This window comes from Aeromonas molluscorum, assembly GCF_051376105.1.
GTDB lineage: Bacteria > Pseudomonadota > Gammaproteobacteria > Enterobacterales > Aeromonadaceae > Aeromonas > Aeromonas molluscorum.
In genome coordinates this window covers 229,638-455,071 of the sequence record NZ_JBPQCY010000001.1, presented here as the reverse complement: position 1 = coordinate 455,071, position 225,434 = coordinate 229,638, and the positions used below count along the sequence as shown (strand labels likewise).

General features: G+C 58.8%; 214 protein-coding genes, 14 tRNA genes and 8 pseudogenes (2 of these 236 cut by a window edge). 103 read left to right on the top strand and 133 right to left on the bottom strand.

Annotated features, from left to right (window positions below):
* Nucleotides 1–1,217, top strand: the 3' portion of a protein-coding gene (locus ACSMDR_RS02185; RefSeq protein ID WP_436466868.1) for an ABC transporter transmembrane domain-containing protein. The gene continues 535 nt to the left of window position 1, outside the view; only the last 1,217 of its 1,752 coding nucleotides appear in the window; its start codon lies beyond the left edge, outside the window; the stop codon is at nucleotides 1,215–1,217.
* 77 nt (nucleotides 1,218–1,294) lie between these two features.
* Here the strand turns inward: ACSMDR_RS02185 and ACSMDR_RS02180 are convergent, their stop codons facing one another.
* Nucleotides 1,295–2,470 carry an Evf family palmitoylated virulence factor gene (locus tag ACSMDR_RS02180; protein WP_436466867.1) on the bottom strand — a complete coding sequence of 392 codons (1,176 nt, stop codon included), beginning with the start codon at nucleotides 2,468–2,470 and terminating at the stop codon, nucleotides 1,295–1,297.
* A gap of 312 nt (nucleotides 2,471–2,782) precedes the next feature.
* Here ACSMDR_RS02180 and ACSMDR_RS02175 point away from each other — a divergent pair, with 312 nt between their 5' ends.
* Nucleotides 2,783–3,256, top strand: a complete 474-nt coding sequence (locus ACSMDR_RS02175) for a PaaI family thioesterase (protein WP_005895929.1) — start codon at nucleotides 2,783–2,785, stop codon at nucleotides 3,254–3,256.
* Nucleotides 3,257–3,357: 101 nt separating this feature from the next.
* Here ACSMDR_RS02175 and ybcJ read toward each other — a convergent pair whose 3' ends face one another.
* On the bottom strand, nucleotides 3,358–3,591 hold the full coding sequence (ybcJ, locus tag ACSMDR_RS02170; RefSeq protein ID WP_436466866.1) for a ribosome-associated protein YbcJ: 234 nt from the start codon (nucleotides 3,589–3,591) through the stop codon (nucleotides 3,358–3,360).
* A gap of 255 nt (nucleotides 3,592–3,846) precedes the next feature.
* On the opposite strand from ybcJ, the gene ACSMDR_RS02165 reads away from it, so the two are divergent.
* Nucleotides 3,847–4,410, top strand: coding sequence for a VC2662 family protein (locus tag ACSMDR_RS02165; RefSeq protein WP_436466865.1), 564 nt, complete (start codon nucleotides 3,847–3,849; stop codon nucleotides 4,408–4,410).
* A 77-nt stretch (nucleotides 4,411–4,487) separates the two neighbouring features.
* Entirely contained in the window at nucleotides 4,488–5,240 is a 753-nt protein-coding gene (locus ACSMDR_RS02160) for a DUF429 domain-containing protein (protein ID WP_436466864.1), read from the top strand.
* A gap of 4 nt (nucleotides 5,241–5,244) precedes the next feature.
* Here ACSMDR_RS02160 and ACSMDR_RS02155 read toward each other — a convergent pair whose 3' ends face one another.
* From ACSMDR_RS02155 to ACSMDR_RS02140, 4 genes are all read right to left on the bottom strand, one after another.
* Nucleotides 5,245–6,069, bottom strand: a complete 825-nt coding sequence (locus tag ACSMDR_RS02155) for a hypothetical protein (RefSeq protein ID WP_436466863.1) — start codon at nucleotides 6,067–6,069, stop codon at nucleotides 5,245–5,247.
* 65 nt (nucleotides 6,070–6,134) lie between these two features.
* Nucleotides 6,135–7,823 (bottom strand): putative 2-aminoethylphosphonate ABC transporter permease subunit, encoded by a 1,689-nt coding sequence (locus ACSMDR_RS02150; protein WP_436468176.1) that lies wholly within the window; start codon nucleotides 7,821–7,823, stop codon nucleotides 6,135–6,137.
* Between the two features lie 47 nt (nucleotides 7,824–7,870).
* Entirely contained in the window at nucleotides 7,871–8,890 is a 1,020-nt protein-coding gene (locus ACSMDR_RS02145; protein WP_436466862.1) for an ABC transporter ATP-binding protein, read from the bottom strand.
* Nucleotides 8,891–9,059: 169 nt separating this feature from the next.
* On the bottom strand, nucleotides 9,060–10,064 hold the full coding sequence (locus ACSMDR_RS02140; RefSeq protein ID WP_436466861.1) for a putative 2-aminoethylphosphonate ABC transporter substrate-binding protein: 1,005 nt from the start codon (nucleotides 10,062–10,064) through the stop codon (nucleotides 9,060–9,062).
* A gap of 302 nt (nucleotides 10,065–10,366) precedes the next feature.
* On the opposite strand from ACSMDR_RS02140, the gene phnW reads away from it, so the two are divergent.
* Both phnW and phnX read left to right on the top strand, forming a co-directional pair.
* A complete protein-coding gene (phnW, locus tag ACSMDR_RS02135; RefSeq protein ID WP_392442723.1) occupies nucleotides 10,367–11,473 on the top strand; it encodes a 2-aminoethylphosphonate--pyruvate transaminase in 1,107 nt (368 codons plus the stop codon).
* Nucleotides 11,474–11,562: 89 nt separating this feature from the next.
* A complete protein-coding gene (phnX, locus tag ACSMDR_RS02130; protein ID WP_436466860.1) occupies nucleotides 11,563–12,390 on the top strand; it encodes a phosphonoacetaldehyde hydrolase in 828 nt (275 codons plus the stop codon).
* Between the two features lie 702 nt (nucleotides 12,391–13,092).
* On the opposite strand, the gene ACSMDR_RS02125 is transcribed toward phnX, so the two are convergent.
* The 9 genes from ACSMDR_RS02125 to ACSMDR_RS02085 form a co-directional block, all read right to left on the bottom strand.
* The gene (locus ACSMDR_RS02125; RefSeq protein WP_436466859.1) at nucleotides 13,093–14,496 is read right to left on the bottom strand and encodes an FAD-dependent oxidoreductase; all 1,404 of its coding nucleotides are present in this window, start codon (nucleotides 14,494–14,496) and stop codon (nucleotides 13,093–13,095) included.
* A gap of 127 nt (nucleotides 14,497–14,623) precedes the next feature.
* Nucleotides 14,624–15,358 carry a UTRA domain-containing protein gene (locus tag ACSMDR_RS02120; RefSeq protein ID WP_436466858.1) on the bottom strand — a complete coding sequence of 245 codons (735 nt, stop codon included), beginning with the start codon at nucleotides 15,356–15,358 and terminating at the stop codon, nucleotides 14,624–14,626.
* Nucleotides 15,359–15,573: 215 nt separating this feature from the next.
* A tRNA-Val gene (locus tag ACSMDR_RS02115) sits at nucleotides 15,574–15,650 on the bottom strand.
* A gap of 15 nt (nucleotides 15,651–15,665) precedes the next feature.
* Nucleotides 15,666–15,742, bottom strand: a tRNA-Val gene (locus ACSMDR_RS02110).
* Between the two features lie 21 nt (nucleotides 15,743–15,763).
* Nucleotides 15,764–15,840 (bottom strand) — tRNA-Val (locus ACSMDR_RS02105).
* A 17-nt stretch (nucleotides 15,841–15,857) separates the two neighbouring features.
* Nucleotides 15,858–15,934 (bottom strand) — tRNA-Val (locus ACSMDR_RS02100).
* A gap of 16 nt (nucleotides 15,935–15,950) precedes the next feature.
* Nucleotides 15,951–16,027 (bottom strand) — tRNA-Val (locus ACSMDR_RS02095).
* A gap of 184 nt (nucleotides 16,028–16,211) precedes the next feature.
* Nucleotides 16,212–17,579, bottom strand: a complete 1,368-nt coding sequence (locus ACSMDR_RS02090; RefSeq protein ID WP_436466857.1) for an MATE family efflux transporter — start codon at nucleotides 17,577–17,579, stop codon at nucleotides 16,212–16,214.
* 251 nt (nucleotides 17,580–17,830) lie between these two features.
* On the bottom strand, nucleotides 17,831–18,037 hold the full coding sequence (locus ACSMDR_RS02085) for a YaeP family protein (RefSeq protein ID WP_436466855.1): 207 nt from the start codon (nucleotides 18,035–18,037) through the stop codon (nucleotides 17,831–17,833).
* 132 nt (nucleotides 18,038–18,169) lie between these two features.
* Here ACSMDR_RS02085 and ACSMDR_RS02080 point away from each other — a divergent pair, with 132 nt between their 5' ends.
* Nucleotides 18,170–18,784 carry a riboflavin synthase subunit alpha gene (locus ACSMDR_RS02080; protein ID WP_436466854.1) on the top strand — a complete coding sequence of 205 codons (615 nt, stop codon included), beginning with the start codon at nucleotides 18,170–18,172 and terminating at the stop codon, nucleotides 18,782–18,784.
* A 142-nt stretch (nucleotides 18,785–18,926) separates the two neighbouring features.
* On the opposite strand, the gene ACSMDR_RS02075 is transcribed toward ACSMDR_RS02080, so the two are convergent.
* The 4 genes from ACSMDR_RS02075 to ACSMDR_RS02060 all read right to left on the bottom strand — a co-directional run bounded on the left by ACSMDR_RS02075 (nucleotide 18,927) and on the right by ACSMDR_RS02060 (nucleotide 22,231).
* Nucleotides 18,927–19,130, bottom strand: a complete 204-nt coding sequence (locus tag ACSMDR_RS02075; RefSeq protein ID WP_436466853.1) for a CPXCG motif-containing cysteine-rich protein — start codon at nucleotides 19,128–19,130, stop codon at nucleotides 18,927–18,929.
* 198 nt (nucleotides 19,131–19,328) lie between these two features.
* A complete protein-coding gene (gene hxpB / locus ACSMDR_RS02070; RefSeq protein ID WP_436466852.1) occupies nucleotides 19,329–19,994 on the bottom strand; it encodes a hexitol phosphatase HxpB in 666 nt (221 codons plus the stop codon).
* 107 nt (nucleotides 19,995–20,101) lie between these two features.
* Nucleotides 20,102–21,280, bottom strand: a complete 1,179-nt coding sequence (purT, locus tag ACSMDR_RS02065) for a formate-dependent phosphoribosylglycinamide formyltransferase (RefSeq protein ID WP_436466851.1) — start codon at nucleotides 21,278–21,280, stop codon at nucleotides 20,102–20,104.
* Between the two features lie 60 nt (nucleotides 21,281–21,340).
* Nucleotides 21,341–22,231, bottom strand: coding sequence for a DMT family transporter (locus ACSMDR_RS02060; RefSeq protein WP_436468175.1), 891 nt, complete (start codon nucleotides 22,229–22,231; stop codon nucleotides 21,341–21,343).
* Between the two features lie 226 nt (nucleotides 22,232–22,457).
* Between ACSMDR_RS02060 and ACSMDR_RS02055 the strand changes: the two genes are divergently transcribed.
* Nucleotides 22,458–23,045: an FMN-dependent NADH-azoreductase gene (locus ACSMDR_RS02055; protein ID WP_005913727.1), complete on the top strand. Its 588-nt coding sequence runs from the start codon at nucleotides 22,458–22,460 to the stop codon at nucleotides 23,043–23,045.
* Between the two features lie 88 nt (nucleotides 23,046–23,133).
* Here the strand turns inward: ACSMDR_RS02055 and ACSMDR_RS02050 are convergent, their stop codons facing one another.
* From ACSMDR_RS02050 to ACSMDR_RS02035, 4 genes are all read right to left on the bottom strand, one after another.
* Nucleotides 23,134–23,310, bottom strand: coding sequence for a hypothetical protein (locus tag ACSMDR_RS02050; protein WP_005913724.1), 177 nt, complete (start codon nucleotides 23,308–23,310; stop codon nucleotides 23,134–23,136).
* A gap of 295 nt (nucleotides 23,311–23,605) precedes the next feature.
* A complete protein-coding gene (locus ACSMDR_RS02045) occupies nucleotides 23,606–23,794 on the bottom strand; it encodes a DUF4250 domain-containing protein (RefSeq protein ID WP_436466850.1) in 189 nt (62 codons plus the stop codon).
* On the bottom strand, nucleotides 23,791–24,261 hold the full coding sequence (locus ACSMDR_RS02040; protein ID WP_436466849.1) for a MarR family winged helix-turn-helix transcriptional regulator: 471 nt from the start codon (nucleotides 24,259–24,261) through the stop codon (nucleotides 23,791–23,793). Before ACSMDR_RS02040 ends, ACSMDR_RS02045 begins: the two co-directional genes overlap by 4 nt.
* 201 nt (nucleotides 24,262–24,462) lie before the next feature.
* Nucleotides 24,463–25,689, bottom strand: a complete 1,227-nt coding sequence (locus ACSMDR_RS02035) for a UPF0149 family protein (RefSeq protein ID WP_436466848.1) — start codon at nucleotides 25,687–25,689, stop codon at nucleotides 24,463–24,465.
* Nucleotides 25,690–25,941: 252 nt separating this feature from the next.
* On the opposite strand from ACSMDR_RS02035, the gene ACSMDR_RS02030 reads away from it, so the two are divergent.
* Together ACSMDR_RS02030 and ACSMDR_RS02025 are read left to right on the top strand one after the other, a co-directional pair.
* The gene (locus tag ACSMDR_RS02030) at nucleotides 25,942–26,886 is read left to right on the top strand and encodes a CvfB family protein (RefSeq protein ID WP_436466847.1); all 945 of its coding nucleotides are present in this window, start codon (nucleotides 25,942–25,944) and stop codon (nucleotides 26,884–26,886) included.
* A gap of 1 nt (nucleotide 26,887) precedes the next feature.
* The gene (locus ACSMDR_RS02025) at nucleotides 26,888–27,262 is read left to right on the top strand and encodes a DUF1289 domain-containing protein (RefSeq protein ID WP_436466846.1); all 375 of its coding nucleotides are present in this window, start codon (nucleotides 26,888–26,890) and stop codon (nucleotides 27,260–27,262) included.
* Between the two features lie 129 nt (nucleotides 27,263–27,391).
* Here the strand turns inward: ACSMDR_RS02025 and ACSMDR_RS02020 are convergent, their stop codons facing one another.
* From ACSMDR_RS02020 to ACSMDR_RS02010, 3 genes are all read right to left on the bottom strand, one after another.
* The gene (locus ACSMDR_RS02020; RefSeq protein WP_005906118.1) at nucleotides 27,392–27,715 is read right to left on the bottom strand and encodes an HI1450 family dsDNA-mimic protein; all 324 of its coding nucleotides are present in this window, start codon (nucleotides 27,713–27,715) and stop codon (nucleotides 27,392–27,394) included.
* Nucleotides 27,716–28,053: 338 nt separating this feature from the next.
* Nucleotides 28,054–28,737 (bottom strand): monofunctional biosynthetic peptidoglycan transglycosylase, encoded by a 684-nt coding sequence (gene mtgA / locus ACSMDR_RS02015; protein ID WP_436466845.1) that lies wholly within the window; start codon nucleotides 28,735–28,737, stop codon nucleotides 28,054–28,056.
* A 52-nt stretch (nucleotides 28,738–28,789) separates the two neighbouring features.
* Entirely contained in the window at nucleotides 28,790–29,113 is a 324-nt protein-coding gene (locus ACSMDR_RS02010) for an HI1450 family dsDNA-mimic protein (protein ID WP_005906113.1), read from the bottom strand.
* 244 nt (nucleotides 29,114–29,357) lie between these two features.
* Between ACSMDR_RS02010 and pdxY the strand changes: the two genes are divergently transcribed.
* Nucleotides 29,358–30,221, top strand: coding sequence for a pyridoxal kinase PdxY (pdxY, locus tag ACSMDR_RS02005; RefSeq protein ID WP_005906111.1), 864 nt, complete (start codon nucleotides 29,358–29,360; stop codon nucleotides 30,219–30,221).
* A 72-nt stretch (nucleotides 30,222–30,293) separates the two neighbouring features.
* On the opposite strand, the gene ACSMDR_RS02000 is transcribed toward pdxY, so the two are convergent.
* The 3 genes from ACSMDR_RS02000 to ACSMDR_RS01990 form a co-directional block, all read right to left on the bottom strand.
* Complete coding sequence (locus tag ACSMDR_RS02000; RefSeq protein ID WP_436466844.1) at nucleotides 30,294–30,674, bottom strand: antibiotic biosynthesis monooxygenase family protein; 381 nt, start codon at nucleotides 30,672–30,674, stop codon at nucleotides 30,294–30,296.
* Between the two features lie 128 nt (nucleotides 30,675–30,802).
* Nucleotides 30,803–31,327: a GNAT family N-acetyltransferase gene (locus ACSMDR_RS01995; protein ID WP_436468174.1), complete on the bottom strand. Its 525-nt coding sequence runs from the start codon at nucleotides 31,325–31,327 to the stop codon at nucleotides 30,803–30,805.
* A 258-nt stretch (nucleotides 31,328–31,585) separates the two neighbouring features.
* Nucleotides 31,586–31,984: an NUDIX hydrolase gene (locus ACSMDR_RS01990; protein ID WP_436466843.1), complete on the bottom strand. Its 399-nt coding sequence runs from the start codon at nucleotides 31,982–31,984 to the stop codon at nucleotides 31,586–31,588.
* Nucleotides 31,985–32,450: 466 nt separating this feature from the next.
* Between ACSMDR_RS01990 and ACSMDR_RS01985 the strand changes: the two genes are divergently transcribed.
* The 4 genes from ACSMDR_RS01985 (at nucleotide 32,451) to ACSMDR_RS01970 (ending at nucleotide 34,961) form a co-directional block, all read left to right on the top strand.
* Nucleotides 32,451–33,296: a DUF5718 family protein gene (locus tag ACSMDR_RS01985; protein ID WP_436466842.1), complete on the top strand. Its 846-nt coding sequence runs from the start codon at nucleotides 32,451–32,453 to the stop codon at nucleotides 33,294–33,296.
* A gap of 357 nt (nucleotides 33,297–33,653) precedes the next feature.
* Complete coding sequence (locus ACSMDR_RS01980) at nucleotides 33,654–33,986, top strand: YnfA family protein (RefSeq protein WP_005906103.1); 333 nt, start codon at nucleotides 33,654–33,656, stop codon at nucleotides 33,984–33,986.
* Between the two features lie 28 nt (nucleotides 33,987–34,014).
* Entirely contained in the window at nucleotides 34,015–34,485 is a 471-nt protein-coding gene (locus tag ACSMDR_RS01975; protein WP_436466841.1) for a GNAT family N-acetyltransferase, read from the top strand.
* 32 nt (nucleotides 34,486–34,517) lie between these two features.
* A complete protein-coding gene (locus ACSMDR_RS01970) occupies nucleotides 34,518–34,961 on the top strand; it encodes an acetyltransferase (protein ID WP_005906101.1) in 444 nt (147 codons plus the stop codon).
* Nucleotides 34,962–35,192: 231 nt separating this feature from the next.
* Here ACSMDR_RS01970 and ACSMDR_RS01965 read toward each other — a convergent pair whose 3' ends face one another.
* A complete protein-coding gene (locus tag ACSMDR_RS01965) occupies nucleotides 35,193–36,617 on the bottom strand; it encodes a DEAD/DEAH box helicase (RefSeq protein ID WP_436466840.1) in 1,425 nt (474 codons plus the stop codon).
* A 354-nt stretch (nucleotides 36,618–36,971) separates the two neighbouring features.
* The gene (locus ACSMDR_RS01960; RefSeq protein WP_005906098.1) at nucleotides 36,972–37,448 is read right to left on the bottom strand and encodes a glutathione peroxidase; all 477 of its coding nucleotides are present in this window, start codon (nucleotides 37,446–37,448) and stop codon (nucleotides 36,972–36,974) included.
* A gap of 194 nt (nucleotides 37,449–37,642) precedes the next feature.
* Here ACSMDR_RS01960 and ACSMDR_RS01955 point away from each other — a divergent pair, with 194 nt between their 5' ends.
* Together ACSMDR_RS01955 and ACSMDR_RS01950 are read left to right on the top strand one after the other, a co-directional pair.
* Nucleotides 37,643–38,251, top strand: a complete 609-nt coding sequence (locus ACSMDR_RS01955) for a 2OG-Fe(II) oxygenase (RefSeq protein WP_005906097.1) — start codon at nucleotides 37,643–37,645, stop codon at nucleotides 38,249–38,251.
* Nucleotides 38,252–38,478: 227 nt separating this feature from the next.
* Nucleotides 38,479–39,468, top strand: a complete 990-nt coding sequence (locus ACSMDR_RS01950; protein ID WP_040319366.1) for a D-alanine--D-alanine ligase — start codon at nucleotides 38,479–38,481, stop codon at nucleotides 39,466–39,468.
* Nucleotides 39,469–39,531: 63 nt separating this feature from the next.
* Here ACSMDR_RS01950 and ACSMDR_RS01945 read toward each other — a convergent pair whose 3' ends face one another.
* Nucleotides 39,532–39,966 carry a VOC family protein gene (locus ACSMDR_RS01945; RefSeq protein ID WP_436466839.1) on the bottom strand — a complete coding sequence of 145 codons (435 nt, stop codon included), beginning with the start codon at nucleotides 39,964–39,966 and terminating at the stop codon, nucleotides 39,532–39,534.
* Nucleotides 39,967–40,121: 155 nt separating this feature from the next.
* On the opposite strand from ACSMDR_RS01945, the gene ACSMDR_RS01940 reads away from it, so the two are divergent.
* Together ACSMDR_RS01940 and ACSMDR_RS01935 are read left to right on the top strand one after the other, a co-directional pair.
* Entirely contained in the window at nucleotides 40,122–40,895 is a 774-nt protein-coding gene (locus tag ACSMDR_RS01940) for a tRNA-uridine aminocarboxypropyltransferase (RefSeq protein ID WP_040319367.1), read from the top strand.
* Nucleotides 40,896–41,093: 198 nt separating this feature from the next.
* Entirely contained in the window at nucleotides 41,094–41,873 is a 780-nt protein-coding gene (locus ACSMDR_RS01935; protein ID WP_040319365.1) for a TSUP family transporter, read from the top strand.
* 48 nt (nucleotides 41,874–41,921) lie between these two features.
* On the opposite strand, the gene ACSMDR_RS01930 is transcribed toward ACSMDR_RS01935, so the two are convergent.
* On the bottom strand, nucleotides 41,922–42,770 hold the full coding sequence (locus ACSMDR_RS01930; RefSeq protein ID WP_005908150.1) for a LysR family transcriptional regulator: 849 nt from the start codon (nucleotides 42,768–42,770) through the stop codon (nucleotides 41,922–41,924).
* A gap of 65 nt (nucleotides 42,771–42,835) precedes the next feature.
* Nucleotides 42,836–43,726, bottom strand: coding sequence for a DMT family transporter (locus ACSMDR_RS01925; protein ID WP_436468173.1), 891 nt, complete (start codon nucleotides 43,724–43,726; stop codon nucleotides 42,836–42,838).
* Between the two features lie 265 nt (nucleotides 43,727–43,991).
* On the opposite strand from ACSMDR_RS01925, the gene ACSMDR_RS01920 reads away from it, so the two are divergent.
* The 14 genes from ACSMDR_RS01920 to yjjG all read left to right on the top strand — a co-directional run bounded on the left by ACSMDR_RS01920 (nucleotide 43,992) and on the right by yjjG (nucleotide 51,789).
* A complete protein-coding gene (locus ACSMDR_RS01920; RefSeq protein WP_436466838.1) occupies nucleotides 43,992–44,873 on the top strand; it encodes a helix-turn-helix domain-containing protein in 882 nt (293 codons plus the stop codon).
* A gap of 269 nt (nucleotides 44,874–45,142) precedes the next feature.
* On the top strand, nucleotides 45,143–46,780 hold the full coding sequence (locus ACSMDR_RS01915; RefSeq protein WP_436466837.1) for an ATP-dependent endonuclease: 1,638 nt from the start codon (nucleotides 45,143–45,145) through the stop codon (nucleotides 46,778–46,780).
* 58 nt (nucleotides 46,781–46,838) lie between these two features.
* Nucleotides 46,839–47,561 (top strand): HI_1241 family integral membrane domain, encoded by a 723-nt coding sequence (locus ACSMDR_RS01910; protein WP_436466836.1) that lies wholly within the window; start codon nucleotides 46,839–46,841, stop codon nucleotides 47,559–47,561.
* A gap of 356 nt (nucleotides 47,562–47,917) precedes the next feature.
* A tRNA-Met gene (locus tag ACSMDR_RS01905) sits at nucleotides 47,918–47,994 on the top strand.
* Nucleotides 47,995–48,087: 93 nt separating this feature from the next.
* Nucleotides 48,088–48,164 (top strand) — tRNA-Met (locus ACSMDR_RS01900).
* 80 nt (nucleotides 48,165–48,244) lie between these two features.
* A tRNA-Met gene (locus ACSMDR_RS01895) sits at nucleotides 48,245–48,321 on the top strand.
* Between the two features lie 80 nt (nucleotides 48,322–48,401).
* Nucleotides 48,402–48,478: transfer RNA gene (locus ACSMDR_RS01890), tRNA-Met, on the top strand.
* A gap of 80 nt (nucleotides 48,479–48,558) precedes the next feature.
* Nucleotides 48,559–48,635: transfer RNA gene (locus ACSMDR_RS01885), tRNA-Met, on the top strand.
* Nucleotides 48,636–48,715: 80 nt separating this feature from the next.
* Nucleotides 48,716–48,792 (top strand) — tRNA-Met (locus ACSMDR_RS01880).
* Between the two features lie 80 nt (nucleotides 48,793–48,872).
* Nucleotides 48,873–48,949, top strand: a tRNA-Met gene (locus ACSMDR_RS01875).
* A gap of 80 nt (nucleotides 48,950–49,029) precedes the next feature.
* Nucleotides 49,030–49,106: transfer RNA gene (locus ACSMDR_RS01870), tRNA-Met, on the top strand.
* 80 nt (nucleotides 49,107–49,186) lie between these two features.
* Nucleotides 49,187–49,263 (top strand) — tRNA-Met (locus ACSMDR_RS01865).
* A gap of 188 nt (nucleotides 49,264–49,451) precedes the next feature.
* Nucleotides 49,452–50,942 carry a M17 family metallopeptidase gene (locus ACSMDR_RS01860; RefSeq protein WP_436466835.1) on the top strand — a complete coding sequence of 497 codons (1,491 nt, stop codon included), beginning with the start codon at nucleotides 49,452–49,454 and terminating at the stop codon, nucleotides 50,940–50,942.
* Between the two features lie 172 nt (nucleotides 50,943–51,114).
* Nucleotides 51,115–51,789: a pyrimidine 5'-nucleotidase gene (gene yjjG / locus ACSMDR_RS01855; protein ID WP_005909490.1), complete on the top strand. Its 675-nt coding sequence runs from the start codon at nucleotides 51,115–51,117 to the stop codon at nucleotides 51,787–51,789.
* Between the two features lie 298 nt (nucleotides 51,790–52,087).
* On the opposite strand, the gene ACSMDR_RS01850 is transcribed toward yjjG, so the two are convergent.
* Nucleotides 52,088–53,347, bottom strand: a complete 1,260-nt coding sequence (locus ACSMDR_RS01850; protein ID WP_005909493.1) for an amidohydrolase — start codon at nucleotides 53,345–53,347, stop codon at nucleotides 52,088–52,090.
* Nucleotides 53,348–54,387: 1,040 nt separating this feature from the next.
* Between ACSMDR_RS01850 and ACSMDR_RS01845 the strand changes: the two genes are divergently transcribed.
* The 5 genes from ACSMDR_RS01845 (at nucleotide 54,388) to rplY (ending at nucleotide 61,238) form a co-directional block, all read left to right on the top strand.
* Nucleotides 54,388–55,458, top strand: coding sequence for a helix-turn-helix transcriptional regulator (locus ACSMDR_RS01845; protein ID WP_436466834.1), 1,071 nt, complete (start codon nucleotides 54,388–54,390; stop codon nucleotides 55,456–55,458).
* 72 nt (nucleotides 55,459–55,530) lie between these two features.
* On the top strand, nucleotides 55,531–55,953 hold the full coding sequence (locus ACSMDR_RS01840; protein WP_436466833.1) for a CBS domain-containing protein: 423 nt from the start codon (nucleotides 55,531–55,533) through the stop codon (nucleotides 55,951–55,953).
* Nucleotides 55,954–56,104: 151 nt separating this feature from the next.
* Nucleotides 56,105–59,992, top strand: a complete 3,888-nt coding sequence (hrpA, locus tag ACSMDR_RS01835; protein ID WP_436466832.1) for an ATP-dependent RNA helicase HrpA — start codon at nucleotides 56,105–56,107, stop codon at nucleotides 59,990–59,992.
* A 76-nt stretch (nucleotides 59,993–60,068) separates the two neighbouring features.
* Nucleotides 60,069–60,842 (top strand): type IV pilus assembly protein FimV, encoded by a 774-nt coding sequence (locus ACSMDR_RS01830; RefSeq protein ID WP_436466831.1) that lies wholly within the window; start codon nucleotides 60,069–60,071, stop codon nucleotides 60,840–60,842.
* 108 nt (nucleotides 60,843–60,950) lie between these two features.
* On the top strand, nucleotides 60,951–61,238 hold the full coding sequence (gene rplY / locus ACSMDR_RS01825; protein WP_005908201.1) for a 50S ribosomal protein L25: 288 nt from the start codon (nucleotides 60,951–60,953) through the stop codon (nucleotides 61,236–61,238).
* A 55-nt stretch (nucleotides 61,239–61,293) separates the two neighbouring features.
* Here the strand turns inward: rplY and ACSMDR_RS01820 are convergent.
* Nucleotides 61,294–62,243: pseudogene (locus ACSMDR_RS01820) on the bottom strand (IS1595 family transposase).
* On the opposite strand from ACSMDR_RS01820, the gene ACSMDR_RS01815 reads away from it, so the two are divergent.
* Nucleotides 62,242–62,415 (top strand): hypothetical protein, encoded by a 174-nt coding sequence (locus ACSMDR_RS01815; protein ID WP_436466830.1) that lies wholly within the window; start codon nucleotides 62,242–62,244, stop codon nucleotides 62,413–62,415. The pseudogene ACSMDR_RS01820 and the gene ACSMDR_RS01815 sit on opposite strands and share 2 nt — an antisense overlap.
* A 16-nt stretch (nucleotides 62,416–62,431) precedes the next feature.
* Here ACSMDR_RS01815 and ACSMDR_RS01810 read toward each other — a convergent pair whose 3' ends face one another.
* The 3 genes from ACSMDR_RS01810 to selD form a co-directional block, all read right to left on the bottom strand.
* Nucleotides 62,432–63,076 carry an MBL fold metallo-hydrolase gene (locus tag ACSMDR_RS01810; protein WP_436466829.1) on the bottom strand — a complete coding sequence of 215 codons (645 nt, stop codon included), beginning with the start codon at nucleotides 63,074–63,076 and terminating at the stop codon, nucleotides 62,432–62,434.
* Between the two features lie 107 nt (nucleotides 63,077–63,183).
* On the bottom strand, nucleotides 63,184–64,287 hold the full coding sequence (gene mnmH / locus ACSMDR_RS01805) for a tRNA 2-selenouridine(34) synthase MnmH (RefSeq protein WP_436466828.1): 1,104 nt from the start codon (nucleotides 64,285–64,287) through the stop codon (nucleotides 63,184–63,186).
* Nucleotides 64,284–65,321, bottom strand: a complete 1,038-nt coding sequence (selD, locus tag ACSMDR_RS01800) for a selenide, water dikinase SelD (RefSeq protein ID WP_436466827.1) — start codon at nucleotides 65,319–65,321, stop codon at nucleotides 64,284–64,286. The genes mnmH and selD overlap by 4 nt, the downstream gene beginning before the upstream one ends.
* Nucleotides 65,322–65,839: 518 nt before the next feature.
* On the opposite strand from selD, the gene ACSMDR_RS01795 reads away from it, so the two are divergent.
* The gene (locus ACSMDR_RS01795; protein WP_436466826.1) at nucleotides 65,840–66,484 is read left to right on the top strand and encodes a glutathione S-transferase family protein; all 645 of its coding nucleotides are present in this window, start codon (nucleotides 65,840–65,842) and stop codon (nucleotides 66,482–66,484) included.
* A 403-nt stretch (nucleotides 66,485–66,887) separates the two neighbouring features.
* Here the strand turns inward: ACSMDR_RS01795 and ACSMDR_RS01790 are convergent, their stop codons facing one another.
* Entirely contained in the window at nucleotides 66,888–68,081 is a 1,194-nt protein-coding gene (locus ACSMDR_RS01790) for a class I SAM-dependent methyltransferase (RefSeq protein ID WP_436466825.1), read from the bottom strand.
* Between the two features lie 92 nt (nucleotides 68,082–68,173).
* Nucleotides 68,174–69,604, bottom strand: coding sequence for a methyl-accepting chemotaxis protein (locus ACSMDR_RS01785; RefSeq protein WP_436466824.1), 1,431 nt, complete (start codon nucleotides 69,602–69,604; stop codon nucleotides 68,174–68,176).
* An 84-nt stretch (nucleotides 69,605–69,688) separates the two neighbouring features.
* On the opposite strand from ACSMDR_RS01785, the gene yccX reads away from it, so the two are divergent.
* Nucleotides 69,689–69,961, top strand: coding sequence for an acylphosphatase (gene yccX / locus ACSMDR_RS01780; RefSeq protein WP_005908517.1), 273 nt, complete (start codon nucleotides 69,689–69,691; stop codon nucleotides 69,959–69,961).
* Between the two features lie 159 nt (nucleotides 69,962–70,120).
* Nucleotides 70,121–70,939 (top strand): CHAD domain-containing protein, encoded by an 819-nt coding sequence (locus tag ACSMDR_RS01775; protein WP_436466823.1) that lies wholly within the window; start codon nucleotides 70,121–70,123, stop codon nucleotides 70,937–70,939.
* Between the two features lie 117 nt (nucleotides 70,940–71,056).
* On the opposite strand, the gene metG is transcribed toward ACSMDR_RS01775, so the two are convergent.
* Nucleotides 71,057–73,090 (bottom strand): methionine--tRNA ligase, encoded by a 2,034-nt coding sequence (metG, locus tag ACSMDR_RS01770; protein ID WP_436466822.1) that lies wholly within the window; start codon nucleotides 73,088–73,090, stop codon nucleotides 71,057–71,059.
* A 163-nt stretch (nucleotides 73,091–73,253) separates the two neighbouring features.
* Here metG and apbC point away from each other — a divergent pair, with 163 nt between their 5' ends.
* From apbC to ACSMDR_RS01750, 4 genes are all read left to right on the top strand, one after another.
* Entirely contained in the window at nucleotides 73,254–74,336 is a 1,083-nt protein-coding gene (gene apbC / locus ACSMDR_RS01765; RefSeq protein WP_436466821.1) for an iron-sulfur cluster carrier protein ApbC, read from the top strand.
* A 109-nt stretch (nucleotides 74,337–74,445) separates the two neighbouring features.
* A complete protein-coding gene (udk, locus tag ACSMDR_RS01760; protein WP_005902590.1) occupies nucleotides 74,446–75,090 on the top strand; it encodes a uridine kinase in 645 nt (214 codons plus the stop codon).
* Nucleotides 75,091–75,156: 66 nt separating this feature from the next.
* Nucleotides 75,157–75,738 (top strand): dCTP deaminase, encoded by a 582-nt coding sequence (dcd, locus tag ACSMDR_RS01755; protein WP_005902592.1) that lies wholly within the window; start codon nucleotides 75,157–75,159, stop codon nucleotides 75,736–75,738.
* A 599-nt stretch (nucleotides 75,739–76,337) separates the two neighbouring features.
* The gene (locus ACSMDR_RS01750; protein ID WP_436466820.1) at nucleotides 76,338–77,807 is read left to right on the top strand and encodes an inorganic phosphate transporter; all 1,470 of its coding nucleotides are present in this window, start codon (nucleotides 76,338–76,340) and stop codon (nucleotides 77,805–77,807) included.
* A gap of 179 nt (nucleotides 77,808–77,986) precedes the next feature.
* Here ACSMDR_RS01750 and dsbB read toward each other — a convergent pair whose 3' ends face one another.
* Nucleotides 77,987–78,508, bottom strand: coding sequence for a disulfide bond formation protein DsbB (gene dsbB, locus ACSMDR_RS01745; RefSeq protein ID WP_436466819.1), 522 nt, complete (start codon nucleotides 78,506–78,508; stop codon nucleotides 77,987–77,989).
* Nucleotides 78,509–78,590: 82 nt separating this feature from the next.
* Entirely contained in the window at nucleotides 78,591–80,174 is a 1,584-nt protein-coding gene (nhaB, locus tag ACSMDR_RS01740; RefSeq protein WP_436466818.1) for a Na(+)/H(+) antiporter NhaB, read from the bottom strand.
* 331 nt (nucleotides 80,175–80,505) lie between these two features.
* On the opposite strand from nhaB, the gene fadR reads away from it, so the two are divergent.
* Nucleotides 80,506–81,219: a fatty acid metabolism transcriptional regulator FadR gene (gene fadR / locus ACSMDR_RS01735; protein WP_436466817.1), complete on the top strand. Its 714-nt coding sequence runs from the start codon at nucleotides 80,506–80,508 to the stop codon at nucleotides 81,217–81,219.
* Between the two features lie 97 nt (nucleotides 81,220–81,316).
* Here fadR and ACSMDR_RS01730 read toward each other — a convergent pair whose 3' ends face one another.
* The 4 genes from ACSMDR_RS01730 to ACSMDR_RS01715 form a co-directional block, all read right to left on the bottom strand.
* Nucleotides 81,317–82,837, bottom strand: a complete 1,521-nt coding sequence (locus ACSMDR_RS01730) for a SpoVR family protein (protein WP_436466816.1) — start codon at nucleotides 82,835–82,837, stop codon at nucleotides 81,317–81,319.
* Between the two features lie 8 nt (nucleotides 82,838–82,845).
* On the bottom strand, nucleotides 82,846–84,117 hold the full coding sequence (locus ACSMDR_RS01725) for a YeaH/YhbH family protein (RefSeq protein WP_042042402.1): 1,272 nt from the start codon (nucleotides 84,115–84,117) through the stop codon (nucleotides 82,846–82,848).
* A 27-nt stretch (nucleotides 84,118–84,144) separates the two neighbouring features.
* Nucleotides 84,145–86,067 carry a PrkA family serine protein kinase gene (locus ACSMDR_RS01720; RefSeq protein WP_042042404.1) on the bottom strand — a complete coding sequence of 641 codons (1,923 nt, stop codon included), beginning with the start codon at nucleotides 86,065–86,067 and terminating at the stop codon, nucleotides 84,145–84,147.
* Nucleotides 86,068–86,707: 640 nt separating this feature from the next.
* Nucleotides 86,708–88,636, bottom strand: coding sequence for a RecQ family ATP-dependent DNA helicase (locus ACSMDR_RS01715; RefSeq protein WP_436466815.1), 1,929 nt, complete (start codon nucleotides 88,634–88,636; stop codon nucleotides 86,708–86,710).
* 343 nt (nucleotides 88,637–88,979) lie between these two features.
* Between ACSMDR_RS01715 and sstT the strand changes: the two genes are divergently transcribed.
* Complete coding sequence (gene sstT, locus ACSMDR_RS01710; protein WP_042042406.1) at nucleotides 88,980–90,227, top strand: serine/threonine transporter SstT; 1,248 nt, start codon at nucleotides 88,980–88,982, stop codon at nucleotides 90,225–90,227.
* A 321-nt stretch (nucleotides 90,228–90,548) separates the two neighbouring features.
* Here sstT and yfaE read toward each other — a convergent pair whose 3' ends face one another.
* The 5 genes from yfaE to ubiG form a co-directional block, all read right to left on the bottom strand.
* A complete protein-coding gene (gene yfaE, locus ACSMDR_RS01705) occupies nucleotides 90,549–90,872 on the bottom strand; it encodes a class I ribonucleotide reductase maintenance protein YfaE (protein WP_310504053.1) in 324 nt (107 codons plus the stop codon).
* Complete coding sequence (gene nrdB / locus ACSMDR_RS01700) at nucleotides 90,869–92,002, bottom strand: class Ia ribonucleoside-diphosphate reductase subunit beta (protein ID WP_042042407.1); 1,134 nt, start codon at nucleotides 92,000–92,002, stop codon at nucleotides 90,869–90,871. The genes yfaE and nrdB overlap by 4 nt, the downstream gene beginning before the upstream one ends.
* Nucleotides 92,003–92,067: 65 nt before the next feature.
* Nucleotides 92,068–94,335: a class 1a ribonucleoside-diphosphate reductase subunit alpha gene (gene nrdA, locus ACSMDR_RS01695; RefSeq protein ID WP_259269721.1), complete on the bottom strand. Its 2,268-nt coding sequence runs from the start codon at nucleotides 94,333–94,335 to the stop codon at nucleotides 92,068–92,070.
* Between the two features lie 615 nt (nucleotides 94,336–94,950).
* The gene (locus tag ACSMDR_RS01690) at nucleotides 94,951–95,634 is read right to left on the bottom strand and encodes an HAD family hydrolase (RefSeq protein ID WP_224432851.1); all 684 of its coding nucleotides are present in this window, start codon (nucleotides 95,632–95,634) and stop codon (nucleotides 94,951–94,953) included.
* Nucleotides 95,634–96,350: a bifunctional 2-polyprenyl-6-hydroxyphenol methylase/3-demethylubiquinol 3-O-methyltransferase UbiG gene (gene ubiG, locus ACSMDR_RS01685; protein WP_005907197.1), complete on the bottom strand. Its 717-nt coding sequence runs from the start codon at nucleotides 96,348–96,350 to the stop codon at nucleotides 95,634–95,636. Before ubiG ends, ACSMDR_RS01690 begins: the two co-directional genes overlap by 1 nt.
* Before the next feature lie 184 nt (nucleotides 96,351–96,534).
* On the opposite strand from ubiG, the gene gyrA reads away from it, so the two are divergent.
* Nucleotides 96,535–99,312: a DNA topoisomerase (ATP-hydrolyzing) subunit A gene (gene gyrA, locus ACSMDR_RS01680; RefSeq protein ID WP_042042411.1), complete on the top strand. Its 2,778-nt coding sequence runs from the start codon at nucleotides 96,535–96,537 to the stop codon at nucleotides 99,310–99,312.
* A 672-nt stretch (nucleotides 99,313–99,984) separates the two neighbouring features.
* Here gyrA and ACSMDR_RS01675 read toward each other — a convergent pair.
* Complete coding sequence (locus ACSMDR_RS01675; RefSeq protein ID WP_436466814.1) at nucleotides 99,985–101,043, bottom strand: PA0069 family radical SAM protein; 1,059 nt, start codon at nucleotides 101,041–101,043, stop codon at nucleotides 99,985–99,987.
* A gap of 212 nt (nucleotides 101,044–101,255) precedes the next feature.
* On the opposite strand from ACSMDR_RS01675, the gene ACSMDR_RS01670 reads away from it, so the two are divergent.
* Complete coding sequence (locus ACSMDR_RS01670) at nucleotides 101,256–101,846, top strand: tetratricopeptide repeat protein (protein ID WP_436466813.1); 591 nt, start codon at nucleotides 101,256–101,258, stop codon at nucleotides 101,844–101,846.
* Between the two features lie 168 nt (nucleotides 101,847–102,014).
* Here the strand turns inward: ACSMDR_RS01670 and ACSMDR_RS01665 are convergent, their stop codons facing one another.
* Entirely contained in the window at nucleotides 102,015–103,562 is a 1,548-nt protein-coding gene (locus ACSMDR_RS01665) for an MFS transporter (RefSeq protein WP_436466812.1), read from the bottom strand.
* 170 nt (nucleotides 103,563–103,732) lie between these two features.
* On the opposite strand from ACSMDR_RS01665, the gene ACSMDR_RS01660 reads away from it, so the two are divergent.
* From ACSMDR_RS01660 to nadS, 7 genes are all read left to right on the top strand, one after another.
* On the top strand, nucleotides 103,733–104,611 hold the full coding sequence (locus ACSMDR_RS01660; protein WP_436466811.1) for a LysR substrate-binding domain-containing protein: 879 nt from the start codon (nucleotides 103,733–103,735) through the stop codon (nucleotides 104,609–104,611).
* A gap of 399 nt (nucleotides 104,612–105,010) precedes the next feature.
* Entirely contained in the window at nucleotides 105,011–106,939 is a 1,929-nt protein-coding gene (thrS, locus tag ACSMDR_RS01655) for a threonine--tRNA ligase (RefSeq protein WP_436466810.1), read from the top strand.
* Between the two features lie 3 nt (nucleotides 106,940–106,942).
* Nucleotides 106,943–107,491, top strand: coding sequence for a translation initiation factor IF-3 (gene infC / locus ACSMDR_RS01650; RefSeq protein WP_040319409.1), 549 nt, complete (start codon nucleotides 106,943–106,945; stop codon nucleotides 107,489–107,491).
* An 85-nt stretch (nucleotides 107,492–107,576) separates the two neighbouring features.
* Complete coding sequence (rpmI, locus tag ACSMDR_RS01645) at nucleotides 107,577–107,774, top strand: 50S ribosomal protein L35 (RefSeq protein ID WP_005315535.1); 198 nt, start codon at nucleotides 107,577–107,579, stop codon at nucleotides 107,772–107,774.
* 14 nt (nucleotides 107,775–107,788) lie between these two features.
* The gene (gene rplT, locus ACSMDR_RS01640; RefSeq protein ID WP_005300683.1) at nucleotides 107,789–108,145 is read left to right on the top strand and encodes a 50S ribosomal protein L20; all 357 of its coding nucleotides are present in this window, start codon (nucleotides 107,789–107,791) and stop codon (nucleotides 108,143–108,145) included.
* A 252-nt stretch (nucleotides 108,146–108,397) separates the two neighbouring features.
* Nucleotides 108,398–108,730, top strand: coding sequence for a type II toxin-antitoxin system RelE/ParE family toxin (locus ACSMDR_RS01635; RefSeq protein ID WP_408798868.1), 333 nt, complete (start codon nucleotides 108,398–108,400; stop codon nucleotides 108,728–108,730).
* A gap of 1 nt (nucleotide 108,731) precedes the next feature.
* Nucleotides 108,732–109,016 (top strand): NadS family protein, encoded by a 285-nt coding sequence (gene nadS, locus ACSMDR_RS01630; protein WP_436466808.1) that lies wholly within the window; start codon nucleotides 108,732–108,734, stop codon nucleotides 109,014–109,016.
* A 100-nt stretch (nucleotides 109,017–109,116) separates the two neighbouring features.
* Here the strand turns inward: nadS and ACSMDR_RS01625 are convergent, their stop codons facing one another.
* The 9 genes from ACSMDR_RS01625 to ACSMDR_RS01585 all read right to left on the bottom strand — a co-directional run bounded on the left by ACSMDR_RS01625 (nucleotide 109,117) and on the right by ACSMDR_RS01585 (nucleotide 116,369).
* Entirely contained in the window at nucleotides 109,117–109,953 is an 837-nt protein-coding gene (locus tag ACSMDR_RS01625) for an ABC transporter permease (protein WP_436466807.1), read from the bottom strand.
* A 628-nt stretch (nucleotides 109,954–110,581) separates the two neighbouring features.
* Complete coding sequence (locus tag ACSMDR_RS01620) at nucleotides 110,582–112,195, bottom strand: hypothetical protein (RefSeq protein WP_436466806.1); 1,614 nt, start codon at nucleotides 112,193–112,195, stop codon at nucleotides 110,582–110,584.
* On the bottom strand, nucleotides 112,192–112,746 hold the full coding sequence (locus ACSMDR_RS01615) for a baseplate complex protein (protein ID WP_436466805.1): 555 nt from the start codon (nucleotides 112,744–112,746) through the stop codon (nucleotides 112,192–112,194). The genes ACSMDR_RS01620 and ACSMDR_RS01615 overlap by 4 nt, the downstream gene beginning before the upstream one ends.
* Nucleotides 112,743–113,624 carry a hypothetical protein gene (locus tag ACSMDR_RS01610; protein ID WP_436466804.1) on the bottom strand — a complete coding sequence of 294 codons (882 nt, stop codon included), beginning with the start codon at nucleotides 113,622–113,624 and terminating at the stop codon, nucleotides 112,743–112,745. The genes ACSMDR_RS01615 and ACSMDR_RS01610 overlap by 4 nt, the downstream gene beginning before the upstream one ends.
* Nucleotides 113,621–114,052, bottom strand: coding sequence for a tail fiber assembly protein (locus ACSMDR_RS01605; protein ID WP_436466803.1), 432 nt, complete (start codon nucleotides 114,050–114,052; stop codon nucleotides 113,621–113,623). The genes ACSMDR_RS01610 and ACSMDR_RS01605 overlap by 4 nt, the downstream gene beginning before the upstream one ends.
* On the bottom strand, nucleotides 114,049–115,764 hold the full coding sequence (locus tag ACSMDR_RS01600; RefSeq protein ID WP_436466802.1) for a phage tail-collar fiber domain-containing protein: 1,716 nt from the start codon (nucleotides 115,762–115,764) through the stop codon (nucleotides 114,049–114,051). Before ACSMDR_RS01600 ends, ACSMDR_RS01605 begins: the two co-directional genes overlap by 4 nt.
* Nucleotides 115,761–116,009, bottom strand: a complete 249-nt coding sequence (locus ACSMDR_RS01595; RefSeq protein ID WP_436466801.1) for a hypothetical protein — start codon at nucleotides 116,007–116,009, stop codon at nucleotides 115,761–115,763. The genes ACSMDR_RS01600 and ACSMDR_RS01595 overlap by 4 nt, the downstream gene beginning before the upstream one ends.
* Nucleotides 115,990–116,223 carry a phage tail protein gene (locus tag ACSMDR_RS01590; protein WP_436466800.1) on the bottom strand — a complete coding sequence of 78 codons (234 nt, stop codon included), beginning with the start codon at nucleotides 116,221–116,223 and terminating at the stop codon, nucleotides 115,990–115,992. Before ACSMDR_RS01590 ends, ACSMDR_RS01595 begins: the two co-directional genes overlap by 20 nt.
* A complete protein-coding gene (locus tag ACSMDR_RS01585) occupies nucleotides 116,169–116,369 on the bottom strand; it encodes a hypothetical protein (RefSeq protein ID WP_436466799.1) in 201 nt (66 codons plus the stop codon). The genes ACSMDR_RS01590 and ACSMDR_RS01585 overlap by 55 nt, the downstream gene beginning before the upstream one ends.
* Here ACSMDR_RS01585 and ACSMDR_RS01580 point away from each other — a divergent pair.
* Nucleotides 116,368–116,493: a hypothetical protein gene (locus ACSMDR_RS01580; RefSeq protein WP_436466798.1), complete on the top strand. Its 126-nt coding sequence runs from the start codon at nucleotides 116,368–116,370 to the stop codon at nucleotides 116,491–116,493. The two genes, ACSMDR_RS01585 and ACSMDR_RS01580, sit on opposite strands and share 2 nt — an antisense overlap.
* 178 nt (nucleotides 116,494–116,671) lie before the next feature.
* Here ACSMDR_RS01580 and ACSMDR_RS01575 read toward each other — a convergent pair whose 3' ends face one another.
* From ACSMDR_RS01575 to ACSMDR_RS01465, 23 genes and pseudogenes are all read right to left on the bottom strand, one after another.
* Nucleotides 116,672–117,274 carry a baseplate J/gp47 family protein gene (locus ACSMDR_RS01575; protein ID WP_436466797.1) on the bottom strand — a complete coding sequence of 201 codons (603 nt, stop codon included), beginning with the start codon at nucleotides 117,272–117,274 and terminating at the stop codon, nucleotides 116,672–116,674.
* Between the two features lie 276 nt (nucleotides 117,275–117,550).
* A pseudogene (locus ACSMDR_RS01570) lies at nucleotides 117,551–117,857 on the bottom strand (DUF2590 family protein).
* Between the two features lie 161 nt (nucleotides 117,858–118,018).
* Complete coding sequence (locus ACSMDR_RS01565) at nucleotides 118,019–118,180, bottom strand: hypothetical protein (protein WP_436468248.1); 162 nt, start codon at nucleotides 118,178–118,180, stop codon at nucleotides 118,019–118,021.
* Nucleotides 118,171–118,341 carry a hypothetical protein gene (locus ACSMDR_RS01560; RefSeq protein ID WP_436466796.1) on the bottom strand — a complete coding sequence of 57 codons (171 nt, stop codon included), beginning with the start codon at nucleotides 118,339–118,341 and terminating at the stop codon, nucleotides 118,171–118,173. The genes ACSMDR_RS01565 and ACSMDR_RS01560 overlap by 10 nt, the downstream gene beginning before the upstream one ends.
* Nucleotides 118,342–118,781: 440 nt before the next feature.
* Nucleotides 118,782–119,547 (bottom strand): annotated as a pseudogene (locus tag ACSMDR_RS01555) (phage tail tape measure protein).
* 376 nt (nucleotides 119,548–119,923) lie between these two features.
* The gene (locus ACSMDR_RS01550; protein ID WP_436468172.1) at nucleotides 119,924–120,058 is read right to left on the bottom strand and encodes a DUF6890 family protein; all 135 of its coding nucleotides are present in this window, start codon (nucleotides 120,056–120,058) and stop codon (nucleotides 119,924–119,926) included.
* Between the two features lie 61 nt (nucleotides 120,059–120,119).
* Nucleotides 120,120–120,367, bottom strand: a pseudogene (locus ACSMDR_RS01545) (putative phage tail assembly chaperone); the annotation flags it as partial.
* Nucleotides 120,364–120,555: an Rz1-like lysis system protein LysC gene (gene lysC / locus ACSMDR_RS01540; protein ID WP_436466795.1), complete on the bottom strand. Its 192-nt coding sequence runs from the start codon at nucleotides 120,553–120,555 to the stop codon at nucleotides 120,364–120,366. The gene lysC and the pseudogene ACSMDR_RS01545, both read right to left, overlap by 4 nt.
* Nucleotides 120,491–120,924: pseudogene (locus tag ACSMDR_RS01535) on the bottom strand (hypothetical protein). Before ACSMDR_RS01535 ends, lysC begins: the two are co-directional and overlap by 65 nt.
* Nucleotides 120,921–121,382, bottom strand: a complete 462-nt coding sequence (locus ACSMDR_RS01530) for a glycoside hydrolase family 24 protein (RefSeq protein ID WP_436466794.1) — start codon at nucleotides 121,380–121,382, stop codon at nucleotides 120,921–120,923. The pseudogene ACSMDR_RS01535 and the gene ACSMDR_RS01530 overlap by 4 nt, the downstream one beginning before the upstream one ends.
* A complete protein-coding gene (locus ACSMDR_RS01525; RefSeq protein ID WP_436468171.1) occupies nucleotides 121,369–122,457 on the bottom strand; it encodes a DNA-methyltransferase in 1,089 nt (362 codons plus the stop codon). The genes ACSMDR_RS01530 and ACSMDR_RS01525 overlap by 14 nt, the downstream gene beginning before the upstream one ends.
* 9 nt (nucleotides 122,458–122,466) lie before the next feature.
* Nucleotides 122,467–122,658 (bottom strand): phage holin family protein, encoded by a 192-nt coding sequence (locus tag ACSMDR_RS01520; protein ID WP_436466793.1) that lies wholly within the window; start codon nucleotides 122,656–122,658, stop codon nucleotides 122,467–122,469.
* Between the two features lie 138 nt (nucleotides 122,659–122,796).
* Nucleotides 122,797–123,006: a TraR/DksA family transcriptional regulator gene (locus ACSMDR_RS01515; protein WP_098983607.1), complete on the bottom strand. Its 210-nt coding sequence runs from the start codon at nucleotides 123,004–123,006 to the stop codon at nucleotides 122,797–122,799.
* A 9-nt stretch (nucleotides 123,007–123,015) separates the two neighbouring features.
* Nucleotides 123,016–123,475, bottom strand: a pseudogene (locus ACSMDR_RS01510) (phage protein).
* Nucleotides 123,476–123,478: 3 nt separating this feature from the next.
* A pseudogene (locus ACSMDR_RS01505) lies at nucleotides 123,479–124,608 on the bottom strand (DUF2586 domain-containing protein).
* 4 nt (nucleotides 124,609–124,612) lie between these two features.
* Complete coding sequence (locus ACSMDR_RS01500) at nucleotides 124,613–125,026, bottom strand: hypothetical protein (protein WP_436466792.1); 414 nt, start codon at nucleotides 125,024–125,026, stop codon at nucleotides 124,613–124,615.
* Complete coding sequence (locus ACSMDR_RS01495) at nucleotides 124,932–125,303, bottom strand: phage virion morphogenesis protein (RefSeq protein WP_436466791.1); 372 nt, start codon at nucleotides 125,301–125,303, stop codon at nucleotides 124,932–124,934. The genes ACSMDR_RS01500 and ACSMDR_RS01495 overlap by 95 nt, the downstream gene beginning before the upstream one ends.
* Nucleotides 125,304–125,305: 2 nt before the next feature.
* A complete protein-coding gene (locus tag ACSMDR_RS01490) occupies nucleotides 125,306–125,818 on the bottom strand; it encodes a phage tail protein (RefSeq protein ID WP_436466790.1) in 513 nt (170 codons plus the stop codon).
* On the bottom strand, nucleotides 125,815–126,204 hold the full coding sequence (locus ACSMDR_RS01485; protein ID WP_436466789.1) for a head completion/stabilization protein: 390 nt from the start codon (nucleotides 126,202–126,204) through the stop codon (nucleotides 125,815–125,817). The genes ACSMDR_RS01490 and ACSMDR_RS01485 overlap by 4 nt, the downstream gene beginning before the upstream one ends.
* Nucleotides 126,205–126,417: 213 nt before the next feature.
* Nucleotides 126,418–126,963: a phage terminase small subunit gene (gene gpM / locus ACSMDR_RS01480; RefSeq protein WP_436468170.1), complete on the bottom strand. Its 546-nt coding sequence runs from the start codon at nucleotides 126,961–126,963 to the stop codon at nucleotides 126,418–126,420.
* Nucleotides 126,964–126,973: 10 nt separating this feature from the next.
* Nucleotides 126,974–127,144 carry a hypothetical protein gene (locus ACSMDR_RS01475; RefSeq protein WP_436466788.1) on the bottom strand — a complete coding sequence of 57 codons (171 nt, stop codon included), beginning with the start codon at nucleotides 127,142–127,144 and terminating at the stop codon, nucleotides 126,974–126,976.
* A gap of 3 nt (nucleotides 127,145–127,147) precedes the next feature.
* Nucleotides 127,148–128,210 (bottom strand): annotated as a pseudogene (locus ACSMDR_RS01470) (phage major capsid protein, P2 family).
* A 312-nt stretch (nucleotides 128,211–128,522) separates the two neighbouring features.
* Nucleotides 128,523–129,092: a GPO family capsid scaffolding protein gene (locus ACSMDR_RS01465; RefSeq protein ID WP_436466787.1), complete on the bottom strand. Its 570-nt coding sequence runs from the start codon at nucleotides 129,090–129,092 to the stop codon at nucleotides 128,523–128,525.
* A 176-nt stretch (nucleotides 129,093–129,268) separates the two neighbouring features.
* Between ACSMDR_RS01465 and ACSMDR_RS01460 the strand changes: the two genes are divergently transcribed.
* Genes ACSMDR_RS01460 through ACSMDR_RS01450 form a run of 3 tightly spaced genes read left to right on the top strand, consistent with a single transcriptional unit; the run spans nucleotide 129,269 to nucleotide 132,406 of the window.
* Complete coding sequence (locus ACSMDR_RS01460) at nucleotides 129,269–131,089, top strand: terminase large subunit domain-containing protein (protein WP_436466786.1); 1,821 nt, start codon at nucleotides 129,269–129,271, stop codon at nucleotides 131,087–131,089.
* A complete protein-coding gene (locus ACSMDR_RS01455; protein ID WP_436466785.1) occupies nucleotides 131,086–132,096 on the top strand; it encodes a phage portal protein in 1,011 nt (336 codons plus the stop codon). The genes ACSMDR_RS01460 and ACSMDR_RS01455 overlap by 4 nt, the downstream gene beginning before the upstream one ends.
* Nucleotides 132,097–132,154: 58 nt before the next feature.
* A complete protein-coding gene (locus ACSMDR_RS01450) occupies nucleotides 132,155–132,406 on the top strand; it encodes an Ogr/Delta-like zinc finger protein (RefSeq protein WP_436466784.1) in 252 nt (83 codons plus the stop codon).
* A 116-nt stretch (nucleotides 132,407–132,522) separates the two neighbouring features.
* Here ACSMDR_RS01450 and ACSMDR_RS01445 read toward each other — a convergent pair whose 3' ends face one another.
* The 17 genes from ACSMDR_RS01445 to ACSMDR_RS01365 form a co-directional block, all read right to left on the bottom strand.
* Nucleotides 132,523–132,990 carry a hypothetical protein gene (locus ACSMDR_RS01445; protein WP_436466783.1) on the bottom strand — a complete coding sequence of 156 codons (468 nt, stop codon included), beginning with the start codon at nucleotides 132,988–132,990 and terminating at the stop codon, nucleotides 132,523–132,525.
* Between the two features lie 64 nt (nucleotides 132,991–133,054).
* A complete protein-coding gene (locus ACSMDR_RS01440) occupies nucleotides 133,055–133,606 on the bottom strand; it encodes a hypothetical protein (protein WP_436466782.1) in 552 nt (183 codons plus the stop codon).
* A gap of 262 nt (nucleotides 133,607–133,868) precedes the next feature.
* Nucleotides 133,869–134,114 carry a DUF7415 domain-containing protein gene (locus ACSMDR_RS01435; RefSeq protein WP_436466781.1) on the bottom strand — a complete coding sequence of 82 codons (246 nt, stop codon included), beginning with the start codon at nucleotides 134,112–134,114 and terminating at the stop codon, nucleotides 133,869–133,871.
* A gap of 2 nt (nucleotides 134,115–134,116) precedes the next feature.
* The gene (locus ACSMDR_RS01430; protein ID WP_436466780.1) at nucleotides 134,117–134,602 is read right to left on the bottom strand and encodes a hypothetical protein; all 486 of its coding nucleotides are present in this window, start codon (nucleotides 134,600–134,602) and stop codon (nucleotides 134,117–134,119) included.
* Nucleotides 134,599–134,730 (bottom strand): hypothetical protein, encoded by a 132-nt coding sequence (locus ACSMDR_RS01425; protein ID WP_436466779.1) that lies wholly within the window; start codon nucleotides 134,728–134,730, stop codon nucleotides 134,599–134,601. Before ACSMDR_RS01425 ends, ACSMDR_RS01430 begins: the two co-directional genes overlap by 4 nt.
* 508 nt (nucleotides 134,731–135,238) lie before the next feature.
* Complete coding sequence (locus ACSMDR_RS01420; protein WP_436468169.1) at nucleotides 135,239–136,102, bottom strand: replication endonuclease; 864 nt, start codon at nucleotides 136,100–136,102, stop codon at nucleotides 135,239–135,241.
* A 120-nt stretch (nucleotides 136,103–136,222) separates the two neighbouring features.
* Complete coding sequence (locus ACSMDR_RS01415) at nucleotides 136,223–136,405, bottom strand: hypothetical protein (RefSeq protein WP_436466778.1); 183 nt, start codon at nucleotides 136,403–136,405, stop codon at nucleotides 136,223–136,225.
* A 37-nt stretch (nucleotides 136,406–136,442) separates the two neighbouring features.
* Nucleotides 136,443–136,910, bottom strand: a complete 468-nt coding sequence (locus tag ACSMDR_RS01410; protein WP_436466776.1) for a hypothetical protein — start codon at nucleotides 136,908–136,910, stop codon at nucleotides 136,443–136,445.
* Between the two features lie 250 nt (nucleotides 136,911–137,160).
* On the bottom strand, nucleotides 137,161–137,616 hold the full coding sequence (locus ACSMDR_RS01405) for a hypothetical protein (RefSeq protein ID WP_436466775.1): 456 nt from the start codon (nucleotides 137,614–137,616) through the stop codon (nucleotides 137,161–137,163).
* A complete protein-coding gene (locus ACSMDR_RS01400) occupies nucleotides 137,613–137,810 on the bottom strand; it encodes a hypothetical protein (protein WP_259269683.1) in 198 nt (65 codons plus the stop codon). Before ACSMDR_RS01400 ends, ACSMDR_RS01405 begins: the two co-directional genes overlap by 4 nt.
* Nucleotides 137,807–137,980 carry a hypothetical protein gene (locus ACSMDR_RS01395; RefSeq protein WP_436466774.1) on the bottom strand — a complete coding sequence of 58 codons (174 nt, stop codon included), beginning with the start codon at nucleotides 137,978–137,980 and terminating at the stop codon, nucleotides 137,807–137,809. The genes ACSMDR_RS01400 and ACSMDR_RS01395 overlap by 4 nt, the downstream gene beginning before the upstream one ends.
* Before the next feature lie 2 nt (nucleotides 137,981–137,982).
* Entirely contained in the window at nucleotides 137,983–138,252 is a 270-nt protein-coding gene (locus tag ACSMDR_RS01390; RefSeq protein ID WP_436466773.1) for a helix-turn-helix domain-containing protein, read from the bottom strand.
* Nucleotides 138,253–138,254: 2 nt separating this feature from the next.
* A complete protein-coding gene (locus tag ACSMDR_RS01385) occupies nucleotides 138,255–138,443 on the bottom strand; it encodes a hypothetical protein (protein WP_436466772.1) in 189 nt (62 codons plus the stop codon).
* 65 nt (nucleotides 138,444–138,508) lie between these two features.
* Nucleotides 138,509–138,961, bottom strand: coding sequence for a hypothetical protein (locus ACSMDR_RS01380; protein ID WP_436466771.1), 453 nt, complete (start codon nucleotides 138,959–138,961; stop codon nucleotides 138,509–138,511).
* Nucleotides 138,962–138,973: 12 nt separating this feature from the next.
* On the bottom strand, nucleotides 138,974–139,483 hold the full coding sequence (locus ACSMDR_RS01375; RefSeq protein WP_436466770.1) for a phage regulatory CII family protein: 510 nt from the start codon (nucleotides 139,481–139,483) through the stop codon (nucleotides 138,974–138,976).
* 37 nt (nucleotides 139,484–139,520) lie between these two features.
* On the bottom strand, nucleotides 139,521–139,790 hold the full coding sequence (locus ACSMDR_RS01370; RefSeq protein WP_259269677.1) for a DNA-binding protein: 270 nt from the start codon (nucleotides 139,788–139,790) through the stop codon (nucleotides 139,521–139,523).
* 20 nt (nucleotides 139,791–139,810) lie between these two features.
* Nucleotides 139,811–140,008: a Cro/CI family transcriptional regulator gene (locus tag ACSMDR_RS01365; protein ID WP_259269676.1), complete on the bottom strand. Its 198-nt coding sequence runs from the start codon at nucleotides 140,006–140,008 to the stop codon at nucleotides 139,811–139,813.
* 103 nt (nucleotides 140,009–140,111) lie between these two features.
* Between ACSMDR_RS01365 and ACSMDR_RS01360 the strand changes: the two genes are divergently transcribed.
* The 3 genes from ACSMDR_RS01360 to ACSMDR_RS01350 all read left to right on the top strand — a co-directional run bounded on the left by ACSMDR_RS01360 (nucleotide 140,112) and on the right by ACSMDR_RS01350 (nucleotide 142,656).
* Nucleotides 140,112–140,807 (top strand): LexA family protein, encoded by a 696-nt coding sequence (locus ACSMDR_RS01360; protein ID WP_259269675.1) that lies wholly within the window; start codon nucleotides 140,112–140,114, stop codon nucleotides 140,805–140,807.
* A 65-nt stretch (nucleotides 140,808–140,872) separates the two neighbouring features.
* On the top strand, nucleotides 140,873–142,003 hold the full coding sequence (locus ACSMDR_RS01355; RefSeq protein ID WP_436466769.1) for a GmrSD restriction endonuclease domain-containing protein: 1,131 nt from the start codon (nucleotides 140,873–140,875) through the stop codon (nucleotides 142,001–142,003).
* Nucleotides 142,000–142,656 carry an MAE_28990/MAE_18760 family HEPN-like nuclease gene (locus ACSMDR_RS01350; RefSeq protein WP_436466768.1) on the top strand — a complete coding sequence of 219 codons (657 nt, stop codon included), beginning with the start codon at nucleotides 142,000–142,002 and terminating at the stop codon, nucleotides 142,654–142,656. The genes ACSMDR_RS01355 and ACSMDR_RS01350 overlap by 4 nt, the downstream gene beginning before the upstream one ends.
* Nucleotides 142,657–142,665: 9 nt before the next feature.
* Here the strand turns inward: ACSMDR_RS01350 and ACSMDR_RS01345 are convergent, their stop codons facing one another.
* Nucleotides 142,666–143,790: an N-6 DNA methylase gene (locus ACSMDR_RS01345; RefSeq protein ID WP_436466767.1), complete on the bottom strand. Its 1,125-nt coding sequence runs from the start codon at nucleotides 143,788–143,790 to the stop codon at nucleotides 142,666–142,668.
* A 554-nt stretch (nucleotides 143,791–144,344) separates the two neighbouring features.
* On the opposite strand from ACSMDR_RS01345, the gene ACSMDR_RS01340 reads away from it, so the two are divergent.
* The 10 genes from ACSMDR_RS01340 to ACSMDR_RS01295 all read left to right on the top strand — a co-directional run bounded on the left by ACSMDR_RS01340 (nucleotide 144,345) and on the right by ACSMDR_RS01295 (nucleotide 158,766).
* Nucleotides 144,345–145,331 carry a phage integrase gene (locus ACSMDR_RS01340; protein ID WP_436466766.1) on the top strand — a complete coding sequence of 329 codons (987 nt, stop codon included), beginning with the start codon at nucleotides 144,345–144,347 and terminating at the stop codon, nucleotides 145,329–145,331.
* Nucleotides 145,332–145,962: 631 nt separating this feature from the next.
* Nucleotides 145,963–146,946 (top strand): phenylalanine--tRNA ligase subunit alpha, encoded by a 984-nt coding sequence (pheS, locus tag ACSMDR_RS01335; protein WP_436466764.1) that lies wholly within the window; start codon nucleotides 145,963–145,965, stop codon nucleotides 146,944–146,946.
* A 12-nt stretch (nucleotides 146,947–146,958) separates the two neighbouring features.
* Nucleotides 146,959–149,358: a phenylalanine--tRNA ligase subunit beta gene (pheT, locus tag ACSMDR_RS01330; RefSeq protein ID WP_436466763.1), complete on the top strand. Its 2,400-nt coding sequence runs from the start codon at nucleotides 146,959–146,961 to the stop codon at nucleotides 149,356–149,358.
* A 3-nt stretch (nucleotides 149,359–149,361) separates the two neighbouring features.
* Complete coding sequence (ihfA, locus tag ACSMDR_RS01325; protein WP_005908994.1) at nucleotides 149,362–149,661, top strand: integration host factor subunit alpha; 300 nt, start codon at nucleotides 149,362–149,364, stop codon at nucleotides 149,659–149,661.
* A 45-nt stretch (nucleotides 149,662–149,706) separates the two neighbouring features.
* Nucleotides 149,707–153,732, top strand: coding sequence for an ATP-binding protein (locus ACSMDR_RS01320; RefSeq protein WP_436466761.1), 4,026 nt, complete (start codon nucleotides 149,707–149,709; stop codon nucleotides 153,730–153,732).
* Nucleotides 153,716–154,957: a response regulator gene (locus ACSMDR_RS01315; RefSeq protein ID WP_005910733.1), complete on the top strand. Its 1,242-nt coding sequence runs from the start codon at nucleotides 153,716–153,718 to the stop codon at nucleotides 154,955–154,957. The genes ACSMDR_RS01320 and ACSMDR_RS01315 overlap by 17 nt, the downstream gene beginning before the upstream one ends.
* The gene (locus tag ACSMDR_RS01310) at nucleotides 154,958–155,626 is read left to right on the top strand and encodes a GNAT family N-acetyltransferase (RefSeq protein WP_436466760.1); all 669 of its coding nucleotides are present in this window, start codon (nucleotides 154,958–154,960) and stop codon (nucleotides 155,624–155,626) included. It abuts the gene before it with no gap.
* Between the two features lie 57 nt (nucleotides 155,627–155,683).
* On the top strand, nucleotides 155,684–156,457 hold the full coding sequence (cobB, locus tag ACSMDR_RS01305) for a Sir2 family NAD+-dependent deacetylase (RefSeq protein WP_005910729.1): 774 nt from the start codon (nucleotides 155,684–155,686) through the stop codon (nucleotides 156,455–156,457).
* Nucleotides 156,458–156,595: 138 nt separating this feature from the next.
* A complete protein-coding gene (locus ACSMDR_RS01300; protein ID WP_436466759.1) occupies nucleotides 156,596–157,087 on the top strand; it encodes a putative pterin-binding protein in 492 nt (163 codons plus the stop codon).
* Nucleotides 157,084–158,766 (top strand): diguanylate cyclase domain-containing protein, encoded by a 1,683-nt coding sequence (locus ACSMDR_RS01295; RefSeq protein ID WP_436466758.1) that lies wholly within the window; start codon nucleotides 157,084–157,086, stop codon nucleotides 158,764–158,766. The genes ACSMDR_RS01300 and ACSMDR_RS01295 overlap by 4 nt, the downstream gene beginning before the upstream one ends.
* A 95-nt stretch (nucleotides 158,767–158,861) precedes the next feature.
* On the opposite strand, the gene ACSMDR_RS01290 is transcribed toward ACSMDR_RS01295, so the two are convergent.
* The 7 genes from ACSMDR_RS01290 to ACSMDR_RS01260 form a co-directional block, all read right to left on the bottom strand.
* On the bottom strand, nucleotides 158,862–159,863 hold the full coding sequence (locus ACSMDR_RS01290; RefSeq protein ID WP_436466757.1) for a substrate-binding domain-containing protein: 1,002 nt from the start codon (nucleotides 159,861–159,863) through the stop codon (nucleotides 158,862–158,864).
* Nucleotides 159,863–160,786 (bottom strand): ribokinase, encoded by a 924-nt coding sequence (rbsK, locus tag ACSMDR_RS01285; RefSeq protein ID WP_005911014.1) that lies wholly within the window; start codon nucleotides 160,784–160,786, stop codon nucleotides 159,863–159,865. Before rbsK ends, ACSMDR_RS01290 begins: the two co-directional genes overlap by 1 nt.
* A 97-nt stretch (nucleotides 160,787–160,883) precedes the next feature.
* On the bottom strand, nucleotides 160,884–161,759 hold the full coding sequence (gene rbsB, locus ACSMDR_RS01280; RefSeq protein ID WP_436466756.1) for a ribose ABC transporter substrate-binding protein RbsB: 876 nt from the start codon (nucleotides 161,757–161,759) through the stop codon (nucleotides 160,884–160,886).
* 45 nt (nucleotides 161,760–161,804) lie between these two features.
* Nucleotides 161,805–162,770, bottom strand: coding sequence for a ribose ABC transporter permease (rbsC, locus tag ACSMDR_RS01275; RefSeq protein WP_436466755.1), 966 nt, complete (start codon nucleotides 162,768–162,770; stop codon nucleotides 161,805–161,807).
* On the bottom strand, nucleotides 162,767–164,290 hold the full coding sequence (gene rbsA, locus ACSMDR_RS01270) for a ribose ABC transporter ATP-binding protein RbsA (RefSeq protein WP_436466754.1): 1,524 nt from the start codon (nucleotides 164,288–164,290) through the stop codon (nucleotides 162,767–162,769). The genes rbsC and rbsA overlap by 4 nt, the downstream gene beginning before the upstream one ends.
* Before the next feature lie 17 nt (nucleotides 164,291–164,307).
* The gene (gene rbsD / locus ACSMDR_RS01265; protein ID WP_436466753.1) at nucleotides 164,308–164,727 is read right to left on the bottom strand and encodes a D-ribose pyranase; all 420 of its coding nucleotides are present in this window, start codon (nucleotides 164,725–164,727) and stop codon (nucleotides 164,308–164,310) included.
* A 201-nt stretch (nucleotides 164,728–164,928) separates the two neighbouring features.
* Nucleotides 164,929–165,546: a glutathione S-transferase family protein gene (locus tag ACSMDR_RS01260; protein ID WP_436466752.1), complete on the bottom strand. Its 618-nt coding sequence runs from the start codon at nucleotides 165,544–165,546 to the stop codon at nucleotides 164,929–164,931.
* A gap of 302 nt (nucleotides 165,547–165,848) precedes the next feature.
* On the opposite strand from ACSMDR_RS01260, the gene ACSMDR_RS01255 reads away from it, so the two are divergent.
* On the top strand, nucleotides 165,849–166,586 hold the full coding sequence (locus ACSMDR_RS01255; protein ID WP_436468168.1) for a DUF2189 domain-containing protein: 738 nt from the start codon (nucleotides 165,849–165,851) through the stop codon (nucleotides 166,584–166,586).
* A gap of 9 nt (nucleotides 166,587–166,595) precedes the next feature.
* A complete protein-coding gene (locus ACSMDR_RS01250; RefSeq protein ID WP_436466751.1) occupies nucleotides 166,596–167,267 on the top strand; it encodes a DUF2987 domain-containing protein in 672 nt (223 codons plus the stop codon).
* A gap of 104 nt (nucleotides 167,268–167,371) precedes the next feature.
* Here the strand turns inward: ACSMDR_RS01250 and ttcA are convergent, their stop codons facing one another.
* The 11 genes from ttcA to ccoN all read right to left on the bottom strand — a co-directional run bounded on the left by ttcA (nucleotide 167,372) and on the right by ccoN (nucleotide 177,453).
* Entirely contained in the window at nucleotides 167,372–168,280 is a 909-nt protein-coding gene (gene ttcA, locus ACSMDR_RS01245) for a tRNA 2-thiocytidine(32) synthetase TtcA (protein WP_005907294.1), read from the bottom strand.
* A gap of 67 nt (nucleotides 168,281–168,347) precedes the next feature.
* Nucleotides 168,348–169,295 (bottom strand): universal stress protein UspE, encoded by a 948-nt coding sequence (uspE, locus tag ACSMDR_RS01240; RefSeq protein WP_436466750.1) that lies wholly within the window; start codon nucleotides 169,293–169,295, stop codon nucleotides 168,348–168,350.
* Between the two features lie 137 nt (nucleotides 169,296–169,432).
* Complete coding sequence (fnr, locus tag ACSMDR_RS01235; protein ID WP_436466749.1) at nucleotides 169,433–170,188, bottom strand: fumarate/nitrate reduction transcriptional regulator Fnr; 756 nt, start codon at nucleotides 170,186–170,188, stop codon at nucleotides 169,433–169,435.
* 68 nt (nucleotides 170,189–170,256) lie between these two features.
* Nucleotides 170,257–170,943, bottom strand: coding sequence for a sulfite exporter TauE/SafE family protein (locus ACSMDR_RS01230; protein ID WP_436466748.1), 687 nt, complete (start codon nucleotides 170,941–170,943; stop codon nucleotides 170,257–170,259).
* Complete coding sequence (gene ccoS / locus ACSMDR_RS01225) at nucleotides 170,927–171,118, bottom strand: cbb3-type cytochrome oxidase assembly protein CcoS (RefSeq protein ID WP_436466747.1); 192 nt, start codon at nucleotides 171,116–171,118, stop codon at nucleotides 170,927–170,929. The genes ACSMDR_RS01230 and ccoS overlap by 17 nt, the downstream gene beginning before the upstream one ends.
* Nucleotides 171,119–171,233: 115 nt before the next feature.
* The gene (locus tag ACSMDR_RS01220; protein WP_436466746.1) at nucleotides 171,234–173,606 is read right to left on the bottom strand and encodes a heavy metal translocating P-type ATPase; all 2,373 of its coding nucleotides are present in this window, start codon (nucleotides 173,604–173,606) and stop codon (nucleotides 171,234–171,236) included.
* A gap of 2 nt (nucleotides 173,607–173,608) precedes the next feature.
* Entirely contained in the window at nucleotides 173,609–174,097 is a 489-nt protein-coding gene (locus ACSMDR_RS01215; protein WP_005912341.1) for a FixH family protein, read from the bottom strand.
* 122 nt (nucleotides 174,098–174,219) lie between these two features.
* Entirely contained in the window at nucleotides 174,220–175,206 is a 987-nt protein-coding gene (gene ccoP, locus ACSMDR_RS01210) for a cytochrome-c oxidase, cbb3-type subunit III (RefSeq protein WP_436466745.1), read from the bottom strand.
* Nucleotides 175,206–175,385 carry a cbb3-type cytochrome oxidase subunit 3 gene (locus ACSMDR_RS01205; RefSeq protein WP_005907941.1) on the bottom strand — a complete coding sequence of 60 codons (180 nt, stop codon included), beginning with the start codon at nucleotides 175,383–175,385 and terminating at the stop codon, nucleotides 175,206–175,208. The genes ccoP and ACSMDR_RS01205 overlap by 1 nt, the downstream gene beginning before the upstream one ends.
* Nucleotides 175,386–175,396: 11 nt before the next feature.
* Nucleotides 175,397–176,011 carry a cytochrome-c oxidase, cbb3-type subunit II gene (ccoO, locus tag ACSMDR_RS01200; RefSeq protein ID WP_005907940.1) on the bottom strand — a complete coding sequence of 205 codons (615 nt, stop codon included), beginning with the start codon at nucleotides 176,009–176,011 and terminating at the stop codon, nucleotides 175,397–175,399.
* 17 nt (nucleotides 176,012–176,028) lie between these two features.
* Nucleotides 176,029–177,453, bottom strand: a complete 1,425-nt coding sequence (gene ccoN / locus ACSMDR_RS01195) for a cytochrome-c oxidase, cbb3-type subunit I (RefSeq protein WP_005907939.1) — start codon at nucleotides 177,451–177,453, stop codon at nucleotides 176,029–176,031.
* A 289-nt stretch (nucleotides 177,454–177,742) separates the two neighbouring features.
* Between ccoN and ACSMDR_RS01190 the strand changes: the two genes are divergently transcribed.
* From ACSMDR_RS01190 to rmf, 14 genes are all read left to right on the top strand, one after another.
* Nucleotides 177,743–178,204, top strand: a complete 462-nt coding sequence (locus tag ACSMDR_RS01190) for a hypothetical protein (RefSeq protein ID WP_436466744.1) — start codon at nucleotides 177,743–177,745, stop codon at nucleotides 178,202–178,204.
* A gap of 86 nt (nucleotides 178,205–178,290) precedes the next feature.
* On the top strand, nucleotides 178,291–178,749 hold the full coding sequence (locus tag ACSMDR_RS01185) for a GAF domain-containing protein (protein ID WP_005907936.1): 459 nt from the start codon (nucleotides 178,291–178,293) through the stop codon (nucleotides 178,747–178,749).
* Between the two features lie 102 nt (nucleotides 178,750–178,851).
* Entirely contained in the window at nucleotides 178,852–179,493 is a 642-nt protein-coding gene (gene proQ / locus ACSMDR_RS01180) for an RNA chaperone ProQ (RefSeq protein WP_005907935.1), read from the top strand.
* An 8-nt stretch (nucleotides 179,494–179,501) separates the two neighbouring features.
* Nucleotides 179,502–181,520: a carboxy terminal-processing peptidase gene (prc, locus tag ACSMDR_RS01175; protein ID WP_436466743.1), complete on the top strand. Its 2,019-nt coding sequence runs from the start codon at nucleotides 179,502–179,504 to the stop codon at nucleotides 181,518–181,520.
* Between the two features lie 131 nt (nucleotides 181,521–181,651).
* The gene (gene pepN, locus ACSMDR_RS01170; RefSeq protein WP_436466742.1) at nucleotides 181,652–184,276 is read left to right on the top strand and encodes an aminopeptidase N; all 2,625 of its coding nucleotides are present in this window, start codon (nucleotides 181,652–181,654) and stop codon (nucleotides 184,274–184,276) included.
* 111 nt (nucleotides 184,277–184,387) lie between these two features.
* A complete protein-coding gene (locus ACSMDR_RS01165) occupies nucleotides 184,388–184,609 on the top strand; it encodes a DUF2835 family protein (RefSeq protein WP_436466741.1) in 222 nt (73 codons plus the stop codon).
* Between the two features lie 272 nt (nucleotides 184,610–184,881).
* On the top strand, nucleotides 184,882–189,723 hold the full coding sequence (locus tag ACSMDR_RS01160; protein ID WP_436466740.1) for an NAD-glutamate dehydrogenase: 4,842 nt from the start codon (nucleotides 184,882–184,884) through the stop codon (nucleotides 189,721–189,723).
* 47 nt (nucleotides 189,724–189,770) lie between these two features.
* Nucleotides 189,771–190,781 carry a quinone-dependent dihydroorotate dehydrogenase gene (pyrD, locus tag ACSMDR_RS01155; protein WP_436466739.1) on the top strand — a complete coding sequence of 337 codons (1,011 nt, stop codon included), beginning with the start codon at nucleotides 189,771–189,773 and terminating at the stop codon, nucleotides 190,779–190,781.
* 99 nt (nucleotides 190,782–190,880) lie between these two features.
* A complete protein-coding gene (locus ACSMDR_RS01150; protein WP_005912580.1) occupies nucleotides 190,881–191,417 on the top strand; it encodes a cell division protein ZapC in 537 nt (178 codons plus the stop codon).
* A 276-nt stretch (nucleotides 191,418–191,693) separates the two neighbouring features.
* On the top strand, nucleotides 191,694–193,838 hold the full coding sequence (gene rlmKL / locus ACSMDR_RS01145; protein ID WP_436466738.1) for a bifunctional 23S rRNA (guanine(2069)-N(7))-methyltransferase RlmK/23S rRNA (guanine(2445)-N(2))-methyltransferase RlmL: 2,145 nt from the start codon (nucleotides 191,694–191,696) through the stop codon (nucleotides 193,836–193,838).
* Complete coding sequence (locus tag ACSMDR_RS01140; protein WP_436466737.1) at nucleotides 193,838–194,062, top strand: glutaredoxin family protein; 225 nt, start codon at nucleotides 193,838–193,840, stop codon at nucleotides 194,060–194,062. The genes rlmKL and ACSMDR_RS01140 overlap by 1 nt, the downstream gene beginning before the upstream one ends.
* Before the next feature lie 85 nt (nucleotides 194,063–194,147).
* A complete protein-coding gene (gene uup, locus ACSMDR_RS01135; protein ID WP_436466736.1) occupies nucleotides 194,148–196,061 on the top strand; it encodes an ATP-binding cassette ATPase Uup in 1,914 nt (637 codons plus the stop codon).
* Between the two features lie 8 nt (nucleotides 196,062–196,069).
* Nucleotides 196,070–197,719, top strand: a complete 1,650-nt coding sequence (locus ACSMDR_RS01130; RefSeq protein ID WP_436466735.1) for a DUF3466 family protein — start codon at nucleotides 196,070–196,072, stop codon at nucleotides 197,717–197,719.
* Nucleotides 197,720–197,881: 162 nt separating this feature from the next.
* The gene (gene rmf, locus ACSMDR_RS01125) at nucleotides 197,882–198,058 is read left to right on the top strand and encodes a ribosome modulation factor (RefSeq protein ID WP_005905568.1); all 177 of its coding nucleotides are present in this window, start codon (nucleotides 197,882–197,884) and stop codon (nucleotides 198,056–198,058) included.
* Nucleotides 198,059–198,139: 81 nt separating this feature from the next.
* Here rmf and fabA read toward each other — a convergent pair whose 3' ends face one another.
* The 3 genes from fabA to ACSMDR_RS01110 all read right to left on the bottom strand — a co-directional run bounded on the left by fabA (nucleotide 198,140) and on the right by ACSMDR_RS01110 (nucleotide 201,737).
* The gene (gene fabA / locus ACSMDR_RS01120; RefSeq protein WP_005905570.1) at nucleotides 198,140–198,700 is read right to left on the bottom strand and encodes a 3-hydroxyacyl-[acyl-carrier-protein] dehydratase FabA; all 561 of its coding nucleotides are present in this window, start codon (nucleotides 198,698–198,700) and stop codon (nucleotides 198,140–198,142) included.
* 76 nt (nucleotides 198,701–198,776) lie between these two features.
* On the bottom strand, nucleotides 198,777–200,753 hold the full coding sequence (locus ACSMDR_RS01115) for a Lon protease family protein (RefSeq protein ID WP_436466734.1): 1,977 nt from the start codon (nucleotides 200,751–200,753) through the stop codon (nucleotides 198,777–198,779).
* A 750-nt stretch (nucleotides 200,754–201,503) separates the two neighbouring features.
* Nucleotides 201,504–201,737 (bottom strand): hypothetical protein, encoded by a 234-nt coding sequence (locus ACSMDR_RS01110; RefSeq protein ID WP_436466733.1) that lies wholly within the window; start codon nucleotides 201,735–201,737, stop codon nucleotides 201,504–201,506.
* A 609-nt stretch (nucleotides 201,738–202,346) separates the two neighbouring features.
* Between ACSMDR_RS01110 and ACSMDR_RS01105 the strand changes: the two genes are divergently transcribed.
* Nucleotides 202,347–202,949, top strand: a complete 603-nt coding sequence (locus ACSMDR_RS01105) for a Crp/Fnr family transcriptional regulator (protein WP_436466732.1) — start codon at nucleotides 202,347–202,349, stop codon at nucleotides 202,947–202,949.
* A 99-nt stretch (nucleotides 202,950–203,048) separates the two neighbouring features.
* On the opposite strand, the gene ACSMDR_RS01100 is transcribed toward ACSMDR_RS01105, so the two are convergent.
* Nucleotides 203,049–211,589, bottom strand: coding sequence for a GH36-type glycosyl hydrolase domain-containing protein (locus ACSMDR_RS01100; protein ID WP_436466731.1), 8,541 nt, complete (start codon nucleotides 211,587–211,589; stop codon nucleotides 203,049–203,051).
* 501 nt (nucleotides 211,590–212,090) lie between these two features.
* Entirely contained in the window at nucleotides 212,091–212,462 is a 372-nt protein-coding gene (locus ACSMDR_RS01095; RefSeq protein ID WP_436466730.1) for a helix-turn-helix domain-containing protein, read from the bottom strand.
* Between the two features lie 124 nt (nucleotides 212,463–212,586).
* On the opposite strand from ACSMDR_RS01095, the gene ACSMDR_RS01090 reads away from it, so the two are divergent.
* The 11 genes from ACSMDR_RS01090 to ACSMDR_RS01040 all read left to right on the top strand — a co-directional run bounded on the left by ACSMDR_RS01090 (nucleotide 212,587) and on the right by ACSMDR_RS01040 (nucleotide 219,593).
* Entirely contained in the window at nucleotides 212,587–212,838 is a 252-nt protein-coding gene (locus ACSMDR_RS01090) for a hypothetical protein (RefSeq protein ID WP_436466729.1), read from the top strand.
* Nucleotides 212,825–214,294, top strand: coding sequence for a replication initiation factor domain-containing protein (locus ACSMDR_RS01085; protein ID WP_436466728.1), 1,470 nt, complete (start codon nucleotides 212,825–212,827; stop codon nucleotides 214,292–214,294). Before ACSMDR_RS01090 ends, ACSMDR_RS01085 begins: the two co-directional genes overlap by 14 nt.
* A gap of 26 nt (nucleotides 214,295–214,320) precedes the next feature.
* A complete protein-coding gene (locus tag ACSMDR_RS01080) occupies nucleotides 214,321–214,641 on the top strand; it encodes a CTX-RstB family phage integration protein (protein ID WP_259236152.1) in 321 nt (106 codons plus the stop codon).
* A 63-nt stretch (nucleotides 214,642–214,704) separates the two neighbouring features.
* Nucleotides 214,705–214,938: a hypothetical protein gene (locus tag ACSMDR_RS01075; RefSeq protein WP_259236151.1), complete on the top strand. Its 234-nt coding sequence runs from the start codon at nucleotides 214,705–214,707 to the stop codon at nucleotides 214,936–214,938.
* Between the two features lie 4 nt (nucleotides 214,939–214,942).
* Nucleotides 214,943–215,158 carry a major coat protein gene (locus tag ACSMDR_RS01070; RefSeq protein ID WP_310504052.1) on the top strand — a complete coding sequence of 72 codons (216 nt, stop codon included), beginning with the start codon at nucleotides 214,943–214,945 and terminating at the stop codon, nucleotides 215,156–215,158.
* A 115-nt stretch (nucleotides 215,159–215,273) separates the two neighbouring features.
* On the top strand, nucleotides 215,274–216,647 hold the full coding sequence (locus ACSMDR_RS01065) for a hypothetical protein (RefSeq protein WP_436466727.1): 1,374 nt from the start codon (nucleotides 215,274–215,276) through the stop codon (nucleotides 216,645–216,647).
* A 1-nt stretch (nucleotide 216,648) separates the two neighbouring features.
* Complete coding sequence (locus ACSMDR_RS01060) at nucleotides 216,649–216,963, top strand: DUF2523 family protein (RefSeq protein ID WP_436466726.1); 315 nt, start codon at nucleotides 216,649–216,651, stop codon at nucleotides 216,961–216,963.
* 3 nt (nucleotides 216,964–216,966) lie between these two features.
* Nucleotides 216,967–218,169, top strand: coding sequence for a zonular occludens toxin family protein (locus tag ACSMDR_RS01055; RefSeq protein WP_259236148.1), 1,203 nt, complete (start codon nucleotides 216,967–216,969; stop codon nucleotides 218,167–218,169).
* A 119-nt stretch (nucleotides 218,170–218,288) separates the two neighbouring features.
* On the top strand, nucleotides 218,289–218,528 hold the full coding sequence (locus tag ACSMDR_RS01050) for a hypothetical protein (RefSeq protein ID WP_436466725.1): 240 nt from the start codon (nucleotides 218,289–218,291) through the stop codon (nucleotides 218,526–218,528).
* Nucleotides 218,529–218,595: 67 nt separating this feature from the next.
* Complete coding sequence (locus ACSMDR_RS01045) at nucleotides 218,596–218,922, top strand: hypothetical protein (RefSeq protein ID WP_436466724.1); 327 nt, start codon at nucleotides 218,596–218,598, stop codon at nucleotides 218,920–218,922.
* 338 nt (nucleotides 218,923–219,260) lie between these two features.
* The gene (locus ACSMDR_RS01040; RefSeq protein ID WP_436466723.1) at nucleotides 219,261–219,593 is read left to right on the top strand and encodes a hypothetical protein; all 333 of its coding nucleotides are present in this window, start codon (nucleotides 219,261–219,263) and stop codon (nucleotides 219,591–219,593) included.
* Nucleotides 219,594–219,625: 32 nt separating this feature from the next.
* Here the strand turns inward: ACSMDR_RS01040 and ACSMDR_RS01035 are convergent, their stop codons facing one another.
* Nucleotides 219,626–219,820: a DUF3653 domain-containing protein gene (locus tag ACSMDR_RS01035; protein WP_436468167.1), complete on the bottom strand. Its 195-nt coding sequence runs from the start codon at nucleotides 219,818–219,820 to the stop codon at nucleotides 219,626–219,628.
* A 321-nt stretch (nucleotides 219,821–220,141) separates the two neighbouring features.
* Here ACSMDR_RS01035 and ACSMDR_RS01030 point away from each other — a divergent pair, with 321 nt between their 5' ends.
* Nucleotides 220,142–220,495 carry a hypothetical protein gene (locus ACSMDR_RS01030; protein WP_436466722.1) on the top strand — a complete coding sequence of 118 codons (354 nt, stop codon included), beginning with the start codon at nucleotides 220,142–220,144 and terminating at the stop codon, nucleotides 220,493–220,495.
* A gap of 721 nt (nucleotides 220,496–221,216) precedes the next feature.
* Here the strand turns inward: ACSMDR_RS01030 and ACSMDR_RS01025 are convergent.
* From ACSMDR_RS01025 to prpC, 4 genes are all read right to left on the bottom strand, one after another.
* A complete protein-coding gene (locus tag ACSMDR_RS01025; protein ID WP_436468166.1) occupies nucleotides 221,217–222,473 on the bottom strand; it encodes a tyrosine-type recombinase/integrase in 1,257 nt (418 codons plus the stop codon).
* A gap of 475 nt (nucleotides 222,474–222,948) precedes the next feature.
* Nucleotides 222,949–223,239, bottom strand: a complete 291-nt coding sequence (locus ACSMDR_RS01020) for a YebG family protein (protein WP_005905088.1) — start codon at nucleotides 223,237–223,239, stop codon at nucleotides 222,949–222,951.
* Between the two features lie 242 nt (nucleotides 223,240–223,481).
* On the bottom strand, nucleotides 223,482–224,927 hold the full coding sequence (locus ACSMDR_RS01015) for a bifunctional 2-methylcitrate dehydratase/aconitate hydratase (RefSeq protein ID WP_436466721.1): 1,446 nt from the start codon (nucleotides 224,925–224,927) through the stop codon (nucleotides 223,482–223,484).
* Between the two features lie 105 nt (nucleotides 224,928–225,032).
* Nucleotides 225,033–225,434, bottom strand: the end of a protein-coding gene (gene prpC, locus ACSMDR_RS01010) for a bifunctional 2-methylcitrate synthase/citrate synthase (RefSeq protein ID WP_436466720.1). It continues 747 nt past the right edge of the window; only the last 402 of its 1,149 coding nucleotides appear in the window; its start codon lies off the right edge, out of view; the stop codon is at nucleotides 225,033–225,035.

Below are 225,434 nucleotides of genomic sequence, written 5' to 3'. Positions count from 1 at the left end.
ACCAGAAGTTGAGTGTGCCCGTGGTACGCGAAACTCGCAGCCTGCTGTCGGACATCAACAGTCGGCTCAATGAATCCTTGCAGGGGATGCCTGTTATCCAGGCCATGGTGCAGGAGGTGCGCTTTGCCAACGCCTTTTCCGAGCTGAATCAGCACCACTGGGCCGCGCGGCTCAAGAGCCTCAAGATCAACGGCATACTGCTGCGACCGCTCATCGACCTCTTCTACATGATGGTGCTCATCGGCCTGCTGGCACTCTTTGCCCATGAAGGTGTGGGCGTGGGGGGGGCCATTCAGGTGGGGGTACTCTATGCCTTCATCAGTTATCTGGGCCGCATGATAGAACCGCTCATCGAGATGACCAACCAGCTTAACCAGTTGCAGCAAGCCATGGTCGCGGGGGAGCGGGTATTCGCCCTGCTCGATGAGGGGCGCGAGAGTACCGATGGCCGGAGTGCTCCCCTGGCGGGCCGGGTGAGTTTCCATGAGGTGGATTTCTCCTACGATGGCGAGCAGCCCGTGTTGCAGGGCGTGAGCTTCAGCGTCTCTCCCGGCCAGATGCTGGCGCTGGTGGGCCACACCGGCAGCGGCAAGTCCACCATCATCAGCCTGCTGATGGGCTTTTACCCCATAGACAGCGGCGAGATCCGCTTCGATGACACGCCTTTGGCCACTCTGTCGCTGGCGGCAGTACGGCGCAGCATAGGTCTAGTGCAGCAAGATCCCTTTATCTTCGTCGGAACCCTGGCCGAGAACCTGCGTTTGGGGCGTGAAGGCATCGATGAGACGAGGCTGTGGCAGGCGCTCGATGAGGTGCAACTGGCCGAGTTTGTGGCCCAGTTGCCGGATGGAATCGCGACCCAACTGGAGGAGGGGGGCAAGAACCTTTCCGCCGGCCAGCGTCAGTTGCTCTCCTTTGCCCGGGCCCTGGTGGGCGATCCGCGCATTCTCATTTTGGATGAGGCGACCGCGAGTGTGGACTCCCAGACCGAGTTGGCGCTCTCCAAGGCGCTGGCGGCGGCGCGCCGGGGGCGCACCACCATCGCCATTGCCCACCGACTCTCCACCATAGTCGATGCAGACGAGATCCTGCTGCTGACCCGTGGTCAGGTGAGCGAGCGCGGCAGCCACCAGGGGCTGATGGCCCAGCAAGGCCACTATGCCCAGCTGTTCGAGATGCAGAGCCAGGGAGCCTGGCTCGAAGAGAAGCGGGCTTAGAGGCAGGGTAATACGCAATCAAAAAAACAGTCGGCCTGGGCCGACTGTTTTTTTATTAGGTGTGCTGATGGCGAAAATTACACTTTTGCCTTGCTGCGCTGCTCCAGCTTGGGTTGCTGGGGCGGGAAGTCGTCGTTGAAGAAGGTGTCGGCCTCTTCAATCTGTGCCTTGCGCTGTTTTTGAATGAAGGCGTCGAAATCCTTTTTGATCTCGGGATCCTTGAGCGCCTCATAGTCAAACACGTTGGCGGCGTAGAGATAGTTGAAGTAGATATCGACGAATTCGGCGCTGGCGCAGGCCGAGGTGAACTTGCTGTTCTGCCTGTCGAAGTTGATGCGGTACTGCTTGATCTTCGGAACATAGACCAGCTCGGTGCCTACCTTGAAGACTTCCACCGTGATCCCGACTGTGATGGTCTTGTAGAAGTCCTTGTTGTTCTCCACCCCGAAGCGGATGGCATCCCCCTGTTTTTCCAGGAACTTGTTGAAGCTGGACAGCGCCGTGGTGCCCTGGCTCACCACCACATCCATGATGAAGTTGATGAAATCGGTGGCGATGCTGAGCCCCTTGATGTGGCGGCTGTAGCTCTGCTGATCGATCTTGCTCGGCCCCATCAAGGGTATCTTGGAGAGCGCCCTGGCCCAGAGATCGGCATCCGTCTTGTACTGATCGCCATAGGCCTCGGCGTAACGGTTGATGTAGGAGGTGACCACCGAGGTGACGGCGATGAGATAGGCCTTCTGCTCGGCCAGCTTGGCCATGACGGCGGGATCGTCCAGCAGCTCGTTGGCCACGATGAACTCGACCAGACCATCCTTGTCGGCATAGGGATCGTCGCCGATCGACTTGCTTTGAGGCAGGCGGGCATCGTTGAAGAAGGCATGGGCTTCGGCGAACTGATCGCGAGGGTTGAGGCGGTTGGGGCTCGCCTCAGACAGGAGGTGGCAGAGCACTATTTCGGCGCTGTAGTCCGACTCGCGCAGGGTGAATTGGATCTGGTTGCCAAAGGTCTTTCGATAGGCATGGTTGAAGTCGATCAAGACGGAGCTGCAACCGCAATCCATGGCGAAATCCACCGAGTAGCTCAAGGGACCGGAGGGGAGTGGCTTGCTCATTCGTCCCTGGACTGACAGGTTTGCATAGCACTTGAGGTACTCCTTGCCAAAGAGCTCGTAGGCACGGTTGTTATTGAAACTCAAAGAGAAAGTACCTGCGCTTTCACCGCCATTGAACAACTGTTTATCGTTACTCATCTCAATATCCTTTTAAAGAGAATGACTCTGTGACAGGCCCTGGCTGGCTACCCAGAACAAGGCCTGAAGAGCCTAGTGACGCACGGGGGAAAACGTTACTGTTATATATGTCAGTTGTGGTCAGGCTGGGCTGAGCTAGTCGGGCAGAAGGAGACGAAAAAGGGCCGATTTCAGGCAGTTAGCAACCAGGTTTTGAACGACATAAAGTTGGCTTGGGGGAAAATCATCTGAATGAGGGAGATATAAGCCCTTGAATCTAAATTGTCATACAGGCAACATCTCTTTTACACCAACTCATCGGATCAGTTAGCAATGGACCTGCAACGCCTCAAAGCCAACCTCGGCCTGCGCCTCTTCGCCTGGCGCTATATCCCTCTCATCGGCTTTTGTGGCCCGGTTATCGAACGGATGGATGAACGCGCCCTGCGCATTCGGATGCCACTTGGCTGGCGCACTCGCAATCACCTGGGCAGCATGTATTTTGGCGCCTTGGCAACCGGTGCCGATCTGGTGGGCGGGCTGCTGGTGATGGAGAAGGGGCGGGCAAGGGGCAAGAAGGTGCATTTTGCCTTCAAGGATGTACAAGGAGACTTTCTCAAGCGCCCAGAGGGGGATGTTCAGTTTGATTGTGCAGCCGGGGCGGCGATAGATGCCATGATAGATGACTCCCTGGCGAGCGGGCAGCGCATCAACCGGCCAATCGAGGTGGTGGCCACCTGTCCTTCACTCAGTGGAGATGAACCGGTGGCGCGCTTCACACTGACCCTGTCAATCAAGGCCAGCTAGCCGGCAGGATCTGCCGGTGTCCAAGCAAAGATCGTTTTTCGCACCCAGGGGATAACGCGTGCTCAAACAGATGCCGCCAGCAGGCGCTGGCGACAGGGGGATCAGGCTATCTCCGGGCTCAGGCCGGCTTTGACCACCACCTTGCTGCCATTGAAGTTCACGACTTGTTCGGCCACTATCTTGCAGCGCTTGCGAGTCTCGATCTGGCCATCTACCTCGACCAAGCCTTCGGCGATCAGTGCCTTGGCGGCACCGCCGCAATCGGCCCACCCCTGGTGTTTGAGCAGATCGCACAGGGCAACGAAGGGGTGACCTTCCAGCAGAAACGTCTCCATGGGAACTTCCTCTTTTTATGATGCATAAGCGCAGGGCGGCTATTTTAGGCAGTTACCCCGGACATGGAAAGGGTTAGCCGTATCTATCCATGATTGGGAGGAGAGGAATTGAGGGCGTCGGTTCACCGCAGCCGCGAGCCACAGGCTGGTGGTGCGGGGTTCGACCAGACTGGTCGCAGCACCGCCGGGCAGGGCTAGTGCACCGGATGTCAGCTTGCTACGCTATCAACCCAGATCCCGTGCCAAGGAGTGCCCATGAACAAGCTGACCACATTGATTGCCTGCTCCACCCTGACCCTCGCCGGCATCGCCCATGCCAGCACCCCGATCCAGCTCTCCCTGCCCGGGGTCAATCTGCCCTCGTCCAATCAGGTGGAAGGGGCACGGGCCTCCTTCCTCTATGGCCGCACCGGCCAGGTCAAGGGCATCGATCTGCCGGTGTTCGCCCTCTCGGACGTCAACAGTTTCACCGGCCTGCAGCTGGGGATCTTCTTTGGCGCGGGCCGGGTGCGTGATCAGTTCCAGGGGGTTGCCATCAATGCCGTCAACTGGCACGACGGCCAGGACAGAGGGGTGAACCTGGGCTTCGTCAACCTGACCAACAATGTGCAGGGGCTCAACTGGGGGGCGGTCAACATCGCCCGGGGCAATGCCCTGGCCAACGTCGGCTTCGTGAACTATGCCGAGCGCACCAGCTTCCAGATTGGTTTCGTCAATGCCACCAAGCACCTGGATGGCCTGCAGATAGGTCTGGCCAACTACGCCGAGAACGGCATCTTCCCCATACTGCCCCTCATCAACTTCAAGAAATCCTTCTAGGGGTCACCTTGCCCTTGCTTTAGGAGGGGTAGTCAGTACCCTGTGCTCCATCAAGGCTGCACAGAGGTAACAGGGGCATGACAGGGGAACACATGGACGCCATCGGCATCGGCTGGGACGTGAGGGGTTGGCAGGGCAATGCCCAGGCGGTGGCCGTGGTGGGCTGGCAGGCCAGCACGCAGCAGTTGCACTGGCTCGGGGTCTCCCCCCTGTTTCGGCTGAGCTCCCGGGTGGCGCCGGATCTGGATGCCCTGCTGCGCCCGGCCCTGCAAGACGAAGTGGCGCTGATGCAGGTGCTGGCCTGCCCGCGACTGGCGCTCGGCATCGATGCGCCGCTGGCCTTTCCCCGCGCCCTCGCCGAGTTGCTGGCGGGGCGGGGGATCGACTTTCCCGTGCCCCAGCGGGAGATAGACAACCCTTATGCCTACCGGGATTGCGAGCGCTGGCTCCATGAGCGTTATGGCAAGAAGCCGCTCTCGGCCACTTTCGACAGGCTCGGCAACAACGCCACCCTGGCCCTCTCCATGCTGCCGCGCCTCGGGGATCTGCAACTGGTGCCAAGGCAGGTGAGGGAGGCCAAACGCGCGGTGCTGGAGGTCTATCCCGCCCTCGCCAAGGTGGGGGGCAAGGCTTCTGCGGTGCGGCCCGCACTGCAGCCCCATCTGCCGGCGTCCCTCATCCCGGGAACGGATCCCTATGATGCCGCTCTGTGCGCCCTGATGGCGCTGCAATATGCGGCGGACGGGGCGGTGGGCGCGCTGCCGCCCCTGCTGGCCCCTCCGGCCGATTTTCCCCTGGACGAGGGCTGGATTTACCACTTCGTGCCTTGACAGGCTAGCCCAGCCGCAGCAGCAAGACGCCGCCAAGCAGGGCGAGGGCAGCCAGCCATTTGCCGCGGCCGAGGCGCTCCTGAAAGCAGACCGCGCCTATCAGGAAAGAGATGAGTATGCCGCTCTCGCGCAGGGCGCTGACCTGGGCCAGGGGCGCCTGGGTCATGGCCCACACCACGATGGCGTAAGCCAGGGTCGAGCAGGCGCCCCCCAGCAGGGCGAGGCGCCTGCCCCGCCTCAGTACCGGCCAGATCGCCACCCCGAGGGCGCGGCGCGCCAGCGCCAGCATCAGGCCTCCCTCCAGCACCACCAACCAGAGCACATAGGCCACCGGCTGATCGCCGCTGGCCCGTGCCCCCATGCCATCGACCAGGGTGTAGCAGGCGATGAGGCAGGCGCACTGCCAGATGCTGGGATCCCGCTTTCCTACCCCCTTGAGTCCAAGCAGGATCAGTGCGGCGGCGATGAGGGCGATGCCCGCCAGTGCAGGTCCCCCTGGCATACCTTCGAGCAGCAGCGAGGGGATGAACAGCAGCAGGATGGCGCCGCCGCGCATCAGGGTATAGCTCTGGGCCAGGGAGCCAGCCCCATAGGCGCGGGCCAGCAGCTGGTAATAGCCGACGTGGAGCAGGGCCGAGACCAGCAGAAAAGGCCAGGCCGCCGGGGCGGGCAGGGGCAGCCAGGGCAGCAGGGGCAGGGCGATGAGGGCGCAACCCTGGCTGACCAGCAGCGTCATGGCGCCCTTGTCGCGGGCGCCCTTGATCAGGGCATTCCAGCTCACATGCAGCAGGGCTGAGCCGAGTACCAGGCTAAAGACGAGGGGGGACATAGGACTCCAATGTACTCAGTGATACGGACAGGACCAACTGGCCCTGTCTCTTGCTTGCCCTTGATTCAGCGCTGACGCCAGCGCTGGGTACGCAGCCCAAGGCAGTGTGACAGCAGGAAATAGACTCCCTTGGCCGCCATGGCGGTGAACAGCAGGAGCACGGCCATGGCGGCGGCGCTGCCGGTCTGGCCCGCATCGTCCAGGTTGAGGATGGCGATGGCGGCGGGCAGGGTATCGGGGGAGTAGAGGAAGACCAGGGCCGAGGTGGTGGTCAGGGCATTGACGAACAGATAGATGGCGACATCGAGCAGGGCCGGACTGCACACCGGCAGTGTGATGCGCCAGAAGGTGAGGTAGCGAGGCAGCTTGAGGGAGCTGGCCACCGTCTCTATCTCGCTCGGCATCTGCTTGAGGGCGGCCTGCATCGTCATCTGGCCGACCGTGTAGTAGTGACACAGGGAGTTGATGACCAGCAGGGTCATGGTGCCGTAGAGCAGAGCGAGGGGGTTGCCTGGCTGGTTGAAGAAGAAGATGTAACCCAGCCCCAGCACCATGCCGGGTACCGCCATGGGCAGCAGCCCCAGCAGACTGATGAGGCGGCGCAGCCAGCCAAAGCCATCCCCCTTCTCCACCAGATAGCTGCCCAGCATCACCAGGGCACTGCCAAACAGGGCGACCCCGGCCGCCAGGGTGAGGGAGTTGAACCAGGGCTGCCAGCCATAGGGGGTGGTGCTGGCAAAGTCATAATGACGCAGGCTGAGGGTCAGATCCCAGGGCCAGAAGCTGATCAGGGAGCCATAGATGGCGACCCCTATCAGAGTGACGATGAAGAGGGCGATGAGAGAGCAGAAGATCAGGCAGCAGCCGTCACGCAGCTTGTGGGGGGCGGGGCGGTAAATGACGGCGTTGCTGGCAAGCTGCCCCCGCTGGCGACGGGCGAGCCAGCGATCCAGGCCGAAGGCGAGCAGGGCGGGCAGCAGCAGGAAGACGCTGGTGACCGCGCCCATGGTGAAGTTCTGCTGGCCTACCACCTGCTTGAAGATATCGGTGGCGAGCAGGGAATATTGACCCCCGATCACCTTGGCAACGGCAAAGTCGCACACCGCCAGGGTGAACACCAGCACCAGGGCGCTGAGGATGCCATAGCGGGCATTGGCCAGGGTGATGAGCACGAAACGGCGCCAGCTCGGCAGCTTGAGCACCCGGGCGGCCTCGTAGAGGCGCGCATCCGCTGTGCCCAGGGTGGTGCAGAGCAGCATCAGAGCATGGGGAAAACACCAGAAACCCAGGCCGAGCAGTATGCCGATGGGTCCATAGATGGACTCCCCCATCAGCCAGGATTTAAGCATGCCCTGGTTGCCGAACAGATAGATGAGGCTGATGGCGGGCAGCAGGGAGGGGGCGAGGATCGGCAGGTTGGCCAAGAGGCGAAACCATCGCCGTCCCGGCATGCAGCTGCGGGTTAGGGCAAAGGCGTAGCCGAAGGCGAGCAACACCACCCCGGCGCTCACCGCGAGCCCGATCAAGAGGGTGTGACCGGCGGAGGCGCGCAGCTGAGGAGAGGCGAGATAGTGCTGAAAGTTGGCCAGGCCGACGAACTGGCCGTTGCCGTCCTGCACGCTCTTTTGCAGCATGGCCAGCAGGGGGGCGGCCAGCCCCAGCAGCAGGAAGAGGCTGACGGCGAGCAGCAGGGCCAGAGTCAGCAGGCGATCCGCACGCCACTGGGACCGGGCAAGCAGGGAGAGGGTCGGCATGGGGACTCCGAACAGGCACAGAGGCTCAGACTGGGGGTGGGGGGAATTCAGGCGTGGCATGTGGACTCCGGGCGGAAGTGATGCAGTTGATCCCGGGGGATCTCCAGGTGCAGGCGGCGGCCAGGGGCGAGATCCAGCGCCGCGAGCTCCCGCAATGGCACATTGACCTGCAGCGGTTCGGTCAGGGCGGGGTGATGGCAGGCGACCCGCATGTGGTTACCCTGGAAGGCGCAGTCCGAAATCTCGACCGGCAGTTGTCCCCCCAAAGATGAGAGGCGCAGCGCCTCGGGACGAATGCCGAGCTCGCCGCCTATCCCTTCCCCCGGGCAGGCGAGCAGGCCTGGCAGGAAGTTCATCTGGCCGACGAAGTTGGCGACGAAGCGGCTGGCCGGGGCTCGGTAGATCTCCTCCGGGGTGCCGAACTGTTCGATGCGCCCGGCGTTCATCACCAGGATGCGATCGGCCATGGTCAGTGCTTCCTCCTGATCATGGGTCACCATGATGGTGGTGATGCCAAGGCGCCGTTGCAGGCGCTTGATCTCGTCGCGCAGATGCACGCGCACCTTGGCATCCAGGGCCGAGAGGGGTTCGTCGAGCAGCAAGAGGCCGGGGGAGAGGATCAGTGCCCGGGCCAGGGCGACTCGCTGCTGCTGGCCGCCGGAGAGCTGGGCCGGGTACTTCGCCTTGGCTGCCTCCAGATGGACCAGGGCCAGCCACTCGTCGACCCGGGCGGCGATGGTCTGGCTCGGCAGCTTCTGCTGGCGCAGGCCGATGGCGATGTTCTCGGCCACCGTCAGGTTGGGGAACAGGGCATAGGACTGGAAGACGATGCCAAAGTCGCGGGCCTCTGGGGGGAGCAGGGTGACATCCTGGCCTCCCTGGCGGATGCTGCCGCTGCTCGGGGTCTCCAGCCCGGCGATCATCCGCAGCATGGTGGTCTTGCCGCAGCCGGAGGGGCCGAGGAAACAGACGAACTCCCCCGCCTCGATGGCCAGGGAGAGGGGGTTGACGGCGGTGAAGCCATCGAAGTGTTTGGAGATATGTTCGAGTTGCAGATAGGCGCTCATCAGAGGACTCCTTCTTGGTGTAGACCAGATTGTCCCGTCGCCAGGTTGCAGCTTGATGACAATGAGGTGGCGGGGCGAAAAAGAGCCCGCCGAAATAAAGAGAGCGGCGCCCCTGGGCGCCGCTCTTGCTGTGTCCTGGCTGCGGGCGTTGTGCCGCCCGCAGTCCGGATCACTGGGCCTCGGACTTGCCGTCGAAGCGGCTGCTCCAGTCGGCGAGGTTCTGACCGCGCTCCCTGGCCATCTTGGCGAAATCGAGGGGGATCATCGCCTGCTTCACGTCCGGGTAGTTGGGCACAGGTTTGCTCAGGGCAGCGATGCCCACCACGGGGTAGTTCTGGCTGTAGAGGCGGTTGGCGCTCTCGCCGATGGACCAGTCAACCAGCGCCTTGGCGGCGGCGGATTGATCATTGACCAGCGCCACGGATTCGGTATCCCAGCCGATGCCGCCCTTGGGCAGGATCACGCTGATGGGGGCCCCCTGGGTCTTGAGTTTGGCGCCCCGCAAGCTCATGGAGATGCCCGCCAGCACCTCGCCCTGGGCCGCCTGCACGCAGGGCTTGGAGCCAGAGTGGGTGTACTGGGCTATGTTGCCGTGCAGTTTTTCCATGTAGGCCCAGCCCTTGTCATCCCCCAGGCTCTGCAACCAGGCCGCGACCATCATGAAGCCGGTGCCGGAAGAGGCGGGGTTGGGCATGGCGATCTTCCCCTTGAACTCGGGCTTGAGCAGATCCTCCCAGCTGGTAGGGGCCGGGATGCCGAGGGATTTGCCCATGGCCTCGTTGAAGCAGACGGCGTTGAAGAAGGCGTCGTTGCCATACCAGGCCGGGTTCGCCTGCGGGTCGCGCAGACCCGGATCCAGGGCCTCGGCACCGGCGGGCAGGTAGGGCTTGATCACCCCTTCCTGCTTGAGCAGGGCGAGGGAGGATCCCGCCAGTCCCCATACCACATCGGCCTGGGGCCTTGCCTTCTCGGCCAGCAGCTTGGCGGTGATCACCCCGGTGGAGTCGCGCACCCACTTGATCTCGATGTCGGGGTGGGCCTGTTCGAAGGCCTGCTGATAGGGCCCCATGATGTCGGTCTCAAACGCCGTGTAGACGGTCAACACCTCCTTGGCGTGGGCGGTCGTGGCGAGGGTCATCATGCCCAGCAGGGCGGCGAGCTTGGTCATCTTCATCGAACTTTCCCTATTGCGGTGGAGTGGGGAGACAGGAGCGGGAGACCCGATCCGCCAATCTGGTTCATACCAGATGGTTGGATTGGCATGCTAGGAAGGGAAAATGACGGTTGGATGACGGCATCATGGCAATCCTGTGACCCTTGTCCGTCGCCGAAAAAGGATGGTGTGCGGGCTATATGAAGCTTTGATGAAGATTGGCGGCGGGTGCTTTACCCCCGCAGATGGGCCCCATACCATGGCGCTAAATGGTATAGACCAGTGTCAATGACCACTCCCCTAGCTGCCGACGATGAGGCCATATGAACAAGGACAACCCCTATCTGCTGCTGACCCCGGGTCCGCTCTCTACCTCCCGCACCGTGCGTGAAGCCATGCTCAAGGATTGGTGTACCTGGGATGACGACTACAACCTGGGGGTGGTGCAGGCCATCCGTGCCCGGCTGGAGGCGCTGACCGGCTACCCGGATCTCTACAGCAGCGTCTTGATGCAGGGATCGGGCACCGCCAGCGTCGAGGCGTGCCTGGGCAGCGTGATCGGCCAGAACCACAAGCTGCTGATCGTCGACAACGGCGCCTATGGTGCCCGCATGGTCGAGATAGCCCGCAGGCTAAACATACTCCATCGGGTCTACCAGCTGGACGAGTGCCAGCCGGCCGATCCCGAGGAGCTGGCCCGCCTGCTGGCCGAGGATGACACCATCAGCCATGTGGCCATGGTGCACTGCGAGACCACCACAGGCCTGCTCAACCCCCTGGAGGCCGTTGGCCGGGTGGTGCAGCAGGCGGGGCGCTGCTTCATCGTCGATGCCATGTCGAGCTTTGGCGGCATCCCCATCGATTTTCAGCGCGCCGGCATCGACTTTCTGATCAGCTCGGCCAACAAGTGCATCCAGGGCGTGCCCGGTTTTGGACTGGTGCTGGCCAGGCGCAGCCGCCTGCTGGCCTGCGAGGGGCAGGCCCGCTCCCTCTCCCTGGATCTGTTCGATCAATGGCGGGTGATGGAGCAGGGGGGCGGCAAGTGGCGCTTCACCAGCCCGACCCATGTGGTGCGCGCCTTCCATCAGGCGCTGCTGGAGCTGGAGCAGGAGGGGGGCGTCGCCGCCCGTCATGCCCGCTATTGCGAGAACCAGCGCCGCCTGGTGGCAGGCATGGTGGCCCTGGGCTTTGAGCCCCTGCTCGATGAGGCGCTGATGTCCCCCATCATCACCTCCTTCCTGGCACCGACGGCGCCGGGTTACGACTTCAAGGGCTTCTACGAGCGGCTCAAGGGGGCTGGGTTTGTCATCTATCCGGGCAAGGTCTCCCGGGCCGACTGTTTTCGCATCGGCAACATAGGGGAGGTCTATCCCGCTGACATGGACCGCCTGCTGACTGCCGTGGCCGCCCACAGCGACTGGCAAGCCTGAGCGGGTCGGCAGTTGCCATCCCTCGCGTGCCCGCAGCCCGGGCCATCCATCCATGACGACGGCAAGGTCGCCCTTGCCAGGAGAGCACAATGAACAAGCAGTCAGTGAACAAGCAAGTGGAAGCCGTGATCCTCGACTGGGCCGGTACCGTGGTCGATTTCGGCTCCTTCGCCCCCACCAGCATCTTCGTCGAGGCGTTCGCCCGCGCCTATGAATTCGAGGTGACCCTGGCCGAGGCCAGGGTGCCCATGGGCCTTGGCAAGTGGGACCATATCCAGGCCCTGGGTCGCCTGCCCGAGGTGGATGCGCGCTGGCGCGCCCGCTTCGGCCATTCTATGAGCGAGGCCGAGGTCGATACCCTCTATCACACCTTCATGCCGTTGCAGCGGGACAAGGTGGCCGAGTTCGCCGAGCCCATCCCGGGAGCCCTGGCCACCATCGCCTGGCTGAGGGGGCGGGGCATCAAGATAGGCTCCTGCTCCGGCTACCCAAGAACCGTGATGGAGGCCCTGCTGCCCGCCGCCAGGGACGCGGGTTATCGCCCGGACCATGTGGTGGCCACCGACGATCTGCCCGCCGGGGGCAGGCCCGGCCCCTGGATGGCGCTGGCCAACGTCAATGCCCTTGGGGTGGGCTCGGTGCAGGCCTGTATCAAGGTGGACGATGCGGCCCCCGGCATAGAGGAGGGGATCAACGCCGGCATGTGGACGGTCGGCCTGACTCTTTCCGGCAACGAGGCGGGCCTCACCCTGGCCGAGTATCAGGCCGCCAGCCCGGCGACCCTGGCGGCTTGCCGCGCCAAGGCGGCTCCCAGGTTGCAACAGGCGGGGGCCCACTATCTGATCGACACCCTGGCCGATCTGCCCGCCGTGGTGGCCGAGATCAATCGCCGCCTGGAGGCGGGGGAGAAACCCTGAGTCACAGCTCCGTCAGCACGTCACATACGACAAGAGGCCCGCGCTGCGGGCCTCACCGTCTGAGGGACAAACTGGCGGTCTGCGGATGCCGGGCATGCAAGCAGGCCGCTGCGTCCCGTGACTTGGTCCTGTGGGCGCCCCGGCTGCGACTCACACTCCCTCATGGGCTTGATACTCTGTATCCGCTCTATCCGATGTCAGGCGTCTTGCCGGGCTTCTCTTCCCTCATTCATTCTCTCTTCGCACGCACCATGGGCCTTGGGCGCAGTGCCCTGGTCCCCTATCAGGGGCATCAGCGCCGGGATACGCGGTTGCTGGAGTGAAAAACCATCAGATATGCCATCAAACCAGGGTCGTCAGTCAAGGATCCACACCCTGCTACCTCGCAGCAGCAGGCCGTCGACAGGGCGGGGCCAGGGCGGAAGGGTCGCCGCGTTTATGGCAGGTCAAGAGAGGCGCGAGTGGCGCAGAGCCAGAAGCGGCAGCCGCAGTGCTGGGTTGCAGGGGGAGACAAGCAGGTGAGCTGGCGGCAGGCGAGCCGATATGAAAGGGCAACCACTAATCCTGGCTGATGAAAACAAGCAATCCATGAAAGCGTGAGAGCCGTTTCTCGACCTCATCGTGCTGTTGCCTGCATCCGACATGGGCCCAGGCGCCACCCCGGCAAAGCGGGGTGGCGCCAAGGGGGGGAGTGACGCGAACTCAACCCTTGTCCGCCTTGCCGGCGGCATCGGCGAGGCGAGCAAGGTGGCGAGCCCAGGAGGGCACGGGGCGCCCCTCGTCCTCGGCCTGCTCCTTGCGAAGGATGGCGCGGCGCACCAGGTTGGCGCCGAGCCAGCGTATTGGCTCCGGTGGGAACTGGCCCCGGGGGCCCCTTGCCAGGGGGCAGTGGCGCCACTCGTTGTCGAGATCCAGCGCCAGGGCGGCGAGGATCTCCCCGCCCATCCAGCTTTGCACCACGCCGTTGCCCGAATACCCGGCGCCATAGAGGACATTGGGGTGATCCTCGAGATGGCCGAAGAAGGGCAGACCGGTGGCGCTGCGATCAGAAGGGCCGGTCCAGCTGGCGGCGATGGGCAGATCCGCGAGGGAGGGAAAGAAGCCGTCGAGGCGGCGGCGCAGATCGGTGGCGAAGGCGCTGGGGCGATCGAACCAGGGGTGGAGGCGGTTGGCAAACGCAAAGCGGTTGCCCCCCTTGCCCAGCATCAGGCGACCGGCCGGGGTACGGCGGTAATAGTGCACGAAGGTGCGGCCATCCACCACGCTGATCCCGTCCGTCAGTCCCAGTGCGTCCAGGCGCTCGGGGGCGGGATCCGTGATCACCATGTCGGAGGAGACCAGGATCAGGTTGCGGGAGAACTGGCGAAACTGGCCCGGCAACCAGGCGTTGATGGCGAGGATAACCTTGTCGGCCCTGACGCTGCCCAAGGGCGTTTCGAGCAGAGGTCTGGCGCCGTGCACCAGCCGGGTCATGGGGGTCTGCTCATGGATGACAATGCCGAGGGCCAGGGCGACCCGGCGCAATCCGCGCACCAGCAGGGCGGGTTGCACGCTGCCCGCCGCCGGGCTGAAGTGGCCCGCCAGGTGAGCCTTGGAGCCGGCGCGGGCCTGCACTGACTCCCGGGACCAGGGCTGCCAGCGGCTGATCCCCGCCTGCTCGAGGGCGGCGAGGGAGGGGGTCATGCCCCCTTGCTGGGCCGGGCTGGTGGCGGTGTAGAGGGTGCCATCAAGGCGCAACTGCGCCTCGATGCCGTGATGCTGGCAAAAATCGCGGATGGCAAAGACCGCCTGCTCGGACGCCTGCACCAGGCGCGTCGCCTCCTGCTCGCCAAACAGGCGGCGCAGGGAGGGGTACTTGGTGGACCAGGTGAGCAGGCAGCCGCCATTGCGCCCGGAGGCGCCACTGCCGCACAGGGCCTGCTCCAGGATCACCACCCGCAGCGCAGGATCCTGCTGCTTCAACTTGATGGCGCTCCACAGGCCTGTGTAGCCGCCACCGACGATGGCGATGTCGGCCTCGATGTGTTGCCCGAGGGGGATGGGGTCGGCCGGTTGTTCCCGGGCCAGGGCCTCGGCCAGCCAGAAGGGAAGTGTTTTTTGGGTCATGGGTCGCCTGTTGGTCTATACCAAAAAGCGCCAGTATGGGGGCCGCCGATGACGTTGTCATGACGGCACAGTGACAGCCTGATGGCAGAGGGGTAGAAGACAGAGCAGGATAAGGCGACTGTTGCGCTCAGGCGTTTTGGACGAGGGGCGAGTTGATTCGTTCCAGCTCGATGGCCAGGGCGTCATGGCGCCAGTATTCGTGATCGAGTTCATAAAGACGGCCAGCCTCATCGAAGTTGAGACGGCGGATGAAGAGGGCGGAGGAGCCAGGGGTGAGGCCGAGCAAGCTGGCGCGCTCCCCCTCCAGGATAATGGGGTAGAACTGGATCTGGGTACGCGCCAGGTAGAGCTGGTAGTGCTCCTCGAACAAGCGGGTCAGGGATTGGCTCAGATCGTGGCGGGCAAGATCCGGGCAGCAGCTGACGCAGACATGGTTCTCCTCGAGCAGCACGATGCGTCCATCCAGGCTGCGCAGCCGTTGCAGGTTCCAACTCTTGGTAAAGGCGGGCAACCCCATGGTCTGGGCCGCCTCGGGGGCCGGGTAGGCGAGCTGGCAGCTGAGTAGCTTGGTATGACCCAGGCGCCCCTGGGCCGTCACCAGCTCGTTGAAGCTGGCCCGCTCGGTCGGGTTGTAGCGCAACCTGGGGGGGGATACATACCAGCCGCGGCGATTCTCCCGATAGATGAGCCCCTTGCCCTCGAGCAGTGCCAGCGCCTCGCGCAGGGTGACCCGGGTGGTGGCGAAGGTCTGTGCCAGCTGCCGCTCTGCGGGCAGCTTGCCCTGGGCCTGGATGCGACCGGCCAGGATCTCTTGCTCGATGGATTGACTGATGATCTGATAATGAAGAGCCGGGCTTTGCATGGCTGATCCTGTGATTGAGGCAAGGAAGACAAAGGCGCAAGAGCCGAAGGGGTAGTGTCCCCCTGGCGGCCTCATTGGATGACATTCAGATGTCAGCCTGATGACAAGGGACAATAAGGTGCGCTCCCCGGGGCGTCAAGGGCGCTGCTGTGATGACGAAGGAGGGGAGCAGATAGCAAAAATCCCGCACGAGGCGGGATATTTGCGATAAATCATGGTGCGTCCTAGTGGATTCGAACCACCGACCCCCACCATGTCAAGGTGGTGCTCTAACCAGCTGAGCTAAGGACGCATCTTCATCAAAATGTGGTGGGTTTAATTGGATTCGAACCAACGACCCCTACCATGTCAAGGTAGTGCTCTAACCAACTGAGCTATAAACCCACGGCTGCTATCGCAGTAATATGGTGCGTCCTAGTGGATTCGAACCACCGACCCCCACCATGTCAAGGTGGTGCTCTAACCAGCTGAGCTAAGGACGCGAAAACTGTCTGCTGAATGGTGCGTCCTAGTGGATTCGAACCACCGACCCCCACCATGTCAAGGTGGTGCTCTAACCAGCTGAGCTAAGGACGCATCGCATATCAGAAAGTGGTGGGTTTAATTGGATTCGAACCAACGACCCCTACCATGTCAAGGTAGTGCTCTAACCAACTGAGCTATAAACCCACTTCACCACGCCAGCTGTGCTGACGTGGACGGCATACTACCCATGGCCCCCAAGGCTGTCAACAGCCTCTATGCACAAAGGAGACTGTTTGCCCAGTTCTTGTGCAGCCTGTTGATTTTGCAGGCGAGCCGTCCAAAAAACCTGTCTCACCAAGCTGGCGAGAAGTGGCATGCCATCCGCTTCTCAACCCGCTTGCGAGGACGGGGGAGTGGCGAAGCGGCCATAGATGACCTTGAGCCTGGCCCCCAGCATCAGTGCCGCGCCGGTCAGACCTATGATAAAGCCGACCCAGAAGCCCTGCGGCCCCATGCGCGGCACCACCCAGTCGGTGAGCCCCAGTATCATGCCGCTTGGCAGCCCTAGGCCCCAATAGGCCACTATGGTGATGTAGAAGATGGCCTGGGTGTCCTTGTAACCGCGCAAGGCGGCCGCGGCAATCACCTGCACCGAGTCCGAGATCTGGTAGATGGCGGCGAAGAACAGCAGCAGGGCAGCCAAGGTGATGACATTCATGTCCTCGGTATAGATAGCGGCAATCTGTTCGCGCAGCAGCACCGTCAGGGCGGCAGTGCCGGCGGCGACTGCGATGCCGAGCATCAGGCCGGTACGGGCCGCGACCCGGGCGTGATCCGGCAGGCCTTCTCCTATGCTGTGGCCGACCCGGATGGTGACCCCTACCCCAATGGAGAGCGGCAGCATGAATACCAGGCTGGAGAAGTTGAGCGCAATCTGGTGGCTGGCCACTATTTCCGCGCCAAAGGGCGCTAGCATCAGGGCCACGACGGTAAACAGGGTCACCTCGCAGAAGATGGCCATGGCGATGGGGAAACCCAAGCGGAACAGACGCCAGATCCGGCTGCCGTTGGGGCGACACAGGCTGGCAAACAGCGCAATTTTGCGAAAGTGGCTGGAGAACTTCACATAGAGGATCATGGCCAGCAACATGGCCCAGAGCACGATGGCAGTCGCCACCCCGCAGCCGACCCCGCCGAGCGCGGGCATGCCGAAGTGACCATGAATGAAGATGTAGTTGGCCGGGATGTTGACCGCCAGCCCCACGAAGCCTATCACCATGGTCGGCACCGTATGGGAGAGCCCTTCACTGAAGTTGCGCAGCACCTGGAACATGGCAAAGGCAGGCAGCCCCCAGAGAATGGCATGCAGATACCCGGCAGTCTTGTCCGCCATGACGGGATCGACGTTCATGTATTGCAGCGCCAGCGGGCTGACATAAAGTGCCAGCATCGCGATCGGGGTCACTATGAGGGCAAGCCAGAACGCCTGGTGGACGGCCGGGCGTACCTCATTGCGCTTACGGGCGCCATTGAGTTGGGAGACGATGGGGGTGAGCGCCATGATGATGCCCTGTACCAGCAGGATCACCGGCAGCCAGAAGCTGGAGGCGACAGATACCGCGGCGAGATCGACGGCACTGACCTGCCCTGCCATCACTGTATCGACGAAGTTCATCGCAATCTGCGCAACTTGCGCCACCAGAATAGGGCTGGCAAGACGAATGAGTTGCCTCGCCTCGGACCAATAACGTTGCACTGACACCTCCGGTGGGGGCCGCTTGGGCATGACATGATGGAACAAAAGAGAAGAACGGTGCACCAGAACGGGGCACCGAGGGAGTCATTCTAGCCGTAACTGACGGTCAAGCGAAACGATTGAGTGGACTCAACCCCCAATGGGGTAGTTTACGAGGCAGCACGCCAAGGATCACCGAAAGCAATGGTCCGGGCTGTACCCTGTTGACGAGCGCGGCCCCGGGTCATCAAAGGGGGGCAGCGCAGGCTCGATCAGGCGTCTTCGTGATCGCTGATCAACAGGTTGGCGGCGGCGTAGGCGGCTTGCTGACGCAATTCGGATGGCACGCGTTCATCCCGGGCGACCGCATCCAGAGCACGGATGCTGGCGGCAATGGCTTGGGGGACATAGCCCTGATCCCCGGATCCAATCTGGTTATAGGCGATGCGGATCGCTTCACAACATTGATATACCTGCATTATTTATTCCTTAATAACCTGAATGCGAACGTCGCCACTATAGCGATCAGGGGCTGGCTTGTCAGCTCGCGCCCTTGTTTGCAGCGCACACCGAGGTTAACCTGCCTCCTTTGTCGTAGCAGGAGACGAGACATGTTCACCGGCATAGTGCAGGGGACCGCCGAATTGGTGGCCATCGAAGAGCTACCCAACTTTCGCACCCACGTGATCCGCATGCCGAGCCTGGCATGGGGGGAGGGTTTGGCACTGGGGGCCTCGGTGGCCCACAACGGCTGCTGTCTGACGGTGACCCGTATCGAGGGTGACAGGGTCAGTTTCGATCTGATGCAGGAGACCCTGCGTCTGACCAACCTTGGCCAGTTGCAGCTGGGAGAGAAGGTCAACGTGGAGCGGGCCGCCCGCTTTGGTGACGAGATTGGCGGTCATGCCATGTCTGGTCATATCATGGGCACGGCGGAAGTGATCTCGGTCATAGACACCCCCAACAATCGTCAGGTCTGGTATCGCCTTGCCCCCACGCTCATGAAGTATGTGTTGACCAAGGGCTATATCGGCATCGATGGCATCAGCCTGACTGTTGGCGAGGTGCGCGGCACTGAGTTTTGCGTCAACCTCATCCCGGAGACCCTGACCCGCACCAATCTGGGCTGGGTTCAGGTGGGCTGGCGAACCAACATCGAGATCGATCCCCAGACTCAGGCCATCGTCGACACCGTCGAACGTGTGCTGGCTCAGCGTCCTTCCTGATCTTGCAGCAGTGATTGCCCGGTGGCCACCATGGCCAGATCGCCGAGGCCAGATAAAACAACGCCCGCATCACGCGGGCGCTGTTTTACCTGGCGTCTATATCAGGGCGCTCGCCGCGGCTTGCAGGACGAGTGGTCAAGATTCAGAACAGCTGTTCGTCATCCGCATCGACCATGAGTTGCAATCGATCCCGCACCTCGTCTTTGTGCAGCCGCAGGTGTATGGGGTTGCAGCAGGCCATGCAGTCTTCATAGAACTCTTGATCTCCCTGGCTGGCATCCAGTGCCACTTGGGTGTGGTGGCCGCAATGGGGGCAGACTATTCGTTTGTTGATGTAGTCGAGCATGGTGATCTCCCTAAGGCCAAGGGTGAATGGCCAATGCATTCAGTCTAGTCAGTGCCTCGCCTGCTGACTGGGAGCCCGCGCATAAAGAGAGGGATTGGTGGGCGGTGTTGACTGGTGCATCAGGGATGAAGGGAGGCGGATTGAGGTGAGAGTGAAATGAACAGCGCCGTGCAGCCTGGGTCGCACGGCGTGGATACCTTACTTGCCCGCCACCCAGCTGGCCAGTTGCTCTGCATCGAGTTCGCTCAGGCAATCGAGCCTGTGATCGGCGATGGCGAGACGAGGATCATTGAGCAGCGCAGGATCGGGCACAATCAGCGCCCGCATCGAGGCCGCCTTGGCCGCCAGCAGCCCGGTAAAGCTATCTTCGATGGCGAGGCAGTGCATTGGCAGGACCCCGAGCTTCTCGGCGGCATGGATATAGACGTCCGGATGGGGTTTGCCGAAACGTTCCACCTCGGCAGAATGCACCGCCAGGAAACGATCGCGAATGCCGAGCTTGCCGAGCACGGCCTCCACCATGGCAAAGGGGGAGGAGGTCGCCAGGCCCACTTTAAGACCCTGTGCTTCAATCAGCGCCAGCGCCTCCAGTACCCCCGCCTTGGGCTGACCCTCGCTCAAGATCAGGGCATTTACCCTGTCCAGAATGCGTTGCACTACCTCTTCCTGGCTGGGACCCACCCAGGGGCGAAGCCGATACCAGTGTGCCACCAGCTGATCGATACGTATCCCTATGGTCGAGTCGCAGTCGGCTTCACTGTGGGGGTGACCCAGTTCGGAGAACACCGCCATCTGGGCCCGTTGCCAAAAGGGTTCAGAGTCGATCAGAACACCATCCATATCGAAGATAACGGCAGCTAACATCTTGTACTCCTGACAAATTTGAATGAGGAATTATAAACCGGACGAGAAAATGCAAAAGGGGCATCCTCATGCCCCTTGCGCCTGATCATCTTAACGGCTATTTCCTGTTAAAAAATCACCTCGACCCGGGCAGCGACCGCCTTGGCTTTTTCCACCGCCTCTTCACACTGCTGCCCACGGGCCAGGGCGACCCCGAGTCGGCGGCGACCGGCGATCTCGGGCTTGCCAAACAACCGCAGCTGGGCGCCCGACACCAATGCCAGCGCCTCGCCAATGCCCTGATAGCGGATGTCCTGACTGTGACCATCGCGCAGCACCACGGCCGAGGCACTCGGCCCGTACTGGGTGATGGTACCGATGGGCAGCCCCAGGATGGCGCGCACATGGAGGGCAAATTCGGAGAGATCCTGGGAGATCAGGGTCACCATGCCGGTATCATGGGGACGAGGGGAGACTTCGCTGAACCACACCTCGTCGCCCCTGATGAACAGTTCGACCCCGAACAGGCCATAGCCGCCCAGTGCCTCGACCACCCTGGCCGCCACCTCCTTGGCGCGGGCCAGCGCCAGCTCGCTCATCGCCTGTGGCTGCCAGGATTCGCGGTAGTCGCCATCTTCCTGGCGGTGGCCTATGGGGTCGCAAAAATGAATGCCATCGACGGCCCGCACCGTGAGCAGGGTGATCTCGTACTCGAAGGGGACGAATCCTTCCACAATCACCTTGCCACGACCGGCGCGGCCACCCTCCTGGGCGTAGGTCCAGCTCTCGTCCAGCTTGACCAGATCCCGTAGCAGGCTCTGGCCCTTGCCGGATGAGCTCATTACCGGTTTGACCACGCAGGGCAGGCCGATGGCCTCGACTGCGGCGTCAAACTCTACCTTGTTCTGGGCGAAGCGGTAGGAGGAGGTGGGCAGGCCCAGCTCCTCTGCGGCGAGGCGGCGGATCCCTTCCCGGTTCATGGTGAGCTGGGTGGCGCGGGCGTTTGGTACTACCTTGACCCCTTCCTGCTCAAGCTGCGCCAGGGTATCTGTGGCGATGGCCTCTATTTCGGGAATGATGAGGTCGGGTTTGACCTCTGCCACTAGGGCACGCAGAGCATTGCCATCGAGCATGTCCAGCACCCGGGCTTGGTGGGCCACCTGCATGGCGGGGGCATCGGGATAACGATCGGCGGCGATCACCTCGATCCCGAACCGTTGCAGCTCGATGGCCACCTCCTTGCCAAGTTCACCAGATCCAAGCAGCAGGGCGCGGGTGGCGCCGGGGCGGGTAGCGGTTCCAAACATATGATATCTCCCGATGTCGATGGTCATTAGAGGATAAAAAAGAGGCACGCATGGCGTACCTCAGGAAACGGACTTGTGGGCACGCTGCTCCAGATGCGTGAGCAGGGTGATGGCGCCAATGATGATGGCGGCTCCCAGCCACAATCGGCCGGGCGGTGCCCAGCCAAATACCAGCCAGCCGGCCAGCACGTTCATGGGCAGCTTGGCAAAGTCGAACGGCTGTACAAAGGATGCCTCTGCCACGCTGTAGGCGCGGGCGATGGACATCTGGGCCAAGGCAGACAAGACACCAGAAGCGGCAACCAACAGCCACTGGGTTTCAGTCGGCCATTGCCACTCCGGCAACGCCAGCATGGCGTTGAAGGGGGTGCTGAAGATGAGCAGGTAGACCACGATAGTGTGGGACGATTCGCTCGCCGCCTGGTAGCGCACCAGCAGGGAGTAACCGGCCCAGAACAGGGCTGCCGCCACCGGCAGCAGGGAAGCCCAGCTAAACTCATCCGTCCAGGGTGCCAGGATCAGCATGGCGCCGACAAAACCGGCCAGGGTCGCCAGAATACGGGCTCTGCTTACTTGTTCCTTGAGCAGCAAGGCCGAGCCTAGGGTGGCGAACAACGGCGAGGTCATCAGCAGTGCTATGCCTTGCCAGATGGGGATGGGCACCGCCAGCGCCCATAGCCAGAACTGGATGCCGATCACCGCCAGCAGCACCCGTAGCAGGTGCAGACGCAGTTGGCGGGTCTGTAAGGATTGGCGCAGGCCGTGACGCACCAGCCAGGGCAGCAGACAGACCAGGGCGATCAGATATTGATGGAAGGCTACTTGGGTCGAAGGGAGGCCGAGCTTGAAGCTGACATATTGGCTGAGGCTGTTGACGGCGGCGAAGCAAAGGCCGGCCACCATCATCCAGATTGCGCCAGCAAAGGGGGAGTGGCTGCGGGAGGGTTCCATAGGATCCGGGTCGCTGAAAAAAGTGCGGCGGATCATAACGGCAATCGTTTGTCCTGCCAAGGGGCGCAGCCCTGGCCGCGATCCTTGTCAGAGTTAAAGCGAATTACAATCAAATTTTTTGAATGAATTGAGCATCTATTTTCGCTATCAGCCTGGAAACGCTGTGTTTATAGTAGCCTCCATCGACAGTCCTGCTGTCCAACTGACAACCAAATGGAGCGTTACCATGGCTAATATCCTCGTACTCAAATCCAGCATCCTGGGCCAATACTCACAATCCAATGCCCTTATCGATGGCTATCTGGCCGAACGTCAGGGAGACAGCGTCACCGTGCGTGATCTGGCGACCCTGGATCTGCCGGTATTGGATGGTGAGCTGGCCATGGGTCTGCGCGGCGGCGAAAACCTCAATGAGCGTCAGCTGGCTGTGCTGGCGCAGTCCGATGAGCTGATCGCCGAACTCAAAGCGAGCGACCTGGTGATCATCGCGGCGCCCATGTACAACTTCAACATCCCGACCCAGCTTAAAAACTGGATTGACTTGATTGCCCGTGCCGGCGTCACCTTCCGCTACACCGAAACCGGCCCGGTCGGTCTGGTCGACAGCACCCGCGCCCTGGTGGTGAGCCCCCGTGGCGGTTTGCACTTGGGTAACCCCACCGATCTGGTCACCCCCTACATGAAGACGGTCCTGGGTTTCATCGGGATCAAAGATGTCGATTTCATCTACGCCGAAGGCATGGGCATGGGCCCGGAAGCGCAGGCCAAGGGCATTGAAACGGCCAAGACCCAGTTTGAGGCGTTGGCCTACTGAGTTCTCGAAGACGCTCTGTGCTTACCAACAAAAAACGCAGCCCTTGGCTGCGTTTTTTTATGTCGCTTATTGAAGCGTCAGGCGCGAGCTAGTCCAGCATAAAGCGGCGACAGCCGCCCAGGACCAGCAGCAGTACGACAACCAGCAAGCCAATGAGCACCAGGCTTAACCACTGTTCGGCATTGCCGGGCAGGGTCGGGGTAAACAGGCTGATCATCAGCAGGGCGCAGAGGGTGATCAAGCTGGTCTGTCGGGTTGGGATCATGGGGTACCTCCTTGTTGGTTGTGCGAGAGATTAATCGCCGCAGATGACAGTTTGATGCATCCGTGCACCAGGCTGTGTGGCGCCCCTCTACCATATCAAGGTGCTAACAGGCACCCCTGAACAGGGAGAAGAGTCTTATCCTAGCAGTTTTTTCGGCTCGGGATCGACGGGGGCGCCGAGCTGTGATCCCGATCTCGATCGCCGGGGGGAGGATCTGGCGACGATGAGGTCTTTTTCTGCCAAGGCATCTAACTTGATCGCATGCCCTCTTCAACCACAAGCCACTCAGTCTCCCCTAGCGAAACTGCTTTTGCTGGGCTTGATAGTGAAAATCACCGCTGGCCAGCCGAGCCTCTAGGGCTGCTCTGTCCAACTCCTGTGCGTTGCACAGATCATCAAGATCGGCATAGTGATCACGCAGCTGCATATTGACCAGACTCAGCAGCATGTTGACGTCCATGGTATCGAAGTGCTGCAGGTTCATGGTTGCTGCTCCTCGTCCAGCTTGTGTAACTGCTCCATGGCTTCGCTCACGCTCTGCAGGTGTTGCCGTATGCTTTGGCGCGCTTCGCTCGGTAGATAGTCAGTCAGGGTATGCTGCCAGCTGCCAGCCTCGCTTTTGAGCTGCAGGAACAGGGCTTCCCCCTGTTCGGTGAGGGAGACCAGGCTGACCCGCTTGTCCTGCTCGCTGCTCTGGGCATGCAATATGCCTTTTTCGCCAAGACGATGGATCTCCCGGGAGATGCGTACCTTGTCCATGCCGCTAGCCTCCACCAACTCTTTCTGGCTGATGGGGTAGTTGGGTCCAAGCACCATCATCAGCCGCCATTGGGGCACAGTGAGCTGATAGCGGGCCTGATAGAACTGCTCGAAGGTCTCCCTTACCATTTCGGCGGCGTGCACCAGTTGGTACGGGGGATAGTGTGCAAGCAGACCGATGAGTTTTTGCATGTGAACTCCTGCTGTTATCTTGGATGCAGTTTCTCTTGATACTTTGATGATACGTAACTCAGGAGCCTTTGTCTGAAAAAGGGCCCGAGAATTGTGCACTGGCGCACGGCGGAGCGGGCTAAAGGCGAAAATATGTGCTCCAAATGGCCACCATCCCTCTATCAGATTAGTGCTATTTCCCAGCTTCGCCTGGCGCTGCTCTTATTTTGAGTGCGTCCTGAGCCAGAGCAGGGCGCCTTCTGCCAACCAGGCGGTGCGCCCTTGCAAGGCATAGCTGGCCGCTTCGTCCCGGCTGCCGCTCTGCCAGTAGTGGGGGGGCTGCTTGGGCAGTTTGCGTTGGCCGAGTAGATAGGCTGGTACATGGGCATTGCTGGCCAGCGCCTTCACCAGGCAGGTTTTTGCATGTGCTGGCGCCTTGCGAGCAAACCACATCAACGCCTGACTGTAGAGCAGGGCGCAGGAGGCTTCATCGAAGCGGGCCAGTAACGCCTCAAGGGCGCGCCAGTCTGCCGTCATGGCATAGAGGCTGGCCAGGGGATAGCGGCAACCGGGTTCATCCAGACGACAGAGCGTCAGCAGGGCTTCATACTCGCGGCGCGCCTGGGGCAGCAAGCCAAGCTCGAACAGACAATCGGCTCGCCCCGCCCAGGCTGCGAGCAGAGGGCGCGCCTCGCTGGCGCTCCAGCCGTGACCATCCAGTGCTTGCCAGAATGCGTCCTCAAACAGTGGCTCGGCACCCTGGATGATGCGCTCGAACCAGACCAGACGGGCCTGAGGCGTGCGACAGCCGTTGGCTTGCTCGAACCAGGCCTGCCACTGCTTGCTCTGTTCGCTGGCCGGGGCACTCGGCGCTGCCGAAGGCAGACTCCACTCGTGAACCCCGAGCAAGCCATTGAGCGCCCCTTTCATCTGCTGGCGCTGGCGTTTGCAAAAATCGAGGAAGGGCAGCTCGCTCGCCGCCGCTTGGTGCAACATGCGCGCCAGGGTGAGATCGCGAAACAGACTCAGTTCGGCGGCCAGGCGCAAGCGGCGCTGGGTGACGGGATCATTGAGATTGGCGGGGGCGGGCCAGCAGGCCAGTCCCTGGCTGAAGCCGTAGCTCCATTGACCCAAGGGGTGGCTGGCTTCGAAAACTTGCTCTGGCCGCTCGTTTGGCAGGCGGCACTGGCTGGGCAAGGAGATCTCTCCCGCCTCGGCCTGGGCCTCGAGCTCTTGGATGAGATGGTGGAGGGCAAGCTCGCTCTTGTCATCGAGCGCGACGGATTTTCCCTGAGCCAGCAACCCCTCCAGCGGCATCTGCCAGTCTGGCTGCTCCGGGCCTGCGAGGCGAGCACACAGAAAACCGTGCAGCGCGGGATAACTCATGTCGTCACCACTTTGCTGCTGCAACCAGATATTGAGCTGGCGGGTTCGATTGGCGGGGTTCATCACGGCTCCTCTCTCTCGATGGGTGAGATCTGTGCCAGGCCCTGGGGCCCGGCATAAATGGCGGCGTAGTCTACCCAAAAATGGAGATGAATGCAGTCAAATGGCGGCGAACTGCTGCTATTATCAGCAATCTGGCAAGGGGGCCCGGGAAAATATCCGGATCTGTCTTGACGCAAAATTGTCCTTGAGAGTGGCAAATATCGCCCCATATCTCTGCAAGAGACTAGGCCGTGACCGGCCCTTTGCGGTAATATGCGCGCCCATCCGGACGCGGTCCGGGGACAGACTGTCCGTGAACTAAAAAGACAAGAGAGCACCATGATACAGATTGGCAAGATGAACAACCTCACAGTGATCGAACTCGAAGACAGGGGCGCCTGGCTTGCCGCCGGTGAAGAGTACGGTGAGCTGCTGCTGCCCAAGCGTCAATTGCCTGACGGGGTTGCCGAGGGTGATGAGGTTGCCGTCTTCCTCTATCTGGATGCCGACTGCGAGCCGGTGATCACCACCGACAAGCCGTTTGCCATGGTGGGTCAGCTGGCCGGTCTCAAGGTGGTCAATGCCAACAAGATTGGTGCCTTCCTCGATTGGGGCATGAAGAAAGACTTGTTCGTGCCGACCCGGGAGCAGAACAAGCCGATGCAGGTAGGCCACGTCTATCTGGTCTATCTGATGCTCGACAACGAGGGACGCATGGTGGGCACCAGTCGCATCGAACGTTTCCTCTCCCAGGAGCTGCCGCCCTTCAAGGTGGGAGATCAGGTGACGGCCCTGCCGGGTGAGCATACGCCCTTGGGTATCAAGGTGGTGGTCAACGATCGCTACGCCGGTATGCTGTTCAAGAACGAGGTGTTTGGCCGAGTGATGACGGGACGTCCACAGACTGCGTGGGTCAAGCAGGTACGTGCCGATGGCAAGCTGGACCTGACCCTGCAAAAGCCGGACATTGGCGAGCGCATGGATGATGCGGGCAGCATCATCATGGCGCGGTTGCGCAAGCAGGGCGGCGAGTTGGCGCTGGGTGACAAGAGCGAGCCAGAACTCATCTCCAAGCTGCTGGCCATGAGCAAGGGCACCTTCAAAAAAGCGATCGGCGGCCTCTACAAGCAGGGGCTGATCGTGATAGAGCCAAACTGCATTCGGCTGGTTGCCGCACCATCGGCGCAGGATGAGACTGCGCAGGGCGAGCAGGACTGAGATGGCGAGTCCCTGTGTCCAGCGCTGTGAGGCCAAGGGCGACCTCTGTCTGGGGTGTGGCCGCACCTTGAGCGAGATCGGGCGCTGGTCCACCATGACGGAGGCCGAGCAGCTAGCCATCATGGCGACCCTGACGACCAGAGGGCTTGCCTCGCCCAGCCCTGTGGTGGCCGTGATGCCGGCGCCGGATGATCAGCCTCAGAGTACCCATGTCTGCCCTGGCTGTGGCGAACCGGCTTACTGCGCCGTCTCGGCGGGCAAGGGGATCAGTGAGTGCTGGTGCAGCCAGTTGCCGGCCCTGCCCATGAGCGATGCGCCTGCCTGCTGGTGCGAGGCTTGCCTGAGCAAGGCAATCCTTGCCGAGACTCCTGTCTGAGCCACCCCTGGTGAGTGGGGCAGATTGCCAACATAAAAAGGGCGCCACAAGGCGCCCTTTTTCGATCGTCATCTTTGCAGATCCGCCCGGCGGTTTGAGGCTATGCCGGTGAATCGCCAAGAGCAGGCGTCAGGCTTGCTCGTGGCGGAACCAGCGAACATGGACCTCGTCATCACCTTGCTGGCGGGGCAGCAGATAACTGGCGTAGATCACCTCGAACTCATCTTGATGATCGAGCAGGCCTATCCATACCTCGGCCCAGCGCTCCAGATCCACGGGCACCCCAAGCTCGCGAGACCAGTCGGCATTGGGCAGGGTTGCCTCCACGGCGCCGCGCTGTTCGAACTCCAGGGTAATGTCGACGATCTGTTCGGGCGCCAGCATGTCGGCGGCCTGTTCGAGAAACTGATCATAGGCCCATTCGACCAGCTGATCCGGGGTACGTTGTTCCATGAAATCACTCCAGATGCTTGAGACGCGTTACTGTAACAAGGATTGGCGTCGTCAGCCAGCGAGCCCTATGCTGGTTCACCCCTGTATAGGGCACTATGCTGATGACCGGGAAAGAGTGGGTCGGGCGTTCAGATCTTCAGGAGAGTCATGATGAAGCGACGAGGGCAGCGGTTGCAAATTCGGCGCAGGCGGGAGACCTGGTGGTGGCACTATCTGCCTCTGCATCGGGAGACGGTGGGTGGCCATCTGGGCCCCCCGGCCTTGGCGATCCCTACGAAAGCAAAAGAAGATAAGGCGTAATGCCGCCCGGCACCAGGACGGGCAACTCACGACTCTATTTATTTCACCCTGTGTATGCGATTGAGTGTCACTTGGCCAAGTTGGCTCATTTGGCGACGGATCCAGGCCGCGCGCTGCGCCACATAAGGGGAGGGAGGGGAGACCCGATAGCGCCAGGGATTGGGCAGGGCGGCCGCCAGCAGTGACGCTTCGTAGCGAGTCAGTCTTGCCGCAGGTTTGTGGAAGTAGTGACGGGCTGCCGCTTCGGCGCCATAGATGCCGGGACCGAACTCGACGATGTTGAGATACACCTCGAGGATCCGGGACTTGTTCCAGCCCAGCTCCATCAAGAGGGTGAACCAGGCTTCGATCCCCTTGCGCACAAAACTGCGATCACTCCACATGAAGAGGTTTTTGGCGGTTTGCTGGCTGAGGGTGCTGGCACCGCGCACCCGACCTCCTTGCTCGTTGTGTTGCCAGGCCGAGCTGATGGCCGCCATGTCAAAACCATTGTGATCCGGGAAGTGCTGATCCTCGGCGGCCACCACCGCCAGTTGCAACTGGGGAGAGATGGCATCGAGCGCAACCCAGTCATGTTCCACCTGTTTGATGGGGGCCGGGGGCGAGATGGCGCGTTCGATGCGCCAGCTCCAGATGGGAGGATCGATGAAGCGCAGCAGCGCGACCATCACCACCGACAGCAGCAGAGCGCCGACCAGAATGCGCCACAGCCAGCTCAGCATGGAACCATGTCGTTGCGGTGTATTGGGCAAAGGAGAGGGGCGGCCCGCATGATTAGTCGGGCAACCATTCGATGTGGCAGAACTTCTCGTCCACGGCACGGGCAATCAGCATGCGGGCGAACAGGTGTTCGACCTCTTGCTCGCTATTCTCCAGGCCTATCCAGATCTCGGCATAATCGGCGTCCGTCACCTCGAAGCCCACATCCGCATCCCAGTCATCACCCGGTTCGGCTTCAGCCAGCAGGCCGCGATCGTTGTAGGCCTGGTTGAACAGGGCTATCTCGTGTTCGGGCAGGTTGTCGGAGGCGAGCTCCATAAAGAGTTCGAGGGCGGTATTGAGCAGGGTGTCGACGCTGTGCTGCAAGGGTATGGACATAAGAGTTCCGGTTGATGGCGAATGGGGAGCGGCCTAGCCGCGCGCGACATTAAACCACAGAGTCGACCCCTCATAAATAGTCTGGCCGCGATATGCCTTGCCTGTCCCATGCTGCGCCTGGTTTCTCTCTGCCTTGCTACCCGAGAGGCTCCCGAAGGGGGGACGCGGGTCGGGGACTGGCCGTCACCGGCCTTCATCCGTTATATTGCGCGCTCTTCTTTTTTTTCTGCCTTCGAGCCTTGCCATGAAACGAATTCTCTCCATCCAGTCCCATGTGGTGTTTGGTTGCGCCGGTAACAGCGCTGCCGTCTTCCCGATGCGCCGTCTCGGCATGGAAGTGTGGCCGGTCAATACGGTGCAATTTTCAAATCATACCCAGTATCAGGCGGGTTGGCAGGGCATGGCGATGCCTGCGGGCCATATCCGCGCCTTGGGGGAGGGGCTGGCCAATATCGAGGTCCTGGGTCAGTGTGATGCCGTGCTGAGCGGCTATCTTGGCTCAAGCGAGCAAGGCGATGAGATCCTCGCCGTGGTGGCGGCGGTCAAGGGAGCCAACCCGCAAGCGATCTATTTTTGCGATCCCGTGATGGGTCATCCCGAGAAGGGGTGCATCGTCGCCCCCGGCGTCACCGATTTTCTGACGCACAAGGCATTGGCGGTGGCGGACATGTTGGCGCCCAACTTGCTGGAGCTCGAGACATTGTGCGAGTCGCACATCGACTCCCTGGCGCAGGCGCGGGCCGCGGCTCATCGCCTGCTGGCCAAAGGGGTCCGCCTGGTACTGGTCAAGCATCTGGGCCGGGCGGCCAGCCAGCCGGGCCGCTTCGAGATGCTACTCTGCACCCCGGACGGGGACCATCTTATCCATCGTCCCCTCTATGATTTTCCCCGCCAGCCCGTTGGCGTCGGCGATCTGATCAGTGCCCTGATGCTGGCCAATTTGCTGGCAGGTCATGAGGCCGTCAGCGCCTTCGAGCGCACCAATGCCGCCGTCGATGCCGTTTTGTTGCACAGCTGGCAAGCCGATGCCTATGAACTACAGCTCATTGCGGTGCAGGCGGCCTTCGCCGATCCCGAGATAAGGGTGCGGGCCGAATCGCTGGGATGAGTCGGGTGTCCGCACCCTGGCACCAGGTAACTGGCACCAAGCAACAAGAGGGCTCCCCACGGGAGCCCTCTCTCATCTGGCACTGTGCTCAGACACATCCCGGTTCAGGCGGGTTGCTCGCGCCCCGGATAGAGGAGGGGCTGGCCCGGGGCCCGGGGCCTGGGCCATGACGCCCTGGTAGTGCCGTACGGTCGGGAAGGGGTCATAGAAGTGATGCAGCAGGGCCTTCCACTGCTGGTATTGGGGCGAGCCGCGAAATCCCTCGGTGTGATCTTCAAGTCTCTGCCATTGCACCAGCAGCAGGTACTGGTTGCTTTGCTCCATGCAGACTTGCAACTGGTGACCAAGGTAGCCCGGCATGGTGCCGATGAGGGCGCAAGCCTTAGCGAAGGCCTGCTCAAAGGCGGCTTCCTGACTCGGGATCACAGTGAGCGGGGCGACTTCCAGTATCATATCGACTCCTTATTCCCGGGCCCGGTGACCCGGGCTGCCATCAAGGGTGGCGGGATGAGCGTCTGCCCTTGGCAAGACGCTGCTGAGGGTGGCCCAGTCATTGGTGGCCGGGCACTTGTCTGCCGGTATCAGCAGGCCGGCACCGTCTGTTTGTAGAAAAACTGGGTGGCCGCCAGGCTGCCATCGCCATTGATGGCAAATGCGGGGATCTGGCCTGCGCCTTGATAGCCGAGCCCTAGATAGAGCAGGGAGGCGACATCGCCGACCCGAGTATCGAGCACCAACAGGCTGCGTCCCGCCTGGCTTGCCGCCTGCTCCAGGGCTGTCATCAGGGCGCGCCCTATGCCCAGTCCCCGGGCGTTGGGGGCCACCATCAGTTTTTCCACCTCGGCCCTGTGACGGCCATTGGCCTTGTTGCACAGGGCCAGTTGCACTGTGCCAAGCAGACTGACGCCCTGCTCGGTGTGAGCCAGTGCCAGCCATAGCAGACGTTCTCCCCTTTGCAGGCTCAGTGCTACGCCGCGCCAGTATGCCAGGGCATCGGCCAGGGTGAGCGGCGGCAGGAAACCGATGGAGGCGCCATTTTGCACCACCTCTTGCAAGAGTCTGGCGAGGGCGGTTTCATGGCCTGCCAGTGTGGTCGTGGCCAGCAATTGCCACTGTGTTGCCGACCCATCGAGGGGGGGCGTGGCGATCGATGAAGTGGCGTGGGGCATAAGGGGGGAAGGCATCCGTGCAATCCTCGCTATCTGGTTATAAGGGAAGCGTTGCGTAGCCTGCTTCGCAGGCAAAGCCGCAGGGTTCTCTTATAACAAGACGACAGCGGCGCTGTCGAGGGCGGCCCTGAGGGGATGGGCTCTTGAGCCAGGGCATGGCCCCATCCGCGCTCATCTTGGTCGCGGCCCCGGGCATCAGTCGATCAGGTTCTGCTCGCGCAACCACATCACGACCAGCAAGGCGGGCGCCGAGAGGCGATCCTCGTCCGCACTGCCTAGCCAGGCCAGCTCGGCTATTTCGGCTGCCGGTGTGGGCGAGCCCTGCCCATCGGCAAAGAAGCAGCGCAGTCGCACCATGACGCCGTCAGCCTTGCCGTCGGCCTGGGCCCGGAAGTCGCCAGCCAGGCGCAGGCTGGCCGGGCTGAGCTGCACTGTCAGCTCTTCGGTGATTTCGCGCAGCAGCGCCGCCTCATCGCTCTCGCCGGGGTCACGCTTGCCCCCCGGGATATAGAAACGTTGCTTGCCGTGAGATCGCACGCACAGCAAACGGCGATCTTGAATCGTTAACCAGGCCAGCTTGTCTATCTGTGTCATCAGCTTCTTTCCTGTGGTGATCTTGGGTTGGATGGCGCTCATTCAGTGGGTATGGCCAAGAAGCCCAGAGGCCGCGACAGGCGCGCATTTCCTGCCAGGCGGCGGGTCTGCGTCCGAAGCGCGCCGCATCGCCTCTTGTTTCGTCGCGACCTTTCTCGGCAAGGGCTCCCCGATGCAGGGTCAGCCTAACAAAATTGCCGCCTTGTCCCAAGGATGCAGGGCTGCCGGGCTGGAAACTCACTGTTTCCAATCCGGCCGCCCTGTCCAGGCTTGCCTCATGGTCGCGCGATCACTCCATCAGGGGAGAGAGCCCGGCGGCCTTCAAAAGTTCGGGTTGGCGCACAGGATGGCGTGTCCGGACTGGGCGAGCGTGGCGCCCTGTGCTCTAATTTCTGCCACTTTAGCGGTAGTTGGCCGGGGCCGTTTCCATGGTTTCCCCGGGTTCGACAAAAGAGGGTGTGAAGAGATGCAAGTGACAGCGCAGAGCAAGTTCATCGGACTCGGGGTGGCGGGCAACTTCGCCGGCCATCTGGAGCAGGCGGGAGAGGCGGCGGATTTTGTGGCCGTGCAGGTGCAAGACAAGGTGGCCCCCAAGGCGCTTTTCCCCTTCTATGTGCCGGGGCATACGGGCCAACTTGGCGTCTTCCCCTTGAGCGAGCAGGCCATCTTCCTGCCAGAGGCGGCGGTAACCGGTGACGAGAAGGTGCAGATAGAGCCGGAAGTGGCGCTCTGGTGCGAGCTGGAGTATGCCCAAGAGCAGGTGGTGGCGATCCATCCACGCGCCTTTGGCGCCTACAACGACTGCTCCATCCGCCGTCCCAATGCCAACAAAATCAGCGAGAAGAAGAACTGGGGCCCAGAGAGCAAGGGACTGGCTGCCCAGTTGCTGCCCCTTGGCGGTTTTGCCGCTGGCTGCGAGCTGGATGACTATCGCATCGCCTGTTATCTGGAGCGCGATGGCGAGCTGCATGGCTACGGGGTCGACAGCGCCGCGCTGGATTACAGCTACTTCCACGGCCAATTGCTCGATTGGGCCATCGACAAGTTCAATCATCAGCAGGATGAAGGCCCGGCCGAGCACATACAGGGCCTGCTGGCCCAGGCGGGGCACCCATCCTATGCGCTCATCAGCATAGGCGCCACCCGCTACACCGCCTTCGGCGAGAGCCACTTCCTCCAGCCTGGCGATACGTCCTGCGTGCTGATCTACCCGGGCAGTCGCTACAGCGAAAGGGATATCCGCGAGGCGATCCGTACCCGCCAGTTCGGCCCGGATATGTCGGTCTTGCTGCAAGCGGTCAAGACCCGCTGATAAATTGCACTCGATTGGCCCTTCCCCCGTCTGCAGGGGAAGGGCCAAGCCGTTACCCTATGCCTCCTTGCCTCCCCCTCTTGATTACCTGACCCTGTGTCAGCCCTCATTCCTCTTTTGTCTGGCCATTGGCAATCAGGCTACGCCATTGCCTTGCCTCGCGGCTCTTCACCGTCAACGACAAAGGCCGACGGGGGCGGGCTGTCATTGGTGGGGCAGTATCACGCTGTTGCTTGCCCGCAAGTGAGCGATGCCAGCAGATGGATGGCACTGCGCCAGGGCGTACAGCCCTTACATAAGACAATGATTTATTTTACTATTCGGTCACTTTTACATGGCGAGCAATAGACTACCATCATGGTCGAATTCAAAACGATGGCGCTGTTTCTGGTGACGGCGGTCGCCGAAATAGTGGGCTGTTATCTGCCTTACCTCTGGCTGACCCAGGGCAAGAGCATCTGGCTGCTGCTTCCGGCGGGCTTGAGTCTGATGCTGTTTGCCTGGTTGTTGTCACTGCACCCGGCCGCAGCTGGCCGTGTCTATGCCGCCTATGGTGGCGTCTATATTTTTGTCGCCATCCTCTGGCTCTGGCTGGTGGATGGCATCAGACCCACTCTGTGGGATCTGGTCGGCTCAGGGGTGGCACTGATCGGCATGGCCATCATCATGTTTGCACCGCGTCACTCCTGAGTGCGAACCAAGCAGCCAGGGAGAGCCTATGGCAGTGAGACTGGGTACCGAGCAGGATCTGGCCGGCCTGCTGAGCCTGTATCGGGAGTTGCGTCCCCATGACCCGCCCCTGTCTCCCGAGGTGGCCTTCGAGACGCTCAGAACCTTGCTGGCTCGGCCAGACGTGCGGCTCATCGTGGCCGAGGTGGATGGAGAGCTTGCCGCCACCTGCCAGCTAGGGGTGATCCCCACCCTCACCAATGGCGGCAGGCCCTTTGGCGTCATAGAGCATGTGATCACTGCGACCCGATTTCAGCGCCAGGGGTTGAGCCAGCAGGTGGTTGAGCAGGCGCTCACCATCGCCTGGGAGCGGGCGTGCTACAAGGTGATGTTGCTGTCGGGGGAGGGACGCGAGGCTGCCCACCGCCTTTACGAGAAGCTGGGTTTCCAGGCGGGCATCGAGAAGGGATTCGTCATCAAGCGAGGCGATGCCATAGGCACGAACGATCCTCTCAGATAAGGTCATCCACCCCACACAACAAGAGTCAGAACATGCAGATTGAACAAGCAAGAGCCGGGGATCACTTGACCCTGATCGCCATCTGGGAAGCCTCGGTGCGCGCCACCCACCACTTCCTGCCAGAGGCGGAGATAACCGCCCTCAAGCCGCTGATCCTGGCGCACTATTTCGCGGCCGTTGATCTGGTCTGTGCCAGGGATGACACCGCCGGTATCGTCGGCTTTTGCGGCGTGCGTGATGGCAATATCGAGATGCTGTTTGTTGCCCCCGAGGCAAGGGGCCGTGGTGTCGGCCGCCTGCTGGTGGCCAATGCCATTGCCAGTCAAGGAGCGACCCGGGTGGATGTCAACGAGCAGAATGTGCAGGCGCTCGGTTTTTATCAACAGATGGGGTTTGTCGTGACGGGACGCTCACCGCGAGATGGCCAGGGCAAGCCCTATCCGCTGCTGCATATGGTGCTGACCGCCCTGGAGTAAGGGAGCCCTGAATGTGCAGCGACCAAAGGGGAGGGCGCGCAGCCCAACCTCGATTTTTTCAACCGCGAGGGGACCAAGTCGGGCGTGAGCTTTGGTGAACAACCGGAACGGGTGCTGGAGCGCTGCGAAAAGGTCTTTCCGCAGGATAAATGGCATCAATAAAAAACCGCCCGAGGGCGGTTTCTTTGTATTTCAGGCCTGGCTGTACCGAGTCGCCGCACAGAGGCTGTCTTACTCCTCGTTGGAGTTGTCCTGATAGCCGTCCCGCTGGGCTCTGGGCAGGCGGCGCATCGGAGCGAAGCCGGTGTCTTCACCGCCGCGCTCTTTCTGGCGCGCCGGCGCCGCTGCTTTGCTGCCATCTGCCTTGGGTTTCGGCTTGGCGGCGGGTTTACCCCGGGCGGCAGGCTTCTCCTTGGCGGCATTGGCCCTGGCCTTGACGTTATGTTTGGCATTGACGTGGCCACCCCGGTCGCGGTTTTGTATCGGCTTGTTGCTGGGCAGACTCTGGCGCGTCACTTTTCCGCTAGGCTCGTACCCTTCCTGAATTTCGCTCGGGAGGCTTTGGCCTATCAAGGACTCTATGGCCTTGAGCTGATCCAGCTCATCCAGGCTGACCAGGGAGATGGCTTCGCCACCCCGACCGGCCCGGCCGGTACGACCGATGCGGTGGATGTAATCTTCGGCCACTTGCGGCAGCTCGAAGTTGATCACGTGGGGCAGCAGGTCAATGTCCAGACCGCGGGCGGCGATGTCGGTGGCAACCAGTACTCGCACCTTGCCCTCGCGAAAATCGGCAAGGGCCCGGTTGCGGGCGCCCTGGGTCTTGTCACCGTGGATGGCGACGGTATTGAGACCGTCTTTGACCATCTGCTGGGCAAGCCGGTCGGCGATAAGCTTGGTGCGCACGAATACCAGCACCCGCTGCCAGTTGCCCCGGCCAATCATGTGGGAGAGCAGCTCGCGCTTGCGCTCACGATCCACCTTGATGACGCGCTGGTTGACCTGTTCGGCGGTGCTGTTGCTCGGACTCACCTCGATGAGGGTCGGACTCTTGAGCAGATCATCGGCCAGCGCCTTGATCTCGTCCGAGAAGGTGGCGGAGAACAGCAGGGTCTGCCGCTCTTCCGGCAGCGCCTTCATAATGCGGCGAATGTCGGTGATAAACCCCATGTCGAGCATGCGATCCGCTTCATCCAGCACCAGCACTTCCAGCTCGGTCAGGGTGAGGGCGCGCTGGGTCAGCAGATCCAGCAGGCGACCCGGGGTGGCGACCAGGATATCGACCCCGAGCTTGATGGCCTCAAGATTGGGCTTGATGCTGACGCCACCGTAGGCTATCAGGGTCCGGAACGGCAGATGATTGGCGTACTTGATGATGCTCTCACCGACCTGGGCGGCCAGCTCGCGAGTCGGAGTCAGGATCAGGGCGCGGACCTGACGGCGTCCGCCACGGCCATGGTTGGCCAGCAGCCGGTGCAGCATGGGCAGGGTGAAACCGGCCGTCTTGCCGGTTCCGGTCTGGGCGCCGCCCAGCACATCCTGGCCTGCCAGAATGGCCGGAATAGCCTGTTGCTGGATAGGGGTTGCCTGTTCGTAACCCAACTCCTTGACGGCACGCAAGATGTGCGGCGACAGGCCCAGTTCGTTAAATGACATGTTAGAGAGAGACTCCTGACATTGAGCATTGGCTCAGCTGGGATCGACGCACACTACTGGCGCCATCAACCCCGAAGAAACTGCGATTGCGGTGGCGTCGTGAGAGGAACCACCGAGAAACACACATTGCGCTGGCACCCGAAGGTGAACCATCGAAAAACACGAGCGGCCGGGCACCTTGGGGCGCACCACCGATCCGCATGGGCGCACAATATAGCAGAAATCGCGGTCAAGGGCAGCCGCCATCGGTGGCGGCTGCCCTGGCCCTGCAAAGGGCTGGTGGGGCAACAGGCGGGCTATGAGATGCAACCCGCAACGTGGTGATGGGCGGTCAACTATCCGGGCGTAGCGTGCTCAGAGCAGGGCAGCGATATCGGTGGCCAGGGATTGCGGGGTTGTCTGGGGGGCATAGCGAGCCACCACCTGGCCATCACGGTTGATGAGAAACTTGGTGAAGTTCCATTTGATCGCCTCTGAGCCCAGCAGGCCCGGCTGTTCTGCCTTGAGCCAGTGATAGAGAGGGTGGGTGCGGGGGCCATTGACCTCGCACTTGGCCATGATGGGGAAGCTGACCGGGTAGTCCAGCGCGCAGAAACGGGCTATCTCGTCGGCATCACCGGGTTCCTGGCCGCCAAACTGGTTGCAGGGAAAGCCCAGTATGGTCAACCCCAGGGGGGAGAACTGGCGATAGAGTGCTTCCAGGCCGGTGTATTGGGGCGTGAAACCGCAGCGGCTGGCGACGTTGACCACCAGGATCACCCTATTTTGCAACTCGCGCTGGGGGTATTCGCTGCCATCGAGGCGGGTGAGAATTAGCTTGTTCAGGGTCATGTTGGTGCTCGTCGTCTGTGATTAATCGCCCAGGATCTTGAGGCAACGCTAGCTGAGCCGGTGGCGCAGAGCAAGGAGTGGCGGACTAAAGGGCCTTCATATTGATAGTGAGGCTCGTATCGAGTTGCAATCCGGTTTGTGGGGCGCCCCAAAAGCCGATAAAAAGCGCCACTGCCACTTTCTGAGCCTATCCCTTGGATTACAACGCCGTCATGGATGCCATTTACACCCGGGGTTGGGTGATAGTGGACGATTTTCTCTCCTCTGCCGAAGTGGATCTGCTGCGCGCCTGCCTGCCCGATGAGTGGCAACAGGCCGGTATCGGTCGTGAGGGGCAGCATCGGGGCAATACCGATATTCGCCGGGATCAGATCCACTGGCTGGATGGGGATCTGGGTGCGCCGGTGGCAGCCTACCTCGCGCGCATGGAATCCTTGCGCATCGCAGCCAATCGGATGCTGATGCTGGGACTCTTTGATTACGAGGCTCACTTTGCCCGCTATCGACCCGGTGATTTCTATGCGACCCACCGGGATGCCTTCGCCGGGCGATCCAACCGCCGTCTCACCTCCGTCTTTTATCTCAACAATGGTTGGCAGCCGGATGATGGTGGTTTGCTGCGGGTCTATGACGACGGTGAGCAACATCTGATGGATATCTCTCCCAAGGGGGGACGCCTGGTGTTGTTTCTGTCCGAGGAGTTCCCCCACGAGGTGCTGGCTGCCCGTCAGGAGCGTTACAGCATAGCGGGCTGGTTCAGGGTCAATGGCACCGCCCTTGATCGGGTCGATCCGCCCCGTTGATCTTCGTCGATGAAAGGAGGGGGCTATGTGCTTGATACGGACAGAAATTGGCGCTTTGTTGGTCAGTGTCGCGGCTTTCTGCCCGGCCTGAGCGTCCTGGCCCTGCCATCAGCTGACAAGGCACATTCTTGCTTGCTACACTGGCCGCACTTGGCTTACGTCCGGTGGCTGGTTTCCTGTTCGCCGCCGAGGATGACGCGGCCGCTTCTCCCAAGGGATCCCAATCAATGAAGAAGATGCATGTCTTGCTGCTATGCGGTGGCGGTGGCTCCGAGCACGAAGTCTCTCTGCGTAGCGCCAATTTCCTCGAGCAACAGCTCGGTTTCCTGGCCGATGTCGAAGTGACCCGGGTCGAGATGTTTGCCGATCGCTGGCTCAGTGCCGACGGCCGCGAGTGCAAGCTGGGGCTCGACAGGCTGCTCTCCTTTGACAGCGTGGCGCGACCGGTGGATTTCGTGGTGCCCTGTATCCACGGTTACCCGGGCGAGACCGGCGATCTGCAATCTTTTCTCGAGCTTGCCGGGTTGCCTTATCTCGGTTGCGATGCCGAGGCGAGCAAGATCTGCTTCAACAAGATCAGTACCAAGCTGTGGCTCTCCGCCATCAATATTCCCAATACCCCTTATCTGTTCCTGACCCAGCAGGATGAGAGCAGCCTGAGCGAAGCCAAAGCTGCTCTGGCCAAGTGGGGCAGGGTGTTCATCAAGGCGGCCTGTCAGGGCTCCTCCGTGGGTTGCTACTCCGCCAGCACCGAAACCGAGCTGGTGCAGAGCATCAAGGATGCCTTCGGTTATTCCGAGCAGGTATTGATCGAGAAAGCGGTCAAGCCGCGGGAGCTGGAAGTGGCGGTATATCAATATGGTGACGAGCTGGTGGCGACCTATCCGGGTGAGATCTGCGTGCCGACCGACAAATTCTACACCTACGAAGAGAAGTACAGCAGCGCCAGCCACACGGCGACCAGCCTCAAGGCAGAGGGCTTGACCCAGGCCCAGAGCGAGGCCATTCAGGCCTATGCCCTCAAGGCATTCCGTCAGCTGAAGCTGACTCACCTGTCGCGTATCGATTTCTTCCTGACCGAAGATGGCGAGATCCTGCTCAACGAGATCAACACCTTCCCCGGCATGACCCCCATCTCCATGTTCCCGAAATTGCTGGAACATCACGGTCACCGTTTTGCGCAGTTCCTCGAAGGCATAGTACGCAAACCCGCATAAGGGCAGACCGCAAGGTACAAGACAAGAGAGGGGCCCCGGGGCCCCTCTCTTGTTGATGGCGGCTTATGTCTGTGAACACTCCCCGGCTGCCGGGGTAAACAGCCAGATGTGCGCCCCTTGGGGGTCGGCTATCAGCGCCATGCGGCCGACGGTGGGGATATCCATGGCCGGGACCACCAGGCTGCCGCCATGCCGGGTGACCTTGGCGACTCGGGCATCCACATCATCGACTGCGATGTAGGTCGCCCAATGAGGCGGCACCCCTTCCATCTGCGGATTGCCGCCAGTGGCCTGTACCCCGGCGATGGGGCGGCCATTGGCGACCAGCATCGGGTAGTCAACCCCTTCCAGGGCCGTTTGCTGTACCTCCCAGCCGAGTACTTGGGTATAGAAGCGGATCCCCGCTTCGCTATCGGGCACATAGAGTTCGTGCCAGGTGAAAGTAGTGCCAGCGGCCAGGGCGTGTTCCCGGGCCTGATCATTGCTTTGCTCTGCCATTTTGATCTCTCGTCTGGGGGCCACCCCCGAGTGGAGCGACCGTGCGGCTTTGAGTATAGAAAGAGCCAGACCGACTAGGAGGGGCCTTGCCGCACAAGGGCTCGCTCGCTACAATCCTGCCCCTTTTCGTCCTCTTTTGTGCCGAGTCACCCTTCATGAAGCCAGTCCCCGATCATGCCGTCAATCGCCTGCGAACCTGGCGCAAGAGTATCTCCACCCGTCCTTTTCTGGCCCGGGGCGGGAGTGTGCCACGGTGCGAGGCCTGCCAGCTGCGCCGTGATTGGTGCGCCTGTGACTGGCGGCCCGAGCTCAAGGCCGAGGTGGGCTTCTGTCTGTTGATGTATGACAGCGAGCCGATGAAGCCCTCCAACACGGGACGACTCATCGCCGATGTCTTGCCGGGCAAGACCTGGGCCTTTCTCTGGTCGCGCACCGAGCCCCACCCCGAGTTGCTGGCCCTGTTAAGGGATCCTGAATGGCAACCTTATGTGGTGTTTCCGGCGAGCGAGAAGGCGCCGGCCCGCCTGACCGAGCAGCTGTTGACCGCGCCGGGCAAGAGGCCTTTGTTCATCTTGCTCGATGGAACCTGGCCCGAGGCGCGCAAGATGTTTAACAAAAGCCCCTATCTCGATGCGCTGCCCGTGCTGGCCGTGCGTCCCGAGAGCCTCTCCACCTATGGCATGAGGGTGGCCCCCAAGGAGCATCAGCTCTGCACCGCCGAGGTGGCGGCCTGCGTGCTGGAAGTCGCCGGAGAGGCGCAGGCCGGACTGGGGCTGCAGCTGTGGTTCAACCTGTTCAGCAGCCGCTACATGGCCGGTCGGGTCAATCGCTGGCCGGGGGAGGAGGACGCCGTCCTGCAGCAGGCGCTTGTCCCTTTCTTGAATCCGATGCGGGAAAATGATGAAAATCGGGAATCAACCCTGGATTGAGTCATAGCCTCAGGGGTGGAGCGCCCTGCAAGGCGGGCAATGGCAGTCAGATAAATGGTGAAAATCAGGAATTGATTGGCTGCCATTGTTTCGTTATGTGAATGGGTGAACCGCGCTTAGGATAGGCGCAACCGGCTCCTGCACCCCCTCTCTTTGCGGGGCAGGAGCCCTGTGTTGTCTCGTCTGACTGAGGTGAAAATGGAATTTGAGCTTACCACCCTTATCTTGTTGTTCGGTGTCGCCCTGGCAGCCGGTTTCATCGACGCCATCGCCGGGGGGGGCGGTTTGCTGACGGTGCCAGCCCTGCTGGCGACCGGCATGCCTCCCGCTCTGGTACTGGGGACCAACAAGTTGCAGAGCAGTTTCGGCTCCTTCTCCGCCACCTGGTTCTATGCCCGTCGGGGGTTGATAGAGTGGCACATCATCTGGCCCGCGGTCATTTTCACCTTTATCGGCGCCGCATTGGGTTCCCTGGCGGTGCAGACCATAGACGCCGCCATCCTGGAGCGGCTGCTCCCCTTCCTGCTGGTGGCCTTTGCCTGCTACTTCTACTTCTCCCCCAGGGTGAGCGATGCGGAAAGCACCCGGCGTCTTACCCCCATGTTGTTTGCCCTGCTGGTCGGCGGTGGGGTCGGTTTCTATGATGGCTTCTTCGGTCCGGGCACCGGCTCCTTCTTTGCCATCGGCTTCGTCGCCCTGGCGGGGTTTGGCATGGCGCGGGCCACAGCTCACACCAAGCTGCTCAATTTCACCTCCAACATCGCCTCGCTGATCTTCTTTGCCCTCGGCGGCAAGGTGGTGTGGAGCGTCGGCTTTGCCATGGCGCTTGGGCAGTTCATTGGCGCGCGTTTTGGATCAAAGCTGGTGTTGATAAAAGGGGTGAAACTCATCAAACCCTTGCTGGTCACCATCTCACTGCTGATGTCGGCCAAGCTTATCTGGAGCCAGTATCCCGCCCTGTTTGCCTGGTTGCACTGAAACACTGGGTCTGGGGCCGGCTTGCCATGCCGCATCCGAGGCGCCGGATCAGCGGTCAAGGGGCGCGAGCTTGGCGAAGTGGCGAGTCAGGGCCTGGATCAGGCGGCTGGCTCTATCTCGCTTGAGGCTACTGGGTCGGTAGATGAGATGGATGGGGCGACTGATGCCGGGCAGAGGCCGAGCCTGCTGGCCCTGTTCACCGACCAGCGCCAGCAGGCCTTCGGGCAACATCACAGGCCCCATGCCCGCCTTGGCCAGCTCGATCAGCGCCAGATAGGAGTCAAGCTGCATGCGCGGCGCCAACCCCAGCTCTGCCAAGGGGGCCACCAGATAGCGGTTGACCGGGTTCTCCAGATCCATGGTGAACAAGCTGGCCGCTGTCCCTCTTTCCTCCTCCTCACCTACCAGATAGAAGGGTTCGTCCCGCAGCAGCGCGGCGTGCAAACCGTGTCCGGGGGGTAGACGCCCGGCACAGACGCCGAGCAGGGCCTCACCGGCTCGCACCCGGGCCAGGATCACCGGCGTGTGGTGGGTGGAGATCTGCAGGTAGGGGTCCTGGCGCAGATAGCTGGCCATGAAGGGGGCCAGGTAGCCGGCCAGCAGGGTTTCGGAGCAGGCGACGGGCAGGGGGTGGGCATCGGTGAGGGTCTGGCTGTCGGCCAGCAGCCCCTTCATCTCGGCCAGGGTGGGGCCGAGACGGGCCAGCAGCTCGTGGGCCTGGGGAGTGAGCCTGATCTGGCGGCCATCGGGTTCGATCAACTTCTTGCCGAGCCGCTGTTCCAGCTGACTGATGCGTTTGCTGACCGCCGACTGGCTGATATAGAGGCGACTGGCAACCTTGCCCATGGTGCCCTCGCTCGCCAGCAGAAACAGGGTATCCAGCCCTTCCAGTAACATATTTGGTACCTCTCGAACATATCCGGCCCCCACCTTAGGAGCTTAAGGTGCGAGAGGCAAGGGCATCAGGCCGGCTGGGGCTTGAGACGCTTTGGCAAGCCGAAGATCACCAGGTTACCGAGCAGACAGACCGCCATGCCCAGCATGGATACCGGCTGCCAGACAAATCCCTCATACAGGGTAGAGAGGCCCAGGGCGACCAGGGGGAAGAGCACAGTGGCGTAGGCCGCCTTGCTTGCCCCGATCCGCCCGACCAGGGTCAGATAGGCGGTAAAGGCGATGACGGAGCCGAACAGTGCCAGATAGAGGAGGGCGCCCCAGTAGCGGGTGCCGGTTGGCCAGACCAGCTCCTGCCCCAGTAGCTGTACCCAGCCAAACAACAGCATGACCCCGTACAACATGCCCCATGGCACCATCTGCAACACGGTGAAGCCCTGGCGTTGACCCCGGGCCGAGACCAGATTGCCGAGGGAGAAACAGAGCGTACCGGCGCAGGCGAAGGCGAGCCCCTTCCAGGCCTGGGCTCCGAGGCTGCTCGACATCAGGCTGGGCCAGAACAGCAGCAGGGTGCCGATCAGTCCCATCAACGAACCCTGCAACCATTGGCGGCTGGGTTTTTGCTTCTCGAACAGCCAGAGATTGAGGCCGTTGAAGATGCTGGCGCAGGCGAATACCACGGCGGAAAGACCGCTGGGGATATATTGGGTGGCGTGGTAGAAGCAGAGGAAGTTGGTGGAAAAGAGCAGGGCGCCAAGCAGGGCGGCATAGCCCTGGCCTTGCCTAGGCAGCCGGGGAAATCTGCCGCTTACCGTGAGCAGGGCAAAAAGCCCCAGCGCCGCCAAGGCGAAGCGGTAGAGCACCGAGACCTCGATGGGGATGGGACCCAGTTGCCAGGCGATGGCAATCCAGGTGCTGCCCCAGATGAGCACGGTGGCGAGATAGAGAGTCAAATTCATCATGGTGATCCTTGATACGGCGGCAGGGAGTAGCAGGAGAGCCAGGCCCAGTCTCGATGGGCTCAGTCCGATGGTCTTAGCATGGTGTGCCTCGGCCCGCGCCGGGTTACAGGATCTTGCGGTTATTTTTGCCAAGGGCTCTCCGATGGCTGCCATCTGGCGGGGCGGGCGAGTAGACTGGAAACGGATTGGCGGGCTTCAGGGTTGGCAGACGAGCACCCGGGCGCCAGCCGGGTTGTGGGATCTTCAGGATGAGAGAGGCGACATGGCAGCAGGGGTATTCGATGCACTGGTCAGCACGGGGGCGCGGCTCGAGGCTAGCCACTGGCTGGAGCCAGGGCTCGGGCTGGCCAGCTGGCGCAACTGCTTCGATCAGACTCGCTATCACAGGCCCGGTCATCACACCCTGAGCGTCTATCTGGAAGGGGGTGAGCAGACGGAGCGACTCGATGGCCCAGGAGGCCATGGCGGCGTCGGCAAGATCTGCCTGATGCCGGATCACCACAGATCAGAGTGGCTGGTGCGTGAGGAGTTTCGCTTCTTCCACCTCTATTTCAGCCCGGCACACCTGATGCGGATAGCAGAGGAGGTCTGCGATCGGGAGGGGCGTCACCTGCAACTCGATGACAAGACCTTCATCGACGATGCCGTCTTGATGAGGCTGGCCAACCAGCTTCAACGCCTTGACTGGCAAGAGGCGGGCAATCGGCTGGCCCTCGGCGGGCTGTGCAATCAGCTGTTGTTGCACACCTTTAGCCGGCACACCCAGGAGGCGCCGCCTTTGGTGCAGCCCAAAGGGGGGCTGGCACCGGCAGCGGCGCGGCGAGTATGCGACTACATGACAGCCCGCCTTGCGCAGCCCATCTTGCTGGGCGAGCTGGCGGCCGAGGCCAGCTTGAGCGAATTTCACTTCAGTCGCATGTTCGCCCAAACCCTGGGTACGTCGCCCCATCGCTACCTGCAAGGATTGCGATTGCGCCGTGCCAAGCAGCTCTTGCTGGCCGGCGCCTCCCTGGAGGAGGTGGCTAGCCAATGCGGCTTCTCGTCCGCCGCGCACCTCGGCAACCGCTTTCGTGATGATTTCGGCTTGAGTCCGGGACAGTGGCGCAGTCGCGTGTCATCGAACTGTCATGCTGGGCGGGGATAGTGGCGGCGCGCCCATAAGCCGCGCGCATCATCCAACATGATCCAACCCTGATAAAAAGGAACGCTCTTGAAACAAAGCAAACGTCAGGCTCGCAGCCGCCATCTCTGGTTCAGTCACTGGAATGTCCGCCGCGGGTTCCTGCCTCTCCCTTGTGTTCCCGAACCCGAAGTGCCTCACAGTTCTCGTTGAAATCTTCCTCCCTGCCATAGGCAGTCGGCGCCAAGTTTGCCACTATGACCCCCAGACGTTGACTGCTGTCATGGGGCGCTATGTTTCTGGAACGTATCGAGATAAAAGGCTTTCGCGGGATAAATCGCCTCTCGCTCAGCCTGGATAACACCACGGTGCTCATCGGTGAGAACGCCTGGGGGAAATCGAGCCTGCTGCGGGCACTCTGGTGCCTGCTGGGCCAGGAAGCAGAACCCTATCAGTTCAATGCCGATGACTTCCACAGGCCCGAAGATCCCGAACTGGCCTCGGCGCGCAACCTGCAACTGGTGCTCACCTTCAGCGAATACAGACCCGAGATGTGCCTGCGCTCCCAGCGTCTGGCCCGGCTTGCCCCGGTCTGGATCGGCCACAAAGACAAATTCCATCGCATCCACTACCGGGCCTGCGCCGAGTTGCAAGATGACGGTAGCGTCGTGAGTCACCATGATTTTCTCGATGGGATTGGCAAGGTGCTGGAGGGGGTGGATAGCGGGCCTCTGGTCACTCTGATTATCACCATGAACCCGGTATTTCGACTACGCGATGCCCGCAGTGCCCGGTTAGATCAGGAGGCGTTCTCCTGGCCTGAGCCCAGCGAGCATCACCTTGGCAAGCTGATGGAGAAGATGGGGGATGAGCCACAGCGCATCGGTGAAGAGGAGCTCAAGGAGGCGCTCAGCGCGGTGCGCCAGTTGACGGATCACTACTTCAAAGCCTTGGCCCCCATCAAATACAAGCCGCGCAGCCAGCGGGAGATCATCAACAGGCCCATGACACTGCGCAATCCCGGCAATCTGCAGAGCCTGTTGCGCGGCGCCGACAACCGGGCGCTGCAATTGGCGATGGCCGGCATGGCCGGCGCCTTGCTCAATGCTCGCGGCAATCGGGAGCTGGAGCAGGGGGCCAGGCCCATCATGATCGTGGAGGATCCGGAGAGCCGGCTTCACCCCACCATGCTCTCCCTGGCCTGGGGGCTGCTTGAGCAATTGCCGGCGCAGAAGCTGCTTACCACCAACTCAGGAGATCTGCTCTCTTCTTTGCCCCTGAATCAGGTCCGCCGCCTGGTGCGTCGTCAGCAGGACATCCTCTGCCATCAGTTGGGAGGGGAGCGCTACAGCAGCGACGACCTGCGTAAAATCGCCTTTCATGTGCGCATCAACAGACCCATGTCGCTGTTTGCCCGCTGCTGGTTACTGGTGGAGGGGGAGACCGAGATCTGGCTGCTGTCAGAGCTGGCCCAGATCTGCGGCTACAGCCTGCGGGCCGAAGGGGTGCGCATCATTGAGTTCGCCCAGTGCGGTCAGGCGCCCCTCATCAAGGTGGCCCGGGACTTTGGCATAGAGTGGCACTTGCTCACCGACGGTGACGAGGCCGGGATAAAATACGCCAGCTCGGCCCGATCCTTGCTCAAGGGGGAGCGGGAGCAGGATCGCCTGACGCAATTGCCCGCCGCCGACATAGAGCATTATCTCTATCACAATGGCTTCGAGGCGGTATTTCGGCGTGAAGCCGGTGTCGGCGGGCGCTCCTCACTCAACGCCAGCCGCATCATCAACAAGGCGATCCACCATCGCAGCAAGCCCGGCATGGCGCTGGCCGTGGTGGAGGAGGCGGAGCGTCTGGGCCGTGACCATATCCCGGTGGTGATCCGCCAGCTGTTCAAACGCCTGGTTGCCCAGGCGAGGGGCCAGGGCTAGGCGTTTGGTTCCGCTTTGAGTTTGGGTATACTCGCCCCCTTCATCACAGGAGGCGTTCATGTTATCCCAATTACCCCTATGGCTTTATCCCCTGAGTGGCCTGATGGCACTCGGGGCCCTCGCTTGGCTGGCTCTGGTGCTGTGGCGCGGGGATCTCTGCCCGGGCCAACGCTCGCGTATCCTCCAGCAGAGCTTCTCGGTCTGGGTCATCAGCGGCCTGTCAGTGATGTTGGCGGTGGAGGCCAAGGCGCCCCAGTGGCAAGTCTGGCTCGGTGGCGCCGCGCTGGTGCTTGGTATCGGTGTCTCCTTGCTGCAGTCGCGACTGGAGGGCAAACGTGCCATTCCCGCCAACTGGCTGTTGTTGCCAGCCTTGCCCTTGAGCCTCTATGGACTGGGTCTCCTGGCCAGTGCGGGGTGGGTGAGTGGTCTGCTGCAAATGGTGCTGCTGGGCGCCGCCTTTGCACACCTGATGCTGCTGCGGGCCCGCCACCGGTTGCAGGCGTTCAATACCCTGTTACCCATGGCGGGGCTCGGGGCGGCGATTGCCAGCCTGCTCTGGTTTGCGGCCCTGATGTTGGCAAACCAGCCAACTGAGACGGTGCTGGATGCCCTGCTGCCTTGGGTCTTGACCCAGACCTTGCTGCTCATCGCCACCTTGCTGCTCTGGTTCAGCCCCATCTATCTGCGGCGCGAGACGGCCCCCGTGGTGTTGTCGACGACCCTTTGCGGTCTGCTGATTGCCGAGATTGCGGCCACAGGCGCCTTGCATATGTTGAACTGAGACTGCGTATTCCTGGGGGACGGCCGAGCCTGGATCAGCCGGCTTGGCTCTTCCGGTCGATGAGCCGCGGATGGTCTCTCCTGATGGGCTGCCCGTTTGCCGCGCCCCGTGAGCCGCGGATGGTCTCTCCTGATGGGCGCGTTATGAACCAGCAGAGCCAGCCCCATGACAGCGGCGCCTGTCGCTCTGCAAGACATAAGGGGAGGTTTCAGAGGCAAGAGCTTGTTTCATCGCATAAAAAGTCAGCATGGTGCTGGGAAAAGGTGCTGTTAGCGCCGCATTAATCTACATACTCAACTTTATCAAGATTTTTGCTTGCAATATTTGCGCTGGCGCCTATTATTGGCGACCTCAGACGCGGGGTGGAGCAGTTCGGTAGCTCGTCGGGCTCATAACCCGAAGGTCGTTGGTTCAAATCCAGCCCCCGCAACCACACACACTCATGATGTTTGTCGCCAAGTGAAGATGACTTGAGTGAAGCAATACCCAACCAGGCAACTGCTCAGCCATGTCGGGACAATTCGGACGCGGGGTGGAGCAGCTCGGTAGCTCGTCGGGCTCATAACCCGAAGGTCGTTGGTTCAAATCCAGCCCCCGCAACCACACACAGTCTTGCTGTTCATCCGTGAACCTCAAGGCGCACTCGAGATGGCAACTGCTCTGCCATATCGGGACAATTCGGACGCGGGGTGGAGCAGCTCGGTAGCTCGTCGGGCTCATAACCCGAAGGTCGTTGGTTCAAATCCAGCCCCCGCAACCACACACAGTCTTGCTGTTCACTCGTGAACCTCAAGGCGCACTCGAGATGGCAACTGCTCTGCCATGTCGGGACAATTCGGACGCGGGGTGGAGCAGCTCGGTAGCTCGTCGGGCTCATAACCCGAAGGTCGTTGGTTCAAATCCAGCCCCCGCAACCACACACAGTCTTGCTGTTCACTCGTGAACCTCAAGGCGCACTCGAGATGGCAACTGCTCTGCCATGTCGGGACAATTCGGACGCGGGGTGGAGCAGCTCGGTAGCTCGTCGGGCTCATAACCCGAAGGTCGTTGGTTCAAATCCAGCCCCCGCAACCACACACAGTCTTGCTGTTCACTTGTGAACCTCAAGGCGCACTCGAGATGGCAACTGCTCTGCCATATCGGGACAATTCGGACGCGGGGTGGAGCAGCTCGGTAGCTCGTCGGGCTCATAACCCGAAGGTCGTTGGTTCAAATCCAGCCCCCGCAACCACACACAGTCTTGCTGTTCATCCGTGAACCTCAAGGCGCACTCGAGATGGCAACTGCTCTGCCATGTCGGGACAATTCGGACGCGGGGTGGAGCAGCTCGGTAGCTCGTCGGGCTCATAACCCGAAGGTCGTTGGTTCAAATCCAGCCCCCGCAACCACACACAGTCTTGCTGTTCACTCGTGAACCTCAAGGCGCACTCGAGATGGCAACTGCTCTGCCATGTCGGGACAATTCGGACGCGGGGTGGAGCAGCTCGGTAGCTCGTCGGGCTCATAACCCGAAGGTCGTTGGTTCAAATCCAGCCCCCGCAACCACACAGAGTCTTGCTGTTCACTCGTGAACCTCAAGGCGCACTCGAGATGGCAACTGCTCTGCCATGTCGGGACAATTCGGACGCGGGGTGGAGCAGCTCGGTAGCTCGTCGGGCTCATAACCCGAAGGTCGTTGGTTCAAATCCAGCCCCCGCAACCACTTTCTCGTAGCTCTTCCCCTTCAATATTTCCTCATTGCTTTAGATCTCCCTTGCGCGTGTCCGGTATCTGCGGATTTTTTGCATCTCTGCCATTTCCCTTATCCCATATGGCGCCGCCCCATGGCGATCTGCTCCTGCTCAGGTATCATCTGCTCTCTTCTGTTTTCCATGGATGAGGCTGCGCTAAATGCTCGATTTTTCCTATCAGGCCCCCAACATAGACAATGAACCTCGGGATCTTGATCAGTTCATGGGGCTGAGTTCCCCTCTCAAGCTATTGATCTGCCATCAGAGTCTGAAAGAGACGCTGCTTGCGCGCACCGAACTGGTGTCAGCCACCCTGCAAGCGGCCCTGGGGCAGGAGGGGCCTTATCTGTGCCCGATCACCGATTCAACTGCTCGGCCAGGGTTGCTTATGCTGATATTCAGCCCGGCGCTGGGATCCGGTCATGAACGCTTCAAAAAGATCCGGCAGTGGATTGCGCCCCTTGCCCAATACCATACCGAGCAGCTGAGTCTGCATCTGGAAGGGTTCGAGTCCGCAGAAAGAGCGCGACTCGGAGAGGTAGTACTGGCCAGCCTGTTGGCCGCCAACGTGACCTTGCCGAGCCAGAAGCGCGAGACCAAGCTGGTCACCGCCTATCGTCAGATCTCAAGTTCCCCCGCGTTTCCCCTGGATGCGGCGCGCCTGTGTGCCGAGGCAGAGGGCAATGCCCTGGCCCGCCATCTCGGGGTGTTGCCGGCATCGGTACTCAATGCGAGCGGCTACCGGCAGCGGGTGAAAGAGATGGCCAGTATCGAGGGGTGGCACTGGCAAGAATATGATGAGTCTGCACTGAAAGGCCTGGGCGCCGGTGCCTTCCTCGCGGTGAGCCGGGGCGCCGAGGATAGCCAGGGCGCCATCGTGAAACTCAGTTATCTACCCGCGGGCGCCACCCAGCAGCTGGCCCTGGTGGGCAAGGGGATCTGCCACGATTCGGGCGGCTACAACCTCAAGGTGGGGGGCTCCATGTATGGTATGCATCTCGATATGGGGGGGAGCGCTGTGGCACTCGGTACCCTGCTCGCCATTAGCCGAGCCAGACTGCCGGTGCAGGTTCACTGCTGGCTGGCCATCGCCGAGAACCACATAGGCCCGCAGGCTTATCGTCCCGGTGAGGTGGTCACCGCTTGCAATGGCACCACCATCGAGGTGGTGGACACGGATGCCGAGGGACGCATGGTGCTGGCCGATGCCCTGGCGCTGGCGGCGCGGGACGAACCTGATCTCATCATCGACTACGCCACCCTGACCGGTGCCTGCAAACGGGCGCTGGGCAGTCGTTATAGCGGCGCCTTTACCAACCAGGCCGGGTGGCTGCCGAGCCTGATCCAGCTGGGGCAAGAGAGTGGTGAACGGGTTTGGCCCTTCCCGCTGGACAGTGATTATGATGAGGCGCTGGAGAGTGAATGGGCGGATCTGTTGCAGTGCGCCCCTGGCGCCTCGCCGGATCATATCGATGCGACCCGTTTTCTCAGTCGTTTCGTGCCAGCCGATACCCCCTGGTTGCATCTGGACTTGTCCGGTTATCGCAACAAGGGCGGCAATGGGGTGGTTGGCAGCGAGGTAACGGGCTTCGGGGTGCGGTTTACCCTGGCACTGCTGGCCGACTGGCAGGCCGGCAAGCTGGGATCCTGACTGGATCCCGTCCGCGCCCTGGCTGATAATGGCGTCCTGCTTGTCGGCCCGGTCGTCAAAGATGAGTGGCTTTTGGCATCGAAAGGCCACTCATTGCCAAGGGTTGACCACTGTTTAGCCCGTTTGGCCGGGTCAATGCCAGCTTTCATTTTCCATGTAGTAAAGGATTGATATGAATACGCCATCTTATGACTGGGTACTGTTTGATCTTGATGAAACCCTGGTGGATTTCCCGGTGGATCTCGCCTTGGAGCAGACTTTGCAGCTGCACGGTATCGCAGCGAGTGAAGCGCGGATGAGTGAGTATCGTGAGCTCAATCATCGACTGTGGGGCCAGTACAACAGTGGTGAAATAGATGCCCAGCATTTGCAACAGACCCGCTTCTCGCCCTTCGTCCCAGAAGGCCTCGACCCCCTCGCCATGAATAACACCTTCCTCATGCAGATCATTGCGCTGAGCCAGCCCCTGGACGGGGTGGTGGAGACCTTGCTGCGATTGAAGGAGCGGGTGAGCATGGGGATCATCACCAATGGCTTTAGCTTGCCCCAGCGCGGTCGTCTGGCCAAGCTCGGTTGGCACGACTGGTTTGCGCCGCTGATCATCTCGGATGAGGTGCAAGTCACCAAGCCGTCAGCGGCTATCTTCGAGCGGAGCCTGGCATTAATGGGTCGGCCGGATCCGGCCCGGGTGCTGATGGTGGGGGATAATCCCAAGACTGACATTGCGGGCGCGGCAGCCATGGGGCTGGCTACCTGCTGGTATAACCCCCAAGGTCAGGAGGGGGACTGTGCCCCGACCCACGAGATCCGCCACTTCAGCCATCTGGCCGACATCGTACTGCGATAGCTGGCACTGGCAGTACCGAGAGAGATTGTTGAGATGAGCGTACTGACAGAGGGCGGGGATAGACCTACATAGTGCCTGAAACAAGCATCAGGCTGACGGAATGTGATAAAAACAGGCAGCCATCAGGCTGCCTGTTTCATTGGCAGATCCCCGCCAAGCATGTGGGGAACTGCTTGCTGGCAGCCAATCCTCATTATTGGATCAGGGCACAGCCTGTGCGCGATAGCGCGCTCGAGCAATGTGGCCCCCTGGCTATCAGGGTTGCATGGACGCCGAGCGATGGTGCGGCATCAAGGGTTCAAGACACAGCCAGCCTGTGCTGGATAAAACGCTCCAGCAAGCCAACCCCATGGGCCATTACGGTTTCATCGAAGTTGAATGCGGGGTGATGGTGGGGAGCACTGAGGTCGGCACCCAGGATCAGGTAAGCCGCCTGACCGCCATTGCGCTGCACCCGCTCGATGAGGAAACCCGCATCCTCACTCGCCCCGAAGCGTCGGGTGTGTACCGTATTGAGGGCCATGGCGTCGGCCAGGGGCATCAGCTCCTCGATGAGTTCAGGGCTGTTGTTGATACCGATGGCTTCACCCTGCTTGCGAATGAGATAACTCACCCCCTGCATCAGGGCGGCCCCCTCAACGATGCGTTGCACCTGACCAAACACATAGTCGTTGAGCGCAGGACTGGCCCCCCGGGTTTCCCCTTGCAGGCGTGCCTGACCCGGGATCACATTGCGACCGCTGCCGCCACTGAGCTGCCCGACATTGATACGGGTCATGCCGTCGCGATGGCGGGGGATGCCGAGCATGGCGGTGGTTGCCATGCACGCCGCGGCCAGGGCATTGTGCCCCGCGTTGGGTTCGAGCCCGGCGTGGGCCGACTCTCCCATGAATTCCACGTCAAACTTGGTCGAACAGAGAAATTCGGTGGGGTTGAGCACCAACTCGCCACTGGCGGCATGAATACCGATGTGCAGGGCCAGCAGCGCGTCAACATCATCGAGTTGACCGCCCGCCGCCAGTGCCTTGCCGCCTCGGCATCCCTCTTCCGCCGGTTGGAAGAAGAGCTTGATTCGCCCTCCCAGTTGCTCGGCTTGGGCCATGATCCGCTCCGCCAGTACCAGACCGATGGCGGTATGACCATCATGGGCACAAGCGTGCATCCAACCCGGGTTGTGAGACTGCCATGCCTCCTGGTTGGGCTGATGCTGCTCGCCGCCATCTTCGTCAACTTCCACTGCGTCTATGTCGAAGCGAAACCCCAAGGTCGGGCCGGGTCGCCCGCTGTCCCAGAGTCCCATGACGCCGGTCAGGTTTTCGATGCGCGCCAACCAGTCGGGGTTGGCCCCTTGGCGCAAGGCGCGCTCCTTCTGTGCTGCCACATCTATCTGGCGACCCATCACCAATGAACTGGCCAGCAGGGCATCTCCCAGCATGACTGTGAAACCGAGTTCATTGAGGCGATGTGCGATGAGTGAGCTGGTACGAAATTCACACCAGGCCGCTTCCGGCAGGCGATGCAGGTCGCGGCGCCAGTGGCGCAGGGCGTCGATAGTCATAACGGATCCCGAGAAAAAACAGAAGAGCACCATTGTGAACCCGGGGTTGGGCAGAGTAAATCGGTGATGGGGCTGAGCAGGAGAGGTCGGACGAGCATGGCCGTCATGGGGGAATGCAGAAATGGTGCAAAAAGCACAAACAAAAACACCAACCGTGACTAATGCACAGTTGGTGTCGATTAAACAGTCGTTTTCTGGTCAGTCAGTGAGGCGGCAAGCGCCCCACATGGCTCAAAACTGGGACAGTGAAGGCAGGGAAACTGCGACCAGAGTGAAAAACACAGTGAAAACTGCTGTAACTAAGAATTCGGTCATATCTTTTCTCCCTGGCTGGCTGTTGATGGATCCAAGATAACACAAAGGGAGATTAAAACAATGGCTCATTGTGATAAATGAGCCACTTTAATGAGTTGGGAGTCCAAGTGACCGTTTTTGCATGCTGGTGTTTGAAATGCAGCCAAGTTGCCATGGTTAAAAAAATACTTAGACAAGAAAGTATTTTAAAGTTATTAATTTCAATGGTTTATGTTTGATTTGTGCCTGGGTTATGGGTGGGTCTTGAATGAGGCTTTTTAGCTTTATCCACTTTTATAAGGAATAAATGACGATCCAGCCCAGTCAAAAGCTGTCGCCGATGTCTATTTTTGACCGTCAGAAGGTCTCCTCCTCCCCTTTAAGCAGATTTTTTGAGGGTGTCGATTTTATGATCTTATCTAACGCCATGACGCGGTTCACTCTTTGACCCGAAAGAGGGGAGGGGTTGCACTCAGATTGACAAGGGGGGAGAGGGGAGAGCCAGTGGCGCCAAAAGAGAGGGAGGATAGCGCACCACGGGATCAGGGGGAGGCTGCCAGCAGGGCGGGGGCAACCTAGTATTGGGCTCTGCTTAATGGGCACCTTAATAAGCAATGGCTGATAAACACTTAATGGTAAATATATTGAGGCAGCGGGTCCGGTAATTGTTCATTTGGCTACTTTTCGCTGTAGTCAATGCAGAGTAAGATGCCTGTTCAATAAAAATAAGAATTGGGAGTTCGGGTGTGAAAACATTAGTAAGCGAGAGGGTATCGCCTTATATAAACCAATTATATGAATGCGGTATTAATGATTCTGACATTAAGCTGGTCGTGGACAAATTTCGCCATGACCTCGGTGGCAGTTCAACCCTGTTTTTATTGCGCGATGATGATAAGAGCGACGGGATCAAATTGTTTGCCAGCGGCTTGAACGAGGCTCAGCAGCATTTCTATCTGCAACATCATCGTCAGGATCTCTGGTTCAATCACTACCTGGATAAAGGATGTCAGGGGGTGGTCAGTGCCAACGAGATCTCCGACAACGCGGGCCTGCTCGCCAGTTTCGGGGCCCAGTTTGCCTTGGGAGGGGTGTGTCGGGTCAAGGATCATGGCATGAGCTCCCTGTGCGGTTATCGCAGTGGTGCCCAGCGTGACTTCAATCTGCAAGAGAGGCATCTGGTGGCGGATACCTATGCCGGTCTTGCGGCCTGGAGTCAGCATTATTGGAATCTACTGGCGCTGGAAACCCAGAATTACCAGCTGCAACAACTGGTGCGCAATCACAATAAGCCGAGCGCCATCATCGATGGCAAGGGTTATATCCATTATTCCAATACGGCATTTAACCGCATCACGGATGAAAATGTGGAATTGCGTACCCTGACCGGCTTGTTTTCCTTGCACAGCAAGGAACTGCAACGTCAATTCAAAGAGATGCTTGCCGGCTTTGCATATCTGCTGCCTGGGGCAAGCGCCTATCTTTCCGTGCCCCGCCAGGCCAATCTCAGGCCGCTGTTGATCCAGTGCACCCTGATGAGTGGCCTGACCCGATTCGAGCGTTATGTGGAGTTGGTGCTGCGCGACCCGGAACATGCTTTCAATCCCGATATCGAAGCCCTGGCCAGCCTCTATCCGCTGACCATAGGGGAGAAAGAGTTGCTGATGTTGATGAGCAAGGGGTATAGCAGCAATGACATTGCCCAATTACGGGGTGTGAAAGTGGAAACGGTCAGATCCACTCTCAAGGGCGTCTTCAAAAAGACAGATTGTCACAGCCAGAGCGAGCTGCTGCTGCTGCTGCAATCCATCTCCTGACATCGGCGAGCTATGCTTGACATGAGGCCGCCAATATAAGGCGGCCGAGCCAGGTTTCTTAGGGGGTTCAACATGAAAGCATTAATGGCCAAGGATTACATGCAGGTGAGGCCCATCACCTTCAAGGCGGACATGATGGTGCAGTCCGTCGTCGCCAAGTTCATCAATAGCAATCAGCTCGGCGGCCCTGTTATCGATGAAGCCGGTCACCTGATAGGCTGGGTCTCTGAGCAAGACTGTATCTCTGTCATGCTCAAGGAGGCCTACCACTGCGAACAGGTGGCCCAGGTTAAAGATGTGATGCGCAAGGATGTGCTGACCGTCAGTCCCGGCACCAGCATGCTGGAGCTGGCCGAGATGATGCTGGGCCAGAAACCCAAGATGTATCCCGTGCTGGAAGGAGGCCGCCTGGTGGGGGTCATCAGCCGCCATGATGTGATGAAGGCCATTCATAATCAGCTAGACACCTGTTTCCTTCACCCGGATCACAACTGATATCTCTCCATTGAGGCAGGGGGCTTCCCCTGCTTTCATCCCGACCTGCAACCTGACCGCGTTAATACTTGCGCCGCCCCCGCCTGCTCTTTAGGATCTCCCCCAGCTATCGATATGGCCCCCAGCGGGCTCTCTATAAGGAATCTGTACCTTGTCTCTCTCTATCGAGGCGTTGCGCCGCCGGATCCAAGCCTGCATGAACCTTGACGCCCGTCGCCTTTCCAGTCGTCTGCACGGGGTCAAGAAGTTGCCCGAGGCCAAGCAGGCGGCGGTACTTGAGACCATTGCCGCCGATCTGGGCGCCGCAGAGCAGCGTTACCAGTCTCGCCTGGCCGGTGTGCCTGCCGTCACTTATCCGGACAACCTGCCGGTCAGCCAGAAACAGGCGGAGATCGCCAAGGCGATCAGTGAGCATCAGGTGGTGATCATCGCCGGGGAGACTGGCTCGGGTAAAACGACCCAGATCCCCAAGATTTGTCTGGCGCTCGGGCGCGGGGTAAAGGGCTACATAGGCCATACCCAGCCACGCCGCCTGGCGGCCCGCACCGTGGCGGCCCGCATCGCCGAGGAGATGAAATCCGAGCTCGGTCAATATGTGGGCTACAAGGTGCGCTTTACCGATCAGGTGAGCGAACAGACCCACATCAAGCTGATGACCGACGGCATCTTGCTGGCGGAGATCCAGCATGATCGCATGCTGACCCAGTACGACACCATCATCATCGATGAGGCCCACGAGCGCAGCCTCAATATCGACTTCATCCTGGGTTACCTCAAGCAGTTGTTGCCAAGGCGCCCGGATCTCAAGGTGATCATCACCTCGGCCACCATCGATCCCCAGCGTTTCTCCCGTCACTTCAACCAGGCGCCGGTGATCGAGGTCTCGGGCCGCACCTATCCGGTGGAGGTGCGCTATCAGCCGCGCCCGGAAGGGGGCGACGATCGCGATGAGCTGCAGGGGATCTTCGATGCGGTGCAAGAGCTGGCCAAAGAGGGCTTGGGCGACATCCTCATCTTCATGAATGGCGAGCGGGAGATCCGCGACACCGCCGATGCCTTGAACAAGCTGGGGTTGCGCGATACCGAGGTGTTGCCGCTCTATGCGCGTCTCTCCAACAGCGAGCAGAACAAGGTGTTTCAGCAGCACGCCGGACGGCGCATCGTGCTGGCCACCAACGTGGCGGAGACGTCCCTTACTGTGCCCGGTATCCGCTACGTGATAGATCCCGGTACTGCCCGCATCAGCCGTTACTCCTGGCGCACCAAGGTGCAGCGCCTACCCATAGAGGCGGTCTCCCAGGCCAGTGCCAACCAGCGTATGGGCCGTTGCGGCCGGGTGGCGGACGGTATCTGTATCCGCCTCTACTCAGAGGAAGACTTCAACAATCGTCCCGCCTTTACCGATCCCGAGATACTGCGTACCAACCTGGCCTCGGTCATCTTGCAGATGCTGGCGCTGGGCCTTGGCAACATGGAGGCGTTCCCCTTCGTCGAGCCGCCGGAGTCCCGTCACATCAAGGATGGTCTCTCCCTGCTCAAAGAGTTGGGGGCGGTCAAGGAGTTGTCGGCCAACAGGGAGCAGGATGCCAAACTGCAGCTGACCGAAACCGGTCGCCAGCTGTCGCGCATTCCCCTTGATCCCCGTTTGGCTAAGATGGTGATCACCGGGGCGCAAACCGGCTGTCTGAGCGAGGTGATGGTGATCACCGCGGGCCTCAGTATTCAGGATCCCCGCGAGCGGCCCATGGAGAAGAAGCAGGCCGCCGACGAGCAGCACAGACGCTTCGAGGACAAGGAGTCCGACTTTCTCGCCTTCGTCAATCTGTGGAACTATCTCAAGGAGCAGCAGGATGTGCTGGGCAGCAACCCCTTCCGTCGCCTCTGCCAGAAGGAGTTTCTCTCATTCTTAAGGGTGCGAGAGTGGCAGGATATCCACTTCCAGCTGCGCCAGACGGTGAAAGAGCTGGGCTTCAAAACCAATTCGGAGCCAGCGGATTTCAAGACGGTGCACTGCGCCCTGCTCACCGGCCTGCTCAGCCACATCGGCAACAAGGATCTGGAAAAGCCAGAGTTTCTCGGTGCCCGCAATGGCCGCTTCCACATCTTCCCGGCCTCTGGGCTGTTCAAGAAGCCCCCCAAGTGGGTGATGGCCGCTGAACTGGTGGAGACCTCGCGCCTCTATGCCCGGGTCAATGGCCGCATCGAGCCTGAGTGGGTCGAGCCCCTGGCCGGACACCTCATCAAGCTGCATCACAGCGATCCGCACTGGTCGAAGAAAAACGGCGCCGTCATGGCCAAGGAGAAGGTGACCCTCTACGGCCTGACCCTGGTCAATGAACGTCTCATCAACTTCAGTGCCATCGATCCGGCCATGTGCCGCGAGCTGTTCATCCGTCGCGCCCTGGTGGAGGGAGATTTCGAGACCCGCCACCGCTTCTTTAGCGACAACCGCAAGCTGCTGGCCGAGGTGGAAGCGCTGGAGCACAAGTCACGACGCCGCGACATCCTGGTCGATGACGAAGACTTGTTCCGCTTCTATGATGCGCGGTTGCCGGAGGATGTGATCTCCGCCCGTCACTTCGACAAGTGGTGGAAGGAGGCGCAAAAGCAGAACCCCGATCTGCTCAGCTTCGAGAAAGAGATGCTGATGAAGGGGGATGCCGCCCACATCAGCGACTTCGATTACCCCAACTTCTGGCAGCAGGGGCGCCTCAAGCTCAAGCTGACCTACCAGTTCGAGCCGGGGGAGGCGGCCGATGGCGTCACCCTGCATATCCCGTTGCCGCTGCTCAACCAGGTCGAAGTCAAAGGCTTCGAGTGGCTGATCCCGGGTCTGCGTCATGAGCTGTTGGTGGCCCTCATCAAGTCGATGCCCAAACCGATGCGCAAGAATTTCGTGCCGGCCCCCAACTATGCCGATGCGCTGCTTGCCAGCATCAATCCTGAGCAGGGGCCGCTGCTGGACGAGATGGAGCGCCAACTGCGGCGCATGACCGGTATCACAGTGCCCCGGGAGGCCTGGGACTGGGCGGCGGTGCCCGATCACCTGAAACTCACCTTCCGGGTAGTGGACGACAGACACAAAAAGGTGGCGGAAGGCAAGGATCTGGAGGCGCTCAAAGAGTCCTTGCGTGGGCGGGTGCAAGAGACGCTCTCCCAGGTCGCCGATGATGACATCGAGCAGTCCGGCCTGACCCTGTGGAGCTTTGGCGAGCTGCCCAAGGAGTACAGCCAGAAACGCAGTGGCTTTGAGATGAAGGCCTATCCGGCGCTGGTGGATCAGAAAGACTCGGTCGCCATCCAGCTGGTGGAGAGCCCAGTGACCCAGCAGCAGCTGATGTGGGCGGGTCAACGCCGCCTGATCCTGCTCAATGTGCCATCTCCCATCAAGTACCTGCAGGAGAAGCTGCCCAACAAAGCCAAGCTCGGCCTCTACTTCAACCCCTTTGGCAAGGTGGCCGAACTGATTGACGACTGCATCGCCTGCGGCTGCGACAAGCTCATGGAACGTCACGGCGGTCTGGCCTGGGACGAGGCCGGTTTTGACGCGCTCAAGGAGTATGTGCGCGCCGAGCTCAATGATGCGGTGGTCGAGGTAGCCAGCCAGGTGGAAGCGGTACTGACCCTGTCTCATGAGATCAAGAAGCGGCTCAAGGGCAAGATGCAGCTCGATACCGCTTTTGCCATGTCCGACATTCAGCTGCAACTGAGCAACCTCATTCACAAGGGGTTCGTGACTGAGACCGGCTGGCAGCGGCTGCCGGACTTGCTGCGCTACCTGCGCGCCATCGAGCGGCGTATGGAGAAGCTGGCCATCGATCCCAATCGGGACAGGGCTTACATGCTCAAGGTGCAGAGTGTAGAGAACGATTACAAGGCGTTGCTGGCCAAGATCCCCAAGTCCCAGCCGGTCCCGCCCGAGGTGGCCAACATCCGCTGGATGATCGAAGAGCTTCGGGTATCGTTCTTTGCTCAGCAACTGGGCACCCCCTATCCGGTCTCGGATAAACGGGTGCAGAGTGCCATCGCTCAGTGCTAACCTGATGGCATGGCGGGGTTGACAGGGAAGGTCGCCTCGCTAGCCGTTTGATTAGTCGAGATAAAAAGGAGCAGGCATGCTTGGACTCTGGTTAGGGATGGCGTTGGTCAACATCAGTGGGTATCAACCCATTGCCGAGCAGACCTGGGTCAGCCTGAATCCTGAATACTATCCGCTGCGCCAAGCGCCGCCGCCCATTTTTGCCGCCTGGCATGGCAATCAATACCCCCCGTTGGCCAGCCGCCAATACAAGGGGCATTGGCAAGTATTGTTCCCGGCCAGGCTGGTGCCCCCTTTCGACTTGTTCGAGGGGCAGGCCCAGCTCTCCCGTGCCTACCTGGCCCGGTTGGAGCGCATCGATGAGATGGCGTATGGCATTGCCAGCGTGGAGCCGGCACAACCGACCAACCTCAATCAGGTGCAGGTGCTCGAACAAGCCACCAGCCATGTGCCAGTGCTGCCCGAGTTCAGTCTTCCCAATCAATACGGCCTTCTGCTGGGATCCCCCATGCTCGGCTATCGGATGCCCCGGCAGGAACATTCGGTCGCACCGGACCTGGTCGAGCCAGCTCTGGCCAAGGGAGAGGGGGTGGCTGGCATCTGTCACAAGGTGGCACCAGGCGAAACCTTATGGCGCATCGCCAGCACCTTGGCCAAGGGGCAGGGCAAAGAGACCTACAGCTATGTGCTGGCGCTCTATGAAGCCAATCGTCAGCAGTTGGGGGTGAAGCCAGTGGTCAAGAGCGGCGATGTCTTGCGCTGCCCGGCGCCGCAGCTGCTGGCCAGTTTTGAGGCGCTCACCCCCGCCGAGCGTCACCAGCAGTTCAATCGACTCGATGGCAGCCTGTAACCTTTCTTGTCACTGCCGTGATAGCCATGCTACTATCCGCGCTCGTTTTGCGAGGTGCTGATCGGTCGCAGTCAGCATCATAAAGTCATCTACATAGAGATAACCAATATGTCTTTCATATTCGAAGCTGAAGTCCGTTCTGACCTGGGGAAAGGTGCGAGCCGCCGCCTGCGTCATGCTGACCAAGTTCCTGCCATCATCTACGGTGCAGGCAAAGAAGCAGTATCCATCACTGTTGACCACAAAAAATTCATCATCGCTCAAGCCAAGCCGGAGTTCTACGAATCCGTGCTGACCCTGAAAGTGAACGGTGAAGAAGTCAACGTGAAAGTGAAGGCTATCCAGCGTCACCCAGTTAAAGCCAAACTGGTTCACATGGACTTCATCCGCGTCTAAGCTCTCGCTTGGTTCGTGATAAAAACACCTCCCTTGTGGAGGTGTTTTTTTATGGCTATGTCCCAATTACGTGTTGCATGGGATGCCCCAGCGCCTCATGCAAACACGCTTTGATATTCACGCCCCTTCCGTAACGCTCCAGCATCCTGCGCCAACCCAGGTAGTGCGTCGCCACGCCATGGAACCGCTCCATCCACTCTTTCAACCGATGGTGATAACCGTTCACGTGCTGGATGTGATACGCACCGACCACCCGTTCGCTTTGGCGATTGTGCACTACCTGATGGGGACGCCCTGCTCTTTGCTGAAACAGGCATACACACCCGCACCATCGCTACACAGCACCGCATCCGGTGACACCAGTGGCGTCAAGACCGCGATGACCGCATCGGCATTTATCTTCTCCAGCTGAAAATCCGCATGGTGGCCTGCACGGTCTTGCACCACCATCACCGGGATGTAATCCGGCCCGGTTCCACGGGTTCGCCCCTTGCCACCACGATGCCTTGGCGGACGTGGCAGTCCCCGTTGCCCTTTGAACGATTCAAGGAAGAAGGTCTCATCAACCTCAACGATGCCCTCTTCCCGTGTGGCTTGATGACCTGCCATGGCACGCAAGAAGCGGTGACGCCAGAGGAACGCGGTGTTTTTGCTGACCCCACAGCGCCGCGCTGCCTGGCGGACGGTCAGTCCTTCGATGAGGGCTTGCGCGTAGTCTTCCCAGCACGGTGCTTTACGCAATCTGGCCAGGGGCGTTTTGGTGAGGATGGAGCTGGTGCGCAGACACTGCTTGCAACGGTAGCGGCGCAGTCCCCGACTCCATCCCCAAGGCGCCAGCTCGGTGACACTGGCCTGACAATGTGGGCAGCCACTGCATGCCGGTAACTGAGTATTGAGCGAGGTAATGGTGTGGGGGGCAGAGAGTTCCTGCTGAGCAACACGGCGTTGGCGCAGGGTTAACTGGGGAAAGAGGGACAACAGATGTTGAAAGGCTGGAGTATCCATGATGGTAGACCTCAAGGTGATGGCCTACTTCAAGCTTAGCCTTTCAACACGTAATTGGGACAGCGCCTTTTTTATGGCTGTTTTTCACCGGAAACCCGATTGGCCGGGGTTATCTCGCAGTTTATCCATCAGGCTGCCGGCCGGGCTATCAGCCGGAGCACTCCTTCAATGAGTGCTCCGCACCTTGATCACCAGACGGGCTGGGTGAGATAGGGATTGCTGATGCGCTCGTGGCCAAAGGTCGAGCTGGGACCGTGACCTGGGATGAAGACGATGTCATCCCCCAGAGGCAGCAGGGTTTCGGTGATCGAGCGAATGAGGGTCGCGTGATCGCCACGGGGAAAATCGGTACGGCCTATGCCACCGGCAAAGAGCACGTCGCCAACCCAGGCGAGTCGCTCACTCTGGCTGAGCAATATCACATGACCCGGGGTATGACCGGGGCAGAAATAGACCGCCAGCTCGCAGTTACCTAGCTGTACCTTGTCCCCCTCGACCAGCCAGCTATCCGGGCTGAAGGCGGGGGTGTGGGCGAAGCCAAACATCTGGCTCTGCTGGGGCAGCATGTCGAGCCAGAAGGCATCTTCCTGATGGGGGCCCGTGATGGCAATGCCAGTCTGTTCACGCAGCTCGGCAGCCGCGCCCACATGGTCGAGGTGACCATGGGTCAACAATATTTTGGTCAGTACCAGACCTTTGGCCTGAATGGCTGCCAGCAGGCGAGGGGCTTCTCCACCGGGGTCGATCAGCGCCGCCTGACGGGTCTCATCGCACCAGATCAGGGAGCAGTTCTGAGCGAAAGGGGTGACAGGGATCACCTCGTATTTCAGCATGTCAATTCCTCTCATAGGGGGCAAACAGGCCGCCACCCAATCCACTACTTCCCGGCGCGTTACCGGTGGGGTGGCGCTGTTGCATTTACGGGAGTCGGCACCGCCGACTAGGCCAGGTTTTGCGCGGCAAAGTAGTCAAGACAGGCTTGCTTGTCCCCACGAAACACGATGCGATCGCGCTTGTTACCAAGCTGATAGAGATACATGGGGTCGTAGTAACGGGTCAGCAGCAGGGTGATCCAGGACAGGTGCGCCTGGGTACTGCCATTGAGAGCCTGCTCTGCCAGGGCCGACTGCATCAAAATATCCAGCTCGCGATGGCCCTGATCCCCCAGCCGACGTTTGAGTCTGGCGAGGGCACCGGTCAGGTAGTCGGCAAACAGGGGCCAGCCCGCCTCTTGCCCATGCAGGTCGCGATAGCGCAGCCAGAGATCGTGCACATAATCTTCGCGGATCTGCTCGGCACGCTCGGCCTGGGGCACCTCCACGACGACGAGGGGAGCCTGGGTCATGGCATCGAACAGGGAGAGCGGCAGGCAGCAGCGGCCGATGAGACGGCTCTCGTCCTCCAGCACGAAGCGCAGCTCGCCCAAGTGACGGCGTTTGAGGATCTCGATGGCCAATCGATTCTCAAAATCGATATTGCTCGGCTGGCCTCCCGGCAATTGACCAAACGAAGAACCGCGGTGGTGGGCATGTCCTTCCAGATCGATGGCCTGGGCCACCTGGCCGAGCAGATGAGTCTTGCCAGACCCCGTCATGCCTGTCAGTACGCTCCAGTGGCACTCGGCGGCTGCCTTGTCCTGAGTATCGATGAGAAAGCGGCGCAGCTCCTTGTAGCCACCGGCCACCCGAGGGCGGGTGACCCCGGCCTCATGGAGCCACTGCTGCACGGTTTGCGAGCGCAAGCCGCCGCGAAAACAGTAGAGCAGGGCATCGGGCTGGGCCGCTATCTGCGCCAGCCAGCCTTCGAGGCGTTCGGCGCGCACGGCGCCCCCCACCAGTTGGTGGCCGAGCGCGATGGCTGCGGCTTGACCCTGCTGCTTGTAGCAGGTACCCACCTTGGCGCGCTCCTCATCGGTCATCAGCGGCAGGCTGGTGGCGGTGGGGAAGGCGCCTTCCTTGAATTCGATGGGCGCCCGCAGATCGATGAGGGGCACATCTTCGAGGAAGATGGCGGCAAGATCCGTGGCGAGGGGCAAGTCACTCATTGGACAACCTCGATAAAGCTGTCGCCCTCTTTGACCTTCAACTCGCCGATGGGCGAGAGGGAGAGCCCGGCATCGCGGGCAATGCTCAGCAGCTCGGCTTCGCTCTCCTTGCCGACGGCCACCAGCAGGCCGCCACTGGTCTGCGGATCGCACAAGATATTGCGGGTGCGATCGTCCATGGCATCGAGCTTGTCACCATAGGAGTCAAAGTTGCGCAGGGTGCCGCCGGGCACGCAGCCCTCGCCCAGGTAGTAATCCACCTCAGCGAGCAGCGGCAACGCCTTGAAGTTCAAGCTTGCGCGCAGCCCGGATCCTTCGCACATCTCCAGCAGGTGGCCCGCCAGTCCAAACCCGGTCACGTCGGTCATGGCATGCACGCCGGGCAACTTGGCAAACTGCTGGCCAATCTTGTTGAGTGTGCACATGGCATCGGGGGCCAGCTGCTCATGCTCGGGCTTGAGCTTGCCCTTCTTCTGGGCCGTGGTGAGGATGCCGATGCCGAGGGGCTTGGTCAGATAGAGGGTGTCACCCACCTGGGCGGTGTCGTTCTGCTTGATGGCATCCAGCGGCACTATGCCGGTCACCGCGAGGCCGAAGATGGGCTCGGGGGCATCGATGCTGTGACCGCCAGCCAGTGAAATGCCCGCCTCGTGGCACACCTGACGGCCGCCGTCGATCACCTGCTGGGCAATCTCGGGCGCCAGGGTATTGATGGGCCAGCCGAGGATGGCGATGGCGACGATGGGCTTGCCGCCCATGGCGTAGATGTCGCTGATGGCGTTGGTGGCGGCGATGCGGCCGAAGGTGAAGGGATCATCGACGATGGGCATGAAAAAATCGGTGGTGGAGACGATGCCCTGGCCGTTACCGATATCGACCACGGCGGCGTCATCCTTGCTGCTGTTGCCGACGATCAGGGTCGGATCGTCAAAACCCGGGATCTGGCTCTTGAGAATGGTGTCGAGCACCTTGGGAGAGATTTTGCAGCCGCAGCCAGCGCCGTGGCTGTATTGGGTCAGACGAATGGAAGACATACTTTCCCCTTGTGTGTGCAAACTTGAGTTTACAAATAGGTGCAGCGGCTCTGTGAAGCCGTCACATGCGCGCAAGCGCGCGAAACTGGGGTGGCCTTGGCTGCCGTTGAACGCAACGATGTCAGGCAACCGTGCAAGGCAGCCTGGCAGGACGGGGGAGGAGGGGCGACAGATATGCCGGCGCAGCCCCGCCAAGGGCCACAGGAGGAGCCATTATGCCATAAATGGCCTCTCTGGTTCGAACTGGAATTCACACAAAAAGGAGGGAATTGGCGGGCTGAAAGGGAGGGAACGGCCTTCGCCATTTGTGGTGCCGCTTATCAACCCTGATGAGTCGGCTGCCCCGGCTTGGCGGCCACAGGCGGGATCACTCTACCTAGATGGGAGTTATATGGGTGTTATTTTCGTCATGAATGTGCATATATCATCCAAAATCAGCACGGAATAAGCGCTGCATCGAAGGTGAGGAGGGGATCTAGACTAGGGAAGTCATCCATCCGAGTGCAAGGAGCGTCCCGATGAAACTCTATGCCCATCCTTTCTCATCCTACAGCCAGAAGGTGCTGATCGCCCTCTACGAGAATGCCACCCCGTTTGACTACCAGAACCTCGAAGAGCCGGCGGCCAACGCCGAACTTGCCGCCCTCTGGCCGCTCAAGCGCTTTCCCGTGTTGCTCGATGAGGGTCGCTGTATCCTCGAGAGCAGTACCATAATCGCCCACCTGCAGGCGCATCACCCGGGCCCCGTCAGCCTGATCCCGGCTGGTGATACGGGCCTGGAGGTGCAGATGCTGGATCGCGTCTTCGACAACTATGTGATGACGCCGATGCAAAAAGTGGTGCTGGATGCGCTGCGCCCGGTCGATGATCGCGACCGCTATGGCGTGATGCAGGCCCGCGAGCTGCTCGATCAGATTTACTCCTGGCTCGATCAGCGGCTGGAAGGGCGCCACTGGATGGCCGGCGCTGGCTTCACCTTGGCCGATTGCGCCGCCGCCCCCTCGCTCTTTTATGCCGACTGGGCCCACGAGATACCAAGCACCCACGCCAGGTTGCGGGCCTACCGTGCCCGTTTGCTGAGTCAGCCCTCGGTGGTGCGTGTCGTGAATGAGGCGCGGCCATTTCGGCACTACTTCCCGCTGAGTGCACCAGCGCGTGACTGAGCCGGGCTGCTGGCGGTTTGCTCCCGACAGGCTGCCTATCCAGGATGTTGTGTCGCAAGCAGGCATGGGGGGGAATGACCGGGTTCAGGATAAGGGGAAAAGAGCTGGCAGCGAGAGATTGTCGATGGGGTTCTTACCTATGTCTCCCCGCGGGTGGGTTGAGTGTCATAGGCCCTGGGCGAATGGCCATGAGCTGGAGCCAGCTTAAAGGCAAGGTTGCTGCAAGAGTGCGATGGCTGCGGGCAATGCCGATGAGGGGGCTGGATGCGTGACCTTGGTTCTCTTTTTGCGCCTATAAGAAGGCCCGCCAGGGATAGCGGGCCTTTTGATGGTATGGCGGCGGAGCTGACCCCGGCCCTGTTCTGGTACAGGATAAGGGACGGCCAGCCTTGGTCGGCGCCCCTTAGCGGGCGCGCACTACCATGCCCTTGAGGTAGAAACCTTCCGGATAGGCGGTGCCGATGGGGTGATCCGAGGCTTGGGTGAGCAGCTCCAGGATCTGGGCATCACGACCGGCGTCCAGCGCCGCATCGGCCACTATCTTCTGGAACAGGCTCTGCTCCATCAACCCGGTGCAGGAGTAAGTCAACAGCACGCCACCTGGTGCGAGCAGCTGGAATGCCAGCATGTTGATGTCCTTGTAACCGCGGCATGCACCCAGCAATTGGGCCTTGCTATCGGCAAACTTGGGCGGATCCAGCACGATGACATCGAACTTCTCACCCTTCTCGCGGTATTCACGCAGCAGCTTGAAGACGTCATGGCGCACGAACTGGGTGTTGGAGACATCCAGTCCGTTCAGCTCGGCGTTTTGACGGGCAACATCCAGCGCATTCTGAGAGAGATCCACGTTGACCACTTCCCGGGCGCCGCCCTTGAGGGCATAGATACCGAAGCCGCCGGTGTAGCAGAAGCAGTTGAGCACTCGCTTGCCTTCTGCGTACTTGGCCGCGGTCTGGCGGTTGTCGCGCTGATCCAGATAGAAGCCGGTCTTGTGGCCGTTGCGGATGTCCACCAGGATCTTGACGCCGCCGTTCTCTTCGATCACGACCGGTTCGTTCGGCGTCTCGCCATAGATGACGCCAGTGCGCTCTTTGAGCCCCTCTTTCTTGCGTACCGCCACGTCGGAGCGTTCATAGATGCTGCACTCCGGGTAGAGGGCGCGCAGGGCTTGCGTTATCAGCTCACGTTGGAACTCGGCGCCGGCGGAGAGGATCTGGCATACTAGGAAGTTGGCGTAGCGATCGATAGTCAACCCAGGCAGACCATCGGATTCGGCGGCGCACAGGCGATAGCCGGTGAGGCCCTGACGCTTGATCAGCGGATCCCGGGACTCCTGGGCATAAGAGAGGCGACGGATGAAGAAGTCGAGGTCGACGGCCTCGTCTTTATCGAAAGTCCAGACCCTGGCACGGATCTGGGAGCTGCCGGACCAGGCGCCGCGGGCGAGCCACTTGCCATCGTTGGAGTAGATCTCGACGGTGTCGCCATCGATGGGGTTGCCTTGCACTTTGTCGATCCCCTTGGAGAAGATCCAGGGGTGACGGCGCAGCAGGGATTTTTCGCGGCCTTTGACGAGATAGATGGAAGCGCTCATGAGAGTTGCCAGATGGTCAAAAGAAAAGGGGCCACATTCTATGTGGCCCCTCCCAAAAACTCAAAGGCAAAACGCAATGGTGATGACTTGAGTCAGATCTTGAGACCACGCAGCGCCTGAGTCAGCTCGGTTGCCGTCATCTTGATCCCGGCAGTGCCTGCCACGGAGGCGCTGGCGGACTCTTCCACCTGGTTTGCCTCATGACGGATCCTGTCCAGATTGCGGCTGATCTCCTCGGCCACCGAACTTTGTTGCTCGGAAGCGGTGGCTATCTGGGTGCTCATCTCCAGCACGGCATCGCTGTGATGGCTGAGTTTCTCTATATCCAGACCCACTTCGGCGATCAGACGCTGGCTCTGCTCTGCCCGCTCGACCGTCTTCTCCATGATGTCGTTCAGTGCACCTGTGCCCCCTTGCAGCTCTTCGATCATCTTCTGGATTTCGACGGTGGCCTGCTGAGTGCGGCTGGCGAGGGTGCGCACTTCGTCTGCGACCACCGCGAAACCGCGGCCCTGTTCACCGGCCCTGGCCGCTTCGATGGCGGCATTGAGGGCCAGCAGGTTGGTCTGCTGGGAGATGGCGTTGATGACGGCGATCACCTCATTGATGCGATTAGCGTTGTGGTTAAGCCGCTCCACCGCGCCAGAGGCATTGCCTATCTCACTCGCCAGGGTGCCGATGGCCTCTATGGTGCGCGTTACCCGGTTTGCCCCCTGGTTCGCCTCGTCGCTCGATTGGCGGGTCTGGGCCAGCGAGTCGTTGGCATTGCGAGCGACCTCGCGAATGGCGGCGGACATCTGCTCCATGGCGGCGGCGAGGGAGTCCATGTGCTGACGCTGATCCATGGCCAGGGATTCCCCGTTACTGGCATGGTCGCGAAACTCGTCGGCGGCCATCGCCAGGGCTTCGGCAGACTCTTCCACCAATTGCACTATCTTATGCTGACGGTCGGTAAATCGGTCGATGCTGCCCGCCAGCACGGAAAACTCGTCCCGCACCGGGAAGAAGTTCAGGCGATGGGTGAGGTCGCCATCGGCCACGGTCTGCAGGGCCTTGTTGGTGGAATAGAGGGCGCCGGATACGAAGGTCATCAGATAATGGGTAATCAGCGCCATCAGGGCGGCCACCAACGTGATGATGGTGAGCGTGGTACTCTGGTGATCCCAGGGGGAGAACTGGCTGGCGTCCAGGGTGCCGGTGAGGTACCCCGCCTGGCCGGCACTGGCGGTGACGCTGTGCCGCTCGCCCTGCTTGCTGATGCCAGACGTGCCGTTTGAACTTAGGCTCAAGCCCGCAGGCAGAGTCAGGGTTGGTTGCTGGCTGACTAGCTGGGCCGTGGTCTCAACCTTGCTTTGCAAGGCGTCGAGGCGCAGTTGCATCTGCTGGGTGTGGCTGCTCGATAGCAGATACCAGGAGAGTACGGCGATGAAGATCAGTGGGCACCAGAAGGTAATGAGGAATTTTTCACTGATGGTGAGATGAATGAGATAGCGGTCAACCCAACGAAACTTTACTTCTTTCATAATGGTATTTGCATCCTGCACAACAGAGAGAGTCGGCTTGATTATCGGCTTGCCCTCTCATTGCTTAAGGAAAAGGTGTGAAAAATGGGAGAGCAAGCGTTTTCGGTCAAGGTTTTTGGGCGAGTGCAAGGGGTAGGGTTTCGCTACTTCACTCAGGAGCTGGCGGTGCAGCTGGGTCTGAGGGGGCATGCTTATAACCTGGATGATGGGTCGGTCGAGGTCCTGATCTGCGGCCCCAAGGAGCAGGTGCAGATGATGCTGGGTTGGCTTGAGCATGGTCCCCGCACCGCCGCCGTGACCCATATCGAGTATGTGGCTCATGAGGGGGAGGTCAGGGCGGGCTTTCACATCAATTAGCGGCGATCATGCCCGCCATACCCGAGTGGCTTGCTTGTTCCAGCCTGCGAGCAGGCAATTGGCTAGCGCCAGGATCCAGGCCCTCGCTTCATCAGTGCTTGGTAGTGCCGGTGCGTCACCATTGTCATTATTGGCATTGCAATAAACAGGAGTGACTTCATGGACGATCCCTTGCGCGAACGATTGCTTGGCCAGGCGCGGGCTCTCATCAACCACTACTGGGCGGCGACCCTGGCCCTGCGCCAGCAGGCGGGCCTGGAGCAAGTCCACGGCTACCGTATCGCGGCGCGCAGGCTCCATGCCCTGCTGGCGCTATGGCGCCCGCTTATCTACCACCCCAGGCTGGAGCGGCGGCTGCTGAATGCGGTGCGTCGTCTCTCGCCGCTGCGCGATGAGCAGGTCTATGCCAGCCATTTTGTGCATCACAAGCCGGCGGGAAAAGGCAAGGGTGAGGAGAAAGAGGGCAAAGGGGGCACCTCGCCAGCCGACTCGGTCAAGGTGCCCATGCTGGCGGTGGCCCTCGATGAGTGGCTCGATGCGGTGGCGCAGGTGCCAGCGGGATTTGATCCACTCGCCTGGTATCGATTGCAATTGGGTCTGCGGCTGAGCCTGTTGCTCAACCAGAGTGATGACGAGCAGAGCGCCAAGTCCAAGAAGCTCAAGAATGACAAGTTGCTGCGCCAATGGCACAAGGTCCGGGCCGAGATCAAGCAGATACGATATGGCTGCGAGCTCTTGGTGGCCATGGGGGCGGGGGATCCGGACTGGCTGACGCTGCTGGGTCGTTGGCAGGAGCAGTTGGGGCAGTTGCAAGATGGTCGGCAGTGGTACAAGCGGTTGCGCCGGGAAAAAAATACCGCCAAGCAGCAACGGCTGCTGCGGGCCCTGCGCAAGAAAGGGGGATGGCAGCTGCGACGGCTCTCCTGTCAGCGCGGTGAGCTGGTGGGGCTGAGTCTCCTGATGCTTAAGGTCGATTGAGGCGCCGTTGCCAATCAGATAGATCCGTCGCTAGCACTTTGATGCCCTCCCCGGTGAGGGCGACACAGAAAAGATGAGGGGCCCATTGGGCCCCTCATCTTAGTCATGTGCTGCGGTTTACTTGACCCGCATGCCAGGCTGGGCCCCTTCCTGCGGCTCCAAAATCCAGAGATCTTTGCCCCCCGGGCCCGCGGCCAGCACCATGCCTTCGGACATGCCAAAGCGCATCTTGCGCGGCGCCAGGTTGGCCACCATCACCGTCAGCTTACCTTCCAGATCTTCCGGGTTGTAGGCGGACTTGATGCCAGCGAACACCTGGCGGGTCTCTCCGCCGAGATCCAGCTGCAACTTGAGCAGTTTGTCGGCTTCAGGTACGGCCTCGGCCTTCTTGATCAGTGCCACGCGCAGATCGATCTTGGCGAAATCCTCATAGGAGATGGTTGGGCTTATGGGGTCATCTGCCAGCGGGCCGGCCAGCTTGGGGGCCTGCTCTTTGGCGAGATCTTCTTTGGAGGCCTCAATCATGGCCTCAATTTTAGCGGGTTCGATACGGGCGAACAGTGCCTTGAACGGGGTCAGCTGATGATTGGTGAGTGGCAGGGCCACTCCTTCCCAGGTGAGGGTCTCGCCCAGGAAGGCTTCGGCGCGCTCGGCCAAGAGCGGCATCACCGGCTTGAGGTAGGCCATCAGCACCCGGAACAGGTTGATGCCCACGGAGCAGACTTCTTGCAGCTCGGCATCTGCGCCCTCCTGCTTGGCCAGCACCCAGGGCGCCTTCTCATCGACGTAGCGGTTGGCCTTGTCGGCCAGGGCCATGATTTCGCGGATGGCGCGGCTGAACTCGCGCGCCTCATAGGCCTCGGCGATGGAGGCGCTGGCGCTGGCAAACTCGCTGTAGAGCGCGGGTTCGCTGCAACTGTCCGCCAGTTTGCCGTCAAAGCGCTTGGCGATAAAGCCTGCGTTACGGGAAGCGAGGTTGACCAGCTTGTTGACCACGTCGGCGTTGACGCGCTGCACGAAGTCGTCGAGGTTGAGATCCAGATCGTCGATGCGGCTGTTGAGCTTGGCGGCGTAGTAGTAACGCAGGCATTCCGGGTCGAGATGCTTGAGATAGGTGCTCGCCTTGATGAAGGTGCCCTTGGACTTGGACATCTTGGCGCCGTTGACGGTCACATAGCCGTGCACGTTGACCTTGGTCGGCTGACGGAAACCGGCGCCTTCCAGCATGGCTGGCCAGAACAGGCAGTGGAAATAAGCGATGTCCTTGCCGATGAAGTGATAGAGCTCGGCGCTGGAGTCTTTCTTCCAGTAGCTGTCAAAATCGATGTCGCCACGCTTGTCACACAGATTCTTGAACGACGCCATGTAACCGATGGGGGCATCCAGCCAGACGTAGAAGTATTTGCCGGGTGCCCCGGGAATTTCGAAGCCGAAATAGGGGGCGTCACGGGTGATGTCCCACTGCTGCAGGCCGCTCTCGAACCACTCCTGCATCTTGTTGGCCATCTCTTCCTGGATGGCGCCGGATCCGCGCACCCACCCGGCAAGCCAGGTTTCGAACTGAGGCAGGTCGAAGAAGAAGTGCTCGGAATCCTTCATCACCGGCGTGGCGCCGGAGACGGCGGATTTGGGATCGATCAGCTCGGTCGGGCTGTAGGTGGCGCCGCAAGCATCGCAGTTGTCACCGTATTGTTCCGGGGATTTGCACTTGGGGCAGGTGCCCTTGACGAAACGGTCCGGCAGGAACATGGACTTTTCCGGATCGAACAGCTGGGTGATGGTGCGGCCCTTGATGAAGTCACCCGTTTTCAGACGGCCATAGATCAGCTCCGCCAGTTCGCGGTTCTCGTTGCTGTGGGTGGAATGATAGTTGTCGAAGCTGATGTTGAAGCCGGCGAAATCGGTCTGATGTTCTTCGGACACGGCCGCTATCATCGCTTCCGGGGTGATCCCGAGCTGCTGCGCCTTGAGCATGATAGGGGTGCCGTGGGCATCGTCGGCACAGACGAAATGCACCTGATGGCCACGCATTCGCTGATAACGAACCCAGATATCGGCCTGGATATGTTCCAGCATGTGGCCAAGATGGATGGAGCCATTGGCGTAGGGAAGGGCGCAGGTTACCAGCATTGTACGAGGATCAGTTGCCATAATACGTTCTTTATGTGCCTGTTGGGATGATACAGTGCCGAGCATGTTACCCGAATTGGGGGCGGCCTGCCTAGGTCTGCGGCCCGTCATGGACGCGGGCTTGGCCCTGGTGAGCCAGGTTCGCCACTCACCCTCAGCATAATGACGACATAATGGGGATTTCATGGTGATTGATTCAGTTAAACAGGTACTTGCCGAATTTAAGCCCATAGGTTGGGGCAAGGATCTGGTTGACGCCGGCTTTGTCCGTGCCATCAGCGAGCAGGAGCAGACCCTACAGATCAGATTGGTACTTCCCTTTGCCGGTCTTTCCTGGCTTGAACAGATCCAGGCCGAGTTTGACGACAGGCTGCGCACTCTGACCGGGGCGAGCCAGATAGCGTGGCAATGCGACATCGACGTGGCCAGCATGCCCCGAGCCCAGAATCTCAATGCGGTGCAGGGCATTCGCAATATCCTGGTCGTCGCTTCTGGCAAGGGTGGTGTGGGTAAATCCACTACCGCCGTCAATCTGGCGCTGGCGTTGCAAAAAGAGGGGGCGCGGGTCGCCATTCTGGATGCTGACATTTATGGCCCATCGGTCCCCACCATGCTGGGTTCCCAGCAAGAGCGCCCCAGCAGTCACGATGGCAAGACCATGCTGCCGGTGGAAGCATGCGGCCTGAAGAGTAACAGCATCGGCTATCTGGTGGCCGAGCAGGATGCCACCATCTGGCGTGGCCCCATGGCGAGCAAGGCATTGGCGCAGATACTGAATGAAACCCGTTGGGGCGAGCTGGATTATCTGGTGGTCGATATGCCGCCGGGCACCGGCGACATCCAGCTCACCATGGCCCAGCAGGTGCCGACCTCGGGGGCCGTCATCGTTACCACCCCTCAGGACGTGGCCCTGGCAGATGCGCGCAAGGGCATCGCCATGTTCAACAAGGTCAATGTGCCCGTGCTCGGCATCATAGAGAACATGAGCTATTACCTGTGCAGCGCCTGCGGTCATCACGAGGCCCTGTTCGGCACTGGCGGCGGTCAGAAGATGGCGGAGCAGTACCATATGGACTTGCTCGGTCAGTTGCCACTGCACATCGACATCCGTCAGCACATGGATGATGGCTGTCCGACCGTCTTCTTCGCACCGGAAGGGGAGCTGGCTCAGAGTTATTTGAAGCTGGCCCGTCGGGTTGCCGCCGCCCTCTATTTCAGCGGGAAACCGATTGCGACCCCTCTGTTTACCCTGGCGGTGGATGAATAATCGTCGGTTGACGGTTCGGTGGGTATTTAGGGTGGGCAGGCTCCACCCTTTTCCATATAATGGATCGGTTTAAACCTTTCCCGCAGCGCTTCTTTTTTAGGTATTTGTCATGTCTGATACTCAACATTCGTGTGTGATCATCGCCATTGCAGGGGCGTCAGCGTCCGGCAAGAGCCTCATCGCCCAGACCATCTACGAAGAGCTGGTGGCCGAACTGGGGGCGGGTGAGATCGGGGTGATCTCCGAAGATTGTTACTACAAAGATCAGACCCATCTGACCATGGAAGAGCGGGTCAAGACCAACTACGACCACCCCAGCGCCATGGATCACAGCCTGCTGGTCGAGCACCTGGTGCAGCTGATCAAGGGGGCAGGGGTCGAGATCCCCCAGTACTCCTACACGGAACACACTCGTATCAGCGAAACCAGCTATTTTGCACCGCGCAAGGTCATCATCCTCGAAGGGATACTGCTGTTGACCGATAGCCGACTGCGCGAGCTGATGGATGCCTCCATCTTCATGGATACCCCTCTAGACATCTGTCTGGTGCGTCGTCTGGTGCGCGATGTGCAAGAGCGTGGCCGTACCATGGACTCGGTGCTCAAGCAGTACCAGAAAACTGTGCGTCCCATGTTCCTGCAGTTCATCGATCCCTCCAAGCAATATGCGGACGTGATCGTGCCCCGCGGCGGCAAGAACCGCATCGCCATCGACATGCTCAAGGCGCGTATTCGCCACATGCTGGTGGGTTAACAACATGAGGAAGCCGGGTCACTGCCAGGCTTTTTTAAATGCCATTTTTGTCAGGAGAGTCGCTCAATGCGTCTTTGTGATACCGATATCGAACGTCATCTGGATGAAGGCAAGATAGTCATCGAACCCAGGCCCGGAGTAGAGCGGATCAGCGGCGTCAGCGTCGATGTGCTGCTCGGCAATGAGTTCCGCGTATTTCGCGATCACACCGCGCCCTTCATCGATCTCAGTGGCCCGAGTAGCGAGATGGCCAGTGCCATCGATCGGGTGATGAGCGAGGAGATCCACATCGCGGATGGGGATGCCTTCTATCTGCACCCGGGTCAACTGGCCCTGGCAGTGACCTATGAATCTGTAACCTTGCCTGCCGACATCGTTGGCTGGCTCGATGGTCGCTCCTCGTTGGCCCGTCTCGGGTTGATGGTGCACGTGACTGCACACCGCATCGATCCGGGTTGGTCCGGTCGCATCGTGCTCGAGTTCTACAACGGCGGCAAACTGCCGCTGGCACTGCGTCCCAAGATGAAGATAGGGGCGCTCAACTTCGAGATGCTCTCCGGCGCCGCCGCCAGACCTTACAACAAGCGTGAAAATGCCAAGTACAAGAGTCAGCAAGGTGCGGTCGCCAGCCGCATGAGCGAAGACTGAGTGGCTTTTTCTCCCGGTAAAGGCGCCTCTGTGGCGCCTTTTTACTGCTCGCTGCCCCCCCATTGCCTCTGAACAGGGTGTGTCGATCGGCATGAGAGCCGTACGCCTGATCAGTCAGATTGAACGGCGATGACATAGGGGAGGATGCGTTCTGCTCGTCATGGATACCCGTTGCACACTCCATCACCATCGTGGCCATACAGTGCAGGGTCAGCCGATGGCATGGGGGCGAAAAGCGGCGGCGAATCGGCGCATCACAAAGGGACCATGCCACCTGGCGCCGCTGATAGATGCGCTATCTGTCATGAATGTGTGGCTATCACCCAGCTTTTTCTCGCCATAAAGATTGGCATGGTTTCTATTTTTGGCCACGACATCGCTAATGTTGAGCGTATTTTAGCCACCGTTCGCGTTTTTTGGCCCTGCTGCCGCTCGTAATCCTTATATTAATGAATTGTTGACAGGCCCATGGGGCAAGGGGTCTGCCTTGGTTTTTTAAAATGCGCTTTATTTTTATGACTTAAATATTTCAGCGGTGGCTATTGCCCCCTGAGCCATCTGGGCATAATCCGCCGCAACTCATAAACAGGTTCGTTTTTATGCTGGAAATGATTAACGGTTTGGGTGTGTGGTGGTTCATCGGCTTGGCGCTGGCCGTGCTCTTTGTCCTGACCTATGAATTCATCAATGGTTTTCATGACACTGCCAATGCGGTAGCAACCGTGATTTACACCAAGGCCATGCCTGCAAACATGGCAGTGGTGGCCTCCGGGATGTTCAACTTTGCCGGTGTCATGCTCGGTGGCCTTGGGGTGGCTTATGCCATCGTCCACCTGTTGCCTATCGATCTGCTACTGGGTATGGATTCAAGTCAGGGGCTGGTCATGGTCTTCTCCCTGCTCTTCTCCGCCATCGTCTGGAATCTGGGAACCTGGTATTTCGGTATTCCGGCTTCCAGCTCCCACACCCTGATTGGCTCAATTCTTGGGGTGGGTGGCGCCTATGCCTGGATCAACGATCAGCCCCTGTCGCAGGGGATCAACGTTGGCAAGTCCATCGACATCATGCTGTCGTTGATCGTCTCTCCCACGCTGGGCTTTATCATTGCGGCCGGGCTGCTGCTGGCGCTCAAGCGCGTCTGGCGAGGCAGTAAAATCCACAAAACCCCGGAAGAACGGTTGTTGGTGGATGGCAAGAAGCACCCGCCATTCTGGGCCCGCTTGACCCTAGTGGCATCAGCCATGGGGGTGAGCTTCGTGCATGGCTCCAATGATGGTCAGAAAGGAATAGGTCTGGTGATGCTGGTACTCATCTGCATGGCCCCCGCTTATTTTGCGCTCGACATGGGCAGCCGTCCTTATGACATAGACAGAACCCAGGATGCCAACCGCCGCATTACCGAGATCTATCAGCGCAATCAGGATCAACTGGCTGGCCTCATCGATTTCCAGCGCTCCGCCAAGGTCAATCATGAGCCGGTGACCCATTGCGAGGCAGGCGATGCCATGTCCGCCATGGCCACCCTGGATGACAGACTTGGCAAGGTACGCAGCTACGATGGTCTGAGCCTGGAAGAGCGCCGTGAAGTGCGCCGTCTGCTGCTGTGTGTCGATGATACTGCCCGCAAAGTCGCCAAATTGCCGTTACCCAGCAAGGAGCTGACCGATCTCGCCAAGTGGCGCAAGGATCTGACTGCGACCGCAGAATATGCCCCGACTTGGGTCATCGTCTCCATCGCCCTGGCTCTGGGGTGCGGTACCATGGTGGGTTGGCGCCGTATTGTTCACACCGTCGGTGAGAAGATTGGCTCGAGCGGTATGACCTATAGCCAGGGTATTGCCGCCCAGATCACGGCCGCAACCTCGATAGGGATCGCCAGTCTGACCGGTATGCCGGTCTCCACCACCCACATCCTCTCCTCGGCGGTGGCGGGGACCATGGTGGCCAACGGCTCTGGTCTGCAGAGTCAGACCATCAAGACCATATTGATCGCCTGGGCGTTGACCTTGCCACTGACCATGGTGCTCTCGGGTGGGCTCTTCATCCTGAGCAATGCCCTGTTGGGCTAAGTCACCATGAGCAACAGACAATGCAAGCCGCCCGCAAGGCGGCTTTTTTGGTTTGTATATCTGCCTCATTTACGGGAGGTTCGCCCATCCCCTGCAACTCCCGAACCATTCAGAGAGCAGACAGAATGCAGATAAAAAAAGGCGCCCTCGGGCGCCTCTTTTCATGAACAGGGGAGAGTTCAATTGCAGCAGCGGCCCTTGACCAGATTGCCAATCATCACCACGGTTGCCACCAGCAGGTAGGCGGCGAAGATGGCGACCAGCCATTGGGGCATGGATAAGCCGAGGAACTGCCAACTGATCTCGCTGCAATCCCCATCGGGGAAGAAGAGCCAGGGAACCCAGGTGTCCAGGGGCAGCCAGCTTGGGAAGTCGGCATAGGGGCTGCAGACATTGAAGGGGGAGGGATTTATCTGGTAATCAACGTGCTGCAGCGCCAGTTGCAGGCCGCGGAAGGCACTGAAGGCCCAGAGCAGCAACGCACTCCAGCGCAGATACCACTTCTGCGGATTGACCATGCCAATCAGGCCAGCGGTGAGTACGCCAAGGGTGGCAATACGTTCATAGATGCACATGACGCAGGGATGCAATCCCAGGATGTGCTGGAAGAAGAGGGCGCACAATTCAAGGAAAAGAGCGGAAGCGGCCAGCAGGCCCCAGGCCCAGCGTTGACAGGCAATATGGCGGAGAAATGCAATCATCTGATTGATCCTGAAGGGGAAGATGAGACGGATTAGAGCAGAGCAAGGCGCAAAAGAAAAGGGCCCCTCCTGGGCCCTTTCCTCAGTGTGCCATTGGCAATGCACTGCTGGCGGCACTGCTGTGATGCAACAGCCAGCCCATCTCGTAGTACCAGTGGGTAAGAGGGCCGAGCAAAAACTCCACTGCGATGAAGCCAATACCACCCAGCACTATGGTATAGGGCAGAGCCATCCACACCATGCGACCATAGGAGAGGCGCAACAGGGGAGCCAGTGCCGAGGTGAGCATGAACAGGAAGGCCGCCTGACCGTTGGGGGTGGCAACGGATGGCAAGTTGGTGCCGGTATTGATGGCGACGGCCAGCATGTCGAACTGATCCCGGTTGATGGCACCGTTTAACAGGGCCGTCTTCACCTCGTTGATGTAGACGGTGCCGACGAAGACGTTGTCACTCACCATGGAGAGCAGACCATTGGCCAGATAGAAGAGGGCCAGCTGATCGTCCGGATCGGCGGAGAGCACCGTCTGGATCACCGGTCTGAACAGCTGCTGATCGATGATGACGGCCACCACGCTGAAGAAGACGGCAAGCAGGGCGGTGAAGGGCAACGCCTCTTCGAAGGCCTTGCCAAGGGCATGCTCTTCGGTGATGCCGGTCAATGAGGTAGCCAGCACGATGACGGTCAACCCGATGAGGCCGACGGCGGCCAGATGCATGGCCAGACCGGTGATCAGCCAGACGGCAATCAGGGCCTGGGCAATCAACTTGGCTTTGTCCTGAGGGGTGCGACGTTCGTCTTCGTAGCGATTGTAGTCTTCCATGATGCGGCGGACCGCGTTGGGCAACTTGGCGCCATAGCCAAACCAGCGACACTTCTCAACCAGTACGCAGGTGAGCAGGCCGCAGAAGAACACGGGAATGGTGACCGGTGACATGCGCATGGCGAACTCGCCGAAGTGCCAACCCGCCTGCTCGCCAATGATGAGGTTTTGGGGCTCGCCGACGAGCGTACAGACGCCACCAAGGGCAGTACCTATGGCGGCATGCATCATCAGACTGCGCAGGAAGGCACGAAAATCTTCCAGGTGCTGGCGGTTGAGGTCGGCGACGGTGACATCATCCGTGTGGTCGTGATCATGACCAAACTCCTTGCCGGAGGAGACCTTGTGATAGATAGCGTAGAAACCGGTGGCGACGCTGATCACCACGGCGATGACCGTCAGGGCATCCAGGAAGGCCGAGAGGAAGGCCGACACTAGGCAGAAGGCCAGGGAAAGCAAGGTCTTGGAGCGTATGCGGATCAGCATCTTGGTAAACACATAGAGCAGCAACTGCTTCATGAAGTAGATGCCTGCCACCATGAATACCAATAGCAAGAGCACTTCTATATTGGCTACCAGCTCATGTTTGACCTGCTCGGCCGAGGTCATACCGATCAGCACCGCCTCGATGGCGAGCAGGCCACCTGGTTGCAGCGGGTAGCATTTGAGGGCCATGGCCAGGGTGAAGATGAACTCCACCACTAATAACCAGCCAGCGAAGAAGGGGTCCAGGTGGAAGGCGATAGGGTTAATGATCAAGAAGGCGATGATGGCGCTCTTGTACCAGTTTGGGGCATGCCCTAGAAAGTTCTTCGCAAAGGCTTGCCCTAGGCTAATCGGCATAATAGTGAGTCTCAGTGATTATTGTTGGACGCTGTGTTGATACCCTGGACGATGACGGGCACACACCAAGATGCTGTCGCTTATTTGATTGATTCCCCATGATTTTAATCAAAAATGGGGCTAACTATAAATTACATAATGGTGCTTGCCCATGACTTGCTTCAATTCAGGGGCATACATGAGTCTCGAACTCAACGGGTGATGGATTTATATACGTTTTGATAACAAAACTGCTCGGTTATGTGAGCAGAGGACTGACCTTCTGCTTGCCACGCCCCTCTGCTTTGCTATTATTCGGGAGCCTTTTTACGCACGAGAATCGAGTCACTTCATGGTTATAAAAGCGCAGAGCCCTGCCGGGTTTGCCGAGGAATATATCATCGAGTCCATTTGGAACAATCGCTTTCCTCCCGGATCCATACTGCCGGCAGAGCGCGAGCTGTCCGAATTAATCGGTGTTACCCGCACTACGCTGCGTGAAGTGCTGCAACGCTTGGCCCGTGATGGCTGGCTGACCATTCAGCATGGTAAGCCGACCAAGGTCAACAACTTCTGGGAAACCTCTGGTCTCAACATCCTCGAGACGCTTGCCCGTCTGGATCAGGACAAGGTGCCGGATCTGGTGGCCCAACTGTTGTCTGCGCGTACCAATATTTGCACCATCTTTATCCGGGGGGCCATCCGCAACAACCCGGAACAAGCTGCCGAGATACTGCGCGCCGCCAATAGTGTCGATAACAGTGCCGACTCCTATGCCGAGTTTGACTACCGCCTACATCATCAGCTCTCCTTCGCCTCGGGCAATCCTATCTATGCGTTGATCCTGAACGGTTTCAAGGGGCTCTATAGCCGGGTCGGTCGTTACTACTTCTCCGATGGTCAGGCTCGCGCCGCCGCAGATGCCTATTACAAGGCATTGCTGGTACTGGCCGAGACCAAGAATCACGAAGACGTCTACAAGACGGTGCGCCAGTACGGTATTGAGTCCGGTAAATTATGGACTCGCCTGCGTACAGATATGCCGAGCAACCTGTGCGATAACTGATGAGGTCGAGCCCCAGCAGGGGATCTCGCCGTGTCACGACATGATAAAAGAGCGCGCCTTAGGGCGCGCTCTTTGCATTAGCTGTCATGGGGCAGGGTTAAGGGGAGAGGCGTCGCTCTGGGCAACGACCGATCAGATCACTTGGCAGATCGCCATTGTCTTGCTCCAGCACGACATCAAACCCCCATAGCAGATGCACATGCTTGAGCACTTCATGATGGGAGTCGCCGAGTGGGATGCGGTTGTGAGGAATATAACGCAAGGTCAGAGCGCGATCCCCCTTCACGGCCACATCATAGACTTGGATGTTGGGCTCCAGATTGCTGAGATTGTACTGGGCCGAGAGGGCGTTGCGGACCAGGTGATAACCCTCTTCGTTATGGATGGCCGCAATCTTGAGGTAGTTCTTCAGATCGTCATCATCGATGGCGAACAGTTTCAGATCGCGCATCACTTTCGGGCTGAGAAACTGGCTGATGAAGCTCTCATCCTTGAAGTTCTGCATGGCAAAGTGGAGGGTATCCACCCAGTTGGTGCCGGCATAGTCGGGGAACCAGCGCCTGTCCTCTTCGGTCGGGTGCTCACAAATGCGCCGCAGATCGATGAACATGGCAAATCCCAGGGCATAGGGATTGATCCCCGAGTAGTAGCGACTGTTATAGGGGGGCTGGTAGACCACATTGGTGTGGCTGTGCAGCACCTCCATCATGAAGCGATCACTCAATTTCCCCTCATCATAAAGGTGGTTGAGTATGGTGTAGTGCCAGAAGGTGGCCCAGCCTTCGTTCATGACCTGGGTCTGTTTCTGGGGATAGAAGTACTGGCTTATCTTGCGCACTATGCGCACGATTTCCCGCTGCCAAGGCTCGAGCAGGGGGGCATTCTTCTCGATGAAATAGAGCAGATTTTCCTGAGGTTCCGAGGGGTAGTGTCTGTCAGCCACATTGGAGGACTTGTGCTGCTTGGGCAGGGTGCGCCACAGCTCATTGACCTGGGTCTGCAAATAATCCTCACGGGCCTTCTGGCGTCGTTTCTCCTCGGCCAACGAGATCTTCTGGGGCCGTTTATAGCGATCCACCCCGAAGTTCATCAGAGCATGGCAGGCATCAATCAGCCGCTCTACCGCGTCTATGCCGTGCTTTTCTTCGCACTCGGTGATGTAGTTTTTGGCAAATAACAGGTAATCGATGATGGATGAGGCATCCGTCCAGGTCTTGAACAGATAGTTGTTCTTGAAAAACGAGTTGTGGCCATAGCAGGCGTGAGCCATCACCAGGGCCTGCATCGGCATGGTGTTCTCCTCCATCAGATAGGCGATGCAGGGATCCGAGTTGATCACTATTTCATACGCGAGCCCCATCTGGCCTCGCTTGTAGTTGCGCTCGGTGTGGATGAAACGCTTGCCGAATGACCAATGCTGGTAGCCAATGGGCATGCCGACGCTGGAGTAGGCATCCATCATCTGTTCGGCGGTGATCACCTCTATCTGGTTGGGGTAGGTATCCAGGCGATAGTGCTTGGCGACGCGCGCTATCTCCTTGTGGTAGATCTCCAGCAGATCGAAGTTCCAGTCTGGCCCATCATCGAAGGGCGCAAAGGTTCTGGCTGTTTCTGTCATATGCCCCCCTAGGCCGCTTGCTTCTTGAACAGTTCCCGGAATACCGGATAGATGTCCTCCACCTTGCGGATATGTTCCATGGCAAAGTAGGAGTAGTGGCTCGCCACCGACTCGTATTCGTGCCACAGAGTCTGGTGGGCCCGGGTGGTGATCTCGATATAGGAGTAGTAGCGAACCCGCGGCATGATGTCGCGCAGCAGGATCTCTTTACACTGGGGCGAATCGTCTGCCCAATTGTCGCCATCGGAGGCTTGGGCGGCGTAGATGTTCCACTGATTGGTGGGGTAGCGCTCATCCATGATGTCGCTCATCATCTTGAGCGCGCTGGAGACGATGGTGCCCCCCGTCTCCTGGGAGTAGAAGAACTCATGCTCGTCCACCTCCTTGGCCTGGGTGTGGTGGCGGATATAGACCACCTCCACATTCTTGTAAGTACGGCTCAGGAAGAGGTAGAGCAGGATGTAGAAGCGTTTGGCCATCTCCTTGGTGGCCTGATCCATGGAGCCGGAGACATCCATCAGGCAGAACATCACCGCCTGACTGGAGGGAACCGGCCGTTTGACGAAGTTATTGAACTTGAGATCGAAGGTATCGATGAAAGGCACGGCGTCGATCCGTTTTTTCAGGTCGCGGATCTCCTTCTCAAGCAGTGTGATCTCAGCAAAGTGTTCGCTCGGATCTTGCTGAAGTAACAGCATGCGCGCTTCAAGTTCACGCAGAGTGCGTTTCTTGCCCGCTTGCAGTGCCATGCGTCGCGCCAGTGAGTTGCGCAGGGAACGCACTACGTTGATATTGGCCGGCACGCCGTTTGAGGTGTAGCCAGCCCGGTAGGTCTTCATCTCCATCAGCTGGTTGAGCTGCGTCTTTTGCAGGTGGGGCAGTTCCAAATCTTCGAACAAGAGATCCAGATACTCCTCCTTGGAGATCTGGAACACGAAGTCATCGCTTCCTTCCCCCTGATTGGAGGCCTGACCTTCACCCGCGCCCTGACCTGCGCCACCGCCCTTGGGTCTGTCTATCTTGTCCCCGGAGACGAATTGATCGTTACCCGGGTGCACCATCTCCCGTTTTCCCCCCTGACCCTGGTGAAAATGGGGCTCGCCAATGTCCCGCGTCGGGATGCTGATGCTCTCGCCTTTGTCTACGTCCTGGATGCTGCGCTTGGAGACGGCATCCGAGACCGCTTGTTTGATCTGCTTCTTGTAGCGGCGGATGAAGCGCTGCCGATTGACAGCGCTTTTGTTCTTGCCGTTGAGCCTGCGGTCGATAAAGTGCGCCATAACTCCCCCTTGGCAAAGCCGTCAGGCTCAGGATGACTTGCGTACCCTGAGATACCATTCGGAGAGCAGCCGCACCTGTTTACGGGTGTAGCCCTTCTCCATCATCCGCTCGACAAAGTTATCGTGTTTCTTCTGCTCTTCCGCCGAGGTCTTGCTGTTGAAGGAGATAACCGGCAGCAGCTCCTCGGTATTGGAGAACATCTTCTTCTCGATGACGGTGCGCAGCTTCTCGTAGCTGGTCCAGTTCGGATTGCGACCGGCGTTGTTGGCCCGGGCCCGCAGCACGAAGTTGACGATTTCGTTGCGAAAATCTTTCGGGTTGCTGATGCCTGCCGGTTTTTCTATCTTCTCCAGCTCGCTGTTGAGGGAGGCGCGGTCAAACAGCTGGCCCGTCTCTGGATCCCGATACTCCTGATCCTGGATCCAGAAATCCGCATAAGTGACGTAGCGATCGAAGATGTTCTGGCCGTACTCCGAGTAGGACTCGAGATAAGCGGTCTGGATCTCCTTGCCGATGAACTCCACGTAACGCGGGGTGAGGTAGCCCTTGATGAACTCCAGGTAGCGATCGTGGATCTCTTGCGGGAACTGTTCCCGCTCTATCTGTTGCTCCAGCACATAGAAGAGATGCACCGGGTTGGCCGCGACCTCGGCATGATCGAAGTTGAACACCCGCGACAATATCTTGAATGCGAAGCGGGTCGACAGGCCATTCATCCCCTCATCGACCCCGGCATAATCCCGGTACTCCTGATAGCTTTTTGCTTTGGGATCCGTGTCTTTGAGACTCTCGCCATCATAGACCCGCATCTTGGAGTAGAGGCTGGAGTTCTCCGGCTCCTTGAGTCGTGACAAGACGGTAAACTGGCCGAGGAGCTCCAGGGTCCCCGGGGCACACTTGGCCTCGGTCAGTTCGCTGTTGGTGAGCAGCTTCTCGTAGATTTTCACCTCTTCCGAGACGCGCAGGCAGTAGGGCACCTTGACGATATAGACGCGGTCGAGGAAGGCTTCGTTGTTGCGGTTGTTTTTGAAGTGCTGCCATTCGGATTCGTTGGAGTGAGCCAGCAAGATGCCGTCAAAGGGGAGGGCAGAGAGCCCTTCGGTGCCGTTGTAGTTGCCCTCTTGCGTCGCGGTCAGCAGCGGGTGCAGCACCTTGATGGGGGCCTTGAACATCTCGACGAACTCCATCATGCCCTGGTTGGCCTTGCACAGGGCCCCGGAGTAGGAGTAGGCATCGGCGTCATCCTGGGCAAAATGCTCCAGCATGCGGATATCGACCTTGCCGACCAGGGAAGAGATGTCCTGATTGTTCTCATCACCGGGCTCCGTCTTGGCGATGGCGATCTGGTGCAGGATGGAGGGGTTGATCTTCTCTACCTTGAACTTGCTGATGTCACCACCGTATTCGGTGAGACGCTTTGCCGCCCAGGGAGACATGATGGGACGCAGGTAACGGCGGGGTATGCCGTACTCTTTCTCCAGCAGCTCACCGTCCTCCTCCATGTCAAACAGGCAGAAGGGGTGATCGTTGACCGGGGAGCCTTTGATCCGGTAAATGGGCACCTTCTGCATCAGGGATTTGAGCTTCTCGGCCAGGGAGGATTTACCGCCGCCAACCGGACCCAGCAGATAGAGGATCTGTTTCTTCTCCTCCAGCCCCTGGGCCGAGTGTTTGAGGTAGGAGACGATCTGTTCGATGGCTTCTTCCATGCCATAGAAATCTTTGAATGCCGGATAGCGCGCAACGACTCGATTTGAGAAGAGGCGACTGAGTCGTGGATTGGTGGCGGTATCAACCATCTCGGGATCGCCGATGGCGACCAGTAGACGTTCGGCGGCGGAGGCGTAGCAGGATTTATCCTGTTTGCACATGTCCAGGAACTCCTGAATGCTGTACTCCTCTTCCCTGGCTTGCTCATAACGCTGTTGGTAATGCTCGAAGATGCCCATAACTTAGCCCTCGTTATAGTCGCTTACCCTAAAATGACCGGTTTCTTACCCTTGTTGTACTTTCCTCTTAAGCCTAGTCAACAGCCCCCAGTAATCCATCACCGTTAACGGGATTAAATCGGTTGGCTCGCTTCCCTGGCCCTTTGGGTGGGAGGCAGTCAGCAGATGCTGTATGTTACTGACTGTTAAATTATTTCTGCCACGATAGCTGGGTAAATGTCAAAGAGATAAAAAATAAATGTTTCATCATTCTTCAATAAAAAAGTACGAATGGGATGAGGGAGAGGATCGCTATCGCCCCAGGGCAGGCCAGCCGCGCCTTGGGGAATGCCACAGTGGAATGTGCTTTACGTAAACGTTAACGTAACGATCTAAACTTAGAGTTATGAGTCTAATTTTTACATTGACGCTACATTCCGGCTGCTCTAGATTGGCCCTGTGTTCGGTGCTGCGCTGCTTTAGCAAGAAGGCGTCTCAGTGTCCGAAAACAAAGCTCTGTTTAAGCACGTTTCCGTTGGCTTGACCCTCGCATCTGCGAGGGTCTTATTTTTTCGGCGCAGGCCCTCCTGTTATCCTCCTTATCTCTTCAGCACGCTAACCGGCATTCTTGGCCGGAATCCCCAAGACGGAACAAATGAGTCTATTTGGATCCTTGCACACCATAGGCCTGGGTCACCAGTGCCATCACCTGCGCAAAGGGCACTTCGCTCAGCCTCCCGAAGCCAGCCAGCTTGCCCGCCTTGAGGCGGGTGGTGAGCGGCGTGCTGATGCCGCACAGGAAGCGCGCCAGCACCCTGGGTGTTGGTTGGGGCAACAGGCTTGCCAGCGGATCGCACCAGGCGCGGATTCCGGCTTCATTGGGCAGTTTTGGGGCGAGGTGAACAGGCAGCTCCGCCACCTGGCCGCGACAGACCGAACAGTGACCGCATAAGGCTGGCGCTTGCTCATCGGCAAAATGGTGGGCAAGGGAGTGGCTCAGGCAGGTGGGTGAGGTGAAGAAGGCGAGCAGGCCCTGCAACCTGGCCAGTTCGCTCTGCTCCTTTTGCTCGAACAGAGCATGAAGCTCATCGGCGAGGACATCGAGGCTGCTCGGTGCATGCTGCACCTGATAAACCTCGGTCATCTGCTTGCTCTCCAGTTCGATGAGCCCCTGTTGCTGCAGATAGTCGAGGGCGGCCACGGCGCGGGAGCGTTCCCCCTGATACCCCTGCCAGAGGGCCTCAAAATCCATGGTGCACCAGCTGCGAGCCTGAGGGGCAGAGGCGAACAGGGCCTCGAGAAAGTGGCGACGCCCCTCGCCAAAACGCGCCAATATGGCGGCTTTGTCTGCGATGAACTTGAAGCGATAGTCGGCAAAATAGCTATAAGCCGGGCTCAGCACGCCGGCCAGTTCCAGATAGACCAGGAGTGTCTTGAGGGGAAGCTGGCGAATATTGGTCTCGTTGGAGAGGCGCAGCAGCACGAACTCCCAGGACTCCCCCGCAGGGGGCAGTTGGGCCAACAACTGACGGATGGCGGCGCGGTCCGGGGTATCCCCATAGACGAAGTTCTCCAGCACCGGCAGCTGAGCCCGATTGGCCAGCACAGTGCAGTGGGAGAGCTGGCCATCTCGCCCGGCACGGCCTATCTCCTGGCTGTAGTTCTCGATGGACTTGGGCAAGTCGTAATGGATGACCCGGCGAATATCGGCCTTGTCTATCCCCATGCCAAAGGCGATGGTGGCGACAATGCAGTCGAGCTGGCCAGTCATGAAGGACTGCTGTATCTCCCGGCGAAGATCAGCGCCCAGCCCGGCATGATAGGCACGGGCCCGAAACCCGGCCCGGGCCAGATTGGCGGCGCACGCCTCGGCGGTGTGTTGCAGGGTGACATAGACGATGGTCGGGGCGCCAGGCGCTCGCCCTATCTCCTGCGCCAGCCAGCGGTCACGCAAGCCGGGTTCAATAGGCACAACATTCAAGTCCAGATTGGGGCGGTAGAAACCGGTCACCACCAGCCCCTGATCGTCGATATCGAACTTGCGTTGCATGTCCTGCATCACGGCCCGCGTGGCGGTGGCGGTCAGCAGCAGTACCTGGGGGATATTAAGAGCGCGCCTGTGTTCGGGCAGCTTGAGGTAATCGGGACGAAAGTTGTGGCCCCACTCCGAGATGCAGTGCGCTTCGTCCACCACCATCAACGAGAGCGGCACCCCGGCGATGAAGCGGCGAAAGCGCTCGTTTTTGAGTCGCTCGACCGAGATCATCAGGATCTTGAGCTCGCCAGCCTCTATCTGCCGCATCACCTCACGGCTCTGCTCCGGGGTCAGGCTCGAATCCAGCGTGGCTGCGGCTATCCCTTTGCGCTGCAAGAAGGCGAGCTGATCCTGCATCAGGGCGATGAGCGGGGAGATGACCAGGGTCAGGTGGGGCAGGGCCAGGGCGGGCAGTTGATAGCAAAGAGACTTGCCGGAGCCTGTCGGGAAGATGGCCGCGGCGCTGCGTCCTGCCAATATCTGCTCCATGACTGCCTGTTGCCCGGGTCTGAGCTGGGTGAAACCGAAGTGTTGTTCAAGCAAAGAGGCGATCATAGGGCGGCATCCTGAGGAAAACCCCATGATACCACCTGGACCCGGCCAGGATCGGCCAGGGACGCCAAGAGAGTGGCATTTGGCTTCGTTCTGGCGGTTGTTGATATGGTGTTATCTCATTGTTGTGGTTTTTTTGTGATGTGAAATGGGATTTTCGTGGTGTATGTGTGGAAAAAAGATGTTGCAGGTGGGATATTCCATGGGTGCGACCCCCGCCTGGAACAGAGACCCCCTCGAGAAGGTCTTCCCGCAGCTGGCGGGTTCGTTCGGTTGGTTCCGAATGAAATAGGTTCGCCGCAGGACTTCATGATTCAAGCACCGAGTGTGCACAGGGACTACATAGATGACACAACAACACCCCCTCCTTCGTCTGATCAATCGCACCAGTCTGGTCAGCCAGATCCTGATCGGTTTGATCGTTGGCATAGTGCTGGCCTTGCTCGCTCCTGAGTGGGCCAAATCGGCAGGTCTGCTCGGCAACCTGTTTGTCGGTGCCCTCAAGGCCGTGGCCCCCATACTGGTCTTCGTGCTGGTGACCGCCTCCATCACGGGTCACAAGCAGGGTCAGAAGACCAATATCCGCCCGCTGCTCGGTCTTTACCTGTTCGGTACCTTCGCCGCCGCGCTGGTGGCCGTGCTGGCCAGCTTCATGTTCCCCTCCAGCCTGCATCTGGTGGCCAATACCGCCGATGTCACCCCGCCTGGGGGCATCATCGAGGTGTTGCAGACCCTGCTGTTCAACGTGGTGAGCAACCCGGTCAAGGCCTTGATGGAAGCCAACTACATCGGCATCCTGGCCTGGGCCATCGCCCTTGGCATCGTGCTGCGTCACGCCAGTGAGAGCACCAAGGTGCTGGTTTCCGACTTGTCCGATGGGGTCTCTATCATCGTCAAGGCGGTGATCCGCTGCGCCCCGCTCGGCATCCTGGGTCTGGTCGCATCCACCCTGGCCGAGACCGGCTTCGAGGCGTTGCTTGGTTACGCCCATCTGCTGATGGTGCTGATCGGCAGCATGTTGTTCATCGCCTTTGTGGTCAACCCGCTCATCGTCTTCTGGAAGATAAAGCGCAACCCTTATCCGCTGGTGTTGACCTGCCTGAAAGAGAGCGGTGTGACCGCCTTCTTCACCCGTAGCTCAGCCGCCAACATCCCGGTCAACATGGCCCTGTGCGAGAAGCTCAAGCTGCCCAAGGACACCTATGCGGTCTCCATCCCCCTGGGAGCCACCATCAACATGGCTGGTGCCGCCATCACCATCACGGTACTGAGTCTGGCGGCGGCCCATACCCTGGGTCTGCAGGTGGATTTGGCCACGGCAGTGCTGCTCAGCGTGGTCGCAACCATCAGCGCCTGTGGCGCATCTGGGGTAGCCGGCGGCTCCCTGCTGTTGATCCCCCTGGCCTGCAGCCTGTTTGGCATCAGCAATGATGTCGCCATGCAGGTGGTCGCGGTCGGCTTCATCATCGGTGTGCTGCAAGATTCCGCCGAGACAGCCCTTAACAGCTCCACCGACGTCTTGTTCACCGCGGCAGCCTGCATGGCCGAAGACGAGGCCCTGCTGGATCACCCTGTGGTCAGCCGTAACGTCTAAATCGACGGTCAGCAATCTGGCTACGTGTCAGACATGGACATGCCCTCTTCGGAGGGCATTTTTTTTGCGTGCAAACCGTGGCTGGTGCAGGGGCGGGCTTCTCTCCCTTCCTCGCAAGCGGCGTGGCGGGCCGTCGCGTCTGCCAGACGGGCAGGCAGATGCGCAGACACAGGCGCGGCTCAAGATTGTCTGGAGGGGCGGGGTGAGCAGCATGCACTGGCTGGGAGTGGGGCTGAGCATATCAAAATGGTTTGGCAGACCGCCGCTGGCGGATAACACAAAGCCCTCGATGGAGGGCTCTGGGGATCTGGTGGTGAGGCGCTAGTCGTGGTGACTGAGATCGAGGGTGATGTCGCCCACCGGGCGACAGCAACAGGGCAGACACTGCCCCGCTTCGACGAAGGCAAGGGGAGGCTCCGGGTAGTGCACCTTGCCCGCCAGCAGGGGAGTGCGGCAGGCGCCGCAATAGCCGCTGCGACACTGATACTCCAGCTGGTGGCCGTGGCGCTCCAGGGTGTCGAGCAACGCCTCGCCAGGGCGAACCTGCATGGGGCCGTGCTGGCTCTCTATGATGGCCAGCGCCGGCTCGCGTTCAACCCCTGGGGTCTGGGCGGCCCGCTCTGGCGCCAGCAGTGCCTCACTCACAGCTCGAAGTCACCGAGATCTTCATGGCTCACTTCGCTGTCTATCTGACCGACCAGATAGGAGCTCACTTCCACTTCCTGGGGGGCGACCTGAACGTTGTCAGAGGACAGCCAGGTGTTGATCCAGGGAATAGGGTTTTGCTTGGCGCCGCTAAAGGCGGAAGGCAGTCCGACGGCGGCCATGCGCAGGTTGGTGATGTACTCAACGTACTGGCAGAGGATGTCCTTGTTCAGGCCAATCATGGAGCCGTCCTGGAACAGGTACTCGGCCCACTCCTTCTCCTGCTCGGCCGCTTCCTTGAAGATGTCGAAGCAGGCCTGTTCACACTCCTGAGCCACGATGGCCATCTCGGGATCGTCCTGGCCGCTGCGCATCAGGTTGAGCATGTGCTGGGTGCCAGTCAGGTGCAGGGCTTCATCACGGGCGATCATCTTGATGATCTTGGCGTTGCCCTCCATCAGTTCGCGCTCGGCGAAGGCGAAGGAGCAGGCAAAGCTGACGTAGAAACGGATCGCCTCCAGGGCGTTGACACTCATCAGACACAGATAGAGCTTCTTCTTGAGCTCATGGAGGTCGATGGTGCGCTCAGCGCCGTTGACCATATGGGTACCGGCACCGTGCAGGTTATAGAGCGCGGTCGCCTCGATCAGGTCGTCATAGTAGCAACTGATGGAGCCGGCGCGCTTGAGGATCTGCTCGTTGGTCACAATGTCGTCAAACACCTGGGAGGGGCTGTTGACGATGTTGCGGATGATATGGGTATAGGAGCGCGAGTGGATGGTTTCGGAGAAGGCCCAGGTCTCAATCCATGTCTCCAGCTCCGGGATGGAGACCAGCGGCAGCAGCGCGACGTTCGGGCTGCGGCCCTGAATGGAGTCCAGCAGCGTCTGATACTTCAAGTTGGAGATGAAGATGTGCTGCTCGTGGGGGGGCAGGGCATGGTAGTCGATGCGATCCCGCGAGACGTCCACCTCTTCCGGGCGCCAGAAGAAGGAGAGCTGCTTCTCGATCAGCCGCTCGAATACATCATATTTTTGTTGATCATAACGGGCCACGTTGACCGGCTGGCCAAAGAACATGGGTTCCTTGAGCTGGTCATTCTGGGTCTGGCAAAACGTTGAATAAGCCATGGTGATTTGAATGTCTTGAATTGGGAAACAGGAGAGCGGGAGTGAAGGCTCCCGCTCGGTGTTTATCAGATCTTGCAGGCGCCGCCGGCACAGCCGTCATCTTGCATGTCGGCCTGGGTGTCGTCAGCACCGTCACGGGTGTTGTGATAATAGAGGGTCTTGAGGCCGTATTTGTAGGCGGTCAGCAGATCCTTGAGCAGCTGCTTCATCGGTACCTTGTTGCCTTCGAAACGGGCCGGATCATAGTTGGTGTTGGCAGAGATCGCCTGATCCACAAACTTCTGCATAATGCCGACCAGCTGCAGGTAACCATCGACGCTCGGTTGCTTCCAGAGCAGCTCGTATTGATCCTTGAGGCGCTCGTACTCGGGCACTACCTGCTTGAGGATGCCATCCTTGGAGGCCTTGACCGACACCAGGCCGCGCGGCGGCTCGATGCCGTTGGTGGCGTTGGAGATCTGGCTGGAGGTTTCGCTTGGCATCAGGGCGGTCAGGGTGGAGTTGCGCAGACCCACGGTCTTGATCTCTTCGCGCAAGGTTTCCCAGTCCAGGTGCAGCGGCTCCTGGCACAACACGTCCAGATCCTTTTTATAGGTATCGATGGGCAAAATGCCCTGGGCGTAAGTGGTCTCGTTGAAAGCCGGGCAGGGGCCGAATTCACGGGCCAGCTGTACCGAGGCTTTGAGCAGATAGAACTGGATCGCCTCGAAGGTGCGGTGGGTGAGCGCCAGACCAGAACCGTCGGAGTAACGGGCGCCGTTCTTGGCCAGGTAGTAGGCGTAGTTGATGACGCCTATCCCCAGGGTGCGGCGGTTCATGCTGCCTTTCTGGGCGGCCTTGAGCGGGTAGTCCTGATAGTCGAGCAGGGCATCCAGGGCGCGCACGGCCAGATCGGCCATCTCTTCGAGATCTTCGAGCTTCTCGATGGCGCCGAGGTTGAAGGCCGACAGGGTGCACAGGGCAATCTCGCCACTGTCGTCATCCACGTTATTGAGCGGCTTGGTCGGCAGCGCAATTTCCAGGCAGAGGTTGGATTGACGTACCGGCGCCACGCTCGGATCGAACGGGCTGTGGGTGTTGCAGTGATCCACGTTCTGGATGTAGATGCGACCGGTACCGGCGCGCTCCTGCATCATCAGGGAGAAGAGATCCACCGCCTTGATGGTCTTCTTGCGAATGGCCGGATCTTGCTCGTACTTGACGTAGAGCTGCTCGAACTTGTCCTGATCCGCGAAGAAAGCGTCGTACAGGCCGGGGGCATCGGAGGGGGAGAACAAGGAGATGTCACCGCCCTTGATGAGGCGCTGGTACATCAGCTTGTTGATCTGCACCCCGTAGTCCATGTGACGGACCCGGTTCTCTTCCACGCCACGGTTGTTTTTCAGAACCAGCAGGCTCTCCACCTCGGTGTGCCACAGGGGGTAGAACAGGGTGGCGGCACCGCCGCGCACGCCGCCTTGGGAGCAGCATTTGACCGCAGTCTGGAAGTATTTGTAGAAGGGGATGCAACCGGTGTGGAAGGCTTCGCCGCCACGAATGGGGCTGCCCAGACCACGAATGCGACCGGCGTTGATGCCGATGCCGGCGCGCTGGGAGACATAACGGACGATGGCGCTGGCGGTGGCATTGATGGAGTCCAGGCTGTCATCACACTCGATCAGCACGCAGGAGCTGAACTGACGGGTCGGGGTGCGCACGCCGCTCATGATCGGGGTCGGCAGGGAGATCTTGAAGGTCGAGACCGCATCATAGAAGCGCTTGATATAGCTCAGGCGCGTCTCTTTCGGGTACTTGGAGAAGAGGCAGGCCGCTACCAGGATATAGAGGAACTGCGGGCTCTCGTAGATCTCGCCGGTGACGCGGTTCTGGACCAGGTATTTGCCTTCGAGCTGTTTGACGGCGGCGTAGGAGAAGTCCATGTCACGCCAGTGATCCAGGTGCTCGTTGAGCTCCTCGAATTCGGCCTGGGTGTAGTCGGTCAGCAGGTGCTTGTCGTACTTGCCCATGTCTACCAGACGGGCGACATGCTGGTAGAGGTGGGGCGGTTCGAACTGGCCGTAGGCTTTCTTGCGCAGGTGGAAGATGGCCAGACGGGCTGCCATGTACTGGTAATCCGGGCTCTGTTCGGAGATCAGATCAGCGGTAGCCTTGATGACGGTTTCGTGGATGTCGGCGGTACGGATACCGTCATAGAACTGGATGTGGGACTTGAGTTCTACCTGGGAGACTGAGACGTGGTCGAGTCCCTCTGCGGCCCAGTCGAGCACACGGTGAATTTTATCCAGATCGATGGGTTCTTTGTGGCCGTTACGCTTCGTCACAAACAAGTTCATTGGCTGATGACCTTTAGTTGATTCCCGAAAAACTCACCGCAAGGCTTGACAAGCAAGCCAGTTCGCCCCTCGTTTCTAGTGGGGCGATATGCGGTGAGGCACAAGATGTAGTGTTATTTTGAGTTCGAGCTACAAGATAGTGAGGTCATCACAGCTTTGCAACGTATGGATGGGGGTATAGCTGTGGATAAATTGTGGGTGTCTCATGATAGTTAGTGACTGCTCACAGTGAACGGGTTTTCCTTCGTCCGCTCCCTGAAAAGCAAGCCTGCCTATCCAAGATATAAAATTAAAATAACTTTTTTTTCTTGCGAAACTAGCCCCGTTTTACTAGCAATCGCACCCCTCTGGATCCTTGCACAATCCCTGTGCGATCCGCGCCAAAAATGGTCGCCATTATGCGGCAACGTTCCCCGCGCAGAACGGTGAAAAAGTGAGTCATCGAGCCTGTGCCGTACGTGCAAACAGACAGGGCCCGTCGGGCCCTGTCTGTTTCATGTTAATGATGGCAAGTGGATGGCGACAAGGGTCCCTCGGCGGCGCATCTGCGGCATGAGCACGCGCCGGGATGGGCCATCTTTGATCCCGGCGGGATCCAGCGAGTCTGGCTGTGCGTCACCCGAGTTCGTAGCGCAACCAGTGATGCAACGCCTGCACCGTATCAAAGTGCAGATCCGCCCCCCAGGCAGCCGGGTCATCCTCCCCATGCAGGTAGCCCCAGCCGGCGATGGCGGTCAACATGCCGGCGTTGCGGCCCGCCTCGATGTCGCGCACATGGTCGCCGACATAGAGGCAGTGCGCGGCCTCGACCCCCAACTGCTCACAGGCGAAATACATGGGGGCGGGGTCGGGCTTGCGCACCGGCAGGGTATCGGCGCTGACCGTCACGCCACAGCTGGCCAGTGCCGGCAGGGCCGCCAGCAGCGGCTCGGTCAAAAAGCCCGGCTTGTTGGTGACGATGCCCCAGGGCAGGGATCGCTCGTCCAGCCATTCGATGAGATCGATCATGCCCTCGTAGGGGCGGGTGCCGACGCACAGATGGCTGGCGTAGTAATCGAGCAGGGCGGTGCGCAGGCGCGTCGCCCCCAGCTCTTCCAGCAGCTCGTCCCCCAGCCCCGCCTTGAGCAGGCCGAGCGCCCCGTGGGAGGTGGTCTGGCGAATGATCTCATCCGAGAGCGGGGCAAAGCCTTCGCTTATCAGCACATGGTTGACCGCGGCGCCCAAGTCCGGGGCGGTGTCGAGCAGGGTGCCGTCCAGGTCGAACAGCACGCAGCGCACGCTTGTCTGGCGGGTACTCATCAACCCAGCTCCGGGCGGACAAACTCCACCATGTAGTTGACATCGACGTTGGCGCCCAGCTTGAAGTGGCCGGTGAGCGGCGAGTAGTGCACCCCGCTCATGTCCCGTACCAGCAGGCCCGCGGCCTCACCCATGCGACACAGTTCGGCGGGGGTGATGAATTTTTTGTGGTCATGGGTCCCCTTGGGCACCATTTTCATCAGGTATTCGGCGCCGACAATCATCATCAGGAACGACTTGGGATTGCGATTGATGGTCGAGACGAACACCCGGCCGCCCGGGCGCACCAGGGTGGCGATGGCACGCAGCACCGAGGCGGGATCCGGCACGTGCTCGAGCATCTCCATGCAGGTCACCACATCGTACTGACCGGGCGCCTCATCGGCGTGCTGCTCGGCGGTCATCTGCTGGTAGTGAAGTTCGACCCCCTGTTCCAGGGCGTGGAGGCGGGCGACCCCGAGGGGCTCCTTGCCCATGTCGATGCCGGTCACCTTGGCGCCACGGCGGGCCATGCTCTCGGAGAGAATGCCGCCGCCGCAGCCGATGTCGAGCACCGGCTTGCCAAACAGGCCGCCACTCTTGTCGGTGATCCAGTCAAGGCGCACCGGGTTTATCTGATGCAGCGGCTTGAACTCACCCTCCAGATCCCACCAGCGGGAGGCGATGGCTTCGAATTTGGCAATTTCTGTCAGATCGACATTGGCATCAGTGTTCATCTTGGCAAAATCCTGTGGCAGGGCGCTCGACCCGTCGGGAGCGCAATCTATTGTCCTGGCGGGCATTATAACGAACCAACTTATGCAAACCAGCCCGATTTCCGACTTAAGCAATGGCCCTTGTTGTGTTACTATGTCGCGCTGTTTATGCCAAAGAACAACTAATTAGGGATTAAGGCTTTCTATGAGCGATCTGGCCAGAGAGATCACGCCGATCAACATCGAAGAAGAGCTCAAGAGTTCCTATCTGGATTACGCCATGAGCGTGATCGTAGGACGAGCTCTGCCGGATGTGCGTGATGGCTTGAAACCGGTTCACCGCCGCGTTCTGTTTGCTATGAACGAGTTGGGGAACGACTGGAACAAGCCCTATAAAAAATCGGCCCGTGTGGTCGGTGACGTAATCGGTAAATACCACCCCCACGGCGACAGTGCCGTGTATGACACCATCGTCCGCATGGCGCAGGATTTTTCCATGCGTTACATGATGGTCGACGGTCAGGGTAACTTCGGTTCGGTCGACGGCGACAGCGCCGCCGCCATGCGTTATACCGAAGTCCGGATGGCGCGCATCTCCCATGAGCTGCTGGCCGATCTGGACAAAGAGACCGTGGACTGGGTGCCCAACTATGACGGCACCGAGCTGATCCCGGCTGTCATGCCCACCAAGGTGCCCAACCTGCTGGTCAACGGCTCCTCCGGTATCGCGGTGGGCATGGCGACCAACATTCCGCCTCATAACCTCACCGAGATAGTGAACGGCTGTCTGGCGCTGATCGAAAATGGCTCCCTCACCATCGATGAGCTGATGACCTACATCAGCGGCCCAGACTTCCCCACCGGTGCCATCATCAACGGTCGTTCCGGCATCGTGCAGGCCTACCGCACCGGTCGCGGCTCCGTCTATGTGCGTGCCAAGGCCGAAGTGGAAGTGGACGAGAAGACGAGTCGCGAGACCATCATCGTTCACGAGCTGCCTTATCAGGTGAACAAGGCGCGGTTGATCGAGAAGATCGCCGAGCTGGTCAAAGAGAAGAAACTCGAGGGCATCAGTGCCCTGCGCGATGAGTCTGATAAAGACGGCATGCGCATCGTTATCGAGATCAAGCGCGGCGAGTCCGGCGAGATTGTGTTGAACAATCTCTACAAGCACACCCAGATGCAGACCACGTTCGGCATCAACATGGTGGCGCTCGATAACAACCAGCCCAAGGTGATGAACCTTAAAGAGATCCTGGATGCCTTCCTGCTGCACCGCCGTGAGGTAGTGACCCGCCGGACCGTGTTCGAACTGCGCAAGGCGCGGGATCGGGCGCACATCCTGGAAGGTCTGGCTGTTGCGCTGGCCAACATTGACCCCATCATCGAGCTGATCCGTCACTCCGACACCCCTGCAGACGCGAAAGCCAAGCTGGTCGCGCGCGGCTGGGAGCTCGGCAACGTGGCCGGCATGCTGGAAAAAGCCGGTGACGATGCAGCCCGCCCAGAGTGGCTGGAGCCTGAGTTCGGTATCCGTGAAGGCCAGTACTTCCTGACCGAACAGCAGGCCCAGGCCATCCTTGACCTGCGTCTGCACAAGCTGACCGGTCTGGAGCACGAGAAGATCCTGGAAGAGTATCAATCTCTGCTGGATCTGATCGCCGAGCTGCTGTTCATTCTGGCAAGCCCGGAACGCCTGATGGAAGTGATCCGCGATGAACTGCTGGCCGTGCGCGAGCAGTATGGCGACGAGCGTCGCACCGAGATCAGCGCCTCCAGCGCCGAGATCAACATCGAAGATCTGATCACCCCGGAAGACGTGGTGGTGACCCTCTCTCACCAGGGTTATGTGAAGTATCAGCCGCTGACCGACTACGAGGCCCAGCGCCGCGGTGGTCGTGGCAAGTCGGCCACCCGGATCAAGGAAGAGGACTTTGTGGAGCGTCTGTTGGTGGCCAACACCCACGACACCATTTTGTGCTTCTCCACCCGTGGCAAGGTCTACTGGCTCAAGGTGTATCAGCTGCCTGAGGCGTCTCGTAGCGCCCGTGGCCGCCCGATCATCAACTTGCTGCCGCTGGAAGAGGGTGAACGTATCACCGCCATCCTGCCGGTCAAAGAGTATAGCGACGACAAGTATGTGTTCTTCGCCACCGCCGACGGTACCGTGAAGAAGACCAGCCTGTCAGCGTTCAGCCGTCCGCTCTCCTCCGGCATTCGTGCCATCAACCTCAAAGAGGGCGATGAGCTGATTGGCGTGGACATCACCGATGGCAGCAACGAGATCATGTTGTTCTCCGATGCGGGCAAGGTGGTTCGCTTCAATGAAGGCAGCGGCCGCGCCGATGCGGATGTCGAGAACGATAGCGACGCCGATGAGGATGTGGAAGCCGACGCCGTCAGTGATGACGACAGCAGTGACGCCGCCGAAGGCAGCGAAACCAAGGGCACCTTCAAGGGGGTTCGTCCCATGGGCCGTACCGCCGGTGGGGTTCGTGGTATCCGCCTGCTCAATGGCGACAAGGTGGTTTCCCTGATCGTCCCCCGTGGCGAAGGCGCCATCCTGACCGCCACCGAGAACGGTTACGGCAAGCGTACCGCGCTGACCGAGTACCCGACCAAGAGCCGTGGTACCCAGGGCGTTCGCTCCATCAAGGTGGACGAGCGTAACGGCAAGGTGATCGATGCGATCCAGGTCGAAGATACCGACCAGATCATGCTGATCACCAATGGCGGCACCCTGGTGCGTACTCGCGTCGCCGAGGTGAGCATCATAGGCCGTAACACCGGTGGTGTTCGTCTGATCCGTACCGGTGAAGATGAGACAGTGGTCGGTCTGCAGCGTATCGCCGAAAGCGACGAGGAAGAGGTCCTGATGGATGGTGAGTCGGCTGAAGCCGGTACCGCCGCCGCAGGTGACATCGTCCCCGAGTCGGGCGAGGCTCAGCAGAGTGATCAAGCCGAACAGGCCGATGAGGAGTAATACTCCATCGTCTGGCCGAGTTGGCTAGTTGCTGCAAAAAGAGCGCCTTAGGGCGCTCTTTTTTATGGTCTGCCGTTGGCTGGCGGCAACCTTGACGCTGGCTGGCGTTGTCTCGTTCAGCATGAGCTCCTTGACCGGCAGGAGTGAATGTCATCTGGTTGTCATGGCACAAGGATAAGCTGCACTCGACATCAGCCGGTGTCGTGTCATGTCGAGGAGTCTGCGATGTTACAACTCTGGTGGTCGAAATGGTTCGGGGATGAGTCTGGGGCTGAGCGGGAAGAGGAGTTGGTGGCCTTTGAGCCATCCAGGATCCCGGTTGAATTGCTAAAAGGCAGCCAATCGTCCTGAACCTCAGCCGCTCTCTGAGCGGCAGGGGCAGTGGCAAAGCGGGAGAGGGGATATGTCTCCCGCTAGATGCCACAGGGCCATCCTGGGGATGTCAGTGCCAGCCAGGGCCCGGTGGTGACTACCCGCAGCAGAGTCCTTGCTCCGCTCTACGCTCCCACTCTTGATACTTCATTATCCGTGATCCCATGCTGTCACTTGGGTTCGCGGTTCCCTCCTGAACCTCTCCATCCTGTGTCTGCTCCCGTTGCCTGGATGCCCGGTTCACCGTCTGTTGCCACGCTGTCATCCCTTCATCTCGATGGGTTGGCGGGGCGGGTGAAGCTAGAACAGTTCGAACTGTTGGTGGGGACGGATAAAAGCGTGCAGGTTAAGGGGCGTATGAGCCGAGTTGAGCCCCGAGCGTTTGCAGATCAGCCGAAAGCGCTGGGCAAGCAGCTCGGCAAACTGGCCGCTGCCACGCATGCGATCCCCGAAGGCCGGGCTATTGAGCCGACCTTTCCGGCTGGCTTTCAGTTGATTCAGTACAGCCTGCCGCTTGTCGGGATAGTGCAATGTCAGCCAGTCATCAAAGAGCTGCGTCAGCTCATGGGGCAGGCGCAGCAAGATGTAGCCAGCCTGGTTGGCCCCCTGCGCGGCGGCCGCGCTGATGATCTGCTCGAGTTCAGATCCGTTGAGCCTGGGGATCATGGGGGCTGCCAGCACTCCCACCGGGATCCCGGCCCGTGCCAGCTTGCCGATCACCGCCAGCCGCCCCTGCCCCGTACTGGCTCTGGGTTCCAGTTTTCGCCTGAGATCCTCATCCAGTGTGGTGACCGAGACCATGACGTGGCACAAGTCTTCGCTGGCGAGAGCCTGTAGCAACTCGAGGTCTCTGAGCACCATGGCGCTCTTGGTAATGATGCCTACCGGATGCTTGTGAGCCAGCATCACTTCGAGCAAGGCGCGGGTGAGGCGGTATTGCTGCTCAATGGGCTGATAGGGATCGGTATTGGCGCCAATGACGATGGTCTGTGGTTGATATCCGGGTTTGGAAAATGCCTGACGCAATAGGTGGGCGGCGTTGAGCTTGGCAAACAGTTTTGTTTCAAAATCGAGCCCTGGGGAGAGCTCCAGGTAGGCATGGCTGGGCCTGGCATAGCAATAAATACAGCCATGTTCACAACCCTGATAGGGGTTGATGGAGCGGCTGAAGGGTACATCCGGCGACTGATTATGACTGATGATGCTGCGGGCCTGGATCTCACGAACCTGGGATTGTGGAGCGCTTTTCATAAACTCGGGCGCCCAGTCGGCGTCTTGTTGCCAACCATCGTCGACCACCTCGATGCGGGGGCCACTGAAACGATGATCCAGATTGTGGAGAGTGCCGCGTCCAGCCATAGCTTGTTGCTCACGATAACTGTGTTTATATACAGGCATTGTGCGCAATGAGACAGACAAAGACAAGCAGGTGGCGCAGAAGGGGTGAGGCCCTTGACCCTGTAGCGACCGTGTGGGGGATCGAAGGGAGAGCCCGGAGATACGCCCGACTTGCGTTCGTCATTACATTTCGTTTACATAGAAGAAATGAGAACTGGATCACGGTAATCCCTATGATGAAATCTCCCTCCTCTTGGTTGTTTATTGGTCTGACCTGCGTGTTGATCTGGCGTTTGCTACCGGGCGGTGCCGACGAGATGGACAGTGCCCAGCGAGCCTGGCAGCAGGGGCGCTTCAGTCAGGCCGTCGACATCTGGCAGGCGAAAGCCGAGGCGGGTGAGCCGAGAGCGCAAGCCTTGATGGGGTGGAGTCACGAGCTGGGGCAGGGCAGTGCCCCGGATTTGGCTGAGGCTATTCGCCTCTATCGCCAAGCGGCAGAGGGGGGCGATGCGTTGGGTCAATATCGTCTGGGGGAAGTTTATCTACGGGGTCATGGTGTGGCTCAGGATCTTGCGATGGCCTTTCACTGGATGGATAGCGCAGCCCGTAACGGCGATGTGCCTGCCATGCTCAAGCTTGGCATATTGCATTTGATGGGGGTCAATGGCCAGGTGGACCTGGTTCAGGCCAGGCAGTGGCTGTTTCAGGCCGCCCAGGGGGGCAACAAGATGGCGCTGCGGGTGTTGGAGGAGCTGACACTGGCGGAGGAGGGCAAGAGCCAGTTCGATTTCAACTGGCAGCCGCTGCTGGTTGGGGCCAGCTGATCCGGCTAATGACAGGGTTGGCTTGAGCTGCGAAAGAAGGAGGTCTGCCATCAACTACCAGACCTCCTTATTGTTTGGGGCGCATGATGAGTCTCAGGGGCCGTGACTCGTCTCCTGGCGTGAGTTAGCCCACAGGGTGGTGCAGTTTCCCGCCCTTTGCGGCCTTTGCTAGGTGTTCTGCGGCATCTCGGGATTGCGCTGTACGGATCTCCCGGGTGAAAAGATGAAGAAACTGATTGCTGCCAGCAGGAAGGCGCTGGCCGCCCCATAGACCATGACCCAACCAAACCCGGCGACCAGGGCCTCATTGACCGCTTCGGCGGGGATGGCGATATGCGGCAGCAAGGCGCTATGCTGCTCCAGCACAGTCACATCCCCGGCGGCTATTTTTTCCGCGAAAAGCCGTAGACCCGCCCCCTCGACAATACCCAGCTTGTGGCGCAGATAGGCCATGATGCCTTCAACCAGAATGAACCCCATCACGGCGATGTTGAATGCCAGTGAGATCATCCTGGCGCTGGTATCTGCCCCCGACGCCATGCCTACCCGTTCGGCTGATACTGCGGCGGTAATAGTGTTGGTGGTTGTGGTGTTGGTTAAACCCAGCCCAATTCCTGCCAAGACGGCCCCCGACAAGAGCAGCCAGCCCGGTTGTGCAGACTGGCTGCCAGCTCTCATCAGCACGAAGCCCATGCCGATGATCGATAACCCCACAGGGATCACGATGCCGGCTCGATAGCGCACAGCCAGGCGTTCGGCCAGTGGCGGGATGAACAGAGTGGGCAAGGTATAGGCCAGCAGGGCGAGACCGGTCTGCACGTTGTCATACCCCAAAGCCAGATGGAAATAGATCGGCAGATAGATGATGAACGGCCAGAAGCTGAAGTTTTGCCCCATGGATCCGAGCAAGGCACCGGAAACGTTGCGCACCCGAAATATTGAGAACTCCAGCATGGGCCTACGGCTGGTTCGCTCGGCGACCACGAAACCGGCGAAGCTCAGCATGGACATTCCTATGATGCTCATGGCGGCGGTACTGCCAAATCCAAACACCGGGCCTTGAGTGACGAACAGGACCAGGCACAACACGGCAAGCGACAAGGTGGCGATCCCTTTGATATCGAGGTGAGTCGCATGAGGATCGCGGGACTCCTGCACCCCCATCTGGCTCAGCAGCAAGGTCATGACAGCCAGGACCGCGTGGATCAGAAACACCCATTGCCAGCTCGCCAGCGCCAGGATGGCGCCACCCACTATCGGACCAAAGCCGAGACCGGCACCGAACACTATCCCCCACCAGGCAAAGGCAGCGCCGCGTTCACGCCCATCCCGAAACTGATTGGACAAGATGGCGATCTGGCAGATCAGCATCATCGCAGCACTCAATCCCTGGAGAAAGCGTGCCACGATCAATACGGCGGCGCTGTCGGCCAGTCCACAGATGAGCGACGTGACGCCGAAGGCAAGAATGCCGATGGTGAAGATGCGTTTACGACCGTAACGGTCGGCCAGGGTGCCAACGCCCATCAGGATGGTCGTCATCGCAATGGTATAGGCAGCCATGATCCATTGGAGCTGCCGGAAACTGGCTCCCATGGTCTGCTCTATGGTGGATAGAATGGGCGGGACGCTGGAAATCTCCAGTCCCAGCATCAACGCGGACAGACAGACGGCAGCCAGGGCAAAGGAGCCTTGGCGTCTTGGTGACAGTGTCATGGGGTACCTTCAAATGATGGGAACATGGGGGGCCTGTTAGGCGCCACCTCAAGACCGGGTTGCACGCAAAAAAGATACGTACGACACCTAGATGAAGGATGTTAGGGAATACAGCACTATTGCTCAATGGTATGGTTGGGTATATCAGAGACAACAAATTTGGATGATTCATGACTCGACGGGTGCTTGATGTGGAGTCGGTGCTGGCGTTCGTCACCATCGCCGATTTCCAGAGTTTCACCAGAGCCGCCGAGGCCTTGGGGACGACCCAGGGCGCCATCAGCGTGAAATTGAAGCGCCTGGAGGATCGACTCGGCTACAAACTGCTCGAACGCACCCCCAGGCTGGTGCGGCTGTCGGCGCAGGGCAGTGTCTTTCTCAATCCGGCCCGTGAGTTCATTGCCGCCCATGACCGCGCCATGGCCGCGCTGGTTTGCGAAAGCCGACGCTTTCGGTTGGGCATTGCCGAGCATGTGGCGGGGCCCGAGATCCCGTTGTTGTTGGCACGGCTCAGCGAGCGCGATCCCGCCCTGACTATCGAAGTGCGGCTGGAGAATTCCCGCAGTTTGCTCAACGCCTTTGACGAAGGGGCGCTCGACGCTGTGATTGTCCGCCAGGAAGATGATCGCCGCAGTGGTGAAGATTTGGGGCCGGAGCACTTTGGCTGGTTTGCCGCTCCCGGGTTCTATCATCAGCCAGGGAAACCGGTACGGCTGGCCGCTCTCGCACCTTGTTGTGGTGTGCGCGACATCGCCATTCGAGCACTGAATAGTGCCGACCTTGAGTGGAGTGAAGTCTTTGTTGGCGGAGGTCATTCGGCCGTCATGGCCGCCGTGTCGGCCGGGCTGGCGGTCGCTGCGTTATCTTGCCGTCTGGCGCCACCCGATGCGGTGGAAGTAGGGCTGCGTCTGGGCCTGCCCGCGTTGCCCTCGTCGAGGATCATGCTCCATTCGACACTGACGGATCACCGCTCGCGCGATGCCCTGCGGACACTGGTTGCTGTGTATCGGGAGCACCGCGTGCCAGCGCATGCCAGTGTGGCATTCTGAACATGGCCCTCTGTCGGGGGGCTCCCATCGCTCTCGCTGGGGTGCCAGCATCTTCTGCCCGAGGGTGTCACATGCTTTACTTTTCGCGCTGTGCCAGCGTGATGACGCTGGGTTGATTGTCCATGCCGGGCGCGATGAGCCACATTGTGGCCGCTGAGTCATGGATTATTCTCGACCCCAGATAGCGACCATTCAAACTTGTCTGAGTTGTCACGTCTGATACAATCCTCGACTGATCCCGTTAATTGATAGCCTCGCACAGCCACCAACGTGCGTATCACTGCGTGTAGCAGCCGTATTGTGAACGGTGAAACATCAAGGTGGGTTGCTGGATTTTTAAGGGTATTTTCGATCCACACGTGGCCTTTGGTAGGGGTCACCACTGTTAAGGGAGCAATTATGCCAATCATTACTCTGCCTGACGGCAGTCAACGTCAATTTGCCCAGGCCGTTTCCGTCATGGATGTCGCCGCGGACATAGGTCCCGGTCTCGCCAAGGCGTGCATTGCCGGTCGGGTGAACGGTGAACTGGTGGATGCCTGTGAGCTGATCGAAGCAGATGCTCAGCTCTCCATCATCACCGCCAAAGACGAAGAGGGTCTCGAGATCCTGCGCCACTCCTGTGCGCACCTGCTCGGTCATGCCATCAAGCAACTCTGGCCGCAGACCAAGATGGCCATAGGTCCGGTCATCGATAACGGCTTCTACTATGATGTCGATCTCGATCATACCCTGACCGAAGAGGACATGGCGGTACTCGAGGCACGCATGCTCGAGCTGGCAGGTAAGGATTATGACGTTGTCAAGAAGCGGGTCTCCTGGCAGGAGGCGCGTGACGTGTTCGCGGCCCGTGGCGAGAGCTACAAAGTCGAAATCCTGGATCAGAATATTGCCCGTGATGATAAGCCCGGTCTCTATCATCATGAAGAGTACGTCGACATGTGCCGTGGTCCCCACGTGCCCAACATGCGTCATTGTCACCATTTCAAGTTGCAGAAAATGTCCGGCGCCTACTGGCGCGGCGATTCAAACAACAAGATGCTGCAGCGCATTTACGGCACAGCCTGGGCCGATAAAAAGCAGCTCAAGGCTTACCTGCAACGCCTCGAAGAGGCCGCCAAACGTGACCATCGCAAGATTGGCAAGCAGCTCGACCTCTATCATATGCAGGAAGAAGCCCCCGGCATGGTGTTCTGGCACAACGATGGCTGGACCATCTTCCGTGAGCTGGAAACCTTCATGCGTACCAAGCTGCGTGAGTATGACTATCAGGAGGTGAAAGGCCCCTCCATGATGGATCGCGTGCTGTGGGAGCGTTCAGGCCACTGGGATAAATATGCCCAGGGCATGTTTACCACCCAGTCCGAAAACCGCGAGTACGCCATCAAGCCGATGAACTGCCCGGGTCACGTGCAGATCTTCAATCAGGGCCTGAAATCCTATCGTGATCTGCCATTGCGCATGGCCGAGTTCGGCTCTTGCCACCGCAACGAGCCATCGGGTTCCCTGCATGGTCTGATGCGAGTGCGCGGTTTTACACAAGATGATGCCCATATCTTCTGTACCGAAGAGCAGGTCATGGAAGAAGTATCTGCTTGCATCCGTATGGTCTATGACGTCTACGGCACTTTCGGCTTTGAAAACATCGTGGTCAAGCTCTCGACTCGTCCCGAACAGCGTATCGGTTCAGATGAAGCTTGGGATCGTGCCGAGGCTGCATTGGCCGAAGCCCTTGTGCTGAACGGCCTGAAGTACGATCTGCAACCGGGTGAAGGGGCGTTCTACGGTCCTAAAATTGAATTCACCCTGCACGATTGCCTGGATCGTGCGTGGCAGTGTGGTACAGTGCAGCTCGATTTCGCCCTGCCAGGTCGGCTGGGTGCCACTTATGTGGGCGAGGACAACGAGCGTCACGTCCCCGTGATGATACATCGCGCCATCTTGGGTTCCATCGAGCGGTTCATCGGCATACTGACCGAAGAATACGCAGGACTGTTCCCGACCTGGTTGGCACCGACTCAGGCCGTGGTGATGAATATCACGGATAATCAGGCCGATTATGCAGTAAAAGTGGCCAAAGCATTGAATGATGCGGGCCTTCGTGCAAAAGCGGACTTGAGAAATGAGAAGATTGGCTTTAAAATCCGCGAGCATACTTTGAAACGAGTACCTTTCATGCTGGTCTGCGGCGATAAAGAAGTTGAAGCCGGTAAGATTGCAGTACGGACTCGTAAAGGGGCTGACCTGGGCACTTATCCTGTTGAAGAGCTAATCGCTCTACTGTCCCAGGAAGTTCAGACCCGCGGACAAAAGAAAGTGGAGGAATAAGCTATAAAAGGCGGAAAAAAACTGGGCAAGCAACCGCAAGCCCGCGCTCACCGGATCAATACCGAGATTCGTCTGAAAGAAGTTCGTTTGACTGGACTTGATGGTGAGCCCTTGGGCGTCGTCGAAATCCATGATGCACTGAACTTGGCCCTTGAGGCTGGAGTAGATCTGGTCGAGATCAGCCCTAACGCTGAACCGCCCGTTTGCCGAATCATGGATTACGGCAAATTCCTCTACGAGAAGAGCAAGACAACCAAAGAACAGAAGAAAAAGCAGAAAGTTGTCCAGGTTAAGGAAATCAAATTCCGTCCTGGCACCGACGAAGGCGACTATCAGGTAAAACTACGCAACCTGGTTCGCTTTCTTGAAGACGGGGACAAGGCGAAGGTCACCCTGCGCTTCCGTGGTCGTGAAATGGCTCACCAGGATCTTGGTATCAAGGTACTGGAGCGCGTCAAGAACGATCTGGAAGAGCTGGCCGTGGTCGAGTCGTTCCCTAAAGTGGAAGGCCGTCAAGCTGTGATGGTCCTCGCGCCTAAGAAGAAATCCTAAGGCCCACAAGAAATTGGCTCATGGGCTAGTCCCATGAGTTAGTTCGCCTTGCGATTTTGTTTTCACTCACAATGCGGAGTATAAAATGCCGAAGATGAAAACCAACCGGGGTGCTGCAAAGCGCTTCAAGAAGACTGGCTCCGGCCGCTTCAAGTGCAAGCATAACCACCTGCGTCACATCCTGACCAAGAAGAGCAGCAAGCGTAAGCGCAAGCTGGGACCGAAGTTCATGGTTTCTGCTGCTGACCACAAACGTGTTGTTGCCTGTCTGCCGTACGCATAAGGGGGATGTGAAAAATGCCAAGAGTTAAACGTGGTGTGACTGCTCGCGCTCGTCACAAGAAAGTAATGAAAGCCGCCAAGGGTTACTACGGCGCCCGTTCCCGTGTCTACCGCGTAGCGGTACAAGCGGTAACCAAAGCTGGTCAGTATGCCTATCGTGACCGTCGCCAGAAAAAGCGTCAGTTCCGTCAACTGTGGATTGCCCGTATCAACGCGGCAGCCCGTCAGAATGGTCTGTCCTACAGCCGTCTGATCAACGGTCTGAAGAAAGCTTCTATCGAAATCGATCGTAAGATCCTGTCCGATATCGCTGTTCACGACAAGTTGGCTTTCACCGCCCTGGTTGAAAAGGCTAAAGCAGCACTGGTTTAATCCGGTTCTGTTATGAAACTAAAAGGAGGCTCAGGCCTCCTTTTTTGTATCTGTAATTTGCTGTTTTATATGGATTTTTTGTTTTTAGTGTCCACATATTGCCCCATTTTTTTGGCACGATGCCATCGTAGTCTGAGAGCTTAGTGGGCGTATTGGCTGCAAGGGTGGGGCACAGCCAGAATGACCATGTTGCCTCGCTGATTCGTGGCGTGTACTATGTACACCATGATGAATGCTCAGAGTGAGTGATGCGTGAGTCACGCGATTGAATTTATTGAGACGTCTATCTTCACTAGACAGATAAAAACCTTAGCGTCAGACGATGAGCTCAGAGCACTGCAGGTCGAGCTGATTGCCCAGCCAGAAAAAGGCGACTTGATCCAAGGCACTGGTGGCTTGCGCAAAGTGCGCATGGCAACAGGCCAGCAAGGGAAGAGCGGCAGTGCCAGGGTGATCTACTTCTTGGCAACCGTAGAGACGATTTACTTGGTACTGGCGTATGCGAAGAGTGAGAAAGAGAGCCTCACTGCCGCAGAAAAAGCAGAGCTGAAGAAATTGACCACGTTACTGAAAGGGGAGGTTTGATATGAACATGTTTGACGAACTGAAGGCTTCCCTGGAAGAGGCTGTCGAGATCAAGCAGGGTCGCGTAGCGCCTGCTGCACTGACCAAATACGAGGTCGCAGACGTTAAGGCCATCCGCCTAGGCCTTAAGGTATCGCAACAAGAGTTTGCCCAGGCACTGGGTACGAGTGTGGATACGGTCAAAAGCTGGGAAACCCGGCGCCGTAATCCAACTGGGTTAGCTGCGAAAGTGTTGGGGCTTATCCAGGATAAGCCAGACCTGTTTCGTGAGCTGGCGGCTCACTGACCTAGGTACCAAACAGCTAGGAAGAAGGCTCCATATTTTGGAGCCTTCTTTTTGGTCAGCAGTTGAAGGAAGTAAAGAAACAGCATTTTTTTGAGCTGTGTTATTTCTCTGTGCTGCTTTCTTTCGATGAGTTATCTGAAGTGTCTTTAGGGACCATCCAGGTCACCTGTTCGACCTGATCGTGGCGCACGAGCCTGATCAATCCCCCTTTTAAGAGATAGGCACATTGGATGGTATTGCACATAAGGCGGATATGTGGAGTTTGATCCAGAAGAGGGGAATGGACTGTTGTACTTTCCTTTGCTGTCAACTGACCGCGCTCTAACCTCTCTGCTTGCTCAGTGGCAGCCACTTTGCCCTCGCTGAAGCTATACATCCCAAGTAAGAGTACAAGTAGCGACGGCACCACCAAAATCGCAAATCGGTCATAGATTATCTTAAACCAAGTAAACAAGAAGAAAATCCTTGGCGTAGGCACGCTTACTCTTCTACGGAGCTCCTTTCGGAATCTTAGCTTTTGAGTTCTAGAAAGTGGCAATGAACACCGATGATAAAACCACGCTAATGCCAGGCGCAGCTCAATCCAGAGGTACCACACTATAAACAAGAGTACTGCGAAGATAATGTAATCACCCACGGGCCAGACATACACCCTGAGAGCGTCAAGCAACTGAACATAACCCCAAGCTAGGGTGTAATCAGCAGGCCATGGAAATTCCAACGGGTCGAGTCCATTAACGAAGCATTCGCCAAGGTGATATGCCATTCCAGTAATGTAGATCCCCGCAGTAATGAGCGGGATTGCTGCGAATATTATCGTCAGGAAGCCTGTTATCTTGGCCTGTGGTTCATCTGGTAGCGGTGACTGTCTCAAGTGTTTAAGGTGCTGTTTTAACCAGCGGCAGTATTCCCAATTGATCTCTTTTTTCTGCTTCATGTATCCCAACGTAAGATATTACGAGCCCCAAACATATCCGGTATTGTACTGGCCTCATGCCAAATGAAAATGAGTGTCAGCAGTTGAAAGTGTACAAAGTTGGTTTTCAACTTGTCAGTTTCTGGGGAAAAGCTGTCATGGTGTAACTATATGATTATATTAGTTTTATTGTGCTTTTTGCTATACGGGTTTTGGTGTCCATTGTTCGTTTGTGATTCCACAGAAAGCAGCTAAACCCTATTTTATTCAGCAAGTTACGCTCTCATCGGTGTAGATATCCTGCTACCAGATCTGAAAGGCACTGAAAAACGGATCCTTCTTTGCAGATCCTCAATGCCCTGCGGATCCTTGATGTGGCGCGGTCTGGGCATATGGTTTTGCGGTAATCCACTTTTGCAAAAAATTTTATCGGTGAACCCCGCAGGCGGGAGCGGATGAGCGCGGATTCCGTGGCGCAGGCGCGCCCGTGGGCTTTCCGTCGAGTGAGGTGGCGCCAATGGGGTCGCGTTGGGTATGATGTTGCGCTGCCTGATGCAATCCTTCCATGCGGCATTCCCTGGCCATGGGCAGGTGATGTCAGGCAGACAAAAGAGGGCCCCACATTGTGGGGCCCTCTTGCGTTGGTGGGTTACTCGATGATGAGGGAGAGCTGGCTGGCCAGGTTGCCCGCTTGTTGGCTCTGGCTGCGGAGGGCGTTGCCCTGGTTGGGGTTGGGCCCGCTGCCGTGGGTGTGACTGGCCGTGGTGGCTGCCAGCTGCTCCACCACATTCATCAGCTGGAGTAGCAGCCGGAAGATATTAACGCTATCTGTCCCCATCCAGGAACGCGGCGCCTCCAGGTGTTGCAGCTCACCGGCGACGGCCCGACGCAGTTGTCCCACCACCTCGACCAGATCTCCTGCCGTGGTCTGGCTCATGTTGCCCAGGCTTCCCAGGGTCAGGTCATCACCTGCCAGCAGCTCGATGGCCCCCAGCGCCTCGACCCGCTTCATGGCGCCCACCTCCTCGATGCTGTGTTGCGCCACCTGTAGCTGATGCTGGCCATGTTCCCCCAGGTAGTCATCACTTTGGTGGTGCATCTCCATGGCATTGTCATACATGCGCCGGTCGGTGTGGCGGCTCAAGTTGCCCACGGTATCGGTGCGGCTAAACACCTCGGCCCGCTGCTGCTGCAGCTGCTCGCCCGGGGCAATGTCTGGCAGTGGCCAGCCGTTGCCAAGCACGGTGCGGATAAAGGGGCGGTCGGCGCGGCCAAAGGCAAAGCCCAGCTCGACCAGGCTCCCCTCGATGGGGAACTGCAGCAGGCCCTGCTCAGGCCCGCCGAACATCACCGGCAGCGGCACGGCGCGATAGAGCGGGGTGGCTTTATCCGGCTGGCCATCTTCCCCGAGCAGTTGCACGTCCACGGCATAGCGGGGCCGAAAGGGGTCATTGAGCTGGCCAGCGGTGGCCTGGTCGCTGATGGCTTCGACCCGCCCGAATTTGGGCAGGTGCATCTGGTCGGCCAGCTCGGGGAACTCTCCTTCGACCTTGCGCCGCTCTGCTGACTTGGTGGCTTTGCCCGGGGTGGCCAGGGTCAGACTCATCTCATCGCCCTTGAGGCGCACCCGGGTGACGCGCTGGTCATTGATGATGGCCCCGGGGCGCACGGCAGGGATGGGGGCCAGGGTCAGGATGTTGCCCGCCTGCTTGGCTGAGAGGGCAGGGTCTAGCGTCACCTCGCGCCCGGGCCAGCGGCTGTGGCCATGGCTGCCGACGAACACGGCACCATCAGGTTGTTGATACCAGCAAAAGTCGGCAATGGCGAAGGCGCGCCCCGCATTATCGAGCAGCTGGTAGCCGGTTCCGGCGCTGGTGAAGTTCGGGATCGGCCGGTCTGTGTAGTCGGCCCCGTCGGGTAACAAGAAGGTGAGGCCGCACTGGTCGGTCAGCCAGGCCAGCAAGCCGCGCAAGGTGGCATGCTGTTGGCTCACCGGAAAGCGGCTGCCCAAAATCCCGGCCAGTTCACGGCATAACAACTTGCTGCTGCCATTGGTGGCGGGTTGCACGTCGTACACATAGCCGCTGAACCAGCGGCGCAGCTCGTTGTTGTAGCCGGTGTCCAGGGTCAGGGTCTGACCCTTGCTGGCTGCCCCCTCAATGGTCAGGGCGGCGCGCCCGCCCGCGCTGAGATCCAGCACGATGTCATGCTCGACCAGGTGCATGGGCTGCCCGCCCAGGGTCAGTTGGGTGTTGAGTTTCATGCCAGTGCGTCATCCGCTTTTTTGAGGTACTGCTCGAAGGGGGTGAGTTCGTATTCATCGGCCTTGTCCCCCTTGGTGGGCGACGTGGCCTTGGCCTGGGTAGTTTGCTCGGTGGTCTGGCTCACCTGGGCCACCGCCTTGGGCAGACGCTGTTCGCGCTTCTCCGGCACCGAGTTGTGGTCGCTCAAGGTGAAACTCACCTGCCAGGCCAGCAGGCCCTCTTGCTCGCTGGCGGTGATGCGACCGGTGAACTTGGCCTGGCGTATCTTGACCGACTTGGCGAGTAACGAGCCCACCCGAAAGATGTGGCGTTTGCCGCCATCATCTTTCATGTCGGCCAGCTCGAACAGGCGGGCCAGCTTGTCCCCGTCTTTATAGGGGATGAGGCCGGAGACATCCAACTCCTTGGCCTTGGTGCCCTGCTCGGCCTTGCTGGTCGAGCTGGTTTGGCCCGATTGGTCTTTGTCCTGGAACTGCATGGAGAGCGAGATCCGCATCGATGACATTGCAATGGGTTCGCCATCCAGGGTCAGCATGGCGCTGATGGTCATGGGGTCAACTCCTGCCAAAAAGTCAGTGGGGAAGGGGAGAGCAGCAGGGTGGCGACGCTCATGCTCATGCTGTGATCCGGTGGTGTGCTCTGGCCAAGTTGCGCGGCCAGGCTGGCGACATCCCCCTGGCCTTGCCAGCGGTAGAGCTGACCCGAGAGCGTGGTCAGGGTATCCAGCGCGCTGGCCAGTTCGCTCAGGCGCGCGGCGCGGCGACTCGCCAGCCCCTGCAACTTAGCGATGGGCGATTGGCTATCCCGAGCCAGACTCTCTAGCTGGGCAAGCTCACTGCCCAGGGCAAGGTGAGCCGGGCGCAGCGGCGCCCAGACCAGCGGCTCATCGGCATGCCAGCGCGGTACCTTGGCCGCCGTGGGCTTGGCCATGATGTCGTTGTTGGCTTCCAGGCGACGCAGGGCCGCGCACCACTCTGGCAATGGCAACAAGGCACACAGAGGGGCCAGCTTGGCCGCAAGGTCGGCGGCGCTGTTACCGGTCACCAACCAGGCAAGGGCATGGAGCTGGCCGGAGGGTCGCAAGGGATCAGCACCATCTTGTAGCTTGCCCGCCAGCGCCTTGACCGCATTGGGGGCGGCCAGGCTGGCCTGTTTATCTTGCATCTGGCCGACGCCGTGCAAAAAGGGGGTCACCGCCAGGGCGCGACCGGTGACCAGCAGATGGTCGAGCTGGGCGCGAAGTCCTGAAAGGGCTGCGGCCTCACCACTGAGCGGGTGGGGGCTATACTGGGCGCGGCTGGCGATGGCCTGCAGGCGCCCCATGGCCGCATCCGCCAAGCCGGGTACCTGGGTCAGCACGGCACGGGCCTGATGGTGCAAACTGGCCCCGCAGGGGGGCCAGTGCAGGTCGCTTTGTTGCCAACTCATGCTGGCAGCTCCGGCCAATCCACCGTCGTGGGCCAGCCAGGTGTTTCAGGCAGGCGCGAAAGCGTCACCCGGTACAGTCGCAAGGCGGTGAGCCGCGAGGTTTCCGCCGGGGTCAATATGCCCAGCAGCTCGGCATCCCCCAGAGGGGCGATGGCATCGCCAGCCAGTTGCAGGCGACGCGCCAGTTCGCGCTGTTGCTCCTCTTCGGTCGGGATGGGCGTTGGCGGCGCCTGATAGGGAGCCACTTCGCCATATTCGCCAAAGCGCGCCCGCACAAACAGCTCGACGCCATAGGGCTCCGGGTCACTTTGGGTGGCGGCGAAGGGCACCGGCTCGGCCTGATTGGCAAACTGGACGGTCAGATTGATGGAGGTGTGTTCCGGGTCGGCCCACACGGGGGCGGTAACGTGAAGAATGTCGTCTGTCATTTTGTGCGGATCCACAGTGAGGTGTTTTGGTCGTTATTGCCGCCGCCCTTGATGGCGCCAACCAGCTTCCAGGTACCCGGCAGGGCGGCGCCGATGCCCGGGCCGCCATCTTCCGAGTTGGCTGCGCGCAAGGAGCTGCCCGCAATGGCGTAGCCTGGGCCCTTGTTACCCCCGGTTGAGACGATGCAGGTGGCAAAACAGTACGTCCCCACCTGCCCCCAGCCGCTGCCCACGATGTCGGCATTGCCCTGGGCCGCCGGGTGGGTGTGGCCAGAGGGGGGCATGGTGCCGGGTTTGCCGGATACCTCGCCCCAGCTGGGCCAGCGGGTAGCCTGAGCGGGAGGGCCGCTAATTTGAGACCAGGGGTGGGAATGGGATGCCGCCGCCGCGCCCAGTTCGGCCAAGCTGGGCTTATCATTGGTGTGATACAGCCGCACATTGGTCGAGGGGGAGGTGGTATCGGTGCCATTGGCCTTGTACCCGTACCACAGCTGATGAATAGCACTGGTTGAGCTGAACAGGGTATGCCGATACTTGCTTCCGCCGTTGTGTCCCCAGCTGATCCAGTTCAAAAACTGCGTGCTGCCAGAACCCTTGGGCGCTTGCGCGGAGCCTGTCATGAACTTGTCAGATTGAACGTTCCAGTCGAGGTTCTTGAGATCGAGAAAGTCGTGGCTGTGTCCCTCGCTGGCCAGGGCCGGTTTGTCTGTCACCTCGCCCCAGTTCGGCCAGCGGGTTGCTTGGGTGGGCACATTGTCCAGCTCGCTCCAGGGGTGGCGATGGCTACCCGCCTTGATCTCCACCGCGATATTGACGCCCTGGGCGTCTTCCAGGATGCCTTTGCCGGTCACATCCCCGGACAGCTCGATGGTGCGCTTGCGGCGCAGGTCGGTCACGCTGCCGTCGCTGTTGATGATGGCCACCTTGGCCAGATGGTGACGATAGCCGTTGCCGTCGGTGTAATCGGCCTTGTCGGCCACGCTCAAGGTCAGCGTGAAGTGGTTCAGCCAGGCATCGAGCAGAGAACCGGCCCGGTAGATGTCGAGCCAGAGCCCCACCGGCTTGGCCCCCGGGGTAATCTTCTGCACCTGGTCGAGTTGGGCGCGCAGGCCGCCGACATAGGCGACCCCGGGCTGCACCTTGTAGACGCCAGCCTCATTCACCAGCTTGAAGCCGTCGCCATAGAAGGTGGCGGGCCCGAAGAACTGCAACGCCTGCAGGCGCAGGTCGTCATCCATGCCACGCAGGCGAGCGGCATAGTCAATCTGCCAGGTGCTGGCGTCCACATTCGTGACCGTGGCTTCACTGGCTCGGTCGTACTCCATCAGCATCGATTTCACCAGGCTGTTACCCACCTGGCCGCTCAGGGGATCCGTCTTGAGTTTGGTCTCGCTGCCCTTGTGCACAATCATGGCCACCATGCCGGTCGCCTTGTTGATGAGGTACATGGCATTGAAGTCGAAATCGCCCAGGGTGGTGTCCATCACGATGGTGTAGGCCACCGCGTCGTTGTTGATGCGCCCGCGCTGATCCACGTGATGGCGATGCACGATTTGCCCTGCCGGTGGCAGAGCGCCGTCGGGGTTGATGGGCGCATCGGGGTCTAGCCCGGGGATGTTGGCCAGCACGAACTCATCGAGCACCACCGGGGCTTGGGTGGCGAGACAGGTTTGCCAGTAGCTGGAGAAAGCGTTGGTAATGATGGTGCTCATGCTGTCCTCTTAAGTGATGCGCCAAACACCTGCTGGCTCATGTCGATACGGCCGGTGTGAAGGGTGCCGGTGACCGGGTAAACCACCTGAAAGCGATAGCGGCGGCAGGTGCGGCCATAGTGTTGAATGAGGGTTTCCATCAGTTGCTGGTTGTCAGCAAGCGCGCTGTCGGTTACCTCGATGGTGATGACGTCCCAGGGGGCGCCGGCCTGGCGTTCGTGAATGTCACACCAGGCCGATGCCAAGGCGCTCGAAGATGCGCTTAAAGCCGGCCACCTCGCCGGCGTCTCTGGCGTTGATGAAGGCGAATCTGACCCGCTTGCGAAAGAGCGGCAGCGGTTCGCCATTGAAACGGGTGATATCCCGCTCCCAGGCCAGTAGTGCCAGCAGGGACGCCGAGCAGGTCAGCGGGTCTTGCTGGGCCAGTGGCAGCAGCAGCCAGCCGCGAGCCGCTGCCACAGGGCGTTGATGCCCTTGGCCAGGAAGGCAGGCTCCTGCACCCCGTCCGCTGATTGTGTAGCCGTCTTCCCACCACGGGGGCGCTGGCATCGGGCAGCACCGGCGCCTGCAAGCTCAGTGGTCGATGCGGGGTCGGGTTTATTCATGCAGGGTCACCTCCAGCGAGCTCAGGCGTGGGATGGCCAGCCCCGAGAGGATATCCAGCTCGGTGAAGTGCAGACTCTGCAACTGCGGGAACTGGCTGTGCAGCTCGCGGCCCAGCTGGCTTAAGGAGAAGCGCGACGCGGCCAGGTGCGGGTGACAGCCTCGATAGTCAGCCGACAGCCGGAACGCTGCCTTGACCAGGTTCTCGGCGCCCGCCTTGAGCAGGGCGGCCCGCTGTGCCTCGGTGAGGTTGGCTTGTGGCCACAGCTCCAGATCAGGCTGTGCTGGGTCTCTGGCATCGCCATCACGAACAGGTCATCGCCGTGGCCATGGTTGCCCTGGCGGCCCACGTAGTCGTTGAGCTGGTCAATGAGGCTGGCCGGGGTGGCGCCCACTTCCAGCAGGATGTAGGCATTGGCGGTGCCCGGACCCGCGGGGCCTCGTGCTCGAAGAAGATGTGATCGGCCCGAATGCCGGCGACGCTGGCCAGCATGGAGCGGTAGACGGCATCGATGTGATAACGCCCCACCGCCGAGAACTGGTTTTGGATGCGCAGGCCCAGCGCGTCATTGCCCTCGGCGTCTGCGCCCTGGGTGGTGATCCACTCCTTGTCATCGTTGCGGGCCGACAGGATACCGGTCACCGGTTCACTGAGCAGGTTGTAATAGCCCGGCGCCAGATTCCAGGCCGCGCCGGCGTGCTCGGCTTCGCACACCACGCGGGCCACCGCTTCACCGGCTGGGCTCACCACCGCCTGTACCGGCTTCACCCGGTAGAGGGTGCCGTTGATGCGCTCGGTGGCTATCCAGATATCGGCCGGGATGGTGGCGGCCTCGCTCGGATTGGCCTTGACGAAGTTGACCAGGCCCCGGGTGGTCTGGGCCGCCTTGCGGGTCGAGATCCACATCCCACGCCTTGAGGGTCGAGATAGGCATCGGTGGCGGTGGCTGCGAAGGTGTTCGGGCAGCACATGGCCGGCCAAGAGCGTGCGGACAAGCCAGAGCGCCGGGGTCGATGACCACGCCGCGCACCAGTCGCCAAAATGGGCTCACATCGCTGTCATTGGTGATGAGGGAGCCGGCGGCCACCACCTCCTTTTTGAGCTCGGCCTCCATGGCCTGCTCGGTGGTCGGGATGCCGGTCTCGGCCAGCAGGGCCATAAAGTCCACGTTCGGGCGCAGGTTCACAGGGTTACCTCCAGATTCGCCGAATTCATAGGTGCGGGCCGTCACCAGCATGCGCTGCGGGCCTCTTCACGGTCGAGGATGGTGCCTGGCACCAGCCGCTCGTCGTCTTCAACCAGCAATTCAATCTCGGTCATTACGTCGCTGCGCAGGGTTGGGCTGCGCTCGCCAATCCAGCTTGCGGGCGAGCCCCGATTCCATGATGCGGTGCTTGATGTCCTGACCGATGCTGTGGCGGTCCTGGGTGTAACGGGGCTGGCCGCCGGCATCGAGTTGCCAGGCGCCGTTGACCACCAGGAAATCGATGTACTTGGGGGCGCGGAATCGCTCATCACTTGGTCTCCAGCCAGGCGTTCTCGGCCATCTGCTCTGGGGTGATGCGGGTTGGCAAAGTGGTTGTGTACCTCGCCGATGTGCATGGCCTTCGCCGGCTTCTGGTTGGTTGGTCGCCGCCGCGTTGGCCTGGATCAGTTGTTGGCCCAGGCCACACCTTGCTGGTCCTGCTGGCGGTAGCTGGCGCTTTGGCGGGCTTGCTGGCGGTAGCGCGCAAGTTCGGCGCGTTCGATGGGTGCCGTCTGCGGTTGGGCCAGCGCTCGCCACGGGGTAAGCAGGGTGTCGCTCATGGGCAAGGATGGTTCCCATCCGGCATCACCAGCTTGCTGGTGTCGATGTTGTCGATCATCCCCATCAGGTCGAGGGCGTAGCGAATGGCTTTGATGATCCACTGCCAGGGGGTGAGCAGGGCCTCGAACACGGCGCCGAGGACTCCCAGGCGACCGAGCAGCCCCACGATGACCGGAAGTGAAAGGCAGGGTCACGATAATCCCCAAAGTGTCAGCAATGGGGCCAGTGCTTGCGAGGCAAGCGGGCCCAAGGTCTCGGCCAGCCCACTGAAGAAGGCGCCCAGCAGCTCAAAGCTGGTTAGCACCGAGAAGGCTGGCGCGCAGTTCGTCCCAGTAGACGATGGCCAGCGCCACGGCGGCGACCAGGGCGAGGATGCCGCCCACGATCAGATCACCGGGTTGGCGTACATGGCCAGGTTCACGGCAACATAGACCGGGTGCGCATCGGCCAGGGCCTTCTTGAACAGCAGGATGGGGCCGAGCAGCCCCGAAGGTCAGCCCCAGCCCAGGGTCACCAGCTTGGCCAGGCCCGCCAGCAGCAACCAGACACCGGTGACCATGCCGGAAGGCCGCAATGGCCAAGGTGGCGTAACCCCCACCACCTTGGTCAGGTTGGGAAAGAGCCGGGCCCAGCGCAATACGGTAGGTCACCGCCATCGGCAAAGGCGCCCACCACCTGGTTGATGGCAGGGAGCACTGCGCCGAACGCGGCGGCCCGGATCGCTAACCAGGCCGACTCGACCCGCTGCCACTGGTCGGTCATGGCGGCGGCCATCTGCTCGGCTTTGCCCATGCCGTGGGTGTTGCCCAGGGCATTGATACTGGTGAGCGCCTTGGTGTTACTCATCAAGAGCTTGATCATCGACACTGCTTCATCCGAGCCAAACGCCTTTTTCAGCTCATCACTGCCGGCGATGGTCAGGGTGTCACCATAGCGGGCCTTGAGCTTATCCAGGATATCGAGCACCGGCAGCATGTTGCCCGCCGAGTCGGTGAACTGCAGGCCAAGCGCTTTTTGGGCGCTGCCAATCCCGGACAGAAACGACTTGAACTTGGTGCCAGGCTTCGCCGCCGCCCATGGTGGCCTGCAGGTGGCCGAGCACGGCGAACTGCTCATCCATAGAGATCCCGGCGGCGGTGGCGTTGGCGCCAATGCCCTTGAAGGCGTCGGTCATGCCCTGGCCAGTGGTTTTGAACATCTGCACCGCGGTGGCGGTTTTGCCGGCCACATCCTCCACCCAGGTGGCCTTGCCCATCCGCTTGGCCTGCTGCTCGAAGATGCCGTACATGGTGCCCATGTAGTTGGTGATGGTGGCGGTGTCGGCCTTGGTGGCCTTGGCCAGCACGCCGGAGGCGCGGGCAAAGGAGGGCAGTTCGTTACCCTCCAGCCCGGCGATGGCGGATTGAATATCGTAAGAGGCACGACAAACGCGCTGGCCGAGGCGCCGTACTTGACCGAGAACATCAAGGCGGTATCGGAGAGTTGTTTGAGGGTCTTCTCATGGACATCGAGGGAGGCCACTTCGGCCAGGGCCGCGTCCATTTCCAGAGCTGGCCCCAGCACGCTCTGGATCGCCATGGCACCGGCCACCACGGTGGCGGCGCCACCGCCGGCGATATTGGCAAAGCCGCTTTGCCGACCCGCTTTGCTGATCTGGTCATCTGGGTGTTGATGCCATCAAGCGGCCGGGTAACGGCATCTATCAGTGCCACCTGCATCATCAGTTGTTCGGTGACAGAAGCCATGATTTATCCATTGAAGGCTTTCGCTATCCCCTGCGCGACGGCATGGGCGAGGCGTTGGGCGTGGTACTTATCTAACCAGAGGGCGCGGGCCAGGTTGTCGAGGTCATCCTCTTCATGGGGCAGGTAGTGGCGGCGCAGCGCCAGTACCTGCTCCAGTTGGTTGTGCTCGATGGCCTCGGCGCGCGCGGTCAGTTTTCTTGATATCCAGCGCCGGCGCGAACTCCTCGTTGACCTTGGCGGTCAGCTGCAGGGCCGCGCCTGGCAGGGCGAGCAGGCCATCCAGCGCCTCTTTGTGTCAGCGTCGACGATGCGCTTGAGGTACTTGTGCGCCGGCGCCACTTTGTCGGTCATCGACAGACCGTTGATGTAGCTGTTGTAGGCCACCATGGTGGGCACAAAACGGATGTCGGTGCCGGCGATAGTCAGGGTGATGGTTTGCTTGCTCATGGGGTGGTTTCCTCTTGGGTTATCCAGTCGTCTAGGGTGTCGAGTTGGGTTTGGCAGCGGCGCAGCGCCGTCTGCAGGTGGGGATAAACCGCACGGCCTCGCCGTAGGTGGTCCCCGTTAAAGTCAGGCTCCGGGCAGTGGGGCACCAGCCCCGGCGGTGGCAGGCGCTTCACCACCTGGGTTTGCATCACGGTTTTGGCTGGCTGGAGCAGGCGCAGAGCGCCAACAGGCAGAGGCTCGCGAGCACAGTCCGGACGGCCGACCGGCGGTGTGGCCAGAGCGTGTTGCAGTTCATCGGCAGTCTTCCTCTGTTGTTGTCGAGCTCAGTCAGTGCGTCGTTCTGGTGAGTGAGCAGCTTGCGCAGCCCAATCTCTTCGCGCTGCAGCGTCTTGAACTCGGTGGCCATCTGGTCGTTGGCGCTTTGCAGGGTGGTGATCGCTCGTTGGCGGTGGCCAGTTCCTGAGTGCGCAGGGTGAGCCGTTCGCCCTGGACATACAGCACAGGGTGCCCAGTACCAACCCGATAATGGCCGGCAGGAGCCGGATGAACGTGCTCACGCCAGTACCCCGCCAAACTCGGTGAACTTGACCAGCAGGTCAGCAAGCTTGTGTTCGCGCTGGCCGTAGCCAGCACCGGGCAAGCTGGCCCAAATGTTGGCGCACTTGGGCACCGCCTGGGCAATGCGGCCATCGACCACATCGGCCAGCGCTTTGCGCTCGCGGATAAGCTGAATAGCCCAGGTGTCTTGCGACTCAGGCCCGAAGTCCGGCAGGCCGAGCTGGTCACGGTAGTGGGGCCAGTGTTTGGACAGGAACTGATAGCGCCCGGCGGCGGTGCTGACCAGGCGCGGGTTGACCTGCACTTTGACGTTCGGGTGGGTGCGGTAGTCGGTGAACAAACCTGCCGGGTTGACCAGCTTGTTGTACCCGTCATCGCCAAGCCCTTTGGTGCCTTCGGCAAAGGCCAGCAGGTCGAGAAAGGCGGCCATTTGTGGGTGGCAGTTACTGCGCGGCATGGTGGGTATCCTTCTGACTGACGAGGGTCTGAAATTCCTGGCAGGTCTGGGTAAACCGAGGGGCTTCCAGCTCCACGCCGATGAAGCGGCGGCCCAGTCGCCAGGCGGCTTTCCCTGTGGCGCCAGATCCCATGAAGAAGTCACCCACCACATCACCCGGTCGGCTGCTGGTACGCACGATGTGCTCCATCATGGCGGCGGGCTTTTCGCACGGGTGTTTCCCTGGGTAGGCTTGCACCGAGGGGTAAGTCCACACGTCGGTAAACGGCACCTCTTTGGTGACGCTGAACGGGCGGCGCAGTTGCTCATACTCGGCCTTGAGTTGGTCATAACTGGCGGTCAGGTTTTGATAGGTGCGATGCAGCCCCTGGTAGGCCTCTTTGAGCTCATGGTGGGGCAGGCAGAGGGTGCGGGCTTTGTCTGCGAACAAGACCTGCAGGCGCGCATATTGCGCTTCGCTTGGCAGGCTCCACTGACTGCGACCAAACCAGTGGCCCGCCATCTGGCACCCCAGGGCCTGGTCAATGTCCTTGTTAGTGATGCCACAGGCGGCTTTTGCTTGCTGGAAGTAGTCGATCAGCGGCTGCATCACCTGCCCGCGCAGGGCCTGACAGGCTTGGCGATAACCACTGGCTTGCGCTGTCCCATGGGCATCTAACTGCTCGGCAAAGATGATGCGTTCGCTGGCGGGCCAGAAGTTGCGCAAAGCCGATTTGTCGGCCCGGTTCCACACGCCGGAGGGTTTGGCCCAGACGATGTGGCTCAGCACCTTGAAGTGCTTACGCACCAGCAGCTCGATGTCAGCATTGAGGCTGGGACTGCAAAACAGGTAGAGCGACCCACTCGGTTTGAGGATGCGGGCAAACTCAATCACGCACGCTTCTAGCCAGTCCAGGTAGGCTGTCACGTTGGGCCATTGGTTGTCCCATGCCAGGTCTTTAACCCGGTAATAAGGGGGATCGACGGCCACCAGATCCAGGCTATGGGACGGCAGTGTTTTGAGGTATGCCAGCGAGTCTGCGTTGACCAGCTTGAGCCGCTCATTGATTTTGTGGATATGCATTTGATCAGTCATCACGTCTGTTCACTCCTTTGGTAATTTGGTGTTGAGCCAGCGTTCGGCAATGCCACGAATGGTCTCAACACCGATAAGGCCCACCATGCCGCCGACAAATCCGGCCGCTTCTCCTGGGATCCCGAACCAGCCAAAGGCACTGATAAACGCCAAGGTGATCGCACCACACAGCAGGGACTTCCAGGAGCCGGCGGCCGCCATAGGTGATGCGCAGCCAGGCCGTTAACACGGCCAGGGCGGTGCCATAGACGGTGGGCAGGTTGTCCATCAACCAGGCCAACAGCAGGGCACCGATGATGGGGTCTTTATTTGGCATGGTGTTCATGTCCGTTGCTCGGGTTAGCGGGCCAGCTGCTCAATGCGGGTTTGGCAGGGGACGCACAGGCGCACCCCCGGCACATGGTGGCGACGCGCCTCGGGGATCGGGTCGTCGCACTCCTCGCAGTGATGCAGGCTCATGCCCTGGTAGTGCCCCTTGCCCACCTGGCGGGCCAGATTGGTGATCAGCATGCGGGCGGCGTGTTGGTTGGCGCGGTCGATATCGTCCACAGAGCCCCCTTAACCCAGCAGGTGGCGGGTGTCGTCCTTGGAGAGGTACGGCACGCCATTGAGGTGAACAAAATCGGGGGAGGTCACAAAGCCTTTCACCTTGTGCACGCTCTTGCTGCCGCCCTTGGGATCGATGTCGAGCAGGTCACGCGTTCAAGAGCTTCACGCCAAAGGCCTCCACCTTCATCTGCTCGCTGCCGGTGTCGGCGTAGAACAGCACATCGTCAGGCTCCATCCCGCGCCAGCTGCCGGCCCGCTTGGCAGCCTCGGCCAACAGCTTGAGGTTCTTGGTATCGAGCTCGAACTCGAGCTCCGCCGAGACGTCCCCATCCACATAGCCATCCGGGACGCCTCGGGTCTGGGCCACGGCGCTGTTGTCGGTGATGGAGAGGCTGGCCTTTTCAACGTGGACCATGGCCCCCATCAGGGTGGTATCAAAGCTGGTACCGGAAACACGACGTTTGGTCATTGCTTAGCCCTCCTCGTTGAGGCTCAAATCGAGCATGATGTTGACGGTGATCCCCTTGGGGCAGTCCAGGGTGCGCACCACCACGAACACAGAGACCAGGTTCTTGGATATCCACTGGATGCTGATGTCGCCATCCTGGGGGGAGGCGATGTCGCCCGGGAACGGCTGACCGTTGATGGTGGTGGCGCGGGCCATCTCGCGCAGGTCTTTGCCAAAGTAGGTGATGGCGGCGGCGGTGCTGCCGGGGGTGGAGTTGAAGGCGCGATCCCCGATGCGGGCAATGGCGCGAATGCGCATCCGGCGCGCTACCTTGTAGGCCACTCGCAGGTTTTCGATCACCTGGTAGTCACCGCCCTCGGCATCGAGCTGGCGCCCGTCAGCCCAATAGAAACCGTCGTAATCTGGGTACCACATCGGCACCGAGTAGCGGTTCGCTTCCAGGGTCTGCAGGGTGGCCAAGGGCGGAATCCGTCTTTGTCCACCGGCTTGTTGCCAAGGCCGACCAGGGCGCCGGTCTTCACCCGGCAGGGGCTGTCGGCGATGCTCACCGCCCGGTTGCACAGGCGGCCCGCATAGGCGCCGATGAGGTTGGGCCAAAGCTGTGGCACCAGGCCAACCGAATCGGCCTTGATGCCATCTTGCAAGGCAGCCAAGGCGGCCTCGTACTCGCTCCAGTCTTGGGCGGTAGCGTTTTTGCCGGCGGCCTTGGCGACAATGCCGGGGACGGCCAGCAGCATGAACTGCCAGCGCCCCCACTTGGCGATCAGCTCCTGGTTGAGGGCGTGGGCGGCGTTGATGCTCGCCTGATCCCACACCTGACCCAGCACCAGGACGCCTTCAAAGGACTGGGTCTGCTGCGCCTCGCGGGCGGCATCGAGCCAGGGCTTTTCGGTGGGCAGCACGTAGGCGGCCGCGGTCCAGTTCTGGCCGGCGTTATCGCGGGCGGCCAGCAGGTTGGCCTTGAGCTCGCTGTCACCGGTTCCCAGCAACTGGTCGAGGTCTGACTGGGTGTTGAGGGAGAGCAGCTTGCCGGTGTTGCTGGCGGCGCTGCCGATGAACAGCAAGTGGCGCTCGACCTCGGTGACCGGCCCCTGCATCTGGTTTAAGTTGTTGATCTGTACATAAGGCCACATGGCGTTAGTTTCCCTTCAGGTCTTGTTTGTTGACGTCCCAGCCGTAGTCGATGCTCTGCAGGGCGCGGGCAAAGGCTTGTTCCCGCTGCCGGGTGTTGGCCCCCAGAAACGGGCGGGCAGGGAGCTTTATCTCCCAGCGCTCTTTCACCGGTTCATCCTTGAGCTTCTTGATGAGCAGGCCGGCCTGGGCGTAGTTGAGGCTGCTGGTGATCCAGCCCAGTGAGGCCGAGCGGTATGAGCGCTTGCGCTTGCCCGGGCGTTTGAACCCCAACTCCCGCAGCTTGCGGGCCTGCGCCTTGGTAGCCGGCTTGTTCTTGCCGCCTTCACTGGGCGCAATGCGCCGCCGGCTGGCCGCGCTCACCTTGTAGGTGTGCCCCTTCTGGTGGGTGTTGGCGATAACCCCGGCGTGGGCACTCATGGTTTTGGCCTTTCTTAAAGCCCACTTCTGCCACGTCCTGGCGGGGAGCGTGGATCTCCAACAGTTTGGGCAGGCCGCGCAGCATCTTGCGCTTGCCCCGTTTGCGCGGAGCCCAGGCACTGCCGTTGGGGTCTTGCTGTTGGCGCACGTGACGGGCGGCCAGCTTCTTGAGCTCAGCCGCTGCCCGCCACACCAAGCGCTTGCGCTGCTTGGGTGACAGGGCCAGCAGCTTGAGCTGCTCCTGGGTGCGGCGACTATCCAGGGTGATACTGATCATGCTTAGGCCCTGACGCTGTGGTGGGCGGTGTTCCCCACATTCAGGTCAATCTGCTCGGCGACCCAGATGTCATAGGGGGCCACGTTCCAGCGCTTGCCGAGCCAGTTGATGGGACCTTGCGGGTGCTCCACCAGGCGCAGTGGTTCGGTAAAGGGGAGCTGGATCTCAAGGTCGGCCGTCTTCTCATCGTTGGGGGTGACGGCGTATTCGGGATCGGGCAGCGCAAACTGCTCGCGGACTGCGTCATGCTCCTGCACCCAGGCGGCGACAGTGGCCAGCACAATGGCGGGATCCAGCTCGCGAAACGGCAGTTGCTCGATGGTGAACACCGCTTGGTAGGTGAGCCAGGCCACATCCACCCCGGTGGGGCCCATGTTTTTGGGCTCCAGCCGGATGGTGCCGTTCTCCATCCAGCTATCCAGGGTGGGTGGCACTTGGCCGGCAGCACTCGCAGCAGCTCGCGTGGAGCGCTGCAGGAAATAGCCCTGGGCCTGCAGCTCGTCATGGTTGCTCATATCAGCGAGACCCCCGCCCGGTGCTTGCCCTTGATGCTGCGCACCAGTTGCTGACTCTCGGCCAGCAGCTGGGCGCGTTGGTCTGGGGATCGCTCGGCCTGGTTGTTTGCGGTGGCCCGCTCGGTGACGCTGGCGAACTCCGGCAGCAGCGCCGCCTTGGCGCGGGCAAACACCGCGGCCAGGTACTGCTCGGTCAGCGCATTGGTGCCGCCCTCCAGGCTGGGCCCGGGCACCTCGGCGGCGGTGGCGTAGCCCTTGCCCTGCAGCGCGGCTTGGTGGCTGGTGAGCTGCAGGTTGATTTCAGAGACGGCGGCCAGCAGGGCGGCGCCGGTGGTCTGGGCATCCAGGTCAGCAGGCAGGGCGCGGCGGCGCTCAAAATCGGCCACGGCCACATCTGGCCAAAACCCGTCATTGCGGATAGTGGCGGCGCTGTAGTCGACGTCCCCCTCTTGCCTGCAAACATGCCCCGCGTGCCTCGCTGGTTGGCGATGAAAGGGAGCACCCCTGTAGCCACGCAATTGCCGCTGGGTTAGCCATAGGCTGCTCATGGCATTCGCGCCGGGGTGCGGTGGCGCGGAGAGTCGGTTCGTTCCGGCGGTTTATGCCGGGTTAAGCGCCCGCAGGCGCATGGCAATCTTTTGGCGCAAGGTGCCGACCCCCACCTTGCGGTGCAGTGCATCGGCCTGGGCCAGCCAGTGATCTGCTTGCTCCAGGGTGGCGCTGTCGCCCACGGCACTGGGGCGGGGCTGGCCGTCGTGGTCACGCAGCAGCAAACAACCGGCGGCCTTGAACCACTTGGCGGTGAGTTGCTCGTTGAGGCGCCAGTCATTGCGCACCTTGTCGAATACCCGGGAGAACCAGGGCTCGACGGCATGGCCTTCGGCGGCTTGTTTCTCGGCCCACTCCAGCACGGTGTCGGCCACAAAGTGGGCCCAGTCGCGCTTGATGTTGTTGGGGGTACGCTGGCCCTGGGCAATGGCGAGATCCGCCCAGGCAATGCCTGAATCAAAATCCCCCACATCAAAGGCCCAGATGATGAGCCGCTGGAACAGCTCGTTCTGATAGGGCTGACCGGACTCGCCGACGGCGGCCAGATAGCGCTCCACATAGGGGCGATACTTGGGCATCAACTCATCGCGCTTCATGTTCACCCGGTCACCGATGCGGGCCAGCTTGCGCAGCCGTGACGATGTCCTGTTCCAGGGCAATCATCTGCAGGTGCAGGCTGTCCGCCACGGCGCCGGTGGCCATGCCCGAGCTGGCGGCTTGCGCCGCCCCCAACATGGCTTGGACGCGCTGTTTGTGACGTTGACCGGGTGAGCTCATGGCTTAGGCCTGTTGCGCTGTGGTGGGCGCCTCAGTGGGCTTGGCGGCGCCTATCTCGATGTCGGCCTCTTCAAAGCCGCCATAGGCCAGGTGCTCGCCCAGGGCATAGCCCTCCATGCGCCAGTACTGGTTATCGAAGCACTTGCGATCCTGGTTATCGTCGGCCTTGCGCTTGCGGGTGGCGCGCTGGGTGTAGATGTGCAGGTTATCCAGGGTGGTGACCACCATCCGCTTGCCTGGGAAGAAGGGCGGGATGTAGGCACGGCGCCCGGCGATGGACTCGGCCAGCTTCTGGGCGGCGATCTGCTCGCTTGGCTTGGTGGCTTCGCTGTAGAGCTTGGCCTGGGCGGCGGCAATCAAGTCGGTGCCGACCAGCACCACCAAGCGCGGGTCTTGGCGGAACAGCGGGTCGATGGTGGTGTTGATAAGATCAGATGCCATCTCGTCCAGGGTTTTGTAATCGCCCTGGCCGTCCGGGTCGAAGTGGATTTTCTTGCCCGCTTCGGCCTTGATGATTTGGCTGCCGTCGTTCCATTCGCGGGCGATCTGGTGCCACCCTTGTTGACGTCTTCACCCAGCGGGTTTTTCTCCGGGTCGGTGGTCTCGGCGGCTTCCACGCCGTTCCAGCCGACCCGCAGCATGTCGAGGGCGAATGCCTGTTGATGAACTCACCGACCAGGCGGATGAACTCGCCCTCGTTGCCGGCGTTGGCCCAGACGCACAGGGTGCCCATGTCGAGGGAGGCACAGGAGTCGGTCTCGCTCAGTTCGTAGGTGTTGCCATCCACGCCGATCTTGCCGTTGAAGCGGCCATTTTTCTTGCGGCCGGTGAACAGCTTGCCGATGCCGACTTGCACCACCTGGCCCTTGATCTGGTCCACGTCCAGACAGGTGATGAGACCGAGGAACTCGACAGAGGCGAGCAGGCGCGCGCAGGTCCGGTTTCCACCGGGCCGCTGACGCTGAACTGCTTGGCCAGCGCGTTGACGGGGATGCCATAGGCCTTGGCCAGTGCAGCACTGTATTTTTCAGGCGCTGACGGCCTGGACGGTTTTGGTCTGACTCACGGTCGCTCCTTAGCAAACGGTCGGTGGGGGTATCGTCACCGCCGAGGGCGTCCGGGCGCTGGCCGGCTTCTACGGAGAACTTTTCGATCTTGCCCGTTCAGCTCGCCGAACTTGTCGGTCAGACCGGTCAGGGTCTGCTCCAACTTGCTGAACTGCTCGGCGGTGATACCTGGCTTGTCGTCAACGGTGGCGGGCTCGGTGACCAGGGCGGTTTGCTGGTCGGTGGCCGGTTTGGCTTCCAGCTTGGCGCTGAAGGTTCGATCTGGGTGCCAAGGCCGGTGAGGGCCCCCAGCTTGTCGAACTGTTCTGGTTTCATTTCCTCATCCTCGGGGTGGCTGGGGGTAGGTTTGGGGATCGCAGGTTCACCATGGCTGGCCATAAAGTTGAAAAATTTGGCCATGAAGCCATCGGTCTTTTCGTGCTTGGGCAGTGTGAGCATGGAGAGATCCAGCGGCTCGCTGGTGCCGACGGTCTGGCCCTTGTTGCTGTTGCTGAACTTGAGGTGGTGGTGCCGGTGCTGGCAGGCTGGTCGGTGACGCCAAGGCCAATCAGGTAGGTGCGGCCCAGATCGGCGAATTGCTCGAAGGGCTCGATGGAGCAGAACTGGTACTGGCCGCTTTGGTTCCAGTAGACGAGATCCCGGTTGGGGCAGAGGACGGCGAACAGTTTGAGTTTGCCGTCTACCTCTTCGGTCTTGAGGGCCTGCACGGTGCCATAACTGGACCAGCGATCATGTTCCGGCCAGATGACGGCGGTGTAATAGCTCGGGTCGTAGGTCTCGGCCATATCGACCAGCCAGTCGCGGGTAATATCTCGCCCGTCCACCGCTTTGCCTTCGGTGGCGATACAGACAAAGCCAGTTCTCAAGGTTGATTCGTTCATGCCTGCTCCCAGTTGATGCGGGCTCAGGCTATCGGGTCGGCAAGGGGGAATCATCCGCTTGTGTTCAAGGCGATTCCGGATCCGGCGGAATATCCGAATTGCTCAGAACATCAGTGGGATAAGTGCGGGGAGGGGGCTGGCTATGATGGCGCCATCATTCAACTGATGGAGGCGCCGTGGCGTATCCCGAAGAGATCCGCAAGGCAGCAAAGGGACTCTACCTTAAACGATGGACACCCCAGGAGATCAAGGACGAACTGGGGCTAAACTCCTGCCGCATTGTCTACTATTGGGCCGAAAAGCTCGGCTGGCGAGATCTGCTGACTGACGAAGCGGTCGAGGATGCGATTGCCCGCCGGGTGCAGGTGCTGCTGCACCGTGAGAAGAAAACCCCGGGTGAGCAGGAGGAGCTGGATCGGCTTATCGGCCACCATGTCAGCCTCAAAGAGAAGGCCCTCAAGTGGGTCGAGCGCGAACAGGCGCTGAAGGCCAGGCGCGAGGCAGGGGAGGAGCCCGCGCCTGAGCGTGGGCAACGTGGTCGTGGCGGCCAGGATGGCAACAGCCGCAAGGGAAAGGGCGGCAAAAAGGGCAAGAACGAGGTCAGCCACCTGACAGAGGCCGACTTCAGCGAGTGGCTGGGCACCCTGTTTGGCTATCAGTTGCGGGTGCGGGAGGCCAAGAACGACCCGGCCTTGCCGCGTACCCGCAATATCCTGAAAAGCCGCCAGATTGGCATGACCTACTACTTCGCCGGTGAGGCGTTGGAGGATGCCATTCTGACTGGTGGCAATCAGATCTTTTTGTCCGCCACCCGCGCCCAGGCGGAGGTGTTTCGCTCCTACATCTGCAAGATTGCCCAGACCTTCCTTGGGCTCACTCTGACCGGTAACCCCATCGTCCTGTCGAACGGGGCCGAGCTGCACTTTTGTTCCACCAACTCCAACAGCGCGCAATCCCGCTCGGGCAACGTCTACATCGATGAGTATTTCTGGATCCCCAACTTCGAGAAGCTCTCCGATGTATCCAGCGCCATGGCGACCCAGAGCCATTGGCGCAAGACCTACTTCTCCACACCGTCGAGCAAGGTGCATGAGGCGTACCGGTTCTGGACAGGGGATCGCTGGAAGGGGCAACGCCCGAGCCGGGTGGCTATCGATTTTCCTGGCGAAGAGGAGATGCGCGATGGCGGTCGGGTTTGCCCTGACAGGCAGTGGCGCTATGTCATCACCATCGAGGATGCCATTCGTCTGGGCTGCAACCTCATAGACATCGAGGAGCTCAAAGACGAATACCCGGAGGAGGTGTTCGAGCGCCTCTATCTGTGCCGCTTTATCGACGATGCCCTGTCGGTGTTCAAGTTCCAGGATATGGAGCGGGCAGGGGTGGAGCCGTCCCGGTGGGAGGATTACAAGCCCGGGCGGCCTGATCCGTTCGGGCGCCGGGAGGTGTGGATGGGCTACGACCCGAGCCGCACCCGCGACAACGCCACCCTGGTGGTGGTCGCTCCGCCCACAGTGGCCGGTGAGCGGTTCCGGGTGCTGGAAAAGCACTACTGGCGCGGACTCAACTTCCAGTTTCAGGCCCAGGAGATAGAGCGCATCGCCAAGAAGTTTCGGGTCACCTATCTGGGGGTCGATGTGTCCGGCATCGGTGCTGGGGTTTATGACCTATTGAAGCCCGTCTTCAAAGGGGTGTGTCACCCCATCAACTACAGCATCGAGAGCAAGTCGCGGCTGGTACTCAAGATGATCGACGTGGTGGAGGCGAACCGCATCGAGTGGGACAGCTCGGACAGGGACATCCCGCTCGCCTTCCTCGCCATCAAACGCAGTACCACAGGCGGCGGTCAGATGACGTTTCGAGCCGCCCGCGACAACGTGACCGGACACGCCGACGTGTTCTTTGCCATCGCCCATGCCGTGGCCAACGAGCCACTCGATACCCACCGAAGACGCAAATCCACCTGGGCAACCAGCCAGGAGAAGAAGGCAGCATGACCAAACGAAAGCAACCGGCCCAGGTGGCCGCCTCATCCAACCGCGGCGCCGTGGCATTCAGCATGCCCGAAGCCATCGATCCCACGGCCTGGATGACCGATTACACCGGGGTGTTCTACAACCCCTATGGCGAGTATTACCAGCCACCCATCGAGCGCAAGGGGTTGGCCAAGGTGGCCCGGGCCAATGCCCACCACGGGGCCATCCTGATGGCGCGCCGCAACATGGTGGCAGGGCGCTTTACCAACCAGCGCGCCACCATCACGGCGTTTGTGCACAACTACCTGCAGTTTGGTGATGCAGGGCTGCTTAAAATTCGTAACGGCTTTGGCCAGGTGGTGGGGCTGCACCCGCTCTCGAGCGTCTACCTGCGCCGCCGGGAAGATGACTGCTTTGTCTACCTGCAGCAGGGCAAGCCGAACCTGATTTACCGGCCGGAAGAGGTGATCTGGCTGGCCCAGTACGACCCCGAGCAGCAGATTTACGGCATGCCCGATTACCTGGGGGGTCTGCAGTCGGCCCTGCTCAACCAGGATGCCACCCTGTTTCGGCGTAAATACTTCCTCAACGGCGCCCATATGGGCTTCATCTTCTACGCCACCGATCCGAACATGGATGATGACACCGAAGCCGAGATGAAGGAGATGATCGCCAACAGCAAGGGGGTGGGGAACTTCCGCTCCATGTTTGTGAATATTCCTGATGGCAAGCCGGACGGCATCAAGCTGATCCCGGTGGGGGACATCGCGACCAAGGATGAGTTTGCAGCCATCAAGGGGATCACCGCTCAGGACGTATTGACCAGCCACCGTTTTCCGGCGGCGCTGGCCGGTATCATCCCGACCAATGGCGGAGGCGGACTCGGAGACCCTGAAAAGTATGACGCCACCTATGCCCGCAACGAGGTGCTGCCGCTGTGTGAGCTTATCCAGGACGCCATCAACAGCGCGGGACTCCCTCGCTCCCTTATGGTCGATTTTCGGGAAACAATGGGCGTGACTGTATAAACAAACAGTGTTTGATATGGCAAAATAGTACGTTGATTTTGATGAGAAAGGGGACGTGATGCGGGTTTATTGCAAAGTGTGTGGCCAGCGGGGCCGCATAACCAAGACCAACAAGCTGAGCGATGATGTCTCCGATCTCTATTGCCAGTGCACCGATGCCGAGTGTGGCCACAGTTGGGTGGCCACCTTGTCATTTGCCCATACCTTAAGCCCCTCGGCCAAGACCACAAACCAACTGGTGTTAAGCCTGATGGGGTCGCTGACGCCAGAGGGGCGGCAGCTGATACTGAAAGGACTGGGGGCGCAATAGCGCCCCCAGTGTTATTTACAATTCATTCGATATCATCATCTTTTTCTCATGTGATCTTGTCACGACTTAACGATTAAAGCGTCTTCAGTTCCAGTGAGTGAAGTTAGCAGCTTATATTAGCTTGATGGATGTATTTTATATCCAAGGTTTTCAAGGCGCTCTTTTTCTTTTTGTAGGTCATTAAGAAGTTCATTAATGGTTTTTTGAGGGACTTTATGTTTTTTGAACACACCATCAATGATGAATAGTGATGAAGTTCCATGGGTTAATAAATGTCCGGTAGTGATGTAACCTGTTATAGAGGAATTTGGTTCAACCTTAGAACCTATGTCGATGCTGCATGATGGATAAAAAATTTCACCTTTTCCATCCGTACCTTCAATGCCATTGAAGATTGCCGGTTCGCCACCTACGTTTGATATAAATAATCTTGCGGACAAAAAATTCCCTACGCCATCTTTGTTCGGCTCAAACCCGTAGTTCATTCTAAACTTGAAGGTTGGTCTTTTGGAAATAAATTGGTAAACATTAAAACTAATGCTGAAAATTGCAATGATCGTCATTATTATTTTGTAAGTGTCCACGTGTTCTCCTTGTAAGCATAACGTTTAAGAAAGCAAGCCACCCAGCACGAGGACACTGTTATATTCATTGTGCCCCATTGTAAGAGATGGGACTTTTATCGATGCCTACATCGATGCGTATGGCGTTGAGTAGTGCAAGCGCATTTTCTCTAACTATTTCCCACTTATACTCAGCACCACCATTGGCGACAGTAAGCAAATTGTCTATCAGTGCGTCTTGTGCATCCATTACTGATTGTGGTGCGATCATGGCAAGGTAGCCGTATATTCTTAGGCGCTGTTCATTGAACTCATCGAAGCGCGCACCTGCTTCATTGGCTTGTAGTCTTCCAGATTCATAGGCATCCAATGAGGATAGGATTCTTGCTGTTACATCAATTACAGATCGATAGGTATGTAATTTATCGTTTTGAAAGCGGAGCGTTGTTTCTTTTATAACATCAAGTTCGCTCTTTGTTTTTTCAAGCGCAGATGCTAGTTGGTGCTTTTCACTTTCTAGGATTCGTTGTGCCCATAATTTTCCTAACCAAGTGGATAGGGCGAAAATAAATGCACCACCAGCACCAATTGAGGTAATCATTGCTGCTACAATTTTGAATGTGTCGTCCCAAGTCATTGTTGCCTTCTTTTATTTAATATGGCGGTAGTTCGATAGAAGGCGGTGTTGATTCGATAACAGAGCCTCCCGGGCAACACTCTTCCAGTGTCATGGCTAATACTAAAAAATTTATTTTAGAAGATAATATTATCAATTTATCTCTGTTGTCTAGATGTATTCACATGGCCTCCATTTTTGGAGAGACCTCTACCAATGTGCAAAAATACAGCCAAGAAGAGGTAATGGAAATCGCCCGGTACCGGATTTTTGCGGGGGTCTCTCATGCCTGCTGTTCCTGTGTCCACTCTGCAATTTTCGTTCTGGCATCCTCTTCACTGACTGTTGGAGGCAAGGCCATCAGTGGATGGGCGTACTCCCATACGCCGTCCTGGCTCACCAGCAGCATCTCCGATGCCCCGTTTTCAGGGTTGCGGCTCATGGCCAGCCCCAGCGGGTGCAGAATTTCGCTGTTGATGCGAACGATAAGGCCAAGCTCGCTGGCTTGATTCCAATTGATGTGCTTCATGATTATTCCTCTGCTTCTATATGTTGACGGTAGTCAGCCACTACTTGATGTAGCGATGGCTTGTACTGTGGATTGCGCTGGTCGGCGGCACCCGGGTTGGTTCGGTCAATGCGACTACCCGGTGCTATCCAGAGGGTGCGGCCTGTGTTGACACAGCGGATGGTGCCATCGACATCGATCACGACGGGGGTTAGACCTGGTACAGCGTGAACCTTGGTCAAGAGGCGGCCATCGGCAGAGGTGACCGGCACTGTGGGCCGGTTGACCTGAAACGGATCTGGAACCTCTTCACCGATTGTGGGCAGGTTCAGTTGTGCGGGCCGTGGATGACGACGGCGCAAGATGGAGCAGGCAATCAGTTGCTGATGGCCCTGCAGCATCTGCACCCAGGCGCTGATCTCATGAGGTGGCCATGCCAGCAGGCAGGTAATGCGATTATCCAGGGTACGGTACTCCGCCTTGCTGACAGCTGCTTGTCGGTGGTTCAAAAGTACTCCTCCCTCGTCAGTTCGTCGGCGCGCAACTCGGCGATCAGCTGATCCAGGCTGCGCAACAGTGGATCGGTGGCGTAGGTATCAGGTGCACCCCTGGCCTCAGCCGTGAGTATTTTCTCCAATGTCTGCGTGGCCAGCGGCAGATCTGCATCCGCTATGCTGTCAAACCACTCATCGATGCCGACTTTTCCGCAGAGTAGCCCCGCCCTGATATTGGCTTTCCAGTGAGTTTGCCGCTCTTGTTGGTTGGCGGCTTCTTCCCGTTGCCACTCCTGCTCTTGTCTGGCGCTCGCATCGCTGGACTTGCCCTCTTTGCTTGCCTGCAGCTGGCCGTTCTCAAGCCAAAGGGTGAAACCGTCTGTGCGAACGCTGGCGCCTGAAGCGCAAACGGTCGATCGAGAAGGGCGATAACCCCCATTGCTCTACCATCAACTGATCCGCGAACGCCGCAGGATCCGGCCGCGTACAGTTATTGTCAGAGCTCCAAGGAGCCGGGCTGTCGCCCGACTGAACACCTACACCCCAAGACGACCCCCCGGCGGCCTTGATGGCCTCATGGGTACCTGCGGTACAGGACTTCCCACCCTTGCAGGCGGGTCTTGATACCCAAACTGGCGGTGTGAAGTCCCATCAGGCGCTTGATGTCTTCGCCATAGCTGTTGGCCTGCTCCTCAATGAGGTGGGCCAGCTCGATGGGGTCTCGGCCCGGGTGGCCAGAGCGCCACCCATGGCGTGGAGGTAACAGCGAAAAATGCCGTTATCCGCGGCGTAGCGGGCCGCCTCAAAACGCGGGTCTTGCAGCACAGGCTTGGGTGGCCCCACCAGATCGGCATGCTTCTTGGCATTGCTGATGCGGCGCAGCTCGCGCCATACCCCGACCGGGGCACCGCCTATTTGCTGGAAAGTGCGAATCCCCACCAACTGGCCCAGGCAACGGCATGCAGTGGCCGCTTCATTTGCGGCGGTGCCAGCTTCTTCGTCGTCATCCAAATAGGCACCATCGATGTTCTTGGCAATGTATTTGGCGATATAGCCTGCGGCATCGCCTTTGGCTGGATCGATCTCCTCCCAGTCAAAGCGCGGAGTGAAGTCGGTATGGGTGGGGAGCCCCTTGGGATCACGTACCAACTCTGCACGGTCATGGCTCAAGGCATACCGCTGCAGAGTACTGATCACCCGCCATTTGTCGGCAGGGCGCATAAACAGCAGCAAGTGCCAGTGTGGGGTGCCGTCGTGGTGAGCTTCGCAAACGCGAAAGCCATAAACGGGGGCGTTACGCCCCGTTTGAGGGCGGCGTGGGTCAGGCTCCACAGCTTGGCCAGATGGCAGGTTTCCCGTGGGGTAGCCCCTGATATTTCTCATTTTCGAGTGTCTTTGCCGTTGTGCTTTTGTCTTCCAGGCATGGAAGCGGGAAGGGGCTGTCCAGGTGAAGAAGACGCCACATGGCCCTGCTCCTCGGCGTAAGTCATTGAACCCCCGCGCACGCACCATCATCTCGTTGCGGCGGTTGACTGGGTTGGCGTTGCTGGCCTCCCAGCAATCCTTCATCGAGACACCAGATCATGCTTGGTGTTCATCACCTCCGACTCGGCCAGCCAGCGCATCATGGCCCGTTTACGCTCGCGCACTACCTTCATGGTGGCGTTCGAACACATAAGCGGACACTCCTTTGCGCACCTTGCCGAGCAAGATATTGATGTGCTCCTGCAGACGGTCCCAGGTGCGGTTGATCCGCTTCTCCCACCACTTGGCCGAGAGCAGGCGCACCATCACGCTCAAGATCCAGTTATCACGCACCTCCTCGGTTTTGAACTCAGGCAGATTCCCAATGAGCTCACTGGTCGGCCGGTTGGCGGATAGCTTCCCAGGTGAGCAGCAGATCCGGCTCCTCGCCAGCTTTGATGCCTTGCTCGATGTGGCGCCAGATCGCGGCTGTCTGGTTGGCGAACAGGTGGGCGACACGCTTGCGCCCCTCTTCATCTCGCATGGTGTGCGGGTCGACCGGGATCGCCTGGATAAGGCCTCGCACCCACTCGGTACGCTCACGCAGCCAGATATTGGCGTTGCGGCAATTGCGGCTGGTGCCATCTTTGCGACGGCGCACGTACTGCTTGAACAAGGTCAGAGTGAGTAAGGGGGACAAACCATCGAGCAGTTGCACTGCCCACACCAGGTCATATTGACCGGGGGCGCCAATGAATGCGGCGTCAAGATTGACGCCGGGCAGGGAGTTGGAGAGGGTGTCGATACGTTGCCGCAGTGTCCGTTTGGACAGCGGCAGCTTTGCTATGGTGCGGGTCATTGGGGGAACGTTCCGGACAAATCTCTGATGTCGCGTGTGCAGCTAGTCACCGTGCTGGCGGCGTGACATTTCATCTTGCGGGCCGCCGCGCACTGGCGCAGTAGTAGTCTGATGCTGGCACGGGGGCGGGCAGGCAGTTGGCGCGTGTTGGCTAACTCCCGCTGATAGAAACGCAGCCGGGCTGCGTCTTCTCGATGGGTGTCTTGCCAGCGATGAAGCCGGTGAGACATCTCCTGCAGCAGTTGATGGCTCATCGTATGTGCGCCCCCTGGCCATGCAGTGGGGCACACTCTTGCCACCACTGCCCAATCTCCCGGGCCAGTGCAGTTTCTCCCTGGCCCAGGGCCAGCCAGTAGACAGAGCGCACGGCGCCGAGTGCCAGCAGCTCCCGGGAAATATCCCGACCTCCTCTGGCCTCACCACCGGCGGTGATGAACTCGCCCCGGGCAGCCAGCCAGTGGGTGGTCAGTTGGTTGTGAGCGGGGATCATTGCTGACCCCAGGTCTTCTTCATCCTCGTTACCGTCATCATCCAGCAGTGCCGCCGGGTTGCTGGTCGCAACCAGCTGGATCTGGATGTATTGCTGACCGGAATAGACGCCGCCCAGACTGATGCGGTTATCCTCTGCGTTGGCTGCGAACATGTCGGCCAGCAGCCCTTCGACCAGCTTGGGAGCTTGGCGAGCAATGGTGATGGCGTCGCTCATGGGCAGACCCTCCGATTCAGATGAACAAACAGCAGGTGCCAGCGTTGGTTGAGCAGGCCCTGAGCCCGCAAACCGGGGGCGCAGCTGTTGCGATAGGCATGCTTATGGCTTGCCCGGATGGCCAATCGTTTGGGCAATTCGACGATTTCAGCCGTCGCGGCCTGCTGGCTGATGGGATGAAAGATCTTGCTCATGCCACCCCCTCGACGATCAGCACTCTGCCGGAGCTGAGGTTTTCCAGGCGGGCATAGTGGCGCAGCCCACGCAGCCAGGTGGTGCCGCAGTTGTTGTATCCGCGGCTGACCAGGTAAGCGCTTGCCTCGGCGATGCTGGGCACGGTATGACGAGTCAAAATGGCGGCCATGGTCACGCCTCCTCTTGGACGGCGGTCGCCGGGGCTTGCCCAGTCAGCAGCCAATCGGTGTGCTGTTTGAACTCGGGGTGCTGAGCCATCAGCAAGAACAGGCCACCGCCAATCTCGCGGTATCCCAGCTCGTAGTTCTTGAGCGTGGTGGGCGGGATCCCCAACTGATCGGCAAACTTGGGGCGACTCAGAGCCAGCTGTTCCCGCAATTGGCGTAGACGCTTGGCGGCATGGTGGTTGAGCAAGTTGATCTGGGTTGGTTGTGCGTTCATGGTCAGGCTCCTTGATGAGTAGGGCAGGGATTGATACGGCTGAACAGAGAGACCCAAGCCAGCGCTGTGGGGCGCTCGGCGGCTGCAATCCAGTCAGGGTTTCGGGTCAGGCGGGCGCCATACCGGCCCGCCAGCTTGCGTTGTTGGATGCGAAGGTTGCGCAAGGCGCAGGGGATAGCTAAAGTTGTCATGTCGACTTCCTTGAGAGTTGTTGATACCGGCCCGCTTGGAGTTACCGCTCCTAATGCGGGCTTTTTTATTGCCCGATTGGCCGTGGCCTTGACTGGGTCATTTGGCTTGCGGCTATCACGACGCGTTTCATGCGCAGCCGGGCAGCCCGCTCTTTCTTCTCTTGCTCTATATCCCTTGTGGATCTGGTGGTTGGTGCCGGATGCCATCTCTTCTCATCGCAACCACAGCGAAACAGTGACTGGAACCCCAGCTCTTTCACCGCGGATCTGATGGCTTCCCGCTTTTCGTGGGGTAGGGCAGACAACGTCGCTGTCATCAGTTCGCCCCGTGGTTGGCGGGCAATGGTGCAGATGGCCACCTTCTTGGCGGTACTGATAGCGAGCCAGTCGGTGTCTAGGCTGGAGCTGGTTTTTCCAAACAATTCGCGCAGCAGCAGGCAACCCGCAGTGTTCATGGCGACCTGTTCATCCGGTGTCAGTCCTGCCAGGTTGCGTTGTTCATGGTCGATGGTGTTCATTGTGGTTCCCTCTCACATACTCATGGTTTGCAACAGGATGTCTGACGCGCAGGCCAGAGCAGGCACTGCCTGGAAACGGGCTTCGACGTCATGGATCAAGATGGCCAGCGAACCCATGGCCGAGGTGGCAACGCTCACCAGGGTGTTGCGCTCAGAGCGGGTGATCCGGCCCCGGTCGGTCAGCTCCAGCGCCCTCTGGCCAATGCTTGCGATCTTGGCGTTCAGGTCGATCGCCTGATGGGGCAGGGAAGGGGCCCGTTCTGCCTGGGGGATGGCAACGGCCGTTAAGCCACAACCAAACAGGGCGCCATCAAACAGAGTTTCATCGCCGTCACTCGCCTGGGTGATGGCAATCAGCTCGGCCACCGTCAGTTCGTGGGGCTGATCGGGGTTTAACTTGTTGCGCAGGAGCTGCGGGTTCATGCCGACCCGCTGGGCGATCTCGGCCATGTTGTGACTGGCCGCAAAGCGTTGGCAGGCGCTGATCCAATGCGGATGTTTGCTGGCGTATTCGGTAAACATGCGAGGTTCTCCTTGACCCGTTATGGTGTCTGCAGGTTCATGCGAGCGTCATGGTGACGTAGCGCTCGGCCTGATAACGGGCCTGTAGGAACAGGGCGTAAAGGTTGACCTCGCGAGGTGCGCCCGGACCGTCTTGCAAGATGGGCAATTGGCCACGGTCGGCGCGTTTTTTGATAGCCCCCAGGCTCATACTCTGGCGTTTGGCGTACTCCTCCAGGCTTTCGCTGACGCGATTGCCAAAGGGGTAATCAAGCGGCAACTGGCTCACGTCGCTGGGAATTCGGATGGGTTTGATTCGAATAGTCATGGTGAATCCTTCTCAGGGGTTCAAACACAAGGGGTTGGTTGTTGCAGGGTGCTGCGAGCCCCGGCCTTCAATTTGCCGCCGGTCAGCACCTCGATCTGGTAGGCACGGCCTTGGGGGATGGTTTCGTCCCACTTGCTGACAGCAACATGAGAAATACCCAGTGCCTTTGCCGTAGCAGTGATGCTGCCGAAATGTTCAATCACAATTTTCTTGTTCATGCTCTCACCGTAAAACATTAGTTTGCGTTTCGAGGCTGAATATAACCAAGGTTTCATTGATGATCAAACGAAAGTTTGCCTCTTTGTGTGTAACTTAGGTTTCATGCAAATAAACGATCGAATTTCGGCCCGTCGAAGAGCCCTGTCTTTGTCACAGGTAGCCTTAGCCAAGAAGATTGGCGTCACTGGCGTGGCTGTTGGTAAGTGGGAGTCCGGACTGAACCAGCCTAAAGGGCGCTATCTCAATGATTTAGCGGCAGCGCTGGGGGTCACTGTTGACTGGCTTTTGACTGGAGACGGGGAGGCGAGGGGACAGCTTGCACCGGAAGCGATGCCCGGATATCACAACGTCGAACCGGCCGTGATCCCGCAAGGAACACGTGTACCGGTGCTGAGCTATGTCCAGGCAGGTCACTGGCACGAGATGTGTGAACAGGCCACGGCCTTCGATGGCAACGTTGAGTATGTGACGGCGGGGGTCGATGTCGGCCCTTGTGGTTTCGGCCTCTGGTTGCGCGGTAATTCAATGGAGCCTTTCTTCAAGGAGGGCGACCTCATCATCGTTGACCCCGACGAGCCACCCCACCCAGGGGATTTCGTCGTGGCCAAGAATGGCAGCGAAGAAGCTACCTTCAAGAAGTACCGGCCCCGCGGTATCGATGAGAACGGACAAGAAGTATTTGAACTCGTCCCTCTCAATGACGACTACCCCTCCATGCACTCCGACCGGCAGCACATCCAGATCATCGGCGTGATGGTAGAACACAGATCATATAGAAAAAGACAAACAGGGCGCTGAATCTTTTTTCTGGTTTGGTAATTACTATTTCAGTATGTTGAGAACATCAACTGATAGGGCACTATATGACTAATCAAATTTCAGATTTAGAAGCACAAATAAACTCTGCTCGTATGCATGTACATACGGATTCATACCCAATGTCAATTGGGGAGTTGATTAATCTATATGATGAAAATGAGTTAGATATACACCCAGAGTTTCAGCGTGTTTATCGTTGGTCTGATGAACAAAAAAGTAAGCTAATCGAGTCCATATTGTTAGGTATTCCTCTACCATCAATATTTGTTGCACAGCGTAAGGATGGTGTCTGGGATGTTGTTGATGGGTTGCAACGAATCTCAACAATCTTATCATTTATGGGGAAGCTTAAAGATGAGAATAATCAGCTGATACTGCCATTAAGATTGCAAGCAACTAAGTATTTACCTGCCTTAGAGGGCAAAGTCTGGGAAGATAGACACCACCCAGAAAATGAAATAGATGTCGATATAAAACGAGTTTTTAAACGTGAAAAGCTAGACATAAAAATCATTAAGCGTGAAAGTGAAGGTGATACCAAGTTTGAGTTATTTCAAAGATTGAATACTGGTGGTTCTAAACTATCTGATCAAGAAGTTAGAAATTGCATGCTATTGATGTTGAATGAAAATGCATATCGGTGGTTGAAGAATCTTGCCTTGGATAATAACTTTTTAAATTCAATGCCAATTTCTGAAAAACAACAGGAAGAGTGCTATGCACAAGAGTTGGCATTGCGTTTTTTGGTTCAACGCAACACTGATGCGAGAATAATAAGAGAGCATACTGATGTTGCGCCATATTTAAATGCTGAACTAACTCGACTATTCAAAGAAGATAGTGGTTTTGATTATGAAAAGGAAGAGGAGTTATTTAAGGCTACGTTTAGATTAGCGTATAAAGCGTTGGAAGATGATGCATTCAAAAAATATAACCATGAAAAATCACGGTATGAAGGTGCTATATCACTTCCTGTTTTCGAAGCTTTGACACCAGCAATTTCAAGCATCATTGATAGCGCAGCATATAGTGAAGATCACATCGTAAATTTAATAGTTGCACAGACAAAGGTATTGACTGAACATGCTAAATTTACTTCTACTCTAGATAAGAGAGTTCGACCTCTAGATAGAATGAGTGCAATGGCTGAACTCGGTAAGGAAATATTTAAGTGAAAGTGAGGTCTGCCGGTGAGCTGGAAGAAAAACTTGATGAGGATTTAGTTTGGCGGAAGCGTGAATTCACAACGCTGAAATTAATGATTAACTCATCGAGAAATCATGAAAAACAAGTTCTACTAAGGGCCGCAATCGCACTTTTATATTCCCATTGGGAAGGTCATATAAAGTTTTGTGCTCAAACATATATTTGTTATCTGAATGCATTGGGCCTTAGTTACCATACAATGACCGATAACTTTCTTCAGCTGAGCTTGGGTGAGAGGTTTGGAACTGGTTTTTCGATTAAAAAATTCCCATCGCAAAGAGATGTCTTTGAATATATTAAAAAAGAGCAAAGAGAGAGTTTTTCTATCAATGCGGATATCGTTATTGATACTCAGTCGAATTTAAAGTACGAGGTTATTTTTAACATACTTGAGCAACTTGGATTAAATTCTTCAGCTTTTGAGCTGAAAGAAAATTTCATTAACTCAAGGTTGTTAAAATGTCGAAATCAAATTGCTCATGGTGACCGCTGTAATCAGCGGGAGCTTGAAGAAACATATGAAGAACTTGAAAATGAACTATTAAGTATGATTATGATTTTTCATAATATGATAAGAAATGCCGTAGTCAATAAAGAATATCTCAAAAAACCCCTCGAATGAGGGGTTTTACTATAATGGAATCTCTTTAACTGCACTTACAGTCAAATGCCTCAACCGAATTCGTGTATTTAAAAATTCGTTTGTAGACTCAGATTTTAGAGTCGTTAATAAGCGCTCACAATCAAGAAGGCTTTTGCTTTTTGGTTGAATAACAATCATATGATTTTCAACGGCAACGGATTCATTTAAATTGATGATTGTTGCGGATGCTCGATGCTTATCAGAGGGACTAGATGTTCTTTTTACAACCACGATCGGCGGTGAAAAAACTCTTCCAGAAAAACGTCTAGACTCGGTCTTTTGTGTCACTACAGACCATGCAGGTGAGTTTTTAATGTGAAAGTATGGGTACTCTTCGCCGTCTTCGGGATCTCTATAAGCGACTAGCGGGCCAACACAGACATCATATAAATCTGATAGTTGATCATATTTATCAAATGTTGGAAGCCAGTTTATATTTTTCCCTGATCTGGTTTTTAATAAACCGGAAACCACAAAGACATCGACGTCTGTTTTAGCATTAAAACGCCCCCATACATGACATTTACCAGTAATATTATCATCTACAAAATCTCGAAAGCCTGTATATCGGCTACCTGATCGTAATACATCTGGCAAGATTGCACTAAGACAACACGTTTGTGGGAGAATTCGAAGATATCTATCAAAAACAATACCGGCGGCGTTTACCTTGCCATCTTTCCAGTAATTAGTTCTTGGCGATTGCCAAATAGTGAACGGTGGGTTCATAACTGCATGGGTCACTGCAATTAACTCAGCGCTCGTCACTTCCAATGCATCCTGGACACGGATGTTTGATAATAGACCCATTGCAACATCGATACTGCAATCGTTTTTTGCGCCACGAGTAATAGCCTCAACGATTAGTCTTAATTTTGCTGCATCAATGAACGATGGATATAAATCAAATCCCCATAAAATCTTACCCCACCTTTCTAGAGTGCTGAACAAAGAATCATCAACATTTAATAGTCGTGAGCACTCAATAAGGAGATTGCCCGCACCACACGTTGGGTCGAGTATCACAGAGGTTTGGGTAATGGGATTGAGCAAAGAACTGACAGTATTCTTGGCTAAATCCTGACCGGTGAAGAAACAGCCAGCCTCTTTCATCTCTTCAATCGATAGGCACTCTCGTAGCACCATATCAAATGTATCTAGATCAATGGCTTGACTTAGGGACTGCTTGTCTGAGCACGCGATCAAGTCTCTAAGTGATTCATTATGTTTAGCTAGCTGGATCATATTGGAAAACTACGGGGAAAACTGGCGGTAGGATAACATAAAAATTCATTGGAAAATTGGGTTTGCATATCTCGTCCTCAAACACCCTCATACAACCATGGTTACTGTATATAATAACAGTATTTTGGCTGAAAGACTATGACACTCGAGCTTTGCGCTGGCTTCGAACAATGAAGAAGGGTGGGGAGACCTCACTCTCAATTCCATGTAGCTAATGTGTAAGCCGATACTGCCTCGGTCTCGTTAACTCCCCTGACCCATGTATACCTCAACCCCAGTTAAACAATGCTAATCAGTATCGAATGCTGTATAAAAAAACAGTACTTGATGGGGGTAATGAAAATGAAAGTGCAGGAGTTGGGAGCGGTGCCGAAGTGTGGGCCGAGGGGATGGGTGAGTGCCTTCCTATATAAGGAGGGACGATGAGCATCAAGTCCACACCCGAGGGTTACCTGGTCGATATCCGACCGCAGGGGAGGGAGGGCAAGCGGATCCGCAAGCGCTTCAAGACCAAGTCCGAGGCCCAGCAGTTTGAACGCTGGGTGATCGCCACTGAACATAATAAAGAGTGGGTTGATCGCCCGGCAGACAACAGGCCGCTCTCCGAACTTATCGAACTCTGGTGGCGCTACCATGGCCAGACCCTAAAAGCAGGGGAGGCGGTACGCAAGAAACTCCACAATATAGATACAGCATTGCGCCATCCGTTGGCACGGCAGGTAACCCGAGCGCTGTTCTCCGAGTATCGGGCGCAGCGGCTGCATGTTGGCCGTCAGCCCAAGACGGTCAACCGTGAGCAAGAGATGCTGGGTGGGGTGTTCTCGGTACTCATTGATCTCGGCCATTATCACCATGAGCATCCGCTCAAAGAGATGAAGAAGGTCAAGCTGGTTGAGCGGTCGATGGGCTATCTTACCCAGGAAGAGATCGGCGACGTGCTGGCCGCGTTATCGGGAGATAACCTGAAGGTGGTCAAACTCTGCCTGGCCACGGGGGCGCGTTGGAGTGAAGCGGCCAATCTGCGCCGCGAGGATGTGTTGGCCGGTCGAGTGACCTACATCAACACCAAGAATGGCAAGAACCGCACGGTGCCGATCTCTGCCGAACTGAGCAAAGAGATAACGAATGGGGTTAATCGGGGCCCGCTGTTCCGTGACCTCGACTATATGTTGGTGCGTGAGGTGATCAAGTCAGTAGCGCCGGATCTGCCAGCAGGGCAGGCGGTGCATGTGTTTCGGCACACTTTTGCATCACATTTCATGATGTCGGGGGGAAACATCCTTGCACTGCAAAAAATTTTGGGTCATCACAACATTCAGCAGACCATGACCTATGCTCACTTCGCACCGGACTACCTGAGCGATGCTGTGCGCTTCAACCCGCTGGAAAATCCGCTGCCCACCACATGACAAAATGTCCACAAATTGCCCCAAACAGGGTCATCTTGGGTGACCAAGCGTCACCCCCTGTAGTACCCAACTCATTGATATATATCTAAGTTATTGTTTTTGTTGGGTATATGAAGGCGGCTCAGGCCTCCTTTTTTGTTGCTGTTTTATCTGTTAAGACCGGTTTTCGGTGTGCACTATGGGATATATCCCCAGAGGGGCAGGGGATGGGTACCTTGTTGCTCAACGGTCGGAGGCGAGTGTGCCTGTCGTTGAGGAGTATGCAGAGCCGTTAATTCGAAAGCGCTTGAATTGACGGAGAGATAACGCTTGTCTGACAGGCTTATACTACTAACGTCATCCGTCATCCGTCATCCGTCATCCGTCATCCGTCACATGCTTTGCCATTAATTTTTATCATATTGATTTAAAAGTATATTTAATAATTCCCTCCCTCGAATATGGCCTGCCGACCTCAAACATTGCCATCCATGGCACGGCGATACCATGACCATTGCGCTATAACAAAATGATTTCTCGGGAGAAAAGCCCACCTTAACTATGGTCAGCCAAGGGGCTTTTTTTGTATTATCCCCCTCTTACCCTTATTTAGCCTACAGGCTCCTGTTTCGGGAGTGGTGACGAGGAAGACATGCAACAGCTTGAAGAAGTAGTCGGCCAGGCCAAGGCCGAGATTGAGGGCGTCAATGACGTTGCGACCCTCGACGAGATCCGGGTCAAATATCTGGGTAAAAAAGGCTTTTTTACCGAGCAGATGAAGACACTGGGCGCCTTGTCCGCAGAAGAGCGTCCCGCTGCGGGCGCCGTGATCAACCAGGCCAAGCAGCAGGTGCAAGATGCCCTGAATGCGCGCCGCGATGATCTGGCCTCCCAGGAGCTGAACCAGAAGCTGGCCGCCGAGACCATCGACATTAGCCTGCCTGGGCGTCGTATCGAGAGCGGTGGCCTGCACCCTGTGACCCGCACCGTCGAGCGCATCGAGCGCCTGTTTGGCGAGATGGGGTTCAAGGTCGAGCGCGGTCCCGAGATTGAAGATGGTTTCCACAACTTCGATGCGCTGAACATCCCGGCTCACCACCCGGCGCGTACCGATCACGATACCTTCTACTTCAATCCTGATCTGATGCTGCGCACCCATACCTCGGGCGTGCAGATCCGCACCATGCAGCAGCAACAGCCACCGATCCGCATCATAGCGCCGGGCCGCGTCTATCGTAACGACTACGACATGACCCACACACCTATGTTCCACCAGGTTGAAGGCCTGCTGGTTGACGAGCATGCCAGCTTTACCGAGCTCAAAGGCATACTGCACGACTTCCTGCGCAACTACTTCGAGGAAGATCTCACCATTCGCTTCCGTCCTTCCTATTTCCCGTTCACCGAGCCGAGTGCCGAAGTGGATGTGATGGGCAAGAATGGCAAGTGGCTGGAAGTGCTGGGTTGCGGCATGGTGCACCCGAATGTGCTGCGTTCGGTCGGTATCGATCCGGAAAAATACTCCGGCTTTGCCTTCGGCATGGGCGTTGAGCGCCTGACCATGCTGCGTTACGGGGTCAACGACCTGCGTGCCTTCTTCGAAAACGACCTGCGCTTCCTCAAGCAGTTCAAGTAAGGGCGAGAGAACATGAAATTCAGTAAATCCTGGGTGATGGAGTGGGTCCGCACCGAGTTGAGTGACAACGCACTGGCCGAGCAGATCACCATGGCCGGTCTGGAAGTGGACGCCGTGGAAGCGGTGGCTGGCCAGTTCAACAACGTGGTGGTCGGTGAAGTGGTCGAGTGTGCCCAGCATCCGGATGCCGACAAGCTGCGGGTGACTAAGGTCAACGTGGGCGAAGCCGAGCTGCTGGACATCGTCTGCGGGGCGTCGAACTGCCGCGCTGGCTTGAAAGTGTGTGTCGCCAAAGTAGGGGCGACTCTGCCTGGTGATTTCACCATCAAGAAAGCCAAGCTGCGTGGCCAGCCGTCCCACGGCATGCTCTGCTCCTTCAGTGAGCTGGGCATTGACGTGGAAGCGGACGGTATCATAGAGCTGCCGACCGATGCCCCCATCGGTACCGACATTCGCGACTACCTCAATCTGAACGACGTCGCCATTGACGTGGACTTGACCCCGAACCGTGCCGATTGCCTCGGCATTGCGGGTCTGGCTCGTGAAATCGGCGTGCTCAACAGCGTCGACGTGGTTGAGCCGACCTGGGCGCCTGCTGCTGCCACTTGTGATGCGACCTTCCCGATCCGGGTTGAAGCAACCGCCGATTGCCCGCGTTACCTCGGTCGTGTCATCAAGGGGTTGAACCTGCAGGCCCAAAGCCCGCTCTGGATGCAAGAGAAGCTGCGCCGTGGCGGCATTCGCTCCATCGACGCCATCGTCGATATCACCAACTTCCTGCTGCTGGAATACGGTCAGCCGATGCATGCCTTCGACTTGGCCAAGCTGGAAGGGGAATTGGTAGTACGCCGCGCCAAGGCTGACGAGCCGATGACCCTGCTGGACGGTACCGAGGTGAAGCTCAAAGACAACACCCTGGTGATTGCCGATACACAAGGCCCTGCCTGCATGGCTGGCATCTTCGGTGGCGATCGCACCGGCGTGTCCGAGTCCACCACCGACATTCTGCTGGAGTGCGCCTTCTTCGCGCCGCTCTCCATCACCGGTCGTGCCCGCACCTATGGCCTGCACACCGACTCCTCCCACCGCTTCGAACGTGGGGTGGATCCCGAGCTACAAGCCAAGGTGATGGACAGAGCCACCCGTCTGCTGCTGGACATTTGTGGCGGAGAGTGCGGCAGCGAAGCGGGCCCTGTCATCGAGGTCAAATCCGACGCCCATCTGCCCAAGGCTGCACCCATCAAGTTGCGCCGCACCAAGCTCGACAAGGTGATCGGCATCAGCGTAGGCGATGCCCAGGTGGTCGAGATCCTGACCCGCCTCGGCATGCAAGTCACCGTCGATGCCGACGGCTGGACTGCGCTGGCGCCTTCCTGGCGTTTTGACATAGCCATCGAGGAAGACCTCATCGAGGAAGTGGCCCGCATCTACGGCTATAACAACATCCCTAACCTGAAACCGGCCGCGTCGCTCGCCATGGTGGAGCAGGCGGAAGGGCAGGTGACCCTCAAGCGGGTACGTGATCTGCTGGTTGACCGCGGTTTCCAGGAAGCGATCACCTACAGCTTCGTGGATCCCAAGGCTCAGCAGACCCTGTTCCCCCAGAGCGATGCCATCGTGCTGCCGAACCCCATCTCGGTCGAGATGTCCGCCATGCGCGTCTCCCTGTTCCCGGGTCTGGTGCAGGCCGTGGTCTACAACCAGAACCGTCAGCAGGGCCGGGTGCGTCTGTTCGAGCAGGGCCTGCGTTTCATCAAGGATGCGAGTGCCGAAAACGGCATCCGCCAGGAGCCCATGCTGGCCGGTATCATCACCGGCAACCAGAGCGATGAGCACTGGGATATCAAGAGCCGTGGCAGCGACTTCTTTGATTTGAAAGGGGATCTGGAAGCCGTGCTGGACTTGACTGCCGAAGGTGCCACCTTCAGCTTCGAGCGCACCGAACACAGTGCCCTGCACCCGGGTCAGAGCGCGGCTATTTTGCGCAGCGGCGTGGTGATAGGCCACATCGGCGTGATCCACCCGAGCCTCGAGAAGAAGCTGGGTCTCAAGACCCGTGCCATCATGTTCGAGCTGGAGTTGAACAAGCTGATCCCTGCCAAGGTGCCGGTTGCGACCGAGGTATCTCGCTTCCCGGCCAACCGTCGCGATATTGCCGTGGTGGTTGACGTTGCGGTTCTGGCCGGTGATGTGCTCGCAGTAATTAAAAAAGTTGGCGGAAATCAGTTAGTTGGAATAAACTTGTTTGACGTGTACCAGGGTGCTGGTATGGCAGAGGACAAGAAGAGCCTGGCCATCAGTCTTGTTTTGCAAGACACCCAGCGCACCCTGGAGGAGAAAGAGATTGCCGAGACCGTAGACAATGTCGTGCGGGCCCTTGGTGAAGAGTTGAATGCATCCTTGAGGGATTGATCTATGGCGCTTACCAAAGCCGACATTGCAGAGCACCTGTTCACCCAGCTCGGGATGAGCAAGCGTGAAGCCAAAGATATGGTGGAAGCCTTCTTTGAGGAGATCCGACAAGCGCTGGAACGCGGTGAACAAGTCAAGATCTCGGGCTTCGGTAACTTTGATCTTCGTGAGAAGAACCAGCGCCCAGGACGTAACCCCAAGACGGGTGAAGATATTCCTATCAGTGCCCGTCGGGTGGTGACCTTCCGCCCCGGCCAGAAACTCAAGGCGAGGGTGGAGACGGTCGAACCCAATGAGTCTTGAGTTAACTAACGAAAAGCCAGGCGTCTGCCTGGCTTTTGCTATGCCATGATCCGCCGCCTTCTACTGTTGGCCAGCCTGCTGGCCGGCACGGCTCACGCCATGGTGTTGCCGTTGTCCCCCTCGACCCAGCACTATGCCTCGTCCATTGATCAGCTCACCTTCTGCTATCCCAACCTGGTTCGCCCCCCTTATCTAGAGGAAAAGGGCGGTTTTCTGATAGATCAGCTCGACAGGCTGGCCAACACACTGCCGATCCCCCTGGTCAAGCTACGACTCGCCAGTTGGCAAGCAGTCCAGGAGGGGTTGCAATCCGGACGCTGCGACTTAGTTCCGAACATTGGCCCCTCCCCGGCGCCAAGAGCGGATCGTCTCTACAGCCGCACCATACTCGAGTCCGAGTCCGCCATTCTCTACCGTGGCAAACTCAATACGGCGGTCTTTCTGACATCCCCCATCTGGCAGCAGAACAAGCGTCTGGCCCGGCTCTACCCCAAAGCCACCCAGTTGACCCTTGCCAATCCCAACGGCTGGTTTGAGGCACTCAAGGCGGGCGAGGGGAGCGCCTATCTCGGCGACTACTTGCAACTGCGCCATCTGATGCGGCAAAACCCGGCCGAGGGGTTGCGGTTGAGACGATTGCGCAGTGATGACTGGGTGATAGGTTATCGGCTGGAGCTGGGAGACAAGCCCGAGCTTAAACGCCTCGTCGATACCGGCATTCGCTATCTGACACCGGGTGCGCTCTATCAGGATCTGGAGCGCTATCTGGCCGATGGCAAGCAGACCATCAACCCGGTGCACTTTACCGATGAGGAGCAGGCCTGGCTGGCAGGGCGAGGTAGCCGGGTGCGTCTGGTGATCAACCCGGATCTGATGCCCTATAGCGGTATCAATGAGCAGGGCCAGCTCAGGGGCTGGAGTGGTGATGTGCTGCGCTGGGTTGGGCAGCAGACCGGATTGCGCTTTGAGACGGTGCCTGCTGCCAGCCGCGAAGAGGCGCTGGACAAACTCCGGCGTGGGGAGGCCGACATGATGGCCGGTTTGCTCGAATCCCCTCGTCTTGGCCAGGAGTTCGAGTTTACCCGCACCATCGCCGAGAACCGTTTTGCCCTGGTTTCCCTCAAGACCCGCCAGGTCAGGCGGCTGAGCGAATTGAGTGGCGAGCGGGTATTGGTGCCCACCAGTCTCTATGATCCAGACATGCTCTCGGGCTATGGCAACGCCGCCTGGGTGCGGGTCGATGATGTGGATCAGGGCCTGAGTGAACTGCGCAGTGGCAATGCTGACTGGTTGCTGAGCGAGCTCTATCAGCTGCAATACCCCCTGCGCAGCAATCAGCTGGCCGAACTCAACGTGCGAGAACTCGATGACAGCTTTGCCTTGGGCTTTGCGGTCAACCGGCAGCATCTGTTGTTGGCCAGCGTGCTGGATCAGGGGCTGATGACCCTCAACAGCGAGCAGATGGCGGAGCTTACCCAGCGCTGGCACAGGCTCACCCTCACTCAGCAGAGTGGCGTCAGTTACTGGGTGCTGTTCGGCTCAGTGTTGCTGGCGCTGCTGATCAGCGCCGCCGTGATAATGCTGATCTGGCGCTCGCGGCAACAGCTCTCCAAAGAAGTGGCCCAGCGTCTGGCGGCGGAGCAGGCCCTGGCCGTGGAGAGCCGCTTTCGTGAGTCTCTGTTCCAGGCGCTGCCGGTGCCCGTGTTCCTGCGAGATGGCAATGGCGACATCATCAAGCGCAATAAACGTGGCAAACGACTGGAAGCGCGTCATCCAGGCCCGCTGACCCTGCCGCCGCCCGAGCAGGGGGCCACCGAGGGGGAGTTGACTCTGGGGGAGCGGGTTTTCTCCTATGCCCAGATACCGCTGCGCCTCGGGCACCAGGGGCCCGCCGGGGAACTGATTGCTCTCTCCGATATTAGCTCCCTGCGTGAGCGCGAGCGCTTCTCCCGTCAGGCGGAGCGCCGCTTGAGGGCGCTGACCAATACGGTGCCTGGCATGGTGGTGCAGTTTCTGCTGCATGATGACACCTTGGGTGAGCTGGAATTTGTCAGCCGCGGCAGCTTCGAGCTGCTCGGGGTATCGAGCAATCGACTGCGTCGTGAGCCCCTTGACTCCCTGGCTGCCCTGAATAGTAGGGACAGGTATCAGTTGCAGCGGGATATGCCCATCATGCTGGAAGCGGGCCAACCCTTCTCCTATGTCCTGCGTTATCTACATCCCGCCGAGGGGCTGCGCTGGTTGCAGTTCCATGGCCGGGGGCGGCGTCTGGATGAGAATGGCTGGCGGGTCTACGGCGTGGTGCTCGATGTGACCATGCGGGTTGCTCAAGAGCAGGCACTGCAACAATCCCATGCCAGGGCAGAGCAGGCGATGCAGGCCAAGGGGCGCTTCCTGGCGGCCATCAGCCATGAGATACGCACCCCCATGAATGCCATCCTCGGTTGGCTGGAGTGGCTTGCAACCACCGCAATGTCCGATCAGCAGCAGGGGGCGGTGACCAGCGTGCGTCAGGCCGGGGATGAACTGCTCGGATTGCTCAATGACGTGCTCGATTTCAGCCGCAACGAGAGCGGCAAATTGAGCCTGGCGCCACAACCGACGGACCTGGCGCTGTTGTGTGAGCGCGTTATCGCTGTGCATTGGCCCAAGGCGCGCAACAAGGGCCTGCAGCTGCGGCTCAAATTGAGTGCCGACTTGCCTGCCTTGGTCGAAATTGATCCCCACAGGGTGCAGCAGCTGTTGCATAACCTGCTCTCCAATGCCATCAAGTTCAGCACCCAGGGCACTGTCTGCCTATGGGCCGACCTGCAACGTGACGGGGCTAAATCCTGGCTGAGGCTCGGGGTTGACGACCAGGGGCCCGGCATTGCGGCCGAGTTGCTGGCACGACTGTTCGAGCCATTCGAGCAGGGCGAGGTGAGCGGTCAACTCAGGGCACAGGGCACCGGACTCGGCTTGGCCATTTGTCGTCAATTGCTCGAACAGATGAGCGGCACCATTACCATGACCCCTGGCCTGGGGGGAGGCAGTCGCTTTATCGGGAAATTGCCGCTGGTGGTATCGGACACCGCAGTGGCCAGGGTGAGCGTCATCGAGCGGCTGGCCATCAGCTTGCCCGATAGCGAGCTCGAAGCGCTGGCACCCTGGTTGGCCCGTTATGGGTTGACGCCGGTTGCACCTGGCGAGGGGATCCCCTGCCTGGCTGTACAGCTCGATGAACATGGTTTGTTGACCTGGCGCTGGCAGGGCAAGAGCTGGGTGCCCGGCACGCTGGTGAGCCTGTTGCAGGAGGATGTCAGTGAGGCCATGAGCATCAACCTGGCTCAGGCCGGGGCGGGATTGAACGTCTTGCTGGTCGAGGATCACGACATGAACAGGGCGCTGATCCGCATGCAGCTCAGTCAGCTCGGTGCTCAGGTATGGTGCGCGAACCATGGCTTGCAGGCCCTCGACATGCTGCGGGAACACCCCGTGGATCTGGTATTGACCGATCTGCAGATGCCGTTGATGGATGGCGCAGAGCTCTGTCAGCAACTCAGGGCCAGCCCTGAACACAGGGCACTGCCCATCTATATCGTCACCGCCGATGTGAGTGAGCAGGCGGCACTGCGGTTGGCGGCCAGCGGTTGCAATGGTCGCCTCGAAAAACCCCTGCGCCTTGAGGCCCTCGCCGTGTTGCTGCACCGGATCCCACGCACATTGTTGTCTCTGAGCGATGATGAGACGGGAGCCCGGGCTGGCTTGCTGGATAAGCAGGGCCCTGTTGCTGGAGAGCGGCTGGCCATGCCCGTCCTGAGCGATGAGTTGATAGCCCTCTACCGAACCACCACCACCGAAGACATCAATAAGCTGGCCGAGGCGCTCGCCTGTCAGCAAAGCGTTGAGATAAATGCGCATTTACACAAGATCAGGGGAGCTGCGAAAATGGTCGCGGCCCTGCCCCTGCTGCAGGCGATAGCGCGCTGGCAAGGGGATCCCGAGTTATCCCTGATCCTGTTGCTGCGCCAGGCCCTGGCCGAGACGGTGCACCAGCTGACCGAGAGACAAATTGATGATCATCACAGATGAAGAGCTGATGGCCCTGTTGGAATCCCCAACGGAACAGGAGTCCGGTTTTCATACCCTGACCCTTTACGCCCTGGACAATCGCGCTTATGAAGCGGCAAGGGCTGCGGGTTTACCCGACCATGTGTCCCTGTGGCGTGCCCGTCCCGACGCCAGCTGGCAATGGTCAGGGTTGTTTGCGACTGGCGCCATCGCCTTGTATGACCCAGGCGAACATGATGGTACTGACTATCTTGCCGCCATGACGCAGGATCATGAGGGCATCTACCGTCTCGATCAGGATTGGCAGGCTGCCCTCGCGCTTCGCCAGCAGCAGTGGCTCGCCTGGCTGGCGGATTTTGAGCTGCTGCTGCTCGAAGACCACCCCTTCCAGGGCGCCCAGTTGGAGCAGCAGATCCAGCAGCTGGGTCTGCCTTGCCGCTGGGTGCAAGATGGCGCCAATTGCCTGCGGGTACTGGCCGAGGGCAAGACCCGGCTTCTGCTCTGTGACTTGAGTCTCGCGGAGCAGGATGCCATCAGTCTGTTACTTGCCAACCGCCAGTATCAGACCCTGCCCGTCATCTTGCTCTCCGCCCATGAACAGACTCTGATCGACGGTAGTCGTCGCCTGCTCCATGACGCGGGCTTCAATGTGCTGGCAGCCATCGCCAAACCGCTCCTGGGCGACGAGCTGCTGCGTCAGCTCAAGGGGCTCTATCTTGGCAACCAGCGGCTGCGGCGTCTCAAAGGGCTGCGCCGCACCGTGCGCACCTGGCAGGGGCAAGGGGTCGGCACCCTCTCCCTCAAGTCCAATCCCCCCTTGCAGGGGGAACATTGGTTGCCTTTCACCGGCTGCGCGCCTGACTGGCAGACGCTCAAAGCCTGGTTGGACAGTCTGGATCGCGCGCCCTCTGCACTCACTCTGGTTATCCAGCGCCGGGATGCCTTGCTCGGCGATCAAGCCGCCTTCGCCCTGGTGCTGCAAGCGAGTCTGGCGGGGGTCAAGCTGGCACTGTTACTCGACAATGGCGAACACCTGCCATTTGATCTGATCGAGCGCTTGCCGTTTCAGCAGTTGTTGCTCGGTCAGCCCCTCTTGCAGGAGTGGGAGCGTGCGGCGCCAGACTCTCTGCTTGGCCGCTTCATGGCGCGGGTACGTGAGATAGGCATCGACATCTATCTGGATGACAGCGTCAAGTTGCTGGATGAAGAGAGTTGGCGCACCCGGGGTGCGGCGGGATACTGGTAGGTGCCCCGCTATCTCTGCTGGCCCCAGGACGAGGTCCGCCTTGGCCGTGGACTTGCTGGCTGGCAACCGGCCCTGAGCCGCGCCGAGCTGCCGCTGGCCATGACCCTGGCGGGGGTGACCTGTCTTCTTGCCGAGCTGGGGCCCGCCGATGAGACGCGTATCGTGCAAGCATTCGAGGGATTGAGTCAGCACAGCGTCTACTTGCGTTTCATGCGCGCCAAGCAGCATCCCACCGCCGATCAGGTGACCTTCTTCCTCCATTATCCGAGAGACAAGCAGATCTCCTTGTTGCTCAGCGACAGTTTGGGCGAACCCCTGGCCCAGGCCCAGTCCATCCGCCGTCGTCTGCATCCTGACAGAGCCGAGTTCTCCTGTATCGTCGCCGATCATTTCCAGCACAGAGGCGCGGGTCGTCGCCTGTTGCTGGCCCTGGCCATATTGGCGCGGGGGGAGGGGATCCGTGAGTGGACCGCCGAGGTGTTGGCCCAGAACAGGCCCATGCTGGCGCTGCTCAAGAGTTTGGGGTTGCCGCTCACCCTGGTGACGGGGCGTGAACTTATCTTCGTGCGCCTCGATCTCAGTGCACTGGATCCTCTGCTGGCGCGACCGGGCCGAACGCAGGTCGATGGGTCGCCCCGGCAGCGTGGTCCTAAGACCAAGGGCGAATAGGCCCCCTCAAGGGGCCTGTGTTAAGGTCTTTCTATAGGCTGCGTCAAGGAGTTGAGCATGCAAGCGCCCAAACACATAGTGATACTGACCGGGGCCGGTATCTCGGCCGAGTCGGGTATCAAGACCTTTCGTGCCAGTGATGGTCTCTGGGAAGAACACAAGGTGGAAGACGTGGCCACCCCAGAGGGCTACCATCGGGATCCCGTCCTGGTGCAGGGCTTCTACAACGCCCGCCGTCAGCAGTTGCAGCAAGAGCAGATCCATCCCAATCCGGCCCATTACGCGCTGGCGCGGCTGGAGCGCCTCTATCCAGAACAGATCACCTTGATCACTCAGAACATCGACAATCTGCACGAGCGGGCGGGCAGCCAGCGACTCATCCATATGCATGGGGAGCTGCTCAGGGCGCGCTGCCCTGTCTCGGGACAAGTTATCGAGTGGCGTGGTGACCTGCATCAGGAAGATCTCTGCTCCTGTTGCCAGTTCCCGCAGCCGTTGCGTCCGCATGTGGTCTGGTTTGGCGAAATGCCGCTGGGGCTGGATCGCATCTATGGCGCTTTAGCGCAATGCGATCTCTTCATCTCTATCGGCACCTCGGGAGCCGTCTACCCGGCGGCGGGTTTTGTCCATGAGGCGGGCCTCAATGGTGCTCACACCATAGAGCTCAATCTGGAGCCAAGTGAATTGGAGAGCCAATTTGATGAGAAACGTTATGGCCCCGCGTCCCTTTTAGTGCCAGCCTATGTGGACGAGCTGCTGCAACGTTGCGGTGTGCACAAACCCAAGCCCATCTCCGGGGAGAATTGGATGGAGATGAGAGATCGCCTCTGATGTGGGAGCCGCTTCCCATCGCTGATCATTTATCTCGCTGTTTTAATTAAGCAAAGCCAATAAAGTTGCACTCCCGATGATATGTCAGCACACTCGAATGAGACAGTGCTGATGGATGTAACAATAGAGGGCTGCTGGATGCAAAGAAACATATTCACCAGGTGGCTGGTCGCCACCCTGCTGTTAAGCGGCCTGATGGCGCCATGGGTGCAGGCCGCAGAGAGCACCATTCTGACGCTGACCGCCCCTGGCGGATTTAGCAAAGAGTATGGGCGCATCGAACTTGAGTCCCTGCCTCAGGCCGCATTTGAGACGATCACCCCTTGGACCAAGGGCAAGCATGGCTATCGTGGCCCTTTGCTACGGGAGCTGATCCGGCAGGTTCGCCCCGATGCCGACCGGGTCAATGTGGTTGCCCTGAACAATTACAGCCATGAGGTCAGGCTCTCGGACTATGACGACTACGCACTGATCCTGGCCATGAGCGAGGATGGCAAGGCGTTGACCCGTCGCAACAAGGGACCGCTCTGGCTGCTGGTCCCCTTCTCCGACCACCCCAAACTGAGCGAAGATCCCAATGTGCAGGCATCGATGGTGTGGCAGATTGTCCGGTTAGAGGTGTTGGATTGAAACGCCGCTCGTTGCAAAACCCGCTGTTGATAGGGGTTTGTCTGCTGTTTATCGGCTCTTCCATCTGGGGCCTTATGCTGCAGAAAAAGCATGAGCGGCTGGTTGACTACTTCTATCGTGGCTCCCACTGGAACATTCATCAGCTGTTGCTCGATTCGCAGCGCTTCCTCTATGAGCTGAAGCTATACCGGGCCGGGGTGGGGGACATGGCGTCACTCTCCCTCGAGTACGATCTGTTCTGGAACCGGATTGATGTTTTCCTGGTGAGTGATGAGACCCAAGTCGTGCGTGGCCAGCTAGGCCTGGGGGACATCGCCAGTGACTTGTTTGCCGATCTCAAGCTGATCGAGTCGCAAATGGATGCCGGCAAACTGGTGGAGGGGCCCGAGCTTGATCGTATGCAAAAGCATCTGGTCGCTTGTACCAAGCGGCTGGAACAGATCAGCCGGGTGGTGCTGACCGGGGAGGCGAGGGAGGCCTCCATCACGCAGATCCGCCGCAATATGCTGTTGCTGCAGGCTTGGCAGCTCACCTTGCTGGTGGCCGGTGTGCTGCTGGTTGCCGCCCTGGTGCGGGCTAATGTGCTCAATCGCCGTCAGGCTCGCACCGACCCCCTCACTCAGCTCGGCAATCGGCTTGCCATGCACGAGCAGCTCGATGCTAGTCTGAGCCGGGCGCCGCTGGTGGCACTGGTCATTCTGGATCTCAAGCGCTTCAAGTTCGTCAATGATCAGCTGGGCTATCAGGTTGGTGATCGCCTGTTGCAGATCGTTGCCAACAAGCTGGCTGCCTGGCCCCATGGTTATGCCTTTCGGCTCGGCGGTGACGAGTTTGCCTGTGTGCTCGACAACTGCCCTGATGAGGGGAGCTGTCTTGCCCGGGCGGAGGAGCTGATTGCCTTGCTTGCGTTCGAATTTCGCACCAGGGAGAGCAGCTTCCAGCTCGCCTGTCGCCTCGGTCTGGCGTTGGCTCCGCGGGGTGAGGATAGAGACATGCTGATCGATCACTGCATCTTGGCCCTCAATCAGACCAAGGGTGGCGAGCTGGGAGATCTGGTGCAATTTAGTCGTGCCATGCTTGGCCAGCTGCAACTGCGCCACAACCGGGTTCGAGGGCTGCAGATCTGGCTGGAGCGGGGGCAGGGAATGCCGTTGACCCTGGACCTGGAACCCATGATGGAAGTACGCCATCATCAACCCGTGGCGATGCGACTCACTCTCCGCTGGGGCCAGGGAGAGCCGTGCAGCCTCAGCTGGCTGGAAGAATCAGGCCTGTTCGAGGAGGTGCTCTCCCGGGTGCTGGCCCAGGCCCACACCATGACGCCGCAACCATTGCTGCTGGGGCTGAGCAAGGCGCAGCTGGTGCGACTGTTGCGCAGTTCGCTGCTGACCCTGACGCAAGGGCGCATCATCGCCGGCCTGCCTTATCTGGCCAGGGACGACGCCGAGCTCAAGAAGCAAGTGATCGGCGCAGGCCTGCTATTGGCACTGGAGGAGGTTGGTAGCGCCACCATGGCCCTGGCCAGAGATGGCTGGCCACTGGCCTACTGGACCCCGCGTCGTGAGGGTGAGGAGGAGGCCGCCGCGTTGCAGCCCCTGGTCCACGCTATTGGTCTCAAGACCCTCAGACCGGCCCGGTTGCGGGACGTTTCCCAGGCGAGCGAGGATCTGCAAGCCTGAGCCGGGTTGCGGCTTGCTATGTCGGGAATGCCGAGATGCCGGAAAAACAGAAAGGGAGCCCTGAGCTCCCTTTCTGTTGTTTGGCTGCATGGGTCTCAGAGGCGGCGGCAGGATTGACGGATCACCAGATCCGGCTCCAGGGTGATCAGCCGGTTCTCTATCTGTTGACCATTGATGCGAGCCAGCAGCCGGGTCACTGCGAGGCGGCCCAGGGCCTCCTTGGGCTGATTGATGGTGGTGAGCGGCGGCGACAGGTATTGGGCCAGTTCGACATTGTCATAGCCGACGAGGGAGATATCTTCCGGCACCTTGAGCCCGGCCTGGTGAATGGCGCTGATGGCACCCATGGCCATCATGTCATTGAACACAAACAGAGCGCTCGGTCGTTCAGGTTGAGCCAGCAGGGTCTGCATGGCATTGAAACCGCTGGCACAATCGAACTCACCGGCCTGCAGCCACTCTGGGCGCACGGTAAGCTGGGCCTCTCCCATCGCCTGCTCGAAACCGGCCAGGCGCTGGGTCGCAGGGGCGCGTCCGGCAGGCCCCATGATGCAGCCAATGTCCCTGTGGCCCAGTGCTATCAAGTGGCGAGTCGCCAGGTAGCCGCCCAGATGAGAGTTGTCGGCGATGAGATCGACCCTGTCGCTGTCGAGCCCCCAATCCATGACCACCACCGGCAGGTTATCCAGCCAGTCGAGCTGTTTGAACACCTCCTGTTGCCCCTCGCTGCACATGATCAGCAGACCATCCACCCGTTTGCGCAGCATCATCTTGAGATAGGAGAGCGCGGTCTCGGTCTGGCCCTCAGTATTGCCCAGCATCAAGTTGTAACCCTGCTCGAAACAGTAGCGCTCCACCCCGCGCACCACTTCCGCGAAGAAAGGGTTGCTGGATGTCGTGACCAGCATGCCGATGCTGTTGGTCTCTTTTACCTTGAGACTGCGAGCCACCAGGCTGGGGGCGTAATTGAGGCTCTCCATGGCGGCGAACACCCGCTCCCGGGTCTCATTCGCCACGAAGCGGGTGTCGTTGATGACGTGGGATACCGTGGTGGTGGAGACCCCGGCCTGAGCCGCGACCTGCTTGATATTGGCCATCAGCGTTGCTGCTCGTCGAGGAAGGCTGCCACCTCCTCCTGACGGGGAATGGCACTCTGGGCGCCGAGCCGGGTCACCGACAGCGCCGCGGCGCCATGGGCGAAACGAACCGCCGCTTTAAAATCCAACCCGGCCAATTCGGCGGCAAGCAGGGCACCATTGAAGGTATCGCCGGCCGCGGTGGTGTCGACTGCCTCGACCCGAAAGCCCGGGATCAAGCCCACGAAGGCCGGATCGCTGCAATAGACGCCCTGGGCCCCCAGGGTGATCATCACCCGGCTGATGCCCATGGCGTGGAAACGGGCCGCGGCGCTGGCGGCGCTCGTCTCATTCGTGACCGCGACCCCGGTCAGCAGTTCGGCCTCGGTCTGATTGGGGGTGATGAGATCGACCAGCGCCAGCAGCTCGGCTGGCAAGGGCTGGGCTGGCGCTGGATTGAGTACCACCCGGGTGCCACCGGCGCGCGCCAGACGGGCCGCTTCGAATACGCTCTCAAGGGGCACCTCCAACTGCAGCAGCAGGGTGTGCGCCTCGGTGATGAGGTTGCCATGACGCTGTACCATGGCCGGGCAGAGGGCTCCATTGGCCTCTGCGGAGAGGCCGATGCTGTTTTCCCCCTCATCGCTCACATAGATGATGGCAATGCCGGTGGGCAGCATGGCGTCCTCTTCCACGGCACTGACGTCTATCCCATCCAGAGCAAACCCGGCGCGCATCTCGCGGCCTATGGCGTCTGCCCCAATGCGGGCAATGAAGGAGACCTCTGCGCCGAGGCGGGCGGCGGCAACGGCCTGGTTGGCCCCCTTGCCACCTGGCACGACCCTGTAACTGTGACCGGCCAGGGTCTCACCCGGGCGGGGAAAGTGCGGCACCCGCAGCACGTGATCCGCATTGACACTGCCGAGGACAACGAGACGATTCATAGTTTGATTTCCCTTGATGCATCTTGGCTTGGGTCTGCCCAAGGCGAGAAACACGCGAGGCGTTGACAGAAGGGGAGGCGAACCTCCCCCTCATCATTTACTTGCTGACCACTTGCAGCGGCACCGGGATGGATTTCTCAACCGGTTGGCCCTTGAGTACCTTGTCAGCGGTCTCGACGCCAATGGCACCGATCAGCGCCGGTTGCTGGGCGATGGTGGCGGCCAGTTTGCCACGGGCAACCGCGGCCTTGCCATCATCAGTGCCATCGAAACCAACGATAATCACCTCTTTGCCAGCGGCCTGTACGGCGCGAATGGCGCCCAGCGCCATCTCGTCGTTCTGGGCGAACACGGCTTGCACTCCGGCATGGGCAGCCAGCAGGTTCTCCATCACGTTCAGACCCTTAGTGCGGTCAAAGTCGGCAGGCTGGGAAGCCAGCACGTCCAGCTGGTGACCCTTCACGGCCAGGGCGAAACCCTCACCGCGATCCCGGGCGGCGGAGGTGCCGGCGATCCCTTCGAGCTGAATGACCTTGGCGCCGTTCCCCAGCTTCTCGGCGATGAAGTCGCCCGCCAGCTTGCCGCCCGCCACGTTGTCGGAGGCGATGTGGGCCTTGACCTCACCCTGGGCCGCGCCTCTGTCCAGGGTCAGCACCGGGATATTAGCTTTGTTGGCCAGGCGGATGGCGTTGCCGACCGCGTCGGAGTCAGTGGGGTTGATCAGAATGGCGCTGACCTTGCGCACCGTCAGATCTTCGACGTTGGCGAGCTCCTTGGCCGGATCGTTCTGGGAGTCGAGCACCACCAGCTCATACCCCAGCGCCTTGGCCTTGGCCTCGGCGCCTTCCTTCATGGTGACGAAGAAGGGGTTGTTGAGGGTGGAGACCACCATGGCCAACGAGTGATCGGCTGCCTGGGCGGTGCCCAGCACGGACATGATGGCGGCGGCGAGCAGGGTATTGAGCTTTTTCATCGTTTCATTCCTTGTGCTTTTTGTTATGGGTGCGTGTGGTTGTTGCTATTTGCTTTTGTTGTCGATCATCACGGCGAGCAGTATCACGCTGGCCTTGGCGATCATCTGGTAATAGGAAGAGACGTCGAGCAGGTTGAGGGCATTGTTGAGGAAGCCGATGATGAGGGCGCCTATCAAGGTGCCCATGATGCGACCTTTGCCACCCATCAGGCTGGTGCCGCCCAGTACCACGGCGGCAATGGCGTCGAGCTCATAACCCATGCCTGCGGTGGGCTGTGCCGACGACAGGCGGGAGGTGACGATAAGGCCCGCCAGAGCCGACAGGGCGCCGCACAGGGCATAGACGGCCAGTTTGACCCTGTCCACATTGATGCCGGAGAGGCGAGTCGCCGACTCGTTGCCGCCCAGGGCATAGATGTAGCGGCCAAGACGGGTGTGGTTGAGCATGTACCAGGCAAACAGGAAGACGATGGCCATCAGCCAGATGGGCACCGGCAGACCGAGCAGATAGCCGGTCCCGAGCCAGGCGAAGTGATCTGACCCCTCGCTAAAGCCGGTGGAGATGGGTCGTCCCTCGGTGTAGACCATGGTGATGCCGCGCAGGGCCGTCATGGTGACCAGGGTGGCGATAAAGGCTTGCACCTTGCCTTTGGCGATGATGAGACCACTGACACCGCCGAGCAGGGCACCGGCTCCCAGGGTGAGGGGAATGACCAGGGCGATGGGTAGCTCCATGGCCACCATAGTCGCCGCCAGGGCGCCGCACAGGGCCAGCACGGAGCCGACCGAGAGATCGATGCCAGCGGTCAGGATGACCAGCGTCATACCGACCGCCATGATGGCGTTGACCGAGGTCTGGCGCAAAATATTGAGCAGGTTGTCGGCGGTGAAGAAGTTGGGGCTCAAGATGGAGACCACGCCAATGAGCACCAGCAGGGCGACCAGGGACTTGTTCTCTATCCACCACTGCTTGCTCAGGAAGCCGGTGCGGGTAAGGGTCTGGGTTGTCATTGAATCGCCTCTTGTGCTGCTTGCCACTGTTTACCTACCGCCGCCGCCATCAGTTTCTCCTGATTGGCTTCTTTGGCATCAAATTCGGCGCTGATGCGCCCCTCGTGCATCACCAGGATGCGATCGCTCATGCCGAGTACTTCCGGCATCTCGGAGGAGACCAGAATGATGCTCATCCCCTCCTGCTTGAAGCGGTTGATGAGCTGATAGATCTCTTTCTTGGCGCCGACGTCGACGCCCCGGGTCGGCTCATCGAGGATGAGGACCTTGGGACGGGTCAGCAACCCCTTGGCAATGGCCACTTTCTGCTGGTTGCCGCCGGAGAGCAGCTTGATAAGCTGCTCGGTACTCGGCGTCTTGATGTTGAACAGGCGCACATAATCATTCACCGCCTGGCGTTCGGCCTTGCCATCGATGCGGCCGCCCTTGTTGAACTCGCCGAGGGCGCACAGACTCATGTTCTCGCGCACCGACAGCTCCAGCACCAGACCGTCGCCCTTGCGATCTTCCGAGATATAGGCGATGCCCGCGGCCAGACCATCGGCGGGGCTGCGGGGCCTGAGGGAGTGGCCGTTGACCTCTATCTGGCCCGCAGTCAAGGAACTGGCACCATAGATGAGCTTCATCAGCTCGGTGCGCCCCGAGCCCATCAGGCCGCTGAAGCCGAGGATCTCCCCCTGATGCAGGGAGAAGCTCACCCCGCGCACGCCGGGGCCCGCCAGATTTTTTACCTGCAGGCTGACGGGGCCAAGATCGCGGCTAAGACGCGGGTACTGCTCTTCCAGCCGGCGGCCCACCATCATTTCGATGATCCTGTCTTCGTCGAGTTCGCTCACCGGCTGCTCGCCAATCCATCTGCCGTCCCGCAGTACCGTGACCCTGTCGCAGATCTCGAAGATCTCCTTCAAGCGGTGGGAGATGTAGACGATGCCGCAGCCCTGGTCGCGCAGCTCGCGGATCACGGTGAACAGCTGCTCGGTTTCGGTGTCGGTCAGCGCATCGGTGGGCTCATCCATGATGATGACGCTGGCATCGAATGAGAGCGCTTTGGCGATCTCCACCATCTGTTGCTCGCCGATGGAGAGGTTGCCGAGCCGGGTATCAGGACCATGTTTGACTCCGAGGCGTCCCAGCAGGGCGGCGGCGCGCTCACGCAGCTGGCCGTGGTCGATATTGCCAAAGCGGGTGCGCGGCTCACGGCCGAGGAAGATGTTGGCGGCAATAGAGAGTTCCGGCAGCAGGTTCAGCTCCTGATGGATGATGCTGATGCCCTGATCCTGGGAATCACGGGGTCCCTTGAAGCGTACCGCTTGACCGCGATAGTTGAGGGTGCCTGCGTCGGCCTGATAGATACCGGTCAGCACCTTCATCAGGGTGGATTTGCCCGCACCATTCTCGCCGAGCAGGGCCATCACCTCGCCGGGATAGACTTTGAGCCCCGCTTCGTCGAGGGCGCGCACCCCCGGGAAGGTCTTGACGATGCCGCCGAGCTCGAGGATGGGGATAGGGGATCTGCTCATCTTGGCTCCTTGGGCGCTCAAAAGGCGACGCCGGCGCAGAGGATCAGGTTGGCGTAGGGGGTTACCTCGCCGGTACGCACTATGGCCTTGCTGCTCTGGCTGCGGGTCTTGAAGGCCTCGTGGCTCAGGTAGTCAATGGTGATGGGCTTACCCTGATCACGGGCGTGCGCCTCTAGCTGATCGAGCAGAGCCTGGTGGGCGAGGGGGCTGACCGACTTGAGTTCGCTGGCCAGCAGGACCCGTTCCACCACCAGGTCGGTGAGCAGGGCGCCGAGCACGGTTTCCAGGCTCGGGGTGCCGGGGGTGAGCGCCAGGTCGATACGTTCCGGGCCCGCGGGGATGGGGAGCCCGGCGTCGCACACCACTATCTCGTCGGTATGTCCCATCCGGGCCACCAGGGCGCTCAGGGGGGCATTGAGCAGCTTGCCTCGTTTCATACAGCACCTCATCAGGCGAGAGCCTGCGTCTCTGTGTTGGAGTAAGCAACCGGTTACGCAACCGGTTGCGTGGTGAGTGGAAGGTAGGCGTTAATCGTTGATGGATCCAGTGATCAGTAACGAAAGTGTGAAAACGATCTCAATGGTGGGGGATTAGAGGTGAAAAAGCGGGTGCCCGCACGCAGGCTCCCGCGCTGGGGATCAGATGGCAAGCGCCTGCTGCACGGCGGAGCGGGCCAGCATTCGCTGGCTGTGTGCCGCCACCTTGGGAAATTCATCGATGGCCACGCCATCGCTCTTGAGCCAGCTGGCCACCACGAACAGATAGATATCGGCCAGGCTGAATTGCTCACCCAGTACCCAGGGGCCGACCAGATAGTGGTTTTCTATCTCGGCGAAGCCATCGCGCATGTTTTGCGGCATCTTGGCCTTCATGGCGGCGATGGCATGCTCGTCATCGGCCCAACGGCTGCCACGGCGCCCGTGGGCATGGGAGATGTGCAGGGTGGCGGCGAGGAAGAGGTTGATCTCCTGCATCCTGGCCAGCAGGAAAAAGTCCTCCAGTGGTGCCAGCTTCGCGGCTGGGAAGCGCTGCGCCACATAGAGCAGCAGGGCTGGGGTCTCGGTCAAGACACCATGCTCGGTGACCAGAGCCGGCACCCGCCCCTTGGGGTTGATGGCCAGATATTCTGGGCTGCGCTGCTCTCCGGCGGCGAGATCAAGCTGCTTGATCTGGTGTGGGGCACCGGCTTCCACCAGGGCGATGCGCACCGCCATGGCACAGGTGCCGGGGGCGAGATAGAGGGTCAGTTCAGACATAGCGGTTCTCCTTGGGTGAGAGTGTCGGGGCGCACACGGCAGGGGGCGGTGACAATCAAATGGGTCTTGGGCATGCTACCTCCATGCCGGGCAGGGGCCAAGTCTGCGCTGACGATCACCATTAATCTGGCTGATCGTCGAATGGTCGAAATGGGGATCCGCTCGGCCGTTGTTCTGTGAAATCAATGGCTTTATGAACGGCAGATAACAGGAAAAACGGCTACGCATGCCCGGTCAAATCGCTATAATGTGCCACCTTGGATCAGTGGTTTTCGATGTTGGATAGTCAATTGAGTAATAGAATGCGGATCGGCGGCTCTCTCGAGGAGTCCTTGAGCAAAGGGTATCGGCTCGATGTGAGGGCAATACTGCAAGAGAGTTGGCAACAGACCCGCAGCAACGGATTTGGCATGTTGCTGGCCATCATGGGCGTCATGGCAATCTGGATCCTGCTCAGCAATGTGCTGCTTGCCCCCTTGCTGCAGAGCGAGAAGGGCCTAGATAGCGCCATGTTCATCAGCTTGTTGATCACCATGGTGATGGCACCCATGAGTTCGGCCCTCGATATGCTGGGGCTGCAACAGGCGATCGGGGTACGGGCCCGTGCCAGCCAAGTGTTCGATTTCTTCCGCCACTTCCTGCGTTTAGGCCTGCTTAGCCTGCTTGGCAGCTTGCTGACCAGTCTGTTTGGCCCCCTGTTCGATCTGCTGGGTCTGCCGATGATACTGGCCTTTATCCCTTCTGCGCTGGTGGGCATGGGGTTGGTCTTTACCGTGCCGCTGGTGCTGGAGCGGGGCTTGAGCCCGGCCCAGGCGATACTGGTATCCCTCAAGGTATTTGCTCGCGGTTGGTCATCCCTGGTATTGCTCCACTGCATCATGCTGGGCCTCTGCCTGCTGGCCATGATCCCCATGGGATTGGGGCTTATCTGGGTAGCGCCTCTCTATTTCAACTGCAAAGGCATCCTCTACCGGGACTTGTGCGGCGTCGCGGTGGAAGTGAGCGAAACGCCAAGCCCGGCGGATCATTTCAATGCATAAGGACGTGATATGACACGGCTATTCAAGCACCTGATGATAGGGATGGCCTTGCTGCCAGCTCCGCTGCTGGCACAACCCCTGATCCTCGATTACGGCACCTTCTATGGCCATATGAAGACAGAGCAGAAGGCTGACTTTGGCGTGGCACGGCTTGGTTTCTATCTGCGGGACTCGGCGACGGGGCAACCCTGTCTGGCACAGTCGGTACGCATCCACAGCGACAACAGAGACAGGCCCGCCGAGGTGGCGACCGACGGCAGTCTGATACTGCCGTTTGACGAACAGGTGTATCTCGACAAGGGCAAGGTGCTGCTGGAGATGGCAGAACAGCATGAGCGTTGCGATCTCTCGGTGCAGGTGATGGCCAGTCTCAAACCAGACGATAAAGGGCGGGTTGCCCTGAGCGATATCGCGGCCGCCCAACGCGACATGCAGGCCCTGCTCGACAAGATGGCGGGCATGGTCGGCAAACACTTCCTGCCCGACGTTGCCGGTGTGCGGGTGTCGCTTGTCCCAGTCAGTGGGACCGCTTATCTGGACAAGGGGGCCGAGCACCTGGCACTGCCCTGGAAAGAGGGCGCCCTGCTGCTTGGCAATGCTCAGCTGGCGGCTTTCGAGGGGGGCACCCTGCAGCCCAATGGCGAGCTTGTCCGGCTCACCCCCTGGTTGCACAAGGGCTGAGGATGGCCCGATCCGAGTGAGAAGCGAGATCGAAAAAGGAGCGCCTGGCGCTCCTTTTTTACATGCTGATATTGGTGCTCTAGAGCCAGTGCCAAGAGGTGCGCTTAGCGCACCTCAATCACATCCAGCATATCCATCGAGTCGATGTTGAGCAGGGGCGCTGCAGGCAGCTCGGGGGGATCGAATGCCTTGTCACCACCATCTATGATACCGGAATCACGATTGATGCTCTTGAAATCGAACAGCTTGTGATCGAGCAGGTGACTCGGCACCACATCCTGGATGGCGGTAAACATGGTTTCGATACGGCCCGGGAAGCGGCGATCCCAATCCTGCATCATCTGCTTGATCGCCTTGCGTTGCAGGTTCTCTTGGGAGCCACAGAGGTTGCAAGGGATGATGGGGAACTCTTTGATCTCGGCATAGCGCGCCAGATCCTTCTCTTTGCAGTATGCAAGGGGACGGATCACCACGTTCTTGCCATCGTCGCTCACCAGCTTGGGCGGCATCGATTTGAGCTTGCCACCATAGAACATGTTGAGGAACAGGGTCTCGAGAATGTCATCTCGGTGATGGCCAAGAGCTATCTTGGTGCAACCCAGCTCCTGGGCTCGGCGATAGAGGATGCCGCGGCGCAGTCGTGAGCAGAGGGCGCAGGTGGTCTTGCCTTCGGGCACCTTCTCTTTGACGATGGCGTAGGTATCCTCCTCGACGACTTCAAAGGGAACTCCCAGCTCAGCCAGGTAGGCGGGCAGTATGTGCTCGGGGAAGCCTGGCTGCTTCTGATCCAGGTTGACGGCGATGAGGTCGAAATGGATGGGCGCACTGGCTTGCAGGCTCAGCAGTATGTCGAGCATACCGTAGCTGTCCTTGCCGCCAGAGAGGCAGACCATCACTTTGTCGCCCTCTTCAATCATGTTGAAGTCGGCGATGGCCTGACCTACGTTGCGCCGAAGGCGCTTTTGCAGCTTGTTGAAACTGTATTTATCTTTGGTGTTCAGCTCTTGCACCATGACCTCAAACCCGGGACAAAAATAAGCGGCTTATTATAGCCATGTCCCGGGGGAGGGCAAGGATGCGTTACGGTTGGCTTGACTTAGTCTCGACTGGGCATTGGTAGTCGGCCGGCTTGAGGATCAGGATGTCGCAGGGCAAGCGGTCTATCACCTGTTCGGCCGTATTGCCAAGCAGGGCGGCAGAGAGGCCGGTACGTCCGACACTGCCCATGATCATCAGGCTCGCTTTGAGCTCTTCGGCAAGGTCCGGCAATACCTCTTCGGGCAAGCCTTCGGCGACCTTGGTCCAGAGATGATTGATCTGATATTTGTCGGCATGGGCGATCAGCAGGGACTCATGATGTCTGCGGATCGCCTCGTTGTAGGCGTGGGGATCAAACTCGGGCAGCTCGATGGCAACATTGACAGGAGTGCCCGGGAAGGTATTGACCAGATAGAGACTGGCACCGAGCAGGTCGGCTACTCCCAGTCCCTCCTCCGTGATGCGATCGTTGAGATCCTGCTGCTCCTTGTCATCACTCGAACAGTTGATGGCGGCGATGATATTGCCACCCCGCTGCCAGAGCCCCTCTTTGACCAACAATACCGGGCAGGGACACTTACGCAGGAGATGCCAGTCTGTGGGGGTAAAGATGAAGGTCTGCAGGAAGTTGTGGTGATGGGTCGCTTTAACGACCAGATCATGTTTGCCGTTGAGGACTTCCTGAATGACCGACTCGAAGGGACGGCTGTGCCAGATGACCTTGACCTCACATTGCATGCCTTTGGCACGATAGGGGGTGAGGATTTCGTCCAGCCACTCCTGACGTTGACTGATGACGCCAGCGCGCATCTCGTCACGCTCCTCGCTCGAGAGCATGGCGGTCATCTCATACGAGAAGTCGTAGATGGTCAGTAACAGGGTCAGCTGTGCGTCTGTTTCCAGCTCGGCTACTTTGACTGCGCGCTCGAGTGCAATTTGGCGCTCTTGTTCCGGGTTGATAACTACCAGGATTTTTCGGTACTTGACCATGTGATCCTCCTTGGACAAAAGACCAATGATGACAGGCCTTTAGCTTTTATAGCTTAGCGTAGGAGAAGCAGTAATGACGTGGGCCGGATCAAATTATTGGGGGTCAACTTGATCCGGCGCAAGAGAAGCGTCTGTTATCAGGCGCAAGGTAGGCGAGGCGTGCCAGCCAGGGTAGCGAGGGCATTATGATCGAGCACGGTAATGTATTTGCCTTTGACCGCAATGAGCTCTGATTTCTGGAAGCGGCCCAGCAACCGGCTGATGGTTTCGACGGTCAACCCCAGATAATTGCCGATGTCGCCCCGGGTCATGGAGAGACGGAACTCCTTGGCGGAGAAGCCACGCTCGGAGTAGCGCTGGGAGAGATTGCTCAGGAAAGCCGCGAGGCGCTCCTCGGCATTCTTCTTGGAGAGCAGCAGTATCATTTCCTGATCTCCCATGATCTCGTTGCTCATCAATCTCATTATCTGCTGGCGCAGCTTGGGCATCTTGCCAGAAAGATCATCGAGCACATCGAACGGGATCTCGCACACCATGGCCGTTTCCAGTGCCTGGGCGAAAGAGGGGTGGATGTGCTTGTTGATGGCATCAAACCCGACCAGATCACCGGCGAGATGGAAGGCGGTGATCTGCTCATCCCCTTGCTCTGTAATGGTATAAGACTTGATGGTCCCGGAGCGGATGGCGTAGAGGGATTTGAGATCGTCGCCCGCCTTGAACAGCTCTTCGCCTTTCTGAATAGGCTTCTTGCGTTCAATGATGCTGTCGAGCTGATCCAGCTCGCTGTCATTGAGGCTGAAGGGAATACAGAGCTGGCTGATGCTGCAATCCTGGCAATGAATTGCACAGCCACCGCTCTGAATACGTCTGCCAGGTTTCTTGTCCGGGATCATAGGCTCATTTGAATAATTGATTTATATCAATCAAGTCTACCATCAACCCATCCGTTTTGGATAGGGTTTCAAAGGGATGCTACCCCGACCCAGAGGGTGTGCAGACCGTAGGCAATCAACAGCAAAGCGCCGGTAAGACGCAGGCTGCGCAGGGTGAGCCAATATCGCAACCTGTCCGCCAGACCGCCCAGGGCAAACAGGGTGGGCAGTGTGCCTATGCCGAAACAGAGCATGATGAGGGCCCCTTTGGTGGCAGAGCCAGCCGCCGCACTCCAGGTCAGCATGGAATAGACCAGGCCGCAAGGTAACCAACCCCAGATCATGCCAAAAGGCAGGGCCTGGAGCGGCTGGCGGAAAGGGAGGAACTTGCCTGCCAGTGGTCTGAGCCTGGGCCAGAGCCTGGCACCGAGTCGCTCGAGCAGCAATATCCCCTGCCACCAGCCAGCCAGATAAAGCCCCAGGGCTACCATGAGACCACCGGCGAACAACCGCAGATAGAGCAGAGCATGCTTGCCAGCCCCCAACTCCCCCGTGGTGGCGAGCAGACCGCCCACCAGGGCCCCGGCCATCACATAGCTGAGGATGCGACCCAGATTGTAATAGAGCAGATAGCTGAGCCGGCCTCTGAAGTGCTGCTGCGCTGGCGGAATCGCCATGGACAGCGCAGCCGAGACCCCACCGCACATGCCGATGCAGTGGCCTGCCCCCGCGAACCCGACCAGCAGAGCCCCCAGCAGATCAAGGTTGGTTGTCATCGGCTTGGCGCTTGTTGGTTGTGGTTGACGTGGTGTCGTCCTCATCAAACAGGATGTTGGAGCCCTGGCGATCGAGATCCTCGAACTGCTCCGAGCGTATGGCCCAGAAGAAGACGAACACGGCGATAACCACGAACAGGATGGCGATGGGGATCAGAATGAAGATGATGTTCATGGGGCAAGCCTTGCTATGGGAGTGGCCGGGGTCATGGTAAACGAGTTGTCAGCCAAGATCCTGCCTGATCTGAGCCGCTGCGTTGTGGTGCCGCCTCTGCACGGGGCCATCTCTTTTACCGGTTCAGGCGCATGGAGTTGGTGACCACAATGAGGGAGCTGAGCGACATGCCCGCCGCCGCCAGATAGGGGGGAAGCCAACCGCTTGCCGCCAGGGGCAAGACCAGCAGGTTGTAGCCGATGGACCAGGCGAAGTTCTCTTTGATGATCTTGCGGGTTCGCAGCGCAAGTTCCCTTGCCTCAAGCAGGCGAGAGAGATTGTCGCCAAGCAGTATGGCGTCGGCGCTGTTCTTGGCCAGATCCGTGCCTCCCGCCATGGCAAAGGAGGCGTGAGCCCCCGCCAGCACCGGCGCGTCATTGATGCCGTCTCCCACCATGATACTGATGTCACCCCTCGCTTCACACGCCTTGAGATAAGCCAGCTTGCCATCCGGAGTCATGCCCTTCACCAGCTCGTCTACCCCCAGGGTGCGGGCCACCTCATCGGCCTGCGCCGAACCATCACCGGTGAGTATGGTTGTCTTGAGTCCGGCGGCCTTGAAAGCCTGGATCAGGGCCAGGGCATCCGGGCGCAGGCTGTCTTCCAGCAAGAAACGGGCGAGAGGGCCCTTGTCATCGGCAAGATAGACGCTCAGGCCTGGCACCTCTTCATCCGGTGAAATACCAAGCCAGCGGGCGCTGCCGAGTCGATAGGGTTGCCCGGCAATGAGACCGGCGACGCCGTGGCCGATCACCGGCTGGATGTCGCGAGTGGCGAGCAGTACTTCTCCCGGGGCGCGAAAGGCGCGGGCGATGGGGTGTTCGGATTGGGACTCCAACGCCCGGGCAATGGCCAGACAGTGAGCCTCATCCTGATTGCCAAGCAGCTGGATGGCGGCGAGGCGCACTTCCCCGGTGGTGAGGGTGCCTGTCTTGTCCATCACCACCCGGTTGGCCCGGGTCAGGATATCGAGCACATGGCCGCGGCGCAGCAATATGCCGGTGCGGGTGAGATGGGCCGTGGCCGAGGTGAGCGCGGTCGGTGTAGCCAGCGACAAGGCGCAGGGGCAGGTGGCGACCAGGACCGCCAGAGCTATCCAGAACGCCTGCTCCGGCTGGTGGAAATGCCAGAATGTCCAGACCAGAGCCGCAATGATCAGCAACACCAGGATGAAGTGACGGGAGAGGGTGTCGGCCAGCTCGGCGATGGCAGGTTTGTCGCTGAGCGCCTCATCCTGCAGCCGCATTATCTGGGCGATACGAGACTGGGCGATGGGTTGATTGACCCGCACCAGCAGCGGGGCGTCGGTGTTGATGGTGCCAGCATAGACGGCGTCGCCACTCCCCTTGCACAGTGGTAACTGTTCCCCGGTCAGCATGGCCTCGTTCAGGTTCGCTTGTCCCTCGATGATGATGCCATCGGCGGGCAGGGTGGCACCGGCCAGTATCCGTACCCGATCCCCTACCTTGAGGGTCTTGGCGGCCACCTCATGGTCGCCCTGTTCATCGACCAGGGTGGCCATGATGGGAACCAGGCGAGCCAGGTTGGAGCTCGACTCCGAGGCCTTGCGCCTTGCCCGCAGCTCGAGAAAGCGTCCAAGCAGCAGGAAGAAGACAAACATGGTAATGGAGTCGTAATAGACCTCCCCCGTGTTGAAGACGGTGGCCCAGATGGAGGCGACGAAGGCACCTATCAGCGCCAGCGACACCGACACATCCATGGAGAGCTGGCCCTGACGCAGGCTGCGCCAGGCACCCAGGTAAAATGGCTGGGCCGAATAGATCATGATGGGGGTCGAGAGCAGGAGGCTGATCCACTTGAAATAGATCATGAACTCCTCTTCGACGCTGATGAAGAGGTCCATATAGAGGGCCACGGCGCACATCATCACCTGCATGGACCCCAAGCCCGCCAACCCCATCCGATAGAGGTAACTCTTCACCTCGCGGGCATAAAGGGCTTCTTGTTGATGGGTCTGGAAGGGGTAGGCGCGATAGCCTATCCGGGCAAAGCCCTTGAGAATGTCGCTCAGGGATAGCTGCACAGGATCCCACTTGATGCGTGCCCGGTGGGTGGTGCTGTTGACCACGATGTAACGCACCCCGGGCAGGGTATTAAGGTGGCGTTCGATGAGCCAGGCGCAGGCGGCGCAGCTGAGCCCCTCGACACTGAGCTGGATCTCCCGCAGCGTCCCCGTGTCAGTGACGAACTCCTGTTGCACCTCGGCCAGATCATAGTGGGCGAGGGCGGCCAGTTCGGCGGGGACCAGCTCCCCTTTGGCGCCAGGAGCGGTGCGGTGTTCGTAATAACTGGCGAGGCCGCACTCCATGATGGTCTGCGCCACGGCCTGGCAGCCCGGGCAGCACATAGGGCGGAGTATGCCTTTTATCTCAAAGGCATACTGGCTGTTGGCGGGTACCGGCTCGCCACAGTGAAAACAGCCGGTCATGACTAGCGTCCCTTGGGATCGAGTTCGACAGGTGCCGCCAGGGGGAAATGTACTGTCTCTTGCAAGCGCCACTCATGGTCGAAGGCATCGACCCGGATGTGCCACTTGCCGGTGAGGGGCTTGTCGAGGTGCAAGCGATAGATGCCCTTGGCATCGCTGGTGAGCAGATAGTCGCTGTCTCGACCCGCCAGGGTCGGGTGGAACAGAGCAAGACGCAGTGCCTGATTGGGAACCAGATCGCCACTCACTGGTGTGAGGGTCAGTTCTTTGTCCTGAAGGTTCAAGGCGATGTGGACGTTGAGCGCTTGGGCACGGTCAAACTTGCTCAAGTCCTGATTGATCTCCTTGCCCTGCTTGTAATAATCCTCCGCCACCAGATTAACTCCATCCTTGCTGGCAATGATGGCGGTGGCAATGCCGGCAACGACGACAGTGGCGGGGAGGGCGATGATGAACCAGGGCCAGAATTGGCGATACCAAGGTTGAGTCATAGTGCTACCGAAACCTATGATTAACAAAATAGAGGATTTTTAGCCAACACAAGATAACAAAAAGCCCCGAAGAGTCGAGGCTTTTTGCTGAGTAATCACGTGTTTATCACATGTTACTGCTGTTATTGCGCGCTTTGGCCAGTGTGGGACAAACCATACACATAAGAGGCAAGCAGCTGTACCTTGTCTTCGCCCAGGATGTCTTTCCAGGCTGGCATCACGCCGTGACGACCATGGGTGATGGTCTCCTCGACGACCTGACGGGAACCGCCATAGAGCCAGGTGGTGTTGGTGAGATCCGGGGCGCCGAAGGCGGTACCGCCCTTGGCATCCGGGCCATGGCAGGCGGCGCACACTGCAAAGCGTGCTTCACCTTTCTTGGCTTCCACCATATCGACCTTGCGACCGGACAGGTTCAGCACATAGGAGGCCACTTCCTTGACGCCATCCTTGCCGAGGATGTCACCCCAGGCCGCCATGATGCCCTGACGGCCATTCATGATGGTGGTCTTGATGTCGGACGGCTTGCCGCCCCACTGCCATTCGGCATCGGTCAGGTTCGGGAAGCCACGACCGCCGCGGGCATCCGAGCCATGACACTGGGCGCAGTTTTGCAAGAAGAGGCGTTGGCCAACCTTGCGAGCCTCAGGATCCATGGCTATCTCTTCGATGGCTTTATAGGTTTTGCCATCGGCTTGATAGGCCAGCTCCTTGAACTTGGCGCCATAGAGAGCATCAGCCTTGGCCAGCTCACGGTCATACTCGACCGCGTTGCCATTGCTCTTTGCCGCCTCAGTGGCGGCCTTGCCCTCGGCCAGGGAGCGGATGTCCTGGTGAGAGCTCTGCCAGCCCAGCAGGCCCTTCCAGTTACCCAGGCCCGGGAAGGCGAGCAGGTAGAGCAGACCAATCACTATCATGAAGAGGAACATGTAGGTCCACCATTTGGGCAGTGGATTGTTCAGCTCTTCGATGCCGTCGAAGGCGTGGCCCATAGGTTGGCCCTCTTCGACACCCATCTTGTCATTGCGACACCACATGAGCAGCAAGAAGCAGCCCACTATGGTACCCAGTGACACCAAGGTCACAAAAATGCTTAACAGAGTGCTCATTATTGCTTCGCTCCTGCGTTCTTGTTATCAGCACTGGGTTGCTCGTCGTCGGCAAAAACCAGGTTGGCAGCCTCTTCAAAGGAGGCTTTGCGGCGCTTGCTGTAAGCCCAGCCGATGATGCCGAACATCATCAGCATCAGCAGCAGGGTGTAGAGGCCGCGAAAGGTGCCGTAATCCATATCCATACTCCTTATTTCAGGGCATGGCCCAGTGATTGCAGATAGGCGACCAGGGCATCGAGCTCACTCTTGCCTTTCACCGCGTCCTTGGCACCTTCGATGTCTGCATCCGTGTAGGGCACACCGAAATGATCCCGGAACAGCGCCAATTTCTTGCCGGTCAGTTCACCGCTCAAGATATTGGTCTCAAGCCAGGGGAACGCGGGCATGTTGGACTCGGGAACCACGTCGCGCGGGTTGTTCAGGTGAGCGCGGTGCCAGTCATCGGAGTAACGACCACCGACTCGGGCCAGATCCGGACCGGTACGCTTGGAGCCCCACAGGAAGGGGTGCTCCCAGACGCTCTCTCCGGCAACCGAGTAGTGACCATAACGCTCGGTCTCGGCGCGGAAGGGGCGGATCATCTGGCTGTGACAGACGGTGCAACCTTCGCGGATGTAGATGTCGCGACCTTCCATCTGCAGGGCGGTGTAGGCCTTGAGGCCCTCCACCGGCTCATTGGTCTGCTTCTGGAAGAACAGCGGCGTAATCTCGACCAAGCCCCCCAGGCTGATGGCAAAGATGATGCCAATCACCAGCATGGGGACGCTTTTTTCAAAGATTTCGTGACGATTATTATTGCTCATGCTTTAACCCCTTCAGATCAGGCTGGCTGTGCGACGGGTTCGAGAGAACCCTTGGGCGCAGTGATGGTGCGATAGGCGTTATAGGCCATCAGCAACATACCGGTGACGAAGAAACAGCCACCCAGGAAGCGCACGAAGTAGAAGGGATAGGAAGCTTGCAATGCCTCCACGAAGCTGTAAGTCAGGGTGCCGTCATCGTTGACCGCACGCCACATCAGACCCTGCATCACACCGGAAATCCACATGGCGACGATGTAGAGCACAGTGCCGACGGTGGCCAGCCAGAAGTGGATGTTGATCAGACGCACGCTGTACATCCGCCCCTGGTCGAACAGGTTAGGGATCAGGTGGTAGACCGCACCGATGGAGATCATGGCAACCCAACCCAGGGCACCGGAGTGAACGTGACCTATGGTCCAGTCGGTGTAGTGGGAGAGGGCATTGACCGTCTTGATGGCCATCATGGGGCCTTCGAAGGTGGACATGCCGTAGAAGGAGAGGGAGACGATCAGGAAACGCAGAACAGGGTCATAGCGCAGTTTGTGCCATGCGCCGGAGAGGGTCATGATGCCGTTGATCATGCCGCCCCAGGAGGGAACGAACAGGATGAGGGACATCACCATCCCCAACGACTGTGCCCAGTCAGGCAGCGCCGTGTAGTGCAGGTGGTGCGGACCGGCCCAAATGTAGAGGGAGATCAGCGCCCAGAAATGCACGATGGAGAGGCGGTAGGAGTAGACCGGACGACCGGCCTGCTTTGGCACGAAGTAGTACATCATCCCCAGGAAGCCGGCGGTGAGCAGGAAGCCGACCGCGTTATGGCCATACCACCACTGCACCATGGCATCGGTGGCACCCGAGTAGACGGAGTAGGACTTCATTCCGCTGACCGGGATCTCCAGGTTGTTGACGATGTGCAGCACGGCCACCGTGATGATGAAGGCGCCGAAGAACCAGTTCGCCACATAGATGTGGGAGGTGGTGCGCTTCATCAGAGTACCAAAGAAGACAATGGCGTAAGAGACCCAGACCACGGCGATGGCGATGTCGATGGGCCACTCCAGCTCAGCGTACTCCTTCGAGCTGGTGTACCCCATGGGCAGGGAGATGGCAGCGGCGATGATGATGGCTTGCCAGCCCCAGAACACGAAGCCGACCAGCGGACCACCAAATAGTCGGGTCTGGCAGGTGCGCTGTGCCACATAGAAGGATGTCGCCATCAGCGCGCTGCAACCGAAGGCGAAGATAACCGCGTTGGTATGTAGGGGGCGAAGGCGGCTGTAGGTCAGCCAGGGGGTGTCGAAGTTGAGGGCAGGCCAGATAAGTTGGGCTGCAATCAGTACCCCTACCGACATGCCGACAATTCCCCAGACAATAGTCATGATGGTGAACTGACGGACAACCTTGTAGTTGTACTCAGGGTGGTTTGTTGTATGGCTCATCGTTGTATTCCGCTTCCGATGCTGCTGTTGTTTGATTTTTGTCCTGTGACAAGGACTGACAACTAAATTCATCAGCGACTGCCTTCCGGTTGTTAACGTCTGTTAACGAAAGGAAAAGCAAAAAGTAGCTAAATGAAAAATTCGATGGGAATGATACTGAACCAGCAGGTAAAATAACAGTATAAACAGTGATATATTTGGCTCCGCTCGGAGTCGTATCGTGCCGTTTTTACCATGAGTAAGATCACGAAAATGGCATTTTAAAGTTAGCTTACAAGGTTGTTTTTTAATGAAAGAGAGACTGACTTCACGCAAATTTGCTCATCTTCTTGTAGTGATGAGCATTTTGCTGGGTCTGATGGCCTATCGAACCTGGTTTGCTGCGGCGCCAGCGACGGCGGACAGCCAGAAAAATGATCAGATCTGTGATCTATCCCACAGCCCCTGCAGTGCCACTATTGCCGATTTGCCGTTAACAGTGTCACTTGCGAACTCCTCAATTCGACCGGAACATGACTTCCAGCTGCAAGTCAGCGGCGTGGCTCGAGGGTTGATGCCGACCAAGAGCTGGCTGGAGGGGCAGGAGATGTTCATGGGGCGTATCCCGGTATCGTTCAGCCAGCAGGGGGAAGGATTGTGGCAGGCCAGCACGCAGGTGGGGGCCTGTACCAGCCATCGCATGGTGTGGTTGCTTACCATTGAATGGAGCAATGGCCAGCGCCAGCAGATGGCGTTGTCGGTGACCCGTTAGAGGACAATCACCGTAAATTTAATTTGAATTTTTCAGGCAGGGCGGTACCTTGCTCTGATTATCAAGGGAATCAAGACCATTTCATCATGATTGAAAAACAAAACTTTTATCGACTGCTCAACTTGCAGGCCCAGGCACTGCTGGAAGGGGAGCCGGATCTTATTGCCAAGCTGGCCAACCTCAGCGCCTTGCTCAATCAGGAGCTGACCGAGATTAACTGGGTCGGTTTTTACCTGTTGCAAGGAGAGACCCTGGTGCTGGGTCCCTTCCAGGGCAAGCCCGCCTGCGTGCGGATCCCGGTGGGTCGTGGTGTCTGCGGCACTGCGGTGGCACAAGGCGAGACACAACTCATCGATGACGTTCATCAATTCGAAGGGCACATTGCCTGCGATGGGGCCAGTAATTCGGAGATTGTGATCCCGCTGCGCCGTGAGGGTGCCATCATCGGGGTATTGGATATTGACAGTCCTGTTTTCAATCGTTTTGACCAAATTGACCGGCTTGGGCTGGAAGAAACGGTCAAAATATTGGAACGCCTGCTGTAAGTTAAGTGCGAGATGGTTCGCAAAAGGTCCCAAGCTCTCTATAATGGGGCCTTTGTTGTGCCCGGGGTTGCCCGTGCGTTTATATGAAAGCCAAGGTTATACATGGAAAACACTGAAAAGCTGAAGAACAGTAAAGAGATCGTCGCCTACCTGGTCGAGAAATTCCCGGCCTGCTTCATCGCAGAAGGAGAGGCCAAGCCACTCAAGATTGGCATCTTCCAGGATCTGGCGGCGCGTCTTGCTGACGACGAGAGAGTCTCCAAGACCATGTTGCGCTCTGCTCTGCGTCAATACACTTCCAGCTGGCGTTACCTGCACGGCCTCAAAGCTGGCCAGGCTCGCGTCGATCTCGATGGTAACCCGGGCGAATTGCTGACCGAAGAGCATATCGAGCACGCCAAGCAAGCATTGAAAGAGAGCAAAGACAAAGTCTTCGCCAGTCGTCGTGCCAAAGATGACAAGAAAGAGCAAAAAGGCGAGGCCAACGCCGATGCCAAGCGCGAAGATAAACCCAAAAAGCCTCGTCGTCCTGCGCCGCGCAAGACCGAGACCGCGCCTGCTGCTGCCCCTAAGCAGTATCGTCAGGCCGAGGCGGGTGAGCTGAAAGTCGAGCAAACCGTCAATGTGGTACTGGGTAAGTCTCCTGTCCCGGCGACCATCAAGGAAATTACCAAGGATGATGTGCAGGTTCAGCTGCAGACCGGCATGATGCTGCGCGTCAAATTCGAGCATCTGGTTCTCTAAGGAGACAAATGTTGAAGCATGGCGTAATTCGTTTCTCCCTCGTCGCCTGTAGCCTGGCTATTGCCGGGCTTGCACAGGCCATCGAGCCGGTGCTCAAGGAAAGTGATTTGCCTGTGTTGGCTCAAGAGAGCCAACATGCTACGGCTAGCAAGCGAATTGCCAATTTGTTTACTCGCTCCCACTACAAGCAGTTCAAGCTGGATGATGCGTTCTCAGAAGTTGTCTTCGACAAATATCTCGAGAACCTGGATTTCAGCCGTAACCTGTTTTTGGCCTCTGACATTCGCCGGTTTGATAAATACCGTGACGGCTTCGATACCGATCTGGAGCGTGGCCGCCTGGCGCCCGCTTACGATATGTTCAATCTGGGTCAGCAGCGGCGCTATGAGCGGTTCGAATACGCCCTCAAACTGCTCGATACCCCCTTCGATTTCACCCAGAAAGATGAGTATGTCTTCGACAGGGAAGGGGCTCCTTGGCCCAAAGATGAAGCCGAGCTCAATGAGCTGTGGCGTCAGCGGGTCAAGTTCGATGCCTTGAGCCTCAAGCTCAGCGGCAAGGAGTGGCCCGAGATCAAGGAGTTGCTTGGCAAGCGTTACAACAACGCCATCAAGCGGATGTCCCAGACCGAGAGCGAGGACGTGTTCCAGCTGTTCATGAACTCCTTCTCCCGTGCCATCGAACCTCACACCAGTTATCTGTCCCCGCGCAACGCCGATCGCTTCAACACCGAGATGAACCTCTCGCTGGAAGGCATTGGTGCCGTGCTGCAGGCCGATGATGACTTCACCGTGATCCGCTCCCTGGTCCCGGGTGGCCCGGCGGCCAAATCCAACAACCTCAAGCCCGATGACAAAATCGTCGGCGTGGGTCAGGAAGATGGCAAGGTGGTGGATGTGATTGGCTGGCGTCTCGATGACGTAGTCGAACTCATCAAGGGGCCCAAGGGCAGCAAAGTGCGCCTCGAGATCCAGCGTGGCAAGGGGGCCAGCGTCAAGACCGAACAGGTCGAGCTGACCCGTGACAAGGTGCGTCTTGAGGACAGGGCTGCCAAGTCCAAGGTGATCAAGGCCGAAGGCAAGAAGATAGGGGTACTCGAGATCCCGAGCTTCTATGTCAACCTGCACGATGATGTCATCAAGGAGCTGGCCAGCCTCAACAAGCAGAAAATAGATGGCTTGGTGGTGGATCTGCGCAGCAACGGCGGTGGCGCCCTGACCGAAGCTTCGGCCCTGAGCGGTCTCTTCTTTGCCAGCGGACCCGTGGTGCAGATCCGTGATCACATGGGTCGCATCTCGGTCAATGGTGATGATGACGGTCAGATCTATTACGGTGGCCCCATGTCGGTGCTGATCGACAGATACAGTGCCTCGGCGTCCGAAATCTTTGCCGCTGCCATGCAAGATTACGGCCGCGCTCTGATCCTGGGGGAGAACTCCTTTGGCAAAGGCACTGTGCAACAGCATCGCAGCCTGGCCAAGGTGTATGACTTCTACGATCACCCACTGGGTCACGTGCAGTACACCATCGCCAAGTTCTATCGTATCGATGGCGGCAGCACCCAGAACAAGGGGGTGGCTCCGGACATCAGCTTCCCGACCCCGGTCACGCCGGAGGAGACGGGTGAGAGCCGTGAGTTCCATGCCCTGCCCTGGGACAAGATAGCCTCGGCCGACTACCAGAAGATAGGCAGCTTCACCAGTCTGCTGCCCAAGCTGGAAGCGGCACATCAGGCGCGGATCAAGACAGATCCGGAGTTCGCCTACGTGTTGCAGGACATCAAGGAGTATCGTGTCGAGAAGGACAAAAAATCCCTCTCCCTGAACGAAGCGGATCGCCGCGCCGAGCAGGACAAGCAAGATGCGCTGGCTTTGTCGCGGGCCAATGAGCGCCTGACTCGGATGGGCAAGCCTGCCATCAAGAGCCTGGACGATTTGCCCACCGATTTTGAAGCACCGGATGAGTTCTTGCTTGAGTCTGCCAATATCACGGCAGACCTGGTCAAACTGGCGCCAAAAAACGGGTAGTCACGAACAGTCATAACGAACAGGGCGACATCACAGTCGCCCTTTTTATTGCCGGAATGTAAACCATTTGACCGAAGGGGAGGCTTGTGACAGCCTCGTTACGCCCATAACAAGCGTGGAAGCACATAATAATGACCGATCATCATCAGGCCATGAAGGCCAAATATCGCCAGGATTATCAAGCACCTTTCTATTGGATCGACAGCATAGATCTCGACTTTCAGCTCGAAGAGCCCCTTTGTCGGGTGACGGCCATTTCCCGTATTCGCCGCAACGGCGAGCACAATGAAGTGCTGACACTGGATGGCGAAAATCTGCAGCTGGTGAGCATCAGCATCGACGGAGTCGCCTGCGAACAGTTTGAGTTGACCGACAACCAGTTGCGGCTCAGTAATTTGCCCGCCGAGTGCGTGCTGACCATAGTCACCGACCTAGATGCCGCCGCCAACACGGCGCTGGAAGGGCTCTACAAGTCCGGTGATGCCTACTGCACCCAGTGCGAGGCGGAGGGCTTTCGCCGCATTACCTATTATCTGGACAGGCCCGATATCCTGGCCCGTTACAGCACCCGCATCACGGCCGACAAGGCCAAGTACCCCTATCTGCTCTCCAACGGCAACAAGGTAGCGAGCGGCAATCTGGATGGTGGTCGCCACTTCGTGCAGTGGCAGGATCCCTTCCCCAAGCCCAGCTACCTGTTTGCCCTGGTTGCCGGTGACTTCGATGTACAGCGCGATCACTTCGTGACCATGAGCGGGCGCGATGTGGCCCTTGAGATCTTCGTCGACAAGGGCAATCTTGACCGCGCCGGTTTCGCCATGGAGAGCCTCATCAACTCCATGCGCTGGGACGAACAGCGTTTCGGTCTCGAGTACGACCTCGACATCTACATGATTGTCGCGGTGGACTTCTTCAACATGGGCGCCATGGAGAACAAGGGCCTCAACGTCTTCAATTCCAAGTTCGTGCTGGCCAATCCGCAGACCGCGACCGACAGCGACTATCACGGCATCGAGCGGGTGATAGGGCATGAATACTTCCACAACTGGACGGGTAACCGGGTCACCTGCCGCGACTGGTTCCAGCTCAGCCTCAAAGAGGGGCTGACGGTATTCCGGGATCAGGAGTTCTCCTCCGATCTGGGCTCTCGGGGCGTCAATCGCATCAATAACGTGCGCACCGTACGTGGACCCCAGTTTGCCGAGGATGCCGGCCCCATGGCCCACCCGATCCGCCCGGATGTGGTGATAGAGATGAACAACTTCTACACCCTGACCGTGTACGAGAAGGGCGCAGAAGTGATCCGCATGCTGCATACCTTGCTCGGTGAGGCGAACTTCCAGGCTGGGATGCGATGCTATTTCGAGCGCCACGATGGCTCGGCCGCCACCTGCGACGATTTCGTTCAGGCGATGGAAGATGCCTCCGGCATCGACTTGACCCGTTTCCGCCGTTGGTACAGCCAATCCGGTACCCCTGAACTCACTGTGACGGATGAGTACGATGCCGCCAGCGGCGTCTATCGCCTCCATGTGCGTCAGCACACGCCGCCGACTCAGGATCAGCCGCAAAAACTGCCGCTGCACATCCCCCTCGACATCGAGTTGTATGATGCCGAGGGTGCGGTGATCCCGCTGCAATATCAGGGCAAGGCCATCGGCAACGTGCTCGACGTGCTGGAAGCGGAACAGTGCTTCGTCTTTGACCATGTTGCTGCCAAACCCGTGGTCTCCCTGCTGCGGGACTTCTCCGCGCCGGTCAAGTTGCACTATGACTACAGCGACAGGGATCTTGCTTTCCTGATGCGCCATGCCCGCAACGAGTTTGCCCGCTGGGATGCCGCCCAGATGCTGATCAACAAGGCGGTGATCGCCAATGTGGCCGCTCATCAAAGGGGCCAAGAGGTGACGTTGTCAGCCGACTTGCTTGCCGCCTTCATTGCCATCCTGGACGAGGCCGAGCTGGATCCCGCCCTCAAGGCCGAGATCCTGGCTCTGCCGGGGGAAGCTACTCTGGCAGAGCTGTTCGAGGTGGCCGACATCGACGCCATTCATGCCGTGCGTGGCGCCATCGGCACGGCCCTGGCCCAGGCATTTGGCGATCGTCTGCTCGCCAGCTATCAGAGCCTGCTGCTCGATGGGTATCGGGTGGTGCATGACGACATGGCCAAGCGGGCCCTCAAGGGGGTGGTGCTGGGTTATTTGGCGCGTCTGGATGGCACGCTGACCGATCGGCTGGTACGCCAGCAGTATCAAGGGGCGGACAACATGACAGATACCCTGACCGCCTTGCAGATTGCCAACCAGCATCTGCTGCCTTGCCGGACCGCACTCTTGGCCGATTTCGAAGGCAAGTGGGCCAAAGATGGCCTGGTGCTGGATAACTGGCTGCGTCTAGTCGGTGCCAAGCCCGCCTCCGATGTACTGAGCGAGATCAAGCAGGCCATGGCCCATCCGACCTTCAGTATTCGTAACCCGAATAGATTGCGGGCGCTGATCGGCAGTTTTGCCATGGCGAATCAGGTGCAGTTCCATGCCAGAGATGGCGCGGGTTACCGTTTCCTGACCGACATATTGATTGAGCTCAACAGCATCAATCCCCAGGTGGCCTCGCGTCTCATCACCCCGCTTATCCAGTTCAAGCGACTGGATGAGGGACGCAAGAGTCTGATCCGCACCGAGCTGGCGCGGTTGCAGGCTTTGCCTGACCTGGCCCGTGATCTCTATGAGAAGGTGGCCAAGGCGCTGGCCCAGTAAGTCGTACCAAGAACAAGCGGGCCGGGCGGATGTCCGGCCCGCTTGTTTGCGGCAAGCCACCTTTTGCAGGGGCAGGCATGGTATTGAGCTGTGATCGAGGAGGATAGGGGAGTGAAACAATTTACCTTCAGGTTGAATCTGTCGCGCGATGAGATACTGCTGATGTATCAGGGTCATGCGAGACGCTTGGTCGTGCGCTCCGAACAGGGACTGACCCTGGAGTTGGGGCTGGATAAAATCCGTCCTTTCGTCGGCCTGGAAGGGGTTCGTGGTCGCTTTTTGCTCAAGACCCAGGACGATCATCGTTTTATCGGTCTGGAACGCATAAATTAACAAAAACCAAACACCAAACCGCGTAATTATCTGCTTTAAGTCACTAACTATCAGGTTAAAATGCATTTTGTCAGTGATATTTTCTGTTTTTTACGTCGCTGACAAAATATATGACAGCTTGAGCCGTGATCTGCCGCTAGTTTTTAACATTCCATTATCAGCTTTGCTCGCCTTCCTGGATCCGACCCATTACACTTCGCACAACTCTGTACCAGTGGGCATCCAGGGTGGATGTCTCTGTCGGTGATGTCGGTCCGATAAGGAATATAGCAATGGCATTGAAAGACGCCCCTACCTCAGTTCTGCTCGAAAACGTTCTCAACCTGATCCATCAAAAACTGCCTCAGAAGAGTGCCTCCCTGGTCGAGCGCTTCGTTGCCAAGTTCTATGGCAACATGGCGAGCGATGACCTGCATGATCGCAATGACAGCGACCTGTATGGCGCCGCCTTGAGCCTATGGAATGCCCTCAATCAACGGGACAGCACGGCGCCCTATATCCGGGTCTACAACCCGGAGCTGACCCGTCACGGCTGGCAGTCACCGCACACCATAGTCGAAGTCATCTTGCAGGATTCCCCCTTCCTGGTGGATTCCATCCGCATGACCCTCAAGCGTCTCAACATCACGGCGCACATGATGCTGCATCAACCGCTGCACCTCATACGCGGCAAGGACGGCAAGATAGAGGCCATTCTGGATCTGGAGCACACGGCGCAGCAGACGTCGGCCGAGACCGCCTTCCTCATCGAGATAGATCACCTGACCTCGGACGAACAGATGGCCGCCCTGGCCGCCGAACTCGATTCGGTTGCGGGGGAAGTGGCGCTGGCGGTGGGGGACTGGCAGCCTATGCTGGCGCGCCTCAACGAAATCATCGACGAGTTGCCGAGCCGCAACAGCCCGGTAAGCCAGGAAGAGGTGGGATCCACCGTTGCCTTCCTCAAGTGGGTCGCGGCCCATAACTTCACCCTGATGGGTTACCGCCGTTATGACGTCAAGGCGATAGAGGGGGATCACGAGATCCTGCCCCAATCCGACTCTAGCCTTGGCCTGATGAAGAACTCCATCAAGGATGAAGGCCAGCGCCTGGGCACCATGCCCGCCAGTGCCCGTCATGCCGCACTCTCCAACCACCTGCTGATCCTGACCAAGTCCAACAGCAAGTCCCGGGTCCATCGCCCGGCCTACGTGGATTACATCGGCATCAAGCGCTTTGACGAACATGGCAAGGTGATAGGTGAAGATCGCTTCATCGGTCTCTATGCCTCCTCCATCTACAACACCAGCGCCACCCAGATCCCGCTCATCAGCCATCGCCTCGAGCGCATCATGGCCGCCTCCGGCCACGAGAAGGGCTCCCACGCCTACAAGGCGCTGCTCAATGTGCTGGAAACCTATCCCCGCGATGAGCTGATCCAGGCCCGGGAAGAGGAGCTGCTTGCCACCGGGCAAGGGGTGCTGGCGATGCAGGAGCGCGACATGCTGCGCCTGTTCGTGCGCCGTGACGTCTATGGCCGTTTCTTCTCCTGCATGGTCTATGTCACCAAGGAGCGCTACAACACGGCCCTTCGCGTCAAGACCCAGCAGATACTGCAACAGCATTTTGGCAGCAGTGAAGAGGTGGAGTTCAACGTCTACTTCTCCGAAGGCGTGCTGGCCCGGACCCACTACATAGTCCGAGTGAACAATAACAACGTGGATGTGGATGTGAACCAAGTGCAGAACAACCTGATTGAAGCCGCCCGCAGCTGGGACGATCGCCTGGACTCCGTGTTGCTGGCCCATTATGGTGAAGCCCAGGGCAACGAGCTCAGCCGTCGCTTCAATGATGCCTTCCCCCGTGCTTACAAAGAAGATGTGCTGCCAGGCTCCGCCGTGGCCGACATCATCGCTCTGGACAATCTGAGCGAAGCAGAGCCGCTCGGCATGCTGTTCTACCGCGCTCAGGAAGAGGAGGACGATCGCCGGGTGCGCCTCAAGCTGTTCCACCGCACCGAACCCATTCACTTGTCAGATGTCTTGCCTATGCTGGAAAACATGGGGCTGAGAGTCATTGGCGAAACCCCGTATCAGGTCAAGACGCCCAATGGTGAGGTGTTCTGGATCCTCGACTTCTCCATGCTGCTGCGTGGCGATCAGCCCTTCAGTCTGGCCCAGAGCCAGCAGCGCTTCCAGCAGGCCTTCGCCAGCGTCTGGAACAAGAGCCTGGAAGATGACGGTTTCAACCGCCTGGTACTGGGCGCCAGCCTCACCGGCCGTCAGGTCTCTGTGCTGCGTGCTTATGCCAAGTACATGCGCCAGACCGGCGTCTCCTTCAGCCAGTCCTATATCGAAGAGACCCTGACCCGTTATCCCGAGCTGGCCCAGCTGCTGTTCTCCCTGTTCGAAGCTCGCCTCGACCCGGCATTGAACCAGAATGGTACTGCGCTGCAGAAGCTGCACGACACCTTGGCGGCCAAGCTGGATCTGGTGGCGAACCTGGATGATGACCGCATCATCCGCCGCTACATGGAGATGATTGAGGCGACCCTGCGCACCAACTATTACCAGCCGGACGCGCAAGGCAACATCAAGCCCTACATCTCCTTCAAGTTGGCGCCATCCGGTATCAGCGACATGCCGCAACCCTTGCCCAAGTTCGAGATCTTCGTCTACTCGCCACGGGTGGAAGGGGTGCATCTGCGCTGGGGCAAGGTAGCCCGGGGCGGGTTGCGCTGGTCCGATCGCAAGGAAGATTTCCGCACCGAAGTGCTGGGTCTGGTCAAGGCGCAGCAGGTGAAGAACACCGTCATTGTGCCAGTTGGCGCCAAGGGGGGCTTCTACTGCAAACAGATGCCGGTTGGTGCCGCACGCGCCGTCATCCAGGAAGAGGGCAAGGCCTGCTATCGCCTGTTTATCCGCGGCCTGCTCGATGTCACCGACAACATCATCCAGGGTGAGGTGATCCCGCCCAAACAGGTGGTACGCCACGACGAGGATGATTACTACCTGGTGGTCGCTGCCGACAAGGGCACCGCCACCTTCTCCGACATCGCCAACGAGATCAGTCACGAATATGGTCACTGGCTCGGGGATGCGTTCGCCTCCGGCGGTTCGGTCGGTTATGACCACAAGAAGATGGGCATCACGGCGCGCGGCGCCTGGGAGTCGGTCAAGCGTCACTTCCGTGAGCTTGAGATCAACTGCCAGACCACCGATTTCACCTGCGTAGGCATAGGCGACATGGCCGGCGACGTGTTTGGCAACGGCATGCTGCTCTCCGAGCACACTCTGCTGGTCGGCGCCTTCAACCACATGCACATTTTCATCGACCCGACCCCGGATGCGGCCAGCACCTTCGCCGAGCGCAAGCGTCTGTTCGAGCTGCCGGGTTCTAGCTGGGACGACTACAACCGCGACCTCATCTCTCAGGGGGGCGGCATCTTCCTGCGCTCGGCCAAGTCCATCAAGCTGAGCCCGCAGATCCAGACCCTGCTTGGCACCGACAAGGTCAGCATGGCCCCGAACGAGTTGATCAAGGCACTGCTCTGCCTGAACGTAGATCTGCTCTGGAACGGCGGTATTGGCACCTACGTCAAGAGCCACAAGGAGAGCGATGGTGAGGTGGGTGATCGCAGCAATGACGCCCTGCGCGTCAATGGTCGCGACCTGCGTGCCCGTATCGTGGGTGAGGGGGGCAACCTTGGCTTCACCCAGCTGGGCCGTATCGAATACGCCAGCCAGGGCGGTCACATCAACACCGATTTCACCGACAACGTGGGCGGGGTGGATTGCTCCGACAACGAGGTCAACATCAAGATACTGCTCAACCAGCTGGTCGCAGCGGGGGATATGACCCTCAAGCAGCGCAACCAGATGCTCTATGAGATGACGGATGCCGTGGCAGAGATAGTGCTGACCAACGCCTATCGTCAATCCCAGTCCATCTCGGTTACCAGTTTCCGCGCGGCGGATCAGGTGAAAGAGCAACAGCGTTTCATTCAAGGTTTGGAGCGCGAAGGCAAGCTGGACAGGGCGCTGGAGTTCCTGCCCTCCGATGAGGAGTTGTCCGAACGGATGGCGGCAGGGCAGGGGCTGACCCGTCCCGAGCTGGCCGTGCTGGTGGCTTACGGCAAGATGGTGCTCAAAGAGCAGCTAAACTGCCCCGAGATCACCGACGAGCCCTTCTTGGCGCGGATGCTGGTCACCAGCTTCCCCGAGCAGTTGCAGCAGCGCTTTGGCGAGGCCCTGGCCCAGCATCCCCTGCGCGGCGAGATCATCGCCACGCGGGTGGCCAACATGCTGGTCAACGACATGGGACTCAACTTTGCGACCCGGATGAAGGACGAGACCGGTGCCTCCGTGGCCGAAGTGGCAGCCTGCTTCGCCATGGCCCGCGAGGTGTTCGGTTTCGATCCCCTGTGGCGCGACATCGAATCCCTGGACAACCAGGTGAGTGCCGAGACTCAGCTCGAGTTGATGTTTGCCAGTCGCCGCATTGTGCGCCGTGCCACCCGCTGGTTCCTGCGTGCCCGCAATCGCAGTTGGAGCATCAGCGAAAACATCGCCTTCTTCCGTCCCGCCTTCGAGACCCTGAGCGAGCACCTCTACGAGGTGATGGAGGAGAGCGAAGTGGCCGAGCACCGTCACGCTGTCGAGGTCTTGGTGGCCAAGCAGGTCCCCGAACATATCGCTCGCCAGGTCGCCCACATGAGCAGCCTCTTCTCTGCGCTGGATCTGGCTCAGATTGCGGCGGATCAGCACAGCGACATTCTGCGGGTAGCCAATGTCTACTACCGACTCGGTGCCAAACTGGACCTGCACTGGTTCCTCGACCAGGTCAACCATCAGCCGGTTGGCAACCATTGGCAGGCGATGGCCAGAGCCTCCTTCCGCGAGGATTTGGACTGGCAGCAACGCAGCCTCACTTCCGTCGTATTGGAAGGGTGCAAAGATCAGGGAGAATGCGATACCATACTGGCCAGCTGGATTGCGGAGCATGAGCAACTCTTGTCCCGTTGGACCCATATGCTGGCCGACTTCAAGACCACCAGCACTCACGAGTTCGCCAAGTTCTCGGTGGCCTTGCGGGAGTTGAACCTGCTCCAGTTGAATTGCCGAGCATCGGCATAACCATGAAAGCCCCGGCCAGTTGCCGGGGCTTTTTTTAAGGAGCAAAGATGTTTTACCCCCTCGCCAGGCATTTGTTGTTCAAGCTCGATCCGGAAAAGGCTCACGAACTCTCCCTCAAACAGCTCTCTCGCCTCCATGGCACGCCGCTCGATATCTTCTTCCGCCAATCCCTGCCCCCACGCCCCGTCACCTGTATGGGGCTTAATTTTGCCAACCCGGTGGGTCTGGCCGCGGGGCTCGACAAAGATGGCGAGTGCATAGATGCCTTTGGCGCCATGGGCTTTGGCTTCATCGAAGTGGGGACCGTGACTCCCAAACCCCAGAGCGGCAATGACAAGCCCAGGCTGTTTCGGGTCGTGCCGGCAGAGGGGATCATCAACCGCATGGGCTTTAACAACCTGGGGGTTGATCATCTGGTTGAGCGGGTCAAGGCCGCTAAATACCAGGGGGTGATCGGTATTAATATCGGCAAGAATAAAGATACCCCCATTGAGAATGGCAAGGATGATTACCTGATCTGCATGGACAAGGTTTATGATCATGCCGGTTATATTGCGGTCAATATCTCGTCCCCTAATACACCGGGCCTGCGTCAGTTGCAGTACGGTGAGGCGCTTGATGATCTGCTGGCCGCCCTCAAGGAACGGCAGAAGATTTTGGCGGCACAATATAAGAAGTATGTCCCTGTGGCGGTCAAAATCGCACCGGATCTCAGTCTGGATGAAATTAAACAGGTCGCCGGATCCTTGATTAAAAATGGGATCGATGGCGTGATCGCCACTAATACCACGCTCGCCCGTGACATGATCTATGACATGCCCCATGCCGGTGAAACGGGAGGGTTGAGTGGTCGCCCATTGCAACACAAGAGCACAGAGGTGATCCGTTTATTGGCGCAGGAATTAAACGGTGCCCTGCCTATTATCGGTGTCGGGGGAGTGGACAGTGCTCTGGCTGCACGCGAGAAGCTGCAAGCGGGGGCGACACTGGTTCAGGTATATAGTGGCTTTATTTATAAAGGCCCGGCGCTGGTGAAAGAGATTGTGACCAATATCTGACGCAATCGGTTGATTTAATATAAGGGCGCCCCGAATTAACGTTGCTGAAATTATCGACATATAATAAAGTCGAATTACAGCAACAAGGAAGGGCGCCTCATGTTTCTCCAACCAAACGATCAATGGCAATGGCATTACGATGCGAAGTCCGACCGCCTGATGTTGGAGTTGAGTGATGACATGGTATTTGCGACAGAATATCAAGGTCGTCAGTTGGTACCCGCCTCATTCGCCACGCAAGCTTTTTGTGTTGAAGATGCCTCCCTCTATTATCAGCTGATGGATCATGCTGCAGATCTCAATTGGAGCATCCCTCATCAGGTGCAACTGGTATTAAATGCCATCGCTGTGAGTCGCTTCTATAAACCCCTGATGCCGCAAAGCTGGTTTTTTATTGAACAGGGGCAACTGATGGCGCCGCAACAGGGTGAACTGGTCATCATGCATACCCAGGCTGGCCAAGGGACCTTTATGGTGATTGAAGCTGGTGAGCAGGCGAGTGTCTGCCTCAATCTCACTTGCGATCTGATGCTCAGCGGCAACAAGCTGATGCCCCGCTTTGCGGTGATCAAGGTGATGAACAATCGCTTCGGTCGCTACCATCAAGCCGCGCCGGCGCTGCGCCAGGTCAGTTGAATAACGCCGCCACCATTGCGGTTTCCCCTGTTCATCGACTCGCTCTCTTCGTTCTCCATCCACGCCATAGTTGCTCATCACTCCCTGTGTTGAAATAGTGTCCGTCTTGCTTGAATGCCCTTCTTGACGATGCCTTGGGGCTGTTGGCTGGCGCAGCTGCGGCGCTTCCGGGCACTTTGGTGCTCAATTGAGGGGGAGGAGACGATGATCGGGGCAGCCAAGCTGGCCGTGAATGAGGTATAATACGGCACTTTTTATGGCATCCCCGTGAGCGTGATGAAAGAATTTTTTGCAACCTGCCCCAAAGGGCTGGAAAACCTGTTGGCCGACGAGCTGACCACCCTGGGCGCAGAACAGGTCCGTGAGACAGTCGCTGGCGTCCATTTCAAGGGCGAGCTGGCCATTGGCTACAAGGCCTGTCTGTGGAGCCGCTTTGCCTCCCGCATCGTATTGGTGCTGTCCGAATTCCAGATGAATGACGATCTGGATCTCTACCTGGGCGCCCACACTATTGCCTGGGAAGAGCACTTCCCCGGTACCGCCACCATAGCGGTGGACTTTACCGGTACCAACCCCGCCATTCGCAATACCCAGTACGGCGCGCTGAAGATCAAGGATGCCATCGTCGATCGCTTCACCAAGCGCGGCCATGTGCGCCCGGACATAGATAAAAAGTCGCCGGACATCCGCATCATGGCGCACCTTGGCAAAGGCAAGGCCAACATCACCCTCGATTTGTCAGGTCCTGCCCTGCATCAACGTTTCTATCGTCAGGGCACCGGCGAGGCGCCGCTCAAAGAGAACCTGGCAATGGCCATGATCGCTCGCAGCGGCTGGGCCGGTGAGCCCATGATGGACCCCATGTGTGGTTCAGGCACCTTGCTGATCGAAGCCGCCTTTGTCGCCGCCGACATGGCGCCGGCCCTGCGTCGTGAGCGCTTCGGCTTTGACTACTGGCTGCAACACGACGCAGAGCTGTGGCAGAGCCTGATGATGGAAGCGCAGGTGCGCGCCAAGCGTGGCATGCAGCGTTGTGAGGTCAAACTGTTTGGTTGCGACGCCGATCCCCGGGTGCTGATGAAGGCCCGCGACAACGCCAAGGCGGCCGGAGTGGCGCATCTCATCACCTTCAAACAGGCCGATGTGACCGCACTGGATAACCCGCTGCCGCAAGCTGCCGTTGAGGGTGAAGCCCGCCAGGTGGGCATGCTCATCTCCAACCCGCCCTATGGCGAACGTCTCGGCGAGTTCCCGGCGCTCTTGGAAGTGCATCAGGCGCTGGGCGATGCCCTGCGTCGCAGCTTCCAGGGCTGGCGCGTCTCCATTTTGTCCGCATCGCCTGAACTGTTGAGCTGCCTGCGCCTGCGGGCCGACAAGCAGTATCGTCTGTTCAACGGGGCGCTAGAGTGTCAGCTGCGCAACTACCAGATTGCACTGGACTCCGTGGCTTCCCAGAAAGAGGTGGCCCAGGACTTCGCCAACCGCCTGCGCAAGAATCTGAAGACCCTTGAGAAGTGGGCCAGCAAGGAGGGCATCGACTGTTACCGTATCTACGATGCGGACTTGCCGGAATACAACGCCGCCATCGATCGTTATCAGGATTACCTGGTCGTCCAGGAGTATGCGGCGCCCAAGGACATTCCCGCCCAGAAGACCCGTCAGCGTCTGCTCGACATGGTACAGGCCGCCATCAAGGTGACCGGCATGGATGGCGAGAAGGTGATCCTCAAGGTGCGTGAGCGCCAGGAGGGCAAGCAGCAGTACCAGAAGCTCTCCACCGAGCAGCACCGGATGGAAGTGCAGGAGTACGGGGCACGGCTGTGGGTCAACCTCTACGACTACCTGGATACCGGCCTGTTCCTGGATCACCGCCAGACCCGCCGCATGCTGGGGGAGATGGCCAAGAACAAGCGTTTCCTGAACCTGTTCGCTTATACCGGCAGTGCCACAGTGCACGCGGCCCTGGGCGGCGCCAGCGAGACCACCACGGTCGACATGTCTTACACCTATCTGGATTGGGCGCAAGACAACATGCGTCTGAACTCCCAGGTGGGCCGCCAGCACAAGTTTGTGCAGGCCGACTGTCTGAAGTGGCTCTCGGAAGCGCACGATCAGTACGATCTCATCTTCATCGATCCGCCCACCTTCTCCAACTCCAAGCGGATGGACGAGAGCTTCGATGTACAGCGTGATCATCTGATGCTGTTGCAGCACCTCAAACGTCTGCTGGCGGCTGATGGCACCCTGGTATTCTCCAACAACAAGCGTCACTTCAAGATGGATCTTGCTGGCCTGGAAGCCACGGGGCTCAAGGCCCAGAACATCACCCAGAAGACCAGACCCAAGGACTTCGAGCGCAATGTGCACATTCATAACTGCTGGTTGATCACTCACGCGGACAAACCGGCAGACGCCAGCTGATGCTGACCCTGTTTCATACCGATGGTTGCCACCTGTGTGAGCAGGCATGGGGGCTGGTGGAGGAGGCGGGATTGGCCGCACGAACCCGTCAGTGCGACATCATGGATGATGCCAGCTGGTTAGCGCTTTATCGGGTACGGATCCCGGTGTTGCGGGATGAGGCTGGCCGCGAGTTGGGCTGGCCCTTCACCCTGGCCGATCTCAACCTCTGGGTAAAGGCGTAAGCGGACCCTCATTGTGTACCTGTGATATCGAGAGTGGGGCAGACAGGGTCTGTCCCGCTTTTTCATGAAGAATTAAGGAAAAGACATGGCTTTATTAACATTGCACGGCGCTTGTCTGTCGTTCAGTGATTTCCCACTGCTCGACAATGCCGAACTGAGCATAGAGCGCGGCGAGCGTCTCTGTCTGGTGGGCCGCAACGGGGCGGGAAAATCCACCCTGATGAAGGTCATCGCCGGTGAATTGCCCCTCGATGATGGTCGCATGGTGCAGCAGCAGGACTTGAAGGTGACCCGCCTTGAGCAGGATCCCCCCGCCTCCAGCGATCTGACGGTGTTCGATTACACCGCCGAAGGGCTGGCCGGCGTTGGCGAGATCCTCAAGCAGTATCACCATATTTCGATGGAGCTGGCCCACGATCCCTCGGATGCCAACATTCGCATCATGAGCGAGTTGCAAGAGCAGCTCGATTATCAGAATGGCTGGCAGTTCGAGACGCGCATCAGCCAGGTGCTGACCCTGCTCAACCTCGATCCCGATGCGACTCTGGACAGCCTCTCTGGCGGTTGGCTGCGCAAAGTGGCGCTGGCCCGGGCCCTGGCCTGCGATCCGGATCTGCTGCTGCTCGATGAGCCGACCAACCACCTGGACATCGAAGCCATCAACTGGCTGGAAGAGTTCCTGAAAGATTTCCGTGGCGCCATCGTCTTCATCTCTCACGATCGCGAGTTCATCCACAAGCTGGCGACCAGGATCATCGACTTGGATCGCGGCGAGATCACCTCCTGGCCCGGCAACTATGACCAGTACTTGCAGGGCAAAGAGGAGTGGCTGCGGGTCGAGGAGCTGAAGAACGCCGAATTCGATCGCAAGCTGGCCCAGGAAGAGGTGTGGGTTCGCCAAGGGATCAAGGCGCGTCGTACCCGTAACGAAGGCCGGGTTCGTGCCCTCGAAGCCATGCGCATGGAGCGCAGTCAGCGCCGCGAGCTGCAGGGCAAGGCCAAGCTGCAGATGGACGACGTGAATCGCTCCGGCAAACTGGTATTCGAGACCGAAGGGCTTGGCTTGGACTTTGGCGATCGTACCCTGTTCCAGGGGCTGGACTTGCAAGTGCTGCGCGGCGACAAGATTGCGCTGGTTGGCCCCAACGGTTGCGGCAAATCGACGCTTATCAAACTGCTGCTCGGTCAACTCGAGCCAAGCCGCGGCGTGGTCAAGGGCGGCACCAAGCTGGAGGTGGCCTATTTTGACCAGTACCGTGATCAGCTCGATCCCGAACAGACGGTGATGGACAACGTGGGGGAGGGCAAGCAGGAAGTGATGGTGCGGGGCCGCTCTCGCCATATCCTGGGTTACCTGCAGGATTTCCTGTTCGAGCCCAAGCGGGCCCGTACTCCGGTCAAGGCCTTGTCAGGGGGTGAGAAAAACCGTCTACTGTTGGCCAAGCTGTTCCTCAAACCCAGTAACTTGTTGATCTTGGATGAACCAACCAACGATCTGGATGTCGAAACGCTGGAATTGCTGGAGGAGCTGCTGGCGGACTACCCAGGTACCCTGCTGCTGGTCAGCCATGATCGTCGTTTCATCGATAATACGGTCACCGGTTGCTGGCTGTTTGAAGGGGATGGGCGCATCAGTGATTATGTGGGCGGTTATGCCGACATGATGGATACCCGGGCTCTGCAAACTGCACAGTCAGTCAAGGCGGCAAGCAAAGCCCCCCTGGCGACAGAGCCAGTTGCAGTGGCGAGCGAGCCAGTCAAGAAGACCCGCAAGCTCTCCTACAAGGTGCAGTTGGAGCTTGATGAGTTGCCCGCAAAACTGGAGCAACTTGAAGCCGAACTTGATACATTGCAGGGCGAAGTCAATGAGCCCGGCTTCTTCTCGCTCAGTGCCGAGCAGACACAGCAGAAGCTAAATGCCCTGAGTGCTGCCGAAATAGCACTGGATCAGGCCTTCTCCCGTTGGGAGGAGTTGGAAGCGTTGAAACATCAGGACTAAGGACGTAGATGAAAAAGCAATTATCCATACTGGCCGTACTGGTCGGCGCCAGCCTCAATGCGCAGGCGGCACAGAGGCCTTTCTTCAAAATAACTGAAGTAGGGCAGGGCTATGCGACCGGGATCAGCGCGGACAACAGTGTGCTGGCGGTGAAGCTGAAGAATGATGCGGGAAATTTCTTCTCGACCACTCCCTTCTCCGACTTCCTGGTGGACAGATTCCGCTTCGAGCAAGATTGCATCCTCTCGGGAGATGTCTGTGACGCCTTCTGGGAAGACAACGCGAACTTTGGCTACAACTGGCGCCGCGATTTCCTTGATGCCAGCTCCCAGCGTGACAGCTTGGGTGTCTCTGGCAGCGAGACCGATGGTCTGGCCGTGGCCATGGGCCCTGATAGCGGCACCTATGTGGGCTACAAGGCGAGCAAGAATGCGGTCAATGGCTTGGCCAATAGCCGCACCGCCTTTGCCGTTATCGAAAACGGTAACCAGGTTGCCCTGGAGGGCAGTTACAAGGTCAGTGGCACCAACGTGCTGAGCAGTGCGACCAGTGTGGCGCAGGTCAGTGGTAGCCAATATCTGGTGACAGGCACGGCGGCCACCGGTCTTAACCGCAAGGTCGATACCGACGAATATAAAGACTGCTTCAACGGCGACGACGACAATTTTGGCGACTACCGTTATTGCCCGGGTACCGATACCCAGGCCGCCTTCTGGCTGGTGGACAATGGGGCCGCTACCCTGTTCCAGCCGGCCAGCTATTACGACAACGACAAGAACATGGTGCAGACCGCCTCTGCCGCTCAGGCCGTCAAGCTCAAAAATGGCGATTGGGTTGCAGTGGGTTACTCGGCCACCGATGAAGAGGTGTCTGAGCACAGCCTGGATCTGGCCACCTACTGGACCCTGGACTTGGCCAAAAAGAGTACCGGCGCAACCACAGCGATTCCTCTGTCCGACGGCAAGCCCGATGACAGCGATGCCAGCCTGCGTGGCAGCTGGGCGACAGGTGTCAACGCCAATGGTTACGTGATCGGTAACCAGCGTTTTGGTACCAATAAAGGCCAGAACCGTCCGACCGAAATGTTTATCTTCAACCTGAACAGCCCGAGCAGCAACGCCAACGTGCCCCTCAAGGACAAGCCGATTAACGGTGCCAACTCGGAAGCGGCCGCCATCAACGATCACAACATGGTGGTCGGCTGGCGTGACTCCCGTCATCAGACTCAGCCGGTGACCGGCGGTACCAACCGCATGCAGGAGGCGTTCTTGCTGAGCGCGGCCAATGGCAACAACTGGTACCTGAACGATCTCATCTGTGGTCTGAATGATTCAGGTAGCAAGAGCTGCAGCCAGAATGGGGCCTATTACCATATCGCTTATGCCAGCGGCATCAGTACCGATGGCACCATAGCGGCGACGGCCTATCGTTATGCCAATGAGAGCGATCTGAATAGCCGCATCAATGCGAGCGTAGTCAGCGTCAAGCTGAGCCCGGATAGCACCAACTACGAAGGTGTACCGGCGAATCGCGTTGTCTCCAATCCTCCGGTCGTCAATCAGACTGGTCAGGATGGTGACGAAGGCGGTGGTGGTGGCAGCCTGTTCTGGTTGACTCTGTTGGGTCTGCCCTTTGCCTGGCTGCGTCGTCGAGGCTAAAAAAGTGAGTCATAAAAATTTAATGCAGTTCAGTGTCTTGTGTCACAAGGGCTGATTAGCATCGGAATTTTTGTTTGACCTGCCTTTACCCTTGCGTTAATGATGAAAGCGACCGATGAAAAATTGGTCGCTTTTTTCGTTCAACGAAGAGGGTTGTGGAATATGAAGAGACAAAAACGGGATCGTCTGGAAAGAGCTCGCGCTCGCGGCTATCAGGCTGGCGTTGTTGGTAAAAATAGCGAATCTTGTCCGTATCAGTGTCTGGACGCTCGCGGCCATTGGCTGGGAGGATGGCGTGATGCCATGGAAGGACGGAGTTCGGGACTCTTCATGAAGTAGTGAGGTCATCACTATTCAAAGACAGGAAAGGGGCCCGACAGGCCCCTTTGCATTGAGTATCGCAAGCGCAAGGCGGCGATATCAGAAGCTGGTGGTGTCCTTGAACAGACCCACTTTCAGATCGGTAGCGCTGTAGATGGGACGGCCATCCACCTCGACCACACCATCGGCAATCCCCATGACCAGCTTGCGGTTGATGACCCGCTTGAAGGTGATCTTGTAGCTGACCTTCTTGGCCGTTGGCAGGATCTGACCGGTAAACTTCACTTCGCCCACGCCCAGCGCGCGGCCTTTGCCGGGACCACCTTTCCAGCCAAGGAAGAAGCCAACCAGTTGCCACATGGCATCCAGACCCAGACAGCCAGGCATGACGGGATCTCCCGGGAAGTGGCAATCGAAGAACCAGAGATCCGGCGTGATGTCGAGCTCTGCCACGATTTCACCCTTGCCGTGCTCGCCGCCGTTGTCGTTGATAGTGACGATGCGATCCATCATCAGCATGTTGGGGGCGGGCAACTGGCTGTTGCCTTCACCGAACAGTTCACCACGGCTGCAAGCAAGCAGCTCTTCGCGAGAGAACGAGGTCTTGCCTTGTTCACACAGGGAGAGGGGAGCTGCGGAGGCGGTTTTATCTTGGGTCACGCTGTGTATCCTTCATATGAGTCAAAGCGGAGCCAATCTAGCGTACACATGTGCGCTAAACAACTCCGATCACTTGTTAATGGCCAAACAGACGGCCCAGTATGGTGCGCATTATGCCTGTTTTTGGCAAGGTGCCGTTGAGATCGTCCAGTCGTTGCTGGATCCGGCCAAACAGGGTGTCGGCCATGTCCGGCTCGCCAGCGACACAGCCCGTCAGCATCTCGATGGCCTCTTCCACATGATCCACCGGGTGGATATGGAACAGACCCTGTTCGACGGCGGCGATCACTTCATCGGAGAGGTTGAGCTGCTGCGCATTGGTGCCCGGCAGCAAGATCCCCTGCTTACCGTTGAGGCCATGGATCTGGCATACCCGGAAGAAGCCTTCAATCTTTTCGTTAACCCCGCCAACCGCCTGCACATTGCCAAACTGATCGACGGCGCCGGTCACGGCAAAATGCTGATAGATGGGCTGGCGGGCGAGGGCGGAGAGCAGAGCACAGAGCCCGGTCAGGGAGGCGCTGTCGCCGTCAATTTCATGATAAGACTGCTCGAATACCAGATTGGCCGACAGCGGCGAGGGGTTCTCGGCACCAAACTTGTTGGAGAGATAACCGTGAATGATCATCATCGCCTTGGCGTGGATATGACCAGCCAGCTCCGCCTTGCGTTCGATATCCGCCACATCGCCATCGCCCAAATGAACAGTGGCGGTAAGGCGCACAGGTTCCCCAAAGTCATAGGGGTGGCCCGCGACCTGAATGACGGAGAGGCCATTGATCTGGCCAATCTCTTCCCCTTCGGTCTGCAACAGGATCTGACCGTCTATGACCCCCTGATCGGACTGCTCGACCAGATAGTTGAGGCGATAATCCTGTTCGGCCAGGGCATGCACAATATGATCATGTTCGATGATCTCGGCCTCGAACTCCCGAGCCAGGCTGTCGGCCAGGCGCATCAGGGCGGTGAGCTGCACCTCGGACAGAGATAGCCACTCCTGATGGTCGCAGAGCCGGCTGGCATGGCGGCAGAGTGCGGCCTGGGCGGCCGGGGTAAAGTCGAGCAGCGACCAGCGTTGACGTATCCAGGCCAGATAACCGAGAAAATCGGGCAGTTCATCATCAATCTCGACCTCGGAGACCAAATCTGCCCGCAGGAAGATACGCTCGGACATGTCTCTGTCCAGCATCTGGAACTCGGCCACCTCGAGCCTGTCGCCCACCAGGATCAGCTTGAGCCGAATGGGGGTGGCTTCCGGGGTGAAGAAGGGGGTCAGCGTCTTGCCTTCCTGATAGGCATTCCAGTCCAGCTCGCCCTTGAAGATGGCATTCTTGAGCTTGAACCAGAGATGGGGCTGATCCAGCAGCTCATCGAGTTGCAAGATGAGATAGCCGCCATTGGCTTCACGCATCAGACCCGGCTCCAGCAGATGCTGGTTGGCATAGACGGAGCCTTGTTCGGTCTGATAGTTGATGGAGCCAAACAGCGTGTCCCAGTTCAGGTCCCGGCCATAGATGACGGGGGCTTGCTGCGCTTCATGGTGGATCAGCAGATTGATCAGTACAGGGTGCTGGAATTCGAGCCCCTGCGCCACGTGCGCCGCCAGGTCGGAGAGAAAATCGGCTATCTTGGGGTCATTTTTCTGTTTGCGCATGATGCGAGTAACCAGGCGCTCGGCATCCAGGTGGTGGCTCATCAGCTTGAGCAACTCGCCAACCATCTCGCAAAACTCGACCCCAGTGCCCGGCTGTAACCGCAGCCAGATAGGCTTGTATGGGTTGTTGAGGTTCTCGGTATAGCAGAGGTCGAACAGGTCACCATCCTTGCCATGGGTGTCGGCGATCAGGGTACGACACACCTGTTCGTAGTCTGCACCGGGGAAGCCATTGATCAACATCACGGGGCAATCGCCATCGAAACTGGCCAGGCGCTTGATGCCGGAGATGGCTCTGGGTTGCAAGGCGGCGAAGGGGATGGGGTCTAGTTCGCTCAGGGGCGCAAAGCGGTCAATCGCAAAAGCGGGTTTCAGTTGTTCTGATGTTAATTCAGCCAATTAAGACATCCGGTCGGAGAGAGAAGCAATTGTTGCCATTATACACAGTTCGCATATACGTAACAGGAAATGGAATAGCGCACATCACGGCTGTCTGCGGCGACTAGTCTGACAATTAAATAGGAGTAGCTTGTTGATTTTTAATAAAAAAGTATTTAATGCCGCGTCTTTTGATTGATCCCGGCCCTGGGCCCAGGGTTTGCTCGCCATACAGCGCGACATCCCCCTGCCACCTCTGGTCGCGCGGCCATGGCGTCAGCCCTTGCAACGGGACCTCTCGTTGGCTGCATCCGGTAGAGCGGTACTGCGAGCATTGCCAGTCCAAGGGGCGGGGCTTCAAGCAGGGTCAGGTTGTACTGCTTGGATAATGCAATGCCGCTCTTATATTCAATGCCATCTAAAAGAAATTGGTCTGCTGTATATATCTTCCTTTCTTGGAATTAAATGAAACCTGATTTATGAGTGACTGTGTAATTGAGGTGGCTATCGTGGTTGGTCATAGATCAGAAATAACAGCGCTACTCTCTGGTTATGATTGGGGTGAAGGTTATTTTTAGAGGGTTAAATATAGTTATCAATGGCTTGGTGATAGCGCATCGAAAATAAGGCATGGATTGGAGTCCATGCCTGTTACAGATAATAATTAATGCCTGTTTGGCTAGTAAATAAGGATTATCAACCAGCTGATAATGAAGCCAATGGCAATGCCGAGGCTAACGCTGCCGACAGGATTGCGTTTGATCTGTTCGATCATTTTATTGAGATACGGGCGTTGGCTTTTTTCAAGTCACTGCCTGTGTCGCTCAAGGTTGTGGCAGTCGAGCCAGCTGCTTCGACAAGTTTATCGACCACCTCATGAGTGTTTTGGGTCACCTTATCGAGGATGGGGTGGGTGCTGTGTACTGCGCTATTGGCATCTTGCTGCATTTTCATGACGAGATCGGCAGGCGCATCTTTTGTTGCGGCAGCATGGGGTGCGTTCATGATGTTTCTCCGTATCCGCTATGCTTTATCGCCTGGTATCAGCAGCTCTGCTGCAGTTGTCGAACTTGACGAGCATGAGACTTACCATGGATGGAGAAAGGGGAGGGCGATGACCCATGCGCATTCAGGTGCTGAGTAAGATCCCTTTGAGTGGCTATCTTGTGGCCTCAATGTGCAGGGGTTGTGACTCAAGGCAGATGAGAAATAGCCAGCCTCTTTGTCGCGGCATGAAATGTTTTTTTCTGCCGATGTGATAGAGCTATATGAATATGACCTATCTGCTGTATGGTGTCGGTGCGATGGAACACATAGCGTAATATATTTGCATCCTGATGGGTTTGTACTTACTTTATTGTTTGATAAAGTTGCGTTTGATTACGCAAAATTCGACGTGTCAAAGTTTATTTTTGGGGCACGTCCATGGTGTATGCTTGTGATGCGATTCAATATCGTGTGATGCGAGTAAAATACACTGGGCGATATATGGAACCAACATAATGTCAGAACATAACCCGAAGCAAAATCATTTGCTGGCAGCCTTGCCTGCTGAGGTCTACTCACGTTTGCTTCCGCACCTTGAGTTTATCACGCTGCCATTAGGTAATGGTATTGTATGAGTCTGGCGATACCTTGCGTCATGTCTATTTTCCTATCGATTCCATCGTCTCATTGTTGTATGTCATGAAGAGCGGCGCCTCGGCCGAGATCTCCGTGGTGGGCAATGAAGGACTGATTGGGGTCGCACTTTTCATGGGGGGGGAAAGCACCACGAGCCGCGCCCTGGTACAAAGTGCCGGTTGTGCATACCGCCTGAGAGGCCATTTGCTGAAGAGCGAGTTCAATCTGCATGGGGACATGCTGCATCTGGTCTTGCGTTACACCCAGGCATTGCTGACCCAGATGGCCCAAACGGCCGTGTGCAATCGCCATCACACCATAGATCAGCAGCTGTGCCGCTGGTTGCTGCTCTCCCTCGACAGGTTGTCCGGCGATAAGCTGTGCATGACACAGGAGTTGATCGCCAACATGCTGGGTGTGCGCCGTGAAGGGGTGACCGATGCGGCGTGCAAGCTGCAAAAGCTGGGGGTGATAGAGTATCGCCGCGGTCACATCACGGTGCTGGACAGACCCAAACTTGAACGGTTGAGCTGTGAATGTTATGCCGTGGTCAAGGCGGAGACAGACCGTCTGCTGCCTTATCTGACACCCTAACCGCCCCAGGTTCTCGCAGCGTCCCGCCACTGCCCAAGTGGCTGCCCCCGAGGGTGCCAGCATTGGCATGGCCACTTGGGGGGTATTTTTGCTGTCCACTTATCGTTCGGAGCTGGTTGGCGTCGCGAGGGTCAGTTCGACCCTGTGCTGACCACCATCCAGGGTGAGCGGTATGCGCAGTGGCGTCCCGCCTGCGGGCAAGGGTACGCTATCGAGCAGTATGTGTTCATCTTGTTGGGCAAGCAGCCCTTCAGCCTTGACCACTATGGTGTAATGGGTGTTCTCAATCGTTATCTCTGCGCTGAAGCCGGGCCAGTGTGCGGGCAGGGTGGGGGTGATGCACAAGCAAGCTCCCTCCCGACGTATCCCCAAGATGCCCTCGATACCGGCCTGGTACATCCAGCCCGCTGCCCCCGTGTACCATGTCCAGCCGCCACGTCCGCAGTGTGGCGCCACTGAGTAGATATCCGCAGCCATCACATAAGGTTCAACCTTGTAGTGTTCAACGGCGGCAGCATCCAGAGCATGGTTAATGGGGTTGAGCAAGTTGAACAGTGCATAAGCCCGGTTGGCATCCCCCAATTGGGCGAAGGCGAGCACGGCCCAGGTGGCGGCATGGGTGTATTGGCCGCCGTTTTCACGCAGTCCCGGCGGATAACCGCGAATATATCCCGGGTTTGGGGTCAACTTGTCGAACGGCGGGGTGAATAGCCGCGACAGCCCCTCATCGTAGTCGATGAGATACTGCTCAAGGGAGTCCATTGCTCTGCCGGCGTGCGTGGGATCGGCGTTCCCCGAGAGCACGGCCCAGGATTGTGCGATGGCGTCTATCTGGCACTCCGGACTCTCCTGTGAGCCAAGCCAGGTGCCATCGTCGAAGGTGGCCCGGCGATACCAGGCGCCATCCCAGGCATGGCGTTCCAGTGCCGCCTCGAGTCGCTCGGCATGAGCCAGCCACTGCTCGGCACGTCCCTCCTGGCGTGACTGGGCAAGGGGCACAAACAGCGTGAGGGTGCGCAGCAACAGCCAGCCCAGCCAGACACTCTCGCCTTTGCCGGCCCGCCCGACCTGATCCATGCCATCGTTCCAGTCCCCGGATCCCATGAGTGGCAAACCGTGGCGCCCGGTGAGGGCGATGGTCTGATCCAGCGCCCGCGCGCAGTGTTCATACAAGGAGACCGACTCTTCGGATACCTGGGGTTGGAAGAAGGCATCCTGCTCTGCGTCACTCAGGGATTGTCCCTCCAGGAAGGGGATCATCTGCGCGAGGATCCCGTCGTCGGCACTGCGCTGAATGTAGGTCGCCGTGGCAAAGGCCAGCCAGACTCTGTCATCGGAGATGCGGGTACGCACCCCCTGGCCTGAATGTGGCAGCCACCAGTGTTGCACATCCCCTTCCCTGAACTGGCGGGCAGCGGCGCGCAGCAGATGCGCTCGCGTGCTTTGGGGGGCGGCAAAGCTGAGCGCCATCCCATCTTGCAACTGATCGCGAAAACCGTAAGCCCCGCTCGCCTGATAGAACGCCGAGCGGGCCCAGAGCCGACAGGCAATCGTCTGATAGAGCAGCCAGCCATTGAGCAGAATGTCCATGGCGCGATCCGGGGTGCTGACCTGCACGGCGCCCAGCAGCGTCTGCCATTGCGCATCCACTTGCGCCAGCACCTCATCGAGGCCTTGACGATAACGGGTGACAAGGGCGCTGGCCTGCTCGTTCGAGGTGGCTTGCCCCAGCAGGATCACACATTCAAGACGCTCGCCAGGCAAGAGGTCGATGTGCATCTGCAGTGCCGCACAGGGATCCAGTCCCGCTCCCGTTTTACCGGACAGGGCATGGCGGCTGGTCAGCGCCGCAGGCGCCGCCGAGTGGCCACGGAATCCGAGGAACTCGGCGCGATCGGCGGTCCAGCTTGTCTGCTTGCCACCGAGATCGAGGAAGGCCACGCGGCCCGGGAAGGCGGTATTCCACGGGTTTTGTGCCAGCATGGCGCCCGTGCTGTCATCCAGCTGGCTGGTGATAAAGGGGGCACTGACGGAGCGATTGGCGCCCAGCACCCACTCCACGTAACAGGTCACCGACAGGCGGCGGGGCTCATTCGTCAGGTTGTGCAACGTCAAACGCGAGATCTTGATGGGGTCCGAGACCGGGACAAACTGCAACAATTCGCTGTGGATGCCGTGGGCCTGGTGCTCGAAGCGGCTGTAACCATAGCCATGACGGGCAATATAGGGTCCACCATCCCGAATGGGCTGCGCGGTAGGGCTCCACAGTTCTAGGGTCTCTTCATCGCGCAGGTAGATGGCTTCACTGGCCGGATCCGTCACAGGATCATTTGACCAAGGGGTAAGCTGGTTCTCCTTGCTGTTGTCGGCCCAGGTATAACCACTCCCTTCGGCGGAGGCTTGAAAGCCAAAATGGGGATTGGCAATCACGTTGAGCCAGGGAGCCGGGGTGTGTTGGTCTGCCGACAGCAGGGTGACATATTCGCGCCCTGCCTTGGCAAATCCACCCAGACCATTGAAGCACTCCAGCTCCGGGTGATGCGGGTGCTTGAGGGCGGGGACATGCCGCAACCTGCTTCCGCCCCCTGGTTGGGCAAATGGGGGGAGGGCGGGCTGACGGGCCAGCTGTTCCTGCAACGAGCCCCGGCGGGCTATCAAAACGACCCGCGCCGCCGCATACAAGAGGGCGCAAACCTCATCGCTCATCAAGTCGATGCGCACGGCATAGACGGATCCCTGCGCCAGCTCGGTATGAAAACGTGGCCGGGACTGGCTGCTGCGCACGGCCGTGTCGATGCCATTTTGCAGATCCTGCACATAGGTGGAGGCATGCTCATTGACGATCACCAGGTCGACGGCCAGACGTTTCATGCGCAGATATTCATGGGCCAGCAGCAGTTCACGAACCTGCGCCAGATCCTCAATGTCGTCAATGCGCAGCAGCATGATGGGCAGATCCCCGGAAATGGACTGCTGCCAGAGGGCTGATTGCCGTGTCAGGCCCCGGACTATGGTGCTCGATGGGGAGCGGAACCTGGCGTCGGCATAGAGCAAAGGGGCCGCTAGGCGCTGGAAATTGGCGGCATCGGCTGCCTGAATATTGAGGTGATGCAACTGCACCTGGGCCTGTGTCCAGGCCAGCGTCTTGGTGCGCTGGAACGAGTGGCGATTATGGTGCTGATCGATGAGATCGAGCAGCGCCTGCCGTGACGGGGCGACCAGGGTCCAGAAAGCAAGGTGAGTGCTGCTGCCAGGCAGGATGTGCACGCGCTGGCGCAGTGAAAACACGGGGTCGAGCACTGTGCCCACGGTATTTGACAGGGGAGCGTCACGGCCCATGGCGCGGGCCGAGGCGAGGGTGTGACCCCGGCCAATAAACTGCGCCCGATCGGACTCGTATTGCAGGGGCTCGGTGAGAGGCTCCTCGGCAAGGATGAAATGGCCGGCCCAGACTTCGCTCTCCTCGGCGGTTCTTGGACGCCGCGTGGCAAGCAGGGCGCCGAGTTCGGCCACAAATTCGGTGACGACAAACAGCTTGCTAAAGGCGGGGTGAGCCCTGTCTGCCTCCGGTGTGGTCAGCACGACCTCGGCATAGGAGGTTAGCTCTATGCTGCGCACGCTGCGGCCCCGGTTGTTCAGCGAGATGCGACGCACCTCGCCATCGGCCTCACCAGACACCAGCACCTCCATTGTGGTGGTCAGCTTGTCGTGATGATGGACAAATTGCGCGCGATCTTCGGCGAAAACAACCTCCCCGTTGCTATCAGAGTTGCCAAGGGGCTGGGCGCAAGGTGACCAGGTATCGCCACTGTTCACATCCTGCAGGAAGAGGAAGGAGCCCCAATGATCCCGGGTCGCATCCTCTTGCCAGCGGGTGATGGCAAGATTGCACCAACGGCTGTAGCCGGCCCCCGCACTGGTGAGCATGACGCTGTAGCGACCATTGGAGAGCAGGTGAGTCACCGGTGCCCCCAGGCGCGATGACGGGAGACGGCGCACCGAGCTGACATCCTGACTGTTCGGGGTGAGCGATGCCTTCATCTCGGCGGCCCTCGGCCGGACAATGGCCATCTCCTGGGGGATGCGCTCTTGCAATAACAACTCGCAGGATTGGATGATGGGGTCGTCATGGAAGCGGGTACGCATCTGCCCGGCATGGAGGGCATTGGCGATGGCCACTATGGTCATTCCCTGGTGGTGCGCCATGAAGTTCTGCACTATGGCGACGCTCTGGTTGTCGGGCAGTCGAGAGGGAGTGAAGTCCAGGGCCTCGTAGAAACCGTAGCGTCCGGCGCCCCCGAGACCCGCCAGGCGCTGGAAGTTTTTCAGGGCGGCGACAGGGTTGACCATGGCGGCGAGCCCGGTGGCATAGGGTGCGACGACGCGGCTCTCGGCCAGACCACGTTTAAGGGCCAACTGCGGTATGCCGAAATTGGAGTATTGATAGGTGAACTCCATATCCCGTGCGTTGTAAGCCGATTCCGAGATGCCCCATGGAATGCCAAGGGAGTGGGCATAGTGGATCTGCAACTCGACGATCAGGCGGTTGGTGCGTTCCAGTTGCGAGCCGATGGGGGCCCGCATCACCAGGGAGGGCATCAGGTATTCAAACATGGAGCCAGACCAGGAGATGAGCGCGGCGGCCTGACCCAGCGGGGTCGCCGAGCGCCCGAGTCTAAACCAGTGATTGGTGATCACATCGCCCTTGGCGATGGCAAACAGGCTGGCCAGTCTCGCCTCCGAGGCGAGCAGATCATAACAGCTGTTGTCGAGCCGGTTGTCGGAGAGGGAATAGCCTATGGCCAGCAGCTTGCGCTCGGGATTAAACAGGAATGCGAAGTCCATGCCCATGGCAAGGGCGCGGGCATGTTCTGCCAGGGCTTGCAGCCGGGCCTGCTGCCCGCAGGCCTGGGCATTGAGCTCGGTCTGATCCTTAAGATGCTCTGCCACCATGCGGGCAAGCGCCGCGAACCAGAAGAGCAGCTCGCCCCGCTCGGTTGGACTCTCCTTGGGATCAAGCTGGTGGGCCGCATTGGCCGCTTGCAGTGTCAGGTGTGCGAGATCCGGCAACAGGTGCTGCGGCGAGAGCTGAGCGGCCAACTGGCGATGCACTTCCTTGAGGTAGAGGGCGAGGCCCTTGATGGCATCTCCATTTTGCCGGGGATAGGCGCGCAGCGCCTGATCCGCCAGGAGAGCGGTATCCGTTATCCCGCTGACCATTTCGCCGTTATCAGTCTGTTGCTGCCAATGTTCACAGGTAGTCGCAACGACCAGCAAGTGACCGGCCAGATTGCCACTGTCAACCGAAGAGACATAGGCTGGCTCCAGGGTGAGCAGGGTGCGGGTATCGTACCAGTTGAATAAATGCCCCTTGAAGCGAGGGAGCCGTTGCATCACGGCCAGGGTGGCTTCCAGCCGCTTGATGGTGGCGCCGCGCCCGGCCCAGCCGAAGTCATTGGCCGCCAGGGCTGCGAGCAGATAGAGCCCCATGTTGGTGGGGGAGGTGCGATGTGCGATGACCTCGTTGGGGGTCTCCTGGAAGTTGTCCGGTGGCAGCTGGTTATCGAGATCGGTCACGAAGGTTTCAAAATAGCGCCAGGTGCGGCGCGCAATCAGCCGCAGCTGCATCGCCTCCTGTGCGTTGCACGCCATCTGTTTCGTGAAATAGCGCGGCTGGCTGCTCCAGCAGGCCAGCAGGGGAGCCAGCAGCCAGAGCAGGCCGAAGGGCACGACCAGCGGCCAGGCGCCGGGCGCACTGAGCAAGGTTACCGTGCTCATCCAGAGTCCCAGTAGCACACCCGCCGTCATCAGTCGGTAAAAGCCCCAGCGGGTCAGGCGCGGCGCCCCCGTTGTCTGCGCCGTAGTGGTCCACTCCAGCAGGTGGCGGTGAGATAGAGAAAGGCGAAACAGGGTACGCACTATGGCATCGGCCATGCGCCACGTCTGATCGGCGAGAAAGGTGAGGCTGAACAGCGTCTGCATGAAGGCCCGCTGCAGGTTATTGCCCATTTTGTCCAGGTAGTGACGCCATAAGAAGTTGCGCTGGCGGGGAATAAACGCAAAGAGCAGCGGCAAGAAGATGGGGAGGGCCAGGGCGCCAATCAGCAGCAGATCTGCCGTCGTGGCGACGGCCAGCGGCAGTTGCCAGGAGACCAGCAGGGCCAGCAAGGCGCTTGGGGCCAGCAGGGAGCGACAGAGGTTATCAAACATCTTCCAGCGGCCAATCAATGGCAACCTATGTTGTCCGCGTTGCTGATGGTAGACCCAGGCAAGCAACTGCCAGTCGCCTCGCGTCCAGCGATGCTGGCGCTTGGCGCTGACGTCGTAGCGCGAGGGAAACTCTTCGACGACCTCAATGTCCGAGGCCAGCCCCGCCCGTGCAAAGATCCCCTCGAACAAGTCATGACTCAGATGGCTGTTCTCCGGTACCCGTCCTGCCAGTGCCGCAGTGAAGGCATCGACGTCATAGATGCCCTTGCCGGTGAAAGAGCCTTCGCCAAACAGATCCTGATAGATGTCCGACACCGTTGCCGCATAGGGATCCATGCCGCCGGGGCCTGAGTAGAGCCGCTGATAGTAGGAGCCATCCTGACCCAGGGGAAGCGAAGGAGTGACCCGGGGCTGGAGAATGCCATAGCCATGGGTGACGCGCTGCTGGCTTGCATCGAAATGAGCATGATTGAGGGGGTGGGCCATCTTGCCAATCAGGCGACTGGCGGTATCCCGCGGCAAGCGGGTATCCGCATCCAGGGTGATGACATAGCGCACGTCCCGGGGGAGAGCAGGGGGGTTGTCCTCCTGCATCATAAAGGTGGTATCGACGGCTCCGCGTAGCAGACGATTGAGTTCGTACAGCTTGCCACGCTTGCGCTCCCACCCCATCCAGCAGCCTTCGCTGGGGTTGAAGTGGCGATGACGGTGAAGCAGAAAGAAGCGATCCCCCGATGGTCCCGGGCCATATTTGCGGTTCAAGCGAGCAATGGCGAGCTTGGCCTCGTCCAGCAGGGCGGCATCATTGGGCATGATTTCATGAGGGGCGTCCACGCCATCGGAGAGCAGGGCAAAGCTGAGCTCGCCACTGATCCCCGATAAGTGGTGGATTTCCAGCTGTTCCACTTGCGCCAGCAGCTCGGACTGGGAAGTAAGGAGCGTGGGGATGACCACCAGGGTGCGCAGCGAGGCCGGGACGCCCTGGCTGAGATCCATGGCGGGCAAGGGCAGGGGAGAGAGATGGCAGCTGATGAGATAGTTGACCAGTGCGATGGCCGCGGCATTGGCGGGCAAGAACGCGAACAAGATAAAGAGCGCATGCCAGATGGACCAAGGCTCGCCAGTTTGCATGAGCAGTCCATGACCGCCCACCAGCAGGCACAGTGTCAGCAGGGTAATGACCCCGACATAGCCGGCAATGCCGAGCCGGGAGTGATAGCGATGCAGGCGCAGGCGCAGAGGGGGGCGAAAGCCGAGACTGGCTTCCAGTGCCAACCTGCCTTGCGCAATCAGATGATACCCGGGTTCTTGCGCTCTGCGGGCTAGATCGTCCTGCGCCGTCTCGGCGGCATGCTGGCTGGCGGCCAGCACCCTGGCCGTGACATCCTGCTCATCGTGGGGAGAGTGGCGGGCAAGCTGCTCGATGGCGCGGCGATAGAGGTCGCGGGTGGGGAAATCCATCTCGGCAAAGTGACTGCTGGTCCGCAGCTGCTGATCCACCAGGCTCATCTTCTCGAACAGCTCGGTCCAATCGATGTCCGAGATGAAGCGCATGCTGGTAATGATATTGCGGATAGTGACGTTTGAGGCACCTTGTCGCTGCTGTGCATGCAGCACGACCTCCTCGACGGAGAGCCCTTGCTGCGTGAGCCTAGCTTCGAGCCAGCCGAGGGCTGGCGTGATCTTCGGATCCTGATCGCGCAGCTGTTTGACCAATTGGGCGGCGAACAGCTCAGACAAGGGGTCGCTGGCCCGTGAGGCTATCTCTTCGTTCAGCGCGCTGCTCGCGCAACCGGCGGCAAGCAGCCGGGTACAGAGAGCATCTGCCTCGGCTCTGATCTGGCGGCCAAGAGTTATCTGCTCTACCAGGCGGCGCAAGTTTTCAACCAGCACGATCCTGAGGGTGATGGACACCGCCCACAGCTCCCCGATGGTCAAAGGTTGCACGCGCTGATAGGCCAGAATGAAACGACTCAGGATCTCGGGATCGAAATGGCTGTCATTGTGGGCCACGAAGGCCCAGGCAATGCCAAAGACCCTGGGATAGCCGGCAAATGGGCCTTCGGCGAGCTTGGGAAGCTGACGGTAGTAACTGGGGGGCAGGCTGCTGCGGATCTCGTAGAGCTGGGCTTCGACCAGGTGGTAGTTGTCGATAAACCACTCAGCGGCATGGGTCAGCTCATTTCCCAGTTCGAGTTCAGCCGCGCTGGCCAGGTAGGCGGATGACAAGACAGCCTCATTCTCCTTCAACCTCAAGTGCAAGGAGTGCACCGCAAGAGGATGCGAGGTGACTGGTTGGGCCTCTGCCAGGGTGATGGCATGGGACTCCAGCCGCTCTATGCCAAACAGCTCCTCACGAATGGGATCTTTGTTCTGCCAGAGGGTACTGACCGACTTGGAACCAAATAGCCTAGTGCGCCAACCGTTCATGGGAATCTCCCACGTTTTCGCCACGGGGCATTGCTCCGTGATCCCGGGAAATCAATCCATTTCGTATTTGGTCTGACATGAGCTAAGTCTCTTCGTAAACGGCGGCGCCGAGGGCGCCATCGAAGTGCATGATGAGGGTGAGTCCTGGCAGCCTTAATGACGATGTGGCGCGACCAGGTTGCGACAGGCAGTTCGATTGATGAGGGAGACAAGACGCGGAAGCCGATAGCGGCGATCGCCTGGCGCATGCCTGAGCAGCCAAGCCACGTCATCGAGGCAATGCGCTCAGGCATCTGTTTACGTGTTTTGTTTAGGCACTATGGCGAAGGGAGGAACAGGTGTCTGTTCTTTAGCGTACATATCAAGGCCTGCGGCTCCGATGAGAACACCCGAACCCACGGGACCGCCGACATGCGACCAGAGAAGGCTTCGACCAAGCAGGCAATGGAGGGCTTATGGCAAGCCCGCATGAACACGCCAAGAGGATGGAGTCAGCTCGGATTACATATTCAATTTAACATAATATACATTATGCGCAGTAAGGTTAGGCCCGTCGCTAGGGGTCGCAAACACAGTTATGGCAAGGGCTACCGCTGTGCCTGCTCCTTTTGAATACTTCGCCAGGATGTCGTACCAAGCCTTTTTCAGCTCGGGATCTTCCTCTCTGACCGCCGCCATGCTTAACAGCACTTCGCTGACGTCTAAACCAGCTGCTTCTGCCATCTTTTTTGCAGTGGCATCAGTGAGTTGTGACTTTCCTTTGTTCACTGCTGATATGTAAGAGCTGGTAAATCCCAGGTCTGCGGCGACTTCCTGGAATTGGCTGTACTTTTTGGCCCTCATGTAGGCCAGAAGCAGCGTTTTAGAGTCCATGTTTTTGTCTCCTGAGTGATTAGACAATCGGCCCATCATACCCATTTTGGCGAAAAACGGCTTGTTTCCATTCAACTCTTCACATGGTTGAATGGAATCAACCAACCATTTGATTGCATCATATATGACCCACTCTAGCCCACAAAACCAGGATCTGCCCGCGCTGATTGAGCGCAAGGTCTATTGGCAGGATGAGCCCACGGGCGACATTTCCGCATGTGTGGCGGGCCAGGTCGAGATGTTCCGCGATCTGCATGAGATGCGCATCTATCTGTCGATGACGTACCCCGATACCGCCTTTGAGCTGGTTGAGGTGACTGAGGACACATGGCAAGACTTCTATGATCAGGGAGTGTTTTTCGATGACTGGTCATAAATCGGTAATGCCGATAAATGGGGTTATCGGCAACAAGACCCTGATCGACTATCTGTCCTTTACCTGGGCACCAGATGAATTGCGCCGGATGACCGACCTTGCCAAGCAAGGTGCGCTGCTCAAGGCTATCCCTCGCTTCGAGACGAACAACAAGACTATCCAGGCTGCATTCTCTGCCAAACCGGTTGAGGGCCTGCGCTATCTGTGGAAACGTCCGGCAGGGTTCAATCCCCTTACCCACTTTGACAAGGTCACCGCCCGACTCTGCGAAAAGGTCGCGGCGATGCCACAACCTATCAAGGCCCCCTCCCCTGTGTGCACGCCGTCCATGACACAGATGATGGAAACGGCGCTTAGCTCCGGTTACACCTCCCGGGCTGACATGCGCAAGGAACTCAAAGCGGTCTGCTCTGCCCTGCTCAACTTCTCCGAGTTTGAGGTGGTGCCCGATGCCAAGTATTGGGAAGCCTACAACGACATGATCGACAGCTACGGCGTTCAGTTCCTGGATGCGCTCTGCTGCGCTGAGTTAGAGCTGTGGCTGCATGAGCTGAATCAGAAGATCGGCGTCCCTATCCCTGCGCCTCGTTTCACCATGCGCGCTCGTCGCTCTGGTCTGCACGGCTATTCCCATTCCGCTGACTTGCTGTGTGATGGCCTCCCCTGCGGTCTGCTCGCCTGGGGTGCGGCCAACCATGGTTGCATGGTCAGTTTCTCTGGGGTGGGTTGTGCGGCCTTGGATTTCCAAGCTCTGCACAATGTTATCTCTCACGTTCCTGGGGTGCGCATCACTCGGGTGGATCTGGCCCTGGATGATTACAGTGGCGAACACATCACTTACCAGGGCGCTATCGCGGGGGCTGAGGCTGGCGAGTTTCATCCGCAGCGTGGCCGAGCGCCGTCCTGGATGAAGATAGAATCCGGTGAGTTCGTCATTGCTGAGATTGCCAAGGGTATCGCCAAGCGGTTTGGCATGGTGCCCAGCAAGGGGTGCAGCTTATATGTGGGTAGCCGCATCAATGGCAAGTGCTGCCGCATATATGAGAAGGGCAAACAGATGCAATCAGCCGAGCACCCGCACTGGGTTCGCGCTGAGGGCGAATTACACAATAAAGACCGTGTTATCCCGCTCGATGTCCTGGTAAACCCAGACCCCTATTTTGCGGGCATGTATCCGCAGTTTGCTAAATGGTTGGCCGTTGTCCAGGAAGGGGATATAACGCCCGTCCGTGTGACCACGTTTAAAAATAAGTTCAAAACGTCCAGGGATAACGCCGTTTTTAATATGTCCAAGATGGCGGGTCGCCTTGTCAATTGGTTAGCAAGTGTTGAGGGGCTATCCCCTGAGAAGATTGTTAACCAATTAACAGCGCATTTAGGGAAAGATGATATTCCTGCGCGGTTATCAATGCCGCTCCCTCCAGATTTGGACGAGCTGCCACTATTTTCGACCTAAATAAGGTTCTTCAACGAGGTAATAACATGTCTATTCTGTCCGGTGTTCTGGTCACTCGCGTGACTCACGGTTATGGCGTTTCCCGTAAATCTGGCTCGCCTGTTCCTTATGACTTTGCCCAGGTCGAATATCTGGCTCCGGCAAATAACGTCAGCAAGCCTGAGTGTAATATCACCTCCTGGGGTTATGAGGTTCGCCAATTGGCCCTGCGCAATGATGCCGCCACCATTAAGGAGCTGTCTGACTGCCCTAAATTGGTTGCCGTGGATCTTGTCCTGGAAGCCGACCCCAGCAATCCGACCCGCAACGTGGTCGTGGCGTACCAAGCCAGCAAGAAGCCCCTTTAACTTCTCCGCGCTCAAGGAGGAGGAGCGAGGGCGCGCAGCGACCGACGACGGGAGCGCGATACCATGCTCTGTTTAGAAATAACCGTTGAGGGATATACCAAACTCGCTCAACCGGATAGCTGTCAATATGTGCTTCTGACGCTCCAGGAACACACCAAATTAACGGATATATCCAATTGGTTTCAGTTTGATATATCCGATGTAAGCCTTGCCTTTGGTTCTGGAATTATTATCTGGGCTTTAGGTTTAAAACTGGGCGCTATTGCCCGTGTCATCGTAGGTGCAAAAAGAGGATAGTTGCATGAATAAGATCAATACCCTGTTCCGTAATGGCTGCATCGTTGTAGCTGGTTCTGTGTCAGCTTCTGCGTTCGCAGAGGGTACGAATGCGGATGCCGCAAAAGCGGCCCTTGAGTCTGCCAAGGCCGATGTGGATGCCACCTCTCCCCTGGTGCTCATGGTTGTCGCCGGGATCGTCGGTGTCGGTGTGCTGATCAGCTTGTTCCGCAAGGTCTAATCCATGTCCCTGCTCATTGGGACGCTCTGGTTTTTATTCTTTGTCGAGGGCTATCGCTCATCGTTTTCGATATGACACAAGGCGGCTCCGGTCGCCTTTTTTAATGGGGGTTCCGGTGCGTCTGGCTCTGCTGTTGCTGCTGTTTCCGCTCTCTGCTCTGGCTTCTTGTCCGACAGGTATCCAGCTCTCTAATTTGCCCATTGGTACGTCGCTGCCAATGTGCATTAAGTTCGAGTCGTCATCCCTTGGCGGCTGCAATGCTGGTTGTCCTGGCGTATGTGTTGAACTGCCTTCATCAGGCACCATGGGCCCTATCCAGACCCTGGGCACCGAATGCACCTATGGTAACGGTGGGGGTGATGATGGGGGTAATGGGAATGGGGATCCATTTCCGATAACTGATTATATTGGTGGGCCGTTGATTTCAGCACCGCCTACCATCGTGGGTCCTAGTACTTCCACGAATCTTGCTCCAGCGTTTGATGCGTTGTCAGGTAATGTTAGGCGTGTCCAGAATGCCATCGAGCAGGGAAGAACTAGATTAGAAAGTGATTTGAGCTTTATTAAGGACGATCTTTCAACGATTGCGTTTAATACTCAGGCTCATCCAAATGGCGACGCTGGGGTTATAAGGCTTCTTCATAGCATTGATGGGCATCTTAGTATGATAAGTCAGAAGACTGTTCTTGACCCCAGTTTCTGGAGTAATCAGCACAACGAGCGTCAGGCTTTATTGTGGGACTATAGAAAAGACACATCATATGCTTATGGAGAATTACAATCTATTCGTGATGCAATAATTAAGAATGGGACTGGTGGTGGTTCTGGTGGTAATTCTGGTAGTGGTGATTTGGGCTCTATACAGGCCATGATGCAGTCCAGTATGTCCACAATAGGGTCTATTAGTGGCAATACCAGTTCAGTAGATAATAACTTGCGTAGAATGTCGGGGGATTTGGGCTCTATCGCGAGCACTGTTAATAGCCTTAATTCAACTAGCTCAAGTCAATTAGGGCAAGTTATTGGTTCTCTTGCTTCTATTAACGGCATGATGAGAGATAGCTTGAATAATGGAGGTGGTTCGGCCGGTGGTGACGGTGGTGGCACTGGTAATAATGAGCCGGGGAGTATCAATTACGACAAGATGCCTGGATCGTTAAATAACCCAATGTTTATGGCAGCTTCGCAATATGAACCTTTTTGTGAAAGCCAGGATTGTTATTTTGATGTCTCTTCTGTCGAGCAGGAATATAAAGGCAAGCAAAAGGAGTTGACTGATAAGTATCAGGAGATTGGCGATGATGTGAAAGAGATATTTGATTATTCTCTCTCTGGCAATGCTGAGGTTCCAAAATGTTTTGAGCTTTACTCGTTCAACAATAAAACCTATTCGGTCTGTCCCGACGCATCCGGCTATTGGGAAACATTGGCGGCCATCTTGCTGTTCTTGTTCTACATGGTGGCGTTGATGATAATATTTAGGAGGTGATATGGAGTGGCTAGGCTATTTCTTCCAGGACTTTTTTTCTGAAATATACTCGATGATGGTTCAGTTTTCTGCCTGGATTGTCATCAAGTTCGCGGTTTCCTGGGTTGAATTTAAAATATTCATGCTGACGTTTTCATGGGATGTTGCTAGGGAAATCCTCATAAATATCCAATTCAGTGAGCTTATATCTAGCTCGTTTAATTCCCTTCCTCCGATGATGAAAGGGATATTGCTTTATATTCATTTTGACAAGGGACTTGCCATTATGACCCAGGCTTTCGTTACCCGCTTTCTGCTTAATATGATGGGGTGGTGATGTATGTCTATCAAGATCCACCACGGCGCACCTGGGTCGTATAAGTCCTCAGGCGCGATCCATACCGATGTGATCCCTGCCATCAAGGAAGGCCGCTACATCATCACCAACGTGCGTGGCTTCACTGCTGAACGCTGCCGAGAGGTGCTAGGTAAGGCCGTGCCTGATGGCTTTGAGGTGCTTTACGTCGAGACGGAATCCCAGACGGGCCGTGATCATTTGGCCCGCTTCTATCACTGGGCACCTAAAGGGGCATTCTTCCTGGTCGATGAGGTGCAACGGGTATTTCCGCCTTCCTGGCGGCAGACCGATTTAGACCGGCTTGATTATCCAGGCGGCACTATTGCGGCTCAAGCTGATGGCAGACCGGAAACAATCGACGTGGCCTTTGATATGCACCGTCATCATAACTGGGACTTTGTATTAACGACCCCGAACATCAAAAAGGTTCACCAGGTAATCCGGGCCGCAGCTGAAACGGCCATTCGTCATACCAATATGGGGCTACTGGGTATTGGTGGCCGTTATAAAACCGTTCTTCACCTTGCTGATAATTCCGGCTCTAGTGCTAATGACGTTCTCCAGGCAAAACCCTTTAATAAGGTGCCCAAACATGTTTTCAAACTTTATGACTCGACTACAACCGGTAAGGTCTCGGATACAATCGCGGGTAGCTCGCTGTTTCGAGATCCTAAAATTCTATTTTTTCTGGCGATTATGGGAGGCTGTTTCTTCTTTGGCTTCATCAAGCCTCGCTATATTGACCCTCCTCGCAATGCCCCTCAAACCGCTTCTCCCGCTGTTTCGGCTTCTGCTGCGGTGGGTGATCAGGCCAATCCTGATGTACGTCCTAGCGGCGTTCCTGTTGCGTCTGGTGGTGGGGTTCTTTCTGTAGGGCCGTTTGCTGGGTATCGGCTGATTATCAACTGCCATGTTCTGACCAAGAGTGATCGAGAGGTCTACAACGTCGAATATTGCTTTGCCCTGCGCAAGGGGGACGACGAACAAGCCATTTATGCCGAGGAGTGGCCGCAATACTTTGTCGATTTGAAGCCTATGACGGCTTGTCATGCCGTTATTCAGTACCAGGGACAACCAGTGGATGTGTATTGCGACCCTGATGGCGATGCACTGCGTAAGCGGGTCAATGCTGCTCTCTTCGCCGGCGGCAAAAATAATGAGGCCCCTAGCGATGACCGGACATAACAATAATGATACCCGGACATAAATTTAGTGACTGCGATATGGTATTTCTTATGTTAAATGGCGATCCCTATTAGGGGTTGTAGGGGGTGATCCCTATTAGGGGTTGTAGGGGGTATTTCGTGTTTATCTTCTTCGTTATTTGCCTCGATATTGCCATCCTGGTAGCCCTTGGGAGCAACCCCAGCTATTCAGCCGAGGCTCGTTGGGCCTGTGTTGCCCTGGTGGCACTGTTCTCGCTGCTTCCCCTACTCTGGCTCTTTGTGGGATATGGCCTCGACCTGGAAGATAAATGGCGGCACCACTGCCGGGCAAAACGTCGCGCTCGCGCTGCTGCCGCGCGCCTCAAGCCCGGTCACTGATGCTTGAATAGCGATCCATATGAGTTATGTTTATGTCTCCGTCCAGGTAGGGATTAGCGAGGTGTAAATGGGACAACCAATAAAATGGTTTACGGTAAAGGTAATTCATACAGACCGTGTACCGTTTGAACTGTTTGGTGAGCTTGAAAAGGACAGTCTTTATGTGTCTGCTGGAGGGCGTTTCTGTGGACCAGGCGCGGCTGCATACATCCAAAATGAAAACCTCGCTGCTGCCTATGTCAAAGCGTTAACCCTTCGTAGAAAAAAGACCGATCCAGATTTTGATGCTCGTGTATGTGGAGTCGAATCGTCTAATGAACGTTTTCGAGACTTCATTGCTAGGGACTCGCAGAAGATAAGTGACAAGCTGGCTCGTTGGGGAATCAAGGCTTGATATTGAGGGGCGCTAGCCCCTATAAGCCGCCCTCTGTTGTCGATTAAGCCTCTGAACGCCTCGCGGCGAAACATGCTCATCTTGCCCTGAGTCTGGGGCCACCCCCTTCCCTGCTAAACCCGTCTTTAATGCCCCAGTCAGAGCGACCAGCCGAAGGCTATGGGGCGCGTGTGGTGACTGCCTGGGCCTCCTGTCGTAGACAAGCCGCTTTCAAGGTCTTCCGCCGTCCTGGTGACAGGCTGCCCAGGGGAGCCGGCTGTGCCCTACCCCCCGTGTAGTAATACGGGGGGAATTGTGCTGTGATAGTCTACCTTTAACAATTTGATAGATAAGTAATTATGATTCTTTATCCTGTTACAGAAGATACGCATAACTTGACGATTCAAGATCAGAAAGAACAGATAGCTGTTCAGAAATTTAGCTTGGCCCCTGTGCTGAGGCCGCAAGTTCTTACACCCCAAAGACCTTCCAGCCCAGCCTGTCCTAAAGAATATCAATTATCTTCTCAAGAAGAGGCGGTTGATGGTTTTCTAACAGTAAGGAAGGAGTTTGGCGAAGAAGTTACGTTCTTGCTTGAATCTATAGAATCTCAGGAAAAGCTCTGCTTCAGCGGTTGCATAGATTCGATCTCTGATAATGTGTACAAGATTAACAGGATTGTCATTAAGTAGTTTTTAAAGGGGGCTTTCGCCCCCTCCCCTGTCTAGCTGATGCCTAGTTTCTTCCGCCAGGAGAAAGCCTCCTTCTGTCTCTCCGACCGCTCTACATGGATCATGCCCAGGGCCTCAATCCTCCTTCTATCGAACCTCACGCCGGTCGGCGAGATCAGGCAGTCATTCGCCATCCGCCAGCCTTGCCATTCCTTGAAAATCGTGGGCAACTCCCGCCCCGAGGCCATCCGCATTAGCCGTTTATAGACAGGCGGGATCTCTCTACCTTTATCCCAATATGTGACCTGTCTCACAGAAACGAAACATAGATTTGCCGTCTCCTCTTTCGATAAACCGCATTCAAACCAACGAAAAATGAAGTTTTTGGTCAACTCTCGTTCCATCCAAGTAAATACCTGATAAACCAGCAAAATTGCGTGGGCTGGCTTATCGGCAGGTTTCAGATGGGCATTTAACAATACGCGACATTATGCGCAGTCATGCTTGTGGGTAGAACAAGGGGCCAGAGGCCCGTGGTAGCATTGACTATCTCATAATCAGGAGTTTCCATGGATTACACATTGATTTCAGGCATCGTTGGCGGCTTGGGTATCGGAACGTTAATCAACACAGTTTACAGCGACTGGAGAACCCGATCAGCCAAGCGAACAGATCGGCAGTATGAAGAAAAAAGAAATGCATATCTGGGACTCTTGGATGCACTCCACAACGCAGCCGTTGAACCATCTGACGCCGCCTCAAAGGCATTTGCTTTGTGGCAGACTCGCTGCAATCTCTTTGGATCCAAAGAAGTTTCCCTGTATGCACAAAAAATTGTTGATACCAATGATGGGCCACGGGCAGAGAGAAATTCAGCCTTCAACGGCCTACTGGATGCCATGAAAGCTGATTTAATGAAATGAGAATCAAGGGGCCTTAGCCCCTTGGTTCTGTAATGCCGATAACTGGATTTATCGGCATCAAAATCAGCGTTTTTGTATTTTTCTCAACAAGTTAGCATTCAGCTCTATCGAGTGAAACAACCTATCTGCACCAAGGTAAACGCACGTCACACGTTCCAGATCATCTGAAACAAAATGAACAGTAAGCGTTCTATCATTCATAAATGACGGTATCGCCTATCGAAAAATGAGGCATAAAATCTCCAAAAGTAAGAGCGACCTGCTCCATACGGATATTGGGGCTATTGGTTGTAAACCAAGCCCTTAGTGACAGCTTTTTCAACAAGTTAGAGATAACACCCCTGCCCCGTGGTTGTATCGGGCATGTGAGGATTGAATTCCCCCCGTATTACTACCCGGGGGGTTAAGACCTGTGCGGCGCTGTGGCGTTCCCTCCCCCAGTGCTAGGAAAGCCTTAAAGCCTGTTTTGCAGAGCAAGGGATGGGCACAGAGAGGACATAGGCACTCAAAAGAGGGTTTCGGCCTGCCCACCGACCCCATATTGAGAAAAGAGAGCAGGACGATGGGCGGCTGTCCTTCTCCTCCAACGTGAATACCCTCGTCTATCGATTGATCGCGCGATAGATGCTTGCCCTCCCCCGATCCATGGCTTGTATCAAACAAAGCCTCTTGCTCAATCAATACGATTAATCTGTTATCTCTCACTGCCTATTGCTTCCCCTCATTGATCACCTTGCAGGCGATCGAGCTGTTTGGCGGCTGCGCTCTCATGGCGTTCACTGTTGGCCGTGTGCAGATACTTGGAGGTGGTATCTATGCTGTCATGGCCGGCATCAGCCTGCACATGGGATAAAGGGCGGCCATTGAGATTGATGTCGTGGGTGATGCCGGTGTGGCGGATGGAGTGCGCCGTCAACACGCGCATTTCGGCGCTATCTTGGGGAAAGCCATCGACCTCGGCCAAGCTGGCCGCCTTGCCTATCAGGGTGTCGATCAGATCGCGTAGCTGGCGAATGCCAAGGTTGGCATTGAGCTCGCCTTGCTCGCGGCCATGGGCGGCGGCCTTGTGACGCACAAAGAGCGGCGTCTGTTCATCGGGTGTGGGCAGTGGGCTCAGGCCCCGAAAACGTCGATAGCGGGTGAGTGCCTCTAGCAAAGCCTGGGAGACGGCCACGGTGCGTCGCTTGCCACCCTTGCTGCGGGGAATGAAATAGCCCCAGACCCCTGTCTTGGCATCCCGGCGAAACTGACTCATGACCGGGGTAAAGCCGGGTCGGGCCGCAACTTCAGAGATCCGCAGGTAGCAGGCATACATCAGGCAGGTCAAAAACCGGGTCCGCTCGTGTTGCTCCGGCTGCTCCCGGGCCAATGTGTCGGCGGCCTGCATCACATAGGACCATTGCAGCTCGCTAAACGCCTGCCCCTGCTCGTGAGGATCGCAGGCGACAGGACGCTTGACCCGTTGCAGCAGCAGGGCCGGATTTCTCTCCATGTACTCCTCCTGGATGAGGAACTGAAAGAAGGCCGACAGGATGGCGAGCTTGGTCTTCATGGCCTGCTCGCTCAGGCGATAGGGCAGCTCGCGGCCCAGCTCACGTTTGCCGAGAAAGGGGCGCCAGTGAGGATTGGGCAACCGTTCCCCCCACTCCTTGTCGCTGACGAACTGGGCCACGTTGCGATAGGCGATAAGATGCTGGGGCGGCGCCTGACAGTAGTCGAGATAGCGCATCATGATGCGGCGGGTCAGATCTTTCGGGCTGATGGCCAGCTCGCTAAAGCACCAGTGCAGGAAGGTGGTGAGCTCGCTGCGATAGGTCTTGTAGTTGTTTTCACTGTGACGCTGCTCGAGCAACCAGTCGACGGCAAGCTCGTAGACGAGTCCCGCATCGGGTACTTGATTGAGACTTAGCTGAGCCAGATGGAGATTGACCTGGGCATTGCCTGACTCCAGATAGGCGAGTCCGTCGAACAGCGGCATGGCGGGTGGGAGTGGGATCTGTATCTGCATGGTGTTTGCCTGAATGAAGCGGGAATGCAACTCCTGCTGGGTAGAGGTCTCTCAAAAAGAGGTCTGCTGTCGATATGCAGAAAAGTGATTATTAATGCGCTTTGGTTAGAAATTTCTCGGGGTAAATAGATTTAAAGATGACTTAATATGCAAATAACTGCATTTACCCCTATGTTGGAACAGCCTGCTGCCCAGCAAATGGCATGATGGCCCTGAATGGCGAGTGGCCTGGTTTGGGCGATGGCGGGGCTCACCACGCTAGCCGAGTGATCGCTGTCCGCAGTGGCGTTATGGCTTGAAAGCGGACTTGGGGAGTGTGCATCGGTTTGCAATGGCTGGGTGTGATATGACTGCGTAAACAACAGGGACCTAAACAAAATGGTCGTGCAACTGCTCGCTAATTCGAGCGGTAGCGGGGAACAAGATGAATGCCCCCCTGCCCCTGTCAGGCGACGCTCTTGAGCGGCTTTTCCTTGGTCTTCTCTTCTTTGGTCACCACTGGCTGGGCCTTGCCACCGCGCAAGATGTTTTGCAGCAGGTCCCGTTGCTCGGCCAGGTAAAAAGCCAGACACTCTTGCTGGCTGGCATCGAGTTCAATCGGTGCGCCCGCCAGCAGCGACATCAGCTCGTCGGCGGTGTCCAACAGCTTGTCATAGGCATCGGCCTCCTTCTTGCTGGCAAAGGTCATCTTCTCTACTCCCCCACGTATGACAACGTATTTGATCTCAACGGCCATGATCTTCTCCTCATCGATGATAGGGAAAGTATATGTATGAACATACAGTGGTGCAACTCTGCTTTCAAAAATCCCATTCATTGAGTTGAAGGAGCCATCATTCTATCCCGAAAGCATCTCTCCCAAGCTTGTCTGGCCGAGATGAAGCCTGTCCGGGCAATCCTCAAGATGCTGCCGTTGATTTACACAGGCAAAAAAATGCCCACCGTGAGGCGGGCAGTTCATCATGGGAGGGAGATGGTTTAGATCACCAGCAGATCCATAAACTCGTTGACCGGCATGGAAGACAGCGCCTGCTTATCCTGGCCGAGTCGATAGAGGGCTTCGACTCGTTTGGCCGGGAAACGAGTCCCCAGGTTGGCCCTGTATTTGGCGAGCAACAGGGGGATCCCCTCCTCCCGACGGCGCTGGTGGCCGACCGGATAGGCGACTTCGACCTTGGCGCTGTGGCTGCCATCTTTGTAGAAGATCTGGATGGCGTTGGCGATGGATCGCTTGTCCGCCTCCAGATATTCACGGCTGTAAGTCTGGTCTTCCTGCACTTGCATCTTGGCGCGCAGGGCATCGATACGGGGATCGGCCGCCACGTCATCTTCATAATCTTCGGCCACCAGCCGTCCAAAAATAAGTGGTACCGCCACCATGTATTGCAGGCAGTGATCCCGGTCTGCCGGGTTGTTCAGAGCTCCCACCTTGCTGATGATGCGTATGGCCGACTCATGGGTGCTGAGTTCTATCCTGTCTATCTCATCGAGGCGATTTTTTACCTCGTCGTGCAGCTTGAGCGCGCACTCCACGGCCGTCTGGGCGTGAAACTCGGCCGGGTAGCTTATCTTGAACAGCACATTCTCCATCACATAGCTGGCGAAAGGTTGGTTCACGGCGAAGCGGTTGCCTTTGAACAGCACATCATAGAAGCCCCAGTTGGGCGCGCTCAGCACCCCGGGATAGCCCATTTCCCCCTTCATGGTGATGAGTGCCAGGCGCACGGCGCGAGAGGTCGCATCCCCGGCCGCCCAGCTCTTGCGCGAGCCGGCATTGGGGGCATGGCGGTAGGTGCGCAGGCTCTGGCCATCGACCCAGGCTTGAGAGAGGGCATCGATCACCTGATCCCGGCTGCCCCCCAACATGTGTGTCACCACGGCGGTGCTCGCCACCTTGACCAGCACCACATGGTCCAGGCCGACCCGGTTGAAGGAGTTCTCGAGCGCCAGTACTCCCTGGATCTCGTGGGCCTTGACCATGGCGACCAGCACCTCGTGCATGGTGAGCGGCGCCTTGCCCTCGGCGATGCGGGTGCGGGAGAGCCAGTCTGCGGTGGCGAGGATCCCGCCCAGATTGTCTGAGGGGTGTCCCCACTCTGCGGCCAGCCAGGTGTCGTTGTAGTCGAGCCAGCGAATCAGGGTGCCGATATCAAAAGCCGCCTTGACCGGATCCAGGCAGAGTTGGGTGCCGGGTACCCGGGCGCCGTGGGGCACATGGGTGCCTGCGACTATGGGGCCAAGATGCTTGGTGCATTCGGGGAAGCGCAGTGCCAGCAGGCCACAGCCCAGGGTATCGAGCAGGCAGTAGCGGGCGGTATCCAGCGCGAGCTGGCTGCTGATGGGCTGCTGACAGACGTAATCGGCAATCTCGACCAGGATGGGATCCGGTTCGGGTCTGTGGTTGAGGTCGACGTTGGCAGACATCTTGATTTCCTTATCGTTGTTGTGAACGAGCCGGCAACATGGCGCAAAGCAGAGGCCGGCTGAATAGCGGTGCCTCCGTGGTCTATGTTGACAGCCACAGCGCGCTTATCGCTGCTGGATTGAGACAAAGTGCCGAGGGGCCGGACCAATGTAGTCGGCACTCGGGCGTATGATGCGATTGTGCTCACGCTGCTCCATGATGTGGGCACACCAACCGCTGACCCGGGAGCAGACGAAGATGGGAGTGAACAGCTTGGTCGGGATCCCCAGGTCGTGATAGGCGCTGGCGTGGAAGAAATCGGCGTTGGCAAAGAGTGCCTTCTCATCCCACATGATCCGCTCCACTTCACAGGAGACGCGATAGAGCCGGTCGTCCCCCGCCTCCTCGGCCAGCTTGGCCGCCCACTCCTTGATGATGACGTTGCGAGGATCCGAGGTGCGATAGACGGCGTGGCCAAAGCCCATGATCTTCTCCTTGGCGGCCAGTTTGGCCAGCAGCGCTTGACG

Coding starts and splice junctions, on each gene's coding strand:
- ACSMDR_RS02180 (WP_436466867.1), bottom strand. CDS start 2,470: ATGAGTAACGATAAACAGTTGTTCAATGGCGGTGAAAGCGCAGGTACT.
- ACSMDR_RS02175 (WP_005895929.1), top strand. CDS start 2,783: ATGGACCTGCAACGCCTCAAAGCCAACCTCGGCCTGCGCCTCTTCGCC.
- ybcJ (WP_436466866.1), bottom strand. CDS start 3,591: ATGGAGACGTTTCTGCTGGAAGGTCACCCCTTCGTTGCCCTGTGCGAT.
- ACSMDR_RS02165 (WP_436466865.1), top strand. CDS start 3,847: ATGAACAAGCTGACCACATTGATTGCCTGCTCCACCCTGACCCTCGCC.
- ACSMDR_RS02160 (WP_436466864.1), top strand. CDS start 4,488: ATGACAGGGGAACACATGGACGCCATCGGCATCGGCTGGGACGTGAGG.
- ACSMDR_RS02155 (WP_436466863.1), bottom strand. CDS start 6,069: ATGTCCCCCCTCGTCTTTAGCCTGGTACTCGGCTCAGCCCTGCTGCAT.
- ACSMDR_RS02150 (WP_436468176.1), bottom strand. CDS start 7,823: ATGCCGACCCTCTCCCTGCTTGCCCGGTCCCAGTGGCGTGCGGATCGC.
- ACSMDR_RS02145 (WP_436466862.1), bottom strand. CDS start 8,890: ATGAGCGCCTATCTGCAACTCGAACATATCTCCAAACACTTCGATGGC.
- ACSMDR_RS02140 (WP_436466861.1), bottom strand. CDS start 10,064: ATGAAGATGACCAAGCTCGCCGCCCTGCTGGGCATGATGACCCTCGCC.
- phnW (WP_392442723.1), top strand. CDS start 10,367: ATGAACAAGGACAACCCCTATCTGCTGCTGACCCCGGGTCCGCTCTCT.
- phnX (WP_436466860.1), top strand. CDS start 11,563: ATGAACAAGCAGTCAGTGAACAAGCAAGTGGAAGCCGTGATCCTCGAC.
- ACSMDR_RS02125 (WP_436466859.1), bottom strand. CDS start 14,496: ATGACCCAAAAAACACTTCCCTTCTGGCTGGCCGAGGCCCTGGCCCGG.
- ACSMDR_RS02120 (WP_436466858.1), bottom strand. CDS start 15,358: ATGCAAAGCCCGGCTCTTCATTATCAGATCATCAGTCAATCCATCGAG.
- ACSMDR_RS02085 (WP_436466855.1), bottom strand. CDS start 18,037: ATGCAGGTATATCAATGTTGTGAAGCGATCCGCATCGCCTATAACCAG.
- ACSMDR_RS02080 (WP_436466854.1), top strand. CDS start 18,170: ATGTTCACCGGCATAGTGCAGGGGACCGCCGAATTGGTGGCCATCGAA.
- ACSMDR_RS02075 (WP_436466853.1), bottom strand. CDS start 19,130: ATGCTCGACTACATCAACAAACGAATAGTCTGCCCCCATTGCGGCCAC.
- hxpB (WP_436466852.1), bottom strand. CDS start 19,994: ATGTTAGCTGCCGTTATCTTCGATATGGATGGTGTTCTGATCGACTCT.
- purT (WP_436466851.1), bottom strand. CDS start 21,280: ATGTTTGGAACCGCTACCCGCCCCGGCGCCACCCGCGCCCTGCTGCTT.
- ACSMDR_RS02060 (WP_436468175.1), bottom strand. CDS start 22,231: ATGGAACCCTCCCGCAGCCACTCCCCCTTTGCTGGCGCAATCTGGATG.
- ACSMDR_RS02055 (WP_005913727.1), top strand. CDS start 22,458: ATGGCTAATATCCTCGTACTCAAATCCAGCATCCTGGGCCAATACTCA.
- ACSMDR_RS02050 (WP_005913724.1), bottom strand. CDS start 23,310: ATGATCCCAACCCGACAGACCAGCTTGATCACCCTCTGCGCCCTGCTG.
- ACSMDR_RS02045 (WP_436466850.1), bottom strand. CDS start 23,794: ATGAACCTGCAGCACTTCGATACCATGGACGTCAACATGCTGCTGAGT.
- ACSMDR_RS02040 (WP_436466849.1), bottom strand. CDS start 24,261: ATGCAAAAACTCATCGGTCTGCTTGCACACTATCCCCCGTACCAACTG.
- ACSMDR_RS02035 (WP_436466848.1), bottom strand. CDS start 25,689: ATGAACCCCGCCAATCGAACCCGCCAGCTCAATATCTGGTTGCAGCAG.
- ACSMDR_RS02030 (WP_436466847.1), top strand. CDS start 25,942: ATGCGCGCCCATCCGGACGCGGTCCGGGGACAGACTGTCCGTGAACTA.
- ACSMDR_RS02025 (WP_436466846.1), top strand. CDS start 26,888: ATGGCGAGTCCCTGTGTCCAGCGCTGTGAGGCCAAGGGCGACCTCTGT.
- ACSMDR_RS02020 (WP_005906118.1), bottom strand. CDS start 27,715: ATGGAACAACGTACCCCGGATCAGCTGGTCGAATGGGCCTATGATCAG.
- mtgA (WP_436466845.1), bottom strand. CDS start 28,737: ATGCTGAGCTGGCTGTGGCGCATTCTGGTCGGCGCTCTGCTGCTGTCG.
- ACSMDR_RS02010 (WP_005906113.1), bottom strand. CDS start 29,113: ATGTCCATACCCTTGCAGCACAGCGTCGACACCCTGCTCAATACCGCC.
- pdxY (WP_005906111.1), top strand. CDS start 29,358: ATGAAACGAATTCTCTCCATCCAGTCCCATGTGGTGTTTGGTTGCGCC.
- ACSMDR_RS02000 (WP_436466844.1), bottom strand. CDS start 30,674: ATGATACTGGAAGTCGCCCCGCTCACTGTGATCCCGAGTCAGGAAGCC.
- ACSMDR_RS01990 (WP_436466843.1), bottom strand. CDS start 31,984: ATGACACAGATAGACAAGCTGGCCTGGTTAACGATTCAAGATCGCCGT.
- ACSMDR_RS01985 (WP_436466842.1), top strand. CDS start 32,451: ATGCAAGTGACAGCGCAGAGCAAGTTCATCGGACTCGGGGTGGCGGGC.
- ACSMDR_RS01980 (WP_005906103.1), top strand. CDS start 33,654: ATGGTCGAATTCAAAACGATGGCGCTGTTTCTGGTGACGGCGGTCGCC.
- ACSMDR_RS01975 (WP_436466841.1), top strand. CDS start 34,015: ATGGCAGTGAGACTGGGTACCGAGCAGGATCTGGCCGGCCTGCTGAGC.
- ACSMDR_RS01970 (WP_005906101.1), top strand. CDS start 34,518: ATGCAGATTGAACAAGCAAGAGCCGGGGATCACTTGACCCTGATCGCC.
- ACSMDR_RS01965 (WP_436466840.1), bottom strand. CDS start 36,617: ATGTCATTTAACGAACTGGGCCTGTCGCCGCACATCTTGCGTGCCGTC.
- ACSMDR_RS01960 (WP_005906098.1), bottom strand. CDS start 37,448: ATGACCCTGAACAAGCTAATTCTCACCCGCCTCGATGGCAGCGAATAC.
- ACSMDR_RS01950 (WP_040319366.1), top strand. CDS start 38,479: ATGAAGAAGATGCATGTCTTGCTGCTATGCGGTGGCGGTGGCTCCGAG.
- ACSMDR_RS01945 (WP_436466839.1), bottom strand. CDS start 39,966: ATGGCAGAGCAAAGCAATGATCAGGCCCGGGAACACGCCCTGGCCGCT.
- ACSMDR_RS01940 (WP_040319367.1), top strand. CDS start 40,122: ATGAAGCCAGTCCCCGATCATGCCGTCAATCGCCTGCGAACCTGGCGC.
- ACSMDR_RS01935 (WP_040319365.1), top strand. CDS start 41,094: ATGGAATTTGAGCTTACCACCCTTATCTTGTTGTTCGGTGTCGCCCTG.
- ACSMDR_RS01930 (WP_005908150.1), bottom strand. CDS start 42,770: ATGTTACTGGAAGGGCTGGATACCCTGTTTCTGCTGGCGAGCGAGGGC.
- ACSMDR_RS01925 (WP_436468173.1), bottom strand. CDS start 43,726: ATGAATTTGACTCTCTATCTCGCCACCGTGCTCATCTGGGGCAGCACC.
- ACSMDR_RS01920 (WP_436466838.1), top strand. CDS start 43,992: ATGGCAGCAGGGGTATTCGATGCACTGGTCAGCACGGGGGCGCGGCTC.
- ACSMDR_RS01915 (WP_436466837.1), top strand. CDS start 45,143: ATGTTTCTGGAACGTATCGAGATAAAAGGCTTTCGCGGGATAAATCGC.
- ACSMDR_RS01910 (WP_436466836.1), top strand. CDS start 46,839: ATGTTATCCCAATTACCCCTATGGCTTTATCCCCTGAGTGGCCTGATG.
- ACSMDR_RS01860 (WP_436466835.1), top strand. CDS start 49,452: ATGCTCGATTTTTCCTATCAGGCCCCCAACATAGACAATGAACCTCGG.
- yjjG (WP_005909490.1), top strand. CDS start 51,115: ATGAATACGCCATCTTATGACTGGGTACTGTTTGATCTTGATGAAACC.
- ACSMDR_RS01850 (WP_005909493.1), bottom strand. CDS start 53,347: ATGACTATCGACGCCCTGCGCCACTGGCGCCGCGACCTGCATCGCCTG.
- ACSMDR_RS01840 (WP_436466833.1), top strand. CDS start 55,531: ATGAAAGCATTAATGGCCAAGGATTACATGCAGGTGAGGCCCATCACC.
- ACSMDR_RS01830 (WP_436466831.1), top strand. CDS start 60,069: ATGCTTGGACTCTGGTTAGGGATGGCGTTGGTCAACATCAGTGGGTAT.
- rplY (WP_005908201.1), top strand. CDS start 60,951: ATGTCTTTCATATTCGAAGCTGAAGTCCGTTCTGACCTGGGGAAAGGT.
- ACSMDR_RS01815 (WP_436466830.1), top strand. CDS start 62,242: ATGATGGTAGACCTCAAGGTGATGGCCTACTTCAAGCTTAGCCTTTCA.
- ACSMDR_RS01810 (WP_436466829.1), bottom strand. CDS start 63,076: ATGCTGAAATACGAGGTGATCCCTGTCACCCCTTTCGCTCAGAACTGC.
- mnmH (WP_436466828.1), bottom strand. CDS start 64,287: ATGAGTGACTTGCCCCTCGCCACGGATCTTGCCGCCATCTTCCTCGAA.
- selD (WP_436466827.1), bottom strand. CDS start 65,321: ATGTCTTCCATTCGTCTGACCCAATACAGCCACGGCGCTGGCTGCGGC.
- ACSMDR_RS01795 (WP_436466826.1), top strand. CDS start 65,840: ATGAAACTCTATGCCCATCCTTTCTCATCCTACAGCCAGAAGGTGCTG.
- ACSMDR_RS01790 (WP_436466825.1), bottom strand. CDS start 68,081: ATGAGCGCTTCCATCTATCTCGTCAAAGGCCGCGAAAAATCCCTGCTG.
- ACSMDR_RS01785 (WP_436466824.1), bottom strand. CDS start 69,604: ATGAAAGAAGTAAAGTTTCGTTGGGTTGACCGCTATCTCATTCATCTC.
- yccX (WP_005908517.1), top strand. CDS start 69,689: ATGGGAGAGCAAGCGTTTTCGGTCAAGGTTTTTGGGCGAGTGCAAGGG.
- ACSMDR_RS01775 (WP_436466823.1), top strand. CDS start 70,121: ATGGACGATCCCTTGCGCGAACGATTGCTTGGCCAGGCGCGGGCTCTC.
- metG (WP_436466822.1), bottom strand. CDS start 73,090: ATGGCAACTGATCCTCGTACAATGCTGGTAACCTGCGCCCTTCCCTAC.
- apbC (WP_436466821.1), top strand. CDS start 73,254: ATGGTGATTGATTCAGTTAAACAGGTACTTGCCGAATTTAAGCCCATA.
- udk (WP_005902590.1), top strand. CDS start 74,446: ATGTCTGATACTCAACATTCGTGTGTGATCATCGCCATTGCAGGGGCG.
- dcd (WP_005902592.1), top strand. CDS start 75,157: ATGCGTCTTTGTGATACCGATATCGAACGTCATCTGGATGAAGGCAAG.
- ACSMDR_RS01750 (WP_436466820.1), top strand. CDS start 76,338: ATGCTGGAAATGATTAACGGTTTGGGTGTGTGGTGGTTCATCGGCTTG.
- dsbB (WP_436466819.1), bottom strand. CDS start 78,508: ATGATTGCATTTCTCCGCCATATTGCCTGTCAACGCTGGGCCTGGGGC.
- nhaB (WP_436466818.1), bottom strand. CDS start 80,174: ATGCCGATTAGCCTAGGGCAAGCCTTTGCGAAGAACTTTCTAGGGCAT.
- fadR (WP_436466817.1), top strand. CDS start 80,506: ATGGTTATAAAAGCGCAGAGCCCTGCCGGGTTTGCCGAGGAATATATC.
- ACSMDR_RS01730 (WP_436466816.1), bottom strand. CDS start 82,837: ATGACAGAAACAGCCAGAACCTTTGCGCCCTTCGATGATGGGCCAGAC.
- ACSMDR_RS01725 (WP_042042402.1), bottom strand. CDS start 84,117: ATGGCGCACTTTATCGACCGCAGGCTCAACGGCAAGAACAAAAGCGCT.
- ACSMDR_RS01720 (WP_042042404.1), bottom strand. CDS start 86,067: ATGGGCATCTTCGAGCATTACCAACAGCGTTATGAGCAAGCCAGGGAA.
- ACSMDR_RS01715 (WP_436466815.1), bottom strand. CDS start 88,636: ATGATCGCCTCTTTGCTTGAACAACACTTCGGTTTCACCCAGCTCAGA.
- sstT (WP_042042406.1), top strand. CDS start 88,980: ATGACACAACAACACCCCCTCCTTCGTCTGATCAATCGCACCAGTCTG.
- nrdB (WP_042042407.1), bottom strand. CDS start 92,002: ATGGCTTATTCAACGTTTTGCCAGACCCAGAATGACCAGCTCAAGGAA.
- nrdA (WP_259269721.1), bottom strand. CDS start 94,335: ATGAACTTGTTTGTGACGAAGCGTAACGGCCACAAAGAACCCATCGAT.
- ACSMDR_RS01690 (WP_224432851.1), bottom strand. CDS start 95,634: ATGAGTACCCGCCAGACAAGCGTGCGCTGCGTGCTGTTCGACCTGGAC.
- ubiG (WP_005907197.1), bottom strand. CDS start 96,350: ATGAACACTGATGCCAATGTCGATCTGACAGAAATTGCCAAATTCGAA.
- gyrA (WP_042042411.1), top strand. CDS start 96,535: ATGAGCGATCTGGCCAGAGAGATCACGCCGATCAACATCGAAGAAGAG.
- ACSMDR_RS01675 (WP_436466814.1), bottom strand. CDS start 101,043: ATGGCTGGACGCGGCACTCTCCACAATCTGGATCATCGTTTCAGTGGC.
- ACSMDR_RS01670 (WP_436466813.1), top strand. CDS start 101,256: ATGATGAAATCTCCCTCCTCTTGGTTGTTTATTGGTCTGACCTGCGTG.
- ACSMDR_RS01665 (WP_436466812.1), bottom strand. CDS start 103,562: ATGACACTGTCACCAAGACGCCAAGGCTCCTTTGCCCTGGCTGCCGTC.
- ACSMDR_RS01660 (WP_436466811.1), top strand. CDS start 103,733: ATGACTCGACGGGTGCTTGATGTGGAGTCGGTGCTGGCGTTCGTCACC.
- thrS (WP_436466810.1), top strand. CDS start 105,011: ATGCCAATCATTACTCTGCCTGACGGCAGTCAACGTCAATTTGCCCAG.
- rpmI (WP_005315535.1), top strand. CDS start 107,577: ATGCCGAAGATGAAAACCAACCGGGGTGCTGCAAAGCGCTTCAAGAAG.
- rplT (WP_005300683.1), top strand. CDS start 107,789: ATGCCAAGAGTTAAACGTGGTGTGACTGCTCGCGCTCGTCACAAGAAA.
- nadS (WP_436466808.1), top strand. CDS start 108,732: ATGAACATGTTTGACGAACTGAAGGCTTCCCTGGAAGAGGCTGTCGAG.
- ACSMDR_RS01625 (WP_436466807.1), bottom strand. CDS start 109,953: ATGAAGCAGAAAAAAGAGATCAATTGGGAATACTGCCGCTGGTTAAAA.
- ACSMDR_RS01620 (WP_436466806.1), bottom strand. CDS start 112,195: ATGAAACTCAACACCCAACTGACCCTGGGCGGGCAGCCCATGCACCTG.
- ACSMDR_RS01615 (WP_436466805.1), bottom strand. CDS start 112,746: ATGACCATCAGCGCCATGCTGACCCTGGATGGCGAACCCATTGCAATG.
- ACSMDR_RS01610 (WP_436466804.1), bottom strand. CDS start 113,624: ATGAGTTGGCAACAAAGCGACCTGCACTGGCCCCCCTGCGGGGCCAGT.
- ACSMDR_RS01605 (WP_436466803.1), bottom strand. CDS start 114,052: ATGACAGACGACATTCTTCACGTTACCGCCCCCGTGTGGGCCGACCCG.
- ACSMDR_RS01600 (WP_436466802.1), bottom strand. CDS start 115,764: ATGAGCACCATCATTACCAACGCTTTCTCCAGCTACTGGCAAACCTGT.
- ACSMDR_RS01580 (WP_436466798.1), top strand. CDS start 116,368: ATGCAGGGTCACCTCCAGCGAGCTCAGGCGTGGGATGGCCAGCCCCGA.
- ACSMDR_RS01585 (WP_436466799.1), bottom strand. CDS start 116,369: ATGAATAAACCCGACCCCGCATCGACCACTGAGCTTGCAGGCGCCGGT.
- ACSMDR_RS01575 (WP_436466797.1), bottom strand. CDS start 117,274: ATGTGGATCTCGACCCGCAAGGCGGCCCAGACCACCCGGGGCCTGGTC.
- lysC (WP_436466795.1), bottom strand. CDS start 120,555: ATGCAAACCCAGGTGGTGAAGCGCCTGCCACCGCCGGGGCTGGTGCCC.
- ACSMDR_RS01530 (WP_436466794.1), bottom strand. CDS start 121,382: ATGCCGCGCAGTAACTGCCACCCACAAATGGCCGCCTTTCTCGACCTG.
- ACSMDR_RS01525 (WP_436468171.1), bottom strand. CDS start 122,457: ATGACTGATCAAATGCATATCCACAAAATCAATGAGCGGCTCAAGCTG.
- ACSMDR_RS01520 (WP_436466793.1), bottom strand. CDS start 122,658: ATGGCGGCCGCCGGCTCCTGGAAGTCCCTGCTGTGTGGTGCGATCACC.
- ACSMDR_RS01500 (WP_436466792.1), bottom strand. CDS start 125,026: ATGAGTGCCCACGCCGGGGTTATCGCCAACACCCACCAGAAGGGGCAC.
- ACSMDR_RS01495 (WP_436466791.1), bottom strand. CDS start 125,303: ATGATCAGTATCACCCTGGATAGTCGCCGCACCCAGGAGCAGCTCAAG.
- ACSMDR_RS01490 (WP_436466790.1), bottom strand. CDS start 125,818: ATGAGCAACCATGACGAGCTGCAGGCCCAGGGCTATTTCCTGCAGCGC.
- gpM (WP_436468170.1), bottom strand. CDS start 126,963: ATGAAGCGCGATGAGTTGATGCCCAAGTATCGCCCCTATGTGGAGCGC.
- ACSMDR_RS01475 (WP_436466788.1), bottom strand. CDS start 127,144: ATGAGCTCACCCGGTCAACGTCACAAACAGCGCGTCCAAGCCATGTTG.
- ACSMDR_RS01465 (WP_436466787.1), bottom strand. CDS start 129,092: ATGAACGAATCAACCTTGAGAACTGGCTTTGTCTGTATCGCCACCGAA.
- ACSMDR_RS01455 (WP_436466785.1), top strand. CDS start 131,086: ATGACCAAACGAAAGCAACCGGCCCAGGTGGCCGCCTCATCCAACCGC.
- ACSMDR_RS01450 (WP_436466784.1), top strand. CDS start 132,155: ATGCGGGTTTATTGCAAAGTGTGTGGCCAGCGGGGCCGCATAACCAAG.
- ACSMDR_RS01440 (WP_436466782.1), bottom strand. CDS start 133,606: ATGACTTGGGACGACACATTCAAAATTGTAGCAGCAATGATTACCTCA.
- ACSMDR_RS01435 (WP_436466781.1), bottom strand. CDS start 134,114: ATGAAGCACATCAATTGGAATCAAGCCAGCGAGCTTGGCCTTATCGTT.
- ACSMDR_RS01420 (WP_436468169.1), bottom strand. CDS start 136,102: ATGATGGTGCGTGCGCGGGGGTTCAATGACTTACGCCGAGGAGCAGGG.
- ACSMDR_RS01410 (WP_436466776.1), bottom strand. CDS start 136,910: ATGACCCGCACCATAGCAAAGCTGCCGCTGTCCAAACGGACACTGCGG.
- ACSMDR_RS01405 (WP_436466775.1), bottom strand. CDS start 137,616: ATGAGCGACGCCATCACCATTGCTCGCCAAGCTCCCAAGCTGGTCGAA.
- ACSMDR_RS01400 (WP_259269683.1), bottom strand. CDS start 137,810: ATGAGCAAGATCTTTCATCCCATCAGCCAGCAGGCCGCGACGGCTGAA.
- ACSMDR_RS01395 (WP_436466774.1), bottom strand. CDS start 137,980: ATGGCCGCCATTTTGACTCGTCATACCGTGCCCAGCATCGCCGAGGCA.
- ACSMDR_RS01390 (WP_436466773.1), bottom strand. CDS start 138,252: ATGAACGCACAACCAACCCAGATCAACTTGCTCAACCACCATGCCGCC.
- ACSMDR_RS01385 (WP_436466772.1), bottom strand. CDS start 138,443: ATGACAACTTTAGCTATCCCCTGCGCCTTGCGCAACCTTCGCATCCAA.
- ACSMDR_RS01380 (WP_436466771.1), bottom strand. CDS start 138,961: ATGAACACCATCGACCATGAACAACGCAACCTGGCAGGACTGACACCG.
- ACSMDR_RS01375 (WP_436466770.1), bottom strand. CDS start 139,483: ATGTTTACCGAATACGCCAGCAAACATCCGCATTGGATCAGCGCCTGC.
- ACSMDR_RS01370 (WP_259269677.1), bottom strand. CDS start 139,790: ATGACTATTCGAATCAAACCCATCCGAATTCCCAGCGACGTGAGCCAG.
- ACSMDR_RS01365 (WP_259269676.1), bottom strand. CDS start 140,008: ATGAACAAGAAAATTGTGATTGAACATTTCGGCAGCATCACTGCTACG.
- ACSMDR_RS01360 (WP_259269675.1), top strand. CDS start 140,112: ATGCAAATAAACGATCGAATTTCGGCCCGTCGAAGAGCCCTGTCTTTG.
- ACSMDR_RS01355 (WP_436466769.1), top strand. CDS start 140,873: ATGACTAATCAAATTTCAGATTTAGAAGCACAAATAAACTCTGCTCGT.
- ACSMDR_RS01345 (WP_436466767.1), bottom strand. CDS start 143,790: ATGAAAGAGGCTGGCTGTTTCTTCACCGGTCAGGATTTAGCCAAGAAT.
- ACSMDR_RS01340 (WP_436466766.1), top strand. CDS start 144,345: ATGAGCATCAAGTCCACACCCGAGGGTTACCTGGTCGATATCCGACCG.
- pheS (WP_436466764.1), top strand. CDS start 145,963: ATGCAACAGCTTGAAGAAGTAGTCGGCCAGGCCAAGGCCGAGATTGAG.
- pheT (WP_436466763.1), top strand. CDS start 146,959: ATGAAATTCAGTAAATCCTGGGTGATGGAGTGGGTCCGCACCGAGTTG.
- ihfA (WP_005908994.1), top strand. CDS start 149,362: ATGGCGCTTACCAAAGCCGACATTGCAGAGCACCTGTTCACCCAGCTC.
- ACSMDR_RS01320 (WP_436466761.1), top strand. CDS start 149,707: ATGATCCGCCGCCTTCTACTGTTGGCCAGCCTGCTGGCCGGCACGGCT.
- ACSMDR_RS01315 (WP_005910733.1), top strand. CDS start 153,716: ATGATCATCACAGATGAAGAGCTGATGGCCCTGTTGGAATCCCCAACG.
- cobB (WP_005910729.1), top strand. CDS start 155,684: ATGCAAGCGCCCAAACACATAGTGATACTGACCGGGGCCGGTATCTCG.
- ACSMDR_RS01300 (WP_436466759.1), top strand. CDS start 156,596: ATGCAAAGAAACATATTCACCAGGTGGCTGGTCGCCACCCTGCTGTTA.
- ACSMDR_RS01290 (WP_436466757.1), bottom strand. CDS start 159,863: ATGGCCAATATCAAGCAGGTCGCGGCTCAGGCCGGGGTCTCCACCACC.
- rbsK (WP_005911014.1), bottom strand. CDS start 160,786: ATGAATCGTCTCGTTGTCCTCGGCAGTGTCAATGCGGATCACGTGCTG.
- rbsB (WP_436466756.1), bottom strand. CDS start 161,759: ATGAAAAAGCTCAATACCCTGCTCGCCGCCGCCATCATGTCCGTGCTG.
- rbsC (WP_436466755.1), bottom strand. CDS start 162,770: ATGACAACCCAGACCCTTACCCGCACCGGCTTCCTGAGCAAGCAGTGG.
- rbsA (WP_436466754.1), bottom strand. CDS start 164,290: ATGAGCAGATCCCCTATCCCCATCCTCGAGCTCGGCGGCATCGTCAAG.
- rbsD (WP_436466753.1), bottom strand. CDS start 164,727: ATGAAACGAGGCAAGCTGCTCAATGCCCCCCTGAGCGCCCTGGTGGCC.
- ACSMDR_RS01260 (WP_436466752.1), bottom strand. CDS start 165,546: ATGTCTGAACTGACCCTCTATCTCGCCCCCGGCACCTGTGCCATGGCG.
- ACSMDR_RS01255 (WP_436468168.1), top strand. CDS start 165,849: ATGCGGATCGGCGGCTCTCTCGAGGAGTCCTTGAGCAAAGGGTATCGG.
- ACSMDR_RS01250 (WP_436466751.1), top strand. CDS start 166,596: ATGACACGGCTATTCAAGCACCTGATGATAGGGATGGCCTTGCTGCCA.
- ttcA (WP_005907294.1), bottom strand. CDS start 168,280: ATGGTGCAAGAGCTGAACACCAAAGATAAATACAGTTTCAACAAGCTG.
- uspE (WP_436466750.1), bottom strand. CDS start 169,295: ATGGTCAAGTACCGAAAAATCCTGGTAGTTATCAACCCGGAACAAGAG.
- fnr (WP_436466749.1), bottom strand. CDS start 170,188: ATGATCCCGGACAAGAAACCTGGCAGACGTATTCAGAGCGGTGGCTGT.
- ACSMDR_RS01230 (WP_436466748.1), bottom strand. CDS start 170,943: ATGACAACCAACCTTGATCTGCTGGGGGCTCTGCTGGTCGGGTTCGCG.
- ccoS (WP_436466747.1), bottom strand. CDS start 171,118: ATGAACATCATCTTCATTCTGATCCCCATCGCCATCCTGTTCGTGGTT.
- ACSMDR_RS01220 (WP_436466746.1), bottom strand. CDS start 173,606: ATGACCGGCTGTTTTCACTGTGGCGAGCCGGTACCCGCCAACAGCCAG.
- ACSMDR_RS01215 (WP_005912341.1), bottom strand. CDS start 174,097: ATGACTCAACCTTGGTATCGCCAATTCTGGCCCTGGTTCATCATCGCC.
- ccoP (WP_436466745.1), bottom strand. CDS start 175,206: ATGAGCACTCTGTTAAGCATTTTTGTGACCTTGGTGTCACTGGGTACC.
- ACSMDR_RS01205 (WP_005907941.1), bottom strand. CDS start 175,385: ATGGATTACGGCACCTTTCGCGGCCTCTACACCCTGCTGCTGATGCTG.
- ccoO (WP_005907940.1), bottom strand. CDS start 176,011: ATGAGCAATAATAATCGTCACGAAATCTTTGAAAAAAGCGTCCCCATG.
- ccoN (WP_005907939.1), bottom strand. CDS start 177,453: ATGAGCCATACAACAAACCACCCTGAGTACAACTACAAGGTTGTCCGT.
- ACSMDR_RS01190 (WP_436466744.1), top strand. CDS start 177,743: ATGAAAGAGAGACTGACTTCACGCAAATTTGCTCATCTTCTTGTAGTG.
- ACSMDR_RS01185 (WP_005907936.1), top strand. CDS start 178,291: ATGATTGAAAAACAAAACTTTTATCGACTGCTCAACTTGCAGGCCCAG.
- proQ (WP_005907935.1), top strand. CDS start 178,852: ATGGAAAACACTGAAAAGCTGAAGAACAGTAAAGAGATCGTCGCCTAC.
- prc (WP_436466743.1), top strand. CDS start 179,502: ATGTTGAAGCATGGCGTAATTCGTTTCTCCCTCGTCGCCTGTAGCCTG.
- pepN (WP_436466742.1), top strand. CDS start 181,652: ATGACCGATCATCATCAGGCCATGAAGGCCAAATATCGCCAGGATTAT.
- ACSMDR_RS01160 (WP_436466740.1), top strand. CDS start 184,882: ATGGCATTGAAAGACGCCCCTACCTCAGTTCTGCTCGAAAACGTTCTC.
- pyrD (WP_436466739.1), top strand. CDS start 189,771: ATGTTTTACCCCCTCGCCAGGCATTTGTTGTTCAAGCTCGATCCGGAA.
- ACSMDR_RS01150 (WP_005912580.1), top strand. CDS start 190,881: ATGTTTCTCCAACCAAACGATCAATGGCAATGGCATTACGATGCGAAG.
- rlmKL (WP_436466738.1), top strand. CDS start 191,694: ATGAAAGAATTTTTTGCAACCTGCCCCAAAGGGCTGGAAAACCTGTTG.
- ACSMDR_RS01140 (WP_436466737.1), top strand. CDS start 193,838: ATGCTGACCCTGTTTCATACCGATGGTTGCCACCTGTGTGAGCAGGCA.
- uup (WP_436466736.1), top strand. CDS start 194,148: ATGGCTTTATTAACATTGCACGGCGCTTGTCTGTCGTTCAGTGATTTC.
- ACSMDR_RS01130 (WP_436466735.1), top strand. CDS start 196,070: ATGAAAAAGCAATTATCCATACTGGCCGTACTGGTCGGCGCCAGCCTC.
- rmf (WP_005905568.1), top strand. CDS start 197,882: ATGAAGAGACAAAAACGGGATCGTCTGGAAAGAGCTCGCGCTCGCGGC.
- ACSMDR_RS01110 (WP_436466733.1), bottom strand. CDS start 201,737: ATGAACGCACCCCATGCTGCCGCAACAAAAGATGCGCCTGCCGATCTC.
- ACSMDR_RS01100 (WP_436466731.1), bottom strand. CDS start 211,589: ATGAACGGTTGGCGCACTAGGCTATTTGGTTCCAAGTCGGTCAGTACC.
- ACSMDR_RS01095 (WP_436466730.1), bottom strand. CDS start 212,462: ATGGACTCTAAAACGCTGCTTCTGGCCTACATGAGGGCCAAAAAGTAC.
- ACSMDR_RS01090 (WP_436466729.1), top strand. CDS start 212,587: ATGACCCACTCTAGCCCACAAAACCAGGATCTGCCCGCGCTGATTGAG.
- ACSMDR_RS01085 (WP_436466728.1), top strand. CDS start 212,825: ATGACTGGTCATAAATCGGTAATGCCGATAAATGGGGTTATCGGCAAC.
- ACSMDR_RS01080 (WP_259236152.1), top strand. CDS start 214,321: ATGTCTATTCTGTCCGGTGTTCTGGTCACTCGCGTGACTCACGGTTAT.
- ACSMDR_RS01075 (WP_259236151.1), top strand. CDS start 214,705: ATGCTCTGTTTAGAAATAACCGTTGAGGGATATACCAAACTCGCTCAA.
- ACSMDR_RS01070 (WP_310504052.1), top strand. CDS start 214,943: ATGAATAAGATCAATACCCTGTTCCGTAATGGCTGCATCGTTGTAGCT.
- ACSMDR_RS01060 (WP_436466726.1), top strand. CDS start 216,649: ATGGAGTGGCTAGGCTATTTCTTCCAGGACTTTTTTTCTGAAATATAC.
- ACSMDR_RS01055 (WP_259236148.1), top strand. CDS start 216,967: ATGTCTATCAAGATCCACCACGGCGCACCTGGGTCGTATAAGTCCTCA.
- ACSMDR_RS01045 (WP_436466724.1), top strand. CDS start 218,596: ATGGGACAACCAATAAAATGGTTTACGGTAAAGGTAATTCATACAGAC.
- ACSMDR_RS01040 (WP_436466723.1), top strand. CDS start 219,261: ATGATTCTTTATCCTGTTACAGAAGATACGCATAACTTGACGATTCAA.
- ACSMDR_RS01035 (WP_436468167.1), bottom strand. CDS start 219,820: ATGGCCTCGGGGCGGGAGTTGCCCACGATTTTCAAGGAATGGCAAGGC.
- ACSMDR_RS01030 (WP_436466722.1), top strand. CDS start 220,142: ATGGATTACACATTGATTTCAGGCATCGTTGGCGGCTTGGGTATCGGA.
- ACSMDR_RS01025 (WP_436468166.1), bottom strand. CDS start 222,473: ATGCCGCTGTTCGACGGACTCGCCTATCTGGAGTCAGGCAATGCCCAG.
- ACSMDR_RS01020 (WP_005905088.1), bottom strand. CDS start 223,239: ATGGCCGTTGAGATCAAATACGTTGTCATACGTGGGGGAGTAGAGAAG.
- ACSMDR_RS01015 (WP_436466721.1), bottom strand. CDS start 224,927: ATGTCTGCCAACGTCGACCTCAACCACAGACCCGAACCGGATCCCATC.